Below are 228404 nucleotides of genomic sequence, written 5' to 3'. Positions count from 1 at the left end.
GGGGCTACCCGACTGGTGACCAACAGCCGCGAGCTGTCTATCCCATTTTTCTCAGCCTGCGGATTTGAGGTTGAACAGGAAGCCCCCAATGAATTAGGCCAGTTGCGGCGCCAGCAGATGGTGAAGCAACTGACAGACATGAACACCATCATGTTACATCCCAAGTGGTGCCAGCTGTTACAGGAAACCTGGCACGACACCATCCCCATCTCGGAACAAATGGGCATCAAGCTGCACCAATACAGTGGCAGCACACTCGAAGTCAGAGCCTCGTTGAATAAAAACATTAACCTGCACGGCACCATGTTTGCTGGCAGCATTTTTTCACTGGCCACACTGACAGGTTGGGGAATGATTTTTCTTAAATTAAAAGAGAAAGATTTAACCGGTGAGATCGTGCTCGGTGACGGGGATATTCACTATCACAAGCCAATCACTCAGGAGCCCCGTGCAATCTGCAATATAGAGACCCTGGACGGCAAATTCAGCCTGCTTGAACGGAAGAAAAAAAGCTGTATCAAGCTGCAGGTTGATATTCTCGACGGTGACACACCGGTGGCCGAATTCAAAGGGGTCTACTGGGTATTGCCCAGTCGGGATGACCCCACACCATAATTAAAGACTTATTATTCTTTTTCTTGATCCGGTGGTGCATAAGCGGCAAAAACCTCGGCACCCGTCATCTTGCGCGTATCATTGGCAAAGCAATAATACGGGGGTTGTTCATCGACAAAAATTTCATGGTCGAGCATCAACTCCGCTGACAGATCCAGCAGACCGGCAGGCAGAATATACGCATCCTGTTCACGCAGGTGATAAAACAGGTGCGTACCACAACGCCGACAGAAGCCACGCTCAGCCCAGTCTGATGATGCAAACCGCCCAATATTGTCTTGCCCGGTAAAGTGTACGTCGCTGCCGCATTCCAATGCGAGCAAAGGTCCACCGCCCCAGGTTCTGCACATCGAACAGTGGCATGCACCCACAGAGGCTTTAACGCTATCCGCCGTTACCGTCACCGCCTTACACAAACAGTGCCCTTTTCCTTGCAGTACTTTCATGCATTTCTCCTTGTTCATCGCTGCGTGGCTCGCGAGTCAGCAGGTTATACAATCGTGGCGTGACCATGCAAGACGACTGTCCGTTAACCACGCGCAAAAAAAACGCGGCCACTATGGACCGCGTTTTCTAAAACAGTGATAAAGAATCCCTACGCCATCGCGGCCTGGAGCTTCTTCATTGCATTCTTTTCGATTTGCCGGACTCGCTCGGCAGACACGTCGTATTTGTCAGCCAGATCCTGCAACGTGGTCTTTTCATCAGCCAACCAGCGGGTTTGAATAATGTGCTGGCTACGTTCATCCAGGGTTTTGATCGCTGAATACAAACGGTCAGCGGCGTTCTTATCCCAGTCATCATTGATCACCTGGGACTCAACGTCTTCACTCTTGTCTTCAAGGTACTGAACCGGTGCGAAGCTACCGCTGTCATCATCGTCGGCAGACAAATCGAATGCCTGATCCTGACTGCTCATGCGCGCTTCCATCTGCAGCACTTCTTTGGTGCTTACACCCAGTTCGTCAGCCACTTTCTGAACTTCTTCATGGGTGAACCATCCCAGGCGCTTTTTGGCTTTGCGCAGGTTGAAGAACAGCTTACGTTGCGCTTTGGTGGTGGCGACCTTCACGATGCGCCAGTTACGCAGCACAAACTCGTGAATTTCAGCCTTAATCCAGTGCACAGCAAAGGACACCAGGCGTACTCCGACACTGGGGTCGAAACGCTTAACGGCCTTCATCAAGCCGATATTGCCTTCCTGGATAAGATCCGCCTGGGGCAAGCCATATCCGGAATACGATTTTGCGATATGCACCACAAAGCGCAGGTGTGACATGATCAGCTTACGGGCTGCCTCTAAATCACCTTCCTGTTGCAAGCGTACAGCAAGAGAACGTTCTTCCTCGGCACTGAGCATGTCAATGCTGCTGACAGCCTGCATGTATGTTTCAATGCTGCCACTGTGAGGAACGCTTAATGCTAGTGATTGCATGTTTGAGCTCATATTCACCTCATCCATTTATCCGGCCAAGTAGTCTATCAAAGGCACTGCCGGGGTGCCAGAGTTTTGCCACCTGAATAGACCGTAATAATGACAAAAAATTCCCATTCAGCCGACACAAAAAACCTGAATATTGTATAGGCTTGATGTATAACAAAATTACGTGACAATCTGATGTCAGTAACCAACCCAATTGCAACAGAGTGTTGCAATCCTCTTTTTCATTTCCATTGAGGAGCCGCCGTGTTTGCTTATGTAGCCCGTCAAGTCATTACCGACGTTAAGCAAAATGTGTTTGCCTACGAGCTGTTGTTTCGTGATAGCGAAAACAACTGCTTTCCTGACATTCAACCTGACGAAGCAACCTCAAAACTGCTGACCGGCAGCCACCTGACCCTCGGGGTAGAAGAAATCACCGGCGGCAAACTGGCATTCATCAATTTCCATCAGGATACCCTGCTGTACCGTTTCCCAACGTCTCTCGATCCGTCCAGTGTGGTGATCGAGATTGTCGAAACCGTTGACATCAACCCTAAGTTGATTGAAGCCTGTAAGCACATTCGCGATCTCGGCTACCGCATCGCTCTTGATGACTACGACTTTAATCCTAAATGGGATCCCTTTTTGCCCTACGTGCATTACGTAAAAGTCGACATTTCCCATGCAGACCCTGGTTTACTATTAACCAAGCAGCAAGAATTCAAGGATCTGCGCGTTAAATGGCTGGCTGAACGGGTTGAAACCCGGGAGCAGTATGAACAATGTGCGCAGTTGGGGTATCAGTATTTCCAGGGCTATTACTTCGCCAGACCGGAAGTCATCCGGCAAAAAAGCATCCCAAACGCCAAGCTGCTGTTGCTGGAGTTGATGGAAGCCAGCAGCAGTACACGGTTTGACTTTGATCGTATCAACAGCATCATCGAACGTGACGTGGCCTTATCCTATATGTTGCTGCGCTTTATCAACAATCCCATCATCAATAAACGCAATAAAATCACCTCTTTGCGTCACGCCCTCACCTACATGGGTGAAGTGGAGGTGAAAAAGTTTGTTGCCTTGTTGGCGCTGGCCAACCTGGGCGATAACAAACCCCTTGAACTGGCCAATATGTCACTGGTTCGGGCCAAATTTTGTGAACTGATGGCGCATGCACGCAAAGATAGCGACAATCCACCCACCGGCTTTCTGGTCGGATTGTTTTCACTGCTGGATGCGATGCTTGATCAAACCATGCAACAACTGATGGACAAACTACCCCTGCGGGAAGATGTCAAACAGGCACTGTGTGGTGAAGAAAGCGATCTACGCTTGTATCTGAACACTGCCATCGCGCTGGAAACCGGCCATTGGCAGCGAATTTCGATATTGAGCCAGCAGTTGAACATTACTGAATCCCTGCTGCATCAGTTTTATATCGAGGCAATCAAATGGGGTGCTTCCATGTCAGGCAGCCTTAAAAACACAAATGCTTAAGTGATTGGTCGCTTCCCGCGCACCTTTCCTAGACCTGCCCCCGCTTGGTAGTATACATTTGACGTTAGCGCAGCCATTTTGACCAAATCGACTATACAAAATGGCGATCACAACAATAACAACAAATTGCAGACCCATGTTGAGGAAGGACGAATGTTCGCTTTTATCGCGCGACAACCCATATTGGATGGTGAAAAAGAGGTTTACGCGTATGAATTATTGTTCAGGGACGGCGTAGCCAACTGCTATCCCGACCATGCCGATGACGACAAAGCCGAGCGCATGGCCAGAGAAACCCTGAAGCTGGGGTTGGATGATATCTCCTGTCAGAAAACCGCGTTTATCAATTTTCAGCGCGACACCCTGCTCAAAGGGCTGCCTGCCACGCTGGATCCGCAGACGGTGGTGGTCGAAATTGAAGAGCCGGGTACCACCAACCATGGATTGCTCGAAGCCTGCAAACAAATCAAGAACATGGGGTTCCAATTGGCCATTGATGATCCGATGCTGGAGCAGGATGCCCATGGTTTGCTGCCCCTCGTCGACATTGTCAAAGTGGATGTCGGACAACACAAACATCAGCATATCGCGCAGAAAATCCCCGGGCTACTGAATGCCAATGTCAAACTGGTGGCCGAAGAAGTTGAAACCCAACAACAGTTTCTGACTTACAAAAACCTCGGTTTCGACTATTTCCAGGGCTATTTCTTTTCCAAGCCGGAATCGCTGGCCGGTGGCCAACTGCCCACGTCCAAACTGGCACTGGTGCAATTGATCAGCGAAGCCTCCAGTCGCTCGTTTAACATCGACAGCATCAATGAAATCATCGAGCGGGATGTGGGTCTGTCGTACATGCTGCTGCGTTTTATCAATAACCCGTTGATCAACAAGCGCTATAAAATTACCTCTTTGCGCCATGCCCTGACCTACATGGGCGAAGTGGAAATTAAAAAGTTCATCGCTTTGCTGGCGTTGGCTAACCTGACCGATGACAAGCCGATGGAGTTGATCCATATGTCGCTGGTGCGGGCACGGTTCTGTGATTCGCTGGCCAAAGAAAAGGCCTTTGGTGACAATCCACCCACCGGTTTTATGGTTGGCCTGTTCTCATTGCTGGATGCGTTGCTCGATCAACCGATGAAGGAACTGGTCGAGAAAATGCCGATTGTGGATGAAGTGAAGTTCGCCTTATGCGGCGGGCAAAATGACTTCGCCTTGTTCCTGCTGCTGGCGCGGGCATTTGAAAGTGCCACCTGGCTGAAAGTCAAACGGGTTTCCGATGCACTGCAGCTTGATCAGAAACGGGTGCATGGTCTGTTCAATGAAGCGGTATTGTGGGGCAACAGTGTACGTCAGACCATATCACCGCATTTCCCCAAACCTCACGTTCAGTAAATCCGACACGTGCCCTGGTGTCTTACCGGGGCTCTATTTCACGCACATGCCGGTGCACGGATATCATCGAACCCGCCAGGCCCAGCATCACTGACATCGCCAACATCAGCAGCAAATCCGACGCACTCAAACCGCTGAGTTCAAACGGGCTTTGATACAGACTGCTGACATATCGGATACTGCCATCGACCCACCACAGCAACAGGGATACGGCAAACCAGGCGAGGATCCCACCCAATAAGCCATACCAGAAACCGGTATACAGGAAAGGACGATGGATAAACGCGTCAGTGGCTCCCACCAGTTTCATGACCAGAATTTCATCCCGCTTGTTGGAAATGTTGAGTCGAATGGTGTTGCCAATGATCAGCACCACTGCCAGAAACAGCAGCAATGCAACCACACCGACAACGTCCCGGGCAATGCCCAGAAAACCGTGCAACCTTTCCAGCCATTCAATGTCCAGCTTGCCGAGCTCCACTTCCCGCTCTTTACGCAACTTGTCCAGTAATCGACTGGCAGAGGATGGGCTTGCATGGCGCTCGGTTGGGGTCACCAGGATCACATCGGGCAACGGGTTACTGTCGAGGTGGGTCAGCGCATCACCAAAGCCGGACAGTTGTTTGAATTCTTCCAGCGCATCGGCTTTGCTGATATGCACCAGGCTGTCGATTTCCGGCCACAACGACAATCGGGTAATCAACTGCTGCACGTCGGCAGGACGGGTGTCCTGACGCAGGAACAGGGATATCTCTGACGCCTGCTCCCAACCCGCGCTCAGTTGCTCGGCATTTTTCACCATCACGTACAGGGTGCTGGGCAGGGTAATACTGAGACCCAGCACACCGATGGTCATCAGGCTGGCGGCAGGTGCCCGCCACAACTCGCCCAAACTGCCTAATGCCTGTCGAACGTGACTGACAAAAAACATCATCAGCCGTTGCAGCATGCTGATATGACTCATCTGGGCGCCCTGGGGACGGCCTTTAAATAACAGACTCACAGGCTGTCCTCCTGCAAGGGATCCGTTTGCCAGTCCTCTGACAAGCCATCGTCGATCATCTGTCCCTGACGCAGGGTGAGTGTGCGGTATTTCATGCGCGCAATCAGGCCCAGGTCGTGGGTGGCAATAAACACCGAAACCCCAGCCTGGTTGAATTCTTCAAACAGGCGAATGATTTCCATCGATAACTTGGGATCAAGGTTGCCGGTAGGCTCATCGGCTAACAACAACGGCGGTTTGTTGACCACCGCACGGGCAATACCCACCCGCTGTTGCTCACCACCGGAAAGCATGATTGGCAGATTCCGCACCTTATCGCGCAACCCCACCATTTCCAATGCGGCACTGACCCGTTTATTGATTTCCTTGCGTGAGTATCCGTCAATCACCAACGGCAATGCGACATTGTCAAACACCGTCCGGTCCATCAGCAACTGATGGCTTTGGAAAATCATTCCGATATCACGACGAATATAAGCAATCTGACGACGGTGGATAGTGTTCAGATCGTGGCCGTTGATCAGCACTTTGCCAACGGTGGGCCGCTCCATGATGCTGATCAGCTTAAGCAGGGTACTTTTACCCGCGCCGGAATGACCGGTCAAAAACGCCATTTCACCAGGCTCAATGTGAAAGTTGACCTGACGCAAGGCCTGCTGCCCACCGGAGTAGGTCTTGCTGACGTTTTCGAATTTAATCACAACGTGTCCTTACTGGCTTTCGCTAAATAGTGCATCGACGAACTGTTGGCTGTCAAACGTGCGCAAGTCGTCAATGGCTTCACCCACACCGATATAGCGAATGGGTAGCTCGAATTTATCTGCGATAGCAAAAATGACGCCGCCCTTCGCTGTACCATCCAGCTTGGTCAGCGTAATCCCGGTCAAACCAACCGCATCATGGAATAACCGTGCCTGACTCATGGCATTCTGACCGGTACCGGCATCCAGGGTCAGCATGATCTCGTGGGGCGCTTCCACGTCCAGCTTTTTCATCACCCGAACCACTTTTTTGAGTTCTTCCATCAGGTGATCTTTGTTTTGCAAACGGCCTGCCGTATCAGCGATCAATACATCCACTCCGCGGGCCTTGGCCGCCTGAACGGCGTCGTAAATCACTGATGCACTGTCGGCACCGGTGTGCTGGGCGATAACGGGAATGTTGTTGCGCTCTCCCCACACTTGTAACTGCTCAACGGCAGCGGCCCGGAACGTATCACCGGCAGCCAACATGACTTTCTTGCCTTGTTGCTGAAACTGTTTGGCCATCTTACCGATGGTGGTGGTCTTACCCACACCGTTGACACCGACCATCAGGATAACGAAGGGCCCCTGTTGGTTGTTCACGGTCAACGGTTGCTCCACCTTGTGCAACAGTTGCGACAATTGTTCACGTAACAGGCCATACAGGGCTTCACCATCTTTCAGCTGCCCGCGACTGGCCGACTGGGTCAGCTCATCGATGATACGGGTGGTTGTATCCATGCCCACGTCGGCAATCAGTAACTGGGTTTCAAGCTCCTCAAACAGCTCGTCATCAATGGTTTTACCTTTGAACAAGCCAACAAATCCAGAGCCGATATTTTCCTTGGTGCGCGACAATCCCCGTTTTAACCGGGAGAAAAAGCCTTGCTTTTGCTCTGCGTCAGTCCCGTCACCTGAGACGTTGGGCGACGATTCTGCTGCCGGTTCAGACGCTTCAACGACGTCGACAGCTGCAGAGGACTCAACCAACTCCGGCTCACTGTGTTGTGCGGTTTCACTCTGTGCGTCAGTGACAACATTGGCAGGCTCAGATGGCTGCACAGGTTGTTGTTCAACAATGGGCTCAGGCTGTGCATCCAGCGACGTTTGGGGATGTTCTTCGGGTGTTTCCGACGGCAACGGCGAAGGTGTCGGTACCGGCGGCTCTTCTGCGGCTGCAGGGGCAGGGTCCTGACTCGGCGCCACGGATGTTTCTGGCGTATCAGTGTGTTCGGCTGTATCAGCGGCTGGAAGATCCTGTTCAGAAGGCGACGCAGCGTTATCAGTTGCGGTGTCTTGGTCTTTTTTAAACCAGCGGAAAAATTTTGACATGGGTGAATACGGTCCTGCTTATGTCACGCAAATAAAGGTTGTCAGTGTACTGCGCGGCTGTCTGATGCCCTGAAACAATGGATTCAGCAAGCAAGCCGACAGGAAAGCGGGTACACTATCGTGCAATTCGGACAATCATAACATCTCTTGGTCAAATGAGGCGAGGCACAAACAAAAAGCCCGATAGCGGCAAGTCAGTCGGCAGTATCCGATTGATCAGCGGCCAATGGCGGGGGCGAAAACTGCCAGTACTGGATCGGGACGGCCTGCGTCCCACCACCGATCGCACCAAAGAAACCCTGTTCAACTGGCTAATGAACGATATTCGTGACAGCCGATGCCTGGACTTGTTTGCCGGCAGCGGCAGTCTGGGTCTCGAGGCATTGTCGCGCTATGCCCGCCATGTGACCTTTGTTGAGCTGGACAAAGGCGCTGCCGATCAAATCCGCAACAACCTTCGCGCGTTGCAGGTCCCCACTGAGCAAGCCGAGGTGATTTTCGCCGACGCGTGTCAGACTGTCACACGCTTGCAACACAGTTACGATGTGATCTTTCTCGATCCGCCGTTTGGCAAAGGGTTATTGAACCCTGTGATTGAGGCATTGTCACAGTCTGGTCTGGTGCATCCGGGCAGCTTGATTTACATCGAACACGAACCGGGTGAATCACTGTCAACCATGCCGAACCACTGGACGTGCATCAAAGATAAAGCCACCAAAGGCTTTTGCTACCGATTGTTTGAAGTACAGGAGAAGGTGTGAATAAACCCAATGGCACAGGCCTTACACGCGTGATCAATGCCACTCGCTGTTCCATCGATGGCTTGGCGTATGCCTACCGACACGAGTCAGCCTTTCGTCAGGAGTTGTGGTTGAGTGTGGTAATGATCCCGCTCGGGCTGTTCATGGGCCAGGACGCCATTGAACGGGTGCTGCTGACCATGCCACTGTTATTGCTGCTGACCGTCGAATGCATCAACAGTGCTATCGAAGCGGCCATCGACCGCATCAGCAAAGACATTCATCCGTTATCCAAGCAAGCCAAAGATTTGGGATCAGCGGCGGTGTTCTTCTGCATCCTGCTGGTCATTCTGAGTTGGTCAGCGCTGTTGTTACCCCGGCTGTTGTCCTGACTCAGGACGGGTCACATTCGATCCCAAGATTACTGACACCTTCCTGGGTTGCCAGCGCCTTGAGCGTTGCAACGTCCTCTCGACCGCCTTTCATCTGGGCCAACAGGGTCAACAGTTCTTGTTGGAATTCAATTTCCCATTGCATCAGTGGGTGCGCTTTAATTCCCTCACTGTCGAGTGCAACCTCACTGGTAGCCTCAATGAACGATTCTACAGCCCCTTGCGACAGTTTGCTGACCACCACTGCGCCCTGCGGATCTTCACCCTGCATCAACAGCAACGTGGATGACAATGACACAGCGGCGTCAATCGCAGGGTATACACCGTAACTGTCATACTCGGAAGGATGGGGCGTCACATCTTCAATCCGCTCCAACTGAACCGCCAGATTGATTTTCATTTTCGGGACTGACAACCACTCCCAGACCGCGTTCAAGACGTTGCGAAACTGGCTGACTTCTGCGTAGCCGGTGGATTCACAGAACAAGGTATAGTTTGGCGCCATGCGCTCAATCAGGGTCGCCGCAAAGGCAACCGCATGCCAGCCTTTTAGCTGGCGAACGGCCGCAAAAGTGTTCAGTTTGCTCATGGGGGGTTATGCCTCAAACGCCATGGGAGAAATAGTTACCAACACCGTCAAGGAACATCTGAATGGCGATCATGATCAGGATCATGCCCATCAGGCGCTCAACAGCGATCAGGCCGCGTTCACCCAATATCCGGTGTAGCGCAGTCGAAAACATTAAGATGGTGGCGGAAATGAACCAGGCTGACAACAAGGCAATGGTCCAGTCGGTCATCCGTGCAGGATCCTGGTTGGCAAGCAGGATCAATGCAGCCAGGATTGACGGCCCCGCGACCATCGGGATCGCCAGCGGCACCAGAAACGGCTCCTGCTCACCGTCGAGTCCGGTCACACCACCGGGTTGCGGAAAAATCATTCGAATCGCAATCAGAAACAGGATAATCCCGCCGGCAATACTGACGGTTTCCTGCCTGACACTGAGGAAATCCAACACCGCCTGCCCGCTGAACAGAAACAGCAACATGATGGCCAGCGAAAACAACAACTCCCGGGCCAGTACAATGCGCCGGCGCTTGGGTTCAATGGTTTTCAGTACTGACATAAAGACAGGTAAATTACCCAGAGGATCCATGATGAGAAACAGCATGATGGCCGCCGACCAAATGTCCATGAATGTCCTCCAATGGGTTGAAAATAGTGCTGTTAAGTGTACCCCATGCACCGTAGTTGAACTACCGGAAATTAAATAAATTCAGGGAGTTGAATAGACAGCATGTTTTTTTTGCCGTAAAAAGAAACGATACGGCGTCAGCATGCTCTGACAGGCCAACTAGCAAAAACCCTTAAATGGGCTTTAATAAAGAGACGTCTCTATCAGAGGAAGGATAAATGAGTTTAATGTCTGTGGCGGAAGTCGCCGAATATCTGGGTGTACAGGAAATTCGCGTCGAACGACTGGAACGCGAAAGCTTGTTAGTAAGCAAGGACAAAGATGCCGATGGCCGCCCTCTGTTCGATCGAGAAGACGTAGAGCGTTATAAAGTCTTTGCCGAACGCATTGGCGGCATCTGAGCGTTGAAGACTGTGGGCTCGCCAACGGCAAGCCCACCAACCAAGTCTATCCAGCCAACAAGGCCCGCGCGATGGTGCGGATCCCCTGACCTGTTGCTCCCGGTGGTTGCTGACCATTGGCATTACCATTGTAAGCCGCGGCCAAATCCAGATGTACCCAACCACGACCATCTTCTCTGACAAAGCGGGACAAGAATCCGGCAGCGTTTGATGCGCCACCTGCACCACCACCTTTTTGTGGCCGGCTATTCGCCGTGTCCGCAAACGGCGATGGGCACATCTCCTTGTGCCATGGCTCCAGCGGCAATGGCCACAACAGCTCATTTTCTTCACGGGCATAGGCCAGGAAGGTTTCACGCAACCCTTCATCCATGGTGAACAGGGCATTGTACTGATTGCCCACCGCCATCACTGCAGCACCGGTCAGCGTTGCCGCATTGATGATCAATGGTGCGCCACTCTCAGTGGCAGCCATCAGACCGTCCGCGAGTACCAGACGACCTTCTGCGTCGGTGTTAACAATCTCTACCGTGGTCCCGTTTTTATAGGTCAGCACATCGCCCAGCTTGTAGGCATGGCCACTGATCAGGTTTTCCGCACAACACAGGAACAGTTTCACCCGCTTGTTGAGGCCTTGCAGCATCGCCAGGCCCAATCCACCGGTGACCGTTGCAGCACCACCCATGTCGCATTTCATATCCAACATGCCTTCACTGCTCTTGATGCTGTAGCCACCGGAATCGAAGGTGATACCTTTACCCACCAATGCGGCGGCAACCGGCGCATTCGGATCACCGGTTGGGTTAACATCCACTTCCAGTAACACCGGCGGCCGATCACTGCCACGGCCAACATTGTAAATACCGACCCATCCGGCTTCCAGCAATGCCTCGCCAACCCAGCTTTTCACCGACACCTGATTGGGTGCCAAGCCCATCAACCAATCGGCGGCACGCTGCGCCAGCGTTTCAGGCGACAGGTCTTCCGGGGTTTCATTGACCAGGCTGCGGGTGAACGCGAGGGCCTCAAAGCGTGCCTGCAATGTCGCCTGGTTGTCATCGTCACACCACTGAATGGCGTCAGGCTTTTTTGGCGTACTGAACGCCTGGGCGAAGGTCCATTGCTGTTCTATGTGCCAGTTGCCGCGTAAGCCGATTTGCGCCGGATTCATGCTCTCCAACTGACGGGCAGCTTGCTGAATCTGACGATGCTGCAGAGGTTCCGACAAGGCAGGATCGACGTGCACACAAGCAACGTCACCGTTAAACGACAAACGGGCTTGTGCGTTCCAGGGGGCGGGCACAGGTTGCGTACTGATTTCTACCGCAAGGTATGTCATGCTTTGCTCCTTTTTTCGACCTCGCGCGTTCCATCGAGCGGGTCTGTCATTATGGCTTTTTACTCTACTATACCAAGATATGAAACTACCTGCTGACTTGTTGCACGGACATCTGCTGCAACGTTACAAACGCTTTTTGGCTGATGTACAACTTGATGATGGCACCACCGTCACTGCCCATTGCCCAAACACAGGGGCAATGACCGGATGTGCTGAACCGGGTTTTGACGCCTGGCTAAGCCACCATGATGACCCCAAACGCAAACTGAAATACACCTGGGAGCTGGCCAGAAATCACGCCGGCCACTACATCGGTATCAACACACACCGGGCCAACAAAGTGGTTGCCGAAGCACTCAGTAACGGCACCATCACCGCGCTGGCGGCGTACAACAACGTACGCAGTGAGGTCAGATACGGTGAACAGAACAGTCGGATCGATTTTTTACTCCAGGCAGCGGATTTGCCGGATTGCTACCTGGAAGTCAAGTCAGTCACCCTGTTGGCCGATGACGGTCTGGGCTATTTCCCGGATGCCAAGTCTGCCCGCGGCGTTAAGCACCTGCACGAACTGGCCAGTATGGTGCAACAAGGCCACCGCGCGGTTTTGCTGTTCTGCGTTCAGCACAGCGGCATACACCGGGTCAGCGACGCGGCGCACATTGACCCCCAGTACAGCCAGGCACTGGATTTTGCGTTGAAAAATGGGGTTGAGGTAATGGCCTGGGGATGCCATATCGACAGCCAAAATATAACGTTAAATCAACAACTCCCTTTCGAACCTGCATTTAAGGGTTGATTTTTGCTGGGATAGCGCCATATTTGCCTGTCATTGGAAACTTGGGCAGTGTGAAGTTGTTTTCAATGCATCATCTTCCCGCTGCCCTCAGGTCACCACGACACGCACAATGATCCACTGACAAAGCATTGCCTGGGTCTGTGCTTTCTGCTATAGATAGCCGCTTGCACAAATTTGCCTTTGTGTCGTAGTTTAGGAGATTTGGCACATGCCAACAGGAAAAGACAATAAGTCCCTCGGACTGCTGGCTCTGGCCGGTTTGACTCCCTACCAGGAGAAAGACGGCGAAGAGTATATGAACGATGCTCAACTGGAGCATTTCAGAAAAATATTGTGTGCCTGGCGTGACCAGCTGCGTCAGGAAGTTGACCGTACTGTGCATCATATGCAGGACGAAGCGGCCAATTTCCCTGATCCGGTCGATCGCGCTGCCCAGGAAGAAGAATTCAGCCTTGAATTGCGCACCCGTGACCGCGAACGCAAACTGATCAAGAAGATTGAGAAAACCCTCAAGCGCATTGATGACGACGATTTCGGTTTCTGTGATGCCTGTGGGATTGAAGTGGGTGTACGCCGCCTGGAAGCCCGCCCGACAGCCGATCTGTGCATCGACTGTAAAACCATGGCTGAAATCAAAGAGAAACAGCTGCAAGGCTAACTGCCGCCGAGGAAACACGGAGGCTGGCATTGCAGCCTCCGGGTCATCCCATGAACACACCCGATAAACGTTCTGACTTATCGTCAGATGCCACCTATTGTGGTCGATTTGCCCCTTCCCCCTCCGGTCCATTGCATTTGGGCTCTTTGCTGACGGCCGTTGCCAGTTATTTACAAGCCAAGGTCAATCACGGTCAGTGGCGACTACGCATTGACGACATCGATCCGCCACGGGAAGTGCCCGGTGCTGCGCAGCAGATCCAACGCACGCTGGATGCACATGGATTGCACTGGGATGGTGACATTGTGTGGCAAAGCCAGCGACATGACGCCTATCACGAAGCCCTGTTGCAACTTCGCCAACAACAACTGACCTATGGATGCGAGTGCACACGCAAGGCATTAAGACAACGTCAACCCGACATGCTGTATGATGGTTTTTGCCGACAGCGGGGGCTTCCCTTTGACGACAATGCCGAACGGTTTCGGCAACAGGGCGACACTGCGGTGATGGTGGATGCGCTGCACGGCACCCTTCTGTGTGATGATGCCCACAGTCGCGAAGACTTTGTACTGCGCCGCAAGGATGGCCTGTATGCCTATCATCTGGCCAGTGTGGTGGATGACGCTTATATGGGTGTGAGTGAAATTGTCCGTGGCAGCGACCTGTTGCAACCCAGTCAAAGTCAGATGGCGCTGTTTCAGGCGCTGAATGTGTCCGCCCCCACCACCTTGCACTTGCCCGTGCTGGTCAGTCGGCCCGGATTCAAACTCAGCAAGCAGAACCATGCGGCCGGCATCGACGATCATCGGGCCAGCGAAAACCTGACCCAGGTACTGACGCTATTGGGGCATCCACCACCCGACGGGTTACACACTGCATCACCATCGACCATACTGGATTGGGCGACAGCGCACTGGGATTTGCAGCAAATACCGGCCCAGTCTGAGCTACAGGCGCCTTAGGGACAAACACAAGTCGTAGAATTAGGCCGACTTACGGTATATGATTAGCGCCCATAAAAAATAACGCGCACCAGCCAAACAGGAGCAGCACCATCATTAGCCGGGTGATAAACAAAGTGAAACGGGCACTGGGACAGCCCCAGTCCGCGTCGCGTACCCCATTGACACCCAAAGTGTTAAGCCGCGCCGAGCATGGAATTTCCCGCGACGACATCAGCGAAAATGCCCTCAAAGTACTGTATCGCCTGCACAATGGCGGCTATCAGGCCTACCTGGTCGGCGGCTGTGTGCGCGATTTGATGCTGGGCTTGCATCCCAAAGACTTCGATGTGGTCACCGATGCGACCCCTGAACAAGTCAAAGGGTTGTTCCGCAACTGTCGCCTGATTGGCCGTCGCTTCCGATTGGCCCATATCGTGTTCGGACGGGATATCATTGAAGTGGCGACGTTCCGTGGTCATCACCAGAGTGAAGAGCAACCAGAAACCCTCGGCAAGCAAAATGAAGACGGCCAAATTTTGCGTGATAACGTGTTCGGTAGTATCGAAGAAGACGCCGAGCGCCGGGATTTCACCATCAATGCGATGTATTACAACATTGCTGATTACACCGTCACGGATTTTGCCGACGGTATGTCTTCGATCAAAAATAAGCGCTTGGATCTGATCGGTGACCCACATACCCGATACCGCGAAGATCCGGTGCGCATGTTACGTGCAGTGCGTTTTGCCGCCAAACTGAACATGACCATTGGCAAAGACAGCGCCGACGCGATCCACGAATTGCACGGACTGTTGGCCAATATTCCTGCCGCGCGATTGTTTGAAGAAGTGCTCAAATTACTGGTGTCCGGCCAGGGCCTGGCAACCTACCGTCTGTTACGTGAATACCAATTGTTTGACCAGTTGTTTCCACAACTGAAACCTTTGCTGCGTGATAACGACAGTCGCGAAAACCAGTTCATTGAGCAGGTACTGATCAATACCGACAACCGCATTAACACCGGTCAACGGGTGACCCCTGCGTTCCTGTATGCGGCGATGCTGTGGTACCCACTGGAAGAGCACTGCCAAAAACTGATGCTTGAGGCAGGCCTCAATCACCATGATGCATTCAGTGTTGCCATCAACGATGTTTTGCACCGGCAAATACAGCGCATCATGATCCCCAAACGGTTCAGCACCGGCATGCGTGATATCTGGCACATGCAGCCGCGACTGGCCAAGCGTTTTGGACGCCGTGCCTATCAATTGTTGGAACATCCCAAGTTCCGCGCTGCCTATGACTTTTTGTTGCTGCGCGGCCAGATAGAGGGTGGCGAACTGCTCGAACTGGCAGACTGGTGGACACAATTCCAGGACGCAGACGCCAACGACCGCAAAGCCATGCTCAACAAACTGCGCGGAGGCCAGCCAGCGCCTCGCAAACGTCGCCGTCGCCGGCCCAAGCGAGATTCTTCGGCACCATCATGACCTCTACCACGGTTTACATCGGGCTGGGCAGCAATCTGTCAGAGCCCGCCCGTCAATTGGCAGATGCGTTGGCCGCCATGGCCGCATTGCCGCAAACCCAGGTGGCGGCAACCTCATCATTGTACGCCAGTCGTCCGATGGGACCACAGGACCAGCCTGATTACGTGAATGCTGTCTGTGCGCTTGAGACCACATTGGCAGCCGAGGACCTACTCGACGCATTACAGCACATTGAGCAGCAGCAGGGACGGGTTCGCAAGGACCAGCGCTGGGGAGCCAGAACGCTGGATCTGGACATTCTGCTGTTCGGTGAACAATGCATTGACACACCGCGTCTGACGGTGCCTCACTACGGCTTACGGGAGCGGGAATTTGTCCTGTGCCCACTGGCGGAAATCGCGCCACAACTGATCCTGCCCGGTGGCGATCGGTTGCAATCTGTACTAAATAACTGTCCAATGAACGGTTTAAAAAAACTGTCTGATCGCGCTGTGGAGATCTCCTGCGATCAGCAGCAACCCTGAACTGTTGGCAATCGGTGATAGAGAACGATCTATGAAAAAAGTAACAACGTCCACGTTGTTGGACATGAAAAAGAATGGGCAAAAGATCACCGCGCTAACAGCCTATGACGCCAGCTTTGCAAAGTTGTTTGACGAGCAGGGCGTCGATGTACTGTTAATTGGTGATTCTCTTGGCATGGTGCTGTTGGGTGAAGACGATACCCTGACCGTGACGATCGAGGATATCGCTTACCACACCCGGGCCGTCAAGCGGGGCACACAGCGCGCCTTTGTGGTTGCAGACATGCCTTTCATGTCATACGCCACCCCAGAGCAAACCTATACCAATGCCGCGACACTGATGGCTGCCGGTGCAAGCATGGTCAAGCTCGAAGGTGGAGATTGGCTGGCAGAAACCATCAAAGGCCTTAACCAGCGTGGCGTACCCGTGTGCGCTCACCTCGGACTGACCCCACAATCGGTACATGTTTTTGGTGGCTTCAAGGTACAAGGCCGTGATGACCTGCAGGCCGAGCAGTTGCTCGAACAGGCCCAGACGCTGGCCAAAGCCGGCGCCCAGATGCTGGTATTGGAATGCGTTCCTTCTTCCCTGGCGCAGAAAATCACTCAGGCGGTCGACATTCCGGTCATCGGTATCGGCGCAGGTGTGGCCTGCGATGGCCAGATCCTGGTAATGCATGACATGTTTGGTATCAGCGCCAATTACATGCCCAAATTCTCCAAGAACTATCTGCAACAAAGTGGTGACATGCGACAAGCCGTTGTGGATTTCATTACTGAGGTCCGGGAAGGTGTTTTTCCCGGCGAGCAGCACAGTTTCAACTAAGCGGAAAGGCTATGCAGGTCATCAGTGACATTACCCAGTTACGGGAGAAGCGTCGTCAATGGCAGATTGACGGCAAAGTGATTGCCTTTGTTCCTACCATGGGCAACTTGCACCACGGCCATCTGCGTCTGGTTCAGACCGCCAAGGGCAAGGCAGACATTGTGGTCGCGTCGATTTTTGTCAATCCACTGCAATTTGGACCGGATGAAGATCTGGATGCGTATCCGCGCACACTGGAACACGACAAAGCCGCATTGGAAGCGTTAGGCGTGGATGTATTGTTCACCCCCACCGTTAACGACATCTATCCCCGTGGACTGGAGCAACAAACCTTTGTCGAGGTACCGGGCATTTCGTACATGATTTGCGGTGCCAGCCGTCCGGGCCACTTCCGCGGCGTCGCCACCATCGTCTGCAAGCTGTTTAATATGGTCCAGCCCAACCTGGCCTTTTTCGGCGAGAAAGACTTTCAGCAGTTGCAGGTGATACGGGCGATGGTTCAGGACCTGTCGATGAACCTGCAAATCCACGGTGTTCCGACCGTGCGCGAGCCTGATGGTCTGGCGATGAGTTCACGCAACAACTATCTGACCAGTGAAGAACGGGAAAAAGCGCCCTTTCTGTACCGCTGTCTGCGCGAACTGAGTGATCACCTCGAGCTAGGCCGACGGGACTTCCGGCGCCTGATCAGCGACTACAGTACGCAATTAACCGAGGCAGGGTTTAAAGTGGACTACATCGAAATCCGCGATGCAGCTACCTTACTGCACCCAAGTCACGAAGACACCCGTCTGGTGATCCTGGCGGCGGCCTTCATGGGCAAGACCCGACTGATTGACAATATTTGTGTGGAGCTTAAAGACGGCGATTAAGCCGTCAATTCGGCCCAGGCCCTGGTGGTCTGGGCAATGGACAGCTGTTCATCCAGGATGTTGCGTAAATCCTGTTCGGTAGTCAGCGGGTTGGCCAGCACGACCCGGAACACGGTGATGGGCTGTCCAGGATAACGGGCGACTTCCAGTCGGGTCCGCGACACAAACGATTTACCCGCCTCACGCTGCTGTTTCTGTACTCCCACGGTCAGGCGATCCAACACGCCGTTGCGTTGCTTCATGGTCGTATCATCACAAGCGCGGCTGATGTCCTGACCGGGATGGATCCGGTAGGTCAATAGTGACAACGTGGGCGCTGTGATCAGCTCAAGATTCGGATGCGCATCAATCAGTGCGGCAAAGGTTTTGGCTTTCTCGATGCTACGGTTGATCAGCAACTCATAACCCTGTCGGCCAAGAATGTGCAACGAGGCGTACACCATCATCGCCATACCGTTGCGGGAGCCTTCCAACGTTGTGGCACCCAAATCCTTCGAACCGGTACGCAGAATATACTGGGCGTGATGACGTACCGCGTTGGAATCATTCGGGTTGCGGAATAAGGCCATGCCCGCGCCCATGGGTACATACATCTGTTTGTGCGCATCCAGCGTGACCGAATCGGCCCGCTCAATGCCTTTTAGCAGGTGGCGATAGCGGTGACTGAACAGCGTGGCGCCTCCCCAGGCCGCGTCGACGTGAAAATGGCAGTTGAGTTCTTTGGCCACATCGGCCAGTTCATCGAGCGGATCCACGTGACCGGTTTCAGTGGTGCCGGCGATGCCGACAATGGCGAGCAATTTATTGCCTTTCTGTTCAAACGCCTTGCCCGCTGCTAGCGCTTGTTCCGGCGACAGTGTTTGTGACGGGCACGGCAGAGTGACCATCTGATTGCGCCCGATCCCAAGCAAATCGACGGCCTTGGACAACGAGTAGTGACCCCGTTTGGACGACAGAATGCCAAGATGACGATAACCATAATGCATCAAGCCGGCGGCCAGTCCTTCCCGGGCTACCCCTTTAAAGGTGCCATCGGCCGGCAACGCTTTGTTGCGGGCCACCCACAGCGCGGTCATATTGGCTACCGTGCCACCGGAACAAAACGCCCCCAGTGACTGGTCGGCACTGTGCAGGTACTGCTGATAAAAGCTGTCCTGTTCGCCAAACACCAGCTGGTGCATCATCCCCAGAACCTGACGTTCTAACGGTGTGAACGCTTTGGATGTTTCAATCTTGACCAGGTTCTGATTCAGGCCCACCAGCAGCTTGGCCAGCGGCAAATGAAAATACGGCAACGCCGAGGTCATATGACCGATAAAGGTTGGTGAGTAGGTATTTACGGAGTGTGAAACCAGCTTCTTCAGCAGCGCATCAGCATGTTCAGAGACAAACTCCGGGTGTTCAGGGACATGGGGATCACTGAAATCCTGCTCAATGTCTTCCAACGAACGGGCTTTGGTGACCACATGCTGGGACAGAAAGTCAGCCAGATTGTCTGACAAGTGCTGTTCAATTTGCGCAAGTTTAGAGTCTTTGCCTTCGGGTTTGGTAAACACCCGAAACAAATGTGCCAAACTGACTTCCGCTTTACTCACACCGGTAACCTTCGTTGAAAATTTTCAACCGCGAACTTTACCTTACTTCAGGCCGCTTACCAAATAAATGCGTTGCACATGACAGACACCGGTTTGGCCGCTATAGTGGCTGTAGAGGGTTTGCACAGCTGATGTATTGCGGGTTTCCCTCATCGGTAGCAGACAACAAGAGAATCACATGCACATTCAGGAAGTATCGGATCAGTTCAGTCTGGACAGGGTGGTGCCATATTTTCAGCCGATCATGGACTTACAGGCCAACTCCGTTTGGCGCTATGAGTGCCTGGCCCGCCTGGTCATGCCCAATGAGCAAACCTTCCTGCCGAGCGACTTTCTGCACCTGGTGGAACGTCATCAGGTCGGTACAGAGCTGACAGAAACCATCTTCTACCGCAGTGCCAACTACTTTAAAGATTTCAACGTCAGCTGGAATATAAACCTGTCTGCCCAGGACATGGAAAACCGCCAACTGTTGCACATGCTGGAGGATTACCAGGAGCAGCACGGCACCCGCGGACGGGTCTATTTTGAGGTGACGGCCGGCGTTGCACTCAATGACGTTGAACGGTTTGCCCGCTTTGTCGAACAATGTCATGCCCAATCCATTGGTATAGTGGTCGACCATATCACCGGTGACAACGACATTGCCCCCTTGTTCAGCTTACCCATCAAAGGCTGCAAGGTCGCAGCAGTGCGCCTGTGTGACCCACAACAGGCAGCGCGTATTGATGGCTTACTCGCCAGCGCTGACCGCCATGGGGTAAAAGTCATAGCCGAGCACGTGGAAAGTGCCACTTTGCTGGATGGATTGCAGGAACGAGGCATCCGCTTTGCCCAGGGCTTTTATTTCTGCCAGCCTCTGGCCCAGACTTAACCCTGCAACCCTTTACTGTCCAAATCCGCAACCACATGCCAGCTTTGTTGCCCACTGCCCCAATACTTACGCTCAAAGGGGGTTTGCGCGGTGTCACTCGTGTAAGGCTCGCAATGGGCCTGGTAACCGGCCTGACGTAACGCCAGCGCGAATTCCTGGATGTAAATATCCCAGTTGCTGCGCACTTCGAGTCGTCCGCCGAGGCGCAGAATGTCAGCAAACGCGGCACTGCCATGCCAGCGACGTTGCAGATGGGCGCTTTTCGGGTAGGGATTGGGATACAGCAGATAATGCCGATCGAGCTGCCAGCCCTGACGGTGAGCCAGACGCCAGAAGTCGTTCAGATCCGCACGTACCACACAATAATTGTCTCCATCCACGGCGTAGTGTGCATGTTTCTGGGTACGCAGCGCTGACTTGTCCACGCCAATCACCAGGTGTTGCGGGAATTGACTGGCCAGATACGCGGTGCTTTCTCCGACCCCGCAACAGGCATCCAGGATCAGTGGCCGCTGGGGCCCTTTGTCCTGGCGCCACGCTTCTACCTGGGCAAACGCGTCCAGGGTGTGCTGGTTAAACGGTTTTTGGGTCGGATGGGCCAGATGCCGCGCGACAATCTCTGCCAGTTTATCGTGCGGGCCTGTTTGGTTGCTGGTAATGGTACGGGAGTTACCGGATGACATCAGTGCCGGATCCCCACACCGCGGTTGATCAGTTGATAAGCAACCGCAAACAACGCCAGATTGAATACCACCAGCAAACCCAGACTGGTCAGGTAGTTGACATCGGAGACACCGAGGAAGCCGTATCGGAATCCATTCACCATGTACACAATCGGGTTGGCTTTGCTGACCCATTGCCAGAATTCCGGCAACAGGCTCAGGGAGTAAAACACGCCACCCAGATAGGTCAGAGGTGTCAGCACAAACGTCGGTACCATGCTGATATCATCAAAGGTTTTGGCAAACACCGCATTGATCAGGCCCGCGGTAGCGAACAACGTTGATGTCAGCAGCACCGTCAGCACGATGATACCAAGGCTGTGTATGTGCACATCGACAAAAAACAGCGACACCAGTGTCACGATGACACCAATCAGCATGGCCCGCGCCACGCCGCCACCGACATAGCCGAGAATAATGATCCAGTTCGGCACCGGCGCGATCAGGAGCTCTTCCACGTTGCGCTGAAACTTGGCACTGAAGAACGACGATGACACATTGGCGTAGGAGTTAGTGATCACCGCCATCATGATCAGGCCTGGCACAATAAACTCCATGTAGGTAAAACCACCCATCTGGCCAATGCGTTCACCAATGAGGTTGCCGAAGATCACGAAATACAGCGACATGGTAATCGCCGGTGGCACCAGGGTTTGTACCCAGATGCGCAGGAAGCGGGTACATTCCTTTATCCAAATGGTGCGCAATGCAACGAAATTGCGGTTACTCATTGGCAGCTCCTTGGTCTTTTTGCTGGCGGCCCGATTCAACCATTCTGACAAACAACTCTTCAAGCCGGTTGGCCTTGTTGCGCATACTCAACACCGTAACACCTTGATCGCTAAGCTGACGGAACACATCGTTGAGGCCACTTTCTTTGGGCACATCCACTTCCAAGGTGTGATCATCCAACTGGCGATGGGTGAAGCCCTCTAACGCTGGTGCTTGTTCCACCGGCGCCAGGTCCAGCACAAAGGTTTCGATGTTCAGTTTGGCCAACAACGCTTTCATGCTGGTGTTTTCGACAATGGTGCCTTTATCAATGATGGCGATGTTGCGACACAGCATCTCCGCCTCTTCGAGGTAATGGGTGGTCAGGATGATGGTGATCCCCTGCTCGTTGATGGCTTTGAGGAACGTCCACATCGACCGGCGGATTTCGATGTCCACCCCGGCGGTGGGTTCATCGAGGATCAGCATTTTGGGTTCGTGCATCAGTGCCCGGGCGATCATCAGACGACGCTTCATCCCGCCGGACAATTCGCGGGCGGGCTGATTGCGCTTGTCCCATAAATCCAATTGCTTGAGGTACTTTTCGGCACGTTGTTTGGCGATATCCCGTGGCACGCCGTAATAGCCGGCCTGATTGACCACAATTTGCAACAAGGTTTCAAACTGGTTGAAGTTGAACTCCTGCGGAACCAGCCCGATACAGGACTTTGCGTCCACCAGCGCGGTATCAATGTCATGCCCGAACACCGACACATTACCGCCGGATTTGTTAACCAGTGAACTGATGATACCAATGGTGGTCGATTTACCTGCGCCGTTGGGGCCCAACAGTGCAAAGAAATCTCCCTCACTGACCGTTAAATCGATGCCTCGCAGCGCCTGGGTGCCGCCACGATACGTCTTGGTCAGGCCTGAAATATTGAGTGCTTTCATAAATCGCCCGATTGCCCATGTTAGCCAGTTTATATGAAGGCAAATGGCTGAAATTCAAGGGGCGGATGGAGATTGCGCGCGTGGGTTGGCGATGCTAGCGTAGACACCGCTTTGCTGATTTTTCAACCAACGGACTCACTGACTCACAGAGGACACCATGGCTCACTTACAACCTTTACCGCCGCAGACTACCCCTGAACTGGCTGACGATTTTGCCATTTTTGAACAAATTCTCGGTTTTGTACCGAACAGTTTACTGACCATGCAACGTCGCCCCGAGATTGTACGCGGGTTTGGTGTGCTGACCAAAGCGGTGATGTCTCCACAAGGCAGTGTGGATCTCGGATTCAAACGACTGCTCGCCCATTTCGCCAGTCGCGCGGCAGGCTGCCAGTATTGTGAGGCCCACTCTCTGATCGCGGCCAAGATCCATGGCATCAGTGACGAAAAGGTCGCTGCGGTGTGGGAGTATCAGACCAGTCCGCTGTACAGCGACGCTGAGCGTGTTGCACTCGATTATGCGCTGGCCGCTGGCAGCGTGCCCAATGCCGTCGATGACGCGCTGATGGTGCGCATGAAAGCCCACTGGCAGGACGATGAAATTGTCGAAATCCTGGCCGCCATTTGTCTGTATGGCTTTTTAAACCGCTGGAATGATTCAATGGCAACGGATCTGGAAGAGGCACCGACCGCCCTGGGCGACGAGGTGTTGGCCAAAGGCGGCTGGACTGGCGGCAAACACCGTCAGTCTTAATCAATAGATCGACAACCCCAATGCCTGGGCAATATCTGCGATGAGGCGCATGCCGACCACGGAATTGCCCTGCGCATTCAGGGGTGGGCTCCAGGTACACACAACCCCCTGCTGTGGCACTATCGCAACAATGCCACCCCCCACGCCACTTTTGGCCGGCAGGCCGACGGAAAAAGCAAATTCGCCAGACTGATCGTACATACCACTGGTGGACAGGATCGCGTTGACCCGGTGGGCATCCTGCGCCGAGCAAATCTGCTCACCGGTGACCGGATCGACCCCGCGATTGGCCAGAAACAGTAAACTGCGCGCCAGTTGCTGGCAGGTCATGGTCATCGCACACTGGCTGAAATAGTGGTTCAGTACCGCCGGTACGTCGGCATGGATATTACCAAAACTCTTCATCAGGTAAGCCAGTGCCGCATTACGGCTGCCGTGTTCCAGTTCACTGCTCAGCACCCGCTGATCAGCAAACACGTGCTCATCCTGCGCCAGCTTGCGCAAAAAATGACTGAACGCCGACTGGCTGGCGGAAAAGTGACTGACCAGCACGTCCGCCACCAGCAACGCACCGGCATTGATCACCGGGTTGCGTGGGATACCTTGTTCCCACTCCAGTTGGATGATCGAGTTGAAGGCCTGTCCCGAGGGCTCCATGCCAACCCGCTGCCACAGCGTGTCGCCAATCCGCTGCATCGCCATCACCAGAGCAAACACTTTACTGATGCTCTGAATCGAAAACGGTGTCTGCCAGTCTCCAGCGCCCACGACATCGCCATTTAACGGTGCAATGGCAACCCCTGCCAGCTGCGGACTGACCTCACCCAACGCAGGGATGTAATTGGCCACAGTGCCATGCACGTAGTGTTCACGGTGTTTAACCAGCAGGTTGTCGAGTAACGGTTGCAGCGCATCTTGTTCCAGCACGGCGGGTTTCCATCAATAAAAAAGGGCATGGTAACCACCATGCCCCGAGGCAACAAGCCCTGTGTGCTGCCGTCAACTACCGCTGATCAACGGCGGCCATCACCTCACCTTGTTCGCCCACCCGCATGAGGACACGACGATCAAATGAATCACCGTCCAAGGTTTGGTTGGCCAGCACAGGATCTGACTCCCCAAAAGAGTATGTAAGCACCTGCTTACTTTCTACACCCTGCTTGACAAGGTAAGCCTTAATGGCGTGAACACGGGCTTCCGACAGGGTCTGATTGTATTGCGCATCGCCGCGACGGTCGGCAAAGCCAGACAACGCCACATGCAGTTCCGGTAAGGCACGCAGTTGTGCAGCCAACAGATCCAGCTGAGGCTTGAAGTGCGCTTCAATCTGCGATGAACCGGTACGGAATTGCACCTGGCTCAGGCTGTTTAAGGTGGCAGGCGACAGGTGCTGCTCCATGTTCATCAACTGCGCCTGATAGCGCTCACTGACATCCTGCATTTGTTGCTGCAACGCGACCAGCTCCACGTCCCGCTGCTGTAAGTCCTGACGTAGCGCCTTCTTAGTGCGCTCGTCATGTTGATCATCGGCAATGATGATGCCAAGGACGCCAGCGACGGCGGCACCCACGGGACCGGCGACCACGGCCCCAATCACGGCACCGGAGCCGAAGCCGATAAGGCTGTCTCGGGTCGCTTGCTGTTCATCTTGTTGCTGTGCCTGTACGTTGGCGCAAAAAAATACTGCCATAAGGGTGGTGAGTAATGTTTTAGACATGGTGATGTTCTCCGTTGGTTATCGTCATCGATAAACAGTTAACCACCCACCTCAGGCCATTTAGGGGCGCAATCGTGGCAATGCAGGGATGAATTGTGGCGGAAAAATGGAAATTACTCTTGCTGGCTCGATCCGCAGTGCAGTTGCGGTATAGTGCGCTTATCCATCATCGAACCGGCCCCTTATGAGTAAACGCATTGCCCTGATTGAAGACGATCCCGCGATTCGGGATAACTATGCCAGTGCGCTCAGCAAACAAGGTTATCAAGTACTTACTTACTCTAACCGTGCTGATGCACAAGAGGCTTTATCCCAGCGACTGCCGGATCTGGCGATCATTGATATTGGACTACAAGATGAAATAGACGGTGGTTTCGGCCTTTGCCAGCATTTGCGCGGGTTGTCCAAAACCTTACCGATTATCTTTTTCACCGCCAGGGACAATGACTACGACACCATTTGCGGACTGCGTATGGGCGCTGATGACTACCTGACCAAAGACATCAGTCTGCCCCACCTGTTGGCCCGCATCGCCGCACTATTCCGGCGCACGGCACTGTTGGAGCAACCCACCCAGGATGACGATCTGATCCAAAACGGCGATTTGGTCATGGACAGCAAACGCATGACCGTGACCTGGCGAACAACGGCCATTGAGCTGACAGTGACGGAATTCTGGATGCTGTACGCCATCGCCCGCCATGCCGGGCATGTTAAAAGTCGCCAGCAACTGATGGATGACTCGCAGATGGTTGTCGATGACACCACCATTACCTCGCACATCAAACGCATCCGGCGCAAATTTACCGAGGTCGACCCGGCGTTTGATCATATTGAAACGGTGTATGGCATGGGTTATCGCTGGAAGGTTCGGTCCTGATGCGTATCGGCATTCGCCTTAAACTGGCATTGATGTCACTGTTTCTGTTTGCCATTCCGTGGCTGGGATACCGTTATGTGTGGGAGTTGGAAAGTTACCTGCGCCTCGGTCAGGAACAAACCATGGTCGGCACTGCCCGGGCCGTCGCCACGGCCCTGCATGAACGGCCGCGGCTGTTCAGCTCCCAGGCGACTTTTTTACAGGATGTCGAGCCCGGCAAAGATTTATATGCCCACAAAATCAACCGCGCCATTCAGCTCGACGGGCGTCTTGATGACTGGGCCAATTATCAATCGCTGGCGCTGACCTATGCTGAAGACGCCGTTTTACATGCGCGTGATAACTACCAGGCCGAGAGCCTGCACTTCACCCACATGGTCGGCCAGTTCCAGCATTATCTGTACGCCATGTTCAATATTACCGACGACACGGTAGTATTCCGCCCGGCCAACAGTTTACGGATTGACGGCAATGACCACCTGATCATTGCCATGACCACCCCCGAGGGGCATTTTTCGCGCTTCATCATCGGCCCGCGCCAACCCGGCTGGGTCAATGCTTACCGGCTCGTTGATCAGCCGGGCTCCTATCAGCCCGATGCCCTGGACACCCGTATCCAGGGATACTGGCGTCAGACCGCCAGCGGCTATCAGGTTGAACTGCGCTTTCCGTTGTCGATGACGTCCGGCAGCATCGCCTTTGCGGTAGCCGATGTTGACGACATACAGACCCGCACCCTGCAACAGGTGGTCGGCACCGCCGACCCCAATCGCTCAGACACCCTCGGCACCGTACTGATCCCCTCGCCTGAAATCGAAAGCATCCTGCGTGGCATGCGATACGCCAATGCCCGAATGTGGGTGGTCGACAAGCACCTGCGGGTTCTGGCCCGCACCGGCTCGATATTATCCGCCACCGGTATTCGAGCCACCTCCCGCCAGGACGACGGACCGGCATGGTGGCAATACATCGAGCGCGAATGGTTGTTGCCGCTGTATTACCGCATTCTGACCAAGCCCCCTGATGCCTTCGTCGACGAGCTTGAAAATGCTTATTCGCTGGCCGGTAGTGAGCTGGCGCAGGCCATGCAGGGTCAGGAAGCGTCCCTTTGGCGCCTCAGTCCCGACAATAAAGCGGTAATTTTATCCGCCGCACACCCGATTTTCATTGATGATCAGGTGATGGGGGCGGTGATCGTCGAACAAACCACCCACGGGATCCGCAGTTTGCGCAACCGGGCGCTGGAACAACTGTTCCATGTGATCCTCGGGGTTGTCGTACTGGGCACCCTGGTGCTGTTTGTATTCGCATCGCGGATGTCGCTACGCATTCGCCGGCTTCGCAACGCCACCGAAGCGGCCATCGATCGCAACGGCAAAATCATCGGTACCATTACGCCATCACGGACCAAAGATGAAATCGGTGATTTGTCACGCAGTTTTCACAACGTGTTGAGTCGGTTGTCCAGCTATCACGGCTACCTTGAAAACATGGGCGCTCGCTTGTCCCATGAATTGCGAACACCGGTAGCCATCGTCAATTCCTCGCTGGAAAACCTGGCAATGCAGGACAGTGATTTGAACGCGGCAGAGCGAAAGCAGTATATCCAGCGGGCACAACAGGGTATTCGTCGCCTCAGTCGTATTCTTACCAACATGAGCGAGGCCACACGGTTAGAACAGGCATTGGCCAGCAGTGAAAAGGAGCGCTTCGATTTATGCGAAGTGGTGTCAGGCTGCACCGAGGGATACCGGCTCGCCTATCCCGATTGCCCCTTTGAACTTCAGCTTGCAGATAGCCCGATAGACGTAACAGGTTCGGCTGACTTGTTTGCCCAGATGCTGGATAAAATCATCACCAATGCCAGGGAATTCAGGGCCCCCGACAGCGCTATCGAAATCCGCTTGGCCGGCCAGTCGGCGGACTGGCAACTAACCATCGACAACCACGGCCCCCTGTTACCTGAAAACATGCAGGACCAGTTGCTTCAATCGATGGTCTCTGTTCGTCAACCGGGTCAGGATGAGGCCCCCCACCTGGGGCTGGGATTACACATTGCCAACATGATCGCCACATACCATGACGCCCGTCTGTCACTGAGCAATCTGGCTGATAGCAGCGGCGTGCGCGTCAGCATCCGTCACAAAGACCACTAGGGCATTCACGCCGACGCCGTGATCACAATCAACGTGATGGTCAATAATGCACTGGCGACATACCAACGTTTGGGGTACATGCAAGCCTCCTTTTCAACACTGCCCGTGTGGGGCGAAACCGTTCTATTCATCGAAAAGCAAAGCGTTGCAACATCCGTGACAACTTTTAATCTATATATTTCAACAAGTTACAAAATAATGCATTGACTGAGTTAGCCAGATTGACCACTCAATCGCCGTTTTCGCCGTCCGATAACCAGGTCAGCTTGGTCAGGTTGTCCATCAGCCAGGCCAATCCCAGGCCCCGTTTATTGCGCTGGCAGGCGGCATATACCGGCGTCGAAGGGCGGTGCAGCTCGGTACTTTTGGCAATCAGCGTCCCTTCATCCAGCGCCTGTCTGGCAAGGTGAAGTGGCAAAAAGCCCACACCAAGGCCGGCTTTTTGTGCTGCCAGCTTGGCCTGCATAGACGGCACCCGGATCACTTGCTTGCTGTCAAACAAACCACTGGAACGCAGCGGTAACGCACGGGAACTGTCTGCCACTACAATCGCCGGAAAATCAGCAACCTGCTGAGAGGAGAGCGTACCCAGTGTGTCCGCCAAAGGGTGTTCAAGTGCTACGGCAAACACCCACGACAACTCTCCCATGGGTTCAAGCCGATAGTTGCCCCCGGGAGGCTCACCGGTAACGCCCAACGCCAGATCTGCCCTTTCGCTGTGCAAGGCATCCCAGCCGCCGCCGAGTGCCTCATCCTGCCACTGCACATCAATCGCTTTATCCAATCCGCACAACCCCTGCAACAACGCTAGCAACGGCTGATCGGGAATAATGGTGTCTTTGGCGATGATCAGACGGGGCTCCCAGCCAGACTCGCTCTGACGCAGGCGATCTTCCAGGCGGGATGCCGCCAGCAGCAACGCTTTGCCGTCCTGCAGTAATTGTTGTCCGGCTTGGGTCAGTCGGGCTTTACCGCCTTCCCGATCAAACAGGGTGACGCCCAGATCATCCTCCAGCTTACGCACCGTATAGGTCAGCGCAGAAGGCACTTTGAACAGACTCTGGGCTGCGGCTGCAAAGCTGCCTTTCTCATCGATAGCCACTAAAACACGCAGTGCGTCGAGGGTTACGGCATGATGCATAATACGTTCTCCAAACGGAAAAAGGGCTGTCCGAAGACAGCCCTGTGGTTAGGGTAGTTCAAAAATCAACGCCATCGCCTGTTCGCCGCCCTGCTGGACAAAGGACAGGCTATCGTGCTGTTCAATCGCCGCACCATCACCGGCTTGCAAGGTGTGCTCCCCTGCGCGCAGTTGCCCCGTCACCATGTGCACATAGTAACGACGGGCAGGGTTCAATCGCATGTCATGGTGACCCTCTGGTGGCAGGAGTAACTGAAACAAAGAGGCCTGCTGTTTTACCTGCAACGTGCCATTTGCCCCGTCGGGGGTAACGATCGGCGTCAGTCCGGGTGCACGGCCGAAATCCTTCTGCTGATAGCCCGGTTTTCCGCCGGTTTGTTCAGGAACAATCCAAATCTGCAAAAAGCGCAGCGGCTTTTCTTTACTGGCATTGTATTCGCTGTGGAACACACCTTTGCCCGCAGACATCAGTTGAAACTCACCGGCGGGCAGGCGCTGTACATTGCCCATACTGTCCTTGTGTTCAATTTCGCCCTCGGTCACCAGACTGATGATCTCCATGTCTTTGTGGCCATGGGTATCAAAGCCAGCACCCGGTGCCACCTTATCGTCATTTATCACCCGAAGGGCGGAGAATCCCATGTGCTCGGGGTCGTAGTAGCTGCCAAACGAAAACGTGTGACGGCTGTCGAGCCAACCGAAGTCGGCACGACCGCGGTCTTCAGCCAAGCGAACCGTAATCATGTAGCACCTCCATTATTGCAATCGTTGGGTTAGCAGGCGATCGACCGACACGCGCCCTGCGCCTGACATCATCAGTGACACACTGATTGCCAGCAATGCCAGTCCGAATTCGTAGCCGTTATTGGCCATAAACAAACCGTTATCCAGGTGCACGGTAACGATGGCAACGACCATGGTCACGGCTAGCATCAGTGCCGTAGGCCGTACCAGCAATCCCGCCAACAACAGCAAGCCGCCAAAGAACTCTGCGCTACCCGCCAACAGCGCCATCCAGTAACCCGGAGTCAAACCAATTGACGCCATCCATTGACCCGTACCTTCCAGGCCGTAGCCACCAAACCAACCGAACAACTTCTGTGCACCGTGAGCGGCAAAGATAACACCCGCAACAACGCGCAAAACCAATGGTGCCCAGTGGGCAGGTGTGTTTACCAATGTGATTACATGTTTCATCGTCAATATCCTCATCTATTCAAATAATTTGTTAATTTCGAACCACGAGATAGATGATAGATAAAGAACCTCATTCGTTGTAGCGGAACATTTTGAGTCATTTAATTCAAATTTTTTGAACATCTAAAATATACCTTACGCTGTGGCGCTGCGGCAAAGCTCGGCTATGCTAGGGAAGGTGCTATTGTTTCGAGGATGTTTCATGCAAGTGGCTAAATTCAAAGAAAAACTGGAGTCCCAACGACAAATTCTGCAAACCCGTTTACAGGGCATTAAAGAGGATTTCGCCCAGGGTCAGCGCAATAACAGCAGTGATGGTGCAATGCGCTCAGAAAACGATGAAGTGTTAAAACAGTTGGAATATGAAGCCCAGGAAGAAATCCGCGCCATCAACCAGGCCTTACAGCGCATCGAACGGGGTGAATTTGGCATATGCGAAGACTGCGGCAAAGACATCAGTCCCGCCCGCTTAAACATTGTGCCTACCGCTCAACAGTGCCGGGATTGCGCAGATTAACCCCTAACCGTCACTTGCATCGCCCCGAAATCATCGTACACTAGCGCCATTGTCTATCGACCGGATCCGTCGCTGTTGTCCCGCCGAACCCGTTTATTCACACTTTGCTGGCTATTCTTAAGCCTTGCGTTGCAAAACGCGTTGGCTATGTGGTCAAACGCCAGTGCGCTGAACACGATAAAGCAGTGGCAATTTGCCGACATCGAACTGATCTGTACCGGCACCACCATGAAGTGGGTCTCTGTGTCACAGTCTCAGCTCGCCGGTGAGTTTGTCTACGTCGAAGCCCCCGCTGTCGTTGCTGATATTGATTTGGACAACCTGTGTCCGATGCAACTGCAAGGGGAACTGCCGTCGGGGCTGACACCCGCCCCGGTCGCACAACTGGACATCACCCTGACCTATCAGGTGCAGCAGGCCCGACTGCTGGCACATCCGTATACCTTTTTTGCCTACCAACACGGACAATCGCGCGCCCCCCCACACCCATGATGCTGATTTAAGGCACCTTCTGTGTGCCCCTAGTCATCGCGTTCGCACACCGAGCGCGTGTTGCAATGCTTATTCATGAGAAATGATTATGTCCGTATTATTTTTACGCCGGCAGGGTGTCCTATGCCGCGCATTGTTCTGCCTGTCTGCTGTAAGCGCCAGTGTCGCTGCACAGACCATCGAAACCATACAAGTCCATGGCCAGAGTACACCGATGACCAAGGTGCCATTGGCACCTTCCTCGGCGTTATCCGCTGACTATCGTGATGCCCTTAGCACATTGCCCGGAGTCACCGTCAACAGCAATGGGCCGTTGACGGCACTGCCCCAATACCGGGGATTGTTCGGCTACCGGTTACCGGTGGATGTCGACCACGCACCGGTCATTGGTGCAGGCCCCAACGCCATGGATCCCCCCCTGAGTCATGCTTTGCCTCTGCCTGCCCAACAAATCACCTTCTACGCAGGCGTTGCGCCGGTCAGCGCGGGCGCGGAGACCCTCGCGGGCAAATTGTCCGTCAGCCAAAACACCGAAGCGCTGTTTTCTGACGCCAGACGATTGCAGGGCAACCTCACCTTGCAGGCGACTAACCAGGGCAATGAGCGTAACCACAGCGGCCATGTGCTGCTCAGCGACGACAACTACTACGCCGCCATGACAGCCATGGAGCAACGCGCCGATGCCCGTTTCGATGGCAATAACAACGCCATTCCAAACGGATTTTATCAACGCCGGGCGATGAATCTGCAAGGGGGCTGGCGGGATGCGCAGCAAACCCTGCAGTGGCAATACAACAATCTCAATACCGATGCCTCAGGCACACCAGCACTGGCGATGGACATTGAATACATCGATGCGCAATGGTATCGGGCAAGCGTTGAGCGACAACTGTCAGGCAACCACAGTCTGTCCGTGCGTTGGTTCGGCAATACCAATCAACATGGCATGAACAACTACCAGTTCCGCCCCACGCCCAACAACAAGGCACGACTCAACACAGTGGACAGCCGCGCGTTGGGCGGCAGCGTGGCGCTGTTGTCCCGGCTATCGGACAGCAGCACAATGCAATGGGGCGTGGAAACGCTGGCTGCCCGGCACAATTCGGTGATCACCAATCCGCTGATGGGCACATTGCAGATTGACAACTTCAATGACATCCAGCGGGATCGGTACAGCCTGTTTGGCCAGTGGGAGTTCAATGCAGATAGCTGGCAGTTACAGGTGGGTACCCGGGCAACCCGGGTTGAAGCGCAGGCAGACGACGTTTCGCACAGCATGGCGATGATGATGCCTGCGGTTGCAGGGTTGGTTGAACGCTTCAACACGGCAAATAAAGAACAATCATTCCAATTTGTTGATGCAACGCTGAACCTGGTCTGGGATTGGTCTGATGGTTGGCAAGGAACCCTGGATGCGGGGGTCAAACACCGCGCGCCGGAGTATTCCACACTCTACACCTGGCTACCGCTGGGGATCAGCGGCGGATTGGCCGATGGGCAGAATTACCTTGGTAATTTGGATCTCAACGAAGAGCAAAACCGCCAGCTGAACCTGGGCATCGCCCACGCCCGGCAAGACCTTCAGTTCACAGCGCAACTGTTCTATCAGGACATCGCCGACTACATCCTTGGCGAACCGTCCCAGGACACGTTGGCAAATCAGGTCGCCATGATGATGGGCAACTCAGTTCCACTGCAGTGGCAGAACATCGATGCTCACCTGTGGGGATTGGAAGCTGGCCTGGTCTGGCAATGGACGTCACAGTGGTCGTTTGAGGCCAACGGCGCATTGACCCGGGGCAAACGTGACGATCGGGATGAGCCCTTGTACCGCATTGCACCGGCCAATTTCAGGGTCGCTGTACAATGGCAACAAGGGGGATGGTCAGCGGGTGCCCAGGCACAGTGGATCGCCGCCCAAACAGACGTCTCCAGCCTTCAGCTCGAAACACCGAGTGAAGCATACAGCCTGGTAGACCTGCACGGGCAATACCGCTGGTCAAACGGACTGCTGCTGCGTTTGTCAGTATCCAACCTGTTTGACACGGCGTACCAGTCACACCTTGCAGGCATCAATCGGGTTGCCGATGCTTCAGTACCTGTCGGTGAGCGACTGTACGGCAGAGGCAGAACCGTGCACGGTACCTTGAGCTGGCAGTGGTAAACACCGACAATAAAAAGGCCCGCACAGCGGGCCTTCGCATGTGTGTGGTTATGCCGCCAACAAGCGCGACAGCTCGGCAAATGATGGGCGCGCCTGAATGTCCAGTGGTAACCGTAGCGTACGGGCCACATCACTGACCGAGATCACGCCCCGAATTTCGTGGTGTTTGCGATCAAGGACCAGACAATGGTGCTGTCCGCTGTCTTTCAGGGTCTGCACGATATCACCCACCGTCGATCTGACCAGTTGGTGATAATCAAAACACATCAGCTTTGCTTTCGGTTGCATGAAGTCTTCAACAACAAGATCTTCACGGGCGATACCCTTGGCAATGTGCTTCATGATCTCCTGCTCACTCAAGTCAGCGAGCGAAACAATGCCAATAAACTGTCCTTGTTCATCCAGCACCAGTTTCATTTTAACGTGAGACTGTTTCATCAGGCGCTCCAGCTCGACCGCCTTCATATGACGGTCAACCACAAGGGGCATCTGCCGCTTGAAGTCGGTAAAAATGGTCAGTGCCGAGGATGACAGTGACAGGTGTGCCTGGTGCTGAGGCCAGGCCAGTTTATCAATGGTTTCTGTGTTGTAGAGAGGTAATGCATGCATGGTAATTGCCCTCCGACGTATCCACATCAAACCTCCTCACAGAGGAGTATCCGGTGTCTACATCTCGCATAGTGCTTTTCGTTAATCAAAAATACTGGCGTGACAACGCCAACAACGTAAGGGGATTAACGCAAAGAGGGAGGACCACGTATGTTGTGGGGGCGGACATGAAGATCGACGCTGGCGATGCGCAAACCGGTGCGCTGTGTATTGACACCAGTGGACAGGTCAATCGGTTGCAGCAGCAATCCATCGTCGTTATCGTCATCAAGAATGTCAGTGAATAAGGCATCGGTAACCGGAGCGACCACCGGTTCGGCAACCAGTTTGTCAACACCCTGTACCGGATCGATCCTGTCAGACAGCGCGGACGCATTTACGCCACTGGCGACCGCCAGGACGAAACACAATCCATACAACCACTGCTTAATCATTATCTCGATCACTTTTTCTCATCTGTCTATCAGTATAGAGCGTTTTTTACTGCAATGATTCCATCGGCTCGACCGTTCACCGAAAAACTGCGTTGATTGAGCGTGCGCAATCGTCGCAGGGGAAAGGCAAACAAAAATGCAAAATGTTATTGATAATCATTTTCATTTAGGGCAATCTAACCCTGCCTGTATGACATCGGGTCTTCGGGTCCTGACTTGATGTCAATCTCCTGCGGGCATGCGCACCCATGCATGCCCGCTTTTTTTAAGCCCTATTAGGTTTCGCAGCCGTAACGTTCAAGCGACGAAACCCAAGGCTACAAACGCAATGTCATCGTTGTCGCAGCGGAAAACCCGACCAGCCATTTCAGGTAAGGAATGTGGTTGGTTTCAACCGCTTTAAAGCCTTTCGCCTCATACAGCTTTCTGGCCCTTGGATTCGAATCAATCACATCCAGTCGCACCGTATCGTAGCCCTGCTCTGTGGCATAGTGGATAATCGCGTCAAGCAGTTGAGAGCCAACCCCTTTACCGCGCACAGTTGGATCGACAACAATGCCGTCCATCACCAGCTCCTTGTCATCCGCTTCCCGCTCGAACAGGCTCAGCACCAGACAGGCCCACAGCCCTTTGAGGATACCCAGCTTTTTCAACAGGACAGAGGCACCAAGTCCGCCGGTCAATGAACCAGACGTCTGCTGGAAACCGGCCAACCCGACGATCTCACCCTGGGACAGCGCGACGAAAGAAAATGCAGGTTTGAAACTGCAGGACAGGATATCAATGCGTGTTTGTTTATCCGGTATCGCGCGCATGAACTTCGGCCCAAACGCCTCTTCGTACAATGTTGCGACCTGCGGGGATGCCGACAGATCCCATCCTTGCTGGATATGAATGTCCATTGCTCGCAGCGCTCCCTTTCACCTCATATCGCATCTGTTAAACGTGTTGTACCGGCTACCCGTCGTATTAACTGCATTCATTCGACGTACATGCTGTATACACTGACAATCACAGGGTTGCTGGTACGGTTTGAGTGTAAGATAAAGGGTTGGCAAAACCGGAGTACTTTGTTGCCTGAAATTGCAACAAATCTTGTATTTGCTTTAAACGGTGATGACTATGCTGCGTATGGGACCATATAAACATTGGGGGATAATGATATGCATATGAAACCATTCTGTGTGTTCGTTGCAGGGTGCACTTTGTTGCTGTGTTCACTGGCGAACGCAGAGCCGTTTCAGAATCCCGCGATTCAAACGCTGCCGCTCAAGGACAGTGCAACGGGGCACGACTATGAATTGTTCATCCGGTTACCCGACAGCTACGACGCAACCAATGATAAAACCCACCCGGTCATCTATATAGCCGATGCACTGTGGCACCTGGAGGTCTTATCAGGTGCGGTTGGCTATTTGATAGATGATGCTATTTTGGTCGGTGTGTCCTGGCAGCAAGGCATACCGGTGCAACAAAGTCGCATGCGCGATTACATGCCCAATGAATACGCAGGGACAGATTACAAACACCCAACGGGAAAAGCTGACCATCACCTTGCGTTTATCCGCAATGATGTGTTTCGCACCGTTGAAGAAAAGTACAACGCTGACCCCAATCAACGGACCTATTTTGGCTACTCTGTGAGTGGCACCTTCGGCAGCTATATCCTGTTGACCCAGCCAGAAACATTTCAAAACTACATCATAGGCAGTCCTGCCACGTTGTTCCAAGGGCATTTTATCCATGAATATGAACCGTTTTGGGGATCATTCCCATCCACTCTGAAAGCGAATGTTTTCGTCTCTGTAGGCTCAGACGAAGAGGCGGAATATATTCAGCACGCAACGAGTCTGGTTCAGTTCCTGAAGTCCAAAGCACAACACAGTGCGCAAATTGAATTTACCGTTTTGGCATCGCAAGATCACAGCTCGGCATTTCCGCTATCTGCGGTACAAAGCTTGTATTGGCTAAAAGACATACTCAACCACTGATCGCAGCCACAGTCCCCCTCCATCGTGAGTGACGACGTACACAGTGAGCTGACATATCGATTGCGGGCGTTATGGCGGGACGCTACGTGCAGGTAGTGGAGAGAGGCCCAAGTAAGTTAACTACGAAGAATCGTCATCCTCGCGCACGACTGCATGGATGCAGGAGGTAGAGCGACTCAGGAGACAAAGCCGAGGCGAGGACCTCCCACATTTATTGACTCACACGAATTAACACTGTTTTGGTTAGTCATCAACCCCATGGAGATTGCGGCCTCCGCCGCAATGACGGTAGCGTCTGCTGAACTTCGCTACAGCGGGCAGTAAAGCTCTGAATATGCAATGGAGATGAATGATAGCTAAGTGCCAGTAGTGGACGGTGGTTAAAGCAAAAGTGAATGGGGGCTTTGGTTGAATAGCGAGCTTTTAGCGTCGCAAATATAGGGCGCGGACATGCAGGCGACAATGGCGAAGCCGCCTGACTGTTTGTCTCCCAGACCGCCTGCGGGCGACATTTTTTTATTAGGAGACATCACTTGATACCTCCTTGTTTTTATAACCGGCTTTGGTTGCTACGAACATAACCATAATTGAAATTAAAGCGTCAAAGGCTAAATTAGTAGAAATATAACCACCTCCAACAAACAACATAAGTACGAAAGTTGATATTAACAAACTGCAAAAATACATCACAAACGCATGCAAATATGGCTTTTTATTTACACCTGTAGCAAACCACCAGAAAACCACAAAGGTTAAAGTGCCACCTACAATATACGACGTAGCCAGGAATGAAAAAGCAGTAGTAGCGATCCCAAAACGACTAAACACTAAAACCAGAATCGCATCACTCAATGCGGGCAAAAGAATTGATAAAGGGATAAACATAAAAATCCTTTTATACTGCAACATTCCCTTGTCTCCTAACGCCCGCATAAGGGGCTGATAATGCTTGGCTATACTTGTGCAGCGAAGCTGAACCGGCCAAGCGTCATCAGTCCCTTCACTTGATGCGCTTGTTAGGTAACTTACTCCAACAATGCTTCTTTGGTCTCTATGAGTAATTTTGCAACTTCAATCGCTTTACCATTATTTGGCGACATACCCATTGAGCCAGACTCTACTTTAACCAAGTATTCTGAAATTTCGTGATGTTTAGCCTCTGAAATGACTAAGCTGAATACTTTTGGAAGGTAAGAGTGGTATTCATCTCTGGCAAGAGGGATATCGGAAACTCCAATAGGATCCCAAAGATAATGAAGTATTTCATCTACTCGCCTATACAACTCTTGTTCTTCGGCGCTCAATTTCATCTTGAGTTACCTTAGAGTGTGTTACTGCGAATTCGCAATATGCCGGTTTCAGAGCCACTACGAAGTCCACAGTTGTCCATTGATTAACCCAATAGTAGCAATGAGTTAGCATGCATTGCTACTCTCGCGTTGCCATCGAGATTTTGTGGCAAGTGAAGAGAATAATAGCAGAGCCCAAAATGGGGTGATTGAACGTCTGCTCCTTGTCTTTAGAAGACCGACGTAACCGAACAAACCAAGGTCCACTCTTCGCTCTAAGCGTCCCTTGATAGAGAACGGGTTAATCATCCATGATTAACGCGGTGACTTTTTCAATAAAGTCGTCTTTGTGGATCGGCTTGACCACGAAGTCGTCGACACCGAGGGTTTTACATTCGGTCACCAGTTCACGGGTGGGTGTGGCGGTCATCATCAGAAAGGGAATGGCCGGGCAGCGCATACGGGATTTTTGCAGAAACGTCACACCATCAATGCCGGGCATGTTCCAGTCGCTGATGATCAAATCAATCGTGTCCCTGTCCGCTTGCTGAATGAATTTTAACGCCTCGACACTGTTATCGTAGGTCCAGATTTGCCCTGACACTGTCTTTGTCAGCATGTTTTCAAGCAGCTCCAGGGTAATGGCGTCGTCATCAACGACCAGAATGTTACGCATGTACATGGCAATGGTTCACTGTATTCCCTGTATTGACTATAGTGCCCCAGGCGTCAAAGTCCCAGTTGCGGCAATAAAAAAGGGCCTGAAAGGCCCTTTTAATCAATAGATTAATAAAGAACTATTATTCTACAGTTACGGACTTGGCCAGGTTGCGTGGCTGATCCACGTCGGTACCTTTGATCAGGGCCACGTGGTAAGACAGCAACTGCAACGGCAGAGTGTAGATGATTGGTGCAATGGACGCTTCACAATGGGGCACATTGATCACTCGCATTGTCTCATCGCTGGCAAACGCGGCATCTTTGTCGGCAAACACGTACATAATACCGCCACGGGCGCGCACTTCTTCGACGTTCGACTTGAGCTTTTCCAGCAATTCGTTGTTCGGCGCCACCACAATGACCGGCATCTCGTCATCGATCAGTGCCAGCGGGCCGTGCTTCAGCTCTCCGGATGCATACGCCTCGGCGTGAATATACGAGATTTCTTTAAGTTTCAGCGCCCCTTCCATGGCAATCGGGTACTGATCCCCCCGGCCCAGGAACAAGCTGTGTTGCTTATCGGCAAACTCTTCGGCCAGATCTTCGATACCGACCGCCAGACTCAGGGTTTCCTCCAGTTTGGCCGGCAGGCTGTGCAAGCCTTTAACAATCGCATCATGATCGTCTTTGCTCATGCCATTGTAACGACCCAGCGTCAGGGTCAGCATCAAAAATGCCGTCAGCTGGGTAGTAAACGCCTTGGTCGACGCCACACCGATTTCCGCCCCCGCTCGGGTCATGAAGGCAAGCGCTGACTCCCGGACCAGTGATGATCCTGGTACGTTACAGATGGTCAGGCTGGACATGTAACCTTGCTCTTTGGCCAGACGCAGCGCAGCCAGCGTGTCAGCGGTTTCTCCGGATTGGGAGATGGTTACCAGCAGACTGTCTGGGTGGACGAAGGACTTGCGATAACGAAATTCCGATGCAATTTCGACGTTGCAGGACACATTGGCGTATTGCTCCAGCCAATACTTGGCAGTCATGCCCGCATGGTAGCTGGTTCCGCAGGCCACGATCTGCACGTGCTTAACCTTGGCCAGGATATCGTCAGCACCGGCGCCGAAAATCCCGCCTTCGAGATCCGTTTCGCCCAAGCGACCTTGCAACGCATTGCGCACCACGATGGGCTGCTCATGGATTTCCTTGAGCATGTAATGACGATAGCCCGCTTTGTCACCGGCATCATGTTCGAGGTCGGAATCGACAATTTCCCGCTCAACCGGGCGGCCCTGACTGTCAAAAATCGCCACGCTGGTGCGGGTGATCTCCGCCACATCCCCTTCTTCCAGAAAGATAAAGCGACGGGTTACCGGCAACAGTGCCATCTGATCAGAGGCGATAAAATTCTCACCAATCCCCAGACCAATTACCAACGGGCTGCCAGAACGGGCTACCACCACCGTGCTGGGGTCAGTACGGTCCATGATCACCGTACCATATGCACCGTGAAACTGTTTTACCGCCAGTTGCACCGCTTCGAGCAATGAATCGGTGTCTTTGAGCATTTCATGTACGGTGTGCGCGATGGTTTCGGTATCGGTGTCAGAGGTAAAGCTATAGCCTTTTTTGACCAGCTCATCACGCAGTGACAGGTAATTTTCAATAATGCCATTGTGCACCACAGCCACCCGGTCGGTAGAGAAATGAGGGTGGGCATTGGCTTCGGTGACGCCACCGTGGGTTGCCCAGCGGGTGTGAGCGATGCCGGTTTGGCCCCTGACCGGATGCGCTGCGATGGCATCACTCAGTTCCTGCACTTTGCCGGTACGGCGGACACGTTGGAGTGCACCAGCGCCATCCAGTACCGCAACCCCGGCGGAGTCATACCCTCGGTATTCGAGGCGTCGCAGGCCTTCCAATAAAATCTCGACTACATTACGTTCGGCAATTGCCCCGACTATTCCACACATAGGAATTCTCCACTATCAGGCTGACGTCACCGGTGCGCACATCACTGTCACACCGTGTTGTTCAATTTGTTGTTTGGCATCTTGCGCTATCCCATCGTCGGTGACAAGTATCGACACCGCCGACCACGGCAATTCGACATTGGGTATTTTGCGAGACAGTTTGTCCGATTCGGCCATGATCACGACGCGCGCAGCAACGTCGGCCATGGCCTGACTCAGGTAGGTCAATTCGTTAAAGGTGGTTGTACCGCGGCTCACATCCAGGCCAGCGGCGCCCAAAAAGGCCCAGTCAAAGTTATAGGCCCGGATCATTTGTTCGGCTTGCTGGCCCTGGAAGGCGTGAGATTGGGGGTCCCAGGTACCACCGGACATCAACAGTTTAGGTTCATTTTCGGCCTGCAAGGCCAGATTGGCGACATGCAACGAGTTGGTCATGATCACCAGGCCGAGACGATGACGCAGGGCAGGCAGCAGTGCGGCAGTGGTGCTGCCACTGTCGATGATGATGCGATCATGATCACGCACCAATTCGGCCGCACACCGTGCAATGGCCTGTTTTTGTGGCGAGACTTTATCATCCCGTAACTCACCAGCGTCACTGGGCAGTAACACCGCCCCACCGAAGCGACGCAGCAACAGTCCGTTGCTTTCCAGCTCTGCCAGATCCTTGCGGATAGTCACTTCAGAGGTGTCAAACCGCTTGGCCAGTTCATCCACAGCCACTTCGCCCTGCAGATTGACCAGCTCGACAATCGCCCGGCGACGTTGTTGTGTGTTGCGCTTTTGCACCTGCCCACCCACCTTATATTTCATTTCGAAAGAAATGATAACACCATTTCTTTCATTTCGTAAACTGATGAGCAAAAAAAAGCCACCCAACGGTGGCTTCATCGTATTTGTGCGGTGTTTATTTCTTGGTTGGCCGTTGCCAACTGTCGATGTTGCGCTGCTTTGCCCGGCCAATCGCCAGGGTATTGTCCTCGACTTCTCGGGTGATCACCGAGCCGGCCCCCACCGTGGCATTGACTCCGATCACCGCAGGCGCCACCAGTGCGCTGTTGGAGCCGATAAAGGCGCCGTCTTTGATGATGGTTTTGAACTTGTTCACGCCATCGTAATTACAGGTGATGGTGCCCGCACCGATATTGGCGCCGGCGCCCACTTCTGTGTCTCCCAGGTAGGTCAGGTGGTTGGCTTTCGAGCCTTTGCCCAAGGTGGATTTCTTCATTTCAACAAAGTTACCCACTTTGGCACCTTCTTCCATGACGGCACCCGGACGTAAGCGACCAAATGGCCCCACCTGGCAAGCTGGGCCTACGCTGGCTTGTTCAATGATGCTGTTGGCCTCGATCACGGCGCCGGGGCCGATATCACAATCCTTAAGCACACAATTAGGGCCAATTTTCACCCCATCGGCCAGGGTCACATAGCCCTCAATGATCACATTCACGTCAATCACCACGTCTTCACCGACGGTCAGATCACCGCGCAGGTCGAAGCGGGCGGGATCGCGCAATGTTACCCCTTCCGCCATCAACCGGTTTGCCTGCTCGGCCTGCCAGGCACGTTCGATGTTGGCCAGTTGGGCGCGGTTGTTGATCCCTTCGACTTCCACCTCGGATGACGGATGGGATGCCTTGATGGTTTTTCCTTCTGCGGCCGCCATGCCGATGACATCGGTCAGATAGTACTCTCCCTGGGCATTGTCATTGCTCAGTGCCGATAACCAGCGCTTCAGATCCTGCGCTGACATCATCATCATGCCGGTATTGATTTCACGGATCTCACGCTGGGCGTCACTGGCATCTTTATGTTCTACAATGGCAACCACATTGTCTCCATCGCGCACAATACGTCCCATACCGGTGGGATCATCCAACTCAACGGTCAGCAATGCCACATCCGCGTTTTGCTTCACCTCGATCAGTTGGCGCAGGGTTTGTGCCTTGATCAGCGGCGCATCGCCGACCAGGATCAGCACATCTTCATCGTCTTTCAACGCCGGCACAGCTTGTTGCACCGCATGCCCGGTGCCCAATTGCTCGGCCTGCAAACACCACGTCAGGTTATCGTTATGGGCCAGCGCTGTTTTCAGCTGATCCTTACCATGCCCGTACACCAGATGTATCTGATCGGCGCCCAATTGGTTCACGGTATCAATGATATGTTGGACCATGGGCTTGTGGGCAATAGGGTGTAACACCTTGGGAAGCGAAGATTTCATCCGTGTGCCCTTGCCGGCAGCCAGGATAACTACTGAAAATGCCATAAGAATTCCTGTTCGATTTGTTAACCGCATTGTAAGGCCTGCTGATGCCTTATGCCAACCGCCTTGGCAATCTATTGTTGCTGGCATTTTAAGCACATTCTGAGTATCCTTTGCGCCATAATTAGCTGTGTGGTTTCTGATTTTATGTTGCGCTCCGCCAATATCATCATTGTTCTGATTGTCCTGTTGGCGGGTGCAGTGCTGTTTGGTGCTTACCAGGCAATCAGTAACGTGGTGGGTGAACAGAGCCGGATTCAGCTCCAAGCCACCTCACCGGTGTTTTCACTGGTCAACGAAGAATTGCTCAAACCCCTGCATTTCGCCCAGGCAATCGGCAGTGCTCACTACTTTCACGACTTATTTGCCACAGAAGCGGTGGATAAAGACGCTGTGATTGAACGCCTTCAAACCCTGAGCAAACAGTTTGATTTAAAGATTTTCGCCGCCAGTGAAAAAGCCCGTATGCAATATTTCGATGACGGCAACACGCTGGAACTGGTGCCAGGAAAAGTATTCTGGTATTTCGAGGCCAAACAACAACCCCGTGATCTGTTTGCTGATTTGGGCAGAGTCGGCGACGTGCATCTGTTTTTCGACACCAAAATCTACTCAGCCGAGGGCGAATTTCTTGGCATCGTCGGTACCGCCAAAAGCATGCGCGAGTTCGTCGACAAGTTCGATGAGTATAAAAACCTGTATGGCTACGACTTCCTGTTTGTAAATGACAATGATCAGATTGTATTGTCGTCGATGTCAGACCTGGTGGTGACCAATGAAAACATACCCGCCCTGAGTAACCTCAGTTGGTACGCGCGGGTAGGTGAACAGGACGATGTCATTGTTAACTCGCTGGTCAGTGTCAATCAGGAAGATTATCTGCTGTCGGAAATCCTGATCGAAGAGCTGGACTGGCGGGTGTTACTGCTGATCCCATTGGAAACCCGACAAGCGCACCTGACCCAGGCGTTCCTGACCAACACGGTCGGATTAATGACCCTGGTCGGCGTACTGGTATTGGTAACCTTCTTTCTGGTCATGCGCTTCAAACGCAATGTGGAAGACCAGGCCAGCATTGATGTTCTGACCGGCCTGCCTACCCGGGTACACATTTATCGCGCCTTTCAGCGCCTCAAGCGCAAACCTGGCAGGTTGTTTGTCATGATGGTCGACATTGACCACTTCAAAAAGATCAATGACAAACACGGGCATAACGTCGGTGACGCGGCGTTGCGCCATGTCGCAGACATCCTCAAACAGGAAGTCCGCCAGTTGGACACCATTGGTCGCTGGGGCGGAGAAGAATTTGTTGTCCTGCTGCCGGATGTATCTCGTGATCACGCGATGTCTGTTGCCGAGCGTGCACGGCAGCGCATTGTGGATGCACCCATGCCCCTGGAAGACGGTGAGCTGAGCATCACTGCCAGTTTTGGCCTGGCGCAAGGAAAAACCACCCGCTCACTGGCCAGCCTGCTGGCAGACGCTGATACCGCGTTGTACGAAGCCAAGCGTAGCGGTCGCAACCGGGTTTGCAGTTTCGAGTGATCACAGTCTCAGCAACAAAATTCTCTAGCACTCAGCGAGACCAGTCGGTAACATGGAATGGCACGCGCGTTCTTCGCCACGAAAAAGGTGACTCTTGAGTATCTTTCGGACACTGCACCGCAGTATTTTGTTTCTGTTTGCCATCGTTGTCATTGCCATCATTACCTTGGCACATTTCAGCGTTTCCAAAATCGTCGCTGAACAGAGCCGAATTCATCAGCAATCACTGTCACCGGCGTTATCCCTGATCACAGAGCACCTGATGAAGCCGCTGCATGTGTCTCAGACCCTGTCCAAGTCGAAAGAGCTTCAGGCCCTGATGGAGGCAGACACCATCGACGCTACAGCCGTGCATGAGACGTTGCAAAGGCTCGAAAAAGAATTTGGATTCTTATTTTTTATCGCCAGCGAGCCAGCACGCAGACAATATAACTCTGACGGCAGTGAACATGCGCTGGTTGAAGGGAAAGTGAATTGGTATTTCAAATACAAAGACAAACCCGAAAATGCGGTGGCTGACATCGGCAAATGGGAAGACACCCATTTTTATATCGATTTGAAGATCTATGACGACCAGGAACGCTTTCTGGGATTCTTCGGCACCGGTAAAAGCCTGCGCAGCTTCCTCGATCTGTTTGCGCAGTACAAACAACAATACGGTTATGACTTCATTTTTGTCGATGCCGACAAGAACATCACCTTGTCATCCGACCCCGATTTGGTCGCTGCCAATTCGAAGTTTCATCACCTGGCCGATCTGGCCTGGTATCGGGAAGCCATGGAAAACGGTGAAACATCGGTCAACAACCGCTTGATCGAGAAAGACGGTAAAGATTTTCTGGTTGCCGAAATCAACATCCAGCCCTTTGATTGGACCATGTATCTGCTCAGCCCCCTGAGTGAACGCCAGACAGCCCTCAGCCGAACCTTTATCTTCAGTATTATCAGTCTGTTGGTGGTGATTTTTGCCCTGTTTATGCTGATCTACAATCTGCTGTATTATTTCAAACGGGACATGCAGCGTAATGTTCAGATCGATCCGCTAACCAAGTTGCCCAACCGCAACAAAGTGGAATTGCGTTATGCCGAACTGGTGGATCAAAAACGTCCAATTGCGGTGATCCTGCTCGACATTGATCACTTCAAGGCGGTCAATGATACCCATGGCCATAACGCCGGTGATCACGTGTTACGCCAGGTGGCCAGCATGCTGGACAGCCAGCTACGTGAAGAAGACATTATCGGTCGTTGGGGCGGCGAAGAGTTTGTGATCCTGTTACCCGACACAACACCGGAACAAGCGTATGAAGTGGCGCAGAAACTGCGACTTCGGCTGGCCAACATGACCGCGTCAACCGGCTCTCTGGCATTGCAAATCACCGCCAGTTTCGGCGTGTCCTACACGGAAGGCGATCGCCCATTGGTAGAAGTGTTAGCCCGCGCAGATGATGCCTTGTATCAGGCAAAACGGGATGGCCGCAATCAGGTCAGGGTACAACTGACACACGCGGCCTAACTTGCCCGCGCTGCAATCCTGCGCCAGCGTAGCCAACCTGTGGTCATGCTGACACCGATGATGATCAACGCCGCCCCCACGATCAGGCGCGGGTACAGCACTTCGTCAAGAAACAGGATCCCCCACAACACACCGAACACCGTGACCAGATAGCCGACCGTCATCGCCTTGGCAGCACCGACGTTTTCAATCAGCCGAAAGTACAGCAAATAGGCCAACCCGGTACACGCAACGCCCAAAACGGCCACCTGAGTCCACGCAGATGCACTGGGCAAGGTTTGTGGCCAAGTCATTGCTGCCAGCGGCGCCAACACCAACGCGGCCATGATTTGACTGCCGGTTGCAATCGCCAGGGTACTCACCCCGGCCAATCGTTTCTTGGTATAACAGGCGGCTATCCCGTAGGAGGTGGTTGCACACAATGCCGCTGCAATGGGCAACAATCCGCTGATGGCGCCTTCATCAACCCGCAAGGAACTGACCACGACCACACCGATGAACCCGACGATAAGCCCCAACACGCCGCTGATCCCTAACTTGTCATGCAACCACACAACCGCCATCAACGCACCAAACATAGGGGCCGTGGCGTTCAGGATTGCGCCAAATCCGGCGCCCAGATGCACGGTTGCATAACTGAACAGACAAAACGGAATGGCCGTGTTAACCACACCAACGAACAATATCGGACGCCAGTAAAGGACAAAATCCGGCCACTTACGCCGCATCATCATGATTGGGATCAAGCACATTGCTGCAATACCGGTACGTACCGCCACCAGGGCAATTGCACCGAATTCAGGGGTGGCTGTACGCATGAACAGAAAAGACGCTCCCCACATTGCAGCCAACACAACCAATGCTAACCCGTCTTGCCATTTCATTACCTGCGTACTCCTCGTGCGCTCAACATGTTGTGTTCATGGGCCAGTAACCAGGCCTTACGATCTAACCCGCCGGCATAACCGGTCAATGCGCCACTGCGACCAATCACTCGGTGACAGGGGACAATGATCGAGACCGGATTACGCCCATTGGCTGCCCCAACCGCTCTGACCGCTCTGGGATTGCTCAGTCGTACTGCGATGTCACCGTAACTGCAGGTTGAACCATACGGAATGTCTATCAGCGATCCCCACACCTGGTGCTGAAATACGGTACCGTGAGGCACCAGCGGGATATCAAACGCAAACCGTGTGCCGGCAAAATAATCCTGCAACTGGGTTACTGCTGCATTTAACCACCGCTGTGCGTCCGGATCATTATTTATTGCTTTTGTGAATTCTTGTTCTTTATCAAACAAGGCCCACTGCAAGCCCTTTGGATTGCACTGTACGGTCAAATCGCCGAGTGGCGTTTTCACGGTTGTGCGGCTGATCTTATCACTGCCATTATTCATGCGAAGGCCCACAACTGAAACGTAAGATAACTGCGCCAGGGTGTCGCCATTTCAGGGCGCAAAGAGACGCTTTGCCGTTGTTTACGGATCACCAAATCTCCCTCCAAAAATATGTCAGGTTCTGAACATCCGCGCAGTTTTGCATACGCTACTGTCCACGGGCCAATGCCTTTCAGTGCCAACCAATTTTCCGGCTGCAACGCTGCCTGTGGTGCATCAACAAAAAAGGTCGCCAGCGTTCTCAACGCCTGGCGCCGAGCACCGGGCATGCGTAAAAAAGACAGTTCACTGTTGGCAACGGCCTCGGGCGTAGGGAAAAAACGTCCCGATGAATGGCATTGTCCCAATTCATCGACAACCCGGGTCACCAGACCAATCGCAGCGGTGACACTGACCTGTTGGCCGAGAACGGCCCGCACGCCCGCCTCAAACGGGTGCCAGACGCCTGGCAGCCGCAGGCCGGGTGTTTGCTGACCAACGTCAATCCCTGCGTCACTCAATCCCCTGGCAATGCTGGCCGGGTCGGCGTCCAGGTCCAGACAACGGCGCAACTGCTCTACCACCGGTTTCACGTAGCCGATGTCTGAGAGGCGCAACTGAACATCAAAGCGGTGGGCATCTGGTACATGCGTGGCGTGTATGTCGCCGGTCACGACAACCTGGCCGTTCTCACTAAAAAGATTTATTGTTCTTGAATAACTGTGCTCTGTCACAGTCTCCATCCCCTCTACCGCCCGAAGCGCCAGAAAACGTCTGACACCGAGCCAATCGTAAGGCGGTCGATAACTGAGGCTAAGGGTCAACGTGGACGGTAAATCAATATCAGCCCGACGCAGTTGTTTGGGAGTAAGATTAAAATGACGTCGCATATTGTCCTGCAACCGTCGGGCGCTCTGAAAGCCGCAGGCCTGAGCAACCTGTTCAACGGGCAATGGGCTTTGTTGCAGCAGTTGTTTGGCAAACAACAATTGTTCGGCCAACTGGAACTGTTTGGGGCTCACTCCCAGGCGCTGGTTAAACAGTTGTCGGCAGTACCGATCGGTGATACCCAACCGCTGCGCGATGGTAGCAATGTCCTGGTGCGGATTGGCCTTCAATAGACGGATAGCCCGCTCCAATGTGGTATCCACGCCCTTCCAGGCATACGAAGAAGGCGCACTGTCGGGCCGACAGCGGATACATGGCCGATAACCTGCCTGCACGGCCTGGTGAGCCAGGTCAAAATACTCAACATTGCTTTCTTTAGGCGCTGGCGCAGGGCAAATTGGCCGACAAAAAATGCCGGTGGTCTTCACCGCCACGAAAAAGCGACCATCGAAACGTCGGTCTCGCGCCAATCGCGCATTTTGAAATGCTTGTTGTTGCACGCAACCCCCAAACGGTTAACTCAGTGTCTGGAGTGTACGCTGATTGTCGACTAAAAACGCGCGGAAAACGGAACTGAATATCATGCTGCCGTTCGTCCAGCATTGTCCAAAACACGACCAAGTAACCCCTATACCCTTGCCAAAAGGGGGCAGAACAACGGATAATCAACGGACTAAAACAACAATAATATTGCGCTTATTCAAGATGCTTATCCGTTCCAGTTCCCATCATGCTGAGGCGTCATTGTGCTGAGGTTACTGTACCTGTTGGTGGCCTGTGGGATAATGGCACAGGCGACGGCCCAGGTTCATCCCGAACACCAATGGCTCGACAGCTTTGCGGAACATGTCCGTCAACAAGCCAAAGATCACAATATTCCTGGCATGGGGTTGGTGTTTGTCGAGCAGGGCCAACCAGCACACTTTGAGTTTTATGGTAAAACGGAACGCAACGGTGACGACATCGATGCGGACACGGTTTTCCGCCTGGCATCGGTTTCCAAAACCTTCACCGGCGTACTGATGGCCAAGCTGGTTGAACAGCGAAAGCTGGCCTGGCAAACCCCGTTGTCGCGCCTGGCACCTGAATTTGGCTTTACCCCTCAGGGACACGATCGTCTGACCCTGGCCCATTTGCTCAGCCAGTCCAGCGGCTTTTCACCCAATGCTTATGACAATCTCATTGAAGCCAATTATCCGTTGTCACGGGTATTGAACATGTTGGCCGATCTGGAACCTTTGTGTTCACCCGGCCGCTGCTACACCTATCAGAATGCGCTGTTTGGTGTGCTTGAGCACTACTTCGAGTCTCAGCAAAGCAGCTATCAGCAACAACTGACCCAACAATTATTTGTTCCTCTGAACATGCCCCATGCCAGTGTAGGCAAAGTGGCGTTGCAATCCTCAGACTCCTGGGCGAAGCCACATATCGCCATTACCCGCAGCAAATGGCGTAAAAGCCCGGTCGAAAATAATTATTACCGTTTCTCACCGGCTGCCGGCGTCAACGCCAGTCTGGCCGATATGGAAATATGGTTGCGGGCGTTGTTGGGTGAATACCCGGATGTAATGTCCCAGGAACTGGTGAGCACAGTAACCACACCACACATACGCACCCGACGTGAATTACGCCGTCGGGCATGGCGATCTTTTCTGAATGACGCGCACTATGGATTAGGCTGGCGAATCTACGATTTCAAAGGACACACCGTCAACTATCATGGCGGCTGGGTAAAAGGTTATCGCGCTGACGTGGCGTTTGTGCCCGAATTTGGTGTGGGCTACGCCATGTTGATGAATGCAGAATCCAATTTAATCAATGGCTTTACTGCGCAGTTCTGGTCACGCTTTTTTGCCATTCGACATGCCGAAGGCGAACAACTTCGACAACAGACTGCAGCCGAAGAATAGCAATAGCGACAAAAAAGCCACCTGGAAGGTGGCTTTATGATGGATTTTTACTAAACCTGCCGGGCGCGCTTGAGGTAGGTGTAACCACTCAGGCAATCCTCGTAAAAGTCGGTCCATTTTACCCCTTCCCGAGGCTGCATCGTACCTTCACTGATTTTCCGATCGATCTCACGCTTGACCGTTTGTGCCATGAACTGCGGGTTGTATTGCATGATTGACAGCACATCCTCCACCGAAGAGCCTTTAACAAACTCCTCAATGTAGAAATCCTGAGGATCATCATCGTGACTGAACACGTGCACTTCGTTCAGGCGACCAAACAGATTGTGCATATCGCCCATCACGTCCTGATAGGCGCCGGTCAGAAACAGACCAAGATAATAATCCTCTCCGGGCTTGAGGGTATGCATCGGGATCACGTCGGTGATTCCACCGGACATCACGAACTGGTCGATTTTACCATCACTGTCACAGGTAATATCTACCAGAGAGCAGTTCTCGGTCGGTTCTTCATTCATGCGTGATACCGGCACCACCGGCAGTACCTGCTCAATAGCCCAGGTGTCTGCCGCTGACTGAAATACGGAGAAATTACACAGGTACTGAGCAGACAGGTTGTAGTCCAGTTCCTGCAACTCTTCCGGCACAAACTCTTCTGCCTTCAGGCGTTTTTGCAGGCCGACCATAGTACGCCAATACAGGGTTTCTATCTTGCCCAGCTCCTCCAAGGAGACGACGCGCAACTTAAACGCATCCATGGCCTGTTCTTTCCACTGCGAGGCATCATTAAAGATTTCCTGGAAATTGTTTTGCGACATGACGGTTTCCGCCAACTCTCGCATGTTTTTCACCAGGTAATGTTCACCCTCTACGGCAACGGTATCCACTTCTGCGCTGTTGGCGCGGATCTCACCGACAATCTCAGTGATCACGCAGCTGTGATGGGCAGTGATCGCCCGGCCACTCTCGGTCACCAGATTGGGGTGCGGAACACCCTCCAGATCGCACACTTCTTTCATGCCAAAAACGATATCGGCAACGTATTCGCTCATGCTGTAGTTACGCGAAGAATCACTGGTGGACTGGCTACCGTCATAATCGATACCTAAACCACCACCGGCATCCACATACTCCAGCTCAAAGCCCATCCGATACAGCTCAGCGTAAATCCGCGCGCCTTCGTTGATGGCCTCTTTCACTGCACGAATGTCAGTGAGCTGGCTTCCGATATGGAAATGCAGCAATTTGAAGCAATCACCCATACCTTCACTTTCAAGGTAGCGGGCAGCTTTGATGATTTCCGAGATGGTCAGACCGAATTTGGCCCGATCGCCACCAGAACCTTCCCACTTACCACGACCCTTAACGGTCATTTTGGAGCGCAATCCAACCAGCGGTTTGATATCCAGTTGCTTGGCCAGTCGCACCAGCAGCAGCAATTCAGAAAACTTCTCAATCACAACGATAATGCGACGCCCCAGCTTACGCGCCAACAGGGCCAGACGCATAAATTCTTCGTCTTTGTAACCGTTCAGGATGGTCAGTGATTCCGGGTTGGTGTTGTACGCCAACACACTGAGCAATTCAGCTTTCGAGCCCGCCTCCAGACCATAATCATAGGGAGCACCGGCATCCACGATTTCTTCGACCACCTCACGCATCTGGTTAACTTTAACCGGATAAACCCCTTGGTAGCGTCCCTGGTATTCGGCTTCTTCAATCGTACTGATAAAAGCCTCATTGAGCGCGGCCACCTGACTGCGCAAAATGTCGTGAAAACGCAATACAACGGGAAATTGGATCCCTTCTTCTTTGATCTCTTCGATCACAGCCCGCATGTCGATACGCATGTCCGGGTTTGCCTGATCGGGTGTGATGTGCAGATTACCATTAGGGCCGATTTCAAAATAGCCGGCTCCCCAGCGCTTTACGCCATATAGCTTTTCTGCATCTTCAACTGTCCAGGAAGAATGTTTGTTCACAATTAACTCCATTGCCTTGCTGCGCCCGCAATTAGAGGGGCTCAGATGCCTTGCAAGTGGCGACCCACGTCGTCGCCCTGACCGGGTGGTTAAAAAAGGCCGCCATTATACGGATGACAAGGGCAAAACTTCACGTTTTTTTGCATCACTATGCTGATTTTTTTCATAGCCAGTCAATGGCGATAGCCAGATCGGCTTACTCACCTATGTCTTCGTTCCATAACGTCGGGTTGGCGTCAATAAAGTCGCGCATCAACGCAACACAGGTTGGATCCTGTAACACCGTCAACTCAACTCCGCGCTGGGTTAGCCATTGTTCCTCTCCGACAAAGGTTTTGTTTTCGCCAATGACCACTTGCGGTATGCCGTACAACAGTATGGTGCCTGAGCACATGGCACAGGGCGACAACGTTGTGTAGAGGACTGATTCACGATAAACGTTGGCCGACTGACGTCCTGCATTTTCCAGCGCATCCATCTCGCCGTGCAACACGACACTGCCTGATTGTACCCGGCGGTTATGCCCCCGACCAATAATGACTCCACGGTGTACCAGCACTGAACCAATGGGTATGCCCCCTTCAGCCAGACCTTTTTTAGCTTCCTCAATGGCAGCCTGCATAAATGGATCAGACATGACGTTCTCCCTGATGACCTAACAACGAACCTTAGACGGCAAGTGACGGCATTTCCAGATCAAACAAACTCAGCCATTGTTGCGCATCTTGAGGACGCAACACACGCTTAAAGTGCAGGTTGGGTAGCGTCGCAACAAAGGGGACCAATTGTTCCCCTTGAGTAAGGTGGTGGACCAGCCAGCATTCACACACCTGGTTTTTGCGATCCAGGTGGATATTGGCAACATTGTTACTGAACAAATTGCTGTCCACCTGCTGCAAGCCCCAGTCGCGCATATCCACCAGCATTCCCCACGGCTGATGATTGACGTTATTGATGGCTTGCGACAGGTCGTGGAGATAGTCTCGATCGCTGGCCAGGTCCCAGCGTCCGGTCAGCTTTACTGCCAGGACGTTATGCAGGATCTGAATCTCATAACCAGGTTGTTGGTTGGATGGCATTGCAAACGCTATCAGGTCAAAATATTGGGCCACGCTATCACATTTTACGCCCGGGTCCCAGTCTGAGCGATTTTGTCCTGAGGCGCGGCTGTGTTCACGTACCGCATTGCCACATCGCAGCGCTGATAACTGGCACCATACTCTGCCATCACTTCAGCATCGTGCACAAAGCCATGTTTTTCGTATAAATGTATCGCTGCTTCACAACGTTTATTGGTCAACAGGAATACCTGCTGACAGCCGAGAGCCTCAAACTGGCCGATAACATACACCAGCAGGCGCTCGCCAATATTCAGTCCACGGGCACTCGCCAGCACACCCATTTTGGTCAATTCAAACGTACCATTCCCCTTGTTGGCCAAGGCACAGGTGCCGACAATACCCAAATCGACATGCTCGGCAAACCAGATGTGCCCACCTTTGTTGATGATCGTTTCCCGGGGATAACGCAAAACGCGATCATCCACAGCCTCGACCCGAAACATGTCTTCAATCCAGGCTCTATTGATGCGGTCAAACGCACCGGCCAGCCCATCATTAAAAGGCAAAAACCGAATCTCAGAGGTGTTCATGCGCCTGTGTCCTTTGTAGCAGTGATTGTTGACTGAGCGCCGTTTCCAGCGCCCGTATGTGCGCCATAAGACGAGGATCTACCTCGTCACATAGCGCGATAGCGGCCCGTTCAACTGCCTGCCAAACCGGCTGGATGGCATCCACACACGCCACTCCCTCGGACGTTAATGACATCACCCGGCGCCGCCCATCTTGCGGACAGGTTGCCACTTCAACGAGTCCGGCTTGTTGCAACTGAGCGCAAAACTGGCTGATCGCGGGTTGAGAAATACCCAGTCGCTGGGCGGCATCCTGAATCGAAACAGCCTTGCTCTTGTAGAGCAGCGCCAACAATGGAAACCATTTGGGTTGAATGGGCATGTTGTAGTGTTTGTAGACTTCAGTCGCCTGTGTGACCAGCAGGTCACTAAGACGTTTCAGCCGACTCCCCAATGCCAGCGGGCCTAACTCATCAATAAAATCCATACGACAACCATAAAAGCAATTATATAATTACTTATATATAAAATTGTCTGCAAAAACACAATACTCCTCACAACAATTTTTCTATCACTGACAAAGGGGCCAGTGCCCCAGCCGGTCAGAATGGACAGCTCTTATTCGCAGGGCATGCTGCAGCGGCGTAAATTTTCACGGCGCAAAAAACCGCGCAACAAATTCGCCGAAACGGCATTTCTGACGTTTAATTGAAGTACCGAGCGACGCATACAGCGCACCGTCGGAAGATTTTCATCACTGACCTGTGTCTAAGGAAACAACCATGTTCAAATGTGTAAAAGCATCCCTGGCAATTGCAACCCTTTCATTGATTGCAGCCCCCATTGCTCACGCCGGTGTCGAAGATGCATTGCAAAATATCTGCACCATTGTCAAAGCCGACGACAAAGCCGAGCTGCGTAAAAAAATGAAAGCCGTTGAAACCGACTATCGACTAAAGCTTCAGGACTACTACAACGGCATATCCTGTGGCGGTGATAGTCTGATACGCCACGCCTTTGTCAACAATGCTGTAGAAGCCGGAACCCTGTTGATCAAAAAAATGCCGAAGAGCCAGTTGAATGCACCGGAAACCGACGGCCAAACGCTACGTGCCTGGGTATCCGACAAGGGATTAATGGACACGCCGCTCGCAGCCGTGCTCAACGAGCGGATTTAACCAACCTCAAAACACCAGGCTGCCTTTTACACACCGGCAGTCTGGTTTTCTGTACCGTTGAAATCCTCACGACGAAGATGCCACAATAGGGTCTTCTTTTTTCTGTCAGCCATTCATCCATGCACGTCATGATATTAGGTGGTACCGGCAACATCGGCGCCGCCATTGTTAACCAGTTGCATCAGCAGGGCGCAACACTGTCCGTGCTGTGTCGCAGTACCGCGAGTTGTCAAAAAGCGGAATCGATGGGCGCTACCCCGTTACAGGGCGATTTATGCGATCCAACTCGCTGGGCTCGCCATTTACAAACTGCAGACGCACTTGTTCATGTGGCATGCAATTTTGACCATGCCATGGCAGCAACCGACCATCATGTAACGACCGCCATCATCGAACAGGCGAAAATTCGCTCCGCGGCACTGAAAGTGCTGTACACCGGTGGCATCTGGTGTTTTGGCAGTGCCGATGAGGTCATCACCGAACAGACTCAAAAAGCGCCTGTTGAGGCCTTTCGATGGATGGTCGAAAACGGCCAGAAACTGCAAAATGCACAGGGACTGGAAACCCAAATCATTCACCCAGCCAACGTGGTGTCTTTCGACCAGCAACTTATTCCCTCCATCCTCCACCACGAATTAGCTGACACCGGAAGCGTCCGTGTACCGGTTGATAAAATCCATCACTGGCCACGAGTTGAAGTCAACAATCTCGCTGAAATGTATGTGTTGGCATTGTCAGGTGGCGCAGCCGGCAACGAATACCTGGCCGCCGCCGATGGTGGCACACGGTTGGAGGACATAGCGGCTCCCCTGATGCCAGAGGGTAGCAACCCTGTTGAAGTATTACCCATCGAATACTGGACCCAAAAATACGGTCACTGGGCCAGTGGCTATGCCTGCAACCAGCAAGTATCTAGTCAACACGCGCTCGACACCCTGGGTTGGCAAGCAAAGCATTTTTAAACCGCGCCTAGCGCGCTCTCTCCTTTCAGAAACGGCTATTTTTGATTGTTTTTTGACCACCCATATAAATTTAGACTTTTGGCTAATTCACCACAACTTTTCTCAGTTTTTCATAGGGTTAACGCACTATTCATGGGCCATTTCAGGACACTTTCAGCACAATAGGTATGAAAACAAACACCTATGTATAAGCCTGGTTATTCCTTGGCCAATCGAATTGCCGTTTAATGCGCGCCATCTGACCCAGCGGGTCTTCATAACTGAGGAACTACCCATGTTGAAAATTGCTAAATTCTCTGTTGCTACTATCGCCGCTTCTGTGTTGCTGACTGCTACTGCTCATGCAGGTGTTGAAGAGGCGTTGCAAAACATTTGCACCATCGTTAAAGCGGATGACAAAGGTGAGCTGCGCAAAAAAATGAAGGCTGTTGAAACTGACTTCCGTCTGAAGTTGCAGGACTATTACACCGGCGTTTCTTGCGATGGCAACAGCCTGATCCGCACCGCGTTTATCGCTGGCGCTGTTGAAACCGGTACTTTGCTGGTGAAGAAGATGCCAAAAAGCCAGTTGAACGCACCTGAAGCTGACGGTAAAACCCTGCGCGCATGGGTATCTGACGAAGGTTTGATTGCTTCGCCTCTGGCTGACGTGCTGAACGAGCGCATCTAAACTGCGAATTTGATTGCCACGGCGATCACACCATATTGACGTACCGTTCAACATGGTAGGCAGGGTCACTCCCTGCCCTTAAAAAGGCGGCTCCTTTAGGAGCCGTTTTTTTATGTGGTGGTCATCGACTGAGTGCTCTGTCTCAGCGATGAGCGCAAGGTGAGGCAGGCTATCTCACGCTGCCAACCACAAACATCACTACGTGACCTTGTCCCCGCGACGAGGTCTTGTTTGTATATCCTACACTGTTGCGATGAGCGCAAGGTGAGGCAGGCTATCTGACGCTGCCAACCACAAACATCACTACGTGACCTTGTCCCCGCGACGAGGTCTTGTTTGTATATCCTACACTGTTGCGATGAGCGCAAGGTGAGGCAGGCTATCTGGCGCTGCCAACCACAAGCATCACTACGTGACCTTGTCCCCGCGACGAGGTCTTGTTTGTATATCCTACACTGTTGCGATGAGCGCAAGGTGAGGCAGGCTATCTGACGCTGCCAACCACAATATCACTACGTGACCTTGTCCCCGCGACGAGGTCTTGTCTGTATATCCTACACTATTGCGATGAGCGCAAGGTGAGGCAGGCTATCTCACGTTGCCAACGACAGACGTTCCCCCCTGTTCCTGCACCTAAGAAGACTGCCCCAACACATCCTTCACGTAGTTAATAATGTAGGGCTTTTGTCTGTGATAATCCTTCAATGGTTCGAGTAAATCATGCACTGCCGGGCTTTGTGCAATCTCCTTTGCAGATTTGCCTTGTTGATATTCGGTTCTGACCAAACTGACAAAGTCGCTGTAGATACGTATCAGTGATTGTACATCCTGCTTGCTACCATACTGCTGACTGACCCAGTTGCCCGGATAAAAACGGGTCTCTTTGTCGCCTTGTGCCAACATCTGCTGCAGTGCGGTGATATGGGCATCGGGGCCGTTGGGACCGGAATATACGATCCAGTCAAAGCTCAGCGCATCGCCTGCAAATACAACGTTGCTGTTGTCCAGCTTAACCATCATATGGTCAAGGGTATGCGCGCGAGTGGGGATCGCGTGCAGTTGCTCAGTTCCAACATCCAGACGGTAGGGCTCATCAACCAGAACGCGGTTGTCGAAAACGTCGGGGATCAGGTTTTTATGCGCAATCAATGTAGCGCCTCCCTCGACAAACTTCCGACTACCATAATAGTGATAATAGTCACCGTCGATACTGACCACATAACCTACCGGCTTGTCGCTGATCCCCCGAATCAACGCTTCAACGTGCGGGTTGAACTCCTTCATCATAGTCGTGATGAGTACCACATCGTTGTGTCCGACAAGCACGGCAAAATTGATCTTGGCATCACCGTAGTCTTGTACCATCACATAAACATGCTGATTCACTTTTTCGCTGCTGAAGTCACTCAGATCCGGGCCCGTCGCTGATACGGGTGTCGACCAAATCACCAAGCAACTCATTAGATAGAGCCAATAACGCACTGTAATATCCTTCCATGTGTTGATTGACATAACCATAAAGGAAGTAGACCGCCATCAACAGAGCAACGGGCGCCAATTATCAGTCAGTGACCGCAACTGCAGTGAACGGAAGCATAAGCAAATACTGCCAATACGCTAACCTACAACATCGAAATATCGCTTATTTTTCAACCAACCCTACACCTAAAAGTCACTGGTCTGATTTGCCCAATTCACGCAAAAAATTTACATACAAAACAACATCTTATAGACATTCTGCAACAGTGGAGCTGTCACTAATCCGCGCCACTTAGGTATAAGAATAAACACCTAAGTATCTCTCCGATTATTTTTTAACCGCTGGTTTTCTCGTTTAATGCGCGCCGTCCGACCCACGGGTCATTCTTACTGAGGAATATTACCATGTTGAAATTTGTGAAATTGTCTGCTGTTACCGTTGCTGCTTCTTTGCTGATCACTACCACTGCCCATGCCGGTGTGGAAGATGCTCTGCAAAATATTTGCACCATCGTTAAAGCAGACGATAAAGGTGAATTGCGTAAGAAGATGAAAGCGGTCGAGACCAACTATCGTCTGAAACTGCAAGACTACTACAACGGTGTTACCTGTGACGGTAACAGCCTGATCCGCACCGCGTTTCACGCTAACGCCATCGAGGCCGGTACGCTGTTGGTTAAGAAAATGCCAAAGAGCCAGTTGAACGCGCCTGAAGCGGACGGCAAAACCCTGCGTGCCTGGGTATCTGATGCCGGTATGATGGAAAGTCCACTGGCAGCAGTATTGAACGAACGCATCTAATTCATCGCAATCGCCATCGCAGATGACAAGAAAGGCGCCCTAGGGCGCCTTTTTTATTGCCCGGAAAATGACGGTTTGTTTACCCTCCGCCCGATCACTGGCACTGCTTTGTGTTCAGACGTACACTGACACTCATACCATCCGAGGAGAGTAAGGCATGACAGAACATCAGGGGTTACAACAAGAGTGGCTGTTGCTGCAACGACAATACGGGCAGTTTGAAACCGGTTCACTACTGGTAAAGTTAGTCAGTGTTGGGGTGGTGACTTCTTTGTTGTGGCATACCCGCCTGGATGGCCTGGTTCCAGTACTGTGCCTGGTGCTGTGGATGATAGATGCGATGTGGAAGACGTTTCAGTCCCGCTATCAGGAGCGTTTGCTGCACGTAGAAGGCGCTTTGCAGGAAGGGCAGGATTACCGTGCCATGCAGTTTCATTCATTGTGGGGCGTGCAACGCCCCGGCGTTGCGGGGCTGCTGAAAAGTTATCTGCTCAATGGCCTGAGGCCAACCCAGTTGCTACCACACGGCATTCTGGTGGTGTTGGCCAGTTGGCTGACTTATTGGTTGTGATCGGCGGTGGTGTAAAAGATGTCACGAAAGCCGGTATACATTGACAGGTAAACCACCGGCATCAACACCAGCAATCCCAGCCCCAGTGTAAACATACAAAGCACCATCAATCCCAGCGATACCAAGCCATAGAGAAGAAATGGCATGGCATTTTTCAAACAGGCCATCAGGCTCAGTTTCATGGCTTTGAGGGGTGCCATGTTCTCTACAACGACCAGTGCAGGCGCAAACCAGGTTGCCATGATCAATGGCAGGCTAACCAGCATGATCAATAGGCTGGCCTGCAGCACTGCCATCACTTCTGTTTCACTCAGGTTTTCACCACCTTCGCCCATCATCAGCGGCATGGCTGCAGTACCCATTACCGCAAAAACCACGGCGGTTGAGACTAACGAAACCACTGCCGACATCACCACCAGAGGCATCAGGTACGGCCCGGTAAAGCCCGCAAACAAATACTTAGGTTCGAAAGATTCTCCCTTGGCCGCCGCATGACATCCCATCATCAACCCACCCGTCCAGATATAGGTAGTTAACAGACTGGCCAGTTGACCCAGCACCGGGATCATGCCGATCACGATGGCGAGAATAAAGCCAACCAACAGGGTAATCACCCAATTGGCGGCATCTTTTTTGAACAGTGCGAATCCATCGCTCAACCATTGAAGACCGTGCGCTGCGCTACGAAATTGAGGCTCAACGAAAGTCATCTCTGTGGGGTTGTTGGTCGTGTTGTCATCCATGGCAAATACACCTCGTGTTGCGGACATTTAATGGATGGATAGCCTATCGGCTTTAGCCAAAAAAAGCCATGCAAACAGCGTCTGTCTGCACATACGCAAGTCAAAAATGGATAAAGACATCACAACGCCGCTCTCAGGGTTCCGGCGGGCTATTGTAACGTGTGTAAATGTCGGGAAAATGCTGTTGGTACCGGCTTTCTAAATCTCGCAACAGTGCCTCGGCGCCGGGCAATTGTCGTCGCACCATCAGATTGACGGTCACCCGTGACACGGTGTAACTGCGTACATTGGTGAGCTTTAACGCATCAATGGCAATGGTCGCTGGTTTTTGATAGTCCAGCAAATAGGGCGCACGTTTCAGTTTTAAAGCGGCAAAACCCCGTTGATGGTTTTCCACCACCAAGGTGTTGACACCGGTAACCTGTTGCCGGTCCTCCAATAGTCCACCATAACGGTAACCCGACAATACGATGACCGATTGATCGCTGAGTTGGGATATCTGAGAAACCGCTGTTGCCTGACCGTCCAACCAATAGACCTGCAACACCAATTCGCCAAAACTGGCTTTGCTGAGCAGGAATGCCTCCTTATCGATATTTGCATCCGCCCGGATCAGCATCAGATCAATGCTACCGCTGTTTAGCATGTGGAACATGCGCCTATTCGGACTCGCCACAACCCGATAAGTGTATCCGCCTTGTTCTAGAACGGTTTTCATTACCACGGCCAGTTCACCGGCGACCTTACCCTGTTTATCGGTGTAGATGCGTGGCGGAAAATGCATATAGCCCCACACCAGAGCGGGACTTTTTTGTACACCATCGTCATCAGCACGCTTTGGTGCCGCAGACGTTTGAAGCGCAAACAGCAGCAGACTTACAAGTAAAATCAGCCAGATACCGCGTTGCAACAATGCAGGGCTTTTCATGCTTGTAGTATAGCCAACCTCGCCAAATTGCCGCCGAAAACGTGTTCCCGGCGATAACGGTTGCCGTCAGCCCCGTTCACGATTTAGCTGGATGTTGACGGCATAAAAAAACCCGGCCAAGGCCGGGTTTTTGTACACCAGAGGGGTGGCTTACATCATGCCGCCCATGCCGCCCATGCCGCCCATATCAGGCATTGCAGGCGCTTCTTCTTTCGGTACTTCAGCAACCATCGCTTCAGTGGTGATCATCAGACTGGCAATAGAGGATGCAAACTGCAGCGCACTACGAGTCACTTTGGTTGGATCCAGGATACCCATCTCCAGCATGTCACCGTAGGTGTCGTTACCAGCGTTGTAACCAAAGTTACCGTCACCACCTTTGACCTTGTTGGTCACAACAGAGGCTTCGGCACCGGCGTTAGACGCGATTTGACGCAGAGGCGCTTCCATTGCACGCAGGGCCAGCTTAACACCGTGAGTTTGGTCTTCGTTTTCACCGGTCAGTTCAGCGATTTTCGCCGCAACACGAACCAGCGCAACACCACCACCAGGTACCACGCCTTCTTCTACTGCAGCGCGGGTTGCGTGCAGCGCATCTTCAACGCGGGCTTTCTTCTCTTTCATTTCCACTTCAGTGGCCGCGCCAACTTTGATCACCGCAACACCGCCAGCCAGCTTGGCCAGACGCTCTTGCAGTTTCTCTTTATCGTAGTCAGAGGTGGACTCTTCAATCTGGCCACGGATCTGCGCGCAGCGCGCCTGAATGGCTTCTTCTTCGCCAGCACCGTCAACCACAGTGGTGTTGTCTTTGCTGATCACAACGCGTTTGGCGGTACCCAGGTCTTCCAATTGAACTTTTTCCAGTTCCAGACCGATCTCTTCAGAAATCACTGTACCACCGGTCAGGATTGCGATGTCCTGCAGCATGGCTTTACGGCGGTCACCGAAACCAGGCGCTTTAACCGCCGCAACTTTCACGATACCGCGCATGTTGTTCACAACCAATGTTGCCAGTGCTTCGCCTTCAACGTCTTCAGCGATCAGCAGCAAAGGCTTAGAGGCTTTAGCAACGGCTTCCAAAGTGGGCAGCAGCTCGCGGATGTTTGACACTTTTTTGTCAACCAACAAAATGTATGGGCTGTCCAGCTCTACGGTGCCGTTTTCCTGGTTGTTCATGAAGTAAGGCGACAGGTAACCGCGGTCAAACTGCATACCTTCAACCACGTCCAGCTCGTTTTGCAGGGCCTGACCTTCTTCAACGGTGATAACACCTTCTTTGCCCACTTTTTCCATGGCATCGGCGATGATTTTGCCGACTTCCAGGTCAGAGTTAGCAGAGATAGTACCAACCTGTGCAATGGCTTTGCTGTCTGCACAATCAACAGACAAGGCTTTCAACTCTTCAACCGCAGCAGCAACCGCTTTGTCGATACCGCGTTTCAGGTCCATCGGGTTCATGCCCGCAGCAACAGACTTCAGACCTTCGGTCACGATAGCCTGGGCCAATACAGTTGCGGTAGTGGTACCGTCACCGGCTTCATCATTCGCCTTGGACGCCACTTCTTTAACCATTTGTGCGCCCATGTTTTCGAACTTGTCTTCCAGTTCGATTTCTTTGGCAACAGAGACACCGTCTTTAGTGATGGTAGGAGCACCGAAGGATTTATCCAGTACCACATTGCGGCCCTTAGGACCCAGGGTGACTTTTACTGCATTTGCCAGAACATTAACGCCCTTGAGCATTTTTGTGCGGGCGTCATCGGAAAAACGTACTTCTTTCGCTGCCATTGTTAAATTCCTCTTAAAAACTGTCTAAATGATTAACTGCTATTACTCTACAACTGCCAGGATGTCGCTCTCACTCATGATCAGCACTTCTTCACCATCCAGTTTCTCAGTCTTAACGCCGTAACCATCGTTGAAAATCACGATATCGCCGATCTTCACATCAAGTGCTTTCACGTCGCCGTTGTCCAACAGACGGCCGTTGCCCACAGCAATGATTTCGCCGCGAGTTGACTTCTCAGCAGCAGAACCCGTTAGCACGATACCACCGGCAGACTTGCTCTCTTGCTCTTGACGCTTAACGATAACGCGATCGTGTAAAGGACGGATTGCCATTTTCAAATCTCCTGAAAATTCCAATGTAGAATGTTAATAACCCCGAAAGGCTCGGGAATCGGTGTGCCTGCAAACCCACAGGTCTGCTGGGCAATAAATCGTCATGCGAGGTTAAATGGGGATACCCCTGTTGAACTCAAGGTCTTTTGGCAAAAATTTGTAAAAAAAAACCGTTGATTGTCGAAATCCGTCCGTTGTTGGGGCAAAGTGAGGCCTTTTCGCACCAATTTAGGGTCCAGCGACCCACAAACTGAGGCTTGCATGAAACTCTTGTCCCTGTCCCTCAAAGGCATTGCTGCCTTACTGCCCTTGTCCCTGACGCTGTATTTTCTGTACTGGTTTATGAGTGGCGCCGAAGCACTGCTGCGCCCCTACATTCCGCCACAATGGTATATCCCCGGGATTGGCATCCTGCTGGCGTGTAGTGCCATTGTGATTGTGGGACTGCTGGTTAATCTGTACTTTTTTAATGCACTGGTCAGCTTGGTCAACCGGCAGCTGGAAAAGATACCGCTGGTTAAATCTCTGTTCGGGGCGATTCAGGACACCATGACCGTGTTCAAAATCAATGACACGTCAGAAAAGCGCAAAGTGGTATCGGTGGAAATCATGCCGGGGATCAGGATGATTGGTTTTGTCACCGGCGAGCACAGCGGTACCAGACTGTTTGATGACAGCGACACTGTCGGCGTCTACCTGCCGCTGAGCTATCAAATTGGCGGATACACGCTGTATGTGCCACGCAACCAACTGACCAATCTGGACATCAGTGTTGAAGAAGCCATGCGCCTGGCCCTCACCGGTGGCGCACAATCACAACGGTGATGTCAGGGGCGGCGGTCGTTGTCGTGTGGCAAACGTTCATCGTCGCTGGCATCGGTACGCCGATACTCACCTTCAATAATGTCGTCATCTGCGGAACGCCGTTGTTGTTGATACGCACGGTACTCAAATCCCTGTTGTCCGCTAACCACCTGTACCTGCAAGTGTTTGATTAAACCACGGGCAAACCAGTTTCTGGTTAATGGCACGGTGAACAGCAAACCCAGCGCATCGGTTACAAAGCCGGGGGTGACCAACAGCACCCCGGCGACCAGTAGCAACAGCCCCTGTGCCATTTCCTCACCGGGCATGGCACCACTGTTTAACTTCGCCTGAGCGGCCTGCAATGTTGCCAGCCCCTCACTGCGCACCAGGTAGGCGCCAATGATAGCCGTCAATATGACAATCAACACGGTGTTCCAACCGCCGATTTGCTCACCCACTTGGATCAATAACGAAATCTCGACAATCGGCATGATGGCAAACAACAGAAATAACTTACCCACATTACTCACTTTTATTGCTGGGAATAGACACATCATGGTGGTCAACGGCGCAGATAACAAGGGCAATGAACAGACAGTTTCCACCGCCCGTCGCGTCAGGCCGCTACAGGTTGGAAACTCATGATATGCTGACAGGAATTTGATCCGGATTGAAAGTATCCGCTGATAAAGGAGGTCTTGGCCTATGTCTGATATTCGTATTGCTTTGTGCACCTGCCCTGACATGGCGTCGGCACAGCACATCGCACAACAGATCATTGCTCAGCGTCTGGCTGCCTGCGTGAACATTTTGCCAGGCATTACCTCCTTGTATTGGTGGGATGACGCTGTACAACAAGACAACGAGGTTCAACTGGTGATTAAAACCTGTGACAATGCGTTGGCCGAATTGTCAAAAACCGTTCACCAGGCTCACCCGTATGATACCCCCGAATGGCTGGTATTGACGGCAGTTGATGCCAGCGAACAATATGCCCAATGGATGAGAAGTTATCTGAAATGACATTGCGATCCCTGTTACTGCTTGGTGGCCTGCTGATGTGCATGGTGACGCCACTAACAAATGCCCAGTCCGCTGACCCACTGAATGACATTTTCGCCCAGCAGCCCACCTTTCTGGATGTCGACGATGCGTTCCGCTTCGATTATGTTCAACAAGGTGATCAACTGACGTTATCGTTCAGTATCGCGCCCGGCTACTACCTGTACAAAAAGCAATTCAAGACCGTCACCAAGCGCGCCACGGTGAGCGAGCCGCAGTTACCACACGGTGAGGAAATCGAGGACGAGTTTTTTGGCGTATCGGAAGTGTATTTTCAGCAAGTCAGCCTGAATTACACCATCGAGCAGGCAGAACAGGATGGCGTGGTCAAAATACAGTATCAGGGATGTGCCGAAGCCGGGTTATGCTATCCACCTACGGTGAAAGTGATTTACCTTGAAGCTGTGGGCGACAGCGTCGCGTCAGACACCGATAACCGCGCGTCATCCCCTCAACCCCTCAACAGCCCTTTGAGCGGACTTATTAGCTTTACCCAGGGACAAGGACTGCTGTGGGTTTTGTTGGGCTTTGTTGTATTGGGCATCGGACTGGCCTTTACCCCCTGTGTCTATCCGATGTACCCGATTTTGTCCGGCATTGTGGTAGGTCAGGGCAAAAAGCTGTCTTTGCGCCATGCATTTGCTCTGTCATTTGTCTATGTGCAAGGGATGGCCCTGACCTATTCATTGCTGGGTCTGGTGGTCGCCTCAGCCGGCGCCCAATTCCAGGCCACATTGCAGCAACCCCTGGTACTGGGGATCATGATCACCCTGTTCGTGTTACTGGCTTTGGTGATGTTCGGTATGTGGGAGCTGCAAATGCCCAGCGCATGGCAATCACGCCTCAATGCGCTGAGTAATCAACAAAAAAGCGGCCGCTTCACCGGTGTGTTCGTGATGGGGGTCATCAGTGGCCTGGTTGCCTCACCTTGTACCACAGCGCCACTAACGGCCATTTTGCTCAACATCGCCCAAACCGGTGACATGGTGTTGGGTTTTGTCTCCCTGTACGCACTGAGTCTGGGGATGGGAATTCCCCTTATCCTGTTCGGCACCACGGGCGGTAAACTGCTTCCCAAAGCGGGACATTGGATGAACGTGGTGAAAGTGACCTTCGGGTTTGCCATGTTGTCAGTGGCACTGGTGTTTGTCGAACGTCTGGTATCCCATTGGTTAACTGAAATCGCCTGGTCGTTACTGGCGTTGGCTATGCTGACCTACTTGTGGGTGATCAATCGCACTACCGCGCTCAACCTTGCGCACGGCATACGTACCTTTATTCTGCTGGTCGGTATCCTGTCTGCAGGCTTCTACGGCTATCATCATTTACCCATCCACCAGCAACAGGCTCAACCGTCCCATCCGACCTTTACCGTGGTTAAAGACCTTGACGACTTCAACAGCAAACTCGCTGCGGCCAATGCCCAAGGCAAGTCGGTGATGGTTGACCTGTATGCCGACTGGTGTGTCGCCTGCAAGGAATTCGAAAAGTATACCTTTGTGGACCCAGACGTCATTGCGGCACTGGGCAACACCGAGTGGATGCAAATTGATTTGACCGACAATACGCCCACCAACCAAGCGTTCCAGGATGCCTTCTCGGTGCTGGGTTTGCCCACCATCTTGTTTTTTGACCACCAGGGCAAGGAGCTAACCCGCGCCCGGGTAACCGGATTTATGTCCCCAGAGGTGTTTGCCGAACATGTTCGTCAGCACCTGGGTACCGGCAGTGGCGAATAGATAATGCGCCCGCGATTGCAGTCGCTGCTGCCCCTGTTGTGGGCCATCGGCAGCGCTGCGGCGCAGGGATACTGTATAGAGCAGTGGGCCTGTGTAGAGCGTATTGAGGATCAGCACGGGGTACAGTTTGCGGTGTACAATGCCCAGCCCTATCCGATTACGGTGACGTTGTCGGTAAACATGCAGGAACTCCCCATGTCTGACGCCACCCCTTCCGCGCAGGAAAAGACCCTGTCACTGGATGGTTTCAGTCGTAAGACCCTGTTCAGCTTTGCGCCCGACAGCCACAAAGCCCCGCTGGCAAACACAGCATTTCACTGGACGCCGGGAGACTGGCGTGCGGTCCCCATCAAGTATCCCTATCAGCGACCGTTTCAACCCACAAAAAACTTTCCGTTAATCCAGGGATTTGGCGGCCGGTACAGCCATCAGGGCGCCTCACGCTATGCAGTTGATTTTGGCATGCCCGTAGGTACCCCGGTGCATGCCGCCAGAGGCGGGATTGTCATCGATCTGACCGAACACCACCGTCGCGGCGGCCCTTCCCGGCGCTTTTCTCGTTACGCCAATTTCGTCACCCTATTGCACAATGACGGTACACTCGGCGAGTACTACCATTTGCAACATCAGGGCGTGGTGGTGGAACGTGGTGACGTGGTGAGTACGGGTCAGTTGTTGGGGTATTCCGGCAACACTGGGTTTTCATCGCAACCACACCTCCACTTCGGCGTATATGTGGCTCGCAGTCACGGCAACTATCAGTCTGTGCCATTTTCGTTCGTGCAGTAGCGCTTACAGTACCCAGCTTTTATCAATCAGTGCCAGCGTCTCATCGGACGGCACCGGTTTGGAGAAAAAGTAGCCTTGCAGATATTCACAACCATGTTGACGGAAAAACGCCACCTGACGAGCATCTTCAATCCCCTCAGCCACACACACCATGTCAAGGCTCTCGGCCATGCGCAGCGTTGTCAGCACCAGCGCTTCATTGCTGCTGTTCTTACCAATGTCATCCACAAAGCTCTTATCCACTTTGAGGATCTGGATCGGAAACTCTTTAAGGTATTTCAACGATGAATATCCGGTACCAAAATCATCCAGCGCAATATTGAATCCGGCATCACACATGGCATGCATGTACTCCAATGCGCGCTCATAGTCATGCATCAGGGCACTCTCGGTGATCTCAAAGCGCAATACTGAAACCGGCAGCTTGTGACGGCGCAGCAAGGTCAGGATATTTTCAATCGAAATCTGGCGCTCGAAATGGCGTGCAGACAGGTTCACCGACAGATACACCTGGCGATCAGGCTGCTGCCATTGACTCAGAACAGGTAGGGCACGCTCAATGGCATCCCAGGTCATGTTTTCAATCAACCCCAGCTCCTCAGCCACCGGAATAAAGATATCCGGCGGGATCATGCCGTCTTCGTTTGGCCAGCGCATCAGCAATTCAAACCCTTCTACACGACCGGAGTCCATCCCAACAATGGGCTGGTAGAAGTTTTCAAACTGTTTGCTCTGATGCGCCTTTTTCAGCTGGTTTTCCAGGGTCAGACGCGCTTGCGCTTTTTCGTTCATCTGCTCGGTGAAATACTGGAAGTTGCTACGTCCCAACTCCTTGGCGTGATACATCGCCACATCCGCATTTTTGAGCAGCTCTTCAGAAGAGTTGGCGTCGCCAGGGAACATGGCGATCCCCACGCTGGACGACACACTCACGGTCTGATTGCCCAGTTGCACGGGCTCCTCAACGACCGCAATGATCTCCTGTGCCAGGGTGCTAAGCTTGTCCGCATGAACGATTTCTTCCACCATCACCACGAACTCATCCCCGCCCAGTCGGGCTACGGTATCGTCCTGTCGCAACAAATTGGTCAGGCGCTGGGCAACGACCCGCAACAACTCATCACCCGCTTTGTGACCCAGACTGTCGTTAACCTGTTTAAACCGATCGAGGTCGATAAAGAACAGGGCTATTTGAGATTTATAACGTCGCGCATGATCGATGCCGTGCTTGATACGATCCAGTAGCAAGGTACGGTTGGGCAAGTTGGTCAGACTGTCGTAGTTGGCCAGCCGACGCAGTTCCTGTTCCGCTTCTTTCTGTTCACTGATGTCAGACATGATCATCAGGTAATAGTCCACAACCCCCAAATCACGCATGCTGGCTATGGATGTCATGTTGATCAGCACATTGCTGGTGCGTCCGTCGCGCAGAACCAGCTCTTCTTCACCTTTCCAGTGCTGTGTGGCTGACAACTCCAGCAACTTGCTCCAGAAACGGGGTACTTCGGCGCTGTCCAACCCGAACTCCCGACGCACCTGCTTGTCCAGGTCACCGTTCTCATTGATGGAGAACGCTTCACAAAACGCCTGGTTGGCTGCTATCGGTTTGTGTTGTCCGTTAAATATCACTACCCAGTCACGGGTATGTTTAAACGCCTCTCCAAACAAGCGCACCTTCTCAATATTGGCCAGGCTCTCGGTCACGTTGCTATAGGTACCTGTGACCACACGCATTCCCGCGGACGTATCGCTGACCAGGCTGCCCACGTCACGATACCAGTTCCAACTGCCGTCCTCAGCGCGCATACGGAAGGTCACATCAAAGCCCGGCTTCGGATTGTCCATAAAGCTTTGCCAACGCGCTTCGTACAACAGCTTGTCTTGTGGATGCATCAACGACAGTTGCTGTTCAAAAGACACATCCTGGCCCATGTCCGGATAGCCCAATTCATCCACAATACGTGGTGCGGATACCGTATTTGTATCACTTCGCCATTCCCAGACATTACTGTTACTGGCCGTCAAAGCCAGCGTCATACGGTTACGACTGGTCAGGGCTTCCTGATGGGCTGCCATGATTTTGGCATTTTGCAGACGGCTGCGGTACCAATACAAAAACAGCAACATCAGAATACAAAAGCCGTACAACGAGTAGGCGAGGGGGGATGCCCACCAGGCATAGCGCACAGTGATTGACACCTCAGCTGGCAGACTTTCTTTACCACTGATGGGATCAAACGCGGATACAGTGAAGGTATATTGACCCGGTTTGAGGGTGGGTATGATCAATTCCGGGTCACGGGTTACCGGGTAGACGAGGCTACTGGAACCGCTGAGTTTATACGCATATCGGGTACTGGACTGATGCTCATAGGTAAGGGTCGAAAACGCAATGCGCAGTCCCACATCATCATGTTCAAGGGTCAGCTGCTGGCCGTTCAAATCCGCCACCGGCAAATTTAAACGCTGTGACGATAACCCGATGTCGGTAATGGATACGCCGAAGGACTGACGTACCTTGTATTGCATATCCTGCGGGTGGAACAAGGTAACGCCCTTTTGTGAACCATAGACCATGCGCCCATCGCGCAGCCGCGTCGCAGCACCTTGATTAAACTCCAGCGTCGACAATCCTTCAGAATAACCGAAGCGTTGAATGTGCTGGGTATAGGGATAGAATTTGAACAGGCCCTGATGTGAGCTCATCCAGATATTGCCATCACCGTCTAACTGCAAGCCATAGATATTGGTATCGGGCAGCAGGTTGTCCTGATCATAATGCGCCCGCTGTTCATAGGTTTCCGCATCGATGCCGTACAGCCCCCAGCCAGGGTAGGTCACCCACAGCGTGCCATTGCGATCAGTCACCACCGAGTCCCAGCCAATCATGTGCTGTTGTCCGGTGCGTGGCAGTTGGTGGATCAGGGTTAACTGCCCGGTGTTTTCGTCATAGCGCCACAGCTTACCGAGGGAGCTGATCAGCAGACTGTCCTCAAACACCGACGGCACATAGCGGATGTGGTAGACCTCAACCGCAGGTATCTGGGTGTTGAGCGACTCCAGATCGGTAATGCTTCCGTGACGAGGGTCATAACGCTTGATCCCCTGTTCGGTAGCAAATACCACCCGTCCCTGGCTGTCCAGGGTTGCCCCCCATAAAATGCCTGACAAGGTTTTCTGGGTCTCTTCACCATCCACGTTGAGCGGACGAAACTCGCTATTGGTCGGATCAAAACGTTGCAGGCCGGCAGCGGAAACCAGCCATAGGGTACCGTCACTGGCGGGCATGATTTGTTCGATGGAACTGTCGGAATACACCGCCTTTTTATCATCGTTGACCAGAAAACTGTCGATATCACCGGAGTCCAGATCATAGCGATTCAGACCGTTGTTGGTGCCGATCCACAGCTCGTTGTCTGTGCTTTGCGCCACGCTCCACACATCATTGGTGCTCAGTGAAGCATTTTCGCCTCGCGTGTTAACAATATTGGTAAAACGGGTCGATTTCGGCGACCAGTACAATGCGCCGTCGTAACGGGTCGACAGCCACAGATTGTTATGACGATCATAAATGGCGCCGACCAGTTCATCACTGGTCAGGTATAAACGGCTATCCGTCGGACGGAACAGGTGCTGCAGTTGATCGCCCTCGACCTGATAGATGTACAATCCGAGATCAGTAACCAGATAGTGGGGCATCCCTGCGCGCGGCAAGATCTGCCAGATATTGCGTTCTTCAGCGTGGGCATTGAACGCAACCATGGTCGCTTCACCCTCAAACATACTGATAATCTGGTCAATCGGAGCGGAATACAGGCCCTCTACGGTGCCGACCCAAAGGGTGTTTTCCCGATCCAGAAACAAACGCTTGGTATTCAGGTTATTGATATTGGCTTCGATATCACCCAGATAGTCAATCAGCTGTTGCTCACCGGACTGCAGGTTTTTAAGGTACAGGCCCTGAGTGGTGGCCACCACCAGATAAGAACCGTGCAACAGCACATTGCGGATACTTTGCTGATTTTCCACCAGTGACATTGGCAATTCGAACATCACTTCACCGATGTCACTGCCGATCTCGGTGCTGGCTGTTGCCGGTGAACTCAGTATGCCTTCAATGGCTTCGCGACTGACTTTGATCACTTGTTCACTGATAACGATCCACACATTGCCGTGTTCATCTTCGGTGAACATTGAAGCGTACTGCAGCCAATCCGGCTGCATGTTGTAAGCCCAGTTACCGATGTGGAAGACACGTTGGGTGCTGAGCTCCAGCAAATAATTGCCATTACTTTCAGTGGCGACCCAGAGGTTTTTGCGACTGTCCTGAAACAACGAATAGACAGTCTGATCGGCCAGGATGTCGTTTAAGCCACTGACTTTTTTAATACTGTAACCGTCATAGCGGTTTAACCCAGCCCCTGTACCCAGCCATAAGAAACCTTCATGATCGACCAACATGTCATGGACACTGTCCTGCGACAGTCCCTGTTCGGTCGATACCTGGGTAAATTTGGGTTCTTTTAAGAGGGGTAAGGCGAGCGCAGATTGCACCAGACACAGCCATACGCAAACCAGCAACAACGGCTTATTGCGGGGAATACACTGCTGCACTGCGGTAATCATGCGTTTGACCAAAGCGGTTACTGCCTCTTTCGCAAAGAATCATTAACGGTACCCAACCCTGGTTAACTAATGCGCCCCATGCTTGCCGTAATGTTACACAATTATACACCAAACGCCTAATAAGCATTTGATAATCAAAAAGTTCTGGAGACGTTAGCGAGTGCCGAAAATCTTGTCTCCGGCATCACCCAATCCCGGCAATATGTAGCCTTTGTCGTTCAGACGCTCATCAATGGCGGCAACATAGATATCGACATCAGGGTGGGCCTCGGTAACCGCTGCAATACCCTCCGGCGCAGCAACCAGGAACAACCCCATGATGCGCTTACATCCTTTTTGCTTCAATAAGTCAATAGTAGCAATTAACGTCCCGCCAGTCGCCAGCATAGGGTCAACAATCAGCGCTGTTCGTTGGTCAACATCTTTAACCACTTTGTCAAAATATGCCACGGGTTGCAGCGTTTGCTCATTTCGATACAGCCCGACCACACTGATTTTCGCATTGGGGATCAACTGAAGTACGCCGTCCAGCATGCCCAACCCGGCACGCAAAATCGGCACGACAGTGATTTTCTTGCCTTTAATCTTATCAATCTTGATTGGCTCACCGGTCCAGCCCTCAATACTGACTTTTTCGGTTTGCAGATCCCGCGTGGCTTCGTAGGTGAGCAAATTACCAACCTCACTGGCCAGCTCCCGAAAGTCTTTACTGCTGGTGCCCTTTGCCCGCAACAAGCCGACTTTATGGCGTAATAACGGGTGATCGATGTGCTTCACGGTCATGGGGTTGCATCTCTCTGATTGATGTTATGTGTCTGACAGGCATAGGTCATAAGCTCAGGGTAAAAGGCCAAAAAGCCGGCTTCAATATCCTGGTGTTGCTCATTCAGGAGCCGCATGGCCTGCCGGGCAAAAATGATACGATCCCCAAGTCGGCGCTGAATGCTGGTCAACGCTTGCTCTACGCCGTCACGCTGTTGATAGTTTAGCAACCAACGGTGCTGTAGCAAACTGTCACGGACATGACCAAAGCGTTTCGTAACGGGCCAGTCAAAGTTCGCCAGTTGACGGTAAAATTGTTCAACCAAGTGCTCGGGACTGCGTTCAGAAAATGTCTGCCAGTGGCGCAGCAAAAGGTGATCGAAATAGACGTCCAGCACGATGCCAGCAACCCGACGCAGCGGCGGCTTGAACCCCCCCATTGTATTTCTCACCTGTGGATGACGGTCGGTAAACGAGTCGATGGCGCGGTGCAGACGTATCCCGTGTTGAATCTCAACAGGGAAAGCATCCAGCTGACTGCCCTTCACAAAGTCACCGAGAAAGTTACCAACCAGGTCGCTGCCAGATACCGCGGCGAGGTGTAAGTGAGCAAGGTAGTTCATCGAGCAGATAGTAACGAGGCCGCGAAGCGTTCCAATCCCTTACGAATTGGCCTTTCTATCAGGCTGCACAATAGCCTTCCCCAACCGGGGATCGGCCATCGGGGGCGAAAGCGAATGGTGTAGTCAAGCCTTGTCCGGCCACTCAGTTCACTGAACTGCAACTCACCCAAATGATCGGTGATTGGACTCCCTTTGGTGACCTGATAGGCAATATAAGAAGGTTGTTCGAACGCCGTAATGGTTTCTTCAAAATAGATCCCCGGCACTATTTTAATGCGTCGAACCGATCCCAAACCGTTAAGGTCAGGTGGCTGTCCTGCTCTTACCCGTTGAATGGACTGTCCAATCAGGCGCCCAAACTGCTCGTGGTCAGCCAGCGCAGTAAATATTGTCTCGACGGGCGCGTCAAACCAAAGGGTTAAATGTACTTTGTGTCGTTCAGGTCGCACAAAACCGCCAATCGGCAAAGAAAGTGAATAGCGTCAACATCCCACGACCCAGATAGGATTGCAAGTCAGGTTGAATCGAAACAAACCTGAGGCAACTTTGCGCCAATCTTCGCTGATAAGACCAGTATTTTGCTGCTAATCTGGGTTTGATCTCTATAATGAGGAAACTATGACGTCATGCTGGCGAAAATTTACACAGTCTCGGTCATTTTTTTCTCGCAAGCTGTGTTTAAATGGTTAATGATGGTGTTTTTCTGGAAGATGGCGACAATATTGTGAAAGTTTTATTGCTGAATGGCCCCAACCTCAACATGTTGGGCAAACGTGAGCCCCACCTGTACGGAGACAGAACCCTGTCCGATATCGTAGCGGATTTGCAGCAAACCGCCGCGCAACAGGGCATCGAGCTCATCCATCAGCAATCCAATGCGGAACATGTTCTGATCGACACCATTCATCAGGCCATGGGCGACGTGGATGTCATCATCATCAATCCCGGCGCTTTCACCCATACCAGTGTCGCCCTGCGTGACGCACTGCTGAGTGTTTCCATTCCGTTCATTGAAGTGCATTTATCCAATGTGCATGCTCGTGAACCGTTCCGGCAACACTCCTATTTATCAGATATTGCCAAAGGCGTGATTTGCGGTTTTGGCGAACAAGGTTATCGGTTTGCATTGCAAGCCGCCGAACAACTACATGCATCCTCGTGATGCCATAATCACCTAGCGTTAGAGAACTACAGTATGGATATCCGAAAAATCAAGAAACTGATCGAACTGGTTGAAGAATCAGGCATCGCTGAACTGGAAATCACTGAAGGCGAAGAATCTGTTCGCATCCACCGTGGTGGCAGCCAGGCAGCACCAATGCACTACACTCACGCAATGCCTGCACCTATGGCACCTGCCCCTGTGGCCGAACAGGCTCCGGCTGCCCCTGCAGCACCTGCGGCACCGGCAGAGCCTAGCGGCCATATCGTTCGCTCTCCGATGGTAGGTACGTTCTATCGTTCATCGTCTCCAGGCGCCAAAGCCTTTGTTGAGGTTGGTCAGCAAGTCAATGTGGGTGACACCCTGTGCATCGTTGAAGCGATGAAAATGATGAACCAAATCGAAGCCGACAAAGCGGGTATCGTCAAAGAAATCCTGGTTGAAAACCAGGAACCCGTTGAGTTTGACCAACCCATGTTCGTGATTGAATAAGCAGGCACCCTCTATGCTTGATAAAGTGCTCATTGCCAACCGAGGCGAAATTGCCCTTCGCATCTTGCGCGCGTGCAAAGAACTCGGGATCAAAACCGTAGCGGTGCACTCCACGGCCGACAAAGATCTCAAACATGTATTGCTGGCAGATGAATCCATCTGCATCGGAAAGGCCGCCGCGTCCGAAAGCTACCTGAACATCCCGCGCATCATTGCTGCCGCTGAAGTCACTAACAGCATTGCCATTCACCCCGGTTACGGGTTCCTGGCAGAAAATGCTGAATTTGCCGAAGCGGTTGAGAAAAGCGGGTTTGTGTTCGTCGGGCCAAAGGCCGAGACCATCACATTGATGGGTGACAAAGTGTCTGCCATCGACGCGATGCGTAAGGCGGGAGTTCCCTGCGTACCGGGTTCTGACGGTCCGCTAACCGACGATCCTGACCGCAACAAAGCCATCGCTAAGCGTATCGGCTACCCTATCATCGTCAAAGCCGCAGGCGGCGGTGGTGGTCGTGGTATGCGCGTGGTACGCAGTGAAGGGGAATTGCTCAAAGCCATTGAAACCACCAAGGCAGAAGCCGGTGCTGCGTTCAATAATGACGTCGTGTACATGGAGAAATTCCTCGAAAATCCACGTCACATTGAAATTCAGGTGCTGTCCGATGGACAGGGCAATGCCATTCACCTCGGTGAGCGGGATTGCTCCATGCAACGTCGTCACCAGAAAGTGGTCGAAGAGGCACCCGCCCCGGGCATTAATTCAGAGACCCGCGAACGCATTGGCGAACGATGCCGCCGCGCCTGTATCGAAATCGGTTATCGCGGTGCCGGTACGTTCGAGTTCCTGTACGAGAACGGTGAATTCTACTTTATTGAAATGAACACCCGTATTCAGGTAGAGCATCCTGTGTCAGAAATGATCACCGGTGTAGACCTGATCAAGGAACAATTGCGTATCGCTGCTGGCCAACCGTTGGCGCTGGAACAAAAAGACATCCAGATCCGCGGTCACGCGATTGAATGTCGGATCAATGCCGAAGATCCCAACACCTTCATTCCAAGTCCGGGCAAAATCAATATGTTCCATTCGCCGGGTGGATTTGGCGTGCGCTGGGAATCACACATTTATGCGGGCTACAGCGTGCCCCCCAACTATGACTCTATGATAGGCAAACTGATCACCTACGGTGAGAACCGTGATGTGGCGATTGCCCGCATGCGTCATGCGTTGGATGAGCTGGTTGTGGAAGGGATTAAGACCAATATCCCGCTGCAGAAACGCATCATGGCGGATGAAAACTTCTTCAATGGTGGAACCAACATCCACTACCTGGAGAAGAAGCTCGGCATCAACTGACGCCGACACACCGACAGCCCATTGAAAAGGACGCAGCTGCGTCCTTTTTTTTTGTTTACGTCCCAGGTTTGCGCCAGATCAAGTCTTCGTAGGTCGCTTAGCAGTAGGCTAGCACCATCTAATCAAACGAAGAGAAACACACATGAAAACTCGCACTTTTACTCGCACACTGACGGCTTTGGCTCTGGTTGCCGCACTGCCGTTGCAAGCCTATGAAACCGGCGATTGGTTGGTTCGTGGTGGTGTAACGACGGTTGCACCTGATGCAGACAGCAGCAACGTGTTTGTCGGCGGTGCCGATCTTGGCATTGGTGTTGATGTCGACAACAACACCCAGTTGGGTCTCAATCTGGTGTACTTCTATACACCGCAGTTGGCCATCGAAGTACTGGCAGCAACGCCTTTTTCCCATGACATTACCCTGAACACCGTTGGCGCACTGGGCAGCACCAAACATTTGCCACCGACCGTGTCTGCCAACTACTACTTCAACGATACCAGCGCACCGTTCCAACCCTACGTTGGCGTCGGTGTTAACTACACCGTTTTCTTTGATGAAGAGTTTACTGATGCCAATGCTGCAGCAGGCTTTGACGACCTTTCTCTGGATGACTCCTTCGGACTGTCCTTCCAGCTCGGTATGGATTACGTCATCGATGACAAATGGCACGTTAACGCCAGTGCCCGTTGGATCGACATTGATACTGACGCCACCTTCACCTTAAACGGCACTGCCGGTAAAGTGGACGTGGACATTGACCCAATGGTTTACACCCTGTCAGTGGGCTATCGCTTCTGAGCAGCTGAGGGTGAGGATAGAAAAAGCCGGTTCCTGTGAACCGGCTTTTTTATTCGTCGCTGATCACCACTCGATGATCACACCGTGGCGGCGTTTCAGCATCAAGCGTTGCCACGTAGCCTGCCCAATCTGCCAGTTTGGCGCGATCACGCGCGCTATGGCGTCGCTCCATGCGACGTTTTCGTTGCGCCAGCGCACATAGCATGTACACCACATCCACATCACACTGAAACTGCTCAGCCAGCTGTTCATGCCAGTCTGGTTGCTGAATTTCACGGCTGAAAGGTCCCACGATCACCACCGGCAAATGGGCCACATTCTGAAGGGCAACATCAAACAACGCCTGATATACCGGCATTCTGAAGCTGGATTTATACATCGCGCTGTCACGATCATCCGGATGTTCGCCTGCCAGGCGCAGCCCCGCTTCAATCACCGGTCCGGCAAGTACATCCATATCCAGCAATACCGCGCCCAACTGAGCGGCCAGCTGACAGGCATACGTACTCTTGCCTGCACCTGGCGGCCCTGTGACGACGGTGAGGCGAGCCATATTCAACGCCCGCGGGTCATCCGTGTCAGGGTGTTGTCTTTCAGAACGTGGTGATGAACCAGGGCAACAACGGCGTGCAGACCAATCAGTACATAGCCAAACTTGCCGATGCTTTCATGCAGTTCTTCCAGTTGCTCAGCCATCTCCGGATCTTTGGGCCATAAGCTCGGCAATGAGACCCCAAACAGATCCAGACTGCCGCCTTTTGCATTCAGCATCACCAGACCAATGATTGGCATTGCCAACAAAAATGCATATAACAAGACGTGACCCAACATCGCGCTGCGCTGCAGCCACACGGGAGGTAGCGGGTCAATCGGTGCAACGCTATTAGTCATGCGCAATACCAGACGGATAATGGCCAAAATCAATATCGTGAAGCCCGCGTAAAAGTGGGTCAGCATCACCAGGGCACGTTCGTCACTGCCACGCTCAAACAAACCACGATTCTCAATCGCCAGATACACCACAATGATCACCAGCAGAGTCAGCCAATGCACCAGACGTTGGGAAAATGAATAGCCATTCTTCATTGTATTTTCCTGTTTTTGTTGATTTTTTATCATTGGCAGCAATGGCTGCTAAAGACTATTGTACATGGATACCTTAAGCTATCCTTAAGGTGACTATACTAGCATCTAATGTCACGGCGAACACAGGATAGATCATGCGAATACTGTTGGTAGAAGACGACCGCGCGTTGGCAGATGCCCTTTCTGCGTCGTTGCGCTCAGAAGGCTATGCCATCGACTGGGTTGACAATGGCAAGTACGCTCTGTCGGCCATTGATGCCGGTGACGCACAACTGGTGATCCTGGATTTAGGCTTGCCGGATATGGATGGTCTTGATGTACTCAATCGCGTCCGCCACAAGAACAACAATATTCCCATTTTAGTACTGACCGCCCGCGATACCTTGTCGGACAAAATCAGTGGCTTGGACAGCGGTGCTGATGACTACCTGCCCAAGCCCTTCGACATGACCGAGTTACTGGCCCGTTTGCGGGTAATGGAACGGCGACTGGGCACCAGCAACCGTACCACCATTGATGTCGGCGCGGTCAGTCTGGATGCAGCCAACCACGCAGTGACCGTTGATGGTCAGGGTCTCACTCTTTCACGTCGGGAGTTTATGCTGCTCAAAGCCCTGATGGAAAATGTCGGACGTATCCGCTCCAAACAACAATTGGAAACCACCTTGTACGAGTGGGGAGATGAAGTGGCCAGTAACGCCATCGAAGTACACATACACAACTTGCGAAAAAAATTGCCAGACGGGTTCATCAAAACCATTCGGGGCGTGGGTTATAGTATCAACAAGCCGGTATCCAGCTAACATCAATAATGACTTCTATCCGCCGCTACCTGACACTGTTACTCGTTTCCCTGCTGGTGCTGATCACGTTCAGCGCCGCTATCCAGGGCTATCGGGCCAGTATGCAGCGCTCGGCCAAATTGTTTGATGCGGAACTGGTCACACTTTCGGCCAGTCTTGACGTACTGGGCAGCGATGATCTGCAGGCGGTGATCGATACGCACGCCAATGTCGCACTGCAAATCTGGCATGATACCCGTTGGGCATTGCGTTCCAAAAATACCTCGGAACGCCCCATCGCACCGTTTGAGGCGGGATTCAGCGAACAAAATTTCAGTGGCCAGCGCTGGCGAGTATACGTTCGCCGCGGTGACCCGCAGCAGTGGTACATGGTTGCCCAACCGTTGGTCAGCCGGGTAGAACTTGCCGAAGATATGATCCTGTCGGCCATGCTGCCATTGGTGATCAGCATGCCGTTTCTTGCGGTACTGATCTATTTGTCGGTATCCCGAGGGCTGTCCCCGCTGCGCGCCCTGGCGGAGCAATTGGATAATCGCGATGTGAAAGCATTGGATCCGGTGCGTCTGAACAACCAACCGGCCGAACTGTCTCCGGTGGTGGATACGTTAAATAGCCTGTTTGCGCGCCTGGCCCGGGTGTTGTCGCGGGAGCAGCAGTTTGCCAGCAATGCTGCCCATGAGTTACGCACGCCGCTAAGCGTGCTGAAAATAAACCTGCACAACTTGCGTAAAGACGCACCGCAACAAGCGCCGCTGATTGATAAGTTGCAACATGATACTGACCGCATGATCCAGGTTGTTAATCAATTGCTGATGCTCAGCCGCACCAACCCCGACTTGTTCGCCGCACAACTCGAAGACGTTGACGCACAAGAGGTTGCACAGGCTGTGATTGCCGATCTGTACCCTCAGATTGACCAAAAGGGGCAACAAGTAGAACTGTTCAGTGTTGAAACACCGCTGCGTTCAAACCGCTTTCTGCTGTACACCTTATTGCAGAACCTGATCGCCAACGCCAGCAAGTATTCCCCGCTCAGTGCCACGATCCATGTGCATGTCAGCGGGCAGGACAATGCGGTGCATTTGTGCGTGGAAGACTCTGGACCCGGCGTGCCGGTGCAAAAGCGGCAAGATATCCTGCAACGTTTTTACCGACACGAACAACACCAGCAAACGGAAGGAAGTGGGTTGGGCCTGGCCATCGTGCAGCAGATTGTCGAATTGCATCACGGCGACATCCTGTTGAACACGTCATCCCTTGGCGGCCTGTCTGTACACGTCACCCTGCCGTCACAAACGGGAGCGCAGGATGCGATTTAATCCCCGTTGGCTTAGCGTACTTTGTCTTTTAGTCACGCCACAACTACTGGCCATAGAGGAAGTCTTTGTGGACATCAGAGAACACTTGTTCTATCCCGCCACGGTGATCATTCCTGCCAATCAAAAGGTGAAAATTACCTTCATCAATCACGACAACACACCAGAAGAGCTGGACAGCTTTGATTTGAACCGTGAAAAAGTCGTTTTTGCCAACAGCAAGGCCAGTTTATATGTGGGGCCACTGCCTGAAGGTAAATACAGCTTTTTCGGCGAGTTCAATCCTGCCACGGCACAGGGTGTGGTTGAAGTCGTTTCGGAACAGGAGTGGCAACGTGCTCATTAATACCGTGATCCTGTTTTTACGCGATGCGTTGCCGGTGTTTTTACTGCTTGGTCTGCTGTGGTCCATCAACCCCCACTGGAAGCGCTGGTTGCTGCACGGGCTGTTAAGCGGGATACTGCTGCTGGTTGTGATCTTTATCAATGTGGCGTCTGTCAGCGAATGGTTCGAAGGTGCAGGGTATGAACTGCTGCAGATGCTGTTACACACCTTGCTGTTTGTCGCGCTGATTGCCTATCTAACGCGGCCTGATTTGACCCACAAAATGTTGGCTGCAATGACAACCCTGGTGCTGGCAACCAACGGCACCAGTTTTACCATCTATGTATTGGGCTATTGGGCCCACCAACAGGGTACGCCGGCATTGTCCGTTGGCACTGCGCTGGGGGTTGGCATTTGCCTGAGCATTGCCGTCCTGCTGTTCCTCGCATTGTCGTCTGCCTCGTTGCTGTGGCGCAGGCGTGTGCTGTGTTTATTTGTCGCCGGCCAAAGCGCAGGCATAGCGCCGCTGCTGGCGCAAGTCAACTGGCTGCCGGAACAGGTTCAGGTATGGGACAGCAATGCATTGTTGCGTGACACCAGTGAATACGGTCACCTCGCCAAAGCGTTGTTTGGGTATGAAGCCACACCGTCACTGGCCTACTTGCTGCTGTATGCCCTGTTTGTCAGTGTTTCCCTGTATTTTGCTCAACGCGCCTCGCACTCTGAACACCGTGCCACAACTATCAAGGAGGCTGCTCAATGATCTCTCGTCTGTCCGTTTTGGGAAGTATGCTGCTGTGCCTCCTGCCAGCGCTTGTTCGGGCCGATAATTTTGCTGTCGATCGGGTTTACCATCCTTACGTATTGCCCTACGAACGAGAAGTTGAGTGGCGCTTTACCTCTCGTCAGAACGATGATGGCAATATCCTTACGCAACGCTTCGCATTCGGTCACTGGGTCAGTGAGTATGTGACCGTGGAAACCTACATTGTTGCCGCTCGGGACAACAGCGATGACTTTGGTCTTGAAGGCGCAGAAGTGGAAGTGCGTTGGATGCTGACCGAACAGGGCAAATACTGGGCCGATCTCGGTGTCCTGTTTGAAGTCGAAAAGCAACACGACAAAGATATCTGGGAATTCACCACCGGGCTGCTGATTGAAAAGGAGTTTGGCCCCACCAGCCTGACCACCAACCTGATGGTGAAATATGAGTGGGGGCAGGATATCGACAACGAAATCGAAAGCGAATTACGCCTACAGTATCGCTATCGCTGGCAACCCTGGCTTCAACCTGCCGTCGAGCTGTATGCCGGCGAAGATTACGTCGGCATTGGCCCTGCGTTTATGGGCGTGCACCGCTACGAAGGTCAAAAACAGCTGAAGTGGGAGGTTGGATTTATCGCCGGCCTGAACGGCGACAGTAAAGATCACAGCCTGCGCTTCGCGCTGGAATACGAATTTTAGACAACTTTTTTTCAGCATTAAGGTTGCTTTAAGTTTCGCCCCCTAACCTGAGCCTGTATTCGTCAGAAAAGGCTCATGTATGTTCCAGGCCATCGCCGACACCGGCACATTGCAAACCCGGCAACCCGCCGTTGAACAACGCCCCGCCCTGCGCGTTAGCGCAGTGACGGCATTGTCCAAGCGTAAAAAAGACGTCGAAACCTTCGTTAAGCAAGGGTTTGCTCGCCATTACAACGCAGATATCCACCATTTTTTACCTGTTATGGTGTTTGCCCAAGGACATGCGATTCAGGCCGCGCTCGGTGTGCGCAGTGCCCGTCAGGGACTGTTCGTAGAGCAATACATGCCGGACAATGTAGAGCAAACCCTGGCGCAACACGGCATTGATGCCCAAGCGGAACAGGTTGCAGAGATCGGCAACCTGCACTCCCGATCCAGCGCCTATACGTTACCGCTGTTGTTGGTGACCGGCATGGCGCTGCATCAGGCAGGCATTGAGCACCTGGTGTTCTGTGCGACGCCCAAAGTGGCTCGTCTGCTGGAGCGTCGGGGCTTGTCCCTCGTTCGTCTGTGTCCGGCCGACCCACGTAAACTGTTACCCAGCGACGACCACTGGGGTAGCTATTATGACAGCAACCCTCAGGTGATTGCGCTGGATCTGGCGCAGGTAAAACGCACCATTGACCACTCCTTGGAGCTGACCAGTTTATACAAGCTGCTCAAGCAAGATGTCGCTGCGGTCTACCAACAACTGCGGTGCCTGGCATGATGATCACAGCAACAAATAACAGCATCGCGTTATCGGATGGTCGTCGGCAGTTGACCTATGGGCAACTGCAAGACGCAGTGGCCGAGCGAAAGTCCTGGTTGCAGGAAAAGGGCATCAGCACCCTCGGTATTGCACTGCCCAATGGCATTGAATGGGTACTGTTTGATCTGGCATGTGAACAAGCCAATCTATGCTGTGTGCCTGTGCCGACGTTTTTCTCACCCCAGCAACGCCAGCACCTGCAACAGCAAACGGCCATGGACGCTTGCCTGGTCGGGACGGACGATCCATTGTGGCCCGCCACTGACAGTCCTTTTAACGGCGTTGCCTTGTGCACATTTACCCCGTCAACACCGGCCTTGATGCCCCGGGGTACGGGAAAAATCACCTTTACTTCAGGGTCAACCGGCACCCCAAAAGGCGTCTGTTTGAGTCATCAATCTCAACAGCAGCAAGCGCTGGCACTAGCATCTGCGGCACAGCACAGTAACCCTGTTCACCTGTGCCTGCTGCCCCTTGCGACACTGCTGGAAAACATCGCAGGCGTGTATGCACCGCTGAGCATTGGCGGACAGGTGATTGTCCCAAATGATGAAGAACGAGGATTCTTTGGTAGCCAGTTGGTTGACCTGAAGGGTTTGTTGGGGTGCATCAGCCGCTATCAGCCCACGTCGCTGATACTGGTGCCTGAATTACTGCATGCACTGGTATTAGCCACGCAGCAAGGCTGGCAACCCCCCACATCATTGCAGTTTGTCGCCGTCGGCGGCGGCAAAGTGTCAACACAACTGTTGCTCGCAGCAACCCAGGCGGGGATACCGGTCTATCAGGGCTATGGGTTATCTGAATGCTGTTCAGTGGTGACACTGAACACCCCCGCCCAGAACACCCCTGGCAGCGTCGGTCCACTACTGGGTTGCCACAGCCTGCGCATCGAAGACGATGAACTGGTGTTGTCCGGCAACCTGTTTCTGGGTTATCTCGGCGAACCCGACAGCTGGTACCCCAAAGAAGTGTATACCGGTGACCTGGTAAGCCTTCACAACGGCAACCTGACCATCAAAGGCCGTCGCAAAAACCAATTGATCAACTCTTTCGGGCGCAACCTGTCACCGGAGTGGGTTGAAGCTGAAATCATCGCCACCGGCCTGTTTAAACAAGTGGTGGTGTTTGGTGAGGCAAAACCCTATTGCGTCGCCTTGCTGTACCCGGCAAGCCCGTTGGTCACTGAACAACAGATGTCAGCCGCGATCGATAGCGTAAATCGCCAGCTTCCTGACTATGCGCAGGTGCAACGCTGGCATGTATTGAAACACCCTTTGACCAGTGACGCCGGATTGCTGACAGACAATATGCGCCCACGGCGCTCATCAATCCAGGCTGCATACAGCGATACGATTGAAGCGCTGTATGCCTTATCCCATTTCCCTCAACAGGAGCACAGACATGTTGTTGTATCAACGTCTTGAACATGAAACCCAACAAGCAAGAGAATACCTGCTCAGTGCACCGATCATTCAGCGCTGTTTCCGTGGCGATATCGATTTGAATGACTACGTTGCCTTTTTGCAGCAGGCCTATCACCACGTAAAGCATACCGTCCCTCTGCTGATGGCCGTTGGCAGTCGACTACCGGAATCCAAAGAATGGCTGCGCGAAGCGGTCGGTGAATACATCGAAGAAGAAATGGGCCATCAGGAGTGGATCCTGAATGACATTGCCGCCTGTGGTTATGACAAAGAACAGGCGCGGCGCAGCCAGCCTTCAGCGGCCACTGAACTGATGGTCTCTTATGCCTATGATTGCGTGAACCGGGTCAATCCACTGGCTTTCTTTGGCATGGTGTTTGTGCTTGAAGGCACCAGCATTGCCCTGGCTGACAATGCCGCCAAAGCCATTGGTGGCACCCTGGGTTTACCCAAAAAAGCCTTTAGCTACCTGACATCTCACGGTGCTCTGGACCAAGAACACATAGTCTTTTATGAAAACCTGATGAACAAGATCACCGATCCCGAAGAACAAGCCCTGATCCTGCACAGTGCCAACATGTTCTTCCATTTGTACGGCAACATTTTCCACCAGTTGCAAAGCCAACACGGCATCGCAGCGGCGGCATAAGGAGCACCATGATGCAATGGCAACAACAACGCTGCTTACTCACCGGGGCAACCGGCGGTATTGGCCAGGCCATCGCCCGCCGTCTCGCCGACCGTGGGGTAACCCTGATCCTGCAAGGTCGGGACGAGGTTAGCCTAAAGCGACTACAGCATGCGCTGCCCGGCGACCATCATATTCTGGTAGGTGATTTGAGCACCGCTCAGGGTCGGCAAATGGTCGAGGACGCAATCCCGGCACTGCTGCCGGTAACCATGTTAATCAATAATGCCGGCGTCTCTGCTGTAGGTGATCTGGAGCATTTGGCCGCAGACGACATTGAACGGGTCATGCAAACCAACCTGTTGGCCCCGATGTGGCTGACCCAACAGTTGTTGCCTGACCTAAAACAACAGTCTCAGGCCTATATTGTGAATGTAGGCTCAACCTTCGGCAGCATCGGTTTTGCCTGCCATAGTCTGTATTGCGCCAGTAAATTCGGGCTGCGTGGATTTACCGAAGCCCTGCACAGGGAGCTGCAGGACAGCTCTGTACACGTGATGTATCTGGCGCCCCGGGCAACACAAACTGCGATCAACTCCGAGCAGGTTATCGGCATGAACGCCGCCCTTGGTAACACCATGGATCCCCCTGCCGTAGTGGCCGAGGCCCTGATTGAACAACTGTCGTCATTGCGTGCACGAAAGTTCATTGGCTTTCCTGAAAAGCTGTTCGCACGCATTAACGGCGCATTTCCCTACCTTGTCGACAATGCACTGGCGAAAAAGCTCGCCACCATCAAACGCTTTGCCGGCCAACACTCCGTGGAGTCAAACCTATGAAACTGATCAAACTTTTACCTTTGTTGGCGGCCATGGTGTGCTTTCACACCCTGGCTGAAACCGCAATCTCACAAGCCCCGTTGGATGTACAGGGCATACAAACCCGCTGGGCTGAGGTGAACTACACCCTCGAGGAAGATGCACAAGAAGACGCCTTCCTGGTGCTGATTGAGCAGGCAGAGCACTATACCAATAGTCATCCGGACGATGCCGCTGGCTGGATCTGGCTGGGGATAACCCAGAGTAGCACGGCCGGTGCTGTTGGCGGACTGGGTGCCCTGAAGTATGCCAAAGCGGCGCGCAAATCCCTTGAGCATGCGCTGAAAATTGATCCCAATGCCTTGTCGGGTTCTGCCATGACCAGTCTGGGCGTGCTGTATCATAAAGTTCCCGGCTGGCCGATCGGCTTTGGCAGCGATAAGAAAGCGCGACAGCTATTGACCGAAGCGTTGAAAGTTAACCCTGAAGGGATCGACCCTAACTATTTCTTCGCCGAATTTCTGTATGACGAGCGCGAATATGAAGATGCCAAAAAGTATCTGACCATCGCGAAGCAAGCGCCCGCCCGTCCTCTGCGTCCACTGGCAGACAGTGGCCGTCATACTGAAATTGATACGTTGATGGCAAAAATCAACGCCAAACTTTGATCCGATCGACGCGATGCACTGTTGTGCATCGCTCGCTTCCCGGCAAGCAGGTGACGGAGGTGTATCGTGTTGTACAGATCACTGTTCGGTCTTTTGATCGTACATTCCACCACTGCGTTGGCGGACCAACAACCTCCTCCTTGTGCTGATACCAGCCAGGACAGTATCACCGTGGATCACCTCAGGGTGATCAATCACGCGATTTTCGATGAGCAACACCCTGATTATGGCTGGCTGCATCAATTCGCCAACTGGATGCACATCCGCACCGAACCGGACGTGGTCGAAGAACGCCTGCCCTTCGCCCAGGGAGATACTGTGGCCAGCGATGACTTGGCCGAAGCGGAACGCTTGATCCGCGCACAACCCTACATCCGTGATGCTAACGTACGCCTGGTGTCACAGTGTGATGCCGGCGGCAACCAGGAAGTGGTGGTCGAAACCTGGGATAACTGGTCACTGCTACCGACCATCAGTTTTGGGCGCACCAGTGGCACCAACACCCTGGCACTGGGGATCAAAGAAGACAATTTCCTGGGCAAGGGGATCCGTACCCGGATCCGTTACAATGATGACAACCAGCGCAGCGGTTTTCAGGGCACGTTGCTACTGCCGGTGTCGTTCATTCCTCATTCAACGCTGTTACTGGATTATCAGCAAAACGATGATGGCCAATCCAGGCAAGTGGTGTTCGACAATCCTTTTTACCAGACCCAGGCTAAACACATGTTCCGCGCCGAAGCACTGCAACTTGATGCTGAACAAACCTATTACCAGAACGGTGAAACCCGCAATCACTTGAACCAACAGCAACACCGTTACGCACTGTCTGCCGGCTGGCGCGTCTGGCACCATGACAATTGGGTCGCGCGCTTGATGACCGGCGTTGTTGATGAAGAATATATGTTCACAATACCCGTGGACAGGGATCCCTCTGAGCAGCTGTGGCTACCGCAGGATCGCCACTACCGATTTGGTTGGCTGGGCATCTCGCTATTGGAGTCTGACTATCGTGCGCTGCAGGACATTCACCTGATTGGCCAGACCGAGGACATCAATCTGGGCTGGCACGGCACCGTTAAGGTCGGTATTGAGCAACGTAATCAACCCCAGGAAGGCGCGGGTGGTCAACACGTTATGCTGGATCTGAACAGTGGCACCGATCTCGGCAATGGCTGGCTATTCTGGTCGTTGAATGGTTACTGGCAGAACGGGATCAGCGACGAAGATCATGCGCAAATCAGCACCCAACTCGAATATATTCAAAGGTTATCCCCCCTTTTCAGCAGCTACACACGGGTCGCAACCACCAGGGTGAATCATCCCTTTGCTGATCAACCTTTGGTCATCGATGGCGATACGGGAGTACGTGGTTACCCGTTGCAATACCAGCACGGTGACCGACGCTGGTCCGCCAGCGCCGAATTACGCATGTACCCGCAGACCAATCTATGGCAACTACTGGATGTCGGTTATGCGGCGTTTGTTGATGTGGGCAGGGCGAATGGCGGTGCTGATGCACACGACAACGAACAGTCTGGCCCACTGGCAAGTGTCGGCGCGGGTGTTCGTCTGTACTCGAGTCGTTCAAGTCACCGTAGCGTGATCCATATGGATGTGATCAAGCCGCTAAGCAGCGGCCCAGGGGTGGATTCCTGGGAATGGCGTCTGGAAGTTAAACAGCGGTTCTAATTTATAACCAATAAGGTTAAGGTTCTCTTAAGGTTGCGAAGATAACCTCGCCCGATTTGAAAAACAGACGGTGAACTATGCTCTCCATCGTGATACCTGCTAAAAATGAAGCAGACAACATTGCCCCCCTGGTGGCTGAGATACATCAGGCCCTGGGCAATGAAATCCGCTATGAAATTGTCTACGTCAATGATGGTAGTGAAGATGACACTTTGGCCCGGATCCAAGGGCTGCAAAACGCCGGTGATACGCACCTGAGGGTTATCAGCCACCGCGTCTCCACCGGACAAAGCACGGCGGTCCGCACCGGCGTTCAGCACGCCAAAGGGGAGTGGATTTGCACCATGGACGCCGATGGTCAGAACGCGCCGTCCGACATTCCCAACATGCTTGAACAAGCCCGACAGCAGACCGAAGGCGGTCACTTCTGCATTGCCGGCTACCGTAAAAACCGCAAAGACACCGCCTGGAAACGCTTCCAGTCGCGTTTTGCTAACCGCATCCGCGCCGCGTTACTCAAAGACGGCACGCCGGACACCGGCTGTGGTTTGAAAATTTTTCCGCGCCACACCTTTCTGGAACTGCCCTATTTTGATCACATGCACCGCTTCATACCGGCACTGATCCGGCGCCTGGGCGGGAGCATCGTGATTGTCGAAGTGCATCACCGGGACCGTATGGCAGGCACATCCAACTACACCATGCTCAGCCGCTTGTGGGTCGGCATTGTCGATATGTTCGGCGTGATGTGGTTGCAGCGTCGCGCCAAACTTCCCGAGCTGGTAACCGAGACGGACCCGTCGCAGTGAAAGGGTATCTGAAGCGGCGACTCAAACCCTTTGTGTCGTTAACCCTGTTTCTGGTCGGTGGCTGGCTGCTGGCTACCCATCCGGCCTTGCACAGCCTCAACAGCGAATGGATTGATGTACACATTCGCCACAACGGCCTGCAGGGGATCGGCACTTATCTGGTGATGGGCGCGCTGGCCTGCGCGGTGGGTGTGCCCCGTCAGCTGATCGCTTTTCTGGGCGGCTACGCATTTGGCTTCGTCGTTGGCACGGCATTATCCACCCTGGCAGTCACGTTTGGCTGTGTGCTGTCGTTTTACAGTGCACGACTGAGCATTCGCGAACTGATACATGCCCGCTTTGGCCAACGGATTGTTCGTATCGACCGTTTTCTGGCCTACCAACCGATGATGCAGGCCATGTTGATCCGATTGTTTCCGGTAGGCAATAACCTGATCACTAACCTGATCGCCGGGGTCACCCATGTTTCGGGGCCGGCGTTTATCGCAGGCTCCTTGATTGGCTACATCCCGCAGATGGCGATTTTTGCCCTGATGGGCAAAGGCATTGTGATCCAGTCGATGTGGAAGGTCATGCTCAGTGTGGCCCTTTTTGTACTGTCGAGCCTCCTCAGTTGGCACCTTTACCGGCGTTACAGCAAGCAACAGAATTCTCCCGTATCGGCAACCGATGCCGTCAACCAGTCCACCTGATGCCAGAGAGACCGAGTGCATGTATAACCCATTGACCATCACGGGCCACAATCACCGCGAAAACCTGATTTGGCTGACCGTTTTTGGTGTGTTGCTGCTTGCAACCGGACTGGGTTTGCGTGATCCGTGGCCGGCGGATGAGCCCCGTTTCGCGTTAATTGCCAAGCAAATGGTTGATAGCGGCCAATGGTTTTTCCCCATGCGCGGTGGCGAACTGTACCCTGACAAACCACCAGTGTTCATGTGGAGTATTGCCGCGTTCTATGCGCTGACAGGCTCGATTACGGTGGCATTCCTGCTACCCAGCTTACTGGCCGGATTCGGTACTCTGGCCCTCGTTTATGACATCGCCCGACGTCTTTGGTCACCTGTTACCGCCTTTCGTGCCAGTGCAATCCTGCTATTTACGGTGCAATTCACCCTGCAAGCCAAGACCGCACAGATAGACGCGTTGGTCTGCTTTTGGATCACCCTGGGATGCTACGCCCTGCTGCGCTTCTTGATCCTGGAACAGGGGTGGCGATGGTATGGGCTGGCGGGGGCGGCAATGGGTGTTGGCGTGATCACCAAAGGCGTCGGTTTTTTGCCCTTGTTGATGCTCATACCTTTTGCCATTGTACGCATGCGGATCCGACGGGAAACCAACCAGCCCATGCAATGGAGCTGGCGTTGGGTCATTGCGCCGTTGTCGATGCTGCTGGCCATCGCCACCTGGTTTGTCCCCATGCTAGTGCTGGTTGACGCCTACAACGACCCACTGTTTACCGCCTACCGCGATAATATCCTGTTCAAGCAAACCGTGACCCGTTATGCCGATTCCTGGCACCACATCAAGCCCTTCTGGTACTACGTGGTCTCTGTCATACCGGTATTCTGGCTACCCCTGTCGGTGGCGATCCCCTTTGCACTAAAACATTGGCGTCAGGCCTGGGCTGACAATGATCTGCGCACTCTTCTGCCATTGGGGTTTACCCTGCTGTTGGTGGTGTTTTTTAGTCTCAGTCCCGGCAAGCGCGGTGTCTATGTACTGCCAGCATTGCCGATGCTGACCCTTGCATTGGCGCCGTTCTACGAGGAAATCACAGCCAGCCGTTGGTTCCGTCGTTTGCTCTGGAGTCTGTGTGTTGTGCTGGCTTTGGTGCTGCTCGTCCTCGGGCTTGGAGGCCTGTTTGATGCTGCCTTTGCCATCAAGCTGGCAGCCAAACATGACATTTCGCCCTGGGCCATGTTGACGACAGTAGGGGGATTGGGTTTAGTCGCGGCGCTGTATACCCGCAAGCGTCTACCCTTAGCCACCTGGCCAATGGTAATCAGTATCCTGTGGCTGATCTACAGCACCTGGGGATACATGCTTCTGGGCGCGGTAAAAACCCCGAAACCGGTGTTCCAGCAGCTTAGCGAAATGTTACCGGACACTCGGGCAATTGGGCTGGTCAACTTCTCCGAACAATTTATTCTGTTTTCACCACATCCGGTGACCCATTTCGGTTACCACACCCCCGAACAACAGCAATGGCGCGCGGCATGGCAATGGTTGCAGAACGATCATCAGGTCATTATCGCCAGCGATGAAACCGCACCAGAGTGCTTCTCACTGAACAACGCTGTGGATCTCGGCTTCGCCCATAGAGCACATTGGTACGCCCTCGGACTGACGGCAAAGTCTGCCAACTGCGACATCCCAGACGACAGCGTGCACATTTACACGTCCAATCCCTGACGGAAACAATTCCTTACCCTTTGAGATCGCCCTGTTTAGACAGGCCATCGGCTAATGCGTACACTAACTTTGCTACGATTAACCGACTCAAAGGATAAACCTCGTGAAGTTACGCCTTCTGACCCCTGTGGCTGCATTGGTACTGAGTGCCTGTCAGACAACCACGACCATCAGCGATACCAACACTACCTCTGCCAGCGCAACGGCGATGGTGCAAAACGATCAGCGCCTGACGGACGGTATCGACCCGTCACTGAGTGCCCAGCAGCTCACCACCTTGTGTGACGCCGTTCTGGCCAAGGCCAATGACGACTTCAGTGCGATTGAATCCGCGACCACCCCGGCAAGCTGGGACAGCGTGATTGGCGCCTATGAGCAGATTAATTTTGATCTGCAGCAAATTCAGCACAGCTGGTATATCAAAGCCGTACACCCGGATGCCGATGTCCGGGACGCCGCTACCCAATGCGGACAGCAGTATTCTGATTATGCGGCCCGGGTCAATTTGTCGAAGCCGTACTACGAGCGACTGGCCGCCATCGATACCGCGCCATTAAGCGAAGTGCAACGTCATATGCTCAAACAAACGCTGGAAAATTATGAGCGTGCTGGCATGGACAAAGATCAACAAACCCGCGACAAAATCCGCGCCCTGCTTAAAGACATTACCGAAATCGGCAATGTGTTTAACCAGAACATTCGTGAAGACGTTCGCCACATTACCGTCACCGCCGAGCAATTGGCGGGCCTGCCACAGGATTATCTGGATGATCATCCGGCCGATGCTGATGGCAACATTACTATCTCAACGGACTATCCGGATCTGTATCCGGTAATGACCTATGCCGAGAACGATGATGTGCGCAAAGAACTGCGCATTGCGGCGCGCTCCCGGGGGTATCCGCAGAATGCCGACGTGCTGAAATCGTTGATTGAAAAGCGTCATGAGCTGGCCAACCTGCTGGGCTTTGAGAACTTTGCCGCCCTGTCCATGGCCGATAAGATGATTGGCAATCCTGACAATGCCCAGGCGTTTCTCGCCAAGGTAGGTGAAGCGCTGGATGAGCCGGTAAAACGGGAACTGGCCATTTTACTCGAGCGCCTGAAAGCGATTGAACCGACCGCAGAGCAGGTACAGGTCTGGCAGGCCGGCTACCTGATGAATTTGCTGCGTCAGGAACAATATGCCCTGGACAGCAAGGAAGTGCGTCAGTACTTCAGCTATGACAAGGTACGCAAAGGCATTTTCCAGTTGACTGAAGATTTGTTTGGCGTAGAAATCCGACCGTGGGAAACGGAAACCTGGCATGAAGATGTCGAGACCTTCGAAATCCTCGAAGACGGTCAGTTACTCGGCCGCTTTTACATGGATAACCACCCGCGTCCGAACAAATACAAGCATGCGGCGCACTGGACGTTGCGCACCGGACTCAAAGATCGCCAAATTCCACTCTCGGGTCTGGCCCAGAACTTTCCCAAAGGTCTGATGGAGCATGGTCAGGTAGAAACCTTCCTGCACGAGTTCGGTCACCTGCTGCACAACATGTTTTCAGGTAACCAGCAGTGGTTTGGTGTGGCAGGTATGAGCATGGAGCGAGACTTTGTCGAAGCCCCGTCGCAGATGCTGGAAGAATGGATTTGGGACTATGACACCCTCAAAGGCTTCGCCACCAACGCCGCCGGTGAACCGATCCCCAAAGCACTGGTCGACAAGATGAACAAAGCCCGCGACTTTGGTAAGGCGACTGGCACGGCGACACAAATCTTCTATGCCAATCTATCCCTGAACTACTACAACCGGGATCCGTCTACCTTCGAGCTGGAGCCGCTGATGCTGGCTTTACAGGAAACCTACGCACCGTATCCTTATGTCGAAGGCACACACTTCTACGCCAACTTCGGTCACCTCAATGGTTACTCGTCCAACTACTACACCTATCAGTGGTCATTGGCCATAGCCACCGACCTGTTCTCGGTGTTCGAGCAACAGGGCATGCGTAACCAGGACGTCGCAACCGCCTACCGCGAGAAGGTGCTGGGCGCAGCTGGCAGTAAGCCAGCCAGAGAATTCGTCGCCGAGTTCCTGGGCCGTCCGTTTAGTCCGGATGCCTATATTGAGTCGTTAAAAGCCCTGTAACATGCAGGAATCGTCTGTGTATTTTTACCCAGGCGATTCCGTTCAACTTACCAGGAAACGTCTATGTTGAAACAACTTACCCTAGGTCTGCTGCTAACCGCAGCAACAGCACTGGCGCAGGCCGAAGACACAAAAACACCGCCAGCCCCGGTTGCCGATCCGCAAGTCTCGGTGTCTGAACACAAAGGCAAATTTCACGGCGACACGGTTAAATATCGCGTCACCGCCGGCGATACCTACCTGAAAGATGACAAGGGCAACCCTAAAGCGAGCATTTTCAGTATCGCCTATACCCGTACTGACGCTGACAACAGCCCGGCGCGCCCCCTGTTATTTGTCTTTAATGGTGGCCCAGGTTCATCGTCTGTGTGGCTACACATGGGTATCTTTGGTCCCAAACGTGTAGTGTTGCCCAGTGATGCAGAACGGGTCGGTGCTGCCCCCTTCACGGTAGAAGACAATCGACTGAGTCTGCTGGATGTGGCCGACATGGTGTTCATTGATCCGGTCGGCACCGGCTACTCCAAACCACTCGGCGAGTATGAAGGAAAGGCGTTCTGGGGGGTCAAAGAGGACGCCGAAACCCTGGCTGAGTTTATCCGCGTGTATATTACTCAGCATCAGCGCTGGAACTCCCCCAAATACCTGGCAGGCGAAAGCTATGGTACAACCCGGGCTGGAGCATTGGTGCGCGAACTGCAGGAAGGTTGGGGCTCAATTGATCTCAACGGTGTGCTGCTGATTTCGTCGATCCTTGATTTTCAGACCGGTGATTTCACCGAAGGCAATGACACGCCGTACATCACCTTCTTACCGACCTATGCAGCAACCGCCTGGTACCACAATGCCATTGCCAACAAGGATCAATGGAGCAGTCTGGAGGCATTTCTGCAGGACGTGCGCCAATTTGCCCTGGAAGACTACGCCACCGTTTTGTTAAAAGGTGCATTGGCAAGCGAAGCACAAGTGAACAATGTGGTCGACAAACTGCACCGGTTTACCGGCCTGAAGCCCGACTACATCCGCCAATCCAATCTGCGGGTTAATGAATTTCTGTTTATGAAAGAATTGCTCCGCGACCGTGGTCAGGTGGTTGGCCGCCTGGACAGCCGCTACCTGGGTGAAGATGCCAGTATCGTGCGCGAGCGGTTTGAAGCCGATCCATCCTCGTACGCCATTGATGGCGCCTACACTGCGGCGATTCAGGCATACCTTGCTGCCGACCTGAATGTACAACGAGAGGAGCCGTATCACATCCTCAGTGGTGAGGTGTTTATGAACTGGAATTGGTTATATGCCCGCACGGCCCGCGAACAGGGATTCCTGAACGTCACGCCCTTTATCGCCAAAGGCATGCGCCAGAACAAAGACTTCAGGGTATTTGTGGCCAATGGTTACTACGATCTGGCAACGCCGTTTTTTGCCACGGAGCACAGCATGAACCACCACGGCATTGATCTTGAGCGGGTCACAATGAAGTACTACGAGGCCGGGCACATGATGTACATCCACCAGCCGTCACTGGAAGCACTGGTGCAGGATATCCGCGACTTTATTGTGCCTCGTTAACGCCTGCAGCGGCATTGCGGGCGTCATAGAAGGCGTAATTGTATTTCAACCACTGGTACTGGTCTGACGCCATAAAGCGGGCCAGTGCCAGATTAAACGCCTCTTTGAGGGCCGCATCTTTGAACCCAACCCGATAGGGGGTAGCAGGGAACAGTTTGTGCACATTCACGTTGTACAGTTGGTTCTCACCGGTCAACACCCGTGATAAATGGATAAAAATATTGATGTCCATGACGGCCACCGCAGCATTGCCCATCAACAACATTTCCACCTGTCGACGCTGCTCGGGCAACTCGATGTACAAACGGCTTTGCTCCACCGCCTGACGATATTCATCACCCAACACCAAAGAGGCATTCTGAAACGCAACCACGGTGTGATGATGCAACTGCTCAATCGAGTCGATAGCCAGCTTGGAGGATTTCAAACTGATGGCGACGTTCTGGTACACCACGTATTCGTCACTTAACTGCGCTGACGGAATCCCCATTTGCTCGGTCATGGTCAACGTCAGATCCACCATACCTTCTTTTAGCATCGTCTGAGAGCGGCCAAAGGGCACATAAATCGGGGTAATGTCATGCCCCATGCTGCGAAACACCGAGCGCACTAAATCAAGCTCAAAGCCTGTATTGCCATCGGCAATCACATACGGCGGCTTGGTCCAGCCCACCGCCACGTCGAGATTTTTTGCCTCAACGACGAGCATTCCGCCAACGGCAATATGCCCCCACAACCACAGGTGAACGAGGGTCCGCAAAAATTTGACCATGTACACTCCCTAGTCTCTGTCTGCTTCACGGTGCATACCCATGCCAGCAAAGCATGACAGCGCCTTTCTATAGCATACCCACTAGACCGGTGTTTTTCCTGTATACTTGCGCAAAATTTTTGCGGAGAATCCCTGTGGCCTGGATCCAACTGAAAATCGATACGCAAGCAGAAAAGGCCGAGCATATCGGCGATCTGCTCAGTGCCAATGGTGCACAAGCCGTCACCTTCATCGATGCCAAAGACACCCCGATGTATGAACCTAAGCCCGGCGAAGTCATGTTGTGGCCAGACACGCAAGTGGTCGGGTTATACGACGCGGAGCATGACATGCAACAGGTTATCCAGCAGTTGCAGAAAGCCAAAGTGCTCGGTAAAGGGTTTGCGTACCGACTGGATGGCCTTGAAGACAAAGACTGGGAACGGGAATGGATGGACAACTTTCACCCCATCCAGTGTGGGCAACGACTGTGGATCTGTCCCAGTTGGCGTGATGTCCCCGACCCGAATGCAGTCAACGTACTGCTCGACCCTGGACTTGCCTTCGGCACGGGTACCCACCCTACAACCCACCTGTGTTTACAATGGCTGGACGGGCTGGACTTACATGACACTACTGTGATTGATTTCGGCTGCGGCTCCGGAATCCTCGGTATCGCGGCACTCAAACTGGGGGCCAAACGTATGATCGGTATCGACATTGACCCACAGGCCCTGCTTGCCAGTCGCGACAATGCCCAGCGTAACGGCGTCGAGGATAAACTGGCGGTATTTCTACCTGCTGATCAACCCGACCTGCAAGGCGACGTGGTGCTGGCCAACATTCTGGCCGGTCCACTGCGTGAACTGCGCACAGTGATCACTAACTACTGCCGCCCGGGAGGACGGTTGGTGCTGTCGGGTATTCTGGCCACGCAGGCAGATGAAATCGCCACACTGTACAGTGAAGATTTTGACCTGGAACCGGTTGCCATCGAGGGAGACTGGGCCAGAGTCTCAGGCACCCGTCATATCGTTTAATCCCTTGGACTGCCGATTTGATTGTCAATTTGTTGTGAAAAACAAACACTTACTCCGGGCTTTTTTGACCATGACTGCGCTGTCAATAGGTTGAGGTCAAATAAAGTCAAATTTTGTTTAATTTCTAGCCTTTTCAAGCGGGTCAAAAAACCGTAAGATTAGCGCCCTTTTTCGCGAAGTGGACATTTTTTGCACGATTTTAGCCGCCGAGGACGTAATGCAGATTGGCCCTTACAAACTGGATAACAACCTCTTTTTGGCGCCAATGGCAGGTGTAACAGACCGGCCATTCCGGCAATTGTGCAAGCGGCTGGGTGCAGGCCTGGTGGTATCAGAAATGCTGTCATCAAATCCCAGGGTTTGGGATTCGGTCAAGTCACGTCAACGAATGGACCATCGCGGAGAGTCAGGTTTACGCGCCGTGCAGATTGCCGGTGCCGATCCCGAGTTAATGGCTGATGCTGCGCGTTTGAACGTCGATAATGGCGCGCAAATTATTGACATCAACATGGGCTGTCCTGCCAAAAAGGTAAACAAGAAACTGGCCGGGTCTGCATTGCTGCAGTTTCCGGAACTGGTTACCGACATTGTCAAAGCGGTTGTTGCCGCGGTTGATGTGCCGGTGACCCTGAAAATTCGCACCGGCTGGGACACGGAAAACCGCAACGGTGTGGATATTGCCCGTATTGCTGAAGACAACGGCATTCAGTCGTTGGCCGTACACGGCAGAACACGGGCATGCATGTACAAAGGTAACGCGGAATACGACACCATTCGCGCCATCAAGGAAGCGGTGTCGATACCGGTTGTTGCCAACGGTGATATTACCAGTGCCGAGAAAGCAAAACAGGTACTGGACTACACCCAGGCAGATGCGTTGATGATTGGACGGGGTGCGCAGGGCAATCCCTGGATATTCCGCGAGATTCAACATTATCTGCAAACCGGCGAGTTACTTCCTGCGCCGGCATTGGCGGAAGTCAGGGCAGTGATGCTCGAACACGTCAAGGGGGTTCACGGGTTTTATGGGATCCCCATGGGAGTAAGAATTGCCCGCAAACATGTGGGTTGGTATATCGCGGAACACGATAAGGAACGTACGTTTCGCGCCACGTTTAATGCCATCGATGATGCCAATGAGCAATTGGATGCATTAAATCGCTATTTCGACAAGATGGCAGACGACGCCTCCGGGCACATGTCGCCTGCTGCATAGTATTCATTAACCAAAGAGCAAGATGTTTATGTTCGAACAAAATGTGACTTCTCCTTTTACCACCACGGTAACTACACCTTCGCAAACCCAGGCTCAAAAGCCATTGCGTGATTCTGTTAAACAAGCCGTGAACAAGTACCTGAAGCAGCTGGACAATACCGACATCGAAAATCTGTATGAGCTGGTGCTGGCAGAAGTGGAAGCCCCATTGCTGGAAGAAATCATGACCTTCACCCGTGGCAATCAAACCCGTGCAGCAATCATGCTGGGTATCAACCGCGGTACACTGCGTAAGAAGCTGAAGCAATACGGCATGAACTAAGCCGACGTTAGATTGAATGACAAAGAGCACCCCAGGGTGCTCTTTTTGTTTTCGACCAAGCTGACTGTTTGGTCAGGAACCAATTGAGAGAACATCTATGCACACGCCAAAACCCATTCGCCGCGCCCTGCTGAGCGTTTCCGATAAAACCGGTATCGTCGATTTTGCCCGCCAACTGGTCGGCATGGGCGTTGAACTATTGTCCACTGGGGGCACCGCTAAGCTGTTGGCTGAAGCCGGCCTGCCGGTTACCGAAGTGTCTGACTACACTGGCCATCCGGAAATCATGGATGGTCGGGTTAAAACCCTTCATCCCAAAGTACACGGCGGCATTCTGGGCCGTCGAGGGCAGGACGAAGGTGTCATGGCTGAGCAGGCCATTCAGCCCATCGATCTGGTCGCAGTCAACCTGTACCCGTTCGCGCAGACCGTTGCGAATGAAAACTGCAGCATGGAAGACGCCATCGAAAACATCGATATTGGCGGTCCCACCATGGTCCGTGCCGCGGCTAAAAACCACAAAGATGTCACCATTGTGGTGAATGCTGCTGACTATGCCCGCGTGTTGGAAGAAATGAAAACTAACCAGGGTTCATTGAACTACGACACCCGCTTTGATCTCGCCATCAAAGCCTTTGAGCATACCGCTGAATACGATGGCATGATTGCCAACTATTTTGGCGCACGTCTGGACAGCCATGACTGTGAAGCCGACTGTGATCATCACCACAGCGAATTTCCGCGTACCTACAATGTTCAGATGACCAAGAAGCAGGATCTGCGCTACGGCGAAAACAGCCACCAGGCGGCAGCCTTCTACGTTGAAAATGACATCCAGGAAAACTCTGTCGCCACAGCAACCCAGTTGCAGGGCAAAGCATTGTCTTTCAACAACATCGCTGATACCGATGCAGCGCTGGAATGTGTCAAAGAGTTCGATCAACCTGCCTGTGTGATCGTGAAGCACGCCAATCCCTGTGGTGTCGCTCTCGGAAACACTCTGTTGGAGGCCTACGATCGCGCCTACAAAACTGACCCAACATCCGCCTTCGGTGGCATCATCGCGTTCAACCGCGAACTGGACGAAGCGACAGCCAACGCCATCATCGAACGTCAGTTTGTTGAAGTGATCATTGCCCCATCGGTCAGTGATGCCGCAGCTGAGGTGGTAAAAGCCAAACAAAACGTCCGTCTGCTGGCCTGTGGCGACTGGCAGGGTCAGTTGACCGAAGGCTACGACTTCAAACGGGTCAATGGTGGTTTGCTGGTGCAGGAACGTGATTTTGGCATGGTGGAGATGGATGATCTGACCGTGGTCACCAAACGTCAGCCAACCGAACAGGAATTGAATGATTTGATGTTCACCTGGAAAGTGGCCAAATACGTCAAGTCCAATGCCATCGTGTATTGCAAGGACGGCATGACCATCGGTGTCGGTGCAGGCCAGATGAGCCGCGTCTATTCAGCCAAAATTGCCGGTATCAAAGCCGCCGATGAAAACCTCGAAGTCAAAGGCTCGGTGATGGCTTCGGATGCCTTCTTCCCGTTCCGTGACGGCATTGACGCCGCAGCGCAGGCCGGTATCACTGCGGTCATCCAGCCAGGCGGTTCCATGCGTGACGAAGAAGTGATTGCAGCAGCCGACGAACATGGCATTGCCATGGTATTCACCGGCATGCGACACTTCCGTCATTAATGCCCACGCAAGGTGTGCCGCATCACGTGGCGCACCTTACCTATGCCTTTTATGACAAGGAGTTCTCATGATCCGGATAACAGCCACAGCGATGCTGCTCTTAGCTGCCTGGACTTCACCCACAGAGGCAGATCCTCTGCAAGATGCAGTTGCCGGTGAACATCGTAGCAGCGAAGCGCGTTTGCGCGACGAATACCGCCATCCACAACAAACCCTGCGTTTCTTTGATATCCAACCCAACATGACCGTCGTGGAAATCTCACCGGGTGGCGGCTGGTACACAGACATTCTGGCTCCCTTACTGAAGGACGAAGGTGCGTTGTACGCCGCCCATTTCCACGTTGACGAAAACAGCAGCGATTATTTTCGTCAGTCACGGGAGCGCTTTGCCCAACGTATTGAAACGGATCCTGTTTATCAGGCGGTTAAACTGACCAGTTTCGATCCGGCCCATGCGTTGGATTTCGCACCTGCAGGTACCGTCGACCGGGTTCTGACGTTTCGCAATGTCCACAACTGGTACATGCGTCACGGTGATGAAGGCATTGAGCGCGTTTTTGCGGCATTTTTCAAAGCCCTTAAACCCGGCGGCATTCTGGGTGTGGTAGAGCACCGCCTGGCGGAAGATCAGCCGGATGAATGGCAGCAACGCTCGGGCTACATGAAAACCAGCTATGTGGTCAAAATGGCCCAGCAGGCAGGATTTGAAATTCTTGCCAGCAGTGAGGTGAATGCCAATCCACTCGACCAGCACAATCACCCCAAAGGCGTCTGGACACTGCCGCCGCGGTTAATGCTGGAAGACACCGATCGTGATAAATACCTCGCCATAGGCGAGAGCGATCGCATGACCCTGAAATTTGTAAAACCTTAAACCAAAAGATCCTGACACCATGATGAAGATACTGATCATTGGCGGCGGTGGCCGCGAACATGCACTGGCCTGGAAAGCCGCTCAATCGCCGCTGACCGACAACGTCTATGTTGCCCCCGGTAATGCCGGAACAGCCCTTGAACCCAACATGGAAAACGTGGAAATCGGTGCAGAAGACATCGATGGTTTGCTGGCGTTTGCGCAGCAAACCGGCATTGACCTGACCATCGTCGGCCCGGAAGCGCCTCTGGTCGAAGGGGTTGTGGATCGTTTTGAAGCGGCCGGACTGAAAATCTTCGGCCCCCGTCAGGGCGCGGCCCAGCTGGAAGGCTCCAAAGCCTTCACGAAAGATTTCCTGGCCCGTCACAACATCCCGACCGGGGCTTATGCGACGTTTACTGACATTGATGCAGCGCTTGACTATGTCAATCAACAGGGTGCGCCGATCGTGATCAAAGCCGATGGCCTTGCCGCTGGCAAAGGTGTCATCGTGGCAATGACCCTGGCGGAAGCCGAAGCCGCCATTCGCGACATGCTGGCTGACAATGCCTTTGGCGATGCCGGTAGCCGCGTGGTGATTGAAGAATTTCTCGATGGTGAAGAAGCCAGTTTCATTGTCATGGTTGACGGTGAGCATGTGCTGCCGTTTGCCACCAGCCAGGATCACAAGCGTGTTGGCGATGGTGATACCGGACTGAACACCGGCGGCATGGGTGCCTATTCACCCGCCCCTGTGGTAACACCAGACATCCACCAGCGGGTTATGGACGAAGTGATCATGCCGACTGTTAAGGGCATGGCCAGTGAAGGCCACCCCTATACCGGGTTTCTGTACGCCGGACTGATGATTGCTGCCGATGGCACCCCCAAAGTCATTGAGTACAATTGCCGTTTTGGTGATCCGGAGACACAACCAATCATGATGCGCATGCAATCGGATCTGGTTGAGCTATGTCTGGCCGCCATCGACGGTAAGCTTGATCAGCAATCCATTGCGTTCGACCCTCGCGCTGCCGTTGGTGTGGTATTGGCCGCGGGTGGCTATCCCGGCAGTTACGCAAAAGGCGATACCATTCACGGGCTGGATAGCGCAGCCTCGCTGGATGGCAAGGTGTTCCATGCCGGCACACGTCTGGATGACAACAATGCCGTGGTCACCCATGGTGGCCGCGTTCTGTGTGCCACAGCACTGGGCAACACCGTCACCGAAGCGCAACAACAGGCTTACGCATTGGCCAAAACCATTGACTGGAACGGCATGTTTTTCCGCAACGATATCGCCTACCGGGCTATTCGTCGCGAGCAATAAGCCCCGACACCGACAGTTCGCCCTCGACCAACCAATGGTTGAGGGCAGCGCCGATGCTGCGCACATCAAACAGCGCGTTATGGTTGTGCCCGAGCAAGGGTATCCCCAATGCCTGAGCGAGCTGCCCACTGTCATTGTGCGACGCACTGACCCCATGCGACTGTGCCAATTGACGCAGGTCCCGCCATTGACGAAACGGCGGCATAGCAATGTCGTGCAATCGACAATTCTCGGCCAGCACATCAACATCATTACCCCAGCAAAAACACGCTAATTGTCCCTGGTGGGTAAAGTCATGAAACTGCTTTAAGGCGGATGGAAAATCAATCCCCATGTTGTCGATCATCGCCTGCTCAATTCCCGTCAGTTTCACGAAGTAGTCACTCAACTGGGGGTTACGCTGGGGTCTTATCAAGACATTGAAGGTCGCGCCAGGGCGGGCCCCGGTGGCCGTGACAATAAAACGGCAGGCGCCTATCTGGACGATTTCCCGGTGTTCATTGTCGCCACGCCAATTGCGCGCCATCGAGCCCGGCCAGGCAGTAAATTCGGTATCCAACACGACGATCTCTGTGGACGGTTCGATGGTATTTCCCCCTTACATACCGGCGCGACGACCCCAGGTCCGAATCATCAATTCGAGCAGGAATGCCGTGTTGAGTCCGAATACGATCAAGCCATTCACGGCACTCAGTGCCCCCAAAATTCGCCATTCATGGGACAGAATGAGGTCACCGTATCCCAACGTAGTAAAGGACGAGATTGCAAAATACAGCGCGGTTTCAATGTCCGGAAACTCGTCGATAGCCAGAAAAATAAACGCCCAGCCCCAGGTGTTAATGGTGATCCCAACCACCAGCCAGAGCACCGACAGGATCATCGCAATGGTCGTGCGCATGTGTTCAGGACCGGTACTTAGCCAGTGCTGGTGACGGCGATAAAATTCGGCCAGGATACGCATGACAATGACCTGCACGACAATGGTCGAGGTAATGGCCAGCGTGCCGATAAACAACTGAATATACATGCTAAGTCTTTTGGTCAAACGCGCTTACAGGTACTATGTTAGTTTATCCATCAGAAAACAAGGATCGGACGCATCCGTTGCTGGTGACCTTGACCTTGGTCAAGGGGCTGTTTATAAATAGCCTTCCTGTCGATGCTAAGCGAACAGTATGTCTGTAAAACACCCCATCATTGCCATCACCGGGTCATCCGGCGCCGGTACAACCACTACGACCAATGCGATTCGACATATTTTTCGCAATCTCAAGATCAATGCTGCGGTGGTCGCCGGTGACAGTTTCCACCGCTATACCCGTCCGGAAATGGAAGTGGAAATCCGCAAAGCGCAGGAGCAAGGTCGGCATATCAGTTACTTTGGTCCCAACGCCAACGATTTCTCGCTGTTAGAGTCCTTGTTTGTTGAATACGGCCAGACCGGCGCCGGTAAACATCGACAATACCTGCACAGCTTTGATGAAGCCGTGCCATTTAATCAGATGCCCGGAACCTTTACCCCCTGGCAGGACCTGCCGGAAAACACCGATCTGCTGTTTTATGAAGGCTTGCATGGTGGTGTTGTCACCGACGAAGCGGATGTGGCCAAGCACGTCGATCTGCTGGTTGGCATGGTGCCGATCGTAAACCTGGAGTGGATCCAGAAAATCGTTCGCGACACCACCGATCGCGGTCACTCCCGGGAAGCGGTGATGAGCAGCATCGTGCGTAGCCTGGATGACTACTTCAAATACATTACCCCACAGTTTTCGAAAACCCACGTCAATTTCCAGCGTGTTCCTACCGTGGATACGTCCAATCCGTTCAGCGCCCGGGAAATTCCCTCCCAGGATGAAAGTTTCGTGGTCGTAAGGTTTCGTCGTGAAATGAAAAACGTCGACTACCCGTATCTGTTGCAAATGATTGATGGTTCATTCATGTCCCGGATCAACACGCTGGTTGTTCCCGGTGGCAAAATCAGTCTGGCCATGGAACTGATCCTGTCGCCGTTGATCGAGGAGTTGCTGGATAAAAAGCGCCGCGCCGGCTTCCAGATGGATTGGGTAACCGAGCGCTGAGGCATGCGCCGTTATCAACCGCCAATTCGCTGGGGCATTCTTGGTTGCGGGGATGTCACAGAGGTTAAAAGTGGTCCGGCTTATCAACAGGTCGAGGGTTTTCGACTCGACGCCGTGATGGCCCGCACGCCGGGCAAAGCAGCCGACTTTGCCCGCCGCCACAATGTCCCCCGCGCTTATACAGACGCCGATGCCCTGATCGATGATCCGGCGCTCGACGCCATCTACATCGCAACCCCACCGGACAGTCATTGTGAATATGCGCTGGCAGTGGCCGAAGCCGGCAAGATCTGTTGTGTGGAAAAGCCAATGGCGGTCTCTTATCAACAGTGCCTGCGCATGCAACGGGCCTTTCAACAACAACAGCTGCCCCTGTTTGTGGCCTACTACCGCCGTTCTCTGCCCGGGTTTCAGCGTGTCAAAGCGCTGCTCAATGAAGGCTATATCGGCGAGATACGCCACGTACATTGGCACTACAGTCGCCCACCCAAGGCCCATGACACTGCTGGCAGCGATAATTGGCGCACAGACCGTCGCATCGCACCCGGCGGCTATTTCGATGACCTGGCCAGCCACGGCCTGGATCTGCTCTGTTGGCTGCTCGGGCCGGTGATTGAGGCCCACGGCATCACCGCCAACCAACAAGGACTGTACAGCGCCTGTGATGCCGTTACCGGCTGCTGGCAACATGCCAGTGGCCCTACCGGTAGTGGCAACTGGAACTTTGCCAGTCACCGACAGGTTGATGAAGTGTGCATTGACGGCAGTAGCGGCAGCCTGACCTTCAGTGTTTTCGGTGAATCTCCTGCGCAGTTTTATACCGCTACAGATAGCCACAGCGTCGACATGACCAAACCCATGCCCATCCAGGGCAACCACGTGCAGGCCATGGCCGACCACTTGTTCAGGCAGGTGCCCCATCCCTCCACAGCGGACAGTGCACTGCACACCAACTGGGTTATGCATAAAATACTCGGCAGCTAAGCTGAAACACGCCTCTCATCGGGAAAGCGTGCCGGCCTAATTCATCAAAGTCGGGATTTTGGCGAATTATTTAGGTCGCAATGTGCGCCCGTTTCGCCTTTAATTCACCGTATGATGAATAAACCAATCCCTTCCAAGCCTAATCGGGGCAGGCCAAGAGCATCAGGTCAGGATGCCCGTCAAGCCTTGCTTGTGGCGGCCAGACAGTGTTTTACCCAACATCCGTACCCTGCGGTAACCACCCGTATGCTGGCAGAGCACGCCAACGTCAATGCCTCATTGATTCGTTACTACTTCATCAACAAAAAGGGCCTGTACCAGCACATGCTGGCAGATGTGGCGAAGACCTTTCGCGATGGCATCCAACAGCATCTCGACACCACCGATGAAAACCCATTCAGCAGCTTACTGACCGCCTATCAGCGCCTGGTCACGGAAATGCCGGCCTTACCACAGCTGATTTTTCGCGAACTGGTGTTCAATCAGGGACAGGGACGCCAGGTCGTCATCGACAATGTGATCAAACCCAATGCGGGTTTTCTGCTGGGTCTGTTGCAGAAGTACCAACAGCAGCACGCAATAACCGCAGACGTTCCAGCGCCGCATATCTTGCTCAGCACGATGTCGTTGGCCGTGATGCCAATCCTGATGAAAGATGTGTTCGAACAGTTCAACCACCAACCGCTCGACAATAGACTGCTGACCGAGCTGTACCAACTCTATGCCCAGCTATTGAGCGACTACTTTATTCACGAGTAAGCAATGACCTTTGATAGATTACACAACAAGCGCTGGCTGGTGATACTGGCCCTACTGGGACTGGGTATTTTCGCCATCAGTCGCTGGCTGAGTCCGGGCCCGGGTCAATCACAACCCACAACGACAGCCCCCTTGGTTGAGGTCACTACCCTTTCAACGGCACCTGTTCAGCCCACCATCAGTGGTTTTGGTCGGGTACAACCCAAAGACCGTTGGCACGCGGTCAGCGATGTCAGCGGCAAAATCATATTCAGGCATCCGGCATTACGACAGGGCAATATGATCAAGGCCGGAACAGAGGTACTTACCATCGACCCAGCCGACTATGAACTGGCCCTCGCTCAAGCCACAGCAAACCTAAAACGTGCTGAACTGGAACGGGCCAGGGTCGATGTCAACCAACGGTCCTATCAACAAAGCCTGGCAATCGCGTCACACCGATTGGCCATTGAGCAGGACGAATTAGCCCGCAAACAGGATCTGCTTGAAAAAGGGTTGGTATCAGCGTCCGAAGTCGAAGCGCAAAAAGGCCGGGTTTTGCAACAGGACAGTGCGGTATGGGATATCCAGAGCAGGCTCGATCTGATCCCCACCGATATGGCTGTGGCCTCGGCCAATATCGACGTAGCACGAGCCCGTGTCGCAGAAGCCGAGCGGGCACTGCAAAAAACCCACATTATCATGCCCTTTGATGGTCGGATTGGTCAGGTCAATGTAGACCAGGATCAAGTGGTATCTCAGCAACAGTCACTGCTCACCAGTCATGCCATCACGACCATGGAAGTTACTGCGAACCTTGCGTTGTCTGACATGCGTAAACTGGCAAGCGGCCTGACTGCCACCCGCTCCCCGCTGGGTTTACCGGACATCTCCACCCTCGGCTTAAGCGCTACTGTCAATCTGATGGTCGACAATACGCGCTTTTCCTGGCCCGCCACGGTGCAACGTCTGGCCGACAGCATCGACCCCCAGTCAAATACCCTTGGCATCACCGTCACGGTGCACAACGATTTCACCCACTTCGAGCCCGGAGAAACGCCGCCACTGGTCAAGGACATGTTCGTTGAGGTATCGGTGTCCGCACCCAGCCGTGACGTGTTATCAGTGCCAAGCCGTGTCGTCCACGATGGCATGGTTTATCGCCTCGACGACGACAATCGCATTGTTGTCGTACCGGTTACCGTCGCCTACCATCAACAGCAAAACAGCGTCATCGCCGAGGGCCTGAAAAACGGCGATCGCATCGTTATCAGTGACCTGTTGAATGTGCGTCAGGGCATGTCCGTGCGTGTCGCTACACAGCAGGACGCTCAGCCATGATCCGCTTTTTCGCGTTGCACCCAACGGCTGCCAACCTGTTGATGATTGCTATCGTTTTTCTGGGTCTGAGCGAAATATCCGCTTTAAAGCGGGAAACCTTTCCGGAATTCTCCGCACAAAAGGTGGGCATCACAGTGCTGTACCCTGGCGCATTGCCACAAGACGCCGAAAGTGCATTGTGTTTACCGATTGAGGATGCACTGGATGACGTCGACCAGATTGACGAAGTCCAATGTGATGCGCGCCAGGACATGGCGATCGCGACGGTAACATTACAGGAAGGCGGTGACATTTCACGTTTAATGGCAGACACCAAAAACGCCATTGATGGGATCACCGAATTTCCCCACGACGCCGAGAAGCCGGTGGTAGAGGAACTCGGCCGCAACGATCCGGTGATCCACCTCGCCATCACGGCACAGCGCTCACCCAGCGCCCTGTATTCCTACGCTCGAACGGTGAAAGACGCCCTGGAAAGAGACACCAACGTTTCCCAGGTTCGCCTGGAGGGTTTTTCCGATCATCAATTGGTGGTCAACGTGTCCTTGCGCAAATTGCGCCAGTATGGCCTGAGCATGCGTCAGTTACAGGCCAGACTGGCAGATCAGAACGTATTGTTGCCCAGCGGCAAGCTGGAAAGCCATCAACAAACACTGTTGTTACGCTTCGATCAACAGGCCGTCACGCCGCAACACCTCGCACAGCTTCCTATCGGCAGCAGTGCCGACGGTGGTACTGTCACCCTGGGTGACATCGCTACCGTGACAGACACCTTTGAGCAGGAAGACATATTCACCACGATTGACGGCCAACGTGCCGCGCTGTTGATCATCGAAAAAAGCAAGCATCAGGATGCCCTGACACTGGTTGACGAAGTGCGCGATTTTGTCACCCGATTGTCAGCAACAGCGCCGGACGACGTGACCTTTACCCTGACCAATGACACCTCTACGATCATCGCCGAACGATTGTCCATGCTGGTAGAGAACGGCATACAAGGGTTTGTGCTGGTGTTTGCAGTGATGTGGCTGTTCTTTGCCTGGCGCTATGCCTTCTGGGTGTCCATGGGCCTGCCGGTCGCTTTTCTTGGTGCTTTTTTCTGCATGTCGATGCTGGGCGTCAGCATCAATATGATCTCCATGGTGGCCATGCTCATGGCCATCGGCATCCTGATGGATGACGCCATCGTGATTGCTGAAAACATTGCCGCCGAAATCGACCGGGGCGGCAGGCTGGAGGATGCTGTGGTCAGCGGGGTGCGGGCTGTTTTTCCAGGCGTGCTGTCATCGTACCTCACCACCTGCGCGGTATTTGCCGGACTGGCATTTATTGCCGGTGACATCGGACAAGTATTGAAAGACATTCCCATTGTGCTGTTACTGACGCTGTCGGTATCTCTGATAGAGGCGTTTTTCATACTGCCTCACCATCTGCTGCATGCGATGCAAAACGACAAGCAGACCCAGCGCCCACAGGCCGCTTTCAAGACCCGGTTTATTCAACGCTTCGATGCCTTTCGTCAGCACCGCTTACTGGCTATCACAGAGAGTGTCGTTCGCTATCGCTATGCCTTTGTGGGTGCCGTGATCGCGAGCCTGTTTGTCGCGCTGACGCTGGTCAGTGTCGGTTGGGTTAAGTTCAAAGCCTTCCCCGCAACGGAAGGGGATATCCTCGAGGCCCGGTTGATCATGCCACCAGGCACCTCACACGGACTGACCCAGCAAGCGGTTGATCGTATTGTTGAAGGGGCAAAAAGACTGAATGAATGGGCCGATAGCTCAGCACAGTCAAGCTCTCTGATCCAGCACCTGACCGTTGAGTACGGCAAAAACCCTGATGCCTTTGACAGCGGCGCACACCTTGCTCTGGTGCGACTGGATTTGCTCGGCGTCGGCGAGCGTCAACAGGCCTTGGCTGAGATCAAGCAGCAATGGCAACAACAAGTCGGTGAAATTCCCGGAGCGGTGGTACTGACGTTTACGGAACCCACGTTTGGCCCGGCCGGTCGGGCAATAGAGATCCGTCTGCAAGCCACAGATATGCGCATGCTGCAAAACGTTAGTGAACAATTACTTTCAAAGATAGTCACCTATGATGGGGTGCACAATGTGCTGGCTGATACCCGCTTAGGGCCGGAACAGCTGAGCCTGGCCCTGAAACCCGGCCTGCTGGCGTTGGGTGTTGACGGTAGCCAGATTGCACAACAGTTACGGGGTGCGTTCAATGGCTATAAAATCGATGATCTACAGCATAACGACGAACAACTGGAGTTGTACATTCAATTGCAAGCCTCGGACAGGATGAATCTGGAGCAATTGAACAACTACCCGATTACGCTGAACGACGGCACCCAAATTCCGCTGTCCGCGCTGGCCGATTTTAACTATCAGAGAGGGCCGTCCCGTATCAACCGCATCGATGGACAACGTACCATCACGGTGATTGGTGATGTCGACAGTGAACGGGGCAATACACAGGAAATTCTCGCACATTTGCTTTCCGGTACACTGGCTGAGCAACAGTCCACATACCCAGATTTGCGTATCGAATTTGAAGGTGAAAGCAAAGAAGGACAAACCACCGCACGTTCTATCGGTGGCACGTTTTTGCTGGGTCTGGTAGGAATTTTTATCATTCTCAGTTTCCAGTTTAAAAGCTATCTGGAGCCGGTCATTGTCATGCTCGCCATTCCGATGGCACTTATCGGCGTGATCATCGGGCATGCACTGTTGGGCTTTGATCTGACCATGCCAAGCATGATCGGCTTTGTGTCCCTTGCCGGCATTGTCGTGAATGATTCGATTCTGTTGGTGACATTTATTAAAAACCACATGCAGCGGGGTTTGGACGCGCATATCGCCGCAGTACATGCCTCACGGGATCGGTTCCGAGCGGTCTTCATCACCAGTGCCACCACCATCGCCGGCACATTCCCGTTGCTTCTCGAAACCAGTACCCAAGCACAGGTATTGCAACCGTTGGTGGTGAGTCTTATTTTCGGAATTGCAGCATCAACATTTCTGGTTCTGCTGGTGATCCCCTGCCTGTATGTGATCATGCAAGACCTGGGATTGGCCAGCGATCATCACCTCAGAGACAGTCCCGATTGAGGCAACAGTCGTCCCCTGACCCGACGCACGACAAACTTTGTAACAATCCTCAAAACCTGTCTTGCACGCAGATGCTTTTGCATTGTGCGACAATGACATATAGTGAAGTCGTCAGAGGTTTTCAGGAACACGGGTATGGGACAAGAAACCCCAAAAATACTGGTAGTAGATGATGATATGCGCCTGCGTAGCTTGCTGGAGCGCTATCTTGTAGAACAAGGCTTTCAGGTGCGTGCCGCCGCCAATGCCGAGCAAATGGATCGCTTGCTGGAGCGCGAAAACTTCCATTTGATGGTGTTGGACTTAATGCTGCCCGGTGAAGATGGTCTGTCCATCTGCCGCCGTTTGCGGCAAAAAGAAAGTGCCTTACCGATCATCATGCTGACCGCGAAAGGGGATGAAGTGGACCGCATCATTGGTCTCGAGATGGGTGCCGATGATTATCTGCCCAAGCCGTTCAACCCCCGCGAACTGCTGGCACGGGTAAAAGCAGTCCTGCGACGCAAAACCAGCGAAGCACCCGGTGCGCCATCCATGGAAGAGCAGGTGGTGGCGTTCGGCAAGTACCGGCTCAACCTGGCTACCCGCGAAATGAGTGCCGACGGTCAGCCCCTGACCCTTACCAGTGGCGAATTTGCAGTGCTGAAATCGCTGGTCACACACCCCAGAGAACCCTTATCCCGCGATAAACTGATGAACCTCGCTCGCGGCCGCGATTACAGTGCCCTTGAACGCAGTATCGATGTGCAGGTGTCACGCCTGCGACGTATGCTGGAAGATGATCCCGCAAACCCCCGTTATATTCAGACGGTATGGGGACTTGGATACGTGTTTGTGCCTGACGGCGAAAAAAGCTAACCGGCGTTATTGTGCGTTTACTCCCCAAAAGTGCCTTTGGGCAAACCGTCCTGCTGATCGGCGTGTTGTTGCTGATCAATCAGGTGGTGTCCTATGTGTCCGTCACTTACTACTTCATCAAGCCTAATTATCAACAAATCAATGGCTTGCTTGCGACGCAGATTAAGTTGGTGTTTCTGGAAGGTATCGATCGTGATGATCCGGTCATTCGGGAGAGCTTTTACAAGGCCTCTGACCTTCGGGTTTACTCTGAACAGGAGGCTCGCGACAGGGGGTTGGATCAGGCCCGTCACTATCAATTTTTCTCACGGGATCTGAGCCAGCACCTCGGCGGACCGACCGAAGTACGAATTTCCCCCAGCCGTCCTTACCGGATGTGGATTAAGCCGCCACAAAATCCTGATGTATGGGTTAGCGTTCCAATGGCCGGCATTGGTGAACCGGACATTTCGCCGCTGACCGTCTACCTGCTTGTCATTGGTGTGCTCAGTGTCGCCGGTGGCTGGTTGTTTGTGCACCGTCTGAACAAACCCTTGCGGGCGTTGCAGCAGGCAGCTCTGGCTGTGGGACGCGGCAGCTTCCCCAAGCCGCTGAAATTGCAAGGCACCAGCGAAATGATTGCAGTGACCAGCGCTTTTAATCAGATGTCCAAAGGGATCAAACAACTCGAGGATGATCGGGCGTTACTGACAGCCGGGATTTCCCATGACTTGCGCACACCGCTAACCCGCATACGGCTGGCGACAGAAATGCTGCCAGAGGATCAGGATTGGATCAAAGACGGTATTGTGCACGACATTGAGGACATGAATGACATCATCGACCAGTTCATCGACTATGTCCGTCAGGATCAGCAGGAGCGTCGCGAAGCAACCGACCTGAATGAGTTGATTGAACAGGTTGTGGCGGCACGTAACATCGAAGAAGAACACACTATCTGTCTTAACCTGTCACCGCTGCCCAAAGCCATGTTACGCCGGATTGCAGTAAAACGTGTGCTGGAAAACCTGCTTGAAAACGCGTTTCGTTACGGCAGCAGTAACATCGAAGTCAGTTCCTGTCACAATGCCAAGCAGCGTTGTGTGTCTTTTGAGGTCAGGGATTTTGGCAACGGCATCCCTGAGGATCAGGTCGATGCGTTGTTTGAACCCTTTAAGCAGGGTGACAAAGCACGAGGCTCTTTGGGTTCAGGGCTGGGTCTTGCGATCATCAAACGAATTGTAGATTTGCATTACGGCAGTATTACCCTGAGCAACCACCCCGAAGGTGGGCTGGTTGCCCGGGTTGATTTACCGTTGAAGTAACCTAGCCTTTAGGGCCTGCGTTACGGATGGCATCAGAGACATCATATTTGGCGAAGTTATCGGCGAACTGGGCGGCCAGTTTTCGCGCATAATCATCGTATTTCTGTTTGTCTTGCCAGGTATTGCGTGGATTCAGCAAGGCGCTGTCCACACCCGGAACTGCAACCGGTACATCCAGGTTCAACGCGGCAAGATGTTCTGTTTCCACATCGGCCAGGGTGTTGTTCACGATGGCATCAATCACCGCACGGGTAGTAGGGATTGAGAATCGCTCACCTTCACCAAACGGCCCGCCAGTCCAGCCGGTGTTAACCAGATACACTTTGGCACCGAATTCACGTACGCGCTTGATCAGCAGCTCAGCATAAACACCCGCAGGGCGCGGGAAGAATGGCGCACCAAAACAGGTACTGAAGGTAGACTCAATGGCCGCACTCGACCCCATTTCTGTGGAACCCACTTTGGCGGTGTAACCAGACAGGAAGTGGTATGCAGCGGCTTCTTCTGACAACACGGACACCGGTGGTAAAACACCACTGACATCACAGGTCAGAAAGACCACAGCGCGAGGTTCACCGGCCATATTGGCTTCAATACGCTTTTCAATGTGGCTGAGCGGATACGCCGCACGGCTGTTCTGTGTCAGACTGTCATCGCGATAATCCGGCGTACCATGTTCGTTCAGCACGACATTTTCCAGGATCGCGCCACGACGGATCGCATTCCAGATCACCGGTTCATTTTTCTCAGACAAGTCGATGCATTTGGCATAGCACCCGCCTTCAAAATTAAACACGCTGCCCGGTGCCCAACCGTGTTCGTCATCGCCGATCAGGAAGCGCTTCGGATCCGCTGACAACGTGGTTTTACCGGTACCGGAAAGGCCAAAGAACAAAGTAACATCACCCTGCTCGCCGACATTCGCAGAACAGTGCATCGGCAGAATGTCTTTCGCCGGCAACAAGAAGTTCAGCACCGAGAACATGGCTTTTTTCATTTCACCGGCATAGCGCATACCCGCCAGCAACACTTTGCGCGCCGCGAAATTGATGATCACCGTACCATCACTGTGGGTACCGTCGCGATCGGGCAAGCATTCAAATCCGGGCACATTCAGGATCTGCCAGGGTTGTTCGTTGCGAGGGTTCCATTGCTCAGGACGAATAAACAGGTTGTTGGCAAAAATGTGCTGCCAGGCTGTCTCGGTACGCACCACTAACGGCAATGCATGCTCAGGGTCGGCACCTACCTGAAGGTGAGAAGCAAAATACGGTTGCGACAACAACTGCTGTTCAACCCTGTCCCACAGCACATCGAAGGCCGTCGGGTCGAAGGGACGATTGGTGTTACCCCACTCGATGTCATGCTCAGTGCCTGGCTCTTTTACAATAAAGCGGTCTTTCGGAGAACGACCGGTGCGAGCGCCGGTTTTCACCACCAATGCCCCATTGTCGGCCAGTTCGCCTTCGCCGCGCTCGAGCGCATGGGCAATCAGTTCTTGTACAGATAAATCTACCAGTTGGTTGGCAGGGTTGGTGGTCATTCGCGGGTCTCCCATCATCACTTACACTATGCATTACACGGTTTCAGATGGGCGCGAAGTGTCCCATTTTTTAAGCATTTGAGCAACAAACATCCACAATATATTGAAACCCCACCTGACTACGCTTTCAATAAATATGTAATAAAATTACATTAACCCCCCAGCATGGGTCTAAATCCCTCAGAATGATTGAATAATTCGATCATTCTGGTCGGAATTCCACCCCATCCGAACGTAACTGAAAGGCAAAAAAAAAGCGCCTAAAGGCGCTTTTTTACCGCATCAAACTGTCATTAATGGGCAGTAGAGCCCTGATCAGGGCCCAACTCGCCACCGGCATGCAATGTTTCAACATCGATGGCATCGAATCGGTATTCTGCATGGCAGTACTGGCAGTTCATTTTAATGTCACCGTCGCTGGCGATGATATCGAGCAATTCCTGCTTATCAACACTGGCCAACGCCGCGGCACTGCGCTCGCGGCTGCAACTGCATGTAAACTGCACCGGTTGCGGACTAAACAGCTCGACCGTTTCCTGGTGGTACAAGCGGTACAGGACATCCTGGGCGGGCAGCTCCAGCATCTCTTTGCTGGTAAGGGTGTCCGTGAGTTGCATCAGATGGTCAAACTCCGGACGATCTGCCCGCTGGGTCGCCTCACTGGAGGTGGGTAACACCTGCAGCAGAATGCCACCGGCACGGGGTTTGTCGGTACTCAGGTCGGTGGCCAGCATGACCCGCGTGGCCAATTGCTCTGACTGCTCGAAATAGCTCTCCAGGCACGCCGCCAGCGACCCTTTGTCCAGCGCCACCATCCCCTGATAACGCTCCCCCTTGTCTGGCGTGATCGTGATCACCAGCACCCCTTTGTAAAACAGTTGGTCGAAACTGCTTGGCAGCGTCTCCAACTGCTCATCCCAGCGTGCCACGCCGCGCACCTTTTGATCATGCGTTCCATTTATGACGATGTACTTCACCGCACCTTCACTTTGCAGCTGTAATGCCACTTCACCCTCAAACTTTAACGTTGCGGTCAATAAACAGGTTGCCGCCAGCATCTCACCAATCAGCTCGGCAATCGGTGCAGGGTAATTGTTGTTGTCCAGGATCGCCTGGAAGCTGTCCTGTAACTGCACCAGCTCACCACGCACATTGGCGTCATTAAACAGGTAGCGATATAAGGTGTCTTGAGATTGCATGAGGTGCCTTATGTATCTTGATGTTTAAACTGAATGATCTTGCGACGCTGCTTTTTGTCCGGTCTGGCATCCGGGCGAGGACTGTGAAAGGCACTGAGCTTTCTCGCCTGTGCGTTACTCTCACGGGTCGCAATACTCTGCTCGGTTTCGACGTATAGCGTTTGCGCCAAGGTCGCATTGCGACGTTGATCACTGATTTGAACCACTTCCACTTCTTTAGTGTCGTATCCCGCAGGAACCCGCACGATAGCGCCGACATCCACCAGTTTACTCGGCTTACTGCGCTGACCGTTATAGTGTACTTTACCAGCTTGCACCGCCTCCCGTGCCAATGCCCGGGTTTTAAAGAAACGTGCGGCCCACAGCCACTTGTCGAGGCGCACGCCGCTGTGCGTGTTATCGGGGTGGTTTGCTTTCATAACCGGTAATTGTAATTTTTTAGTAATGATTTAGGAATAGTGTTGTGACCCTTTTGGCGAGCCGTTATCATTGGCGGGCTCTACAATCAGCATACGATAATAACGACAGATGACAGCAGCAAGCCAGAACCTCTCTGCAATATGGCTACACATTCAAAAATATCAACGGCCCATCAACGTTGTGGTGGTCGTGGTGCTGTCTGTCTATCTGCTGCATTTCGCCGCACAGCTGACCTGGCGTCTGCTACCTGAGCCTACCCCAGACGCGCAAAATACCCCTCCTGCTGCTTCGGTGTCCAACCGCACATCTGCTGCAGGACCTCGTATTGACTTGGCAGCCATTGACCGACTGCATCTGTTCGGCGACCCAAGCGCTGTTGAACAACCGACACAACCGGTTGTAACCGACGCACCACAAACCCGACTAAACCTGACGTTGCACGGTGTGGTTGCAACCACAACCCGTAACCAGAGCGCGGCAATCATCGAAAACCGAGGCACACAGGCAACCTATGGTCTGAATGAGAAAATTGATGGCACCAACGCCATTCTCAAGGAAGTGTTTGCCGACCGCGTGATCCTACAGAATGGCCCAAGTCGGGAAACCCTGATGCTCGATGGTCTGGAGTATGAAAAGCCGTCCACGCAGCGCGCATCCGCCAAGCCTGTTCGGCCCAGCTTCACCCCCAGTAACCCAGCCCGTCAGCAACAGCCCGAACAGGATGTCAATCGAACCCTGTCACGGGATGCTGCTGAAGCGACCCGGGAATTACAGGAAAACCCCGGTGATTTTACCGATTACATCGCCATTTCGCCGCAGCAACAAGACGGCGAGCTGGTTGGCTACCAAGTCAGCCCTGGTCGCAAGCCACAGCTATTTCAGGCTGCAGGACTTCAGTCAGGTGATATCATTACCGAAATTAACGGCCTTGATTTGACCGATCCGCAACAAGCATTGGAAGCCATGAACATGTTGCGTACGTCACTATCGCTACAGATCACTGTGAATCGTGCAGGTGACCTCCTCACGCTGTATCTGGATATGCCCGAACCGGGCGCAGAGTTATAAGGATTATTTTTATGAAACGAGCCGGCCGCTTCATCAGCCAACGTTTCGCTATCGCACTGATGGCCACTTGTTTTAGTGTGTCAATCGGGGTATCTGCCACCGAGTATTCGCCCAATTTCAAGAACACTGAAATTACCGAATTCATCAACATTGTTGGCAAAAACCTGAACCGAACCATTATTGTCGATCCCAATGTGAGAGGCAAAATCAGCGTACGCAGTTACGATCTGCTGAATGAGGAACAGTACTATCAGTTCTTTCTCAACGTGCTTCAGGTCTATGACTACGCGGTGGTTGAAATGCCCAATGGCATTCTCAAAATCGTCCGCTCCAAAGACGCCAAGACCTCCAATATTCCGGTGGTCGAAGGCACCCCCTTTGACGGCGATGAAATGATCACCCGGGTGGTTCCGGTCTACAACGTGCCAGTACGTGAATTGGCCCCCATCCTGCGTCAGTTGAATGACCAGGCCGCGGGTGGCAACGTGGTCAGCCACGATCCCTCAAATGTGATGATGCTGACCGGCCGCGCGGCAGTGGTAAACCGCTTGGTGGAAATCATTGAACGGGTGGATCAGGCCGGTGACGAAGAAATTGATATTGTTAAACTGAAGTATGCCTCCGCCGGTGAAATGGTTCGCATTATCGAGAGTATTAACAAGTCTCAGGGCAAGCAGCCAACCGGCAAGTCAGAACCTCGTGCAGTTGCCGATGATCGTACCAACAGTGTGATTGTCAGTGGCGATCAGAAAGCTCGCCAGCGTCTGGTTACCTTAATTTCGCGTATGGATCAGGAACTGGAAACCAACGGCAATACCCGGGTGATTTTCCTCAACTATGCCAAGGCTGAGGATCTGGTCAAGGTCCTGCAGGGTGTCAGTGCCAGTATTCAGGCGGAAGAAAAGGGTGCGGGTAATAACGCCCGTCGCAGTGCTTCCCGAGACGTTAATATCGATGCCCATGAAGATTCCAACGCACTGGTCATTACCGCAGAACCCGACATGATGCGCTCGCTGGAAGAAGTTATCCGCCAATTGGATGTGCGACGTGCTCAGGTTCAGGTTGAAGCCATCATCGTCGAAGTGTTCGAAGGTGACGGAACGCAACTGGGCGTGCAATGGGCTTCCGAAAGCGGCGGTGGACAACAGTTTACTAACGGTAACATCGGCATCGGCTCACTGGGCGTGGCCCTGCGCGAAGCCGAAGACCGCGAAGTTAATCGCACCACAGTGACCGCCAACGGTGAAGTGGTCACCAGCACCGAAACCATCGAAGGCAACCTGTCTTCACTGGCCGGCTTGCTGGGAAGTCTGAATGGCTTCATGGTTGGCGTGGTCGAAGATGGCTGGGGCGCAGTGGTTCAGGCGGTCAGCAACGACACCAATTCGAACATCCTGGCCACCCCACACCTGACCACCATGGACAACGAAGAAGCATTCTTTATTGTCGGTCAGGAAGTGCCCATCATTACCGGTTCAACTGCCAGCAATGCCAACTCCAATCCGTTCCAGACCGTGGACCGTAAAGAAGTGGGTACCAAGTTGAAAGTGACACCGCAAATTAACGAAGGGGATGCCGTTCAACTGTTGATTGAGCAAGAGGTTTCCAGTGTCAGCGGTGCAACGTCGGTGGATATCGCGATCAACAAACGTGAAATCAAAACCACGGTCATCGTCGATGATGGTGGCACCATCGTACTGGGTGGACTGATCGACGAAGATGTCCAGGAGAGTGTCTCCAAAGTACCGTTGCTCGGCGATATTCCGATCCTTGGACACCTGTTTAAGTCCACCACGACCAACAAACGTAAACGCAATCTGATGGTCTTTATTCGCCCCACCATTGTCCGTGACGGCGTCACCATGAACAAAATCAGCCAGCGTAAATACAATTTTATCCGCGCCCAGCAGCTCAAGCGAGCGGCCGACGGCATCCCGTTGATGCCCCTGTCCGAGTCCCCGGTATTGCCGGAGTGGGATGAGTCATTGAGTCTGCCGCCAACGTATGAAGAATACCTGATGGAAAAGGACCGCAAAGCCCAGGAAGAGAAGTAAGCATGGACACGGATAAGTCAGAACAGGCAATAGCGCCGGTCGAAGACAACCTGCCTCCTATAGAGGAAGGCCAGGACGATGAGCAATCGCGGCCACACCAGTTACCGTTTGGCTTTGCTAAGCGGCACAAGGTGTTGTTTGACGAGGGCAAATCACCCGCAGTGGTGTATCACACCGTGGAAACGCAACCCACCACGTTTTTGGAAGTCAGACGCTACCTGGGTCGTGACTTTGTGCTCGATGAAATCGACGCGGAACGGTTCGAACACCTGCTGACCAGTGCCTTTCAACGGGATTCATCAGCGGCGAAACAATTGATGGAAGACATTGGTAACGAATCCGATCTGTTTTCGTTGGCCGAAGAGTTACCGGATACTGAGGATCTGCTGGAGTCCGAAGACGACGCGCCTATCATCAAGCTGATCAACGCCATGTTGGGCGAAGCGATCAAGGAAGGGGCGTCCGACATCCATATCGAAACCTTTGAAAACCAATTGGTGGTGCGTTTTCGGGTCGACGGTGTTTTGCGGGAAATCCTGCGTCCCAATCGCAAAATGGCGTCAATGCTGGTGTCCCGTATTAAAGTCATGGCCAAACTGGACATTGCTGAAAAGCGCGTACCCCAGGACGGTCGCATCACCTTGCGGATCGCCGGACGGGCGGTGGATGTGCGGGTTTCGACCATGCCTTCATCCCACGGTGAGCGGGTAGTTTTGCGTTTGCTGGACAAAAACAATGCGCGCTTGAACCTGACCGATCTGGGGATGACCGAACAGAACCGTGAGCACTTCTCATCGTTGATCCGCAAGCCTCACGGTATCATCCTGGTCACGGGGCCCACCGGTTCCGGTAAGAGTACGACCTTGTACGCTGGTCTGAGCGAAATCAACAGTAAAGATCGTAATATTCTGACCGTCGAAGATCCCATCGAATTTGATTTGCAGGGCATCGGTCAAACCCAGGTCAATCCTCGGGTCGACATGACCTTCGCGCGCGGATTACGGGCCATATTGCGCCAGGATCCGGACGTGGTAATGGTCGGTGAAATTCGTGACCTTGAAACCGCACAGATCGCCGTACAGGCCAGTTTGACCGGTCACCTTGTGTTATCAACCCTGCACACCAACACCGCAGCAGGTGCCATCACCCGTTTGGAAGACATGGGCATTGAACCCTTTTTGCTGTCATCCAGTTTATTGGCGGTGTTGTCACAGCGACTTGTGCGAACCCTTTGCCCGGAGTGTAAAACCGCGCACGCACCCAGTGAACAGGAATGCGAAATATTGGGTGTTGCCTATCCAACCCAACAAACCCTCTTTGGTCCGCAGGGATGCGCCGCCTGTAATCAGACCGGCTACCGAGGCCGAACCGGCATCCATGAATTGCTGATTGTTGATGAGCAAATCCGTGACTTGGTCCACAACGGACACGGGGAACAGGCCATCGAGCGCTACATTCGTCAATCCACCCCCAGTATCCGTGGTGATGGATGCCGCAAAGTCTTGTTGGGAATGACATCCCTGGAAGAAGTTTTGCGTGTCACCCGTGAGGAGTAGCGACAGTGGCCGCATTTGCATACAAAGCGCTGAACGCTAAAGGCCAGAATAAATCCGGTGTGCTGGAGGGTGACAATGCCCGGCAGATACGCCAGCAATTGCGTGAAAAAGGCCTTATCCCTCTCAATGTGGAACAAGTGGCTGAAAAAGCCAAAGGCAGCGGTGGTGGATTACAATGGTTTAAACCGCGAATTTCTGCCAGTGATCTGGCGTTACTCACCCGCCAACTGGCGACCCTGGTCGAGTCTGCATTACCCGTAGAGGAAGCGCTGCTGGCGGTAGCGGAACAGTGCGAAAAGCCCCGTCAGAAAAACATGATGATGGCAGTACGCTCGAAAGTGGTGGAAGGACACGGGTTGGCCGATGCCATGGGCGAGTTCCCATCGGTGTTTGACGAGCTGTTCCGGGCCATGGTGGCGGCCGGCGAAAAATCAGGTCATCTGGATACCGTTTTGAATCGACTGGCTGACTATACTGAGCGTCGCCAACAAACCCGCAGTCAGATTATCCAGGCACTGATCTACCCATCATTGATGATGTTTTTCGCCCTCGGTATTGTGCTCTTGCTGTTAACCGTTGTGGTGCCCAAAATTGTCAGTCAGTTTGACCATATGGGTCAGGACCTGCCGACCATCACGCAAGTCTTGATCTCCGTCAGTGAGTGGTTACAAAATTATGGCGTGTATCTCGCACTGACCATCGGTGTACTGCTCATTATTGTTAATCGGGTACTGCAACAACCGGCGATGAAGCTACGCTACCACCGGCTGTTGCTACGTCTGCCCATGATCGGCAAGGTGACCCGAGGGCTCAATACTGCGCGCTTTGCGCGCACATTGAGTATCCTTACCGCCAGTGCCGTGCCGTTGCTGGAAAGCATGCGGATTGCCGCCGACGTGCTGGAAAACCGTCACATCAAGAATGCCATTGCCGATGCCGCGGTCAAGGTCAAAGAAGGAACCAGCCTGCGCGTTGCACTGGACAACACACGCATGTTCCCCCCCATGATGATGCACATGATTGCATCGGGTGAAAAGAGTGGGGAACTGCAACAGATGTTGGCGCGCGCCGCCGACAATCAGGACAGGGAATTTGAGGCGCTGATTGGTGTCTCATTAAAAGTGTTTGAGCCATTGCTGATCGTCAGCATGGCGGTGATCGTGTTGTTCATCGTCATGGCCATACTGCAACCCATACTAGCGTTAAATAACATGGTGAATGTGTAATGAAACAAATGTTGAAGCGTCAGGCCGGATTCAGCCTGATAGAAGTCATGGTGGTCTTGTTGATCATCGGTATCATGGCCTCAATGGTCGCTCCGCAGATCCTGGGTAACCAGGAAGAAGCGCAGTTGAAAAAAGCCGCGGTGGACATCCAGCAGTTGGAAAGCGCACTGGAAATGTACAAATTGCGCAACAACATGTTCCCGACCACGGAGCAGGGACTGGAAGCCTTAGTCACCGCCCCCAGCATTGAGCCGATCCCACGCAATTATCCTGAAAATGGTTTCATCAAACGTCTGCCTGATGACCCTTGGGGAAACCCCTATCAATTGTTGAGCCCGGGTGAAATGGGTGCGGTGGATATTTTCACTTACGGTCCCGATCGTGAACCGGGTACCGAAGATGATATCGGTAACTGGAACATTGACGAATACCTGAATTAATCCCATGTCCATGGTCACCCGCTCACACAAGGGCTTTACACTACTGGAAGTGATGCTGGTGCTGGTGATCATGGGGTTCTCCGTCAGCTACGTGTTGTTCAACGCGTTTGGACAAACCCCTGTAGAGGGACTGCAAAAGGAAGCACAGCGCTTTCAGGTTGTGGTGGATATGGCCAGTGATTTCGCGGTGTTGAATCAACAACAGCTGGGCATTTATATCGACGATGACCTCCCCATCTACCGCTTTATGATATTGGATGAAGAAGAGCGTTGGCGGTGGCTGGAAGATTCAAAGGCCTTTGCTGAACATCGCTTGCAGGAACCGTTCACCCTGATGCTTGAGCTCGAAGATTTACCCTGGGCGCAGGAAGACAATCTGTTTGATGACAATCTGTTCGATGAGTCCCTCAGCGTCAGCGACGATCAAACCCAGATTGGCGATGAAGAAGACAAGCCGTTACCGCCGCCACAAATCCTCATCCTGTCCAGTGGCGACATCACACCGTTCAGCCTGGCGTTTGCATACGAACCGACATTCAGCAGTGACGACCCGGTCTATTTCAGGGTCAATGCCATCGATTTACCGCCGCTGGAACGGGAAGGCCCGTTGGATAGCCTATGAACAATCGCGGCTTAACCCTGCTTGAAGTCATGGTCGCATTGGCCATTTTTGCCATGACCGGCGTGGCGGTGATGAAAGCCGCCGGCGACCACCTCAACGGATTGTCGCAGTTGGAAGAAATCACCCTCGCCACCTGGGTCGCCAACAACCGCGTAACGCGGCTACGCCTGGAGAACAACTGGCCACCGAAAAACAACTTCAAAGGCAATGAAGTGATGGGGGATGTGACCTGGTACTGGCAACAAAAAGTATTAAAAACCAACGACGACAACCTTCGCGCGATAGAAGTCAGCGTCGGGTTGAGTGAAAACTACACAGATACCATCACCACCGTCACCACTTACATCGCCAACCCGGAGCCTGACTTCTGATGGCGCGCGGTTTTACACTACTTGAAATCCTCATTGCCATGGCCATTTTTACCCTTATCGGCCTGGGCAGTACTGCCGTGCTTACCACGGTCATAGACAGTAATCAGTTGTCCGCTGAGCGGGTTGAAAAGCTTCAACACCTGCAGCGTGCAATGATGATCATGGAGCGCGATTTTCAACAAGCGGTGCCGCGTAAAATCCGCTATGAAGGACAGTCCATTGACGCCGTCCTGCGCTCGGGTGCCAACGAATTTGATAGCGAAATGGACGGCGTGGGATTGGTGCGTAGCGGTTGGCAAAATCCCCAGTTAATGCTGCCACGCAGTACATTGCAGGCGTTGGTATATCGCGTTCAGGACGGGCAGCTGCAACGGTTGCATACCGTGCACGTCGACAACAGCACCGGCGTTGAACCGAAAGTTCGCGTGCTGTTGGACAATATCGACGATTTTCAGGTTGAAGTACTGCTTGCCGGCCAGGGAGACTACGACGATTCCCAATGGGAAGAAGATACCATTACGCCGCAATTACCACGCGCCATTGCCATCACATTGGAAAGTAAAGATTTTGGCCGCATACGTCGCGAATGGTTGCTGGCAGGTGCCCAATGAGGGGGCATCAATCGCAACGCGGCGTAGCCCTGGTTATCGTGCTGATGATCGTGGCACTGGTCAGTATATTGGCGACCGAAATGAGTGGTCGCTTACAGCTGAGTATCCAGCGGGCCAGCAACATCAAAGATAACAACCAGGCTTACTTGTATGCACTGGGTGCCGAACAGTTTGCCACCGTGGCCATCAAGCAACTCATCGATGCCAACAACGGTATCGTTAACCTCGAGCAACCCTGGAGTGAGCCATTGCAATACCCACTGCCGGGCGGCGGTATTGAAGCCCATCTGGTGGACATGCAGGGCTGTTTCAACCTCAATGCCCTGAGCGATACTAATCACTTACGCACGCCCTCCGGCACAACTCCCGGCGGCGCAACAAATAGCCCGCAGCCAAACAATGCAAACAATGCAGGAGCGACCACAGGCGGCACCAAGGGAACCGCCAGCAGCACCCTGGCAATCCGTGCGGCCGCCTTCGAGACCATGTTACGTGCGCTGCAAAGCGCCAATATTGACAGCTACAGCGCCGAAACCCTGCGTGATTCTCTGGCTGACTGGCTGGACGAGGATGACACCATGCGCACTTACGGTGCCGAAGACAGCGAATACGCCGGTCGTTCTCCGGCCTATCTGGCCGCCAATCAGTTGATGACCACCTTGTCGGAACTGCGTTTGGTCAATGGCGCCGACATGGAATGGTTGCCACAGGTGTTACCGTTGCTGTGCGTGTTACCTGAAGACAACCGCCTCAAAATCAACATCAACACCATCGATGAAGATCATGCGGCAGTCCTGGCCGGTGTGACCGGTATGTCCCTGTCAGACGCCACAGGGATCATCAGTAGTCGCAAACCGAAGGGATGGGAAAAAGTCGACGATTTCATGCAACTACCGGAAATCACAGCCCTGAACCTGAGCAATGATCAGAAAGCCCTGCTGGATGTCACAACACAATACTTTATGTTACGTATCAAGACCCGTTACAATAGCGCCACATTTAACATGTCGACTTTATTCAGGGTCGATTCGAACGACCAGGTAACGGTAGTGCGCCGCGAATTTGGAGGAGTCAAGTAATGGAACAATTGATTGTGCGCCTGGGCGGCGCCGACAATCCCGTTACCCATTGGTTGGTATGGTCGACCGAACAACAGGATATCATTGCCTCAGGGCAACTGAACGACGATCACGAGCTGTCCAGCCTGGCACAGCGTGCCGGCACCCGTCCGGTGATTGCATTGATCCCCGGCAGTGAGGTGAATCTTACCCACGTCGAATTACCCGCCAAAGCGGGACGCAAAGCCATGGCTGCAATCCCGTATATGCTGGAAGAAGAACTGGCTGAAGATATCGACGCGCTGTTTTTCGCATTGGGACCACGCAGCAATGAACAGCAAGCCGTGGCGATCATTCGCCGGGCGACGCTGCTTGATTATCAACAGCGCCTTACCGAGGCAGGATTGTTCTGTGACAAACTGATACCCGATACGCTGGCCATGCCCTGCACAGAGGATCACTGGTCATTCATCACGCTGGGTGATGAAGTCCTGATACGTCAATCTCAGTGGATGGGCATGCAAGGCCATCGCGACTGGGTGCTGGGGGCCCTCGCATTGTCCGCCAAACAACAGGCTGAGCCGGTTGTACTCGACAATTACAGCGATGTAACACTGCCCCCCATGGCCAATATAGATGTTCAGGTTATGCCCCTCGAGATGCCGATGCAGGTACTGGCAGTGGGCGCCATCGCCCAGCCGTTCAACCTGTTGCAAGGCGAGTTCAAAATACGCCGTGAGCGCAGTGTAAAACTGGGCCAGTGGCGTGCTGCAGCGGTGCTCGCGGGCCTTGCTCTGACTACAACATTGGTGGACAGGGGACTCGAGCTGCAACAATTGTCGCAACAGCGCGCCAGCCTGAGCGAGCAAATTGCCGCTGAATATCAGCGTGGATTCCCCCAAGGCGGAGCGTACCGCGATTTACGCCGTAAAGTACGTGACAATATGACCCGTCTCGAACAAGGCGGTGGCAGTGCCTCTATGCTGGTGTTCATGTCTCAGTTATCGGAAGCATTTGCCACCAGCCAGGTCAAACCACAGACACTGCGTTTTGACAGCAAACGTGCCGAGTTGCGCATGCTGGCGGAAGCCGACAATTTTGAAGCACTGGAGCAATTTAAGCGCTTGGCTGAAGCCAAAGGATTCACCGTCGAACAGGGCGCCATCAACAATCGGGACAACACCTTCATCGGTTCGTTGTCGATAAGGAGCTAAGGTGGATAAGGTACGTCAATGGTTTCAGAGCCTGACAGAAAGGGAACAAGGCCTGGTGCTGCTCAGTGCAGTGGTGGTTGTGATTGGCCTGTTTTACTGGTTAATCTGGGCGCCGCTGAACACCAGCCTCGACAGCGAACGTCGAGCCGTTAGCGCCCGTCAGGACGACTTACAGTGGATCACCCGACAGGCCAACCGAGCGATTCAGTTGCGACAATCAGTGGGCCAGAAAGCCACATTTAACGGCTCACTCACTCAACTGGTGAATCAGACCGCAAGCCGTGAAGGTATTGGCATCACCCGCATGCAACCGCAAAACGAAGAGCTCAAAGTCTGGGTTGATCAGGCTGACTTCCAGGCGGTGATGCGCTGGCTACATGACCTTGAACGTCGTGGCGTACAGATCATTGATATCGATTTGGCCAAAGGCGATGCGCCGGGACAAATCAAAATCCGTAGTTTGCAGCTGGGGACATCATGAGAGTATGGCAATGGACAGTGACAGCCATCGCGATCTACCTGATCGCCCTGCTGGTCACATTACCCGCCCGCCAGGTACTGCCTCATCTGCCGCTGCCAGCATCGGTTCAGGTTCAGGGTGTTTCAGGCACCGTATGGCAAGGCAAAGCGCAACAGGTTTGGATTGACGGGCTACCCATTCACGGTCTCGAATGGCAAATTTCGCCGTGGCATTTGCTCATCGGCCAGGCCCGGGTCAGCCTCAAAGCCGGTAATGCCCGGGACAGTGAAGAAGTTTCTCTGAGCGGTCCATTAGCAGTGCCGCTGTGGGGCGAACCGGCCATAGAGGCCGAGTCACTGGAGCTGTATTTGCCCACCGATCTTGTCATCGCCAAACTGCCATTGCCGTTGCCCGTCAATGCCGGCGGGCGATTCAAAGTCAGCATCGACACCCTGCAGTATGCTGGTCGTTGTCAACAATTGCAGGGCAAAGGCCAGTGGTTAAATGCCAGTGTTGCCGGCACCCGCGGGCCTATCGCACTGGGTAACTTTGATGCACAACTGATGTGTGATGATGGCTCGGTCATGATCGGTGTTCGACCGCCAAATGAATTCGGACTGACCGCCGATGCCACCGTATCGCCTGAACTGCAGTTCAGTGTCATTGGACGCTTCAAACCGGCGGATAATTTACCCGAAGAAGTCCATCAGGCGGCAGCGTTTTTTGGCAAAACCGACGCTGAAGGTTACTACGCGATCAACTTCTGAGCACAGGATTGGCGCGGATATCGTCGAGCAGCGTCCGGTAGTCAGTGACCGCCGGAAATCCATCGATGCTGCGCACCGCCTGCTGACTGTCAGGGTTGGCCACCGCCAGCAGGTGCTTTATTCCAAAGGTTTCAGCAGCATGCAAAATGGTCAGACTGTCATCCACAAATAACGTCCGCATCGGGTCAAATCCCAACATGGCCTGCAGTTGTTGCCACAGTGACTGCGACTCCTTGGTCACACCAAACTGATGGGTAGAAATCAGTCTGTCGATATGACTGTCGAGTTGGGTTCTCTCGACTTTGAGCGACAAACTGCCTGGATGGGCATTGGTGACCAGCACCACTTCCCGACCACTGTCATGCAAGGCGTCCAGAAACGGCAGGGTATCGTCACGCATATCAATCAGGTGTTGAATCTCGCGCTTGGCCTGCATGATGTCCATGTCCAGTTTTTCCGCCCAATAATCCAGGCAATACCACGACAAGGTACCGTGCACTTTTTCATACTCTGACTGCATCATGGCTTTTGCCTGTTGCAATGAAATCCCTTGCCGGGCCGCCAGTTTGGCCGGCACATGTTCGAGCCAGAAGTGATTATCAAAGTGCAAATCGAGCAATGTTCCGTCCATGTCGAGTAACACCGTGTCGATTTGGTTCCAGAGCAAGTGTGGCAAGGCCGTTTTCCTTAGTATAAAGTAGACAGAGACGTCAGCAGGGATGCCGCTGACCCGCAGTCATCATAGTAACGTGATAGGTCCATGAGTAAAATAGATCCAGACAAGCCTTTACCCCTTATTCATCACCGTGAAATCGTCGCGAGCAGCGGCCTGTTCAGGGTAGAACGCATCGATCTGGAATTCTCCAACGGCGCCCAGCGCCAGTTTGAGCGAATGGCTGGCAGTGGCAGGGGCGCGGTCATGATCGTACCTTTTCTTGACGATCAAACGGTATTGCTGGTCAGGGAGTACGCAGCCGGTACCCATTCCTATCAACTGGGGTTTCCCAAAGGGTTAATCGATCCGGGCGAACAATCATTACAAGCGGCAAACAGAGAGCTTCAGGAAGAAGTCGGCTACGCGGCCAACTCGCTGACGTCACTGCATACCGTTTCTATGGCACCCACCTTCTTCAATGCCAGCATGCACATCATCATTGCACGGGATCTGTACCCTCAACGGCTGGAAGGCGATGAGCCTGAGCCGTTGGAAGTGATCCCCTGGTCTATCGATAATTTTGACGCCTTGCTGGCGCGGGATGATTTTGTTGAAGCCCGTTCCATTTCTGCACTGTTACTGACCGAGCGTTGGTTAAAGGAGCAGCATGACTGATTCTCATAGCTTGTCTGAACTGGTTGAAATTGCCAAACGTGCGGCCCGCACCGCCGGTGAAGCGGTCCTTGCCATCTACGACAGTGGCGACTACAAAGCCTACGACAAAGCCGACGATTCACCGGTAACTACCGCAGATTACCGCGCCAACGAAATCATCATGGACATCCTGCAACAAGAAACACCGGATATTCCTATCATGTCGGAAGAAACCGACAATGGCGATCTGGCCTCGCGACAACACTGGACCCGTTACTGGCTGATTGATCCCATCGATGGCACCCAGGAATTTATTGCCCGCAGTGGCGATTTTGCCGTCAATATCGCCCTGATAGAAAACAACCAACCCGTCATCGGCGTGATTTACTGGCCGCCGGGGGAAACGCTGTATTCCGCGGTGCTGGGACAAGGCGCGTTTAAAGAATGTCCGATGGAACAACGCCAGATCCATGTGCGCGACTTTGACGACCCGAACGAGGACGTAGTGATGCTTGCCATCAGTCGTCGTCAGTCCCGAGACAAAGTGATGTCGCGCATGAACGAAGACAGAATTTACCAATCGGTGCCCCTGGGTTCCTGCTCACTCAAGTCCTGCTTCATCGCCGAAGGCAAAGCTGATCTTTTCCTGCGCATCGGCGTAACCGGAGAATGGGATACCGGTGCGGCACAATGCATTGTTAACGAAGCCGGTGGCAAAATCTTCAGTGCCGAGTTTGACCCGCTTACCTACAACCAACGTGACATTCTGACCAATCCGGATTTCGTGGTCACCGGCGACCAGCGGGTCAATTGGCAGGGCATCGTCAATTATCACAAAGGAAAATCAACATGAGATTAGCCATTCTGGCGCTGGCTGGCGCGATCAGCACAACCGCAACCGCGAACTGGCAACTGGCCAACGAACACTCCAGCGTACACTTTATCAGTACCAAGAATACCCACGTCAGCGAGCTGCACCACTTCAGCCAGATGTCCGGCTCCCTGACCGATGACGGTAGCTTATCGATAACAATTGACCTGGCCAGTGTACAAACCGGCATTGAAATCCGTGATACACGGATGCGGGAGAAATTGTTTAATGTTGCCGCCATGCCTGCAGCAACCATCACTGCAAACCTGGACGAAGGCATCATGACGATGGCCAAAGGCACTGCCCAGCGGGTTGTCGTACCGGCGACGCTGTCGTTAAACGGCCAGCAACAATCCCTTTCTCTGGATCTGATGGTAATGCGCGATGCCAATGCAGGCTTCGTCGCGACCAGTGTGGCGCCGGTACTGCTGAAAGCCACCGATTTCGGCTTGGCTGAGGGCTTAGACGTCCTTCAAGGTATTGCCGGCCTGAAAGCGATTGGCCACACCGTGCCGGTCAGCGTATCGGTGACCTTTCGCGCCAACTAATTCTGCTCGGGCGGTGTCATCTGGCTCGCCCGGTATGCTTCGATACTGATAATATCGACGCTTTCATGTAACTCAGAATACAGCAGCACCGCCTCACCACGTTTGAGTGCACTCACTACCTGCTCAACCTTGGTTTGCAAAGGCACTTCCGATTCGCCGTAATCGGTACCTTCCCGCAGCACAAAGTCGCGCACGATATTCAACAGCGTATCCGCCGCCAGTTGCTCAACCGGAATACGCACTACCAGCCTCCTGTCGTTGTTGTTCAATGAAATCTGCAATACGTCCCGGTAACCAGCTCTGTGGGCGCCACGGCGGCCCCTGCACAAACCCGACATGCCCCCCGCTGGCACTGAGTTCAAGGCGAACCTTGTCCGACAGTTGTTGTTGGCCAGGGATCACCCGGCCATCCATGAACGGGTCGTCTTCACTGTGCAGGATCAACGTTGGCCTGGCAATAGACTTCAGGAAGGGCATGGCACTGGCTCGCCGGTAGTAATCATCGACACCATCAAAACCGTGCAGCGGCGCTGTAATGTGATGATCAAAATCCCGAAACGAGCGCAATTGGCGCACCTTCTCCTCACTCAGGTTGGCGCTGGCGGGATAGATGCCCTTGGCCATCTTGGTCAACACGCCTTGCTTCATGCTGTCCAGCAGGTAGTTCTGATAGCGCCGCGCAAAACCGCGATTGATCGCCTCAGCACAGGCCGACAGACACATCGGCGCACTGACCGCCACCGCGGCCCGTAAAAGGGACGTCTCACCCAACTCACCCTGCAGTTTTAGCAGCATGTTGCCGCCCAAGGAAAACCCTACCGCAAACAGATCGAGCCCGGCGTGCCTGGCAGCCAGTAATGATAAGACATGCAAAGCATCGCCTGTTTCACCGGAGTGATAGGCGCGCGGTAAACGATTGACAGAACGGCCACAGCCTCGAAAGTGCATGGTCACGACCCAATAGTTGCGCGCAGCCAGGGTCGCCATGGTGTCATTGGCATAGTGAGAATGAACATCCCCTTCCAGGCCATGGAACAACACCACCAGTCCTTCAGGTTGTTCAGGCTTGGGAGCCCATGCTAATTCCAGCTCGTCTCCGTCGGGTAAATCCAAGACTTCCCAATGCAGTGCAAGCGCCTGTTTGCGCCGGAAAAACTTCGGCCAAATGGTCTGCACATGGCGATTTTTTGCCCACCAGGGTGGGCGATAGGCGTTGCGAACGATGCCCCCGAATGGTGCTGAATCAGTTCTGCAATCTTTCACTGTCGAGCCTCATCGTTCACTGCAACCAGCAGATTTATCAGCGCCTCGTTCAACCCAGGTTCCACACTTACCTTGGTGGCACTGGCACAAGCTATCAAGCCGTTGAGGGGGCTGCTGAGGGGCATCACGCTGAGATCCGACAGGTGCGCAAGCAACGCTTGTTGCTGTTGTTTTTCGCTGTCCAGTTCGAGGGTTTTGAGCCGCTCATAATCATCCGTGCCTTTAGCGGCTCTTCGCAACGTGCGTATACTCTGTGTTTGCTGGCGCGCAGACTGGGTCGCCTTCCGCATCACCCGCCATTGCGCTGCAGACACCATCAGTTCGCTTTCAGCCAGGTACAACACCAACAACACGTCGTTGATGTTGAGGCCATAACGGTCCTGCAGTTGTAGCAGTTGCGGTGCCACATCAGGCATGTCATACAACCGCAGGCTGTAGGACCAGAAGTGCTCAGCTTGCCATTGCACGGTCAAACTCCGCCTGTTGCTGTTCGAGCATTTCTTGTGCCTCCAGCCACTCGGCTTCGGCGTCCTGCAGTTGTTGCGTGGCGGCTTGCTGTTTATCCAACACGTCACGCAGTTGTTGTTTGGCACTGTCTTCATACAGGGACGTATCGGCCAGCGTCTGTTCAAGATCCTGCAGGCATTGTTGGCATTGGTGCATCTGGCGCTCGGCGCGTTTGATGGTTTCCCGCAGGCCTTTCGTTGCCTGACGGAATTCAGCTTCCAGGCGCTTAACGGTTTTCCGATCCGGCCCGCTATTGTTGGCGCTTTGTGTCTTCTTGCTGGCCACCTCACTGGCGGTCTGGTTAAGCAACCAATCGCGGTAGTCATCCAAATCACCCTGAAACGGCGCCACCTGGCCACTGTCGACCAGATAAAAGTCGTCACACACCGAACTGAGCAAAAAGCGATCGTGCGACACCAGGACCATCGCGCCGGAAAATGCCTGCAATGCCAGGTTCAGTGCATGACGCATTTCCAGATCCAGGTGGTTGGTGGGTTCATCAAGCAGCAACAGGTTTGGCTTCTGGTATACCATCAATGCCAGTACCAAGCGGGCTTTCTCGCCACCGGACATCGGCGCCACCTTGGACAATGCTGCATCGCCATTGAAGCCAAATCCGCCCAGGTAATCGCGAAGCTGCTGTTCTGTCGCATTTTTATCGAGACGCACCAAATGCGCCAAAGGGGTGTCATCCGCACGTAAGGTTTCCAACTGGTGCTGGGCAAAATAACCAATACGCAAGCCAGAAGAGGTTTCAACGCTTCCTGCCAGTGGCGGGTGTGCCTGAGCGAGTAATTTGATCAGGGTGGATTTACCGGCGCCGTTACGTCCCAGTAAACCGATGCGGCTACCGGGAACCAGATTGAGGTGCACATTTTCCAGGATCACCTTGTCACCGTAGCCGGCTTGCACGTGTTCAATTTTGATCAACGGGTTGGGCAACTTGGGCGGTTCAAAAAAACTGAACGAAAACGGCGACTGGCTATGCGCCGGCAACAGGTCTTCCAGTTTTTCCAACTGCTTGATCCGGCTTTGAGCCTGTTTGGCTTTGCTGGCTTTGGCTTTGAAACGGTTGATAAAGGATTCCAGGTGGGCGCGTTTTTGCTGCTGCTTCTGGTACTCGATATCCTGCAGACGAATGCGCTCCGCGCGTTGCTTTTCGAAACTGCTGTAGTTACCGGTGTAACTGATCAGTTGTTGCTGCTCAACACTGACGATGGTATCGACGGTTGCATCGAGAAAGGCTTTGTCGTGTGAGATCAGCATCAACGTGCCGCTGTAACGGGCCAGCCATTTTTCCAGCCAGATCACCGCATCCAAATCAAGGTGGTTGGTGGGCTCATCCAATAACAGTAGGTCACTGTGGCACAACAGTGCCTGCGCCAGGTTCAGGCGCATGCGCCAACCACCGGAAAAGTCGCTGACCGGCCGTGACAGACTGTCAGGAGCAAACCCCAGACCTGCCAGAATGGTCGCTGCACGCGCCTCAATGTCATAGGCACCGGCGTCTTGCAACTCGCCATGCAGGCGCGCCAGAGCCTGTCCGTCCCCGGCACTTTCTGCAGCCTCCAGCGCTTGTTGCAGGCCCCTGACCCGGGTATCACCATCAATCACATAGTCCAATGCAGAGCGGGGACTGGCGGGCGTTTCCTGCGCCACCGACACAACATCCCAACCTTGAGGAACCGAAACCTCACCGTGATCCGACTGCAATTCATCACGTAACAATGCAAACAGGCTGGACTTCCCGCACCCATTGGCGCCAATCAGTCCGACTTTCTGGCCGGGATTAATGGTGGCATCGGTTTCACGCAACAGCACTTTGCTGCCACGCATGAGGGTTACTTCGGTCAATTGGATCATGAAAAAGTCAGGCCGCCCTAGCGTTGCGATGATAGAATGGCGGGAGTATATCAAACACTGAATCCCGGGAGCGAGTGGAACCATGACGCGCAAAATCAAACGCCGCTTTGTCGCTGGCGCGACCTGTCCCAAATGCAAGGCCTTCGACACCATCATGCTGTATTTCGAAAACAACGTTGAAAAGCTTGAATGTGTGTCCTGTGGGTATCACCAGTCACAAACCGATACACAGGTGCAAAACGCCCAGCGCAGCAACGAGAACGTCATCGGCGTGTTTAAACCGGAATAGTCTGTCCCTCACACAGCCGGCTTGTGATACATCATTTCCACCAGATAATTCACACTGGCATCAAAATCCACGTACTGCTCACGGTACATTGGGCCCAAGGTCTGTTGCAGAGCGCTCTGCAACTCCCCCAGCGGGGTCTGTCGCTGAAGACCTTGCCGCACCACAGCCCAGGCTCGTCCAAGAAACGCCAGGTCACGTTCCACCGCTGCTGAACTGGCCACGTCACCATGGCCGGGAAGCACGGTTACCGGTTGCAGGCGCTTCAGTGTTATCCGGTTGCCCACGCAGGAAAAGGCATTTGAGGCGATACGACGGGTTTTACGGTTGAATGCCGTTCCGGACTGTGCAATGCCAGTAACGACTGGGCGACGTTCCACTGTGTTTGTGGGGTTGTTGCTAATTATTTGCACTTTTTCTCGATAGGTTGGGCGTTCGATTGATGTAGGGGACCCTAACCATGAAACCGTACCGAACTCTTTTTAGCGCCGTTGCCTTGTGTGTTACCAGTGTCCTGGTGGGCTGTGGTGGCAGCAGTGACACAGCAACCAATGACATCCCCCAGAACAGTAACTCGGCACCATTGGCAAATGCAGGCAACGATCAGACCGTATCCCTGGGCGATACCGTGACCCTGTCTGGCGAAGCCAGTAGTGATGCTGACGGCGATACGCTGACCTACCAGTGGTCGCTGTTGGAGGCCCCGCAGACCAGTACTGCCAGCGTCGACAGCATCGAAGTGGCGGCAAGCTTTGTGGCAGATAGCCTCGGAACTTACGTTGTGCAGCTTGTTGTCAACGATGGCCTGGTTGACAGTGTCGCTGTGACCGTCTCGATCACCGTATTGAGCACCGCTCAGGACATAACCGACAAACTGCTCAGCGACACCAGCGCCGGTTGTGAGGCGTACCAGGGAGAGTACCAATCCCAGGTCATGGATCTGCAACGGGGTGAAACCTTCGTCGGTGAACTGACCATTCAGACCCAATCATCCACCTGTCGACTGACCTCCAATGAAATCCCCAACCATGACTTTAACGACGCCAGCGCCGCCTTTGCCACGCCGGTTTCTGCGCAAAACAATCAACTGGACATCCCGACCTCGCCGCTACAGGCAGGCAACGTAACCCCTCTGAGCCTGACCACCACCAATGGTGTGTTTCTCAATGGTGCCACGCTGGATCTGCTCGCTGCAGCCTGCTATGGCATTGGTAGCGAACCATTGGGCAATGAGAAAATTGGCTGCGGACAGGATCAGATTGATAATCCCTGGCGTTACGACCCCATGTCTGCTCTGAACACCTTCGGCACCGATGCCCACAATGCCCATACCCAACCGGATGGCACTTATCACTACCATGGTAATCCTCAGGCGTTATTTGATCAGGACTGTGATCTCACTGGCGTCCCCTCGCCAGTGGTCGGGTTCGCCGCCGATGGCTTTCCCATCTACGGCAGTTGCTTTACCGATGAACAGGGCAATGTGCGCAAGGCACTATCCAGTTATCAATTGAAGAATAATGGTGGCGCACGTCAGGCTGAGCCGGGCTATCAAACCCCGCAGGCAGGGGTCGGCGTGGTGGCCAGTGATCAGTACGATGGTCAGTTCGTCGGTGACTGGGAGTATCAGGCAGACAGTGGGGACCTGGACATCTGCAATGGCATGACCGTGGATGGGCAGTACGGCTACTACATTACCGATCAATACCCTTGGGTGATGGGTTGCTTTACCGGCACCCCGGATCCGAGCTTCGATAAAACCGGCGCAGCATTGGTCAACCGCATGCATGCCCACCCTCACCGTCATTAAAAAAAAGGGGACGCTCGTGCGTCCCCTTTGTTCAGGCTCGGTGTTACCGACACCGCTCCACGCTACTCAAATCGCAATGCATTGACCGGATTGGCCCGCGCCACCCTGGCGGCATTACCACCAATGGTCAACCAGGCAATCATCAGACTGCCACCACCGACCACGGCGCAAATGGGCAGCAACCACCAGGTTTCCAAACGGTAGGGAAAGCTTTGCAGCCACTCCACTGTCCACCAGCAGGCCAGTGGCCAGGCAATGGCATTGGCCAGCAACACGGGACGGGAAAACTGCCACAACAACAGCATCACAATGTCGCGCACCCGGGCACCCATCACTTTGCGGATTCCGATTTCCTTGGTGCGCCGCTCGGCACTGAATGCCGCCAACCCGTAAAGTCCAAGGCACGCCACCAGCACCGCCAGTACGGCGAACGCGGTGAACAGGCGCATCTGAACGTCTTCATTATGGTATTGGGCCACCATCATCTCACTCAATACACTGAGGCTGATCGGTTGCATGGGCACGTGTTGCGACCATACGTCTTCTACTTTGGCCATCAGCGCAGGCAAGTCGTTGGTGTCAAACTGAAGACTGGCCACCCGGAAACGGTCAGGGTTCATCATGTAAACCGACGGACGAATGTCGAATTTGATTGAGCGGAAGTAGATATCCGGTATCACACCAATGATTGTCAGTTGCTGCATGCCCGGTCCACTGACGTGCCCTTGCAAAACCTGCCCAATCGCCTGTTGGGGTGATGCAAAGCCAAGTTTACGCGCCGCCGATTCATTCACAATGGCACTGGCCTGACGGGTTTCCCCTTCTTCGGCCCGTTGCATTCGATCGGTACCGTGCGCCTCGTCAAACAGTCGTCCTGCCAGGGGCTGAACATCGTACGCTTCGAAGAAGCCCAACCCCATGTTGTGGTAGTTAAGCAGCTCTGTCACCTGTTCGCCCTGGTCGGAAGACGAGAGCAAGGTAAAGTTCTGGTTGTTTTCGTTGTCCTGGGTCGGCGCTTCAGAGGAGTACACCACCGAGGTGATCTCCGGCAAATTCAGTAATTGCTGACGCAAGCTGTCAAGATTATCGCCAGCGGCGCGGATGTTAAGCACCAACTTGTCGTCACTCTGGTAGCCCACATCAATACTGTTGGCATGACGAGTCTGGGCAAAAATGACCGCGGTACAGATCAACAACCCAATCGAGATGCTGAATTGACACACCACCAGCGCACTGCGTAAGCGGGTGGATGCACCGCTGTCATTGCTTTTACTGGCTTTGAGGATTTGCGCAGGCATATAGCGTGACAACACCAGGGCCGGATAGCTGCCCGCCAACACACCCACCAGCAGGCCACCACCAACCAGTATGAGCAGCAATGTGGGGTCGTTAAAGACTTCAAAGGTCAGTTGTTTACCTAGAATATCGTTGTACACCGGCAACACCAGCTCTACAGCAATCAATGCCACCAGCAACGACAGCATCACCAGCGCAATCGCCTCAGCGAGGAACTGGATAGCAACCTGTCCACGGGTAGCACCCAACACTTTGCGCATCGCCACTTCACGGGCTCGCTGACTGGCCCTCGCCGTCGCCAGGTTCATGAAGTTAATACACGCGATGAACAATACCAGGCCCGCAATCAGGGTGAATGTCACCACCATGGCCTGATCCCCCATTGGACTCAGATCGCCCATGTTGCCTGCATCTTCATGGGCTCTAAGGTGTAAGTCCTCCAGGGCCATCAGCTTGTGCTGCACCATATCCGACACCTGGGTACCTTCCGGCAATCCACCAAAAGTGTTCTTGGCCATCTCAACGAACGGGCTTTCGGTGTTGATCCAATGGGTCAGGCGTTCCTGCGTACCTGCCAGCGTGGCATTCTCACGCAGCTTGAAGTAGGTATACACATTGACGCTGGTCCAGGTGTCCAACACCCCCGGAATATTGGCAAATACCTGGGTAGGCAGGTAAATCAACAAGTCGATATTCAGGTGAGTGTTGTCCGGCAAGTCTTTAAGAACGCCGGTAATCGCAACGTCCATCGCACGGTCCTGCACGCAGCAAAGGGTCAATGTTTCACCCACCACATCGGTGCGACCAAAATACTTGTTGGCAATGCGTTCAGTGACCAGAAAGTTCATCTCATCGGTGAAACTGCTTTGGGCACTGCCGTGGGCAAAGGGTAAATCCAGTACATCGAAAAAACTGCCGTCGACAAAGGTCGCCGACTCAGCAAAACCCTCGCCATCCCGTTGCACGGTGGTGCCAAACTGCACCAGACGGACACCGGCTTCAATATCATTGCGCAGATAGTCACGTACGGCGGGCATCATCATTCCGGCACTGCGAACGGTCAGAAACGGCGGACGTCCCGGCGGCGTATAAGCAGTATGTAAACGGGCAACCTTGTCGCTGTTTGGGATCCACTGGTCGTAGCCGGTTTCTGAGCGCACAAACAACAGGATCAGGATGCAGCTCATTAGCCCCACTGCAAGGCCAATGATGTTAATGGCAGAGAACAGGGCATTCTTATGAATGTTGCGCCATGCCGTGAGCAGGTAGTTACTCAACATAATGCCTCCCAATCAGGCTGCTTTAACGTTTTCGGTGACCACATGGCCATCAAACAAATGGATTGTGCGCCGGGCAAAATCGGCATGGGACGGGCTGTGAGTTACCATGATGATGGTGGTTCCCTCATCATTCAGGCCCTGCAGCATTTCCATCACCTCCTGGCCATGGGTGCTGTCCAGGTTACCGGTTGGCTCATCGGCCAGGATCATCGATTGCCCCCCGACCACTGCCCGTGCAACAGCAACCCGTTGTTGCTGTCCTCCAGACAGCTGACTGGGCATGTGCCGGGCCCGATGGGCAATGCCAACCTTGTCCATCACATTGGCCACACGTTCGCGACGCTCATGGGCGGGAACATTGTGGTACAACAACGCCAGTTCGATGTTCTCCTGCACCGTCAACTCATCAATCAGGTTAAAATTCTGGAAAATAAAACCGATGTTGTGCTTACGCAGATTGGCCAGTCTGGCTTCGTTGTACGTCGCGATGTTTTCACCATTAAACAGGTACTCACCACTGCTGGGGTTATCCAGCATGCCAATGATGTTGAGCAGGGTGGATTTGCCACACCCGGAAGGCCCCATAATGGCCACAAACTCGCCAGCCTGAATATCAACCGAGACATTGTTCAAGGCCATAGTTTCGACCTGATCCGTCTGGTACACGCGAGAAAGGTTGTTAAGAGTAATCATAGTGAGTCCTTACTTTGCATTCTGAATGTTGAGTTGCTGCATCTCGAGGTAGTTGTTGTAGGGGCTGATGACAATTCGCTCCCCCGGCTCTAACCCGTCGATAACTTCGATGAATTGGTTGTTGCGGCGACCCAGACGCACGGGGCGACGCACCGCCTGTTGGCCGTCAGCGTTAACCACAAACACCCAACGGCCACCCGTGTCCTGGTAAAAGGCACCGTTGGGGATCAGTACAGCTTTGGCAGCATCCCCCAGGGTGAGCTTGAGTTGCACCGACTGACCACGACGCACGGTATCCGGCTGTTGTCCGACAAATTCCAGATCCACTTCAAACTGCCCGTTTTGCACCTGCGGATACAGTTTGCTGATACGCAGTTGATAGCCGTCATACTCCGCCAGTTGGCCGATATCCACGCGGCCCAGGTAAAACTCATCAATCAGGGCGCTTATCTTGTAATCGTTGGGGGTGTCAATCTGGCCCAGACGCTCGCCACGTCCGATGCTTTGTCCGACTTCCACATCAAAGCCAGACAGTTTGCCCGCCACCGGCGCACGCACGTTCATGCTCTCCAGGTTTTGTTGCGACAGGCTGAGATTGTGCTCAAGGCGCTCACCGGTGGTTTTCAGAAACACCAGTTGGGCTTCCTGCATCCGTGCATCCGATGCCTGACTTTCCTTGGTGATATTCAGGCGCTGCTGATACCACGCCAGCGTGTCAGCGGTGTCCTGATACTGGGACTCACTGACCGCGTTGGTCTGGCGCAACGTAGCTTCACGGGCCAACTGACGGGTCAGCATTTTGATCTGATATTCGATATCGATGATGTTGCGCTTATGCTGCAAGCGGTTCTGCTCAAGATTGAGCTCCAGCGTACGAATGTTGTTGAGCTGCTCTGCGACCCGGGCCTCGTTGCTGAGCACGTTCAGTTGCAAGGCGGCATTGGACAATTCAACGATCAACTGTCCTTCTTCCAGGGTCGCGCCATCTTCCACCAGAACACGCTCAACGCGACCGCCTTCAATGGCATCCAGGTACAGGGTTTTAGCCGGCGTCACCCGGCCTCGTACCGGTATAAAATCTTCAAAGGTGCCCTGTGTCACCGTGCCCAGCATGATTTGTTGACCATTGACGTTGAGCGATTGACCACTGCTCTGCTGTTGTAGCCACCAGACAATGGCAACCATCAGAGCAACGGCGATGCCAATAAGCCAAGGCATGCGCCACTTTTGAGGGCGCTCAATCACCCTGTCCATACCGGCACCAGACACATTGGTAGCGGACGTTGGCGTCGGTTGATGCAAATTTTTCACCACAGAGCGCGCTTGGGTCATGGTTGTTTTTCCTGTCAATGAATCACTGGCATGAGTAGTACAAGGATCAGGCCAACTCATAACACATTGTTTTTATTAACTAAATTAAAATATAGGCCAGGTGCATTCATACCAAAGTGTACGAATTCGAACAGTTGGTGTACGCTTTTGAACAGTCAGGCAATGGATACAACGATGGACAAGCAAACAGGACGCATCCTGCTGGTGGATGACGATCAGGACATATTGGTCGCCGGAAAACTGTTGCTGAAACGGCATTTCAGCGATGTCACCGTGTGCAATCAGCCCGAACACATTCCGACCCTGCTGGGCCGGGAGAAATTCGATGCAATTCTGCTCGACATGAATTTCGGGCCGGGCGAGAGCAGTGGCGAACAGGGCTACCGGTGGCTGGACGAAATCCTCCATCTCGATCCCCAGGCGGTGGTGATCATGATCACCGCCCATGGTGGCGTCGATGTCGCCGTCGATGCCATGAAACGGGGCGCTACCGACTTCATTGCCAAGCCCTGGCACAATGACAAAGTGCTGGCGACCGTTTCCAGTGCGGTCAAGCTGGGTCACTCCAGAAATGAAGCCGATCAGTTACGCCATACCAACTCGGCACTGGTGGAAGCGTCAGCCGGAGTACGCCAGCCGATCATCGCCCGCTCAGCAAGTATGCAGCATTGTCTGGATCTGGTGGAGCGTTGCGCTCCGTCGGATGCCAATGTGCTGATACTGGGGGAAAACGGCACCGGTAAGGAAGTGATGGCCCGCGCGATTCATGCCGCCAGCCCGCGCAAGGACCGGGTATTTATGGCGGTGGATTTGGGTGCTGTCGCCGAAAGCCTGTTCGAAAGTGAATTGTTCGGTCACCGTAAGGGGGCCTTTACCGGCGCTCAATCAGACCGCACGGGTCGGCTGCAGGCCGCGGATGGCGGCACGTTGTTTCTGGATGAAATTGGTAATCTGCCGCTGCATTTACAGGCCAAGTTACTGTCTGTGTTGGCGCAACGGGAAGTGACACCGCTGGGCGCAAACAAAGGGATCCCCTTCGATGTTCGGGTAATTGCTGCGACCAACCTGCCGGTCAGTCAATTGCGCGATGAGCAATACTTCCGACAGGATTTATTGTTCAGGCTCAACACTGTAGAACTCACCCTACCACCGTTGCGCGAACGGGCCGACGATATTCAACCCATCGCCGAGCATTATCTGAGCCATTATGCACGCAAGTACCACAAAACCATCAATGGCTTTGCCCCTGCATTGCTGCAGCAAATGCACCGCTATGCATGGCCAGGTAACATTCGAGAGCTGCGTCACGCCATTGAACGGGCTGTGATCCTGGCCCGTGGGGATTCCCTGACGCCACAGGATCTGCTCCTGACCGCAACCGTCGCGCCATCAAATCCAGTGCCCCACTCGGTCGATAGCAGCGTCACAGCCGCCCCTTCTCAGGCATCTGAAGAACTAAACCTGGAACAGCTGGAGAAAAACACCATCCAACGGGCGCTGACGACACACAAATACAACATCAGTCATGCCGCGAAGGCACTCGGATTGACCCGTGCAGCACTGTACCGAAGGATGGAAAAACATGGCCTTTAATCACTTTTCCTGGCACCTCAGTGTCCGCGTCGTGATCATGGTGACCGTGGTACTGTCGCTGGTGTGGGCGATTGCCACCCCCGGTTACCACATTCTGAGCATCGCGTTGGCAGGCCTGTGTATGGTGTTGATCTGGGAAACACTGACGTTTGTAAAAAAGACCAACGAAGAACTGAGTCGCTTTCTGGACGCTGCGCGCTATGGCGATTTCACCCAACGGTTTGAATTTCCGTCGCTGGGCACCGGCTTCGAACAGCTCGGCAGCACCTTCAACGCGATTCTGGCGCGCTTCCAGCATCAGCGCGAAGAACAGGAAACGGCACTGCGACACCTCAGAGCCATGGTCGAGCACGTTCCGGTCCCGTTGATCAGCGTTCACACCAATGGTCAGCTCACTCAATGGAACAAGAGCGCCCGTCGTTTATTGGGATCAGGCGAGATCACCCATATCGACAATCTGGCCGTGTTTGGCCCCCACGTGCCTACCCAAATCAATCAGCTGCAGCCCGGCCAACGACAACTGATGACTTTCGATGTGGACGGTATGGACCATCAACTGGCGGTCTCTGCCACCGATCTGCTGTATGACCGGCAACGAGAAAAACTGGTCAGCTTGCTGGACATACGCAGCGAGCTGGACACCGCACAACTCAATGCCTGGCAGGACCTGGTCAGGGTGTTAACCCACGAGATCATGAACAGCATGACACCCATCGCCTCATTGGCACAGACCGCCAGCCAGTTGGCCACTGACATCCAACAACGTAGCGACCTGCCAGAGGCATTGCATCACGACATGCAGGACCTACAAGATGCGGTTGACACGTTAGCGCGGCGCAGTGACAGCCTGATGCATTTTGTCGGCAGTTATCGTCGTCTGACCCGGCTACCGGATCCCCAACTGGCACCGGTTGGCGTCAAATCGCTGTTGGATGATGTTGCAACGGTGGTCGCCCACGATTGGCAAAACCAGCACATCACCCTGAGCATTGACGTTCAGCCTGCGTCATTGCAAATTTCCGCGGACCGGGCAATGTTGGAACAAGTGCTGATTAACCTGTTGCACAATGCACAACACGCACTGCAAGGCTCCGACAACGGTGAAGTAAAGATTGAGGCGAGATTAAACCGACGCAGTCACGCCGTGCTCAGCCTGACTGACAACGGCACGGGCATCAAGCCGGATCTGTTGGATAAGATTTTTGTGCCGTTTTTTACCACCAAGCGTGAAGGTTCCGGCGTAGGACTGGCACTGAGCCGCCAAATCATGATTGCCCACGGGGGCACCATCGGTGTCGTCAATGTGCCCCAGGGAGGTGCCCGTTTTACCCTGACTTTTTAGCGTTGGCGGGCGTTTTTTCCACCCGTTGGGAATGGCGGATGTGGCCATAATTAAGCACCGCCACAAACACGCTTCCACCGACCAGGTTGCCGGCCAACATGGTCAGGATGGTGAAGGGCAAATGGCCAAAATCGATAGCATCTCCCACCAATGCAGCGGCAAACAATTCAACACTGCCAGCGATGGAGTGGTGCAGTCCACCCAGTCCAATGACAAAGGTTACGATATAGATGCTCAGGATCTGACTGATGGTCGAGTGAGTGGCCAGCACAATCCAGGCCCCTAACGCCATCAGCCACCCGGCGAGCACTGCGCTAATGAACAGCACATCAGCAGGATAGTGCATAATATGTTCAGCCAGTTGCACATAGCCCACGTGAGCAACAATCACCGGTTCGGCCATCACCAGCATTGCCGCGCCAAGTAATCCGCCAACCATGTTACCGGCAATCACAATACCCCACAGGCGCAACAGTGACCGGATTTGGGCTTTGCGATCCAACACCGGATACACCGCAGTGGCGGTATGCTCAGTAAACAACTGGGTACGCGACAATATGCACAACACAAATCCCAGCGGGTATACGGTCGCCAGGATCACGCGCTCGAAACCTTTGCTTTCTGAGCCCAGCACTGAGGCGGTTACCGCAACGGCTAACACGGTGAAACACAGGATCATGCCTGCCGCAACGGCGGACAAAAACAGCGAAAACGCCGGGCGTTCGTGCTGCTCCTTGCCTTCGTGTATGGCTTTTTCGAGAATGTCATCCGGATGACGAAAGGTTTCATCCGTACGTTTCACGATCACCGATACGAATTCACTGTTTTCCTGGCTGCGTTCGACGGCACGTCCGGTCTGGTGATCGCTGCTCAAAACCTCACCACTGGCAGACACCAGCTGTTTATCCGATTTAGGCGTAGGGGGCGTATTCGTTCCTTGCATACCAGGTGACTCCTGTTTGCTCAGTAATGGGGAGGAGGTGTTTCCTCGTCTGGCCGTGCAATGTTAGACGGCTGCACCTGTTTCAGCTTATCAACAACATGACGCATCTGAAAGGTCAGTGCATCCAGTTGCTTTTGTTGACTGGACAAGGCTTCATTCAATTGTTCGATGGTGTCTTCCTGAAACGCGACTTTCATCTGCAATTGGTGAATTTCTTCTTCTAGGGAATGGCTCATAGTTTCCTCTTATGGAATTGCCCATACTTCGGCAAAACCACTACTGCTTTCAGACATAATTTGATTTTCACCGCGAAACGCAACGGCGTAAACAACCGCAGATGGCGGCTGTGAACCGTTTTTCGGTGCGACTTTCCACTCCGCAACTTCTTTACCACTGCTCACTTCCCACAAACTGATGCGTCGCGATGGAGAACCGGTTAATAAATACTTACCGTCGTCGGAAAAGACGGCTGAACTGAAAATTTTCTGGCGTTGTAAGTAGCGCAGTGTACTGATCGGCTCGCCGGTTTGTACATTCCAAATCCGCGCGTCCCGTTTGCTGTCCGCGGTAAACGCATAACGCCCCTTGTCATCCAACACCACTTTGGTCACCCGGCTGCTGTGATGAAACGGGTGGATGACCTGACCGCTGCGGGTATCCCACAAATAGGCGGTGTAGTCATTGCCACCGGTCAATGCATAATGACCGTTGGGTGACAAATCAACGCTGTTGATTTTTTCCTGATGACCGAGAAACTCCAGGCGACGCCCAGTGCCCGGCTCGAAGTACATGACCTTGCCATTGCCTCTGCCCACCAACAATCCGACACCACCATTGGCCACCGCAACATCCCGCACGCTGGACTCATCAATGCGCCAGAACCCTTCCGGATCGCCGGTGGTCAGATTCCACAGCGCAAAGGTGCTGCGTTCGGCACTGACCATGTAACTGCCATCAGCGGCGACGTGCACAGTCGCCACCACATTGACACTCGGATCGCCATGACTCAGTTGAAATCGCTGCTGCTGGGTTTGCAGATCCCACACGAGGATCCCTTCGGTATTGCTGGATACAACACTCAATGTTGCATCAGGGGTGATATCGGCTGCATAGGTCGCGTCGGCCACATGCCGCGTTCGCGACACCGGTGACGTTTCCGGCAGGCTACAGGCACTCAGGGCCGCAACAGCAGCGACTAACCATCCTTTGATGACCACCTTCACAGCCTTTCCCCACCTTGAAATAACGTCATTTAATGCCCACTGGCCCGACAAAACCGATTCTTCACTTGTGAATTCACATCCTTGCTTTAGTATAAGCCCTTCGCTGCTGTAACGGATACCCGTTTATCGAGGGATATTGTCATCCGTTGGACAGCAATGCATTCATTAAACTGTGGAGAATTATAATGAAAAAGGCTGCAATCGCCATGCTAATCGGTTCCACGCTGGCCATGGCAGGCTGTCAACAGGAGGCAGCTGATCCGCTAAAAGTCGAACAAGTTCAACTGCAAAGCGACGCTGAAAAACAAGCTTACGCACTGGGTGCCGGTGTGGGCGGATTCATTGAACAAAAGCTGGCCATGCAGGAAGAGCTGGGAATCGAACTGGATCGCGCGCTGCTTCTCAAAGGCTTCGTCGCGGGTATTCAAGGCCAGTCACAGATGACCCAGGAAGAGCTGCAAGCCCTGGCTCAGGCCCTTGACGCAAGTGTGCGCGAAGCACAACAAGTGAAAAGCGCCGCTGAAGGCGAAAAGAACAAAGCAGACGGTGAAGCCTACCTGGCCGAAAATGCCAAGCGTGAAGGCGTTGTCGTTACCGATTCAGGCCTGCAGTATGAGGTGTTGACAGCGGGCGAGGGTGACAGCCCGGGTGCACAGGACACCGTAAAAGTGCACTATCGCGGCACTTTGATTGACGGCACTGAATTTGACTCGTCCTATTCACGGGGCGAACCAGCCGTGTTCCCATTGCACCGCGTGATCTCAGGTTGGACTGAAGGTGTGCAACTGATGAAAGAAGGGGCAAAGTATAAATTCTTTATTCCTTCCGAGCTGGCTTATGGTGAGCGCAGTACCGGCAAGATCGGCACTAACTCGACACTGGTGTTTGAAGTTGAGCTGCTGGAAGTGGTGAAAAGCGCTGAAGAAGCGACTGACTAACCCCTATTAAACGCGCAAAAAAAGCCGGGCAACATGCCCGGCTTTTTTTATTCCAACACATCAGCTTAGTATCTCCCTGCTGAACCTTATTCCCTCACGAATTGGCTAATTCATTCGCAATTTTACCCAATCAGAATCGGGTATTGACTTGTCAGTGTTGCCGTTCGATTTGTCAAAAAGACGTTCTATAACAGTGTAATTAACAATGTAAGTGAAAGAGATACGCGCCACCGGCAACAGAGTTCTGCATACCTCACTGGCTGATACAGGTTACGCCCTTTTTACGTAACTGTACGTTCATTTCAGCCTACTTAAAGTGTAGTAAAAACCAGACAGATTGCCTGCCTGTCAGTGTTCTTTCTTGGAACAATTTTGACTAACAAAGGCGCTGTCTATTCCGTGTTCGAAAAACACCGACAAACACGGTTTTGTCTACAGCCTTGATGTTGAATCACGTATACTGCGACGTCATAGGCTTGTTGTGAGGAAACCCCGTTGAGAACCCCGCTGATCACCCGTACCGGCTATCAGAAACTGACTCAGGAACTGGATCATCTGTGGCGTGTTGAGCGCCCGGAAACGACCCGCAAAGTAACCTGGGCTGCGAGTTTGGGGGATCGCAGTGAAAATGCTGATTATCAGTACAACAAGAAGCGCTTGCGGGAGATTGACCGACGGGTGCGCTACCTGCGCAAGAGCCTGGAAAACCTCAAAGTGGTTGATTATTCACCTGAACAGGAAGGTCGGGTATTTTTTGGCGCCTGGGTATCCGTTGAGAATGATAGCGGAGAACAAAAACGCTTCAAAATCGTTGGCTACGATGAAATTTTTGGCGAAAAAGACCACATATCAATCGACTCACCCATGGCAAGAGCGCTGCTGAAAAAACAAGTCGATGACGAAGCGGTCGTGCGCACAGAAGCCGGAGAATTTGTGTGGTGGATAACCGCCATTGAGTATGAAAAACCAACCGGCAAGGACTAGCTGCGCGCTTTTTCATCAATCGAGCAAGGGTTTTACTGTCCAGAACTAGGAATCTGTAGCGCTCGCCCCCACATAACACTACGTAAAAGTCCGCCACAGTAACGGACCTCAAAAGACGACGGATCAGGGAAACCACATGATCATAGAAAAAATTGCCGAGGAGCTGAGTGTCAGCCCTCAACAAGTCAATGCCGCGGTTAACCTGCTCGATGAAGGGGCGACTGTGCCCTTTATCGCGCGGTATCGAAAAGAAGCGACACAAGGTCTGGATGACACCCAGTTACGTCGACTGGAAAGTCGCCTGACCTACTTACGTGACATGCTCGACCGTCGCAACGTCATTCTCAAATCCATTGATGAGCAGGGCAAGCTAACCGATGTGCTGAAAAGCAAATTGATGGCCGCTGAAAACAAGACCGAACTGGAAGACTTGTACCTGCCCTACAAGCCCAAGCGGCGCACCAAAGGCCAGATTGCCATCGAGGCAGGCTTAACACCACTGGCAGATAGCTTGTTCAACGACCCTAACCAGGATCCCGAGCAAACAGCGCAGGCTTTTGTCGACGCAAACAAGGGGGTCGCAGATGTCAAAGCGGCACTGGACGGTGCCAAGTACATTCTGATGGAGCGTTTTGCCGAAGATGCGGCTTTGCTGCAAAAAATTCGCGCCCACCTGAACAAGAATGCTCACATCAAAAGCCAAGTTGTGGCCGGAATGGAAAAGCAGGCCGCTAAATACAGCGATTATTTCGAGCACAGTGAAAAGCTCGCTAGCGTGCCGTCCCATCGGGCATTGGCCATGTTTCGCGGCCGCAATGAGGGCATGTTGCAGGTCACCATGGATGCCGATCCGAGCAACGATGCTAACGACCGTTCGTCCTTTTGTGAGCAAATCATTGCCGACCACCTCGACCTGCGCCTGGCTAATCGACCCGCCGACAGCTGGCTGACACAAGTGGTGCAATGGACCTGGCGGGTAAAAATTCTGCTGTCGATGGAAACAGAACTGTTTGGCGCCCTGCGTGAACGGGCCGAAGAAGAAGCCATTCAGGTATTCGCCAAAAACCTTAATGACCTGCTGATGGCAGCGCCCGCCGGGGCAAAAGTGACCATGGGTCTGGATCCCGGTTTGCGTACCGGGGTTAAGGTAGCCATCGTTGATACTACCGGTAAAGTGGTTGCCACCAATACCATTTTCCCCCATGCACCACAAAACCAATGGGACAAATCACTGCGTACCCTGGCCAACTTGTGCCAACAACATAAAGTACAACTGATCAGCATCGGCAACGGCACGGGCTCCCGTGAAACCGACAAATTGGTCGGCGACATGTTAAAGGCCAACAGTGCAATCAAAGCCCAGAAAATCATGGTCAGTGAGGCGGGCGCTTCGGTGTACTCGGCCTCGGAACTCGCTTCCAATGAACTGCCAGGCATGGATGTATCGCTGCGCGGAGCCGTGTCAATCGCACGCCGCCTGCAGGATCCGTTGGCAGAGTTAGTGAAAATCGAACCCAAAGCCATCGGCGTCGGTCAATATCAGCATGATGTCAGCCAAAGTCATCTGGGACGCTCGCTGGAGCGAGTGATTGAAGATTGTGTGAACGCCGTTGGTGTGGATGTCAACACCGCTTCTCCGGCGCTGCTGAGCCATGTTTCCGGATTGAACCGCACCCTGGCACACAACATTGTCGCATACCGGGATCAACACGGCGCATTTGCCGACCGACGTGACCTGCTCAACGTAGAGCGGTTAGGGCCCAAAGCTTACGAACAGTGTGCCGGATTCCTGCGCATCACTGATGGCAATAATCCACTGGATGCATCCGCGGTACATCCCGAAGCCTACCCGGTAGTGAACAAGATCGTTGAGCATACTGCCAAGGCAGTGAATGACCTAATCGGCAACCGCGACGTGCTGCGCGCATTGTCGCCGGATACCTTTGTGGATGACCGCTACGGCGTGCCAACGGTTACCGACATCATCAGTGAGTTGGAAAAACCCGGCCGTGACCCTCGCCCTGAGTTCAAAACGGCCACCTTCAAAGAAGGCGTCGAAACCCTCAATGATCTAAAGGTGGGAATGATCCTCGAGGGGGTGGTCAGCAATGTCGCCAACTTTGGCGCCTTTGTGGATGTGGGCGTTCATCAGGATGGTTTGGTGCACATTTCCGCCATGACGGACAAATTCATCAACGACCCCCGCGACGTTGTGAAGGCCGGCGATATCGTCAAAGTGAAAGTGATGGAAGTGGATCCTGCCCGCAAGCGAATTTCATTCAGCATGCGACTGGACGATCAGCCAGGCGCGCCATCCCAGGGCGGTAAATCAGATAACAACCGCGCTGGCAAAAAAGGTCCCCGTCAAACGGGCGGCGGCCAACGGCATAAACAACCCGCACCGGTTAACAGTGCGATGGGTAGCGCGCTTGCCGATGCCTTTGCCAAAGCAAAGCAGAAATAGCACACAAAAAAGCCGGCACATCAGCCGGCTTTTTCATCCTAGATTCATCCCAACGTCAGGCGGTCTGCTGTAACTGCGACTGCCGGGTTTCACTGATGTTGAGGTAGAAGTTTTCGATCACGCCCGCGCGACGGTTTATCCGCTCATCCCGGGAAGACAGCAAATCACGGGTCTGTTGTCTCGGCGTCTCCAGCCCCACGGCTTCCGCCACAGGATCTTCAGACAGGCTGCGGATGGGTGCACCGCCGCCTTGAATACCTTTAACAATATCGTCCAGCTCTGGGCCTTGACGATTCTGAGCATCCGCCTGATCGTCAGGAAAAACCCGCTGATAAGCTTGTGAGGCTTGTTCCGCTTGCTCACTGGCTATTTCTTTGCGGGCTTCAATTGCGCGTTGGTTTGCCTCACTGGCGACCCTCAAATCTTGAGGGCTGGGCTCTGCAGGGGCCAATGCCGCGGAGCGAACCTGCTGCATTTTTCGCAGCGTCTCTTCCGGGGAGCCCTCTTCACTGATGTCAATGGACACCTCTCCGCCCACCGCATAGCGCTTGCCATCAGGGCCGGTTTCAAATTCGTATTTCGGAGCGCCAGCATGTTCACCACCGCGGGCAGCATGGGCCTGTTCATGGGCACGGACTTCCTGATCTCGCTGTTTCAGATCGTCTATTTCACGCTGTTCTCGCTGCGCCTGCTGCTGTTCCTGGCGACTTTCAGCATTTTCACGCCCGGCACTGGGGTCTTCACCATTGTCTTTGGCCAGTGGGTCGCCATCACGCGCCGTTGGATTGGCAGATTGGGGCTGCGGACGCTCATAGGTCACAGGCTGAGGCGGTTGGCCAGGCTTTTTGACCCGATCAGATTCAGATCCCAAGCCGGTTTCAGCAGCGCTGTTTTCAAGACCACTGGTTTGCGGGATGGTTTCTCGCAGTACATTATCACGGCGTGCAGCCTCAGTGTTCACATTCGCAGGTGTGAAAACAACGGCTGTGGGGAGTGGCGTAACAATGTTCATTGCCGGCGGTCCGTTAGGCTAGCTCATCGATGATGCGACCAACGGTATCGTTAGCAACATCCAACACTTTGGCGGAGGCCTGGGCATTGATGGCGTTGACCTTCAGGCCCACCAGATCAGTGGTCAGCGAATCACCGCCGGAGGGCAGTAGTGAACGCACGCCGCCCAGCTGCTGCGTAGCAACATCACTGAGCAGTTCCTGTGGACTGCGGGCTTGCGCATTACGTTGGGCAATGTTGACTGCCGCTTCAGTAATCCCATCACTGGCGCGCTGTAAACCCAAGCCGCCGGATACGATCGCCGAATTAACACTGGCATTGACGTTGATCGTCATAAAAAAACCTCCACTTCCTCATGGCTAATTATTAACCAATTTAGCCAAAATTGAAAGTCGAATTTTAGCCTCAGCCCAGTTGCGCTGGGGGCTGGAGAAGTTTTTTACGCCACGGGCGAGTCACATGCCGCCATCAGGTGCTCAACGAAGGCGTCGGGATGGGAAATAAATGGCGCGTGGGACGCATGTTCAAAAATATGTAAGTAATCACTTCCCTTTACAGATTCGATCAGTTCAATGGCCTTGTGCGGTACCAGACTGTCCAGTCGGCCGTAAAAACGCGCAATCGGCGCAGTGATTCGGGGCAACTCATGACGCAGGTCGACTGTCCCCAGTAAGGTCAGGCCATGACGCAGGGCGGCCGGATCCGGTTCAGGAAACTGGCTGACGCACTCACGTATATTACGAATATCGTGGCGTGCAGAAGGGCTGCCCATGGCCTGAATGGCCAGAAACCGATCCAGCGTGTCGCTGAAATCGTTTTCCAACTGACGCTCAAAGGTATGCAGCACAGCCGGCCTGACCCCTGGCCACGACTGCTGTTGAACAAAGCACGGTGTACTGGCCACCAATACCAGTCGTTTGACTTTGTGAGGAAAGTGGATCGCCAGCCATTGCGCCAATAACCCGCCCAACGACCAACCCAATACCGTTGCGCCGTCCGGGATCGCATCCGCCAGCATGTGTCCTACCGATGTCAATGCGTAGGGCGAAGGCTGACGGTCGGCATTGACGCCGAATCCCGGTAAATCAATGCTGATAACCCGATATCGTTCAGTCAGGCGTGGTAACAGCGGATGCCAAACGCCGCTGTTGAGCCCCCAACCGTGAAGCAGTACCAGTGGCTCCCCTGATCCGGAGATGTCGGTCTGTAATTTCATGCGCGGTCTATACTGTGAAGTGTTAAACAGCCGTCAGTCTAAGGATAGACATGAATTTTGCAATCCCGCCGATGGGCTTATTGCCTGCGCTTGACGATCATTGCTTGCTATGTGAACAACCGGCCTCGACGCCACTGTGTCACATCTGCCTGCAGGATGCGCCACGCTTGCCCGATCTCACGCCACGACAAGGCAGTGGTCTGCAAACGGCACATATCACCACGTTATACGCCATGGCGCCTTATCAGTGGCCTTGGTCTTACCTTGTTCAACGCTTTAAATTCAGTGGTTGTAGGGCAGCTGGACGGGCATTGACTTTTGGATTTCGTCAGCGCTTGTTGGAGCAGATTGAGCCTTTGCCCAGAGGCATTGTGCCAGTGCCCCTGCATCCCTGGCGACAGGCTCGCCGTGGATTCAATCAGGCCGGTGTCATGGCTGCCGAACTGGCCAACCAGTGCGGGATAAAATACTACCCCAATCTGGTAACGCGCCGAAGAAACACCCGACCCCAGCACCAGCTAGATGCCTCACAGCGGCGGGGTAATTTGCACAACGGGTTTGATGTCGAGTGTCCGGTTGCATTGAACCACATCGCCTTACTCGACGATGTGGTCACTACCGGAGCCACCATCAATGCAGTAGCAGCGGCGCTTAAAGCACAACAACCGTCACTGCAAATCGATGTATGGGCACTGACGTTAACCGTTAATTCATCAGCAATGGGCTCATGAACAATGCATTGGCAAACAACCGTTGCGTCCCGCGCCAGTAACCTCTGAATACCGGATTGTCGCTAAAGCCAATCACCAGCCCCTGTCCCCGTCGGGTTGCGACCAACGCAGCTGACCCGGCAATCTGCTCTTCCATTTCGGCCGATGCATAGCCAGCCATCAGCGGAGATGCCGTGTACTGAGCAACCGTTAAAAACGGTCCTTGCGGCAACTGCATGATATCACTGCGGTTGCGGAACACCGGCAAGGTCTCACGGGTATAACCAAATGCCAACGGGTGAGACAAATCCAGGGTCACTTCAAATGCCGCACCCGCCACTCGCTGACGAGACGCCAGGGCTTCTTTGTCGGCATAACGTAAACCGTCTGTTTCGAACGCTTTTTGGACATCGCTGTTGGACTTGTAGGTCACCGGCAACCATTCCTGCTGTGCAAACCAGCGGCTGGCATTTTGTTGTCCGATCAGCACGCCGCCGGCTTCGACCCACTGTTCCACCGCGTCTCGCAGAGGTTCATCGACATTGTCGTAACGCCCGCTAACCCAAATCATGTGCGTGTAGTTGTCCAATGACACCTGTGCGAGGCGCGATAACTCAATGATCGAAACCGGCATATCCACTGTTTGATCCAAATAGTGCCACACTTCCCCGGCTTCATATTGAGACGTACCGCGACCGCCCACCAACAGTACCCGTGGCGCTTTGACCGGTACCATTGATGCACTCCCCAAATCAATGCCTTGTGGCGTCAGACCACTGTTAATAGGCCACACCGTGATCCCGGTTTGGGCCATTTGGGCACTGAGCAACGCAGTGAGGTTTTGCGGCTGTTTGAGGCCGGCAGGGATCACCACGCTGCCCGCCGGGAAGCTGATCGTGCCCTGAGGGGTCTGGGCAGAAAATGCCTGACCACTGACCCTGGCCTGCACCCCATCGCGCAGTAGACGTTGCAACATGGCCGGAGCCTGGCTGTCTTGCCAGTAAAAACCGTATGCATAGGCTGAGGGCAACGCCGTCGGCTTGGCGGCGTTAGCATTGACATCGCCAACGCTGATCTTACGCATGTCGCGCCCCTCGACCGCAGCCCACTCAAAGTTAAACGCCAGCGCCAGGTTCCAGGTCGACACGTCGTAGAACGTATTATCATCAAACCGGGTGCGGGTCGAAAACAGGGATTTGATCAGGCGGTATTGAGGCTGTTCCAGCGGCACAAACACACTACTGACCGGATCAAAGGTCGTTTCATTTACGGTCAGTGGCTTTTCCAGTCCCTGAAAACGGATGTGGTGCTGACGCAACAAGTCTTTGGCCGCCTCAAGCCGCGTAGCATCAAAGCGCTCCTGGATCAGATAGCCACGTACATCGTCTTTTTTCGCCAATGACGCGGTTTGCTCGGCGAAGGACGATGGCATGTTTAATAGCGCTTGCTTATTCGCCATGGCCCCGGCAAAGGTCGACAATGAGGTTGCGAACTGATTGGCAATGGCATCGGAAAAGTGTCGTGGACCATTGATAGTGTCCTGCAAGTGTCCTCGGCTGCTGCCTTGTTCGAACAAAATCCCTACGCTACCGTGGGCATCCGGATAGGTTGAGCCTTTGCCATAGTAGAAGTCATCGAAATCCTGTTGGGTGTAGTAAAGCTCTCCCTTCTTATCCAACGCTGCAGCGTGGAACTTGCCCAACGCTTCGGTCATTTCAACGTTATTGGCCGGTGTCCAGGGGTTCTTGCGCGACGGTACGCCAGGTTGGAAAAAGTAGCTGCTGTCAGCGCCCATTTCATGAAAATCGGTCAGTACGTGAGGACGCCACTGATGGAACTGCGCAATACGGGCCCGTGACTCCGGGTGTGTCAGCAACAGCCAGTCCCTGTTCAAATCGAACCAATAGTGATTGGTTCGGCCACTGGGCCAGCCCTGTACGTGTTCACGATGCTCAGGGTCAGCGACCAGATTTCGCCCTTTGTGCATGTTTGCCCACTGGGCAAAACGCGCCAGACCATCAGGGTTAATGGAGGGATCCAGCAACACCACGTTGCTGTCCAGCAATGACGTTACCGCAGGGCCTTGGCCGGCGGCCAGATAGTAGGCCACCAGCAATGCCGCGTTGCTGCCTGAAGCCTCGTCACCGTGCACACTGTAGCCCATCCAAAGAAACAACGGATCATTCTTATCCGCAGGCGTGCCATCCATCACCCGCTGCAGATGGGCCTTTTGCCAATCCGTTACCTTGGCTTTATTTTTCTCTGCTGTGATCACCAATAGTAGAAGAGGTCGGTTTTCGTGGGTCCGTCCGGTTTCTATCACCTGCACCCGATCAGACGCATCAGCCAGAGCATACATGTAACTGACCAGCTGATCATGACGCACATGCCATTCCCCGACGGGGGCACCCAAAATGGCTGACGGCGTGGGAATGGCAGGATCATAAGCCATGTCTGATGGCAAGTAATCACTGTCCTTAACAGGCTGAGCCATTACGGCCAGGCTAAAGCAGCACCAGAGTATCCAGTGGCACATGCGACGCATAAACAGGTTCCTTAATTGGCGTAAATTACCTGCCCAGTATGCCGCAATTTGTAGCAACATAAAAATCCTATTACTTGAGTGTTTTAGTCAAGTAAATTTGGTATCCTATGGCCATGATTCACCAACAGGACTTCACCATGATTACCATTTCAGAAGCCGCACAAGCGCACTTCTGCAAACTGCTGGAAAAGCAAGAGCCAGACACCAACATTCGTGTATTTGTGGTCAACCCCGGCACGCCCAGCGCCGAATGTGGCGTATCGTATTGCCCTGCGGACGCGGTCGAGCCGAGTGATACCGTGATCGAGTTCAATGGCTTTGATGCGGTGATCGATCAGGAAAGTGAGCCTTTCCTGGAAGCTGCCGAAATCGACTTTGTGACCGATCAGATGGGCTCGCAGCTGACCTTGAAAGCGCCCAACGCCAAAGCCCGTAAAGTCGCTGACGACGCGCCGCTGGAAGAACGCATCAATTACATGATTGAAGCCGAGATCAATCCACAGCTGGCCAGCCACGGTGGCAAGGTTATGCTCGTTGAGATCACTGAGGATGGCATCGCACTGCTGCAGTTTGGCGGCGGTTGTAACGGATGTTCAATGGTTGATGTGACGTTAAAAGACGGCATTGAAAAGCAGATGCTGGCGCAATTTGCCGGCGAATTGAACGGGGTCAAAGACGCCACCGAACACCAGGCCGGTGAACACTCGTACTACTAGTAACCCTGACCGGGGGTCGTTAAAGGATGACAGCGGAGAATCCATTGCACGGCAGCTGGCGGCGTTTTTTGGTCGGCTTGCTGGTGTTTATGCTGGGGCTTGCAATGGTCATCCTGGTACCCCCGAGCTGGACCGAAATCTTGTGGGTTGCCGTGGCACTGATACTGTGCGGATTTGCCCTGGCGATGTCAGGTTACGCGGTATTGCTGGTCCACCGACTGCGGATGAAGGCTAGACCGCCTGGCGACGATAACCCAGTAACCAGATGGCGTAGCCCCCCAAAGTGACACCCCGGGCAGCCATGAAGGCCAGCAGTGCCCACCACAAACCATGGTTCTGCCAGTCCAGCCATAACAGGCACAAAGGAAAATAGACCCCCAGGGCACTGAGCAGCATGCTGTTACGCATCGCCTTGGCCCGGGTCAGTCCGACAAACACCCCATCGAGTAAAAAGCACACATGGGCGATCAGCGGCATTGCCAACGTGATGACATAGTAGCCCCGGGCATCCTCGCGTAATGCTGCACTGTCGGTCAGCAGCGCGACAATCCCACTGAACCCACCGGCAAACACCAGGCAATAGAGCACTGCCAGGCCCTGTGACCAGAATAGTCCGCGCCACAATGTCAGCCACATTCGCCGTTGATCCTTACGCCCCTTATACTCACCCATTAATGCTTCAACACCGTAGGCGACGGCGTCCAGGCCCAGGGCGATAAGGGCAAAGAACTGCATCAGCAGGGCATTTACCGCGGCCACGTGAGTGCCGTAGCGGGCTCCCTGCAGGGTCAGATAAGCCAGACACAACTGCAGAGCGAGGTTACGTATCAGCATGTCGTTATTGATCAACACCAGCGGTTTCAACGCCCGCATACGCAGCCAGGCCGGCGTCCAGCGCAGATTGGGCAACACCTGACGCACCGTAAGAATACCCAGCACCAACATAGTGTACTCAGCGATCACGGATGCCGCCGCCACGCCGGTAACGCCATACTCCAGTCCATACACAAACACCCCGTCCAACAGGGCGTTTAACAGGTTACCCACGATTTGAATGTACAACACCTGGCGGGTTTGCTGACGACCGATTAACCAGCCAATCACCACCAGATTCAACAGTGCTGCTGGCGCCCCCCACACCCGGGTATGGAAATAGGCACTCAGGATCGGCTGCAACTGCTGCGATGCATCACTGAGAAAAATGCCCGCCTGCACAAGGGGGACCTGCAATAGCCATAACAACATGGCGAGCACCAGTGCAACCGTACCACCCTGCAGCAACACTTTGCTGCTCTGCACATTGCTCCCGCGGCCATAGGCCTGGGCACTGAGTCCGGTGCTCGACATACGCAGGAAGCCACAGACCCAGTAGATCTGGGTCAGGATTAGCGATCCTATCGCTGCGCCCGCCAACGGAGCGGTTCCGCCCATATGGCCCAGCACCGCGGTATCCACCAGGCCGATTAACGGCGTGGTCAGGTTGGCCAGCAGCATCGGCACACTCAGCGCCCAAAGCCGTCGATGCTCGGAGGCTTGCCAAAATCCTGTTAAACTCATGTCTGATCGCTGCAACGTGTTGAAATCCTAAGGAGAATCTATGTCGTCGGTTTTATCATATTTGTCACGGATATGCCTGCTGCTGTGCCTGTTACCGGGATTGGCCGGAGCATCCACCGATAACGCCGTGGTATTGATCTATCACCACGTCAGCACATCAACACCGCCCAGTACCAGTATCAGTCCCGAGCAGTTCCGTCGTCACTTGCAGCACCTTAAAGATGGGGGTTTTCAGGTACGCCCACTGACCGACATCATCAACGCATTGCAAAGCAAACAGAGACTAACAGACAAAACCGTGGCAATTACCTTCGATGACGGTTATCGCAATATACTGACCAACGCCCACCCACTGCTTCAAGCCTATGATATGCCCTATACCGTGTTCATCAGCCCGGGGGTGATTGGTGTTCATCGTGACCAACTGACGTGGGAAGAGGTCAAAAGCATGCATAAAGACGGGGTCACCTTTGCCAATCACAGCATGTATCACGATCACCTGCTGACACGTCAGGCGCAGGAGACCCAGGCGGCCTGGTTAACCCGCACGATGGAGGATATTGAGCAGGCCCAGGTCATGCTTGAACAGCAGTTGGGCGAGGTGCCGCGGTTTCATGCGTATCCCTTCGGAGAGTTCAATCATGATCTGAAGCAGCGCCTGCGCGACGCCGGTTATGTGGGATTTGCGCAGCATTCCGGGGCCATCGCCAGTCACAGCGACTTCGGCGCCCTGCCACGTTTTGCCGCCGCAGGCATTTACGCCAATTTGAAAACCCTGGATGTCAAACTGCGTAGCCTGGCCATGCCCGTCAGCGAATTGGCCATCAATGATCCCGAACAACCCTTGGGCGCAGAAGCCCCGACTCAAATAATGACGGTGGACACCAAAGACTTATCCGTGGCTCGGGTTAACTGCTTTTTGGACGGTCAACCCATGACCATCGAAAAGGCCGCTGCCGCCATTGTCATGCCACTACCAGGACCGCTGTCGCCTGGACGGACCCGCATCAATTGCACGGTGCCGAGCAACAGCCAACCTTCACGTTACTATTGGTATTCTCAACCTTGGTTTGTGGCAGATCCCAGCGGCCAATGGCTGCACTGATCTAAGCGGCCAGAGACTTACTCAGGAACAGGTGAGGTACGAGTCCTAGTGAAGCCCCTTGTGCATCGGGTTCGTTGCGTTCAAGCGGTTTAAAGCCAATGGATTGATAAAAAGCAATGGCCGTGTCGTTGTCTGCTTCAACATCCAGACCCAGCGTCGCACAACCAGCCTGTTGTGCCGCCTGTTCAACCGCATTCACCAGACTACGGGCAATGCCCTGACGATGAAACGCAGGGTCTACGCCCAGGTGACCCAGTATCCATCGGTCGGCATCAGGCAGAGTTACCACAGGCGCAAGGCATTGACTACGGCCAATCACCGCCCGTGTGGATTCCTCACCGTAATAATCGAGTAACAGCTGCAAAGTCGCCTGGCGATACGCCACAGAGGGAGGGCCATGCCAATGGGTCACCAACCCGACGAGACGCCCGTCAGGCGCATGAACACCTTGGTGATAGCGGTGGCTGAACTGGCCTTCATCGGCAGCAAACGCCAGACCCAGAAAGTCCAATGCTGTGTGAACATCATCCACATCAAACAATGCACTGAGGCTACGTGGTCCGGACGAATAAATAAGGGCTGCAGCGTGACGGGCATCCGCGGCGGACAATCCTTTGACCCGCCATTCCCTGTGCATTACCGTGCCAATAACCGTGGAAGGTCAGCGAGGATCTGATCGCCATCGCTGATGGCCAACTGGCCAGGTGCATGGGTTGGCTTAAAGCGACCGATGACCTGACCTTGCGGATTGATCACCACGACTGCAGCGCTGTGGTCAACCAGGTACTCGCCATCAGAAGTATCATCTGCAATGGCGTACATCATGCCCATAGCCCTGACCAGCGGGAACAGGGTTTTGTGTTCAGCACTGGCGGCTATAAAGTCCGGATTGAAAAACCGAATGTACTCACCGAGTCGCTGGGCATCATCCCGGTTGGGGTCGACAGAAATAAACAGCACCTGCAACGGCGTATCTTTGACCTGTTGTTGCAACAGCGGATATATCCGGTTCAACTCCGCCAGGGTTGTCGGACAAATATCCGGGCAAAAGGTATAGCCCACAAACGCGAGGGTCCAGTTATCCTGTAAGTCCTGCTGCGTAAACTCGCCCTGATTGCCGGTATACAATGCAAAAGGCGGCAATGCCCGTGGCTGGGGGTACTGTTGCATGTACTGTGGAGACTCAGGTTCCGACGGCGGCGCGATCACCACAGCCAGATACAAACCGATCACCAGGGCAATGGCAGCGGCACTGCCAAGCAAAATTCGTTGATTCATAAGGTCCAGGTAAAGTAATGATCCAGTAACAGGACCACGAAGAGTACCATCAAATGCACGATAGAAAAGGCAAAGGTCTGCATCGCGGTGCGTTCCGTCGGCGCATATTTGAGTTTCCAGGCGTAATACAGGAAGCCACCGTTGAGCAGACTGGAACCAAGCAAATACACCAGCCCTGTCATACCGGTCAGGTAAGGGAACAAACACACTAAGGTCAGCAGTACCGTATACAACAACACCGCCGTTTTGGTGAACTCGACACCGTGGGTCACGGGCAACATAGGGACTTCCGCCTTGGCGTAGTCTTTGACCCGATGAATGGCCAGTGCCCAGAAGTGTGGTGGCGTCCAGGTGAAAATAATCAATACCAGCAGCAGTGCATGGGGGTGGATTTCTCCGGTCACAGAGGTCCAGCCCAACAGCGGCGGCGCAGCGCCTGCCAAACCACCGATGACAATGTTCTGCGGCGTCGCCCGTTTCAGATACATGGTATAAATAAACGCATAACCCACCAGGCTGGCCAAGGTCAGCAGAGCCGTCAGACGATTGACCCACACGTCCAGACACACATAACCCAGTACCGCCAGCACAGCGGCAAACACCAGCGCTCGCTGTGGACTGATCTTACCTTTGGGTACCGGGCGATTGAAGGTGCGTGCCATTTGCGCATCAATACGTCTGTCCACCACATGGTTAATCACCGCAGCGGATGAGGACAACATACCAATGCCCGCCAATCCTGCCAGCAATACTTGCAGGGGGACCCAACCCGGCGTCGCCAGGCACATGCCCACCAATGCGGTCAGCAACAGCAGCATGACCACCTTGGGTTTGGTCATTTCATAATAGTCACGCCAGTGGGCAAAACCGGTGGATGTACTTTTTTGCTGTGCGACGGCGACAGATTTGCTCATCCCAGCCTCCTAGATTTTCCGATATAACGTATAGGTAATGGTGACGAGCACCAACAATAGCAGCGCGGCGACGGCATTGTGCAGCACCGCAACGGCCAACGGCAGGCTGAACACCACATTGCTGACGCCCAGCATCACCTGAGCGCCCAACACCAGCACCAAGACCACAGACAAGGTACGCAATAATTGTGAAGCGGCGCTGGCATACATTCGCAACGCCAGCCAGCACAAATAGATAAAGGTGATCACCGCACCGAAGCGGTGAGCGATGTGCATGGTCATTCGCTCTGCGTAGTCGTGGGCGCCGAATTCATAGCTGACGGCTTCAGGAATGGTGTACGCACCGACAATGTCGATGTTTTCATACCACTCACCTTCACAAATCGGCAGCTCGGTACAGGCCAGCGCAGCATAATTGGCTGATGTCCAACCACCCAGGGCAATTTGGGCGACGGTGATCACAATGCCCAACAAGGCAAACTTGGCCAGCCCCATCACCCGGGGGTCGCCACCGGGAATACGATAAGGGGTCAGGCGTAAATACAACAGGTACAGACAACACAACACGCTGAAGCCACCCAGTAGGTGTCCCATCACCACCAGCGGCATCAGGTTCATGGTTACCGTCCACATACCCAACGCGCCCTGGAAACACACCAGCAGCACCAGGAAAAAAGGCAGCTTGAGGGGACGATGATAAGCACGTTTCCAAATGCTGATAGCGAAGATCGCGACAATCAAGAGTCCTAAGCTACCGGCAAAGTAGCGGTGGATCATTTCATTCCAGGCTTTGTGGGATTCAAACGGACGTTCAGGAAAGGCAAGTTCAGCGGCCTCGATATGATGTTCTTCCTTAGGAACGGTAAGGTGCCCGTAACACCCGGGCCAATCAGGGCAGCCTAATCCGGCGTCGGTCAATCGGGTATAGGCACCCAGCATGATAACGACCATCGCCAACAGGATTGCCACCAACACCAGCTTTCTCATTTTCACCATTCCCTAACCGATGCGAGACAACTTCAACAGCTTACGCAAATCGGACAAAATATCGCGGCTATGCAGTACCGCCTGTTCTTTTTGTTCAAAAACCGGGTAATGCATGATCACATTACCCAGCGTATCTATCAGAAAAATACCATCTGGCGCGACATCTTTAAACACTTGATTAACACTTTGCTGACTCACCGTTAACAGTTTCATGTTTTCAAACGCAGAAACATGCTGCGCTGTTGTACCGTCACTGCTGTCTGTGGCCAGAATAACCGGTTCTACCCGATCCATTTCACGGCCCAGCGCCAGCCATACCTGATGCACACTGTACAAGGCATTGTCACAAGCATTACCACATTGCTGAGGCATCACATAGGCGATTCGCCAACGGGGAGGTTGGTCAGCAAACAACCCACGCGCATCAAGGGCAGGTTGCAGAAGCTCTCCCTTATTGGTTGCCCCACGATTGAACCAGTCATTGTCCAACGCCAGTTTCGCCACCAATACAGGGACGATAAAGGCTACCATGACCATTATCAGCGTCTTTTTACTCGTCGACGGGGACTTTTCACTCATTGTCGGTTCTTCCTTCTGACTGCAACCACAAAAACCACCATACACGCCAATGCCATGCCAAACCACTGAATTGCATAGGCAATGTGCTTCTCGGGCGGCATGACAACCGGCTGCCATTCTCGTACATACGGGCTGTTATCCCGAGCATCGCTGAGTACAACCAGCGGCATCAATGGCAGACCTGCCCATTTGCCCATGACCGCCAAATCAATCTGTTGCAATCGCACCGGCCATTCTGGCTCTGCGCTGACAGTGGCCGTCTCCCGGATCATGGGGTTATCGGTCACCTGCCAGGCCACACCGGTCAAGGGCAACAAAGGATCAGCTTGGGGCAGCGTCGGTAGCACATCCCGCTGTCGGGGCGCTGCAATCCAGCCAAGGTTTACGGCAATGACCCCCTCAGTGCTATCCAGTAATCGCACCACGTAGTAACCCGGCTGGCCTCGGTGAAGTTTGTTATCGATGAGAAACCATGGGTCCAGCCATTGGCCATCAACTATCACCGGCATATCCCGCCAGTCAGGCTGTGACAACGCCTGCGTTGGGCTTATCCCCTGCTGTTGGGAAACCGTTGCGATGTGCGCCAAACGCTGTTGTTTTTGTTCAGCACGGTTCAGCTGCCAGACCCCCAGGGTAAACATAATGACAACCGCCGTTAAAGTGACTAAGGTGGCAATGGGTGGCAACGATTTCAGCACTGAAAGACTGTCTTTCATGGCAGCAGGAGGTTCAAAACAATGATCATCAAAATCCTTATTGGCGCGTTGCTGGTGTTTATGATTTACAACCTGTTCAAGGCCATGACAGTGATGATGAAAGATGACCCGAACCAGCCACCCATGAGCAAATTCATTGGGCGTCGGGTGTTTACATCCGCGTTGATCGTAATCCTTATCTTAGTGGCCGTCGCGACTGGCCTTATTCAACCGAATCCGCGCCCCTATTGATCAGGGGCGCATCAGGTTCCGGCTATTCAGAGAATGTAGACAAAGAAGAACAGCATCACCCACACCACATCCACAAAGTGCCAGTACCAGCTACCAGCCTGGAACGCAAAGTGATTTTTCGGCGTGAAGTGGCCCTTCATGATGCGCAACCACAACACAATCAAAATGATCGTGCCCAAGGTCACATGCATGCCATGGAAGCCGGTGAGCAGGAAGAATGTGTTACCGTACACGCCGGATTGTAAGGTCAGGTTCATTTCACGGTAGGCGTGGACATATTCTTCAACTTGCAGGAACAGGAAAATACAGCCGAGCAATACCGTGAGCCCCAGCATCAGCTTCAACTTGCCCCGTTGTTCCTTTTCCAGAGCCACGTGGGCAAAGTGACAGGTAAACGAGGATACCAGCAGAATAATGGTGTTATACAGCGGTAACCCCATCCAGCCCATCGCGGTGGTTTCAGTACCACCCGGCGTTTTTGTCAGTGGCCACATGTCTTCAAAGCCTGGCCACAACACTTCGTTGGTCATCGCGTTGTTACCCTCACCGGCCAACCACGGCACCGCAATCACGCGAGCGTAGAACAGCGCTCCAAAGAACGCGGCGAAGAACATGACCTCAGAGAAAATAAACCATGACATACCCTGGCGGTATGAACGCCCGAGCTGATCACTGTGCATACCGTTCATGGATTCATTGATTTGGTTGTTAAACCAGCCAATCAGCATCACCAATAAGGTCACAATGCCGGCCAACAGGATCCAACCACCGAAGCCGCTTTCGCCTTTGGTGGATTCGATCACGAAGTTACCTGCCCCGACGGCAATCAAAAACAGCGCGACCGCGCCGACGATGGGCCAGGGGCTTTGTTCAGGAACATAATATTTTTGGTATTCTTGCTCTGCCATCAGGCGCTCCTTTTATCCTTGATTCATGGCAACGTCAGCGACACTGGCTGTTACGTCATACAAGGTGTATTGAACCGTAAAAAACCGGATATCTTCCGGCAGTTGCGGATCGACATAAAACTTCATCGGCATCACAGCTTCAGCCCCGGCCGCCAACGGCTGGTGGTTAAAGCAGAAACACTCGGTTTTGTTAAGAAACAATGCGGCTTGTCCCGGTGATACTGACGGCACTGCCTGTCCGACAATGTCGCGGGATGCGGGATTACGGGCGAAGAAATTGACCTGTGCCATTTCGCCCGGATGCACATCCACACGACGGGTCTCGACAGTGAATTCCCACGGCATGCCGCTGTTGGTGCGGGTAATGAATTCAACCGTCACGGTGCGACTGGTGTCGACCGTTACGCCGTCATAAACGGCCGCGGTGTTTTCGGTCTTGCCGTTGATGCCTGTGATGTCACAAAAGACATCGTACAGAGGCACCAGGGCAAAACCAAAGCCAAACATACCCACCACAATGGCGACCAGTTTGACCACCAGACGGCCGTGTTGCGGACGTTCAGACGCGCTCATGGCTTATTTCACCACCGGCGGCGTTTCAAAGGTGTGATAAGGTGCCGGAGACGGAATTTCCCACTCCAGACCTTCAGCCCCTTCCCAAACCTGATCCGAGACCGGTTCACCCTGTTTGCGGCAGGCCTTAATGACCACGGCCAGGAAGATCAGCTGTGACAAACCAAAGGCAAAGCCACCGATACTGATCCACTTGTTAAAATCAGCAAACTGCAGGGCATAGTCTGGAATACGTCGTGGCATACCGGCCAGACCGATAAAGTGCATCGGGAAGAACAACACATTGACCGAAATCAGTGAACACCAGAAGTGCCACTTGGCCAATGTCACATCGAACATTTTTCCGGTCCACTTGGGCAGCCAGTAATACACTGCGGCCATAATGGAGAACACCGCACCACTGACCAGCACGTAGTGGAAGTGCGCCACCACAAAGTACGTATCATGGTATTGGAAATCCACCGGTGTGATGGCCAGCATCAACCCGGACAAACCACCAATGGTAAACAACACGATAAACGCCAGTGCAAACAGCATTGGCACTTCAAAGGTTAACGATCCCCGCCACATGGTAGCGACCCAGTTAAACACTTTCACCCCGGTCGGCACCGAGATCAACATGGTCGCAATCATGAAAAACAGTTCGGCGGCTACCGGCATCCCGGTAGTGAACATGTGGTGCGCCCACACGATGAATGACAACAGGGCAATGGACGTGGTGGCGTACACCATCGATGCATAGCCAAACAGCTTTTTGCGCGAGAAGGTCGGAACAATCTGCGAGATGATGCCGAAGGCTGGCAGGATCATGATGTACACTTCCGGGTGACCGAAGAACCAGAAAATGTGCTGGAACATCACCGGGTCACCGCCACCGGCAGCGTCGAAGAAACTGGTACCGAAGAATTTATCCGTCAATACCATGGTCACCGCGCCAGCCAAAACCGGCATTACCGCAATCAGCAGGAACGCGGTGATTAACCAGGTCCACACAAACAGCGGCATTTTCATCCAGGTCATGCCCGGCGCACGCATGTTCCAGATGGTTACGATCACGTTGATGGCACCCATGATCGATGAAATACCCATGATGTGTACCGAGAACACAAACAGCGCGGTTGAATCACCACTGTAGGTGGTTGAAAGGGGCGCGTAGAATGTCCAGCCGAAAGCCGGACCGCCACCTTCCATAAATAATGACGCCAACAAAATGATGAACGCAAACGGCAGTATCCAGAAACTCCAGTTGTTCATCCGCGGCAGGGCCATATCCGGCGCACCAATCATCATCGGCACCAGCCAGTTTGCCAGACCGGTAAAGGCCGGCATCACCGCCCCAAAGACCATGATCAGACCGTGAACGGTGGTCATCTGGTTGAAGAAATTCGGTTCAACAATTTGCAGACCCGGCTGGAATAACTCGGCACGGATCACCATGGCCATGGCACCACCGACCAGAAACATGATGAAAGCAAACCACAGATACAGGGTACCGATGTCTTTATGGTTGGTGGTGAAGATCCACCGCTTGATGCCGGTTGGCATATGGTGATGATGATCGTCGTGAGCGTGTTCTGTTGCAGTACTCATTGCCAACCTCCTATTGTCCATTCATGACGGCGTTTACGTCTTTGGCTTGTACCGTGTCACCGGTATTATTGCCCCAGGCGTTTCGCTCGTAGGTGATAACTGCAGCCAGTTCTTTCAGGCTCAATTGCTTGCCGAAGGCTTGCATTGCGGTGCCTGACTTACCATTGACCACAATGTCGATGTGCGCTGGCATATCGTTGAGTGCCATGTCACTGCCCTTGAGGGCTGGGAATACACCGGGCAACCCTTCGCCGTTTGGCATGTGGCACGCCGCACATGACGTGTTATAGACCCGTTCGCCGACACTCATCAGCTCTTCCATGCTCATGTTCATGGCCAGCAGTTTCTGTTCTTCTTCTTTGGCTTTGCGCTGAATCGCTTCCTGCTCACTAACCCAGGCCTCATATTCGGCCGGATCTTTGGCAATCACCACCACCGGCATAAAGCCATGGTCCTTGCCACACAATTCGGCACATTGGCCGCGGTAAATGCCGGGTTGATCCACACGGGTCCAGGCTTCGTTGATAAAGCCGGGGTTGGCATCTTTCTTAACCGCAAAATCCGGTACCCACCAGGAGTGGATAACGTCATCTGAGGTGATCAGGAAACGCACTTTCTTGCCGGTTGGGATCACCAAGGGACGATCGACTTCCAGCAAGTAGTTCTCGCCTTTCGCAAATTTGTTTTGAATTTGTTCAGGTTGGGTTGCCAGTAACGAGTAATAAGACAGATCTCGGTCCATGTACTTGTAATGCCATTTCCACTGGCTGCCGGTGACCAACACAGTCACATCCGCCTTGCTGGAGTCTTCCATTGCAATCAACGTTTTGGCCGCGGGCACGGCCATAAAAATGAGGATAATAAAAGGCACCACCGTCCAGGCGATTTCGACTTTGACACTCTCGTGGAAATGGGCCGGTTTTGCGCCGCGGGATTTGCGGTGAAAGTACATGGCATAAAACATAACGCCAAACACGACCAAAGCTATCGCCACACAGATGTAAAACATCAACATATGCAGGTCATAGACCTGACCGCTAATGTCCGTCACCCCTTTGCTGAGGTTTAATTGGTATTGATCCTTCTGCGCACCACTGTCTGCAAACGCAGTGACGCTTAGCAGGGACCCGAGTACGCCATACAACGTGTTTTTCACCCAACACCTCCTGTTGTTATCAGTCTTATTTCCAGGGGAGAAAAGACGCAGAAACCCATTCCACCGTACTAAGCCTAGTTAATGAAATGACCGACTGTTGTTATCATTTTGTTAAGAGACGATTAAGAATTACTCAAACAGGGGGGGCGAGTCTAGTGTTTTTGATAAAAAAACACCCATCTGGGTATTTTTTATACAGTCAGCGACAAGAATCGAACGGTGGCTTAAGTGATTAATATAGATATGATTTTCAGGCATAAAAAAACCATCCTGATGATCAGGATGGCTTTAAGAAGGCCGTAGAAGGGGAATCGTTGGTATTACATCCAATCGGCGTTGCGGATCACGCCCACGGCAATGCCTTCAATATTGAATGGCTGCGTTGCCAGGTCGACTTTGATCGGCGCAAAGGCGTCGTTTTCAGCATGCAGCAAAACTTCCTGCCCTTTACGTTCCAGGCGCTTCACCGTTACGTCGTCATCGACTCGCGCGACGACTACCTGACCATTGCGCACATCCGTGGTGCGGTGCACCGCCAGCAGGTCGCCGTCGAGAATACCAATATCTTTCATACTCTCGCCGTAAACCCGCAGCAGAAAATCGGCATTTGGATGGAACAGATTCGGGTCCACTTTGTAGTGGGACTCTACATGCTCCTGGGCCAGGATTGGCTCACCGGCAGCGACCCGACCAATCAGCGGCAGTCCGGCTTCTTCTTCCACATCGTCCAATGGCATATTCAGTTTAATGCCCCGGGACGTTCCCGGCAGGATCTCAATCACCCCTTTTCGGGCCAACGCTTTGAGGTGTTCTTCGGCTGCATTGGCAGAACGAAACCCCAGTTGGCGGGCAATTTCTGCACGGGTGGGCGGCATGCCGGTTTGCGACATGGTGGATTTGATCAGGTTCAACACTTCTTCTTGGCGCGGAGTTAGTGGACGCATAAACAGCCTGTTTTTTCATACAGTTTTACTGGCAGTATATACAGTTATTGCCTCAGTGCAAACCTTATATACGATTTGCAACACGCCGATAGCCAACAATCTTCACAATCGGTGACTCACACATAAGATTTTGTCCAACAAGGCTTTTCAGCGATAGCAGCACGTTCCTGATCGTCTCACCGCAAGCTAAGACGACGATGAGGTAGTGGTTTCATTGACCAACCGAACGTTGATGTCATCGAAACAACAGGAAACACGATAGTAAAAGAAAAACACCGATGAAAATGCTATGCTTCGCGGGTTTTGAGTTTCAGAGGTATACCCGGTATGGCATGGCTGCACAATTTGCTGCTGGCTTTGATCAAATTCCCCGTACAATGGTTGGTAAAAGCAAACAGCATTCCCGCCGACCTGTCCAAAGAATTGGGGATCGATAGTAACAAACCGATCATTTATCTGTTGCGCACCCACTCGGTGACTGACCAGTTGGCGCTGAAGATGTCAGCCACGTCGCTGGGGTTACCCACGCCGCTGGGTACGATGTCGGTGGGCGGTGAAGCCTTGCCTGCCTGTCTGTTTCTGCAGCAGCCGCAAAAAGTGTTTCGTCGCCGCCAGGGAGAAACAGACATTACCGAACAGGTTGAGCGCCTGTTCCACCTGCACCGTCAGAACCCCGATATCGATATTCAGATCGTTCCGGTGTCGATTTTCTGGGGCCGTGCGCCTGGCAAAACGTCGTCCGGCTGGTCGGAATTGCTGGCCGACGTGGCATCGCCCAGTTGGTTGCGTAAATTCTTTATCGTGCTGTTTTTAGGCCGCGATAATTTCGTCTGTTACAGCAAGGCAGTGTCCAGCCGCGCGATGAGCAACCTGCAGGGCAGCGACCAGGAAATTGCCCACAAACTGAAACGGTTGGCAGGCACTCACTTTCACCGCAAGCGCCAGACAATAACAGGGCCAACATTGCTGGAACGCTCGGAGCTGTACTACGCCATTCTTGGTTCCGAGAGCGTGAAACGGGCCATTGCCGAACAAGCGAAAAGCAAAAAGCACGGTCCGGACAAAGCCCGCCAGATGGCCCGGGAATACATAGATGAGATTGCCGCCGACTACCGTGAAGGCCTGATCCGAATCGGTGATCGCATTCTGACCCGGATCTGGAACAAGATATACAACGGCATCGAAGTACGCCACGCAGAGCGTGTTCGTCAGTTGGCCCAGAACGGCCACGAGATTGTTTACGTGCCCTGTCACCGTAGCCACATGGATTATCTGCTGCTGACCTACGTCATCTATCACGAAGGCTTGGTGACGCCGCACATTGCCGCGGGCATCAACCTGAATTTCTGGCCGGTGGGTGGCATCTTCCGCCGCGGCGGTGCGTTTTTCCTGCGCCGCAGCTTCGCCGGCAACAAGCTTTACACCGCGGTGTTCCGCGAATACCTCGAATTGCTGTTCAACAAAGGCTATTCGGTGAAGTATTACGCCGAAGGCGGTCGCAGCCGTACCGGCCGTCTGCTGCCGCCCAAAACCGGTATGCTGGCGATGACCGTGCAAGCGGTAGCGAAAGGGGTTAACCGCCCGGTCAGCATCGTACCGGTGTACATCGGCTATGAGCATGTCATGGAAGTGGCCAGCTACCTGAAAGAACTCAAAGGCAGCAGCAAAGAAAAAGAATCGGTGTTCAAACTGTTTTCGGTGGTGCGCAAACTGAAAAACTATGGCACCGGCTTTCTCAATTTCGGCGAACCTATCCAGGTCAGCAACTTCCTCGATAAGCAGGTGCCGAACTGGCGAGATACGGTAGAAAAAGACAGCGACAAAAAGCCCAGTTGGCTGACCCCAACAGTCAATCAGTTGGCCAATGATGTGATGACCCGCATCAACCAGACTGCCGCCATCAGCGGTATGTCGTTGTGTGCCTTGTGTCTGCTGTCGGCCAAGCAGCGCGCCATGTCGTTGCGCGAACTGGAGCAAGCCCTGGATGACTACCTGGCCCTGCTGCGGGCAGCGCCTTACCACAAGCTGGTTAGCCTGCCGGAGCAAAGTGGCGCCGAGATTGTGGCCAACACCCTGAAGCTGAACAAGCTGACGGTGTCTGAAGACAGTTTTGGTCCGATCATTTCATTGGACCGCAGCACCGCCGTGCCGTTGACCTACTATCGCAACAACATTCTGCATCTGTTCGCCTTGCCAGGCCTGATCAGTGCCTGCGTGATTGCCCACAATGGCATGGAGAAGACCAAAATCCTCGACCATGTACGATTGCTTTACCCGTTGCTCAAGCGCGAATGGTTCCTTCACATGACCGATGAACAGGCGATCAGCTATGCAGAAACCCTGATCGATCAAATGAAAGAGCAGGGCCTGTTACGCCAGCAAGGTCGCAAGATCATGGCGATTGAAGCCGCCTCCCAATCCTTCTATTCGGTGTGGCTGCTACACCGCGCCATCCAGGAAACATTGCATCGCTATGCGGTTGTGTTGAGCCTGCTGGCCAAAGAACAAACCATGAGCCGAAACGCACTCGAGAAGCAGAGCCAGCTGTATGCCGAGCGCCTATCCTCATTGCATGGCATCAGCTCGCCAGAGTTTTTCGACAAGAATGTTCTGGCCACCTTTATCAATGCCCTGCGGGAAAACGACATTATCGACAGCAGTGATGATGGCCAGTTGCAGTTCAGTGACGCCAGTGAAGCATTGCGTCACCAGGTAGTCGCCTTGATTGCGCCGGAAATTGGCCAGCGGCTGGAACACTTGAGTGGCATGGCGCAGCGTTAAGCTGCGCCCCATCAGCGCTTGTGATTGGATAAAAAGAACTGGTAAGCCGGATTATCGGTTTGTTCCTGGGCAAGGTAACCAAGTGCTTCAAGGTGTTGATCAAACGCCTCTCTGGCCCCTTCAGGAATACTGAAACCCGCTAACACCAGCCCTTCTGCTGCACCGTGATTACGGTAGTGGAACAGCGTGATGTTCCACCGTTCACCCAGGGTGTCGAGAAACTTCATCAACGCACCGGGGTGTTCCGGAAACGCAAAGCTGAACACATGCTCGTCCAATAACGCCGGCGGACGCCCCCCGACCATATAACGCACGTGCAACTTGGCCAGTTCATTGTCGGATAAATCAAACCAGTCATACCCTTGTTGCTGCAGTTCGTCGGTCAACGCCAGCAACTCTTCTCGTCCCTGACGCAACTTGAAGCCAACAAAAATGTGCGCTTCGGCGTCACTGGCATAGCGGTAATTAAACTCGGTAATGATACGCCCGCCAATCAACTCACAAAACTGCTTAAAAGCACCCGGACGTTCCGGAATACGCACCGCAATCACCGCTTCTTTCTGCTCGCCCAGTTCACAGCGCTCCGACACGTAGCGCAAGGTGTGGAAGTTGATGTTGGCACCGCACAAAATACCGGCCAGCCGCTTGCCTGACACCTGGTGTTGCTGCACATACTTGCGTATCCCAGCCACCGACAGTGCGCCGGCTGGCTCTGCAATTACCCGGGTGTCGTCAAAGATGTCTTTGATTGCCGCGCAGATTTCATCACTGGACACGGTGATCACGTCATCGACGTATTGCTGACACAACCGGAACGTTTCCGAGCCAATGGTTTTTACCGCCACGCCGTCGGCGAAAATGCCCACCGACTGTAGGGGTACCGGCTCACCCGCTTCCAGTGCAGCTTGTAAGCAGGCGGAATCTTCGGCTTCCACCGCAACAATGGTCAGGTCCGGGCGCAGTTGCTTCAGATACACACTGATCCCGGCCGCAAGCCCGCCGCCACCGACGGCAATAAACAGAATGTCCAGATCAGGGTGCTGTTCAAGGATTTCCCGACCAATGGTGCCTTGTCCGGCAATCACATCGGGATCATCGAATGGTGGGATCAGGGTATAGCCCTCATCCCGGGACAGCCGCTTCGCTTCTTCGCTGGCGGCATCAAAACTGGTGCCATGCAGCACCACATTGACCCACTCACCACCGAAGGTGCGTACGGCATCCACTTTGATATCAGGGGTGGTTTCCGGCATCACAATGGTGGCGCGGATCTCTTTGATACGGGCCGAATATGCCACGCCCTGGGCATGGTTTCCTGCTGATGCAGCCACCACGCCGCGTGCCAGTTGCTGTGCCGACAAGTGGCATAGGCGGTTGTACGCCCCGCGCAACTTGAAGGACTTGACCGGCTGCTGATCCTCTCGCTTAAGCCAGATATCATTGCCCAGAGAGGCAGACAATTTGTCCAGGTGTTCCAGCTCGCTGTTGACCGCCACGTCGTAGACCGGCGCCAACAGGATCTTTTTCAGGTACTCGTGTGCTTCAATCACCCTTTACCCCTCCAGCTTGGACGGGTCACGCACGGCCCCTTTGTCGGCACTGGTGGCCAGCATAGCAAAGGTTTTTAACGCCAGAGACACCTGGCGGTCACGATTCAGGGGCTGCCAGGGCTTGTCCCGTTGCTCCATGGCCTCGCGTCGGGCAGACAATTGCTCGTCACTGATCATCAAATTGATACGCCGGTTAGGAATATCAATCGCGATGGTATCGCCGTTTTCCACCAGCGCGATAGCACCGCCGCTGGCGGCTTCAGGGGAACAGTGGCCTATCGATAAACCTGACGTGCCACCGGAGAAACGGCCATCGGTCACCAAAGCACAGGCTTTACCCAATCCTTTGGATTTGAGGTAAGACGTGGGGTAGAGCATTTCCTGCATGCCAGGCCCGCCTTTGGGACCTTCGTAGCGAATGATCACCACTTCACCGGCCTGCACCTCGTCGTTGAGAATGCCGTTGACAGCATCGTCCTGACTCTCATAAATGCGCGCAGGGCCGCTGAAGACATGGATGGATTCGTCCACCCCGGCGGTTTTTACAATACAACCATTCTCGGCGATATTGCCGAACAATACAGCAAGCCCCCCTTCCTGACTGAAGGCATTCTCGACACTGCGAATGCATCCTCCCTGGCGGTCTGTGTCGGCTTCATCGTAGCGGCAATCCTGGCTGAAGGCTTTGGTGGTGCGGATACCCGCAGGACCGGCCCGATAAAAAGACAATGTCTGCTCGTTTGGGTTGTTGGCAATGTCGTAGCGGTCGATAACATCCGCAATGGTGCCTCCGAGCACATGACCAGAGTCGTTATTCAATAAACCTGCACGCTTAAGCTCTGCCAGGATCCCCATCACACCACCGGCGCGATGGACATCTTCCATGTGATATTGCTGGGTGGCAGGAGCCACTTTGCACAAATGAGGCACATTGCGGGACAAGCGGTCGATATCGGCCATGGTAAACGGCACGTCACCTTCCATTGCAGCGGCCAGCAGGTGCAAAATGGTATTGGTCGAGCCGCCCATGGCAATGTCCAGACACATGGCATTTTCAAACGCCGCGAAGGTGGCTATGTTGCGTGGCAACGCACTTTCGTCATCATTGGCGTAGTAGCGTTGACACAAATTGACGATTTCCCGGCCCGCCTGCAAAAACAACTGTTCACGGTCAGCATGGGTGGCCAACAACGAGCCATTGCCGGGCAGGGACAATCCCAGAGCCTCGGTCAGACAGTTCATTGAGTTGGCGGTAAACATACCGCTACACGAACCGCAGGTCGGGCAGGCCGAACGCTCAATTTCCTCACTGTCTGCGTCAGACACCTTGGGATCGGCTGCAGCAACCATGGCATCCACCAGATCCAGTTTGATGATGTCTTTTGACAGCTTGGTCTTGCCCGCTTCCATCGGTCCGCCGGACACGAAAATAACCGGGATATTCAGGCGCATCGCTGCCATCAGCATGCCGGGGGTGATCTTGTCGCAGTTGGAAATACACACCAAAGCATCGGCACAATGGGCATTGACCATGTACTCCACCGAGTCGGCGATGATCTCCCGGGAAGGCAAGCTGTACAGCATGCCATGGTGACCCATGGCGATACCGTCATCCACGGCAATGGTATTAAACTCTTTTGCCACTCCGCCCGCAGCTTCAATACTGCCCGCCACCAATTGTCCCATGTCTTTGAGGTGTACATGGCCAGGAACAAACTGGGTAAAGGAATTGGCAATCGCGATGATTGGTTTGCCGAAGTCCTTATCTGTCATTCCGGTGGCGCGCCATAAAGCGCGAGCACCGGCCATGTTACGGCCTTGCGTTGTGGTGGCCGAGCGGAGTTTTGGCATGGTGTTACCCTTCTAGTTTACGATTTATCATATACGGGGGTTAACCACCCCCACTTGTCCGGTGTTTTACCGTTAAACAGGCCGAAGAACATGTCTTGTACCTGCGCGGTGATCGGGCCACGTCCGCCGTTGCCGACCTGAATACCGTCCACACTGCGTACCGGCGTCACTTCAGCGGCGGTACCGCACATCAGGATTTCGTCAGCCACGTACATGGATTCCCGTGGAATGTTTTCTTCACGTACTTCATAGCCCATTTCTTTGAGCAAGGTGATCACCGTGTCGCGGGTGATGCCCGGCAAAATGGCGGCAGTTTTTGGCGTGGTCGTGACCACGTTATTGCGGATCACGAAAATGTTTTCACCGGCCCCTTCGGACACATAACCATTGCGGTCCAGCGCAATACCTTCACCGTAGCCGTGACGACGGGCTTCCATCGAAATCAGCTGTGAAGACAGATAGTTACCACCGGCTTTTGCACCGGTAGGCATGGTGTTCGCGGCCAGTCGGTTCCAGCTCGAAATACCCGCATCAACGCCGTTTTTCAGGGCTTCTTCACCCAGATAAGCACCCCACTCGAAGGCCGCGATGCTGACTTCGGTTTCCTGACCGAAAGGCACTTGCAAGCCCATGCCGATGTCACCGTAGTAGGCGATGGGTCGGATGTAAGCGGATTTCAGGTTATTGGCACGGATAATGTCCATGGTGGCCTGATTGATCTGATCCAGGGTGTAGGGGATGGTCATGCGGTAGATTTTGGCCGAGTCGAACAAACGACGGTTATGTTCCTGTAAACGGAACACACAGGTGCCTTGATCCGGCGTGTTGTAAGCACGGATCCCTTCGAATACCGATGAGCCGTAGTGGATAGCATGGGTCATGACATGCACTGTCGCTTTTTCCCATGGAATGATTTCACCATTAAACCAGATGAGTTCTGCAGGTTTTTTCGCCATTGTTTTTCCTTATTCTTGCCTGGGGCACAGAGTCTGTAAAAATATTAACCCTTGGATCATACATGCAAATGCCCGGGTACTGTATCCGCATTTGCAGCTGAGACGGCTGGTCACATCAGTTTTCAGCGCCCCAAAACGAAAAAACCCCCGCTTACACAAGCGGGGGTTCAGGTATCCGGCCTTCAGCCACAACCTACCCCCGCAGCGTTACCACCACTACGTTCACAATAATGTCGATCACATTACCGCACTTGGAATAGGTCATTTGGGCCAAAGCCTCGTATATCGTCACTGTTTATACAGTTACCATGAATGAATGGCGTGGATCAAGCAGCTTTGCGCATCATTGATGCAAAAACGACGATTCACTTGGCGCCTGACAGCCGATATGATGGCGAGCACAACTGCAAGGGGATAACGCCATGACAACCTGGTTTCATTGGATTGATTTGGCCGGGGTGGCCGTGTTTGCCATGTCAGGCACACTGATGGCGTACAAGAAGCACATGGACGGTTTTGGTGTGGTTGTACTTGCCGCCGTCACCGCCATCGGTGGGGGAACCTTGCGGGATATGATCCTGGATTTACCGGTATTCTGGGTCAAAGATCCCAGCTTTTTCTACGCCATTCTGGCAGCGGCGCTGATCACCATCGTGTGGTTGCGGGTAAGCCAGCGCTTTCCATTGCGCTACCTGTTGGTGGCAGACGCCTTTGGTCTGGCGTTCTTCAATGTCATGGGTCTGCAAAAAGCGTTGACTTATGGCGCTTCTCCGTTGGTCGCGATTGCCCTGGGCACCATGACCGGGGTGTTTGGCGGCTTGATCAGAGATGTCATGTGCCGCGAGATCCCGGTGGTGTTAAAAGGTGAATTGTATGCCACAACCTGCATTGCCGGGGGCATTGTCTATCTGCTTTGTGATGCTTTCAACGCGCCGGCCTACACCGCCATGGTCATGGCCATGCTGACCACCCTGTTTGCTCGCCTCGCGGCCATGAAGTGGCATTGGCACTTGCCGGTCTTTGAAGCTGGCACAAAACTCGACTAGGTCGGCCAGACGCTGCGCTACACTCTGGATCAAGACAATCCACCACAAGGATCCGTGGTATGGCAATGGCCGTATTGCATTCCCGAACCACCCTGGGCCTGTCAGCGCCGCTGATCAGCATTGAAGCCCACCTGTCTCCGGGATTACCCAGCTTTCAACTGGTCGGGCTCGGTGACACCGCCATCAGGGAATCCCGTGAACGGGTGCGCAGTGCCATCATCAACAGTGGCTTTGAGTTTCCGGCCCGCCGTATCACCATCAATCTGGCGCCCGCCGACCTGCCCAAAGACGGCGGTCACATGGACCTGGCCATTGCGCTGGCGATATTGGCCGCCCATTATCAGCTAGACACACGCCATTGGCCGTCGCTGGAAGTATTCGGCGAGTTGGGATTAAACGGACAGGTGCGCGCCGTCGCCGGCCTGCTGGCCATGTTGTATCAAGCCCGAAAGGCCAAACACCGGTGTATTATCCCACCGGACAATCAGACCCAGGCAGCGCTTGTCGATACACAAGACATTGGCGTCGCAACGGACTTGCAACAGGCATTTCTGTCCCTCGAGCGCGGTACGCCTTTGCCCGGTGTCCAACCCGTCCACTCACCGGTTGCGCCGCAACAAAACACGGATCTTAACGATGTCATTGGACAGGCCCATGCCAAGCGGGCATTGGAAATCGCTGCTGCCGGGAGCCACAACATTCTGTTGGTCGGCCCCCCGGGCACCGGCAAGACCTTGCTGGCCAAGCGCCTGCCTGCGCTGTTACCGCCGATGGATGAGAGCCAGGCCCTTGAGCACCACATGCTGCAATCGTTGTGCAGCAACACCGACGAGCCCAACTGGCGAACCCGCCCCTTCCGTCAACCGCACCACAGCAGTTCTGCCGCTGCGTTGCTGGGCGGTGGCAACCTACCACGACCCGGCGAAGTCTCCTTGGCTCACAACGGCATTCTGTTCCTCGACGAATTACCCGAGTTTGCCCGCTCTGTGCTGGATGGGCTGCGCGAACCGTTGGAAAATGGTGAAATTCATATTGCACGGGCCAAATACAAAGTGTGTTTTCCGGCCCGCTTTCAACTGGTGGGCGCAATGAACCCCAGCCCGACCGGCGCGTTGAACGATGGACGCAGTACGACCGATCAGGTGTTGCGCTACCTGCAGCGTTTATCCGGTCCACTGCTGGATCGTTTTGACCTGCAGGTCGATGTACCCTTGGTACCTGCCAATGAACGACGACAAGTCAAGCAACCTGCAGACGACTGTAGCGATGCGGTACGTAAACGGGTGGCTGCTGCCCATAACCGTCAACAAGCCCGCAGCGGCTGCAGCAATGCCCGGCTGACGCCACCGCAGCTAACCGAGTTTTGTGCCCTGGGCGATGATGAACAAGAATTTTTGCACACCGCTATCGAGCAATTGGGGCTTTCAATGCGCAGCCACCATCGCGTATTGCGGGTAGCCCGCACGATTGCAGATTTGGCCGGCACAACAACCATACAGCGGGTTCACCTTGCAGAAGCATTGAGCTATCGGGCTCTGGACACAATTTTTCGTCAGCTTAACCCGGCAACTGCCATGCCTGCGCGGCCTCGTTAAACAGCGCTTTGATGGCGGGTTCCTGGGCGCGTTTTTGCAGACAACACAGCCCCAGCGGATAGTCCTCTATATTCGGAATAGCGATGCGGCTGACCGACTGGCCTGCGATGGAATGATCCACCACCACCTGCGGCACAATACCTATTCCGCAGCCCAGTGCGACCATGCTGACGATGGCTTCATTGCCACCGACGCTGGCATACACCCTGGGCCTGATCCCTTGCTCGGCAAACCAATGGTGAACAATACGTTTTGACGGTCCCGAGTCGGGTAAGATCATCGGATGCTTGCGCCAGTCAACCTCACTGAGGCGGGTCAACCCCAGGGCTTTGGGTGCAATCAATAGCAAAGGAATATGATCCAACAATAAGAAACGCAGCTCAGCCGGAAAATCCGGCGTATGAATTGCGATGGAAACATCAACGGATTGTTCGGTGACCCTGCGCACCGACAATGCCGGATCGCCGGTATCCAATTTCAATTCCACTTGCGGATGTGCGCGGCGAAACCGATTGAGTATCGAGGGCAGGTGACTGAGACTGGCGGTTACCGAGCAGAATAAACTCAGTTCACCGCGCAAAAGCTGCTGCTGTTCATCCAACTCCCCGTGCAACAACTGCCACTCTTCCAGTATGCGTTGACAACTGGCCAGCGTGCGCCGCCCCGCGGCCGTTAACGTGACACTGCGGTTATCACGCACAAACAAGGCGACCCCGAGGCTATCTTCCAGACGCTGGATAGCGCGGCTAAGTGTCGACGGACTGACGTACATCGCGTCTGCTGTTTGGCCAAAATGTAGCGTTCCGGCCAGATGCTGGAACAGTTGAAGTGTCTTTAAGTCCACGCCGCGCCTCGTTATTGCACAAAATGAAATACTATCTTGCAAATATATCATTTTCCACAACAAAACCGTTCTACTATCCTCACCCCACAAGATCGTCACTGACTTGATGTTTGGAATAGGATCACCATGGCTAATTACTTTAATACGTTGTCGTTACGTCAACAGTTGGACCAGCTTGGCCGCTGTCGCTTTATGCAGCGCGAAGAATTCGCAACCGGCTGCGATTACCTCAAAGGCAAGAAAATCGTTATTGTCGGATGCGGTGCGCAGGGCTTAAACCAGGGCCTGAACATGCGCGACTCTGGTCTCGACGTTTCCTACGCTCTGCGTCAGGCAGCCATCGATGAAAAGCGTGAGTCTTTTCAACGGGCGACCAGCAATGGGTTTACGGTCGGCACGTATCAGGAGCTGGTTCCCCAGGCAGATGTGGTCTACAACCTGACACCCGACAAACAGCACAGCAGTGTTGTCGAAGCGGTAATGCCGTTGATGAAGCAGGGCGCTACGCTGAGTTATTCCCACGGCTTCAACATTGTCGAAGAAGGTCAGCAGATCCGCGCCGACATCACCGTTGTGATGTGCGCGCCGAAATGTCCGGGCACGGAAGTGCGCGAAGAATACAAACGCGGATTCGGTGTACCGACGTTGATCGCGGTTCACCCAGAGAACGATCCAGAGCAAAAAGGTTGGGACATTGCCAAAGCATTGGCCTCTGCCACTGGCGGCGATCGGGCTGGCGTACTGGCATCTTCCTTTGTAGCCGAAGTGAAATCCGATCTGATGGGTGAGCAAACCATCTTGTGCGGCATGCAACAGACCGCAGCCATTCTGGCCTACGACAAAATGGTTGCCGATGGCATTGACCCTGGTTATGCCGGCGCGTTGATCCAATACGGCCTCGAAGCCATCACCGAAGCACTGAAAATCGGCGGTGTGACCCACATGATGGACCGTTTATCCAATCCGGCCAAACTGCGCGCTAACGCGTTGTCTGAAAACTTGAAGGCGACGTTGCGACCGCTGTTCGAGAAACATCAGGACGACATCATGAGCGGCGTCTTTTCCAGCACCATGATGGAAGACTGGGCCAACGGTGATGCTAACTTGCTGGCCTGGCGCGAAGAAACCGGTCGCAGCGGCTTTGAACAAAGCCCTGTGTATGACGGGAAAATCGCCGAGCAAGAGTATTTCGATCATGGCATCTTCCTGGTAGCGATGATTAAAGCGGGTGTGGAGCTGGCCTTCGATGTGATGGTAGAAGCGGGGATTCTGCCCGAGTCGGCCTACTATGAATCGCTGCACGAAACGCCGTTGATTTCAAACACCATCGCCCGTAAGCGCCTGTATGAAATGAACGTGGTCATCTCCGACACAGCCGAATACGGCAACTATTTATTCGCCAATGCCGCTATCCCATTGTTGCGTGACAAGATAATGCCGACCCTGACCAGCGAAGACATCGGTAAAGGTTTGCAACTGTCCAATAATGGTGTGGACAACAAAACCCTGGTTGAGGTGAACAAGACCATTCGCCAGCACGGTGTCGAAACCGTGGGTGAACAATTACGCGGATACATGACCGACATGAAAGCGATCGTCGAGAGTCATTGATCTCACGGCCAGCGATGGCCTGACAGTTTCTGTCGTTAGGTGCTTTACTAAGCCCTTTTACCCGGTCCTTGTGGCCGGGTTTTTTCTGTCTGCGCAAAAATGACACTTTAATGACGGAAAATATTTTTCCCAGCCCGCCTGTAAGCCGCTAAGATTCTGGAAAAAATCCAAAAAAAGTGTAGAAATACACTGCCACTGCCGATATGGTAGCAAACGGGTTTATTTTGCCGTTTTAAGCCGTTCAACCGAGTCGCATTATCGGTGTTATCCCCAGATAAATGGGGGGTTTCAGGGACTGTCGGCGAAAAGTGACAGCGAACCATTTTTTACATTTTTGGTCTTAGTGCCTGATTTTAATAACAATAATACCGGACAAAACGCCACCTTCACGGAAGAATTGCCGTTTGGCCGCCTTTTGGTGTCGCCGAATGGAGACTGTTTTTTATAACGTAATTTTCTAAGCCACCGCCTGTAAGGCTCTGAGGTTATGGCCTGAGCCTTGCTTTGTCTTCCGGTGGTCCGTCGTTATGAGTCCTGAATGAAGATGCAAGTGTGACTTGCAGGAGAAAAATAGATGAAATCTTCAATATCACGTTTCACCCAAATGGATGATTGGATTTTTGAAGTAAAAATGGTTCGAGCGCTGCGCGTGCAGAATTATGGTGACCCCTACACCGCCGTTGCAACCCTGACGGCAAATGGGGATCAGATGTACATAGACAGTCAGTTGACACGTGAAGCCGAAGACTTCACCCGTCAGGACTTTATGACCTTTTATCGCTTTTGTCAGGCACTGGAAATGAAGAGTTTCCACTACGACAAAATGAAAAATGGTGTGCGTCATCCACGGGTTGTGGACATTGTCGAAAACCTGCATGCACCACGCTCCGTGCGCCTGGTGAAGTAACGCCCGCAACACATCCTCGATGAAGGCAGCTCGGCGGTCAGCAAATATTGTTATGCTGATTGGCGTCTGCCCATTTCACCGCCAGATAAGCCAGTACCGAAAACAGTAAGAATCCAACCGCGATAGGCGTCATGGTGTGCTGCACAAAACTGCCAATCACGATGGCGACCGGCACCGACAGCAAACTGCTCAATGAGCCAATGATGGCCGCGCCCAGTCCTGCCATTTCCCCCAACGGATGCATGGCCATGGAGTTCAGATTGCCAAACAGGATACCGACGCAGAAAAAGGTCACAAACAGTACCCCCACCAGCAGTGCCAGCGGTGGCAGGCCCTGATAGTTAACGGCCAACGCACACAACACCACAGAGCCAACGATGACGCCTTTCAGCGCGGCCAGTGACAAACGCAGCATACCCAGTCGCATCACCAGCTTGCCGTTTACAAACGAAGCAAACCCGATCGAAAAAGCCAACACTGCAAAAAAGGCCGGAAACCATTCTCCCACCGCATAGATATCCTGAAACAGTGTTTGCGAGCCACTCAGATAGGCCAGAAACGCGCCGAAAATGCACCCCATCGCCAGGGTGTACCCCATCACCTGGCGATGGGTCAGAATAAATCTGGAAGACACCCACAACTGCTGCCAGCTGAACGGGACCCGCTGCGATGCTGGCAGGGTTTCAGGCTGACGAAGGTAAAACCACACGCCCAGTCCGGCGCCAAAGATCAAAAATGAGGTGAAAATGTGCTGCCAGGAAGCAAACCACAGGATGGCCTGGCCAAATACCGGCGCCAGCATCGGTACCAGAATGAACACCATCATGATAAACGACATCACCCGAGCCATTGCATCGCCCGCGTACTGGTCCCGGATCAGTGCCAGCGACGCAATCCTTGGACCGGAGACACCAAACGCCTGTACCACACGGCCAAAAAGCAGTACGGTCATGTCTTTGGCCAACATGCAAATCACCGTGCCGATGGCAAAGATCACCAGCCCGGAAATGATCGCAAACCGCCGTCCCTTGGCGTCAGACACGGGTCCATAAACCAACTGCCCCAACGCCATGCCTAAAAAGAACAACGACACGATCAGGTGATCCTGTTGCGGACCACTGGAGTGTAAATCCTCTCCAATCAGACTCAGCGCCGGCAACATCGCATCGATACTCAGCGCCACCAATGACGTCATAAACGCCATCAGGATGATGAACTCAACCAGGCCCAGGGCGGGCTTAGTGTTGGGCGCGGTGGAAACGTGTGGGGTACTCATAGTCTACTGCCGGGATGATTAAGCCCGGCAGTATAACATTGCCGGGCCCTGATGACGCAGCCCTTCATCGTTTAATGGTGCACAAACATCGCAGGCGCTATTTAGCCAGGTGGGTGTGCAGAAAGGCATCCATGGCGCGGAAAAAGCGGTGACGGTTGCCCTGTATTGACAGGTAGTGGTCGCCCTGAGGTAACAAGATATATTCCACGTCTTTATCTTCATCTTCCAGCGCATCGGCCATTAGCGCCGATTGGCGCTTGTCCACGACCCGATCATCTTCGCCGTGTACCAACAAAATCGGCGTCTTGATCGATTTTGCATGGTAATAAGGCGAGCGGGCCTCCATATCATCGCTGTCCGTACCAATCTGGTTACGCACAAACTTCAAGCCCACATAACGACGATGGTGTGAAATCAATTCAGGTAAATCGCTGACGCCGGCGAAGCTCACCGCACACTGAAACAGGTCCGGCGTCTTGACCGTTGCCATCAATGCCGCATAACCACCATAGCTGGCACCAACAATGCACATACGATCCTTTTGCGCAATGCCCTGCTCGACCAGCCAATGAGCGGCATCGGTCAGATCATCCTGCATCGCCAGCCCCCAGCCTTGCATCTGTTGCTGGGCAAAGGTGTAACCATAGCCGGTCGAACCGCGGAAGTTAGGCCGAAACACCGCATACCCCCGACTCAGAAAGTAGCTGGTCCAATAGTCAAAGCCACTGACATCTCGGGCACCGGGACCACCATGAGGATGCAAAATGGTCGGTACAGGGCCATCCTGTCCTGCCGGGCGACTCAGGTAGCCTTCGATACTCACCCCATCACGGGCCTGATAGGTAACCAATCGCTGGGTTCCCAAATCGGTCGGTATCTCGGGGTACTGTTCAAATACCAGCTCCAAGGTGCCTTTGTCACGGTCACCAAGGAAATAAGCCCCAGGCATGTTGCTGGTTTCCGAATACATCAGATAGACGCGCTCGTCGCGGCTGAAATCCACCAGGTAATTGTCAAACTCCGGTAAGGCTTTATTGAGGCCGTCCAATAACCGTTGCCGGTCACCTTTCCAGTAAATGCGGCCGGTGGGTGAATTGAGGTGTGTGATGCCGATGACCTCTCCGGTTGCGCTGGAATAGATCAGGCGACCATCGGCGTCGTAGTCCGGGTCTTTGTAGACCAGGGTCTGCTCTTTACTGCGCAAATCCATCGATTTGATCACTTTACGGTCATTCTCGAACACCGCGAAATACAGAATATTGGGGTCCAAATCGAAGCCCAAGGGTTCAATGCCCGGCGCTTTCAGGGCGTCATATTCGTACAGTGACTGCCACTCTTCGCTGTTTGCCTGGCGCACGTAAATGACGGCTTCACCGGTACGGTAACTGAGCTTTTCGCCCAATCGCACGCGGTGTTGCTGGTCTGTCATAAACCAACGGATCTGACGCTTGCCTTTCTCTACCCGGGATTTCGCCCCGGTGTGTACATTCAGCTTGTACACCGAAGGCTGGTTTTGAACGTCGAGATCCACCTCTATCAGCACATGGTCAGGATCATCGGGCAAATCATCAATCACCTTGTCCTGAAATTGCGAGATGTGATCACGAAAGCTGTGCGGTTTGATCAGTACCGTCGGCTCGGGGTTTTCATGCTCGACATTGATCGACAACAGGCGGGTCTCTTTGGTATCCACACCACCGCGATTGTCGGCAAACCGGACACTGAACAAAATCGTGCTTTCGTTGACCCAACGCAGCCAGTTGATACGGGCGTTGAGGTTGTCCGACGAAAACAGATAACCCTGCTCTCCGGTGGTGCGATCTTTCCAGCCCATCACCGTCACTTCCGGTTGCTGTGCATTGTGCAAGTACGCAATTCGGTTGCCGGAAGGGGACAGACTGGGTCGGGTAAACTGGGGTAATTGTGAAAAAGCTTCTACAGGAACCTTGGCGGCGGTGGTGGCTGCAGCCGACATAACAACGCACTGGCAGAGCACCAGCGCCCATAGCATCCGTGACATGGGACATCTCCTTTAATCGTGCCAGGAAGTATACCGTTTATGTGCCCTGTGCGCCAAAAAAAAGGCGCCCGAAGGCGCCTCTATAACTGATTGGCTCGCTTAGAAGCGATAGGTCGCTTTGGCGTACATGAAGCGGCCCTGACCACTGTGGGTGGTGTTCACAAAGCCCATAAAGTCGTGATGACTGTACGGGGGTTCTTCGTTGAACAGGTTGGTTGCCCCCACGGTCAATGTGGTGTTGTCGAAGCCGACATAGTTCACCACCAAATCCACGGTGGTCATTGCATCGACGGTTTTGTCGCCAAAACCGGCATCCGCACTGCCGTCAAACTCACCAATGTAGTTGACAGCCACCGACGCACTCCACACATCGCGGGACCAGTCCATCGCTGCGGTGTAACGCACCTCGGGCTGTTCAAATTCACCTTCCTGGCGATTCAGACGACGTCCACCGTCCACACTCGGACGGTACTCTTCATACTTCAACACATAGTTCATCACGTAACTGAAGCGGAAGTCGCCCATGTCGGACTGCAGGGTGTAACCCACATCCAGATCAAGACCGGTGGTCTCCAGGTCTCCGATGTTTTGAAACGAGTCGTAAATGCGTACCACTTCGCCGGGATCGCTCGGGTTAGACGTGGGTAAACGCTCTACAACAGAGGAGTCGGTACCGAAATTGGTGAAAACAAACTGGGTATCAGAATCAATGATGTCCTCAATATCGTAACTGTAGTAGTCAATTGAGAAATCCAGATTGTCAGTGACTTCATAGATCAGACCGATATTGTAGTTTGTCGACTCTTCCGGCCCTAGGTCCGGGTTACCGGCAAAAATAGCTGTATATTCCTGGGGCTGACAACCCAGTCCTACAGCATTACAACGGGCAGTATCGACCAGGTTTGGTGACTCATCGGTACGACCAAGGCCCAGTTGATGCAGCGACGGCGCGCGGAACGCGGTGCCATAAGAGCCACGAATCGACAGAGTATCCATCGGTGTCCACAGGAACGAGATTTTCGGATCCGTGGTGGTACCAAAATCACTGTAATCTTCATGACGCAGGGCAAATTGCATCTCAAAGGTGTCTGACACTGGCACGATCACTTCGGCAAAAATCGACGTGCTGTCACGACTACCGTTGGCCTGGGTGGCTTCGGTACCGAACACTTCACCACGCAGGTATTGCTCATCCGGGTTATCCGAAATGGCTTCTTCGCGGTACTCCGCACCGATGGCCATCATCACGTCCATCTCACCGATTTGGGCGATAGGGCCGGAGAACACCAAGTCCAGAGACTTGTTGGTGGATTTACCGATACGAGTGGTGGTGGTTTCGATGTAGTCCAGTGCTTCCTGGGAGTTGGACGAGGGCTCAAAGGGGTTCCAAAGCTCACTGTCGATGGCTTCCTGGATACGGCGGGAATTCGGGAACCCGTCCACACCACGCTCTACCGACTCACTTTTGATGTAGCTGTACGCGGTTTCCCAGCTCCAGTCACCAAATTCACCTTCCAGACCCACAATGGCGCGGTAATAATCGGTATCGACGCGCTTTTCACGGTTACCGATATCCACGGTACGACGACGCATGGTCAAATCCTGACCATAGAACGGGTGGGTGGGGTCATCGGCAAACGGATGATTGGCGTTATCACCGGACATGAACAACTCGTTGAAACTCGGGCTACCGGCACCACGAACAACCGATTTGGAGTTCTGCCCACTGAACTCGACGAAAGCACGCATGTCATCATCCAGCTCGTAATTACCCAGGTAGATGTAACTCAGGCGCTCGGCATCGGGGAACATGCTCATGTAGGGCGCATAATCATAGCGACACAGGTTATTGGCGCGATCGATGTCCTCTGCAGGGCAGGTGTCATTGCCAAATTCGTCGATGATGCGGTTGGTCGGGTCTGACGCCAACGCAATGGTACCCGGAATGCCCGACGAACTGCGGAAGTCCACCGCATCAGGGTCGTTGGGACGCAATGCCGCCTGGTTGGAAGAACGGCTGTAGTCGCGATCAGCATAGAGGACTTCTTCGCGATCGAAATAATCCAGAATAAAGGTATGGCTGGCTTTATCGGTCGCCGTGCCGAACATCAGGCTAAGGTTTTGCTCCTTGCCACCGCCATCGGCGGTATCACCGATTTTGGCACTGACTTCCACACCTTCGAAATCGTCTTTAAGAATGATGTTGATAACCCCGGCGATGGCATCAGAACCGTAGGTAGCGGAGGCACCGTCTTTTTGAATATCAACCCGTTTGATGGCGGACAGCGGGATATTGTTGATATCCACAAATGCCGTATCGATGCCTTTGGCAAAAGGCGATACAGACACGCGGCGACCGTTGATCAGGATTAAGGTGCTGTCGGCACCCAGTCCACGCAGAGACACGCTCGAACCACCGTTAGCAGTATCATCAGAGCTGTTGCCCTGGGTCGAGAAGGTACCCTGACCAGAAATCGGCAACTTGGTAAACAAGCCGATAAGATCGGTTACGCCGGTATTGGCAATCTGGTCTGCGTCTATGGAGGTGATCGGCGAAGGTCCGGCCAAATCGGTTCGCTTGATCAGCGAGCCGGTGACGCGGATTTTCTCGATGCTATCCTGTTCCTGTTCTTGTTCCTGTGCGACAACGACAGAAGATGTGAGAGCGAGATTCACTGCAGCTGCAGCGACGGCAATCTTCATTTTCGTGTTTTTGTTCATGGATTTTCCCTTTTATTATGTGGTTTTCGCCCAAAATACTGTCCGGCGAAATTTTGTTATACCACACTCAAGGAATGGGGGAAGGACTAAAGAGTAAAATCCTTGTTAAAGTTGTTAGTGAATGTTTACATTTGCAGGAGATCGACGTATGTCAGTAAGTTACCGACACACGCCGACGGTACAACGCCGTTTACTGCATATCCAGATTGGTGATTCGACCGTTTTTCAGGCTGTATATCCAGCTGTGAATGGTCAAATCCTGACCACGGGCCCAGGCATCTTTAATGATACTGTTACGCTTCAGGTTGGCCGATTGCTCTAGCACATTCAGTTCACACATACGGGCCGATTTTACAGGGCCTTCCAGAGTGGCCAGTTCGTCACGGTGTTTGTAGGCCAAATCCTTAATATGCCCCAGCCAGTTATCGACAATACCAAAGCCTTTGTCGGTCAGGGCTGCCTCGACACCACCACAACCGTAGTGCCCACACACAATAATGTGCTTCACCTTGAGCACTTCCACGGCGAACTGCACCACCGACAGGCAGTTGAAGTCGGTATGGATGACCTGATTGGCCACATTGCGGTGCACAAAAATGTCACCGGGCAACAAATCGACGATTTGGTTAGCGGGCACGCGGCTGTCGGAACAACCTATCCAAAGGTATTCAGGGGATTGTTGTTTGGACAGCTTGTCGAAAAAGTCCGGGTCGGCGTCGTTGATTTTCTCAGACCAACGCTGGTTATTGTCTAGCAGGTGTTGAATTTCGCTCATGGCATTTGCCCAGATAGGTGTTGATGGCGTCAATTTACTTGAACCCCAGGCACAAGCAAACCTTCAGTAGGTCGAACCACCACTCACTGTAGCACGACCACTGCGCTGATTCGACGACGGCGGACAAAGGTATATAAACCTGGCGTGACTACTGTTCGTGTATTTGTTCCTGCAACTGGCGGGATTCCTGTTCGAAGCGTCGCTCCCGACGCCTTGCCCACAACCACATGGCCGGCAACAGCACGACCAAAATGACGGTCGACGCGATGACTTTGTTCAGCCAACGCTCCATCGGATAGGCGTCCAGCCAATAGACCCCGGCATGCAGAATAAAAAACATCGGCACAAGGGCAATCACTGAATGTCGGGTGACCCGGGCAATCTTAACGTTCCGTCTGGAACGGTTCAGCAACAGGACCAGGTAGTCCTGGGTTGCAATCTCCCGGGTACGCAAAGCATCCCTGCGTTGCCACAGCACATAGCCAGTTAATGGGGTCGCCAGGACGACGATCGCCACCAGCCAGGCAAATTCAAACCAGTGCATGCGTTCGGCCATCAACCATAGCAACAGCGGACCGGTCAACAAGCCGAGGATATCCAAGGTCATGTAGCTTATCTGCTTGTAACGGATCAAACGCCAGTCCCGTCGCAGTTTATCCAGATCGGGATGCTGGGTTTGCTGGCTTTGCCATAAGCGCTGTAGCGGATCAGGGTTATCCGACATGATCAATGTTCTCCATTAGGACCTTACGAGCCCGATTAAGCGTGACGCCAACATTGGTCACCGTCATACCGCTGACGGATGCAATGTCCTGGTAGCTCAATCCTTCCATCATCAGCGTCACTACCTGGCGGCTCTGAAACGGTAACCTGCGTACCGAAGCCAGCAACTGCGCAACTTGCTGATCCTGACTGATTTGATGTTCAGTATTCGTCGGCGCGACCACTTCCATGGCATCACCGTCCTCGTATTGGGTGCGGGGTTGACGGGTGTGGTACGCAATATGGTTCACAGCCTTGTTGTGCGCGATCCGCAAAATGTACGTTTTCAAGCTGCTGTTACCTTCGAAGCGAGGCAATGCCTGCCACAACGCCAGGCTGATCTCCTGCACCAGCTCCTGTTGCAGTGCAGGGTTCGCCTCATAGGTGGCTGCGACGCGACCTAACAATCCGTCATACTCTTTAATGATGTGTTCGAAGGAGGTTTGCAATCCTTTGACGTCCCGATAAAAGGTGTTTTTGTGTTTTGCTCTTTAGTCTGCACGGAGATTTTTTTATTACAACGGATGTAATAAAAAATCCTCGCCATGGACTATCGGTGTGAATCAATCAACGGAGAAGCCCAATGGAGCACCTGTTTCTGACCCTGTTTTTAGCGTCCTTTGCCGGACTGTACTACCTCGCTTTTCGCATCGATACCACCCGTGGATGGCAACTGCGCGCCTGGCTCAATGGCGAGGTCCGGGATCCACGTCCCGGTTGCAACAAACCCCAAAGCAAGAAAAACGACCAAATCGCTGAGCTCAAAAAGCGTATTGAGGTACTGGAAGCCATCGTCACCGAACCCGGTTACAGTATTGATCAGCAGATACGTCGGCTTTAGTCCGGAGCCTTACCCGTTTCGGACGCGAGGGTCGACAACGGTTGGCGCTGCCGGGGCAGCTTCTCCATCGCGATGGCGTTCCCCAGCAGCACCAGCATCACCCCCAATAGGCCACTGATGTGCCATTGATAGCCCTCAAACAGCGTCGACAGTGCCAATGCCACCAGCGGATAAAGCAATACCACATACGCCGCTTTGTCGGAGCCCATTTGTTGCAACAGACGCATGTAGGCACCAAAGGCAAGCACTGAACCAAACAATGACAGATAGAGCAACGACCAGTAGTAATGAGGGTCTGCCGGAAGTGTCAGACGGGCACCACTGATTGCAGCATAGCTCGACAACCACACCAGTCCATAACTCATTGCCCAGAAATTCATCGCCACAACCGGGGTACCGTGATCCAGGATCCGCTCGGAAATCACATTGCCCACTGCCGCGCACAGGAAAGACGCCAGCGCCAGTGATATGCCCAGCCACAACAAGCTATCTTGCTGAACATGGGCAAACTCAGGATAAAAAATACACACCATGCCCGCCAGGCCCAGGGTTGCCCCGACAAGGACCGGAATGCGGATGGGTTTGCCCAATAACAGGCGTCTTAAAAACACGTTGAAATAAATGATCAATGAACTCATCAATGCCACCAGGGCACTGATCACATACTGTTGAGCGTGATACAGCAAGGTATAGTCTAGGGTGTACAGTGCCAGGCCAACCGCCGCCATCTTTACGTGGATATGCACTGGCAGTCGCAATGAAATACGCTGCCAACGACAGAATAGCCCGAGCATCACTGCGGCCAGGGCAAAGCGATAGGCCACTGACAACACCGGATCAACCGTTCCGAGCTGGTAAGGTATGGTTATCCAGGTCGAACCCCAGATACACACACAGATCATAAACAACAGCGGATTTGACACAATGTATCCTCACAAACGTGTGACGGTGGTAGCGAACGTATGGCCCTTCGGACCGCTGCTGGCGCGACGACATAAAACCTGCGTATACTGACAAAAATACCAGAGGAATCAACATGAAAAAGATCATGCTGTTGCTGGTGCTGGCGGTTTCGTTGGCACTTGCTGTCGCTGTGGTGCGAACCTTCAGCTACTACGGTTATCAGCAAGTCAGCGCCGAACCGCAGATTGCCCCCATCGACATCGATATGCAAGCGGCGACACAACGGTTTGCCAAAGCGCTCACTTTCGCCACGATTTCCCATGATGATCCCAGCAAGGTAGACACACAGGCATTTACCGACTTTCATCGCTTTCTGGCCACGGCTTTTCCACTGGTGCATCAACAGGCCAACCCACAAACGGTCAACGAACATAGCCTGGTGTTTTCGGTACAGGGCAGCGATACAAGCCTGCAACCAGCATTGTTCATGGGGCACATGGACGTAGTACCAGTGGATGACGTCACCCGTGAACAATGGCAACACGATCCCTTCGGCGGTGTGATTGCCAATGACATCGTCTGGGGGCGGGGCGCGATGGACGATAAAGTCACCGTGATGGCGTTGCTTGAATCCCTCGAGTACCTGTTACGTCAGGGCGTACAACCCAAGCGCACAGTGTATTTCGCATTTGGCCATGACGAAGAAGTCGGTGGAGAACAGGGTGCCAAGGCCATCGCCGAAACCTTTGCCCAGCAAGGCATCCGCTTTGCGTTTGTGCTCGATGAGGGTGGAGCCGTCACAGATGGCCTGATGCAAGGCATTCAACAGCCAGTGGCCATTGTCGGTGTCGCCGAGAAAGGCTTTGTAAATGTGAAGATGACCGTCAACGCCGAAGGTGGGCACTCGTCACAGCCCCCTGATCACACCGCCGCGGGGATCCTGGCCAGTGCCATCGTGAAGGTAGAAAACGCGCCGTTCGAGACTGACCTACAATTTACCCGCATGACATTTGACCGGGTCGGTCAGCATGCGGGCTTTGGCCAGAAGCTGGCGATGGCCAATCTGTGGTTGTTGGCGCCATTGGTGGAAGCAACCCTGCTCGGCGATCCCAACAGTGCCGCCAGTATCCGCACCACCACGGCGGTGACAATGTTGTCCGGCAGTTCGAAATCCAACATTCTGCCCACCGAAGCCAGCGCGGTGGTCAACTTACGCACCATGCCGGGAGTGACAACCAACGATGTGATTGCTCACTTGCAGCAGGCGATTGATGATCCCAGGGTTACGCTGACCCCTTTCATGGCGAATGAGGCGTCACCGGTGTCTTCAACGGATACCCTGGGATATCGGCTGATCGAAAAAACCATCCGACGTATAGACAGCAATGTGCTGGTCGCACCCTACATGGTACGTGGCGGTACCGATGCGAAACACTTTTACCCACTCAGCGATCAGGTATACCGGTTTATGATGGTAACCCTGACCCCCGAATCACTGCCGCGCTTTCACGGCATCAATGAGCAATTGGCAGTGGCGGATTATGAACGCGCGATTCGCTTTTTCCACGCGTTGTTGATGGCAACCGCGATGGGTGACGGTGACGCTTAAACAGGCATGGGTTTGCCGTCGCTAAGGTAAACCCAGCCTTTGACGATGCGATAGATGACCCAAATAGCGTTGGCCACCAGCACCAACCAGCCGACCAAAACTACCATCAGTAACATACCGACGATGATCAACACCACGCTGATCCAGAAGGTTTGAATTTGCCAGCGAAAATGGGACTCAGCCAGCGTGCCGCGGACATCGTCCTGCTTCACGTAATTGATAATGATGGCGGCGATAAAGGTAATGCCAATGACAAAAGAGGCCGCTTGCAGGGCATAGACCAAGGTGGCCAGGTTTTTTGCGTCCAGTTCTGATGTTGTTTGCACAGTATTCTCCATTTTCAGATACCCGTAGTCGGACTCAGGCCCGCACGTGCCCTTCGCCTAACACAATGAATTTTTCGGTCGTCAATGATGCGGCCCCCATCGGCCCGTAGGCGTGCAGCTTGCTGGTTGAAATACCAATTTCAGCCCCTAACCCCAACTCACCGCCGTCGGAAAACCGCGACGACGCATTCACCATCACGACGGCCGAATCAACTTCACGCAGAAAACGTTGCGCCTGCGCATAGTTCTCTGTTGCTATCACTTCTGTATGACCTGAGCCATAGGTCATAATGTGTTCCAGTGCCGCATCATAATCATCCACCACGCGCACGGCAATTTCCATCGCCAGGTATTCTGCATGCCAGTCACCCTCGACGGCCGATTCGGCATCGTCAAAATAGGGACGGCTCGATTCACAGGCATGCACACGCACCTTGTGGCGGCTGAACACGGCATTGGCGCGGGGCAAAAAAGCGTCCGCAATGCGCCGGTCAACCAACAACGTTTCGAGGGCGTTGCACACACCGGTGCGCTGAGTTTTGCCATTTTCGAGCAAGGCTTCGGCGGTGGTCAGCGAGGCGTGTTCGGCGACGTATAGGTGGCAGACCCCTTTGTAATGCTGGATCACCGGGATTTGACTGTTGCTGGACACAAAGCGGATCAAACCTTCACCACCGCGAGGAATGATAAGGTCAATATCCTGCTCCAGGGTCATCATGTCCTGCATCACAGCTCGGTCGGGATTCGGCACCACCGTCACCGCAGCCGGATCGATGCCGTGCTTTTCAAGAGCCTTGTGGATACAACTGGCCAATGCCAGGTTGGAGTGCAACGCTTCTTTGCCACCACGCAGAATGACAGCATTACCGGCCTTCAGGCATAGCGCCGCAGCATCAATGGTGACATTCGGACGAGACTCGTAAATCATCGCGATCACACCCAGCGGGATGCGCATCTTGCCAACCTGTATGCCACTGGGCATACGTTCAATGTTGGCAATCGCACCAACCGGATCGGGCTGCGCGGCGATGGCTTCAACGGCCAGCGCAATGGCATTGATCCGATCGCTGTTCAGCAGCAACCGATCCAACATCGCACTGTCCAGTCCATTGGCCCGTCCCTCACCGAGATCTTTTTCGTTCGCCACCAGGATACGTGACGTGTTGGCTCGCAAAATGTCAGCAATACTGAGCAGCAAGGCTTCCTTCTGTGGTCCTGACAAACGGGCCACCTGTCGTGAAGCCGCTTTGGCAGCCTTGGCGGCGGTTTGTATCGAAAAATTCATAGGATCCCTCACTGTCCGGTTAGTAGAATCAAATCGTCGCGATGAATCGCCACGTCACCACGAGTATAGCCCAGCACCGTTGCGATTTGGCTGGTGCGCAATCCCTTCAACTGTGACAAATCGGCAGCACTGTAATTGGCCAGGCCTTTGGCAATAACCCGCTGCGCGGTTCGCACGGTAATGGCATCACCGCTGTGGAATTGCCCGATAACATCGACAATCCCGCTGGGCAGTAACGATGCACCGCGGCGCAGCAGCGCATCGGCAGCACCCTCGTCCACCAGCACTTCCCCCTGGGATTTCAGCGTATGCTTGAGCCACTGGCTGCGCGCACTTTGGCCGGATTGCTGAGCCAAAAACAAGGTACCCGGCGACACGCCCTGCAACAAGGGCTCAAAGACACTGTCCTGACGACCATTGACAATCACTGTCTGAATACCACTGTTGGCACATTTTTCAGCCGCCTGAAGTTTGGTCTGCATACCGCCGGTACCAACGCTTGAACCGGCGCCGCCGGCAAGACGGTGGATATCAGGCGTAATGGTCTCCACCACAGGGATCTTGGTTGCTCCGGGGTCGCGACGGGGATCGGCAGTGAACAGACCATCAATGTCAGACAGGATAAACAGCGTATCCGCCTGAGCTATCATCGCCGTATAGGCAGCCAGATTGTCGTTATCACCGACTTTCAACTCATTGACCGCCACCGTGTCATTCTCGTTTACGATCGGTAGCGCACTGTGCTTTAACAGCTCCCGCAGGGTATTTTTGATGTTGACGTAGCGGGTGCGGTGGTGCAAATCACCGTAGGTCAACAACAATTGCGCACAGGGTCGGGAAAAATACTGCTGCCAGTTGGCCATCATGCGCATTTGTCCAATCGCCGCCATGGCCTGCTTTTCAGCGATGGTCGGCTGATGATAGACCGCAATGTGATCCTTGCCGGCGGCGACACTGCCGGATGAGACCAGAATAATTTCTTTGCCTTGTGCCAGCGCCGCTTCAATGAACCCTGCGATGCGGGCTACATAGTGTTGGGGATCGGCTGCACCGTCCCCACGCACCAGTGCACTGCCAACTTTCACAACGGCCCGTTGCCATTTGAATTGTGTCGCCCCTTCCACGCCCTCGTTCCTCTCTTCGACCCGTTGATAGCCCTGCAATTGAGGTAATCTATTACAACAGCGCGAATAAACAAGCTTTTGAATGGCATAAGGTATGGAAAGGAATGCGCAACATACGATGACTGACCGTATTTTTGCCCTTAATGACAGGGACACACGCGAACAGAAACGTTAAAATCGCGCGTTTCGTCACACCGTTTCAGGAGTCCCATGAAGTCGTTGTTTTCTTCCGTTGCACTGCTACTGTGCTTCACCGGCATGCCTGCACAGGCTGCCATTCAACAAACCAAAGGTGATTTTGAAGACAAGTTCCGTCAGTTGGACGAAGTGCTTCCTACCCCTAATGTGTATCGCAATGCTGCCGGTGAGCCGGGCCATGCCTACTGGCAACAGCAGGTCGACTATCGCATTCAGGTAACCCTGGACGAAGAACTGCGTCGTCTGCAGGGCAGTGAGCACATCACCTACCACAACAATTCACCGGACACCCTGAAATACCTCTGGATCCAACTGGATCAAAACAAGTTCCGCAATGATTCTATGTCGGCCAAGACCACCACTTTTGGTGGTATCGGTAACCGCGGACCGGGCACAAAGGCGGCAACCGATGACGCGCCGGCCAAAATCAGTCTGGCTGCCCTGCGTCGTCAGCATTTCGTTGAAGACCATGAACTGGGCTATGACATTCAGAAGGTAGCCGACGCCGACGGCAACCCGTTGCGTCACACCATTGTCGGCACGCTGATGCGTGTGGATCTGAAACAGCCGCTGAAAAGCGGTCAACGTACACAACTGAGCATTGATTTTGCGTTCAACATCGTCGAGGAAGATGCCGTTTCAGCCCGTTCAGGTTATGAGCATTTCCCCGATGACGCCCGGGAAGGGGGCAACGACATTTTCCTGTTAGCCCAGTGGTTCCCGCGCCTGGCCGCTTACACTGACTATGAAGCCTGGACCAACAAAGAGTTCATTGGTCGCGGTGAATTCACCCTGGAGTTTGGTAACTATGACGTCGACATCACCGTCCCGGCAGATCACATTGTGTCGGCGACCGGTGAACTGCAAAACCCTCGGGATGTGTTGACCAAAACCCAACGGGATCGGCTCGAGCAAGCCAAAACAGCCGAGCGCACCGTGTTTGTGGTAACCCCTGAAGAAGCATTGGAAAATGAAAAAGCCGGCACCGATGAAACCAAAACCTGGCGTTTCAAAGCACAAAATGTGCGGGATTTTGCCTGGGCCAGTTCACGTAAATTCATGTGGGACGCGCGCGGCTATCAACAAGGCGGCGACGTCCAACCCCTGGTCATGGCGATGTCGTTCTACCCCAAAGAGGGTGGCGATCTGTGGAAGAAATATTCGACCGAAGCTGTCATTCACACGATGGATGTGTATTCGCGCTTTTCGTTTGATTACCCGTACCCGGTTGCCCAGTCTGTGAATGGCCCTGTCGGTGGCATGGAATACCCGATGATCACCTTCAACGGACCTCGCACTACGCTGCAGGACGATGGCAGCCGTACATACACGCAGGCCGAAAAACGCTTCTTGATTGGCGTGGTGATCCATGAAATCGGACACATCTACTTCCCGATGATTGTTAACTCTGACGAACGTCAGTGGACCTGGATGGATGAAGGCTTAAACAGTTTTCTGGATGGCGTTGCCGGCCGTGAATGGGATCCGAATATCCCATGGGGTGTGGAGCCCCGTGACATTGTCGATTACATGAAGTCATCCACTCAGGTGCCTATCATGACCCAGTCAGACAGCGTTCTGCGTCTGGGGCCTAATGCCTACACCAAACCGGCCGCTGCGCTGAACATTCTGCGCGAAACCATACTCGGCCGAGAGTTATTCGACTTTGCCTTTAAAGAATATGCCACACGCTGGAAATACAAACGTCCGGCTCCAGCAGACTTCTTCCGCACCATGGAAGAAGCGACCGGTGTTGATCTGGATTGGTTTTGGCGTGGCTGGTTCTATTCCACCGATCACGTCGATATTTCTATCGACAGAGTGTATAAGCTGCGCCTTGATACCGAAGATCCGGACATCGACTTTGCCCGTGAACGTCAGACCGAACTGGACAAGCCTAAGTCACTGACCGACATTCGCAATCGTGAAGAAGGCCGCAAGTTGTGGATCGAGCGTTTCCCCGATATCAGCGACTTTTACGATGAAAATGATCGCTTTACGGTCACCAACAAAGAGCGCAATGCTTACCAGTCTTATCTCGACAAGCTCGAGCCCTGGGAGCGCACAGCCCTTGAACGGGCAGTTCAGGAAGACAAGAACTACTATGTCATGGACTTCTCCAACCTGGGTGGTCTGGTCATGCCTATCATCCTGCAGCTGTCGTTTGAAGACGGCAGCACGGAGGAGCACTACATTCCGGCTGAAATCTGGCGCAGAACACCCAAAGCGGTCAGCAAATTGTTTGTCACCGACAAGGACAAAGTGCTGAAAAGCGTGACCGTCGATCCCCATTGGGAAACCGCCGACGTCGATGTGGATAACAACCACTATCCACGCCGTATCATTCCTTCCCGGATTGAGTCATACAAAGCGAAAAAGCGTACAGGCAAGGTTTACCGGGATATCATGCAAGACAGCAAGACCGAGTTAAAAACCAGCGACGACGCTGCGGAGGATGACCAGTGAAGCACTGGCTCCGTGTGTTCATCGTGGCCTCCTGCGCGCTGCTGCTGTCAGCCGGCGCCCATGCCCATCAGCAAAAGGCAGCGATCACCAAAGTGTTGTTTAATCCACGCACCGACAACATCGAGGTGATGCATCGCTTCTACCTGCACGATGCCGAGCACGCCGTTAAAGAAATTTTCGGTAAGCAAGCGGACGTACTCGGCTCAGCCGAGACACGACAACAGTTTGCCGATTATGTGGCCGAGCGTTTCTTCATAGTGACCGATAATGGCGAGCCTTTGCCCCTGAGTCGGGTCGGCGTCGAACTGGACGGCAAATTCTTATGGGTGTATCAGGAAACTGAGCAACTGCAGGGCCTGAGCAGCCTGAAAATCCGTCACAATGCTCTGCGCGATATCTGGCACAGTCAGATAAACACCGTCAACATTGAGAGAAACGGCGGGGTAAAAACCCTGACCTTCAGTGACAACATTGAGTTGCTCACCGTGGATGTCAGTGACCATGGTCACGCTCACTAAAACAATAAGCCCTGTTTAACAGGGCTTTTTTTCAGCCTTTGCCAGCGACCTGAAGCTGCCGCTGCAACCATGCCATGGCGTCTGCTTCAGTGCTGAAAAAAGACACATTCTCTGATGCCTGTTGGTACAGGTCTTTCAGGTGTAACTGCGAAAACTGTGCAGAGGGACTGGCTTCAATGACGATGGCGGTCGCAATCCTGCCCTGGTGCTTTTCCTCCCGTACGTTTTCGACCAACGCTTTCGCCGCCTCAGGCACGTAAACCGCTTCTCCCCGAAACAGACCCAACACACCCCATGGCTGACCGTACAATCCTTTGACTTGGGTCATGATGCGTTCATCTTCGATTTGCAAGGCTTCGGTATTCCAAGGGCCTTGCCCTTCCAGGATCAGCACTTGTCCGTCGATACGCACAGACAATGTTCCGTGCATGGCGAACTTAGTTCGCATAGGGATACCTCACTGACCCACTTCCGCATCAACAATCACCGCAGACTCCTGCAACGCCTGCGCCATCCAATCCTGCACCGCCGGATGTCCCAACACGGTGTTCTGATAAGCCTGTGCCGACTCAGACAACGCCACCTGATAGGTGTTAAACCGCACAGCGACCGGTGCGTACATGCAATCGACAATACTGAACTGTCCGAACAACCATGGGCCCTGGGACTCAAAACGCGCGCGCAATCCACACCACATACTGTCGATACGGGCAATTTCTTCGTCCAATGCCGGATCCCTGTCAACCAGACGGTCTTGCGCCCGACAGTTCATCGGCATCCGTTCGCGCAGCTCAAAAAAACCCGAATGCATCTCACAGCTACACGCCCTGGCCTCTGCCCGTAACAACGGATCGTCTGGCCAGCCCCGGTTGTCCAGATAACGCTCAGAAATGTATTCGCAGATGGCCAAAGAATCCCACACACGGGTATGCCCATCCAGCAATACCGGCACTTTGCCGGCTTCATGATAATCCCGGATCCTGGCTTTGGTTTGGGGGGTATACAGCGGAATGCAGACTTCCTCAAAAGGTACATTGTGCGCGGTCATCAGCAGCCACGGACGCAGAGACCAGGACGAGTAGTTTTTGTTCCCTATGATCAATTTCATGGTTGCTTTGTCCTCTGACGGTCACCAACACTGACCCGTTGTAATTGTTGCAATACCTGACAGGATTCAACCGTGCCATTATCAGGGCAGGCACCGCCCAAGGCGCGCAGGTGCTCACGCAGGGTTTGGAGTTCGTGAATTTTCTGATCAACCGTCTTCAGGTGCGCCTCAATCAGCCCGTCGATAGCGTGGCAGTCACGATCAGGGTTGGCCTGGTGGGTGAGTATTTGATGGATATCTGCCAATCCGATGCCCAACTGACGGCAACGGCGCACAAACAACAGGCTGCTCACCGCCTGATCATCGTACAGCCGATAGTTGGCGTCTGTGCGTTGTGTCGCGTGAATAATGCCCCGTGACTCGTAGTAGCGTACCGTCTGCACACTACAACCCGCCCGCTTGGCCAACTCTCCAATCTGATACACGTGTTCCGCCTGCCCAGTGACCTTGACTCTATAGCCACTATAGGGTTTATGCTCAGCAAAGTGAATATGTTATCAACTGATCGGGAGGGGCTATGTCAGCCTTCAGCCGAGCTATCGCAGCACCGGTACGCGACACACTGGACGCCGCGCGTCAGGCTCAACAACAAGGAAATTATGCGGCGGCCTTCAGGCATCTGGAGGATGCCCATGTGCTGGGTCAATTGTCTACCTACTGGCATTGGGTTGCCCATTGGCGCATGCTCGCGCTGGCCGGGCAGCATCGTCAATGGCGCGAAGTACGCGGTCAATGTCTGCGACTGGTAGGCGCTTTGAGTAAAACATGGTTGGGATGGCTTCCGCGGGGAAACACTGGGGGCAGTAACGTCAGTCCATTTCGGCCGATGCCCATCCGCCCGGCCTTAAAACGCATCATCAGACGCGCTCAGAATCAGGGTTAACGGGATCGACATGCATCACCATCACCATCACCACCATCATCATCACGAAACAGCGAGCCAACGGATTGGCTGGGCATTTTTCCTCAATGTGACATTTACCATCATTGAATTCATCGGTGGCTGGTTGACCAACAGTACCGCCATCATGGCCGATGCGGTACACGATCTGGGTGACAGTTTGTCGATTGGTACAGCCTGGTTGCTGCAAACCATCAGCGGCAAACAGGCGACGGCACAGTTCACCTACGGATACCGGCGCTTTGCGCTGCTCGGTGCATTAGTCAACAGTGTGATCCTGCTGGTTGGCTCTCTGTGGGTGATCAGTGAAGCCATTCCTCGTCTGGCCGACCCACAAATGCCGGTGACAGAAGGCATGGCGTTACTGGCGGTGTTCGGCATCGCCGTAAACGGTTATGCCGCGTTTAAACTGAGTGCCGGAAAATCCCTCAACGAGCGGGTACTGAATTGGCACTTACTGGAAGACGTACTCGGCTGGGTTGCAGTACTGATCGTATCGATAACCCTGATGTTCGTCGACTTGCCCATTCTCGACCCGTTACTGTCGATCGCGTTTACCGTTTTCATTCTGGTCAATGTGGTGCGCACTTTACGGGATACGGTGCAGTTGTTCCTGCAGGCCACCCCGGACCGTGACGATCGACTTCGTATTCGGGGCGCGCTGACCGCCCTTGACGGCATAGAGGATGTCCACCACCTGCATTTCTGGTCGTTGGATGGTGAACACCATGTATTAACCGCCCACCTTGTGCTTGTCGAAGGTTGTGACCTCGATCAGGTTAGTCTGATCAAACAGCGCGTGAGTGAAGTGCTGGCTCCCTATGATCTGGCTCACACCACCATTGAACTGGAGTTTCACCATGAGTCATGTCGCGACCAAGGGCACTGAATCCGGCCGAGCGTGTTGAATAAAGGCCTGAATGTAGGGGACGTCCCGGTCACTCTGACGAATACCCACAAACAGCTGTTTGAACAGCCCGTCCTGACCCAGACGTAAGCTCTTCAATGACAGCCGTGGCTGGTACTCTTCCACCAGCCAACGGGGCAGGGCGGTAATACCGCGGCCATTAGCAACCAACTGCAACATCACATCGGTTGCCTCCAGAGGCGTGTGTCGGTAGACACTGGCACCGGCGGGGTTGAGAAACTGGCTGAAAATGTCCAGGCGAGCGGTTTCTACCGGATAAGTAAACAAGGTTTCTGGCCCCAAGTCCCGAGGCTCCACATGGGTCTTGTCCGCCAGGCGGTGGTTCGCCGCAACCACTAACACCAATTCATAATCAAATACCGGTGTATACTGCAGCTGGCGTTTGTAGACCGGATCAGGCGTTACCAACAAATCAATGTCATGCCCCAGCAATGCCCCCAGGCCACCGAACTGAAAGCGTTGACGCACATCAATATCGACTTTCGGCCACGCGCTCAGAAAAGGCTGCATCACCCCCACCAGCCAGCGATAACAAGGATGACACTCCATACCAATACGCAACGACCCCTGCAAACCTTTAGCATATTGGGCCAGATCATTTTCCAAATCAGCGAATTGTGGCAGCATCCGCTGGGCAAAAGCGAGCGCATGCCGTCCGGCGGCGGTCAGACGCAGTCGGCGGCCGTCACGTTCCCACAGCGCCACGCCCAATTGCCCCTCTAGCTTCTTAATGCCGTGACTCAGAGCCGACTGGGTCAGGCACAAGGCATTTGCGGCCTGGGTGAGCGTGCCCAGACGATCGGTGGCCTCCAGAATGGCAAGATGGTGTCTTTCCAACATAATATATGACCAATTTTCATGTATTACTGAATTTATATCGTTATTTTTAATACTTTGCCATTGTTAGTCTGCACCTTCACCACGGAGGACGACTAACATGCTATACATCCACAACCTTGGCTTTCCGCGCATCGGCGCTCAGCGAGAACTCAAATTTGCTCTGGAAGACTACTGGCAGGGAGACTTGTCAGCCGAGGCGTTGCAGTCTCGCGCTCTGGAACTGCGGGACACACACTGGCAACAGCAACGAGACCTGGATTGGCTGCCGGTCGGCGATTTCTCGCTGTACGACCACGTCCTGGACGCCAGTGCCCTGTTTGGCAATCTTCCGATTCGTGCCTGTGCACCGGGGGTTAATCCGCTAAGCCACTATTTTCGCAGCGCACGGGGACGGGATCCGCTGGCCAACCATCTGCCCGATTGCAAACCGGCAAAAATGACCAAATGGTTTAACACCAACTACCATTATCTGGTACCGGAATTCGATGCCAATACCCAATTTGAGCTGCACAGCCAGTCGTTGATCCAACAGGTGCAACGCGCCCGCCAACAAGGCTATCTGGCCAAGCCGGTGCTGTTGGGCCCACTGACTTATCTGGCGTCAGGTCGCAGTACAGACAACACATCCGTACTGGCGCATCTGGACAGCTTGCTGGTGCAGTACAGCACGCTGCTGCAACAATTGCACCGCCTGGGTGTGGAATGGGTACAACTGGACGAACCCATCCTGTGTACGGAACTCGATGGTGAATGGCAAATGGCATTTCGCTACGCCTACCAGCACCTTAACAACCTGCCGATTAAGCGCCTTTTGACCACCTACTTCGGTACTTTGGGAGATAACCGAAGCTTGATTGCAAGCCTCCCTATACAGGGCCTGCATATCGATTGTAGCCACGGCCCGGACGACGCACATTGGGCAGCAGACTGTTTGCCGGACACGGTGACCCTGAGCCTGGGTGTGGTCGATGGGCGTAATGTGTGGCGTTGCGACGTCAATGCCCTACTGCAATGGTTGCAGCCCCTGTATCAACAACAAAACCGGGATATCTGGCTGGCGCCATCCTGCTCCTTGCTGCACGTACCGCACGATCTGACACTGGCGCAGGACTTACCCGACGAGGTTCGCCAACAACTGGCGTTTGCGGTACAGAAACTGGATGAACTGGTGCACATCAAACAGTGCCTGCTCGCGCCAGACGCCACGCAAGCGGCAACGACATCCACAACAGCAACGCATCCAACCCCTCGCTGGGACGACGCGTTGCTGCAACGCAGCAAGCCGGTCAATCAACGCAGGGCGCTGCAGCAAGCCCGCCTCAATTTACCGGTGCTACCGACCACCACCATCGGATCATTTCCTCAGACACCAGAGATACGGGCATTGCGACACCAATTCAGACAGGGAGCGATTGACGATCACGCGTATGAGCGGGGCATGCAGGATTACATCACTGAATGCATCCGGCAACAGGAACAGTGTGGTCTGGACGTACTGGTACATGGCGAGCCAGAGCGCACTGACATGGTTGAATACTTCGCCGAACACCTTGATGGCTTCGCAGTATGCCGCAGTGCCTGGGTGCAATCCTACGGTTCCCGGTGTGTGAGGCCACCCATCCTGCATAGCGATGTTCAGTTGCCAGCGCCGATTACGGTAAAGTGGGCGCACTTTGCACAGCAGCTCACCGACAAACCAATCAAAGGCATGCTGACCGGGCCGATAACGCTCCTCAACTGGTCCTTTGTTCGGCAGGATCGCCCACGCTGGCAGGTCGCCGAACAAATCGCCCTGGCGTTGCGGGCTGAAATTGGCGCATTGGAACAAGCCGGGATCCATATCATTCAGGTTGATGAGCCTGCGCTGCGGGAAGGTATGCCACTCAGGCAATCCGCACACAGTGACTATCTGGCTTGGGCAGTGGCGAGTTTCCGCCTGGCCACCAGCGGCGTGGCTGACAGCACGCAAATTCATACCCACATGTGCTATGCCCGGTTTGAAGACATTGGTGATGCAATTGATGCAATGGATGTCGACGTGATTTCACTGGAAACAGCCCGGCTGGATGCCCAGCAGCTCAAACAGATCGCCAACCTGCCAGTACGCGCTCAAATGGGCTGCGGCGTGTATGACATTCACGCACCCAGCGTGCCATCGGTTGCAGACATCGAACGGCGTATCAGTCTGTTGCTTGTGCATCTCGACGCGCAACGCATCTGGGTCAATCCCGATTGTGGGCTGAAAACCCGCCAGTGGCCGCAAGTACGTCCGGCACTGGCCAACATGGTGACGGCGACCCATGCTTGGCGCCGCCAGTTGCAGGAACGGGAATTTCCGATCACTGCTGAGGGATAAAAACGATCCTTTTTACCCTGTGTGTCTTATAAACCCAGACACACGGTTAAGAGGACAATGCCCATGTCGGCGGACACTGCGTTAGAACGTTTGTGGCAAGCCTGGGAATCGAGTGTGGTGCAGCGAGGTTTTGATGCCCGCGAAACCCAGGCGTTGTTGCATGAAATTGAAAAAAAAGTCGCCCATGGCGACTTACCAGCCCCCACCCAGCACAACACCCCGTCGTTGTTGCGACGGGCACATCAGCGCTTTGATCAATGGATCCTGAAGCGTCAGGGTAAGCAACCTGCCGTGTTGGCCCACTGTGAAGGTATGCGTACCCGCTTTGGCGCTGTCTACGAAGACCCGGTTGCCGTCAGGGGATTGGAGCGATTGATGCTTCAACGGCCAGCACCTTCGGCCGCCATTAAGCTGCCAGACGGCTTCTACCACATCAATTCACTGCCGGGTGTCCAGCCGAACGGAGATGTGTGGCGCAACGCCTGCCACAAAACCGTTGAGCGGGTAAATTGTGACGTTGTGGAGGCGTTCGTAAAGGCCTGCCGTCGAACCGGTATGGACAAACGGGGATGGAAAAAAGCGGTGTATGAGCAATTTGCCATCTCACGTCAGGAAATGGCCAAATGGTTACAACGCTACTTGCCCCATTACAATCTCGATCCAACAGGGTCAGGGAACCCGTAACCCTGCATTGCTACCAACTACCGCTGTTTTCCATCGAGACCCAGGGCTCACTGGGTTCAAGGGCTTCGCCAGCCTGCAACAGTTCGATGGAAATGCCATCCGGCGAGCGCACAAACGCCATATGACCATCTCTGGGAGGCCTGTTAATGGTAACCCCCATTGATTGCAAGTGCTCACAAACCTTATAGATGTCGTCAACCCGAAACGCCAGGTGACCAAAATTGCGCCCGCCCGTGTAAGACTCCGGGTCCCAGTTGTGGGTCAGCTCCAACAGCGGCGCTTGCTGTTGTTTTGCGCGGCTCTCGTCTTCAGGAGCAGCGAGAAAAATGAGCGTGAAGCGCCCCTTTTCATTATCGACACGATGGACTTCTCGTAGCCCCAGTCCATCACAATAAAACCGCAGCGATGCGTTCACATCACTGATCCGAACCATGGTATGTAGATATTGCATAGCGTCCTCTTGCGTGAAATGTGCTGCGCTGCTGTCAGTAAGGATGCACCATTGAAAAGGGTAACCGTGACGTAAGCGAACTACTGGGGTTACCGATCATTTCATCGTAGGGCGAGTCGTGGGTCATGCAAGCGGCCCTGACGGCAATGCCACTGAATGCCTCACGAATGTGCTGGCTGGATTTGAAGCGCATCGGTACATCACCATCATACACCAGAGCGGACTTGGATCCGATGGTCAAACGTACCAGGTAAATGCCCATTTCAAAAGATTGAACGTCGAGCAGGTCGATGACAGTGTCAGGTGACGCCATCAGGATTTGGTATTGAAACATGACACAAGATACCGCGTTAACCGAAGTATCTTGTGTACGGGGAATCGTCGCTAGTGGTTCAACTCTGCCGACTGCATCGTCTGCGCTTGGATGTCTGCGTTGCGCTGCTTGCCGGCCAGTAGCGCCAACAACAGGCTGCCACCACTCAGCCCACTCAAGGCCCACAGCAGGGGGTCAGGCAGACCCAACCACCAAGGCATCGCAAGGATCATGATGTTTTTTACACCTTCCGTCCACCAGGCCCATCGACGTCCTTCCATCATCCACCCCAGTGACACACTGAACAGGGCGACAAATACCGCCAGTCCAATTTGTGACACCGTGCTGATCGCGCTCACATTGAGCATGAAGGCCAACGCGATCACGGTCATCAGCACATATTGCACCACTGCATAGGCTTTGCCCGTCAGCGACATGGGCGTGTCGTATTTGGTGAAGGTGTTGAGATCAACCCGGGGAAGCGGATAGGCCTTCGCCACATCATCCGGCCGCCAGCCGGTACGACCAAACCAGACCCGGAATTTGTCTGACCACCGTTGTGTGCGCCACGAATCTTTGCACAACTGGGTATACACCTGCACGTTGCCCCATAGCGGGTTCCAGCTGTGTAACGCCTTGCGCACGCCATAGATAGGCTGTTGGTCATCCAACTCTTCCTGAAAGGTACCAAACCAGCGATCCCACAGGATAAACACGCCACCATAGTTGCGATCCAGGTAAATCTGGTTTTGTGCGTGATGAACCCGATGATTAGACGGCGTGACAAACACGGCTTCAAACCAGCCAAGTTTGGGCACATGACGGGTATGCACCCAGAACTGATAGACGAGATTCAATGCTCCCACCGCGATGAACAGTGCCGGCTCAAAACCCAGCACGGCCAGCGGCAGGTAAAATATCCAGCTGAAGACACTGCCTGAGGTTTGACGTAGGGCGGTGGTGAGATTGTATTCTTCGCTGGAATGATGCACCACATGGGCGGCCCACAAAAGGCTCATTTCGTGCCCCATGCGGTGGTTCCAGTAATAGAAGAAGTCGTAGATGACAAACGCGGCCAGCCAGGTCCACCACACATCAGGCCAATCAAACAAGGCCAGATGTTCAAACGCCAGCACATAAAACGTCAATGGCACCAGTTGCTTCATCAAAGCAACCATGCGGCTCAATACCCCCATGGACAAACTGTTGATTGCATCATTGACGCGGTAATAATCCGTGCCCTTGATTTTTTCCAACAGCAACTCAATACCTATAAGGACAAAGAAAGCCGGTATGGCATACAGAATGATTGTCATGGTTTCTAACGCTCGCTGGACGATGGCAACGTCCGTGTAAATAAAAAGTTAACAAAAAGTTGTCAGACCAGTTTACGCCTGCAATCCAGGCCTGTCCAGCGTCCAGATATTGTTAGACTTAAACTTGGGCATTCAGTGCCGATTAAGAATTATTGCCGTAATCTGTTGTCTGAGTGTAAGCAGTAACCTATTGTTTTATATGTTGACCGCACGCTGTGAGTAGGAGAGAAAATGAGCGAAGAAATGGCCGATAAAAAGTCACTGGTTCCCCATATCATTGCCGTCGTGCTGATTGTACTGGTGATTATCGCAGGCTTTTTCTGGTTGCAGGAGTCATCTCAACCTGAACCGGTCAACGTGCCCGTAGCACAGAGCCCTGAGCCGGCTCCCGAGCCGACGCTGGCAGAACCCGAACCGATTGAAACCGAACCACAACCCACCTTTGAGGAGCCCGTCACGCAGCCTGATCCTCAGCCCATCGAAGAACCGCTGGAGCCTGAACCGCTGGATACCAGTGATGGCACACTGAAAACCCTGGTGCTGGAGATGACCGACTACGAGACGGCCGCTGCACTGCTGGTTAATGATGATTTGCTGCGTCGTTTTGTGGTGCAGACCACCAATATGGCCAACGGGACACTCGCCCCCCGGTTCCGCTTGATGAATCCCCCGGAACACAGTTTCCGGGTCTATCAACAAGCGGACAAAGAATGGATCGACGCTGCCAGTTATAAACGTTACACCCCCTATGTCGACGTGTTGGAAGGGTTGGATAATGAAAAGCTGATTGATCTTTATCGCACCTACAAACCGGCGATACGCGAGGTGTACGCTGAGATCGGCGATCCGGATGACAACTTTGACTACGTCCTGGTTGATGCCATCAACCACCTGCTGGACACACCAGAAGTACCGGTTCCCGTAGAGGTCTACACCGACAGCGTGATGTACAAATACCGCAATGAGCGCTTAGAAAACCTCTCGGCAGTGCAGAAGCAACTACTGCGCACCGGGCCTGAAAACATGCGCCGGATAAAAGCCAAGCTGCGTGAGCTGAAAGCGATCATTCAACAATAGTCATGGATCTGTCTACGCTGCAGCAACAACTGGCAAACCATGCTGCCAAACAGCCCCCGGTGGAACAGTGGGATCCGCCATTTTGTGGCGACATCGATTTGATCATCAAACACGATGGTCGCTGGTTATATATGGGTTCTCCAATCGGCAGAAAAGCCTTGGTGAAACTGTTTGCCAGCGTACTGAAACGGGAAGGTGATGATTACTTCCTGGTAACCCCGGTGGAAAAGGTTGGTATCCAGGTTGAAGATGTACCCTTGTTGATCACCCAGTGGCGCTGGCAGGACGATAACTTAATGATGTTCACCGATACCGACGATCCGGTCGTGATCGATGCTACTCACCCGCTGGCATTGCAACAAGACAGGGTCACCGGCGAGCAGCTGCCCTATGTCAATGTCAGACGCAACCTGTGGGCGCGGTTGCATCAGAATGTCTACTATCAGCTGGTGGAAGCCGGCACCCCCCAACAACTCAACGGCGAACCGCATCTGGTCATTCACAGTGCAGGCATTGCCTATCCCCTTGGCAAACTTGCGCCGCAGGACTAGTGGAATGACTTGGAGATGCCCGTCAGTTTGTTGACCGCATCCTGTAATGCGTTAGCTGAATCGCTCATACTTTGTGCCACATGCTGATTCTTGTCCGCCACTTCCAATATAGAGTCAATGTTATTGCCGATATCCTGACAACGTGACTGCTGCTGGTTATTGGCCTGCTTGATATTCTCAGAGAAACGGGTCACATCCACCATCATGGCATTGATCTGTTCAATGGAGTCTGCCGATGTGGCGGCTTGCTCGGCGCATTCGATGGCCTGATCTCGACTGGTGTGCATGGCTTTCACCCACGCATCCAATGTGGTGCGCATGGTTTTCAGGCTGTCATAGATATGTCCGGTTGAGGTTTGTGTACGGGTTGACAGGGCGCGTACTTCATCAGCAACCACCGAGAAACCACGACCACTTTCACCGGCACGGGCGGCTTCAATCGCCGCATTCAGTGCCAACAGGTTAGTCTGGTCAGCGATGGCTTCAATTTCATCCATATTGCTGGCCACACGGTCCGCTTCGCTGACCAGGGTATCGGCTGACGAGGCCGCCTTGTCAACATCTTCAGCCAACACAGTGATAAGGTCGCGACTTTTCAGAATAAGGCTTTGCGCATCGATGCACTTCTGCTGTGTCTCGGCAGCTTTCTCGGCCGTATCACCGCTGCTATTGACGATGTCTTCGAAGGTTTCCGACATCTGATTGATGGCGCGACGGATGGTGTCCACATCCTGATATTGCTGTTCAATTCCAACCGCCGTCTGGTCAGCCGCATTGACCGTGTCCGAGGCAATCCCCCGCAAGCCTTTACCCGCATCGATCATTCGACCAACCAGGGTTCGACTCTTAGCTTGTTGCATGCCAAGGGCATAGTTAAACACACTCGCCGGGCCCGTGCCGGCATAGACCAACCGACTGACACTGTCATAGTCTGCCAACCATTGATTGGACAACGCCGGTAAATCGAAAATTTCCTGTTTGTACAGCACTGCCAGCGCGGCACCGACGATGGCGACGGCAAGGGCCAGCCAGCCACTTCCAAACCAGGCACTTAAGGCCAGCAACACCACCCATAGTCCACCGGCCGCAGCGTGCTTGGCCGCGCCACTGAGATGAAAACCGGTGATGGATTGCTGTTGGTTGACGCGCCGATAGAGGGTTTCTGCACGCTTGATCATCGCGCGTTCTGGCTTGACCCGTACCGACTGATAGCCGGTCAGCGTATCACCGTCAAACATAGGCGTAACAAAGGCATCCACCCAATAGTAACGGCCGTCCTTGCACAGGTTTTTCACCATCCCACGCCAGGGTTTACCTTTTTCCAGTGTGGCCCACAAATCCGCAAACGCGGCTTTCGGCATATCCGGGTGGCGTACGATGTTATGGTTTTTACCCACCAATTCTTCGACATCATAACCGGCCACCGCGCAGAAATCCGGATTGGCATATGTAATGATGCCCCGTTTATCGGTGGTAGAAACGAGTTCTCTGGACGCCGGATAATCGACTTCCTGATCAATGACCTGTTGACCTCTGCGCATGGATAACTCCTGATGACTACTGCAACACTGTACTGTAAGGAATGGCTTTTTGCCCTGAGATGATAAGGGTATCGACCAAAAAACCCAATTTTCAAGGCATCGGGTACGTTTACCTTAGCACAATTTGCGATGAGTGATTTTGACCACCGTCAACCTTTCACCTATTGTGAGTTTTCTTTTCACCTTCAGGAAACAAAGCATGACCTCACTTCGTCGCCCGTTGTTCGCACTGGGCTTTGCCACTCTGACACACTTGTCTGCCCATGGGGCAACCCTGATCCACGCCGGCACGCTGATCGATGGTCAGCAGGATCAACCCCATCAACGTGTGACCGTTATCATCGATGGCAATACCATTGCCGGCATTGAAGCGGGCTACCGTCAACCTGCGAAAGGTGATGATGTTATCGATCTGAAAGATGCGACGTTGATGCCGGGTCTGATGGACATGCACACTCATATCAGCTCCCAACACAATGGTGCACGCAGTTATATGGAACGCTTCACACTGAATGAAGCTGACTATGCGATTAATGGTGTGATGTATGCCGAGCGCACCCTTGAAGCCGGCTTCACCACCATCCGTAACCTCGGTGATAGTCACAATGAAACCGTCGCCCTACGCAATGCCATTGCCCAAGGCAAGGTCAGGGGGCCACGGATATTCACTGCAGCCAAGTCAATAGCGACCACCGGCGGTCATGCGGACCCCACCAACGGCAGGAGTGCTGATCTGATGGGTGATCCCGGTCCTCGGCAGGGCGTCATCAACGGTATTGCCGATGCGCGAAAAGCGGTACGTCAACGCTATAAAGACGGTGCGGATTTGATCAAAATCACCGCCACTGGCGGTGTGCTCAGCGTGGCGAAAAGCGGCCAGAACCCACAGTTTATGGATGATGAGCTGGCAGCCATTGTCGATACGGCAAAGGACTACGGCATGAAAGTCGCTGTGCACGCGCACGGTAAGGAAGGCATGGAGCGGGCCATTCGAGCCGGTGTGGATTCGATTGAGCACGGCACCTACATGGATGACGAAACCATGGCGCTGATGAAGAAGCACGGCACCTACTATGTGCCGACCGTCATGGCTGGCAACTGGGTTGCAGAAAAAGCCAAAATCGACGGATTTTTCCCGGAACTGGTGCGTCCCAAAGCGGCCACCATCGGCCCACTGATATTGGACACATTCGCCAGGGCGCACAAAGCCGGTGTCAAGATTGCGTTTGGCACCGACTCCGGTGTCTCGGCCCATGGCGACAACGGACTTGAATTCAAACTGATGGTCGACGCTGGCATGAGCCCGATGGAGGCGATTCGTAGTGCCACCTGGCACGGTGCGCAGTTGCTCGGCGAATCAGCACGTTTAGGCAGTGTCGAAAGTGGTAAGCTGGCAGACCTGGTGGCCGTGCCCGGCAACCCATTGGAAGACATCACCCTGATGCAGAAGATCCATTTTGTCATGAAAGATGGCACCGTGGTCAAAGCACCGGACGCCTGACAAAAACCAAAAAATAAGGAACCGCCATGCGTATCGTAGTAATACTGTGCACCCTGATGAGTTTTTCCCTGTCCGCCACAACCTTGCCGGAGGTGATCAATGGCGATCACCGCAGTGCGGAAAACAAAGCCCGGGATGTCTATCGAAAGCCGCTGGAAACGCTGTCATTTCTGGGGCTTCAAAATGACATGACGGTGATTGAAGTGTGGCCGGGCAGTGGTTGGTATACCGAAATACTGGCGCCGTTTGTCAAAGACAACGGTCGCTTCGTGGCCGCCCAGTATGAACTGAATCCGCCGTTTGCCTATCAACGCAGGGCGCTGGGCAGTTTCATGACCCTGCTCGGCAAACAGCCCAAGTTGTTCAGCCACGTCGAAGTGATCCCCTTTGCATTGCCTTACGATCTGCGACTGGGAGATGCCAATAGCGCGGATATGGTCCTGACGTTCCGCAATGTGCATAACTGGTACAGCGAAATGTACGGTGGTGGTCGCTACACCGATGCAGCCTTCTCCGCCATGTTTGACGTGCTGAAACCCGGCGGCGTGCTCGGCATCGTTGATCATCGCTGGCCCGATCCCGCCCAGGAAGACCCCTTTGCCAAGAATGGCTATATCAGTGCCGAGCGGATAATCGCTGTTGCCCAAAAAGCGGGCTTCAGACTGGAGGCGCAATCTGACTTGCTGGCCAATCCTAAGGATACCCACAATCACCCCAATGGCGTGTGGAGCTTACCACCGGTGTTAGCCATTGATGATAGCGGCAAGCAGGCCATGCTGGACATCGGCGAAAGTGATCGCTTCTTGCTGAAGTTCGTAAAACCTAGCAGCACTGAAACTGATTAAAACAAACAGGAACGTCATAATGAGAAAACACCTACGCAGGATCCCGTTCGTTGCTCTGCTGCTGATATCAGCCAGTGCAATGGCTGACAACCACAATACTGTGCTGACCGAAAAACTGACCCAGGCCATGAACAGTGACATACGCACAATGGCTGAAAAAGAGCGTGACGATAATCGCAAGCCAATTGAAACATTGCAGTTTTTTGGTCTGCAAGACTCCATGCGCGTGGTGGAGTTGATCCCGGGAAGCGGCTGGTACACCAAGCTATTGGCACCGGTATTGGCTGAGAAAGGTCAATATTATGCCGCCCTGGGCACCGGTAGAATCAAGGAACAACTGAGCGACAAACCTGGGTTTGAGAACATGCGCATTGTGGCGGAAGACGCGCGGATTTGGCGGGATGAGGGTGCGCGTTTCTATTCATTGGCATTGCAGGGACTCGGAGTTGAAGATATCGACATGGTGCTGACCTTCCGCAACTACCATAACTTCGATGCTATCGCCCGAGCAGAAATGAACCGTGCCGTATTTGATGCCCTAAAGCCGGGTGGTATTTATGCGGTTGTAGACCACACAGCGCGACACATGGAACCGCCCCGAGACACTAACCGTCGTCGGGTGGATCCGGTCATGGCGATCAAGGAAATCCTCGACGCAGGCTTTGAGCTGGTGGACTATAGTGACATTCACTACCGCGAGGACGACGAATTGCGCTACGAAGTGGGCGCACGCAGCGTGACAGGCAACACCGACCGCTTCACACTGAAATTCCGTAAGCCCCGCTAACAACCAAGCGTCGACAAAGGTCGGCGCTTAATTCAACATCTTACTTGATAATAATTCTCATTTGCATTAACTTAAAGTGCAAACAAGGAGGATTATTATGTCTGCAACCTTTCTTTGCCCCTTGCACCGTCAATGGCTTCAGTCCCACCCAACCGCAGCACTGGCACTGTTTTACACTGCATTGGATCATGCTCAGTCTTGTCGTGAACAAGGTATTGTCGCACAGGCGTTTAGTCATCTTGGCTGCGCTTGGGAAGCCGCAGATATCGGCTTGCGAGGATTAAACGATGACAAACAAGCACTGGTACTGGGATTGACCCACAGTGCCATGTTGTTGGCAGACGTACTGCCCCATTGCCAGGGCGATCTGACCAGTACCGACGTGCTTCGACATACCCAGCAATGCCTGGTCAGAGAACATCAGTTGGCCTATGCCGATCAGCACCTGAAAGGTATCATTCTGGCCTGTATTAAAGCCCTGGGCCAAGGTACACGATGGTTTGAACAATGGCAGCAGTCCAACCATGTCGTACACTGACTCGACATCAGCCGATGCCTTCGTTGCGCTGTCATTACGGGCAGACGCTCTGACCCGCTTGTTCGAACAACACGCGCTGCACGCTGATGAACTGCGCTGTCATCAGCCCTCAAGCAAGCGGATCGTGCAGCGACTGTTACTGGCCTCGGTAGCCAACGGATCGGGTCAAGAAGATCAGTCGTGAGCCTTGCGGATCACGTATTGGTAGGGAGCCTGTTGCACAGACTGAGCAACCAGTGTGTGGTCCATAAAGCGGCAAAAACTCGGGATATCACGGGTGGTGGAATGATCATCCGCGCTGATGGCAAGGGTTTGTCCGTTGGCCATCTTGCGGATCGCCAGACGCACCATCATGACCGGCTCGGGACAACGCAGGCCGATGGCATCAAGGTGCTCATCGGCACTGTCATACAGGGCCTGAAAATCCTCACAGGACGCGGTCATCGACTCAGATCCCATAATCCTTGCGATACTGGGTAATCGCCGCCAAGTGTTCGTCCATGCCAGGCTGCTGACCGAGGTATTCAATCAAATCGGCCAGACACACAATCGAGACGACACGGGTGTTAAAGTCGCGCTCGACTTCCTGGATCGCTGACAGTTCGCCCTTGCCACGCTCCTGACGATCCAAGGCAATCAATACACCCGCGAGCTGGGCGTTGTTTTCCTCAATCAGGGTCATGGATTCACGGATGGCGGTACCGGCGGTGATCACATCATCCACCAGCATAACGCGACCTTGCAGGGGACTACCGACCAGGTTGCCACCTTCACCGTGGTCTTTGGCTTCCTTGCGGTTAAAACAATACGGTGTATCGATGCCGTGTTTGTCGGCCAGCGCAACTGCCGTGGTGGTGGCAATAGGGATCCCTTTGTACGCAGGGCCAAACAACACATCGTAATCGATACCTGAGGCCACCAACGCCTGGGCGTAAAACTGACCCAGCTTGGCCAGGTCGGCACCGGTATTGAACAAACCGGCGTTGAAAAAATACGGACTGGTGCGGCCTGACTTAAGGGTAAACTGACCGAATTTCAGCACCCCTTTGGACAGGGCAAACTCAATGAATGCGCGTTGATAATCCTGCACAGCCAACCTCCTAGTTCAGTGCCGCTTTCTGGGCATCAAACAGTTCACGAATACCGTGTTTGGCCAGTTCCAGCATTTCCTGCATTTCGTCAAAGCTGAACGGTTCGCCTTCGGCGGTACCCTGTACTTCAATCAGCTTACCGGTGTCTGTCATGACCACATTCATGTCCGTTTCGGCATCGGCATCTTCGACATACTCCAGGTCGGCGACGGCATTGCCTTTGTAAACGCCCACCGACAATGCGGCAATCATGTGCTTCATCGGGTTGGTTTTCAGAATGCCCTTAGCGCGCATCCAGTTCAGCGCGTCGACCAATGCCACACAGGCGCCAGTGATACTCGCGGTACGGGTGCCGCCATCTGCCTGGATAACATCACAATCCAGGGTAATGGTGTTTTCACCGAGCATTTTTAAATCCACCGCGGCGCGCAATGAACGGGCGATAAGGCGCTGGATTTCCAGCGTACGTCCACCTTGCTTGCCGCGTGCAGCTTCCCGACCAGAGCGGCTGTGGGTTGCGCGTGGCAGCATGCTGTACTCAGCGGTGATCCAACCTTTGCCTTGCCCTTTCATAAAGCGCGGCACCCCTTCTTCAACGGAAGCATTGCACAATACCTTGGTGTTGCCGAACTCAATGAGTACCGACCCCTCGGCATGACAGGTGAAATTACGGGTAATGGTAACGGGACGGATCTGACTGACGGTTCTTCCGCTTGGACGCATGGCTGACTCCTTATCTCTTTGGCGCAGGAGTATACCGCATTGTCACCTTTGGGTGGAATGCCATCGGGCGATTCGGGCCAAAACAGCATGGCCGTTTGCCAAAAATCGGGTTTAACGCCGACTGATTTGCGTTACCATACAGCCATAACGCTTATCAGCGCCAAACCCAGAGTTTGGCATCAACCAAGGACAGTGCATGATCTACAGTATGACGGCCTTTGCCCGTCGTGAACACAAAGCCGAGTGGGGCACCGTGGTGTGGGAAATTCGCTCCGTCAACCAACGTTTTCTGGAAACTTACTTCCGTTTACCGGAGCAATTCCGTGCACTGGAGCCGGTGTTGCGCGACAAGTTCCGCAAGAAGCTCCAGCGCGGCAAGGTTGAATGCGCGCTGCGGTTTACCCCCAATGAAGGGGCAACGGGTACCCTGCACCTGAACGAAGAGCTGGCCAAGCAACTGCTGCACGCCGCCGACTGGGTACAATCTCATGGCCAATCCACCGGCGTCAATCCGGTTGATATCCTGCGTTGGCCCGGCGTTATCGCCGCCGAAGAAACCGACTCAGACACCATGCAGGCCGCCATGCTGGAAAGCTTCGACGCCACCCTGAACGATTTTATCGACGCCCGCGGCAATGAAGGTAAAAACCTCAAAGCCTTAATAGAGCAGCGCCTGGACGGCATTGAGGTTGAGGTGGACAAGGTCAAACAGCGTATGCCGGAAATCCTGGCCTGGCAAAAAGACAAAATTCTGAGCCGTTTTGAAGAAGCCAAACTGGAGCTCGATGAAGGCCGTATCGAGCAGGAAATGATCCTGTTGGCCCAGAAAGTCGATGTCGCCGAAGAGCTCGACCGGCTGGTCTCCCACATTGGTGAAACCCGTAGCATCCTTAACAAGGGTGGTGCGGTAGGCCGACGACTGGATTTCATGATGCAGGAATTTAACCGCGAATCGAACACCCTGGGATCCAAGTCGATTCACACCGACATCACCCAGTCAGCGGTAGAACTCAAAGTACTGATAGAGCAAATGCGCGAGCAGATCCAGAACATTGAGTAATGTTCAACTACGCGACTTTTTGAATAGGTAAAGCCCGCAAAAGCGGGCTTTTTATTACCAGCCCATTCTGTACAAAAATTAGACTAACGGACAATATTCCTTACCGCTGGGATGCCCTACACTGGATCTGTATTTGACGCCATGTCCGGTTTGTGTGGATTTCCGGCATGGCTTGCTCAAGTGCATCTTGTTTGAATCATAGATTCCAGCATGAGTCATTTCTTCCCTTGTTGTACCGGTGCACCTGCACCGGTTTTTTTTGTTGTCTTGTCAGCCCTTTTAACACCCAAGCCCAGCTCGCTTTGCGATCGAATTCTATCTTATTGATAATATTGCACTTTTAACACTTGGGCCGGTTATTGCTTATTCGTTTGCAAGCGTCAATATGCTCATTTTATGAACAATTCATCTTGAGCAGATCTGACACAATGCCGTTAACAAAGTTAGGCGAAGGCACTTTTCAGTCGTTAAGCAGTAGGTAGAAGTTATGTCTTGTTTGACACGTAAGCTCCAACACAATCTGGCCCGCTATCTGAAACGTCACGATACCGTGCTCGAACAAAATCCGGAAACCGTGCGTAATACGTTGGTGGAAAAAGGATTGTGCCCATCAGATGTGACCACCGAACAGATGCGTTCAGTGATGAAACTGGCCGAGCAATAGCACAGAGAGTAACCGCTAGATAGCGATTTTCTCGTTGAAGAACCGGTTGAAATCGATACCGAAATCGCTCGGTTTAACGGCTTTTTCAATTTTGTACTGGCTGGCCGCCAGGTCGATGTTTTTGGGCGCCACGTAATGGCCACCGCGGGTACTGTAAAATAACTTCACCACCGGTTTCAGCGGCCGTTCCTCACGTTGCTCGACAACCATCGCAACGTGTTCACTGTTCAGTTTCACCAAACTACCCACCGGATAAATCCCCACACATTTAATAAAGCGTTCTACCAACACCTTATCGTACTTTGCCGGCGCATCTTCAAGCAGGATTTTTAACGCCTTCTGAGAGGGCATTCCAGGTTTGTAGCAACGATCGGCGGTGATGGCATCGTAGGTATCTACAATCGCTATCATGCGGCCAAAGTAGCTGATTTCATCTCCCCTTGCGCCGTCGGGATAACCATAACCGTCCAGCCGTTCATGATGCTCTGCCATGGTACGGATGATCCTGTCGGGCATGTTCATTTCTTCCAACGTGCGAATGCCGTAATAGACATGGTCGCGCATGATCACCATCTCCTGATCAGTCAGGCGTCCTGGTTTATGCAGGATTTCGTCGGGGATCTTGATTTTACCGATGTCGTGAATAAACCCAGACAGGGCTAACTCCTGTACTTCGTGTTCGGGTAATCCCAGGTGTTTTGCAAAGTTGGCCAACAAAATGGCCACATTCAGTGAATGCTCCAACAGGTAGGAGTCTTTTTCACGGATCTTGGTCAGGCACATCAGCGCATTGGGATTGCGATCGATAGAACCAACCAGCTGTTCAGTGAATTCCTGTGGAATGGAAATGTCGATGGGAAGGCCACGGGCAACGGAGTCAAGCAGGCGCTTCTGCACCCCTTTACCTTTATCGTGCAAGCCTTTGGCCCGTTTGACTTCATCGTCAAACTGCAACTCTTCGGTCTTTTCCACCATCGCTGGCACCGGCGCAGATTCGGGTTCTATTGCTGGCTCGGGGGGTTCTTCACCAAAAGGAATAAAAGCCTTGCTGGGGTCAATAACCAGCTGTTTGATGCCTTGCTTTTTAAGCTGCTCGACAATGGCACGAGAAGTGACCTTTCCCTTGCTTTTGATCTTTAAATTGCCGCGCTGTTCAACGATACGTTGCACGTACATGCCAGGCTGCAATTCTTCAATACTGATCGTTTTAAGGGAGTCCAACGGCAACTAACCTTATTGTCCGGATTTCATCAAAATATATTAATCGTTCTGATGGGGCAAGCACCAGCGCTACAATTGTAACAAAGGGTCAATATGGCAGGCCCTGCAGCAGTGTCGCCAGATCCGGTTGCCACTGCACCTGTTTTAGTCGCACCCGATGATTTAACACCGCAACATCCTCTTCCTGCAGTAACCCGATTTGTTGACAGGCGGTATCTGAGCCTGGTGGAAAGGCGATTTTGCCGTCACTGCGCAACACCCTGAACCAGGGTACCTTTAAGTGCTCTGGTGCATGTCCCAGCGCTTTACCCACCAAGCGGGCACGGCCGGGCAATCCGGCAAGGTCGGCGATCTGGCCATAGGTTGCTACCCGACCAGGTGGCACAGCCATTACAGTGTGCCAGATTCGCTGATAGTTAGCACTTACCATTTTAGTGGGTATATCGGGTCAATCTGTTGCCAATCCAGGGCTTGCGCTGGTCTCGATTGTTCTCGGCACACCGCCAGTAACGGCGCTGAGATCGCGCCGGCGATCAGTTCAAGATCAGAGAGTCGACAACCCTTCTCCATCAGGGACGCCAGATAGGTCAATCGCAACCGCTGTGCAGTGAGGCTGTCCGCCTGTTCAATGCCATGGTCATGAGCCAGGTTAATCAATAGTTGATCAACAGCCTCCGGATTATAATGCACCGGCCAGATACTCCCACTGCCGGCCGTTACAGCACCTGTCAATGCCTTCAATACAGACATCAGCGGCGCAGGCAATTCAAGCTGACGGCCATCCGTCAATGGCACCCTGTTGTGCTCTGAATCGAGTTGCTCAACGGTAATACCCAGCAAATCATCCACCGAGGCGCCGCACATGAGCAATCCCACGATGCATTTTGAACGATCATTGCCGCCGTCATACAGTTGTTGCACAGCGGTCTGACTCAGTGGCGTCGGCACCACTCCAGTACCCGCCTGAGGCAAGCTAAGTGGGGCCCCTCCATCCGCCAACAAACGCGGATCAGCTTCACCACCAGACAGTGACAATGCTGACGGGCCCTGTTGCGGATTGACCACCGTGTAGTGGGTAGCACCACTGCTCACCGGTCGACCGCTGCCCATCACCAACCAATGCAGTAACAAGCTGATGAAACCACACGAAAGAGCGCCCACAACCACCCACAATGAATCCAACCAATAATCAGGCGCAATGGGTGTATCTGCTATTTGGGGCGCCTCCAACACATCGATCTGCGGGACATCGGGCAAAATAACTTCAAGGGAAAGGCGTTGATTGCGCAGTTGATCCCGAGACACTTGCAGTTGGTCCACCAGCTCGGCACGCTGCTGGTACTCAGCCAAAATATCAGAAAACGCCGCAGCGTCCTTATTGAGCAGGTTTAGCTCATCGCTGAGTCGTTGCCGTTTAGCATCTGCTGCGGTCACTTGCCGCTCCAGCTCTAACAGATATTGCTGTTGACTCAGTTGCCGTTGCTCTTCTTTGTAATTCTTCAACTGTTGTAACGAACGCTGTTTAGCCACAATGTCCGGGTCAAGAGCCATGTATTCATCGGTAAAACGCTCAGACAAGTCTGACAGCTCTTGTTCAAGCACTTCGATTTGATCGCTCAAATTACTCAGGCGGGCCTCATCAGCCGGTCGTACAATGGTCTGTCCCTGTGCGATACCCTGGCGGACACTTTCCAATAACCCCTTGAACTGAGCATACTCAGCACGGGCCTGATCGAGGGCTTTGCTGATACCGGTAACCGTATTCAGGGCACGATTCTCGGTACGCTCCAGAGAAACGATATTGTGTTGCTGGCCAAACGCCTGCATCAGCCCTCTGGCGTCACTCAGACGTTGCTCAAGTTGCTCCAGCTGGTCATCAATACGACGGATTTCCCGTTGGGTGTCGCTGTCCAGCTGCAACTGGTCAGCAGAGCGAAACACATCAATCCAGGTTTGTACGATCGAAGCAAGTTCCCCGGAACGACTGCCCGTCGCGCGTAACAGCAACACTCTTGCATCAACATCCAGCGACACTGACAGCATCTGCCGCAACGATGCAATGTCGAGTGAATTCCCCTGTTGCTCAACCACCTGGGTTAAAATGTCGGCGGCCAGTAGACGTTGTCGGTGCAGGCTGAGTTGCTGTTGCGCCACGTCCTGCACACTCGTGTCGGTACCGCTTGGATAATCAAAATACAAGCGGGCCTGGCTCTGATACACAGCAGGGCGCATCCACACCAGTGCCAGTCCTATCAAAGCAACCAAAATAGTCACCGCACTGAACACCAGCCAGCGTTGTTTGCGAATGCGTGTTTGTTCATCGCGCTGATGTCGATGGGGATCGTAGTCAGGTGGTAATACGTCAACCGGTCTGGTGTGCATGAACAGTCCCTTTCTCACGGCCTGTGCTCAGGCCCTTGTGCGCAAAAGTTATCGCCAAAGACTACCAGTTTTCAGTGTTAATCGGCGAGTGTTTTTCTCTGTCTGCGGCAAACACGTGCTAGTATCCTGATGATGAACAAGCGTGCTTATTGCCCCCACTGCGAATATCCCCTCAGTACCTGCCTATGCAGTTACCTCTGTGAGATAGCATCTCCCGTTCACTGGTGGATATTGCAGCACCCCACAGAAACAAAACACGCCAAAAATACCGCGCGCCTGGTTTCGCTGTGTATGTCAAACAGCCAATGCCTGAGAGGCGAAACCGAGGACGATTTCGACGTCCTAAAACAGATTAGTGACCGACCTGACCGCCATGTTGTTGTGCTCTATCCAAATGCCGACAGTGTTGCATTGGAACAAGTACCCACTGCCCAGCGACGGTCGGTGACAGATGTCGTCGTGTTGGATGCGACCTGGCGAAAAGCGTATAAACTCTGGCAACTCAATCCATGGTTGCACGCATTGCCCAGTTGGCATTTCGCCAATCCACCTGACAGCAGCTATCGTATCCGTCACACACGGCAGCCCAATGGATTATCAACCCTTGAGGCAGTCGCCTATACCCTTACTGCAGGATGGGGAATGAGTGCTGATGGCCTGTACAACGTATTTGACCAGTTGCAACAACATCACCGGCAACCTCCGTCCCACCAATGCTGAGATTGCGAAGCAGGCAATAAAAAACCCGGCGTAAAGCCGGGTTTCACATGAAACATATGTATTTCAATTATTTACGCATTTTCTGGATCAATCGCAACTGGGCAATTGCTTCTGCCAGTTGAGATGCAGCCTCTGCATAATCGAAATCAGTACCTGGGTTGGCAATGTGCTCTTCGGCGCGAGTCTTCGCGTCTAGAGCGGCTTGTTCGTCCAAATCTTCGGCACGAACAGCGGTGTCTGCCAATACGGTAACGGAGCCAGGTTGTACTTCCAACATACCACCGGCGATGTAAATCATCTCCTCGTGACCATGCTGCTTAACCAGACGTACCATGCCAGGCTTCAGGGCGGTAATCAAAGGGGCGTGGCCGGGATAAATACCCAGTTCACCTTCGCTACCTGTCACCTGAATCGTTTCAACGCGACCGGAAAACAATTTTTCTTCGGCGCTTACCACATCCAGATGTACTGTCATTGCTGCCATTGAACCTCCTACCTGGGTTATTCGCGAAAAGCCAATACCGTGTTAAGACTGACGTGCAATGGAACCACTGCACGTCAGTGACTTAATTAGGCTTTCTTGGCTTTCTCGATGGCTTCTTCAATAGACCCAACCATGTAGAACGCTTGCTCTGGCAGGTGGTCATATTCACCAGCCAAAATGCCTTTAAAGCCGTCGATGGTGTCTTTCAAAGACACGTATTTGCCCGGAGAACCGGTAAATACTTCAGCAACGAAGAAAGGCTGAGACAAGAAACGCTGGATCTTACGCGCACGTGAAACCACCTGCTTGTCTTCTTCAGACAATTCGTCCATACCCAGAATGGCAATGATATCTTTCAGCTCTTTATAGCGCTGCAGAACCGTCTGAACACCACGGGCGGTGTCATAGTGGTCCTGACCGATAACCAGAGGATCCAACTGACGAGAAGTAGAATCCAATGGATCAACCGCAGGGTAGATACCCAGTGATGCGATATCACGTGACAATACAACCGTCGCATCCAAGTGAGCAAAGGTGGTTGCCGGGCTAGGGTCAGTCAAGTCATCCGCAGGTACGTATACGGCCTGGATAGACGTGATTGAACCGGTTTTGGTTGAGGCGATACGCTCCTGGAGCACACCCATTTCCTCAGCCAGCGTAGGCTGATAACCTACCGCTGAAGGCATACGACCCAACAATGCAGATACCTCGGTACCGGCCAGGGTGTAACGATAGATGTTATCCACGAAGAACAGTACATCACGACCTTCATCACGGAATTTTTCCGCCATAGTCAGACCGGTCAATGCAACACGCAGACGGTTGCCCGGTGGCTCGTTCATCTGACCGTAAACCAACGATACTTTATCCAGTACGTTAGATTCGTTCATCTCGTGATAGAAATCGTTACCCTCACGAGTACGCTCACCAACACCGGCGAATACAGAGTAACCGCTGTGCTCGATGGCGATGTTACGGATCAGTTCCATCATGTTTACGGTTTTACCTACACCGGCACCACCGAACAGACCGACTTTACCACCCTTAGCGAAGGGACATACCAGATCGATAACCTTGATACCGGTTTCCAGCAGTTCAACCGCGCTAGACTGATCTTCGTAGCTTGGCGCTTCACGGTGAATAGACATACGCTCTTCTTCACCGATGGGGCCTGCTTCATCAATAGGATTACCCAATACATCCATGATACGGCCCAGGGTAGCTTTACCCACAGGAACCGAAATGGGCGCACCGGAATTTTCAACGGTTAGTCCGCGACGCAGACCGTCGGTAGTACCCAGTGCAATACCACGTACTACACCACCACCGAGTTGTTGTTGCACTTCAAGGGTAAGCCCTTGTAAGTCACCTTCGGTAACTTTCAGTGCGTCATACACTTTTGGTACCGCATCCTGTGGAAACTCAATGTCCACAACGGCGCCAATGATTTGGACGACCTTACCTTGACTCATAATTTGTCCTCAATTTCTTTTTAAACCTTTGCCTACACCGCCGCAGCGCCGCTCACGATCTCGGAAATCTCCTGAGTGATCGCGGCTTGACGTGCTTTGTTGTATACCAGTTGCAAGTCATCAATCAGATTGCCGGCATTGTCGGTAGCTGCTTTCATTGCCACCATACGGGCTGCTTGCTCGGACGCAGAATTTTCAACTACGCCTTGGTACACTTGGGATTCCACATAACGCACCATCAATGTTTCCAAAATTGCTTTTGGATCCGGTTCGTAGATGTAGTCCCAACGGTGTGTTAAATCATCATCGTCAGACTTCGGCAAAGGTAATAATTGCTCGATTTTCGGCGTCTGTGACATGGTATTGACGAATTCATTGTGGACCAAAAACAATCGGTCAATCTTGCCTTCATCGTACGCATCCAACATGACACGCACTGTACCAATCACATCGCTGACGCTCGGTGCATCGCCCAGGCCGGACTCTGCCGCCAGAACGCTGCCACCAAAACGGCCGAAGAAAGCACAGGCTTTCGCTCCCAGTGCAGCAAAGTCAACTTCTACGTCTTTCTGCTGCCACTCTCTAACGGCGGTCGTTACCAGCTTGAACTCATTGGTGTTCAAACCACCACATAAACCGCGGTCAGTCGAGATGACGATATAGCCTACGCGTTTCACCTCACGCTCTTCCAGATAAGGATGGCGATATTCGAGGTTACCGTGCGCCAGGTGACCGATCACTTTACGCATGCTTTGAGCATATGGACGGCTTGATGCCATACGGTCTTGCGCCTTTTTCATTTTGGACGCTGCAACCATTTCCATTGCGCTGGTGATCTTCTGAGTATTTTTAATACTCCCGATCTTACCTTTTATCTCTTTTCCGCTGGCCATGACTCTATCTCCGCTAACTCAACTTATGTGCTTCACACCCGAGGGTATGAAGCACCGGTGATTACCACGTTTGTGTTGCTTTGAACTTGTCCAAAGCTTCAGTCAACATGGCTTCGATTTCACCGTTGTAGTCGCCTTTATCGTTGATAGTCTTGACCAGATCTGCGTACTCAGTGTTCATGAAGGAGTGCAGGGCAGCTTCGAAATCCAGAACTTTGTTCAGTTCGATGTCTTTCAAATAACCTTTTTCCACTGCAAACAGCGAAACACCCATGTCAGCAATCGACAATGGCGAGTATTGCTTCTGCTTCATCAACTCAGTTACACGCTCACCATGCTCCAATTGGGCACGGGTCGCGTCATCCAGGTCAGATGCGAACTGAGAGAACGCCGCCAGCTCACGATACTGAGCCAACGCCAGACGGATACCACCGCCCAGTTTTTTGATGATCTTGGTCTGCGCAGCACCACCAACACGAGATACCGAGATACCGGCGTTCACCGCAGGACGAATACCGGCGTTGAACAGGTCAGTTTCCAGGAAGATCTGACCGTCGGTGATCGAAATCACGTTGGTAGGTACGAAGGCTGATACGTCACCGGCCTGGGTTTCGATGATAGGCAGCGCGGTCAAAGAACCGGTTTTGCCTTTCACTTCACCATTGGTGAACTTCTCTACGTACACATCGTTTACACGAGCAGCACGCTCAAGCAGACGGGAGTGTAGATAGAATACGTCACCAGGATAGGCTTCACGGCCTGGCGGACGACGCAGCAACAATGAGATTTGACGGTAAGCAACGGCTTGCTTGGACAAATCATCGTAAATGATCAGGGCGTCTTCACCGCGGTCGCGGAAATATTCACCCATAGTACAACCAGAGTAAGGTGCCAGGTATTGCAGTGCAGCAGATTCTGATGCAGATGCAGCAACCACAATGGTGTGATCCATTGCACCATGCTCTTCCAGCTTGCGTACAACGTTAGCAATGGTCGATGCTTTCTGACCGATGGCTACGTAAACACACTTAATGCCGGATTCTTTCTGGTTGATGATGGCGTCAACGGCCATCGCAGTTTTACCGGTTTGACGGTCACCGATGATCAACTCACGCTGACCACGACCGATTGGGATCATGGAGTCAACGGACTTATAACCAGTCTGTACCGGTTGATCAACCGATTGACGCTCGATAACACCAGGGGCAATCTTTTCAACCGGCTCAAAACCGTCTGCGTCAATTGCGCCTTTACCATCGATAGGTGCACCCAGGGTGTTAACAACACGACCCAGCAGGTTACGACCTACGGGTACTTCCAGGATACGACCGGTGGATTTTACTTTGACCCCTTCTTGCAGATCTGCATAAGGGCCCATTACTACCGCGCCGACAGAGTCGCGCTCAAGGTTCAATGCGATAGCGTAGCGATTACCAGGAAGCTCAATCATCTCACCTTGCATCACATCGGCCAGGCCGTGGATGCGGATGATACCGTCGGTTACACCAACGATAGTACCTTCATTTCGAGCTTCACTTACTACTTCAAACTGCTCAATTCGCTTTTTGATCAGTTCTGCAATTTCAGTGGAATTCAGTTGCATGCTCTTTTCCCCGTTATGCTTGTAACGTGTCGGCTAGACGTTGGAGTTTGGCTCGTACAGAACCATCAATCACAGTGTCACCGGCTTTAATAACGACGCCGGCCACCAGGGCCGCATCCACGTCACAATTCAGCTTAACTTTTCGTGCAAGACGTTTTTCAAGAGACGCGCTGATCTCGGCCTGTTGCTTGGCATCCAGTGCGACAGCAGAGGTGATATCTACATCAATCTCTTTGTCGTACTCTGCCTTGTATTGTGCATACAACAGGGCAATCTCAGGAAGCGCTTGTAAGCGTCCGTTTTCAGCCAAAACCTTGATCAGGTTCTGGCCATGTTCGTCGAGTTGTTCACCGCAGATATTGATGAAAATCTCAGCCAGTTTTTCAGCCGCCAAGGCACCGGACATCAAATCTTTGATATCGGGGTTTTTGGCCACTTCACCGGCAAAGTTCAACATGTCCTGCCACGCAGGTACGGTTTGCTTCTCGACCGCATAGTCGAAAGCTGCTTTGGCATAAGGGCGAGCGATAGTAGTCAATTCAGACATAGCTCTTTAACCCCTTATAGCTCAGCGACAAGTTTTTCAACGATGTCGCTTTGTGCAGCGGCGTCGATTTCTCGCGCCAGGATTTTCTCAGCACCGGCTACTGCTAGCACAGCAACCTGCTTACGAAGTTCCTCTTTCACACGGTTACGCTCAGCGTCAATCTCACTATGACCTTGCGCAATGATTTTTTCACGCTCGTCATGGCCGCGTTGCGTCTCTTCATCCACGATCTGGGAAGCACGCTTCTTGGCTTGCTCGATAATTTCAGCTGCTTGAGCTTTGGCCTCTTTGAGCTGCTCAGTTGCTTTCTCCTGAGCCAGTTCAAGTTCCTTTTGGCCGCGTTCTGATTTGGCCAGACCGTCAGCAATGTCCTTCTGACGCTTCTCAATCGCTTCCAGCAATGGGGGCCACACAAATTTCATGCAGAAGCCCACAAAGACTGCGAAAGCAATCAATTGGCCGATTAGAGTGGCGTTAATGTTCACAACCGCTCCTCCTCTTTAAATGTTCGCTAATGACGTAATTAAACTTAGGCGGCTAGAGCGAACAACATGTAAAGAG

The 228404-nt window shown here is 53.4% G+C and carries 230 protein-coding genes (2 of these 230 running past the window's edge); 115 read left to right on the top strand and 115 right to left on the bottom strand.

The genetic code is table 11. The features are described from left to right. On the top strand, nt 1-615 hold the 3' portion of the coding sequence (locus LJ739_RS13005) for a bifunctional GNAT family N-acetyltransferase/hotdog fold thioesterase (RefSeq protein ID WP_229161122.1). 300 nt of this gene lie to the left of the window's left edge; only the last 615 of its 915 coding nucleotides appear in the window; its start codon lies beyond the left edge, outside the window; its stop codon occupies nt 613-615. 11 nt (nt 616-626) lie between these two features. Here the strand turns inward: LJ739_RS13005 and LJ739_RS13000 are convergent, their stop codons facing one another. Beyond that, nucleotides 627-1061 carry a GFA family protein gene (locus tag LJ739_RS13000; RefSeq protein ID WP_229161120.1) on the bottom strand — a complete coding sequence of 145 codons (435 nt, stop codon included), beginning with the start codon at nt 1059-1061 and terminating at the stop codon, nt 627-629. A gap of 149 nt (nt 1062-1210) precedes the next feature. Next, nucleotides 1211-2062: an RNA polymerase sigma factor RpoH gene (rpoH, locus tag LJ739_RS12995; RefSeq protein ID WP_229161118.1), complete on the bottom strand. Its 852-nt coding sequence runs from the start codon at nt 2060-2062 to the stop codon at nt 1211-1213. A 240-nt stretch (nt 2063-2302) separates the two neighbouring features. Between rpoH and LJ739_RS12990 the strand changes: the two genes are divergently transcribed. Together LJ739_RS12990 and LJ739_RS12985 are read left to right on the top strand one after the other, a co-directional pair. Beyond that, nucleotides 2303-3532 carry an EAL and HDOD domain-containing protein gene (locus LJ739_RS12990; RefSeq protein ID WP_229161117.1) on the top strand — a complete coding sequence of 410 codons (1230 nt, stop codon included), beginning with the start codon at nt 2303-2305 and terminating at the stop codon, nt 3530-3532. Nucleotides 3533-3685: 153 nt separating this feature from the next. Continuing rightward, nucleotides 3686-4927, top strand: a complete 1242-nt coding sequence (locus tag LJ739_RS12985) for an EAL and HDOD domain-containing protein (protein ID WP_229161115.1) — start codon at nt 3686-3688, stop codon at nt 4925-4927. A gap of 22 nt (nt 4928-4949) precedes the next feature. Here LJ739_RS12985 and ftsX read toward each other — a convergent pair whose 3' ends face one another. From ftsX to ftsY, 3 genes are read right to left on the bottom strand one after another with little or no spacing between them, the layout of a single operon-like run. Then, nucleotides 4950-5930: a permease-like cell division protein FtsX gene (gene ftsX / locus LJ739_RS12980; protein ID WP_229161114.1), complete on the bottom strand. Its 981-nt coding sequence runs from the start codon at nt 5928-5930 to the stop codon at nt 4950-4952. Further along, nucleotides 5927-6631, bottom strand: coding sequence for a cell division ATP-binding protein FtsE (ftsE, locus tag LJ739_RS12975; protein ID WP_229161113.1), 705 nt, complete (start codon nt 6629-6631; stop codon nt 5927-5929). Before ftsE ends, ftsX begins: the two co-directional genes overlap by 4 nt. A 9-nt stretch (nt 6632-6640) precedes the next feature. Further along, nucleotides 6641-8005 carry a signal recognition particle-docking protein FtsY gene (gene ftsY, locus LJ739_RS12970; protein ID WP_229161112.1) on the bottom strand — a complete coding sequence of 455 codons (1365 nt, stop codon included), beginning with the start codon at nt 8003-8005 and terminating at the stop codon, nt 6641-6643. 155 nt (nt 8006-8160) lie between these two features. On the opposite strand from ftsY, the gene rsmD reads away from it, so the two are divergent. Continuing rightward, nucleotides 8161-8766 carry a 16S rRNA (guanine(966)-N(2))-methyltransferase RsmD gene (rsmD, locus tag LJ739_RS12965; protein ID WP_229161111.1) on the top strand — a complete coding sequence of 202 codons (606 nt, stop codon included), beginning with the start codon at nt 8161-8163 and terminating at the stop codon, nt 8764-8766. Next, nucleotides 8763-9137 carry a diacylglycerol kinase gene (locus tag LJ739_RS12960; protein WP_229161110.1) on the top strand — a complete coding sequence of 125 codons (375 nt, stop codon included), beginning with the start codon at nt 8763-8765 and terminating at the stop codon, nt 9135-9137. Before rsmD ends, LJ739_RS12960 begins: the two co-directional genes overlap by 4 nt. Nucleotide 9138: 1 nt before the next feature. On the opposite strand, the gene LJ739_RS12955 is transcribed toward LJ739_RS12960, so the two are convergent. Next, a complete protein-coding gene (locus LJ739_RS12955) occupies nt 9139-9726 on the bottom strand; it encodes a YjaG family protein (protein ID WP_229161109.1) in 588 nt (195 codons plus the stop codon). A 13-nt stretch (nt 9727-9739) separates the two neighbouring features. Beyond that, nucleotides 9740-10333 (bottom strand): YhgN family NAAT transporter, encoded by a 594-nt coding sequence (locus LJ739_RS12950; protein WP_229161108.1) that lies wholly within the window; start codon nt 10331-10333, stop codon nt 9740-9742. Nucleotides 10334-10551: 218 nt separating this feature from the next. Between LJ739_RS12950 and LJ739_RS12945 the strand changes: the two genes are divergently transcribed. Next, nucleotides 10552-10734, top strand: a complete 183-nt coding sequence (locus tag LJ739_RS12945; RefSeq protein ID WP_229161107.1) for a MerR family transcriptional regulator — start codon at nt 10552-10554, stop codon at nt 10732-10734. A 46-nt stretch (nt 10735-10780) separates the two neighbouring features. On the opposite strand, the gene pepB is transcribed toward LJ739_RS12945, so the two are convergent. Further along, nucleotides 10781-12073, bottom strand: a complete 1293-nt coding sequence (pepB, locus tag LJ739_RS12940) for an aminopeptidase PepB (protein ID WP_229161105.1) — start codon at nt 12071-12073, stop codon at nt 10781-10783. Between the two features lie 79 nt (nt 12074-12152). Here pepB and sfsA point away from each other — a divergent pair, with 79 nt between their 5' ends. The 7 genes from sfsA to panC all read left to right on the top strand — a co-directional run bounded on the left by sfsA (nt 12153) and on the right by panC (nt 18189). Then, a complete protein-coding gene (gene sfsA / locus LJ739_RS12935) occupies nt 12153-12872 on the top strand; it encodes a DNA/RNA nuclease SfsA (protein WP_229161104.1) in 720 nt (239 codons plus the stop codon). Nucleotides 12873-13080: 208 nt separating this feature from the next. After that, a complete protein-coding gene (gene dksA, locus LJ739_RS12930) occupies nt 13081-13530 on the top strand; it encodes an RNA polymerase-binding protein DksA (protein ID WP_229161103.1) in 450 nt (149 codons plus the stop codon). A 50-nt stretch (nt 13531-13580) separates the two neighbouring features. Beyond that, nucleotides 13581-14495 (top strand): tRNA glutamyl-Q(34) synthetase GluQRS, encoded by a 915-nt coding sequence (gene gluQRS, locus LJ739_RS12925; RefSeq protein ID WP_229161102.1) that lies wholly within the window; start codon nt 13581-13583, stop codon nt 14493-14495. A gap of 116 nt (nt 14496-14611) precedes the next feature. Then, nucleotides 14612-15967, top strand: a complete 1356-nt coding sequence (pcnB, locus tag LJ739_RS12920) for a polynucleotide adenylyltransferase PcnB (RefSeq protein ID WP_229161101.1) — start codon at nt 14612-14614, stop codon at nt 15965-15967. Beyond that, entirely contained in the window at nt 15964-16491 is a 528-nt protein-coding gene (gene folK / locus LJ739_RS12915) for a 2-amino-4-hydroxy-6-hydroxymethyldihydropteridine diphosphokinase (RefSeq protein ID WP_229161100.1), read from the top strand. The genes pcnB and folK overlap by 4 nt, the downstream gene beginning before the upstream one ends. Before the next feature lie 31 nt (nt 16492-16522). Then, nucleotides 16523-17317, top strand: a complete 795-nt coding sequence (gene panB / locus LJ739_RS12910; protein ID WP_229161099.1) for a 3-methyl-2-oxobutanoate hydroxymethyltransferase — start codon at nt 16523-16525, stop codon at nt 17315-17317. A gap of 11 nt (nt 17318-17328) precedes the next feature. Beyond that, a complete protein-coding gene (gene panC, locus LJ739_RS12905) occupies nt 17329-18189 on the top strand; it encodes a pantoate--beta-alanine ligase (protein ID WP_229161097.1) in 861 nt (286 codons plus the stop codon). Here panC and panP read toward each other — a convergent pair. Next, nucleotides 18186-19784: a pyridoxal-dependent aspartate 1-decarboxylase PanP gene (gene panP / locus LJ739_RS12900; RefSeq protein ID WP_229161096.1), complete on the bottom strand. Its 1599-nt coding sequence runs from the start codon at nt 19782-19784 to the stop codon at nt 18186-18188. The genes panC and panP overlap by 4 nt on opposite strands. Before the next feature lie 178 nt (nt 19785-19962). On the opposite strand from panP, the gene LJ739_RS12895 reads away from it, so the two are divergent. Next, complete coding sequence (locus tag LJ739_RS12895) at nt 19963-20658, top strand: EAL domain-containing protein (protein WP_229161095.1); 696 nt, start codon at nt 19963-19965, stop codon at nt 20656-20658. Here LJ739_RS12895 and trmB read toward each other — a convergent pair. The 3 genes from trmB to LJ739_RS12880 are packed head-to-tail and all read right to left on the bottom strand — an operon-like array spanning nt 20655 to nt 23045. Then, the gene (gene trmB / locus LJ739_RS12890; protein WP_229161094.1) at nt 20655-21341 is read right to left on the bottom strand and encodes a tRNA (guanine(46)-N(7))-methyltransferase TrmB; all 687 of its coding nucleotides are present in this window, start codon (nt 21339-21341) and stop codon (nt 20655-20657) included. The genes LJ739_RS12895 and trmB overlap by 4 nt on opposite strands. After that, nucleotides 21341-22111: an ABC transporter permease gene (locus LJ739_RS12885; RefSeq protein ID WP_229161093.1), complete on the bottom strand. Its 771-nt coding sequence runs from the start codon at nt 22109-22111 to the stop codon at nt 21341-21343. The genes trmB and LJ739_RS12885 overlap by 1 nt, the downstream gene beginning before the upstream one ends. After that, the gene (locus LJ739_RS12880) at nt 22104-23045 is read right to left on the bottom strand and encodes an ABC transporter ATP-binding protein (protein WP_229161092.1); all 942 of its coding nucleotides are present in this window, start codon (nt 23043-23045) and stop codon (nt 22104-22106) included. The genes LJ739_RS12885 and LJ739_RS12880 overlap by 8 nt, the downstream gene beginning before the upstream one ends. A gap of 157 nt (nt 23046-23202) precedes the next feature. Here LJ739_RS12880 and LJ739_RS12875 point away from each other — a divergent pair, with 157 nt between their 5' ends. Beyond that, nucleotides 23203-23799 (top strand): carboxymuconolactone decarboxylase family protein, encoded by a 597-nt coding sequence (locus LJ739_RS12875; RefSeq protein WP_229161090.1) that lies wholly within the window; start codon nt 23203-23205, stop codon nt 23797-23799. Here the strand turns inward: LJ739_RS12875 and LJ739_RS12870 are convergent, their stop codons facing one another. Together LJ739_RS12870 and pdsO are read right to left on the bottom strand one after the other, a co-directional pair. Beyond that, the gene (locus tag LJ739_RS12870) at nt 23800-24723 is read right to left on the bottom strand and encodes a glutaminase (protein ID WP_407646785.1); all 924 of its coding nucleotides are present in this window, start codon (nt 24721-24723) and stop codon (nt 23800-23802) included. Nucleotides 24724-24802: 79 nt separating this feature from the next. Then, nucleotides 24803-25516 (bottom strand): sortase-associated OmpA-like protein PdsO, encoded by a 714-nt coding sequence (gene pdsO / locus LJ739_RS12865; RefSeq protein WP_229161089.1) that lies wholly within the window; start codon nt 25514-25516, stop codon nt 24803-24805. 184 nt (nt 25517-25700) lie between these two features. Between pdsO and pdsR the strand changes: the two genes are divergently transcribed. After that, nucleotides 25701-26396, top strand: a complete 696-nt coding sequence (pdsR, locus tag LJ739_RS12860; RefSeq protein WP_229161088.1) for a proteobacterial dedicated sortase system response regulator — start codon at nt 25701-25703, stop codon at nt 26394-26396. After that, nucleotides 26396-28552 carry a proteobacterial dedicated sortase system histidine kinase gene (gene pdsS, locus LJ739_RS12855; protein ID WP_229161087.1) on the top strand — a complete coding sequence of 719 codons (2157 nt, stop codon included), beginning with the start codon at nt 26396-26398 and terminating at the stop codon, nt 28550-28552. The genes pdsR and pdsS overlap by 1 nt, the downstream gene beginning before the upstream one ends. Before the next feature lie 229 nt (nt 28553-28781). Here pdsS and LJ739_RS12850 read toward each other — a convergent pair whose 3' ends face one another. From LJ739_RS12850 to LJ739_RS12840, 3 genes are read right to left on the bottom strand one after another with little or no spacing between them, the layout of a single operon-like run. After that, the gene (locus LJ739_RS12850; protein ID WP_229161086.1) at nt 28782-29693 is read right to left on the bottom strand and encodes a LysR family transcriptional regulator; all 912 of its coding nucleotides are present in this window, start codon (nt 29691-29693) and stop codon (nt 28782-28784) included. A gap of 48 nt (nt 29694-29741) precedes the next feature. Continuing rightward, nucleotides 29742-30437: a pirin family protein gene (locus LJ739_RS12845; RefSeq protein ID WP_229161085.1), complete on the bottom strand. Its 696-nt coding sequence runs from the start codon at nt 30435-30437 to the stop codon at nt 29742-29744. A gap of 12 nt (nt 30438-30449) precedes the next feature. Further along, the gene (locus LJ739_RS12840; protein ID WP_229161084.1) at nt 30450-30890 is read right to left on the bottom strand and encodes a DoxX family protein; all 441 of its coding nucleotides are present in this window, start codon (nt 30888-30890) and stop codon (nt 30450-30452) included. A 202-nt stretch (nt 30891-31092) separates the two neighbouring features. On the opposite strand from LJ739_RS12840, the gene LJ739_RS12835 reads away from it, so the two are divergent. From LJ739_RS12835 to LJ739_RS12825, 3 genes are all read left to right on the top strand, one after another. Further along, nucleotides 31093-31407: a TraR/DksA family transcriptional regulator gene (locus tag LJ739_RS12835; protein WP_229161083.1), complete on the top strand. Its 315-nt coding sequence runs from the start codon at nt 31093-31095 to the stop codon at nt 31405-31407. Between the two features lie 141 nt (nt 31408-31548). Beyond that, the gene (locus tag LJ739_RS12830; protein WP_229161082.1) at nt 31549-31899 is read left to right on the top strand and encodes a hypothetical protein; all 351 of its coding nucleotides are present in this window, start codon (nt 31549-31551) and stop codon (nt 31897-31899) included. An 88-nt stretch (nt 31900-31987) separates the two neighbouring features. Beyond that, a complete protein-coding gene (locus tag LJ739_RS12825) occupies nt 31988-34063 on the top strand; it encodes a TonB-dependent receptor (protein ID WP_229161080.1) in 2076 nt (691 codons plus the stop codon). 48 nt (nt 34064-34111) lie between these two features. Here LJ739_RS12825 and LJ739_RS12820 read toward each other — a convergent pair whose 3' ends face one another. From LJ739_RS12820 to LJ739_RS12810, 3 genes are all read right to left on the bottom strand, one after another. Next, nucleotides 34112-34672: a CBS domain-containing protein gene (locus LJ739_RS12820; protein WP_229161078.1), complete on the bottom strand. Its 561-nt coding sequence runs from the start codon at nt 34670-34672 to the stop codon at nt 34112-34114. A gap of 125 nt (nt 34673-34797) precedes the next feature. After that, nucleotides 34798-35106, bottom strand: coding sequence for a hypothetical protein (locus tag LJ739_RS12815; protein WP_229161076.1), 309 nt, complete (start codon nt 35104-35106; stop codon nt 34798-34800). A gap of 317 nt (nt 35107-35423) precedes the next feature. After that, complete coding sequence (locus LJ739_RS12810) at nt 35424-36008, bottom strand: GNAT family N-acetyltransferase (RefSeq protein ID WP_229161074.1); 585 nt, start codon at nt 36006-36008, stop codon at nt 35424-35426. 261 nt (nt 36009-36269) lie between these two features. Between LJ739_RS12810 and LJ739_RS12805 the strand changes: the two genes are divergently transcribed. Further along, nucleotides 36270-37097: an alpha/beta hydrolase gene (locus LJ739_RS12805; RefSeq protein WP_229161072.1), complete on the top strand. Its 828-nt coding sequence runs from the start codon at nt 36270-36272 to the stop codon at nt 37095-37097. A gap of 519 nt (nt 37098-37616) precedes the next feature. Here LJ739_RS12805 and LJ739_RS12800 read toward each other — a convergent pair. From LJ739_RS12800 to glmU, 6 genes are all read right to left on the bottom strand, one after another. Further along, nucleotides 37617-38006, bottom strand: a complete 390-nt coding sequence (locus tag LJ739_RS12800) for a hypothetical protein (protein WP_229161070.1) — start codon at nt 38004-38006, stop codon at nt 37617-37619. Between the two features lie 116 nt (nt 38007-38122). After that, nucleotides 38123-38407, bottom strand: a complete 285-nt coding sequence (locus LJ739_RS12795) for a hypothetical protein (protein WP_229161068.1) — start codon at nt 38405-38407, stop codon at nt 38123-38125. A 280-nt stretch (nt 38408-38687) separates the two neighbouring features. Then, nucleotides 38688-39068 (bottom strand): response regulator, encoded by a 381-nt coding sequence (locus LJ739_RS12790; RefSeq protein WP_229161066.1) that lies wholly within the window; start codon nt 39066-39068, stop codon nt 38688-38690. A gap of 118 nt (nt 39069-39186) precedes the next feature. After that, nucleotides 39187-41019, bottom strand: coding sequence for a glutamine--fructose-6-phosphate transaminase (isomerizing) (gene glmS / locus LJ739_RS12785; protein WP_229161065.1), 1833 nt, complete (start codon nt 41017-41019; stop codon nt 39187-39189). A 15-nt stretch (nt 41020-41034) separates the two neighbouring features. Continuing rightward, entirely contained in the window at nt 41035-41808 is a 774-nt protein-coding gene (locus tag LJ739_RS12780) for a DeoR/GlpR family DNA-binding transcription regulator (RefSeq protein ID WP_229161064.1), read from the bottom strand. 118 nt (nt 41809-41926) lie between these two features. After that, on the bottom strand, nt 41927-43288 hold the full coding sequence (gene glmU / locus LJ739_RS12775) for a bifunctional UDP-N-acetylglucosamine diphosphorylase/glucosamine-1-phosphate N-acetyltransferase GlmU (RefSeq protein WP_229161063.1): 1362 nt from the start codon (nt 43286-43288) through the stop codon (nt 41927-41929). Nucleotides 43289-43432: 144 nt separating this feature from the next. Here glmU and LJ739_RS12770 point away from each other — a divergent pair, with 144 nt between their 5' ends. Together LJ739_RS12770 and LJ739_RS12765 are read left to right on the top strand one after the other, a co-directional pair. Then, nucleotides 43433-44830, top strand: coding sequence for a sensor domain-containing diguanylate cyclase (locus LJ739_RS12770; RefSeq protein ID WP_229161062.1), 1398 nt, complete (start codon nt 43433-43435; stop codon nt 44828-44830). A gap of 94 nt (nt 44831-44924) precedes the next feature. Beyond that, nucleotides 44925-46346: a sensor domain-containing diguanylate cyclase gene (locus tag LJ739_RS12765; protein ID WP_229161061.1), complete on the top strand. Its 1422-nt coding sequence runs from the start codon at nt 44925-44927 to the stop codon at nt 46344-46346. Here the strand turns inward: LJ739_RS12765 and LJ739_RS12760 are convergent. Genes LJ739_RS12760 through LJ739_RS12750 form a run of 3 tightly spaced genes read right to left on the bottom strand, consistent with a single transcriptional unit; the run spans nt 46343 to nt 49112 of the window. Continuing rightward, entirely contained in the window at nt 46343-47230 is an 888-nt protein-coding gene (locus LJ739_RS12760; RefSeq protein WP_229161060.1) for a DMT family transporter, read from the bottom strand. The genes LJ739_RS12765 and LJ739_RS12760 overlap by 4 nt on opposite strands. Then, the gene (locus LJ739_RS12755; protein ID WP_229161059.1) at nt 47230-47745 is read right to left on the bottom strand and encodes a methylated-DNA--[protein]-cysteine S-methyltransferase; all 516 of its coding nucleotides are present in this window, start codon (nt 47743-47745) and stop codon (nt 47230-47232) included. The genes LJ739_RS12760 and LJ739_RS12755 overlap by 1 nt, the downstream gene beginning before the upstream one ends. Continuing rightward, nucleotides 47742-49112 carry a DNA-3-methyladenine glycosylase 2 family protein gene (locus tag LJ739_RS12750; RefSeq protein ID WP_229161057.1) on the bottom strand — a complete coding sequence of 457 codons (1371 nt, stop codon included), beginning with the start codon at nt 49110-49112 and terminating at the stop codon, nt 47742-47744. The genes LJ739_RS12755 and LJ739_RS12750 overlap by 4 nt, the downstream gene beginning before the upstream one ends. Nucleotides 49113-49397: 285 nt before the next feature. Here LJ739_RS12750 and LJ739_RS12745 point away from each other — a divergent pair, with 285 nt between their 5' ends. Further along, nucleotides 49398-50522, top strand: a complete 1125-nt coding sequence (locus tag LJ739_RS12745; protein WP_407646784.1) for a serine hydrolase domain-containing protein — start codon at nt 49398-49400, stop codon at nt 50520-50522. Nucleotides 50523-50572: 50 nt separating this feature from the next. On the opposite strand, the gene speA is transcribed toward LJ739_RS12745, so the two are convergent. The 5 genes from speA to LJ739_RS12720 all read right to left on the bottom strand — a co-directional run bounded on the left by speA (nt 50573) and on the right by LJ739_RS12720 (nt 54621). Beyond that, a complete protein-coding gene (gene speA, locus LJ739_RS12740; RefSeq protein ID WP_407646783.1) occupies nt 50573-52504 on the bottom strand; it encodes a biosynthetic arginine decarboxylase in 1932 nt (643 codons plus the stop codon). 196 nt (nt 52505-52700) lie between these two features. Continuing rightward, on the bottom strand, nt 52701-53141 hold the full coding sequence (locus LJ739_RS12735) for a nucleoside deaminase (RefSeq protein WP_229161051.1): 441 nt from the start codon (nt 53139-53141) through the stop codon (nt 52701-52703). 31 nt (nt 53142-53172) lie between these two features. Next, nucleotides 53173-53616: a hypothetical protein gene (locus LJ739_RS12730; protein ID WP_229161049.1), complete on the bottom strand. Its 444-nt coding sequence runs from the start codon at nt 53614-53616 to the stop codon at nt 53173-53175. An 11-nt stretch (nt 53617-53627) separates the two neighbouring features. Then, nucleotides 53628-54155: a GNAT family N-acetyltransferase gene (locus tag LJ739_RS12725; protein WP_229161047.1), complete on the bottom strand. Its 528-nt coding sequence runs from the start codon at nt 54153-54155 to the stop codon at nt 53628-53630. After that, complete coding sequence (locus tag LJ739_RS12720; protein ID WP_229161045.1) at nt 54142-54621, bottom strand: MarR family winged helix-turn-helix transcriptional regulator; 480 nt, start codon at nt 54619-54621, stop codon at nt 54142-54144. Before LJ739_RS12720 ends, LJ739_RS12725 begins: the two co-directional genes overlap by 14 nt. A gap of 295 nt (nt 54622-54916) precedes the next feature. Between LJ739_RS12720 and LJ739_RS12715 the strand changes: the two genes are divergently transcribed. The 3 genes from LJ739_RS12715 to LJ739_RS12705 all read left to right on the top strand — a co-directional run bounded on the left by LJ739_RS12715 (nt 54917) and on the right by LJ739_RS12705 (nt 56944). After that, nucleotides 54917-55312 (top strand): DUF3718 domain-containing protein, encoded by a 396-nt coding sequence (locus tag LJ739_RS12715; RefSeq protein ID WP_229161043.1) that lies wholly within the window; start codon nt 54917-54919, stop codon nt 55310-55312. Nucleotides 55313-55431: 119 nt separating this feature from the next. Beyond that, complete coding sequence (locus LJ739_RS12710; protein WP_229161041.1) at nt 55432-56274, top strand: NAD-dependent epimerase/dehydratase family protein; 843 nt, start codon at nt 55432-55434, stop codon at nt 56272-56274. Nucleotides 56275-56548: 274 nt separating this feature from the next. After that, the gene (locus LJ739_RS12705; protein ID WP_229161039.1) at nt 56549-56944 is read left to right on the top strand and encodes a DUF3718 domain-containing protein; all 396 of its coding nucleotides are present in this window, start codon (nt 56549-56551) and stop codon (nt 56942-56944) included. A 633-nt stretch (nt 56945-57577) separates the two neighbouring features. On the opposite strand, the gene LJ739_RS12700 is transcribed toward LJ739_RS12705, so the two are convergent. Beyond that, nucleotides 57578-58393: an MBL fold metallo-hydrolase gene (locus tag LJ739_RS12700; protein ID WP_229161037.1), complete on the bottom strand. Its 816-nt coding sequence runs from the start codon at nt 58391-58393 to the stop codon at nt 57578-57580. Nucleotides 58394-58828: 435 nt separating this feature from the next. On the opposite strand from LJ739_RS12700, the gene LJ739_RS12695 reads away from it, so the two are divergent. Together LJ739_RS12695 and LJ739_RS12690 are read left to right on the top strand one after the other, a co-directional pair. Then, a complete protein-coding gene (locus LJ739_RS12695; RefSeq protein ID WP_229161035.1) occupies nt 58829-59224 on the top strand; it encodes a DUF3718 domain-containing protein in 396 nt (131 codons plus the stop codon). 157 nt (nt 59225-59381) lie between these two features. Then, on the top strand, nt 59382-59795 hold the full coding sequence (locus LJ739_RS12690; protein WP_229161034.1) for a hypothetical protein: 414 nt from the start codon (nt 59382-59384) through the stop codon (nt 59793-59795). On the opposite strand, the gene LJ739_RS12685 is transcribed toward LJ739_RS12690, so the two are convergent. The 4 genes from LJ739_RS12685 to LJ739_RS12670 all read right to left on the bottom strand — a co-directional run bounded on the left by LJ739_RS12685 (nt 59783) and on the right by LJ739_RS12670 (nt 63587). Beyond that, the gene (locus LJ739_RS12685) at nt 59783-60538 is read right to left on the bottom strand and encodes a BPSS1780 family membrane protein (protein WP_229161033.1); all 756 of its coding nucleotides are present in this window, start codon (nt 60536-60538) and stop codon (nt 59783-59785) included. The genes LJ739_RS12690 and LJ739_RS12685 overlap by 13 nt on opposite strands. 133 nt (nt 60539-60671) lie before the next feature. Further along, nucleotides 60672-61466, bottom strand: coding sequence for a type 2 periplasmic-binding domain-containing protein (locus LJ739_RS12680; protein WP_229161032.1), 795 nt, complete (start codon nt 61464-61466; stop codon nt 60672-60674). A 150-nt stretch (nt 61467-61616) separates the two neighbouring features. Beyond that, nucleotides 61617-63254, bottom strand: a complete 1638-nt coding sequence (gene groL, locus LJ739_RS12675; protein WP_229161031.1) for a chaperonin GroEL — start codon at nt 63252-63254, stop codon at nt 61617-61619. Between the two features lie 42 nt (nt 63255-63296). Beyond that, complete coding sequence (locus tag LJ739_RS12670) at nt 63297-63587, bottom strand: co-chaperone GroES (RefSeq protein WP_229161030.1); 291 nt, start codon at nt 63585-63587, stop codon at nt 63297-63299. Nucleotides 63588-63848: 261 nt separating this feature from the next. Between LJ739_RS12670 and LJ739_RS12665 the strand changes: the two genes are divergently transcribed. Further along, on the top strand, nt 63849-64412 hold the full coding sequence (locus LJ739_RS12665) for a DUF502 domain-containing protein (RefSeq protein WP_229161029.1): 564 nt from the start codon (nt 63849-63851) through the stop codon (nt 64410-64412). Between the two features lie 2 nt (nt 64413-64414). Here LJ739_RS12665 and LJ739_RS12660 read toward each other — a convergent pair whose 3' ends face one another. Continuing rightward, nucleotides 64415-64915, bottom strand: a complete 501-nt coding sequence (locus LJ739_RS12660) for an FxsA family protein (protein WP_229161026.1) — start codon at nt 64913-64915, stop codon at nt 64415-64417. Between the two features lie 184 nt (nt 64916-65099). On the opposite strand from LJ739_RS12660, the gene cutA reads away from it, so the two are divergent. Genes cutA through LJ739_RS12645 form a run of 3 tightly spaced genes read left to right on the top strand, consistent with a single transcriptional unit; the run spans nt 65100 to nt 67984 of the window. After that, a complete protein-coding gene (gene cutA / locus LJ739_RS12655) occupies nt 65100-65417 on the top strand; it encodes a divalent-cation tolerance protein CutA (RefSeq protein ID WP_229161024.1) in 318 nt (105 codons plus the stop codon). Between the two features lie 35 nt (nt 65418-65452). Then, the gene (locus tag LJ739_RS12650; protein WP_229161212.1) at nt 65453-67195 is read left to right on the top strand and encodes a protein-disulfide reductase DsbD; all 1743 of its coding nucleotides are present in this window, start codon (nt 65453-65455) and stop codon (nt 67193-67195) included. A 3-nt stretch (nt 67196-67198) separates the two neighbouring features. Then, nucleotides 67199-67984: a M23 family metallopeptidase gene (locus tag LJ739_RS12645; protein WP_229161022.1), complete on the top strand. Its 786-nt coding sequence runs from the start codon at nt 67199-67201 to the stop codon at nt 67982-67984. Nucleotides 67985-67987: 3 nt separating this feature from the next. Here the strand turns inward: LJ739_RS12645 and LJ739_RS12640 are convergent, their stop codons facing one another. The 4 genes from LJ739_RS12640 to LJ739_RS12625 all read right to left on the bottom strand — a co-directional run bounded on the left by LJ739_RS12640 (nt 67988) and on the right by LJ739_RS12625 (nt 74444). After that, the gene (locus tag LJ739_RS12640; RefSeq protein ID WP_229161020.1) at nt 67988-72610 is read right to left on the bottom strand and encodes an EAL domain-containing protein; all 4623 of its coding nucleotides are present in this window, start codon (nt 72608-72610) and stop codon (nt 67988-67990) included. Between the two features lie 153 nt (nt 72611-72763). Beyond that, on the bottom strand, nt 72764-73393 hold the full coding sequence (gene upp, locus LJ739_RS12635; protein ID WP_229161018.1) for a uracil phosphoribosyltransferase: 630 nt from the start codon (nt 73391-73393) through the stop codon (nt 72764-72766). Next, nucleotides 73390-73995, bottom strand: coding sequence for an acyl carrier protein phosphodiesterase (locus LJ739_RS12630; RefSeq protein ID WP_229161015.1), 606 nt, complete (start codon nt 73993-73995; stop codon nt 73390-73392). Before LJ739_RS12630 ends, upp begins: the two co-directional genes overlap by 4 nt. Then, nucleotides 73992-74444: an SRPBCC family protein gene (locus tag LJ739_RS12625; protein ID WP_229161014.1), complete on the bottom strand. Its 453-nt coding sequence runs from the start codon at nt 74442-74444 to the stop codon at nt 73992-73994. The genes LJ739_RS12630 and LJ739_RS12625 overlap by 4 nt, the downstream gene beginning before the upstream one ends. Before the next feature lie 233 nt (nt 74445-74677). On the opposite strand from LJ739_RS12625, the gene aroQ reads away from it, so the two are divergent. The 4 genes from aroQ to LJ739_RS12605 all read left to right on the top strand — a co-directional run bounded on the left by aroQ (nt 74678) and on the right by LJ739_RS12605 (nt 77805). Continuing rightward, nucleotides 74678-75157 (top strand): type II 3-dehydroquinate dehydratase, encoded by a 480-nt coding sequence (gene aroQ, locus LJ739_RS12620; protein ID WP_229161012.1) that lies wholly within the window; start codon nt 74678-74680, stop codon nt 75155-75157. Nucleotides 75158-75190: 33 nt separating this feature from the next. Next, nucleotides 75191-75649 (top strand): acetyl-CoA carboxylase biotin carboxyl carrier protein, encoded by a 459-nt coding sequence (accB, locus tag LJ739_RS12615; RefSeq protein WP_229161010.1) that lies wholly within the window; start codon nt 75191-75193, stop codon nt 75647-75649. A gap of 13 nt (nt 75650-75662) precedes the next feature. Continuing rightward, the gene (gene accC, locus LJ739_RS12610; RefSeq protein WP_229161008.1) at nt 75663-77006 is read left to right on the top strand and encodes an acetyl-CoA carboxylase biotin carboxylase subunit; all 1344 of its coding nucleotides are present in this window, start codon (nt 75663-75665) and stop codon (nt 77004-77006) included. A gap of 142 nt (nt 77007-77148) precedes the next feature. After that, nucleotides 77149-77805 carry an OmpW/AlkL family protein gene (locus tag LJ739_RS12605; protein ID WP_229161006.1) on the top strand — a complete coding sequence of 219 codons (657 nt, stop codon included), beginning with the start codon at nt 77149-77151 and terminating at the stop codon, nt 77803-77805. A gap of 49 nt (nt 77806-77854) precedes the next feature. Here the strand turns inward: LJ739_RS12605 and LJ739_RS12600 are convergent, their stop codons facing one another. Both LJ739_RS12600 and LJ739_RS12595 read right to left on the bottom strand, forming a co-directional pair. Continuing rightward, a complete protein-coding gene (locus tag LJ739_RS12600) occupies nt 77855-78358 on the bottom strand; it encodes an AAA family ATPase (protein WP_229161004.1) in 504 nt (167 codons plus the stop codon). 2 nt (nt 78359-78360) lie between these two features. After that, nucleotides 78361-78891: a cytochrome b gene (locus LJ739_RS12595; RefSeq protein ID WP_229161002.1), complete on the bottom strand. Its 531-nt coding sequence runs from the start codon at nt 78889-78891 to the stop codon at nt 78361-78363. A 134-nt stretch (nt 78892-79025) separates the two neighbouring features. Here LJ739_RS12595 and LJ739_RS12590 point away from each other — a divergent pair, with 134 nt between their 5' ends. The 16 genes from LJ739_RS12590 (at nt 79026) to LJ739_RS12515 (ending at nt 95770) form a co-directional block, all read left to right on the top strand. Then, entirely contained in the window at nt 79026-79694 is a 669-nt protein-coding gene (locus LJ739_RS12590) for a response regulator (protein ID WP_229161000.1), read from the top strand. A gap of 8 nt (nt 79695-79702) precedes the next feature. Next, nucleotides 79703-81013 (top strand): sensor histidine kinase, encoded by a 1311-nt coding sequence (locus LJ739_RS12585; RefSeq protein ID WP_229160998.1) that lies wholly within the window; start codon nt 79703-79705, stop codon nt 81011-81013. Beyond that, on the top strand, nt 81003-81356 hold the full coding sequence (locus LJ739_RS12580) for a cupredoxin domain-containing protein (protein WP_229160996.1): 354 nt from the start codon (nt 81003-81005) through the stop codon (nt 81354-81356). Before LJ739_RS12585 ends, LJ739_RS12580 begins: the two co-directional genes overlap by 11 nt. Beyond that, nucleotides 81346-82098 carry an FTR1 family protein gene (locus LJ739_RS12575; RefSeq protein ID WP_229160994.1) on the top strand — a complete coding sequence of 251 codons (753 nt, stop codon included), beginning with the start codon at nt 81346-81348 and terminating at the stop codon, nt 82096-82098. The genes LJ739_RS12580 and LJ739_RS12575 overlap by 11 nt, the downstream gene beginning before the upstream one ends. Before the next feature lie 26 nt (nt 82099-82124). After that, nucleotides 82125-82799: a hypothetical protein gene (locus LJ739_RS12570; protein WP_229161210.1), complete on the top strand. Its 675-nt coding sequence runs from the start codon at nt 82125-82127 to the stop codon at nt 82797-82799. Nucleotides 82800-82878: 79 nt separating this feature from the next. After that, the gene (locus LJ739_RS12565; RefSeq protein WP_229160992.1) at nt 82879-83568 is read left to right on the top strand and encodes a thermostable hemolysin; all 690 of its coding nucleotides are present in this window, start codon (nt 82879-82881) and stop codon (nt 83566-83568) included. After that, entirely contained in the window at nt 83565-85037 is a 1473-nt protein-coding gene (locus tag LJ739_RS12560) for an AMP-binding protein (protein ID WP_229160991.1), read from the top strand. The genes LJ739_RS12565 and LJ739_RS12560 overlap by 4 nt, the downstream gene beginning before the upstream one ends. Continuing rightward, the gene (locus tag LJ739_RS12555) at nt 85015-85686 is read left to right on the top strand and encodes a TenA family transcriptional regulator (RefSeq protein WP_229160989.1); all 672 of its coding nucleotides are present in this window, start codon (nt 85015-85017) and stop codon (nt 85684-85686) included. Before LJ739_RS12560 ends, LJ739_RS12555 begins: the two co-directional genes overlap by 23 nt. Before the next feature lie 8 nt (nt 85687-85694). Further along, nucleotides 85695-86504, top strand: a complete 810-nt coding sequence (locus LJ739_RS12550) for an SDR family oxidoreductase (protein ID WP_229160987.1) — start codon at nt 85695-85697, stop codon at nt 86502-86504. After that, nucleotides 86501-87151 (top strand): tetratricopeptide repeat protein, encoded by a 651-nt coding sequence (locus LJ739_RS12545; protein ID WP_229160986.1) that lies wholly within the window; start codon nt 86501-86503, stop codon nt 87149-87151. The genes LJ739_RS12550 and LJ739_RS12545 overlap by 4 nt, the downstream gene beginning before the upstream one ends. Nucleotides 87152-87217: 66 nt before the next feature. Continuing rightward, complete coding sequence (locus LJ739_RS12540; RefSeq protein ID WP_229160985.1) at nt 87218-88843, top strand: ShlB/FhaC/HecB family hemolysin secretion/activation protein; 1626 nt, start codon at nt 87218-87220, stop codon at nt 88841-88843. Between the two features lie 77 nt (nt 88844-88920). Further along, a complete protein-coding gene (locus LJ739_RS12535) occupies nt 88921-89652 on the top strand; it encodes a glycosyltransferase family 2 protein (RefSeq protein WP_229160984.1) in 732 nt (243 codons plus the stop codon). Then, the gene (locus tag LJ739_RS12530) at nt 89649-90344 is read left to right on the top strand and encodes a TVP38/TMEM64 family protein (protein ID WP_229160983.1); all 696 of its coding nucleotides are present in this window, start codon (nt 89649-89651) and stop codon (nt 90342-90344) included. Before LJ739_RS12535 ends, LJ739_RS12530 begins: the two co-directional genes overlap by 4 nt. Nucleotides 90345-90363: 19 nt before the next feature. After that, complete coding sequence (locus LJ739_RS12525) at nt 90364-92064, top strand: ArnT family glycosyltransferase (protein WP_229160982.1); 1701 nt, start codon at nt 90364-90366, stop codon at nt 92062-92064. A 103-nt stretch (nt 92065-92167) separates the two neighbouring features. Beyond that, nucleotides 92168-94201 carry a M3 family metallopeptidase gene (locus tag LJ739_RS19150; RefSeq protein ID WP_229160981.1) on the top strand — a complete coding sequence of 678 codons (2034 nt, stop codon included), beginning with the start codon at nt 92168-92170 and terminating at the stop codon, nt 94199-94201. Between the two features lie 63 nt (nt 94202-94264). Continuing rightward, nucleotides 94265-95770, top strand: a complete 1506-nt coding sequence (locus LJ739_RS12515) for a S10 family peptidase (RefSeq protein ID WP_229160980.1) — start codon at nt 94265-94267, stop codon at nt 95768-95770. Here LJ739_RS12515 and LJ739_RS12510 read toward each other — a convergent pair. After that, the gene (locus tag LJ739_RS12510; RefSeq protein WP_229160979.1) at nt 95754-96542 is read right to left on the bottom strand and encodes a substrate-binding periplasmic protein; all 789 of its coding nucleotides are present in this window, start codon (nt 96540-96542) and stop codon (nt 95754-95756) included. The genes LJ739_RS12515 and LJ739_RS12510 overlap by 17 nt on opposite strands. Nucleotides 96543-96676: 134 nt before the next feature. Here LJ739_RS12510 and prmA point away from each other — a divergent pair, with 134 nt between their 5' ends. The 6 genes from prmA to purD all read left to right on the top strand — a co-directional run bounded on the left by prmA (nt 96677) and on the right by purD (nt 102978). Next, on the top strand, nt 96677-97561 hold the full coding sequence (gene prmA, locus LJ739_RS12505; RefSeq protein ID WP_229160977.1) for a 50S ribosomal protein L11 methyltransferase: 885 nt from the start codon (nt 96677-96679) through the stop codon (nt 97559-97561). Between the two features lie 217 nt (nt 97562-97778). Beyond that, complete coding sequence (gene dusB / locus LJ739_RS12500) at nt 97779-98777, top strand: tRNA dihydrouridine synthase DusB (protein WP_229160975.1); 999 nt, start codon at nt 97779-97781, stop codon at nt 98775-98777. 28 nt (nt 98778-98805) lie between these two features. Beyond that, a complete protein-coding gene (gene fis, locus LJ739_RS12495) occupies nt 98806-99099 on the top strand; it encodes a DNA-binding transcriptional regulator Fis (protein ID WP_229160973.1) in 294 nt (97 codons plus the stop codon). A gap of 97 nt (nt 99100-99196) precedes the next feature. After that, a complete protein-coding gene (purH, locus tag LJ739_RS12490) occupies nt 99197-100795 on the top strand; it encodes a bifunctional phosphoribosylaminoimidazolecarboxamide formyltransferase/IMP cyclohydrolase (protein ID WP_229160972.1) in 1599 nt (532 codons plus the stop codon). Nucleotides 100796-100862: 67 nt separating this feature from the next. Next, nucleotides 100863-101669 carry a class I SAM-dependent methyltransferase gene (locus LJ739_RS12485; protein ID WP_229160970.1) on the top strand — a complete coding sequence of 269 codons (807 nt, stop codon included), beginning with the start codon at nt 100863-100865 and terminating at the stop codon, nt 101667-101669. A gap of 22 nt (nt 101670-101691) precedes the next feature. Further along, complete coding sequence (purD, locus tag LJ739_RS12480; protein ID WP_229161208.1) at nt 101692-102978, top strand: phosphoribosylamine--glycine ligase; 1287 nt, start codon at nt 101692-101694, stop codon at nt 102976-102978. Here the strand turns inward: purD and LJ739_RS12475 are convergent. Continuing rightward, the gene (locus tag LJ739_RS12475) at nt 102959-103540 is read right to left on the bottom strand and encodes a 3'-5' exonuclease (protein ID WP_229160968.1); all 582 of its coding nucleotides are present in this window, start codon (nt 103538-103540) and stop codon (nt 102959-102961) included. The genes purD and LJ739_RS12475 overlap by 20 nt on opposite strands. 36 nt (nt 103541-103576) lie before the next feature. Next, entirely contained in the window at nt 103577-104005 is a 429-nt protein-coding gene (locus tag LJ739_RS12470) for an ion channel (protein ID WP_229160966.1), read from the bottom strand. Nucleotides 104006-104153: 148 nt separating this feature from the next. On the opposite strand from LJ739_RS12470, the gene LJ739_RS12465 reads away from it, so the two are divergent. The 7 genes from LJ739_RS12465 to envZ all read left to right on the top strand — a co-directional run bounded on the left by LJ739_RS12465 (nt 104154) and on the right by envZ (nt 113391). Beyond that, nucleotides 104154-105056 (top strand): phosphoribulokinase, encoded by a 903-nt coding sequence (locus LJ739_RS12465; RefSeq protein WP_229160965.1) that lies wholly within the window; start codon nt 104154-104156, stop codon nt 105054-105056. A gap of 3 nt (nt 105057-105059) precedes the next feature. Then, nucleotides 105060-106040 (top strand): Gfo/Idh/MocA family protein, encoded by a 981-nt coding sequence (locus tag LJ739_RS12460; protein WP_229160964.1) that lies wholly within the window; start codon nt 105060-105062, stop codon nt 106038-106040. A 111-nt stretch (nt 106041-106151) separates the two neighbouring features. After that, nucleotides 106152-106799, top strand: coding sequence for a TetR/AcrR family transcriptional regulator (locus LJ739_RS12455; protein ID WP_229160963.1), 648 nt, complete (start codon nt 106152-106154; stop codon nt 106797-106799). Nucleotides 106800-106802: 3 nt separating this feature from the next. Then, nucleotides 106803-108119, top strand: a complete 1317-nt coding sequence (locus LJ739_RS12450; protein ID WP_229160962.1) for an efflux RND transporter periplasmic adaptor subunit — start codon at nt 106803-106805, stop codon at nt 108117-108119. Next, nucleotides 108116-111229: an efflux RND transporter permease subunit gene (locus LJ739_RS12445; protein WP_229160961.1), complete on the top strand. Its 3114-nt coding sequence runs from the start codon at nt 108116-108118 to the stop codon at nt 111227-111229. The genes LJ739_RS12450 and LJ739_RS12445 overlap by 4 nt, the downstream gene beginning before the upstream one ends. A gap of 135 nt (nt 111230-111364) precedes the next feature. Next, a complete protein-coding gene (ompR, locus tag LJ739_RS12440; protein ID WP_229160960.1) occupies nt 111365-112087 on the top strand; it encodes an osmolarity response regulator transcription factor OmpR in 723 nt (240 codons plus the stop codon). Nucleotides 112088-112098: 11 nt separating this feature from the next. Beyond that, entirely contained in the window at nt 112099-113391 is a 1293-nt protein-coding gene (gene envZ, locus LJ739_RS12435; RefSeq protein ID WP_229160958.1) for a two-component system sensor histidine kinase EnvZ, read from the top strand. Nucleotide 113392: 1 nt separating this feature from the next. On the opposite strand, the gene LJ739_RS12430 is transcribed toward envZ, so the two are convergent. From LJ739_RS12430 to hslR, 3 genes are all read right to left on the bottom strand, one after another. Beyond that, on the bottom strand, nt 113393-114934 hold the full coding sequence (locus LJ739_RS12430; RefSeq protein WP_229160956.1) for a phosphoenolpyruvate carboxykinase: 1542 nt from the start codon (nt 114932-114934) through the stop codon (nt 113393-113395). Nucleotides 114935-115227: 293 nt separating this feature from the next. Next, a complete protein-coding gene (gene hslO / locus LJ739_RS12425) occupies nt 115228-116133 on the bottom strand; it encodes an Hsp33 family molecular chaperone HslO (RefSeq protein ID WP_229160954.1) in 906 nt (301 codons plus the stop codon). Between the two features lie 8 nt (nt 116134-116141). Then, nucleotides 116142-116552: a ribosome-associated heat shock protein Hsp15 gene (gene hslR, locus LJ739_RS12420; protein WP_229160952.1), complete on the bottom strand. Its 411-nt coding sequence runs from the start codon at nt 116550-116552 to the stop codon at nt 116142-116144. 109 nt (nt 116553-116661) lie between these two features. Between hslR and gspC the strand changes: the two genes are divergently transcribed. The 12 genes from gspC to LJ739_RS12360 are packed head-to-tail and all read left to right on the top strand — an operon-like array spanning nt 116662 to nt 128000. Beyond that, the gene (gene gspC / locus LJ739_RS12415; RefSeq protein ID WP_229160950.1) at nt 116662-117621 is read left to right on the top strand and encodes a type II secretion system protein GspC; all 960 of its coding nucleotides are present in this window, start codon (nt 116662-116664) and stop codon (nt 117619-117621) included. A 59-nt stretch (nt 117622-117680) separates the two neighbouring features. Next, nucleotides 117681-119675: a type II secretion system secretin GspD gene (gspD, locus tag LJ739_RS12410; protein WP_229161206.1), complete on the top strand. Its 1995-nt coding sequence runs from the start codon at nt 117681-117683 to the stop codon at nt 119673-119675. A gap of 2 nt (nt 119676-119677) precedes the next feature. Then, on the top strand, nt 119678-121231 hold the full coding sequence (gspE, locus tag LJ739_RS12405) for a type II secretion system ATPase GspE (protein WP_229160949.1): 1554 nt from the start codon (nt 119678-119680) through the stop codon (nt 121229-121231). Between the two features lie 5 nt (nt 121232-121236). After that, on the top strand, nt 121237-122457 hold the full coding sequence (gene gspF, locus LJ739_RS12400) for a type II secretion system inner membrane protein GspF (protein WP_229160947.1): 1221 nt from the start codon (nt 121237-121239) through the stop codon (nt 122455-122457). Further along, on the top strand, nt 122457-122897 hold the full coding sequence (gene gspG / locus LJ739_RS12395) for a type II secretion system major pseudopilin GspG (RefSeq protein WP_229160945.1): 441 nt from the start codon (nt 122457-122459) through the stop codon (nt 122895-122897). Before gspF ends, gspG begins: the two co-directional genes overlap by 1 nt. Nucleotides 122898-122901: 4 nt before the next feature. Next, on the top strand, nt 122902-123519 hold the full coding sequence (gene gspH, locus LJ739_RS12390) for a type II secretion system minor pseudopilin GspH (protein ID WP_229160943.1): 618 nt from the start codon (nt 122902-122904) through the stop codon (nt 123517-123519). Continuing rightward, nucleotides 123516-123890: a type II secretion system minor pseudopilin GspI gene (gspI, locus tag LJ739_RS12385; protein WP_229160942.1), complete on the top strand. Its 375-nt coding sequence runs from the start codon at nt 123516-123518 to the stop codon at nt 123888-123890. The genes gspH and gspI overlap by 4 nt, the downstream gene beginning before the upstream one ends. After that, on the top strand, nt 123890-124501 hold the full coding sequence (gene gspJ / locus LJ739_RS12380) for a type II secretion system minor pseudopilin GspJ (protein WP_229160940.1): 612 nt from the start codon (nt 123890-123892) through the stop codon (nt 124499-124501). The genes gspI and gspJ overlap by 1 nt, the downstream gene beginning before the upstream one ends. Beyond that, nucleotides 124498-125580: a type II secretion system minor pseudopilin GspK gene (gene gspK, locus LJ739_RS12375; RefSeq protein WP_229160939.1), complete on the top strand. Its 1083-nt coding sequence runs from the start codon at nt 124498-124500 to the stop codon at nt 125578-125580. Before gspJ ends, gspK begins: the two co-directional genes overlap by 4 nt. Next, the gene (gspL, locus tag LJ739_RS12370; protein WP_229160938.1) at nt 125580-126773 is read left to right on the top strand and encodes a type II secretion system protein GspL; all 1194 of its coding nucleotides are present in this window, start codon (nt 125580-125582) and stop codon (nt 126771-126773) included. The genes gspK and gspL overlap by 1 nt, the downstream gene beginning before the upstream one ends. Nucleotide 126774: 1 nt before the next feature. After that, the gene (gene gspM, locus LJ739_RS12365; RefSeq protein WP_229160937.1) at nt 126775-127254 is read left to right on the top strand and encodes a type II secretion system protein GspM; all 480 of its coding nucleotides are present in this window, start codon (nt 126775-126777) and stop codon (nt 127252-127254) included. Continuing rightward, nucleotides 127251-128000 carry a type II secretion system protein N gene (locus LJ739_RS12360; RefSeq protein ID WP_229160936.1) on the top strand — a complete coding sequence of 250 codons (750 nt, stop codon included), beginning with the start codon at nt 127251-127253 and terminating at the stop codon, nt 127998-128000. The genes gspM and LJ739_RS12360 overlap by 4 nt, the downstream gene beginning before the upstream one ends. On the opposite strand, the gene yrfG is transcribed toward LJ739_RS12360, so the two are convergent. Further along, the gene (gene yrfG / locus LJ739_RS12355) at nt 127990-128676 is read right to left on the bottom strand and encodes a GMP/IMP nucleotidase (RefSeq protein ID WP_229160935.1); all 687 of its coding nucleotides are present in this window, start codon (nt 128674-128676) and stop codon (nt 127990-127992) included. The genes LJ739_RS12360 and yrfG overlap by 11 nt on opposite strands. Before the next feature lie 84 nt (nt 128677-128760). Between yrfG and nudE the strand changes: the two genes are divergently transcribed. Genes nudE through LJ739_RS12340 form a run of 3 tightly spaced genes read left to right on the top strand, consistent with a single transcriptional unit; the run spans nt 128761 to nt 130728 of the window. Continuing rightward, entirely contained in the window at nt 128761-129330 is a 570-nt protein-coding gene (gene nudE / locus LJ739_RS12350; protein ID WP_229160933.1) for an ADP compounds hydrolase NudE, read from the top strand. Next, a complete protein-coding gene (gene cysQ, locus LJ739_RS12345) occupies nt 129323-130162 on the top strand; it encodes a 3'(2'),5'-bisphosphate nucleotidase CysQ (protein ID WP_229160931.1) in 840 nt (279 codons plus the stop codon). Before nudE ends, cysQ begins: the two co-directional genes overlap by 8 nt. After that, nucleotides 130159-130728, top strand: coding sequence for a YceI family protein (locus LJ739_RS12340; protein ID WP_229160929.1), 570 nt, complete (start codon nt 130159-130161; stop codon nt 130726-130728). The genes cysQ and LJ739_RS12340 overlap by 4 nt, the downstream gene beginning before the upstream one ends. Here the strand turns inward: LJ739_RS12340 and LJ739_RS12335 are convergent. From LJ739_RS12335 to LJ739_RS12320, 4 genes are read right to left on the bottom strand one after another with little or no spacing between them, the layout of a single operon-like run. Then, nucleotides 130725-130970, bottom strand: coding sequence for a YheU family protein (locus LJ739_RS12335; protein ID WP_229160927.1), 246 nt, complete (start codon nt 130968-130970; stop codon nt 130725-130727). The two genes, LJ739_RS12340 and LJ739_RS12335, sit on opposite strands and share 4 nt — an antisense overlap. Further along, a complete protein-coding gene (locus LJ739_RS12330) occupies nt 130954-131991 on the bottom strand; it encodes a hydrolase (protein ID WP_229160925.1) in 1038 nt (345 codons plus the stop codon). Before LJ739_RS12330 ends, LJ739_RS12335 begins: the two co-directional genes overlap by 17 nt. Further along, nucleotides 131988-132458 (bottom strand): TIGR02444 family protein, encoded by a 471-nt coding sequence (locus tag LJ739_RS12325; RefSeq protein ID WP_229160923.1) that lies wholly within the window; start codon nt 132456-132458, stop codon nt 131988-131990. The genes LJ739_RS12330 and LJ739_RS12325 overlap by 4 nt, the downstream gene beginning before the upstream one ends. Further along, entirely contained in the window at nt 132442-134361 is a 1920-nt protein-coding gene (locus LJ739_RS12320; RefSeq protein WP_229160921.1) for an ATP-binding cassette domain-containing protein, read from the bottom strand. Before LJ739_RS12320 ends, LJ739_RS12325 begins: the two co-directional genes overlap by 17 nt. An 82-nt stretch (nt 134362-134443) precedes the next feature. Here LJ739_RS12320 and LJ739_RS12315 point away from each other — a divergent pair, with 82 nt between their 5' ends. Further along, the gene (locus tag LJ739_RS12315; RefSeq protein ID WP_229160919.1) at nt 134444-134650 is read left to right on the top strand and encodes a YheV family putative zinc ribbon protein; all 207 of its coding nucleotides are present in this window, start codon (nt 134444-134446) and stop codon (nt 134648-134650) included. Nucleotides 134651-134658: 8 nt separating this feature from the next. Here LJ739_RS12315 and LJ739_RS12310 read toward each other — a convergent pair whose 3' ends face one another. After that, the gene (locus tag LJ739_RS12310) at nt 134659-135027 is read right to left on the bottom strand and encodes a hypothetical protein (protein WP_229160917.1); all 369 of its coding nucleotides are present in this window, start codon (nt 135025-135027) and stop codon (nt 134659-134661) included. Nucleotides 135028-135107: 80 nt separating this feature from the next. Here LJ739_RS12310 and LJ739_RS19145 point away from each other — a divergent pair, with 80 nt between their 5' ends. After that, entirely contained in the window at nt 135108-136457 is a 1350-nt protein-coding gene (locus LJ739_RS19145; protein WP_324254907.1) for a YHYH protein, read from the top strand. A 62-nt stretch (nt 136458-136519) separates the two neighbouring features. Here the strand turns inward: LJ739_RS19145 and LJ739_RS12295 are convergent, their stop codons facing one another. Genes LJ739_RS12295 through LJ739_RS12285 form a run of 3 tightly spaced genes read right to left on the bottom strand, consistent with a single transcriptional unit; the run spans nt 136520 to nt 141058 of the window. Beyond that, complete coding sequence (locus tag LJ739_RS12295; protein ID WP_229160915.1) at nt 136520-139033, bottom strand: ABC transporter permease; 2514 nt, start codon at nt 139031-139033, stop codon at nt 136520-136522. Nucleotides 139034-139045: 12 nt separating this feature from the next. Further along, nucleotides 139046-139726 carry an ABC transporter ATP-binding protein gene (locus LJ739_RS12290; protein WP_229160913.1) on the bottom strand — a complete coding sequence of 227 codons (681 nt, stop codon included), beginning with the start codon at nt 139724-139726 and terminating at the stop codon, nt 139046-139048. A 9-nt stretch (nt 139727-139735) separates the two neighbouring features. Beyond that, entirely contained in the window at nt 139736-141058 is a 1323-nt protein-coding gene (locus tag LJ739_RS12285) for an efflux RND transporter periplasmic adaptor subunit (RefSeq protein ID WP_229160911.1), read from the bottom strand. A gap of 174 nt (nt 141059-141232) precedes the next feature. Here LJ739_RS12285 and LJ739_RS12280 point away from each other — a divergent pair, with 174 nt between their 5' ends. Next, nucleotides 141233-142651, top strand: a complete 1419-nt coding sequence (locus LJ739_RS12280; RefSeq protein WP_229160909.1) for a sigma-54-dependent transcriptional regulator — start codon at nt 141233-141235, stop codon at nt 142649-142651. After that, on the top strand, nt 142641-143993 hold the full coding sequence (locus tag LJ739_RS12275) for a sensor histidine kinase (protein WP_229160907.1): 1353 nt from the start codon (nt 142641-142643) through the stop codon (nt 143991-143993). The genes LJ739_RS12280 and LJ739_RS12275 overlap by 11 nt, the downstream gene beginning before the upstream one ends. Here LJ739_RS12275 and LJ739_RS12270 read toward each other — a convergent pair. From LJ739_RS12270 to LJ739_RS12260, 3 genes are read right to left on the bottom strand one after another with little or no spacing between them, the layout of a single operon-like run. Then, entirely contained in the window at nt 143977-144936 is a 960-nt protein-coding gene (locus tag LJ739_RS12270) for a formate/nitrite transporter family protein (protein WP_229160905.1), read from the bottom strand. The genes LJ739_RS12275 and LJ739_RS12270 overlap by 17 nt on opposite strands. A 20-nt stretch (nt 144937-144956) precedes the next feature. Beyond that, on the bottom strand, nt 144957-145172 hold the full coding sequence (locus LJ739_RS12265; protein ID WP_229160903.1) for a SlyX family protein: 216 nt from the start codon (nt 145170-145172) through the stop codon (nt 144957-144959). A gap of 9 nt (nt 145173-145181) precedes the next feature. Further along, nucleotides 145182-146153: a WD40 repeat domain-containing protein gene (locus LJ739_RS12260; protein WP_229161203.1), complete on the bottom strand. Its 972-nt coding sequence runs from the start codon at nt 146151-146153 to the stop codon at nt 145182-145184. Nucleotides 146154-146341: 188 nt separating this feature from the next. On the opposite strand from LJ739_RS12260, the gene fkpA reads away from it, so the two are divergent. From fkpA to LJ739_RS12245, 3 genes are all read left to right on the top strand, one after another. Next, nucleotides 146342-147097, top strand: a complete 756-nt coding sequence (fkpA, locus tag LJ739_RS12255) for an FKBP-type peptidyl-prolyl cis-trans isomerase (protein ID WP_324254909.1) — start codon at nt 146342-146344, stop codon at nt 147095-147097. Nucleotides 147098-147592: 495 nt separating this feature from the next. Then, nucleotides 147593-148081 (top strand): transcription elongation factor GreB, encoded by a 489-nt coding sequence (gene greB, locus LJ739_RS12250; protein ID WP_229160899.1) that lies wholly within the window; start codon nt 147593-147595, stop codon nt 148079-148081. A gap of 136 nt (nt 148082-148217) precedes the next feature. After that, the gene (locus LJ739_RS12245; protein ID WP_229160897.1) at nt 148218-150545 is read left to right on the top strand and encodes a Tex family protein; all 2328 of its coding nucleotides are present in this window, start codon (nt 148218-148220) and stop codon (nt 150543-150545) included. Between the two features lie 55 nt (nt 150546-150600). On the opposite strand, the gene LJ739_RS12240 is transcribed toward LJ739_RS12245, so the two are convergent. From LJ739_RS12240 to bioH, 3 genes are all read right to left on the bottom strand, one after another. Then, nucleotides 150601-151557 carry a putative metalloprotease CJM1_0395 family protein gene (locus LJ739_RS12240; protein ID WP_229160895.1) on the bottom strand — a complete coding sequence of 319 codons (957 nt, stop codon included), beginning with the start codon at nt 151555-151557 and terminating at the stop codon, nt 150601-150603. Nucleotides 151558-151570: 13 nt separating this feature from the next. Next, nucleotides 151571-151891 carry a hypothetical protein gene (locus tag LJ739_RS12235; RefSeq protein WP_229160894.1) on the bottom strand — a complete coding sequence of 107 codons (321 nt, stop codon included), beginning with the start codon at nt 151889-151891 and terminating at the stop codon, nt 151571-151573. 104 nt (nt 151892-151995) lie between these two features. Then, nucleotides 151996-152772 (bottom strand): pimeloyl-ACP methyl ester esterase BioH, encoded by a 777-nt coding sequence (bioH, locus tag LJ739_RS12230; protein WP_229160892.1) that lies wholly within the window; start codon nt 152770-152772, stop codon nt 151996-151998. A 50-nt stretch (nt 152773-152822) separates the two neighbouring features. On the opposite strand from bioH, the gene LJ739_RS12225 reads away from it, so the two are divergent. Next, nucleotides 152823-153503, top strand: coding sequence for a ComF family protein (locus LJ739_RS12225; protein WP_229160890.1), 681 nt, complete (start codon nt 152823-152825; stop codon nt 153501-153503). Here LJ739_RS12225 and LJ739_RS12220 read toward each other — a convergent pair. Next, nucleotides 153478-156027 carry a M14 metallopeptidase family protein gene (locus LJ739_RS12220; RefSeq protein ID WP_407646782.1) on the bottom strand — a complete coding sequence of 850 codons (2550 nt, stop codon included), beginning with the start codon at nt 156025-156027 and terminating at the stop codon, nt 153478-153480. The genes LJ739_RS12225 and LJ739_RS12220 overlap by 26 nt on opposite strands. A gap of 137 nt (nt 156028-156164) precedes the next feature. Here LJ739_RS12220 and nfuA point away from each other — a divergent pair, with 137 nt between their 5' ends. Then, on the top strand, nt 156165-156743 hold the full coding sequence (gene nfuA, locus LJ739_RS12215) for a Fe-S biogenesis protein NfuA (protein WP_229160888.1): 579 nt from the start codon (nt 156165-156167) through the stop codon (nt 156741-156743). Nucleotides 156744-156974: 231 nt separating this feature from the next. Here nfuA and LJ739_RS12210 read toward each other — a convergent pair whose 3' ends face one another. After that, a complete protein-coding gene (locus tag LJ739_RS12210; RefSeq protein WP_229160887.1) occupies nt 156975-158300 on the bottom strand; it encodes an MATE family efflux transporter in 1326 nt (441 codons plus the stop codon). A 40-nt stretch (nt 158301-158340) separates the two neighbouring features. Between LJ739_RS12210 and LJ739_RS12205 the strand changes: the two genes are divergently transcribed. Next, on the top strand, nt 158341-159405 hold the full coding sequence (locus LJ739_RS12205; protein ID WP_229160886.1) for a polysaccharide deacetylase family protein: 1065 nt from the start codon (nt 158341-158343) through the stop codon (nt 159403-159405). Nucleotide 159406: 1 nt separating this feature from the next. Here the strand turns inward: LJ739_RS12205 and LJ739_RS12200 are convergent, their stop codons facing one another. Genes LJ739_RS12200 through LJ739_RS12175 form a run of 6 tightly spaced genes read right to left on the bottom strand, consistent with a single transcriptional unit; the run spans nt 159407 to nt 163879 of the window. Further along, entirely contained in the window at nt 159407-160042 is a 636-nt protein-coding gene (locus LJ739_RS12200; protein ID WP_229160885.1) for a GNAT family N-acetyltransferase, read from the bottom strand. Next, the gene (locus tag LJ739_RS12195) at nt 160042-160683 is read right to left on the bottom strand and encodes an SCO family protein (RefSeq protein WP_229160884.1); all 642 of its coding nucleotides are present in this window, start codon (nt 160681-160683) and stop codon (nt 160042-160044) included. Before LJ739_RS12195 ends, LJ739_RS12200 begins: the two co-directional genes overlap by 1 nt. After that, nucleotides 160680-161597, bottom strand: coding sequence for a heme o synthase (cyoE, locus tag LJ739_RS12190; RefSeq protein ID WP_229160883.1), 918 nt, complete (start codon nt 161595-161597; stop codon nt 160680-160682). The genes LJ739_RS12195 and cyoE overlap by 4 nt, the downstream gene beginning before the upstream one ends. A 9-nt stretch (nt 161598-161606) precedes the next feature. Further along, entirely contained in the window at nt 161607-162584 is a 978-nt protein-coding gene (locus LJ739_RS12185; RefSeq protein ID WP_229160882.1) for a COX15/CtaA family protein, read from the bottom strand. Between the two features lie 12 nt (nt 162585-162596). Continuing rightward, a complete protein-coding gene (locus LJ739_RS12180; protein ID WP_229160881.1) occupies nt 162597-163163 on the bottom strand; it encodes a hypothetical protein in 567 nt (188 codons plus the stop codon). Further along, nucleotides 163160-163879 (bottom strand): SURF1 family protein, encoded by a 720-nt coding sequence (locus tag LJ739_RS12175; RefSeq protein WP_229160879.1) that lies wholly within the window; start codon nt 163877-163879, stop codon nt 163160-163162. The genes LJ739_RS12180 and LJ739_RS12175 overlap by 4 nt, the downstream gene beginning before the upstream one ends. Before the next feature lie 21 nt (nt 163880-163900). On the opposite strand from LJ739_RS12175, the gene LJ739_RS12170 reads away from it, so the two are divergent. After that, complete coding sequence (locus LJ739_RS12170) at nt 163901-164110, top strand: DUF2909 domain-containing protein (protein WP_229160877.1); 210 nt, start codon at nt 163901-163903, stop codon at nt 164108-164110. Nucleotides 164111-164136: 26 nt separating this feature from the next. Here LJ739_RS12170 and LJ739_RS12165 read toward each other — a convergent pair whose 3' ends face one another. The 5 genes from LJ739_RS12165 to lexA all read right to left on the bottom strand — a co-directional run bounded on the left by LJ739_RS12165 (nt 164137) and on the right by lexA (nt 169281). Further along, the gene (locus LJ739_RS12165; protein WP_229160876.1) at nt 164137-165018 is read right to left on the bottom strand and encodes a cytochrome c oxidase subunit 3; all 882 of its coding nucleotides are present in this window, start codon (nt 165016-165018) and stop codon (nt 164137-164139) included. 12 nt (nt 165019-165030) lie between these two features. Beyond that, a complete protein-coding gene (locus LJ739_RS12160; RefSeq protein WP_229160875.1) occupies nt 165031-165591 on the bottom strand; it encodes a cytochrome c oxidase assembly protein in 561 nt (186 codons plus the stop codon). 3 nt (nt 165592-165594) lie between these two features. After that, the gene (ctaD, locus tag LJ739_RS12155) at nt 165595-167181 is read right to left on the bottom strand and encodes a cytochrome c oxidase subunit I (RefSeq protein WP_229160874.1); all 1587 of its coding nucleotides are present in this window, start codon (nt 167179-167181) and stop codon (nt 165595-165597) included. 10 nt (nt 167182-167191) lie between these two features. Beyond that, complete coding sequence (gene coxB / locus LJ739_RS12150) at nt 167192-168304, bottom strand: cytochrome c oxidase subunit II (RefSeq protein ID WP_229161201.1); 1113 nt, start codon at nt 168302-168304, stop codon at nt 167192-167194. 353 nt (nt 168305-168657) lie between these two features. Continuing rightward, on the bottom strand, nt 168658-169281 hold the full coding sequence (gene lexA / locus LJ739_RS12145) for a transcriptional repressor LexA (protein WP_229160873.1): 624 nt from the start codon (nt 169279-169281) through the stop codon (nt 168658-168660). Between the two features lie 327 nt (nt 169282-169608). On the opposite strand from lexA, the gene plsB reads away from it, so the two are divergent. Beyond that, the gene (gene plsB, locus LJ739_RS12140) at nt 169609-172062 is read left to right on the top strand and encodes a glycerol-3-phosphate 1-O-acyltransferase PlsB (RefSeq protein ID WP_229160872.1); all 2454 of its coding nucleotides are present in this window, start codon (nt 169609-169611) and stop codon (nt 172060-172062) included. 11 nt (nt 172063-172073) lie between these two features. On the opposite strand, the gene ilvA is transcribed toward plsB, so the two are convergent. From ilvA to LJ739_RS12125, 3 genes are read right to left on the bottom strand one after another with little or no spacing between them, the layout of a single operon-like run. Next, a complete protein-coding gene (gene ilvA, locus LJ739_RS12135; RefSeq protein ID WP_229160871.1) occupies nt 172074-173612 on the bottom strand; it encodes a threonine ammonia-lyase, biosynthetic in 1539 nt (512 codons plus the stop codon). Between the two features lie 3 nt (nt 173613-173615). Then, a complete protein-coding gene (gene ilvD, locus LJ739_RS12130; protein ID WP_229160869.1) occupies nt 173616-175463 on the bottom strand; it encodes a dihydroxy-acid dehydratase in 1848 nt (615 codons plus the stop codon). A 17-nt stretch (nt 175464-175480) separates the two neighbouring features. Next, nucleotides 175481-176419: a branched-chain amino acid transaminase gene (locus tag LJ739_RS12125; protein ID WP_229160867.1), complete on the bottom strand. Its 939-nt coding sequence runs from the start codon at nt 176417-176419 to the stop codon at nt 175481-175483. A 422-nt stretch (nt 176420-176841) separates the two neighbouring features. Here LJ739_RS12125 and LJ739_RS12120 point away from each other — a divergent pair, with 422 nt between their 5' ends. Beyond that, nucleotides 176842-177465: a trimeric intracellular cation channel family protein gene (locus LJ739_RS12120; protein ID WP_229160865.1), complete on the top strand. Its 624-nt coding sequence runs from the start codon at nt 176842-176844 to the stop codon at nt 177463-177465. A 59-nt stretch (nt 177466-177524) separates the two neighbouring features. Beyond that, nucleotides 177525-179060 (top strand): YifB family Mg chelatase-like AAA ATPase, encoded by a 1536-nt coding sequence (locus LJ739_RS12115; RefSeq protein WP_229160864.1) that lies wholly within the window; start codon nt 177525-177527, stop codon nt 179058-179060. Here LJ739_RS12115 and ilvY read toward each other — a convergent pair. Beyond that, nucleotides 179023-179904, bottom strand: a complete 882-nt coding sequence (ilvY, locus tag LJ739_RS12110; RefSeq protein WP_229160863.1) for an HTH-type transcriptional activator IlvY — start codon at nt 179902-179904, stop codon at nt 179023-179025. The two genes, LJ739_RS12115 and ilvY, sit on opposite strands and share 38 nt — an antisense overlap. A 126-nt stretch (nt 179905-180030) precedes the next feature. On the opposite strand from ilvY, the gene ilvC reads away from it, so the two are divergent. Next, complete coding sequence (gene ilvC / locus LJ739_RS12105; protein WP_229160862.1) at nt 180031-181515, top strand: ketol-acid reductoisomerase; 1485 nt, start codon at nt 180031-180033, stop codon at nt 181513-181515. A gap of 574 nt (nt 181516-182089) precedes the next feature. Next, nucleotides 182090-182422, top strand: coding sequence for a hypothetical protein (locus tag LJ739_RS12100; RefSeq protein WP_229160861.1), 333 nt, complete (start codon nt 182090-182092; stop codon nt 182420-182422). 37 nt (nt 182423-182459) lie between these two features. On the opposite strand, the gene LJ739_RS12095 is transcribed toward LJ739_RS12100, so the two are convergent. The 6 genes from LJ739_RS12095 to LJ739_RS12070 form a co-directional block, all read right to left on the bottom strand. After that, complete coding sequence (locus tag LJ739_RS12095) at nt 182460-183698, bottom strand: multidrug effflux MFS transporter (protein ID WP_229160860.1); 1239 nt, start codon at nt 183696-183698, stop codon at nt 182460-182462. Between the two features lie 97 nt (nt 183699-183795). Beyond that, entirely contained in the window at nt 183796-185718 is a 1923-nt protein-coding gene (locus tag LJ739_RS12090) for an alpha/beta hydrolase family protein (protein ID WP_229160858.1), read from the bottom strand. Nucleotides 185719-185817: 99 nt separating this feature from the next. Then, a complete protein-coding gene (locus LJ739_RS12085) occupies nt 185818-188439 on the bottom strand; it encodes a TonB-dependent receptor plug domain-containing protein (protein WP_407646781.1) in 2622 nt (873 codons plus the stop codon). A 190-nt stretch (nt 188440-188629) separates the two neighbouring features. Next, a complete protein-coding gene (gene can / locus LJ739_RS12080) occupies nt 188630-189214 on the bottom strand; it encodes a carbonate dehydratase (RefSeq protein ID WP_229160856.1) in 585 nt (194 codons plus the stop codon). 148 nt (nt 189215-189362) lie between these two features. Then, nucleotides 189363-189938, bottom strand: a complete 576-nt coding sequence (locus LJ739_RS12075; RefSeq protein ID WP_229160854.1) for a hypothetical protein — start codon at nt 189936-189938, stop codon at nt 189363-189365. Further along, nucleotides 189928-190425: an RNA polymerase sigma factor gene (locus LJ739_RS12070; protein ID WP_229160852.1), complete on the bottom strand. Its 498-nt coding sequence runs from the start codon at nt 190423-190425 to the stop codon at nt 189928-189930. Before LJ739_RS12070 ends, LJ739_RS12075 begins: the two co-directional genes overlap by 11 nt. A gap of 134 nt (nt 190426-190559) precedes the next feature. On the opposite strand from LJ739_RS12070, the gene LJ739_RS12065 reads away from it, so the two are divergent. Then, entirely contained in the window at nt 190560-190817 is a 258-nt protein-coding gene (locus tag LJ739_RS12065) for a hypothetical protein (protein ID WP_229160850.1), read from the top strand. On the opposite strand, the gene LJ739_RS12060 is transcribed toward LJ739_RS12065, so the two are convergent. Next, a complete protein-coding gene (locus LJ739_RS12060; protein ID WP_229160848.1) occupies nt 190814-191740 on the bottom strand; it encodes a DMT family transporter in 927 nt (308 codons plus the stop codon). The genes LJ739_RS12065 and LJ739_RS12060 overlap by 4 nt on opposite strands. Before the next feature lie 113 nt (nt 191741-191853). Between LJ739_RS12060 and LJ739_RS12055 the strand changes: the two genes are divergently transcribed. Next, nucleotides 191854-193329 carry a M20 family peptidase gene (locus tag LJ739_RS12055; RefSeq protein ID WP_229160846.1) on the top strand — a complete coding sequence of 492 codons (1476 nt, stop codon included), beginning with the start codon at nt 191854-191856 and terminating at the stop codon, nt 193327-193329. Here LJ739_RS12055 and LJ739_RS12050 read toward each other — a convergent pair. From LJ739_RS12050 to proB, 3 genes are read right to left on the bottom strand one after another with little or no spacing between them, the layout of a single operon-like run. Then, the gene (locus LJ739_RS12050) at nt 193326-193655 is read right to left on the bottom strand and encodes a DUF4870 family protein (RefSeq protein WP_229160844.1); all 330 of its coding nucleotides are present in this window, start codon (nt 193653-193655) and stop codon (nt 193326-193328) included. The genes LJ739_RS12055 and LJ739_RS12050 overlap by 4 nt on opposite strands. 34 nt (nt 193656-193689) lie before the next feature. Then, nucleotides 193690-194940 carry a glutamate-5-semialdehyde dehydrogenase gene (locus LJ739_RS12045; RefSeq protein WP_229160842.1) on the bottom strand — a complete coding sequence of 417 codons (1251 nt, stop codon included), beginning with the start codon at nt 194938-194940 and terminating at the stop codon, nt 193690-193692. An 8-nt stretch (nt 194941-194948) separates the two neighbouring features. Beyond that, on the bottom strand, nt 194949-196064 hold the full coding sequence (gene proB, locus LJ739_RS12040; RefSeq protein WP_229160840.1) for a glutamate 5-kinase: 1116 nt from the start codon (nt 196062-196064) through the stop codon (nt 194949-194951). Between the two features lie 210 nt (nt 196065-196274). Here proB and LJ739_RS12035 point away from each other — a divergent pair, with 210 nt between their 5' ends. Further along, on the top strand, nt 196275-198728 hold the full coding sequence (locus LJ739_RS12035) for a M1 family metallopeptidase (protein ID WP_229160838.1): 2454 nt from the start codon (nt 196275-196277) through the stop codon (nt 198726-198728). Next, nucleotides 198725-199246: a DUF6702 family protein gene (locus tag LJ739_RS12030; protein ID WP_229160836.1), complete on the top strand. Its 522-nt coding sequence runs from the start codon at nt 198725-198727 to the stop codon at nt 199244-199246. Before LJ739_RS12035 ends, LJ739_RS12030 begins: the two co-directional genes overlap by 4 nt. Before the next feature lie 31 nt (nt 199247-199277). Here LJ739_RS12030 and LJ739_RS12025 read toward each other — a convergent pair whose 3' ends face one another. From LJ739_RS12025 to LJ739_RS12015, 3 genes are read right to left on the bottom strand one after another with little or no spacing between them, the layout of a single operon-like run. Continuing rightward, nucleotides 199278-199694 carry a hypothetical protein gene (locus LJ739_RS12025; RefSeq protein WP_229160834.1) on the bottom strand — a complete coding sequence of 139 codons (417 nt, stop codon included), beginning with the start codon at nt 199692-199694 and terminating at the stop codon, nt 199278-199280. 9 nt (nt 199695-199703) lie between these two features. Further along, nucleotides 199704-200354, bottom strand: coding sequence for a glutathione S-transferase family protein (locus LJ739_RS12020; protein ID WP_229160833.1), 651 nt, complete (start codon nt 200352-200354; stop codon nt 199704-199706). Next, nucleotides 200351-200779 carry a MerR family transcriptional regulator gene (locus tag LJ739_RS12015; protein ID WP_229160832.1) on the bottom strand — a complete coding sequence of 143 codons (429 nt, stop codon included), beginning with the start codon at nt 200777-200779 and terminating at the stop codon, nt 200351-200353. The genes LJ739_RS12020 and LJ739_RS12015 overlap by 4 nt, the downstream gene beginning before the upstream one ends. 92 nt (nt 200780-200871) lie before the next feature. On the opposite strand from LJ739_RS12015, the gene LJ739_RS12010 reads away from it, so the two are divergent. Both LJ739_RS12010 and LJ739_RS12005 read left to right on the top strand, forming a co-directional pair. Continuing rightward, nucleotides 200872-201237, top strand: coding sequence for a DUF3703 domain-containing protein (locus LJ739_RS12010; RefSeq protein ID WP_229160831.1), 366 nt, complete (start codon nt 200872-200874; stop codon nt 201235-201237). A gap of 10 nt (nt 201238-201247) precedes the next feature. Next, nucleotides 201248-202144: a cation diffusion facilitator family transporter gene (locus tag LJ739_RS12005; protein ID WP_229160830.1), complete on the top strand. Its 897-nt coding sequence runs from the start codon at nt 201248-201250 to the stop codon at nt 202142-202144. Here the strand turns inward: LJ739_RS12005 and LJ739_RS12000 are convergent. Next, complete coding sequence (locus LJ739_RS12000) at nt 202121-203023, bottom strand: LysR family transcriptional regulator (RefSeq protein WP_229160829.1); 903 nt, start codon at nt 203021-203023, stop codon at nt 202121-202123. The two genes, LJ739_RS12005 and LJ739_RS12000, sit on opposite strands and share 24 nt — an antisense overlap. Nucleotides 203024-203120: 97 nt before the next feature. Between LJ739_RS12000 and metE the strand changes: the two genes are divergently transcribed. Continuing rightward, nucleotides 203121-205379 carry a 5-methyltetrahydropteroyltriglutamate--homocysteine S-methyltransferase gene (gene metE / locus LJ739_RS11995; protein WP_229160828.1) on the top strand — a complete coding sequence of 753 codons (2259 nt, stop codon included), beginning with the start codon at nt 203121-203123 and terminating at the stop codon, nt 205377-205379. Nucleotides 205380-205442: 63 nt separating this feature from the next. After that, nucleotides 205443-206063, top strand: a complete 621-nt coding sequence (locus LJ739_RS11990; protein ID WP_229160827.1) for a hypothetical protein — start codon at nt 205443-205445, stop codon at nt 206061-206063. A gap of 10 nt (nt 206064-206073) precedes the next feature. Here the strand turns inward: LJ739_RS11990 and gloA are convergent, their stop codons facing one another. Genes gloA through LJ739_RS11975 form a run of 3 tightly spaced genes read right to left on the bottom strand, consistent with a single transcriptional unit; the run spans nt 206074 to nt 208143 of the window. Beyond that, nucleotides 206074-206514 (bottom strand): lactoylglutathione lyase, encoded by a 441-nt coding sequence (gloA, locus tag LJ739_RS11985; protein ID WP_229160826.1) that lies wholly within the window; start codon nt 206512-206514, stop codon nt 206074-206076. Nucleotides 206515-206548: 34 nt separating this feature from the next. Beyond that, on the bottom strand, nt 206549-206848 hold the full coding sequence (locus tag LJ739_RS11980; protein WP_229160824.1) for a DUF6482 family protein: 300 nt from the start codon (nt 206846-206848) through the stop codon (nt 206549-206551). Between the two features lie 50 nt (nt 206849-206898). Beyond that, on the bottom strand, nt 206899-208143 hold the full coding sequence (locus tag LJ739_RS11975; protein WP_229160823.1) for a sterol desaturase family protein: 1245 nt from the start codon (nt 208141-208143) through the stop codon (nt 206899-206901). 231 nt (nt 208144-208374) lie between these two features. Here LJ739_RS11975 and LJ739_RS11970 point away from each other — a divergent pair, with 231 nt between their 5' ends. Next, entirely contained in the window at nt 208375-209220 is an 846-nt protein-coding gene (locus tag LJ739_RS11970) for a DUF3014 domain-containing protein (RefSeq protein ID WP_229160821.1), read from the top strand. Between the two features lie 2 nt (nt 209221-209222). Continuing rightward, the gene (locus LJ739_RS11965; RefSeq protein ID WP_229160819.1) at nt 209223-209771 is read left to right on the top strand and encodes a DUF1285 domain-containing protein; all 549 of its coding nucleotides are present in this window, start codon (nt 209223-209225) and stop codon (nt 209769-209771) included. On the opposite strand, the gene LJ739_RS11960 is transcribed toward LJ739_RS11965, so the two are convergent. Continuing rightward, nucleotides 209768-211312, bottom strand: a complete 1545-nt coding sequence (locus LJ739_RS11960) for a methyl-accepting chemotaxis protein (protein WP_229160817.1) — start codon at nt 211310-211312, stop codon at nt 209768-209770. The genes LJ739_RS11965 and LJ739_RS11960 overlap by 4 nt on opposite strands. Before the next feature lie 199 nt (nt 211313-211511). Between LJ739_RS11960 and LJ739_RS11955 the strand changes: the two genes are divergently transcribed. The 5 genes from LJ739_RS11955 (at nt 211512) to LJ739_RS11935 (ending at nt 215167) form a co-directional block, all read left to right on the top strand. Then, nucleotides 211512-212813 carry a metal-dependent hydrolase family protein gene (locus LJ739_RS11955; protein ID WP_229160815.1) on the top strand — a complete coding sequence of 434 codons (1302 nt, stop codon included), beginning with the start codon at nt 211512-211514 and terminating at the stop codon, nt 212811-212813. 26 nt (nt 212814-212839) lie between these two features. Continuing rightward, entirely contained in the window at nt 212840-213658 is an 819-nt protein-coding gene (locus tag LJ739_RS11950; protein ID WP_229160813.1) for a class I SAM-dependent methyltransferase, read from the top strand. A 19-nt stretch (nt 213659-213677) separates the two neighbouring features. Beyond that, a complete protein-coding gene (locus LJ739_RS11945) occupies nt 213678-214445 on the top strand; it encodes a class I SAM-dependent methyltransferase (protein WP_229160811.1) in 768 nt (255 codons plus the stop codon). A 97-nt stretch (nt 214446-214542) separates the two neighbouring features. Next, nucleotides 214543-214983 (top strand): hypothetical protein, encoded by a 441-nt coding sequence (locus tag LJ739_RS11940; RefSeq protein WP_229160809.1) that lies wholly within the window; start codon nt 214543-214545, stop codon nt 214981-214983. Further along, nucleotides 214970-215167 carry a hypothetical protein gene (locus LJ739_RS11935; protein ID WP_229160807.1) on the top strand — a complete coding sequence of 66 codons (198 nt, stop codon included), beginning with the start codon at nt 214970-214972 and terminating at the stop codon, nt 215165-215167. Before LJ739_RS11940 ends, LJ739_RS11935 begins: the two co-directional genes overlap by 14 nt. Here LJ739_RS11935 and tusA read toward each other — a convergent pair. From tusA to rph, 3 genes are read right to left on the bottom strand one after another with little or no spacing between them, the layout of a single operon-like run. Then, nucleotides 215158-215427: a sulfurtransferase TusA gene (tusA, locus tag LJ739_RS11930; protein ID WP_229160805.1), complete on the bottom strand. Its 270-nt coding sequence runs from the start codon at nt 215425-215427 to the stop codon at nt 215158-215160. The genes LJ739_RS11935 and tusA overlap by 10 nt on opposite strands. A gap of 4 nt (nt 215428-215431) precedes the next feature. Continuing rightward, the gene (gene pyrE, locus LJ739_RS11925; protein WP_229160803.1) at nt 215432-216073 is read right to left on the bottom strand and encodes an orotate phosphoribosyltransferase; all 642 of its coding nucleotides are present in this window, start codon (nt 216071-216073) and stop codon (nt 215432-215434) included. Between the two features lie 10 nt (nt 216074-216083). Then, nucleotides 216084-216797: a ribonuclease PH gene (gene rph / locus LJ739_RS11920; protein WP_229160801.1), complete on the bottom strand. Its 714-nt coding sequence runs from the start codon at nt 216795-216797 to the stop codon at nt 216084-216086. A gap of 196 nt (nt 216798-216993) precedes the next feature. Here rph and LJ739_RS11915 point away from each other — a divergent pair, with 196 nt between their 5' ends. Continuing rightward, complete coding sequence (locus tag LJ739_RS11915; RefSeq protein WP_229160799.1) at nt 216994-217857, top strand: YicC/YloC family endoribonuclease; 864 nt, start codon at nt 216994-216996, stop codon at nt 217855-217857. A gap of 487 nt (nt 217858-218344) precedes the next feature. Beyond that, nucleotides 218345-218521 carry a hypothetical protein gene (locus LJ739_RS11910; RefSeq protein WP_229160797.1) on the top strand — a complete coding sequence of 59 codons (177 nt, stop codon included), beginning with the start codon at nt 218345-218347 and terminating at the stop codon, nt 218519-218521. Nucleotides 218522-218536: 15 nt separating this feature from the next. Here LJ739_RS11910 and LJ739_RS11905 read toward each other — a convergent pair whose 3' ends face one another. The 3 genes from LJ739_RS11905 to LJ739_RS11895 form a co-directional block, all read right to left on the bottom strand. Then, nucleotides 218537-219742 (bottom strand): HD-GYP domain-containing protein, encoded by a 1206-nt coding sequence (locus tag LJ739_RS11905; protein WP_267494334.1) that lies wholly within the window; start codon nt 219740-219742, stop codon nt 218537-218539. Between the two features lie 88 nt (nt 219743-219830). Beyond that, entirely contained in the window at nt 219831-220172 is a 342-nt protein-coding gene (locus LJ739_RS11900; protein ID WP_267494333.1) for an MGMT family protein, read from the bottom strand. Then, nucleotides 220166-222124, bottom strand: a complete 1959-nt coding sequence (locus tag LJ739_RS11895; protein WP_229160794.1) for a GumC family protein — start codon at nt 222122-222124, stop codon at nt 220166-220168. Before LJ739_RS11895 ends, LJ739_RS11900 begins: the two co-directional genes overlap by 7 nt. Nucleotides 222125-222253: 129 nt before the next feature. Between LJ739_RS11895 and LJ739_RS11890 the strand changes: the two genes are divergently transcribed. Further along, the gene (locus LJ739_RS11890) at nt 222254-222844 is read left to right on the top strand and encodes a tRNA-uridine aminocarboxypropyltransferase (RefSeq protein WP_324254906.1); all 591 of its coding nucleotides are present in this window, start codon (nt 222254-222256) and stop codon (nt 222842-222844) included. Nucleotides 222845-222911: 67 nt separating this feature from the next. Here LJ739_RS11890 and LJ739_RS11885 read toward each other — a convergent pair whose 3' ends face one another. The 7 genes from LJ739_RS11885 to atpE all read right to left on the bottom strand — a co-directional run. Next, nucleotides 222912-223328: a F0F1 ATP synthase subunit epsilon gene (locus LJ739_RS11885; protein WP_229160792.1), complete on the bottom strand. Its 417-nt coding sequence runs from the start codon at nt 223326-223328 to the stop codon at nt 222912-222914. 86 nt (nt 223329-223414) lie between these two features. Beyond that, a complete protein-coding gene (gene atpD, locus LJ739_RS11880) occupies nt 223415-224800 on the bottom strand; it encodes a F0F1 ATP synthase subunit beta (protein ID WP_229160791.1) in 1386 nt (461 codons plus the stop codon). 32 nt (nt 224801-224832) lie between these two features. Beyond that, a complete protein-coding gene (atpG, locus tag LJ739_RS11875; protein ID WP_229160790.1) occupies nt 224833-225693 on the bottom strand; it encodes a F0F1 ATP synthase subunit gamma in 861 nt (286 codons plus the stop codon). Nucleotides 225694-225754: 61 nt separating this feature from the next. After that, nucleotides 225755-227296 (bottom strand): F0F1 ATP synthase subunit alpha, encoded by a 1542-nt coding sequence (gene atpA / locus LJ739_RS11870; protein WP_229160789.1) that lies wholly within the window; start codon nt 227294-227296, stop codon nt 225755-225757. A gap of 13 nt (nt 227297-227309) precedes the next feature. Next, nucleotides 227310-227843, bottom strand: coding sequence for a F0F1 ATP synthase subunit delta (gene atpH, locus LJ739_RS11865; protein ID WP_229160787.1), 534 nt, complete (start codon nt 227841-227843; stop codon nt 227310-227312). A gap of 14 nt (nt 227844-227857) precedes the next feature. Then, nucleotides 227858-228328 carry a F0F1 ATP synthase subunit B gene (gene atpF / locus LJ739_RS11860; protein WP_229160785.1) on the bottom strand — a complete coding sequence of 157 codons (471 nt, stop codon included), beginning with the start codon at nt 228326-228328 and terminating at the stop codon, nt 227858-227860. A gap of 44 nt (nt 228329-228372) precedes the next feature. Continuing rightward, nucleotides 228373-228404 carry the 3' portion of a F0F1 ATP synthase subunit C gene (gene atpE, locus LJ739_RS11855; RefSeq protein ID WP_229160783.1) on the bottom strand. It continues 196 nt past the right edge of the window, so 32 of the gene's 228 nt are visible here — the last part of the coding sequence; its start codon lies beyond the right edge, outside the window; the stop codon is at nt 228373-228375.

The organism is Fluctibacter halophilus (assembly GCF_020687825.1).
GTDB lineage: Bacteria > Pseudomonadota > Gammaproteobacteria > Enterobacterales > Alteromonadaceae > Fluctibacter > Fluctibacter halophilus.
Note: the sequence above shows the minus strand (reverse complement) of the source record. Positions and strands in the feature narration are given on the sequence as shown.

What these genes read in the sequence shown, in the direction of transcription:
- panB (WP_229161099.1), top strand. Translation starts at nt 16,523, where the DNA reads ATGAAAAAAGTAACAACGTCCACGTTGTTGGACATGAAAAAGAATGGG.
- LJ739_RS12285 (WP_229160911.1), bottom strand. Translation starts at nt 141,058, where the DNA reads ATGACCCAAGCGCGCTCTGTGGTGAAAAATTTGCATCAACCGACGCCA.
- LJ739_RS11940 (WP_229160809.1), top strand. Translation starts at nt 214,543, where the DNA reads ATGTCTGCAACCTTTCTTTGCCCCTTGCACCGTCAATGGCTTCAGTCC.
- LJ739_RS12720 (WP_229161045.1), bottom strand. Translation starts at nt 54,621, where the DNA reads ATGGATTTTATTGATGAGTTAGGCCCGCTGGCATTGGGGAGTCGGCTG.
- LJ739_RS12000 (WP_229160829.1), bottom strand. Translation starts at nt 203,023, where the DNA reads ATGTTGGAAAGACACCATCTTGCCATTCTGGAGGCCACCGATCGTCTG.
- ftsY (WP_229161112.1), bottom strand. Translation starts at nt 8,005, where the DNA reads ATGTCAAAATTTTTCCGCTGGTTTAAAAAAGACCAAGACACCGCAACT.
- LJ739_RS12525 (WP_229160982.1), top strand. Translation starts at nt 90,364, where the DNA reads ATGTATAACCCATTGACCATCACGGGCCACAATCACCGCGAAAACCTG.
- fis (WP_229160973.1), top strand. Translation starts at nt 98,806, where the DNA reads ATGTTCGAACAAAATGTGACTTCTCCTTTTACCACCACGGTAACTACA.
- nudE (WP_229160933.1), top strand. Translation starts at nt 128,761, where the DNA reads ATGAGTAAAATAGATCCAGACAAGCCTTTACCCCTTATTCATCACCGT.
- cyoE (WP_229160883.1), bottom strand. Translation starts at nt 161,597, where the DNA reads ATGAGCAAATCTGTCGCCGTCGCACAGCAAAAAAGTACATCCACCGGT.
- LJ739_RS12835 (WP_229161083.1), top strand. Translation starts at nt 31,093, where the DNA reads ATGCAAGTGGCTAAATTCAAAGAAAAACTGGAGTCCCAACGACAAATT.
- atpH (WP_229160787.1), bottom strand. Translation starts at nt 227,843, where the DNA reads ATGTCTGAATTGACTACTATCGCTCGCCCTTATGCCAAAGCAGCTTTC.
- lexA (WP_229160873.1), bottom strand. Translation starts at nt 169,281, where the DNA reads ATGCGTCCACTAACTCCGCGCCAAGAAGAAGTGTTGAACCTGATCAAA.
- gspE (WP_229160949.1), top strand. Translation starts at nt 119,678, where the DNA reads ATGGACACGGATAAGTCAGAACAGGCAATAGCGCCGGTCGAAGACAAC.
- LJ739_RS12245 (WP_229160897.1), top strand. Translation starts at nt 148,218, where the DNA reads ATGATCATAGAAAAAATTGCCGAGGAGCTGAGTGTCAGCCCTCAACAA.
- LJ739_RS12280 (WP_229160909.1), top strand. Translation starts at nt 141,233, where the DNA reads ATGGACAAGCAAACAGGACGCATCCTGCTGGTGGATGACGATCAGGAC.
- gspC (WP_229160950.1), top strand. Translation starts at nt 116,662, where the DNA reads ATGACAGCAGCAAGCCAGAACCTCTCTGCAATATGGCTACACATTCAA.
- LJ739_RS12725 (WP_229161047.1), bottom strand. Translation starts at nt 54,155, where the DNA reads ATGAACACCTCTGAGATTCGGTTTTTGCCTTTTAATGATGGGCTGGCC.
- LJ739_RS12275 (WP_229160907.1), top strand. Translation starts at nt 142,641, where the DNA reads ATGGCCTTTAATCACTTTTCCTGGCACCTCAGTGTCCGCGTCGTGATC.
- LJ739_RS12270 (WP_229160905.1), bottom strand. Translation starts at nt 144,936, where the DNA reads ATGCAAGGAACGAATACGCCCCCTACGCCTAAATCGGATAAACAGCTG.
- LJ739_RS12605 (WP_229161006.1), top strand. Translation starts at nt 77,149, where the DNA reads ATGAAAACTCGCACTTTTACTCGCACACTGACGGCTTTGGCTCTGGTT.
- LJ739_RS19145 (WP_324254907.1), top strand. Translation starts at nt 135,108, where the DNA reads ATGAAACCGTACCGAACTCTTTTTAGCGCCGTTGCCTTGTGTGTTACC.
- LJ739_RS12825 (WP_229161080.1), top strand. Translation starts at nt 31,988, where the DNA reads ATGTCCGTATTATTTTTACGCCGGCAGGGTGTCCTATGCCGCGCATTG.
- glmS (WP_229161065.1), bottom strand. Translation starts at nt 41,019, where the DNA reads ATGTGTGGAATAGTCGGGGCAATTGCCGAACGTAATGTAGTCGAGATT.
- LJ739_RS12880 (WP_229161092.1), bottom strand. Translation starts at nt 23,045, where the DNA reads ATGAAAGCACTCAATATTTCAGGCCTGACCAAGACGTATCGTGGCGGC.
- LJ739_RS12735 (WP_229161051.1), bottom strand. Translation starts at nt 53,141, where the DNA reads ATGTCTGATCCATTTATGCAGGCTGCCATTGAGGAAGCTAAAAAAGGT.
- gspI (WP_229160942.1), top strand. Translation starts at nt 123,516, where the DNA reads ATGAACAATCGCGGCTTAACCCTGCTTGAAGTCATGGTCGCATTGGCC.
- LJ739_RS12205 (WP_229160886.1), top strand. Translation starts at nt 158,341, where the DNA reads ATGTCGTCGGTTTTATCATATTTGTCACGGATATGCCTGCTGCTGTGC.
- LJ739_RS12845 (WP_229161085.1), bottom strand. Translation starts at nt 30,437, where the DNA reads ATGATTACGGTTCGCTTGGCTGAAGACCGCGGTCGTGCCGACTTCGGT.
- LJ739_RS12690 (WP_229161034.1), top strand. Translation starts at nt 59,382, where the DNA reads ATGACAGAACATCAGGGGTTACAACAAGAGTGGCTGTTGCTGCAACGA.
- gspK (WP_229160939.1), top strand. Translation starts at nt 124,498, where the DNA reads ATGAGGGGGCATCAATCGCAACGCGGCGTAGCCCTGGTTATCGTGCTG.
- nfuA (WP_229160888.1), top strand. Translation starts at nt 156,165, where the DNA reads ATGATTACCATTTCAGAAGCCGCACAAGCGCACTTCTGCAAACTGCTG.
- LJ739_RS11960 (WP_229160817.1), bottom strand. Translation starts at nt 211,312, where the DNA reads ATGCGCAGAGGTCAACAGGTCATTGATCAGGAAGTCGATTATCCGGCG.
- LJ739_RS12035 (WP_229160838.1), top strand. Translation starts at nt 196,275, where the DNA reads ATGAAGTCGTTGTTTTCTTCCGTTGCACTGCTACTGTGCTTCACCGGC.
- LJ739_RS12455 (WP_229160963.1), top strand. Translation starts at nt 106,152, where the DNA reads ATGATGAATAAACCAATCCCTTCCAAGCCTAATCGGGGCAGGCCAAGA.
- LJ739_RS11945 (WP_229160811.1), top strand. Translation starts at nt 213,678, where the DNA reads ATGAGAAAACACCTACGCAGGATCCCGTTCGTTGCTCTGCTGCTGATA.
- LJ739_RS12645 (WP_229161022.1), top strand. Translation starts at nt 67,199, where the DNA reads ATGCGCCCGCGATTGCAGTCGCTGCTGCCCCTGTTGTGGGCCATCGGC.
- LJ739_RS12570 (WP_229161210.1), top strand. Translation starts at nt 82,125, where the DNA reads ATGCTGCTGTGCCTCCTGCCAGCGCTTGTTCGGGCCGATAATTTTGCT.
- LJ739_RS12815 (WP_229161076.1), bottom strand. Translation starts at nt 35,106, where the DNA reads ATGATTAAGCAGTGGTTGTATGGATTGTGTTTCGTCCTGGCGGTCGCC.
- LJ739_RS12075 (WP_229160854.1), bottom strand. Translation starts at nt 189,938, where the DNA reads ATGTCGGATAACCCTGATCCGCTACAGCGCTTATGGCAAAGCCAGCAA.
- gspG (WP_229160945.1), top strand. Translation starts at nt 122,457, where the DNA reads ATGAAACAAATGTTGAAGCGTCAGGCCGGATTCAGCCTGATAGAAGTC.
- LJ739_RS12955 (WP_229161109.1), bottom strand. Translation starts at nt 9,726, where the DNA reads ATGAGCAAACTGAACACTTTTGCGGCCGTTCGCCAGCTAAAAGGCTGG.
- LJ739_RS11970 (WP_229160821.1), top strand. Translation starts at nt 208,375, where the DNA reads ATGAGCGAAGAAATGGCCGATAAAAAGTCACTGGTTCCCCATATCATT.
- LJ739_RS12295 (WP_229160915.1), bottom strand. Translation starts at nt 139,033, where the DNA reads ATGTTGAGTAACTACCTGCTCACGGCATGGCGCAACATTCATAAGAAT.
- LJ739_RS12340 (WP_229160929.1), top strand. Translation starts at nt 130,159, where the DNA reads ATGAGATTAGCCATTCTGGCGCTGGCTGGCGCGATCAGCACAACCGCA.
- LJ739_RS12460 (WP_229160964.1), top strand. Translation starts at nt 105,060, where the DNA reads ATGCGCCGTTATCAACCGCCAATTCGCTGGGGCATTCTTGGTTGCGGG.
- gspL (WP_229160938.1), top strand. Translation starts at nt 125,580, where the DNA reads ATGGAACAATTGATTGTGCGCCTGGGCGGCGCCGACAATCCCGTTACC.
- LJ739_RS12445 (WP_229160961.1), top strand. Translation starts at nt 108,116, where the DNA reads ATGATCCGCTTTTTCGCGTTGCACCCAACGGCTGCCAACCTGTTGATG.
- LJ739_RS12685 (WP_229161033.1), bottom strand. Translation starts at nt 60,538, where the DNA reads ATGGATGACAACACGACCAACAACCCCACAGAGATGACTTTCGTTGAG.
- pdsR (WP_229161088.1), top strand. Translation starts at nt 25,701, where the DNA reads ATGAGTAAACGCATTGCCCTGATTGAAGACGATCCCGCGATTCGGGAT.
- LJ739_RS12555 (WP_229160989.1), top strand. Translation starts at nt 85,015, where the DNA reads ATGTTGTTGTATCAACGTCTTGAACATGAAACCCAACAAGCAAGAGAA.
- LJ739_RS12465 (WP_229160965.1), top strand. Translation starts at nt 104,154, where the DNA reads ATGTCTGTAAAACACCCCATCATTGCCATCACCGGGTCATCCGGCGCC.
- gluQRS (WP_229161102.1), top strand. Translation starts at nt 13,581, where the DNA reads ATGAACACACCCGATAAACGTTCTGACTTATCGTCAGATGCCACCTAT.
- LJ739_RS12875 (WP_229161090.1), top strand. Translation starts at nt 23,203, where the DNA reads ATGGCTCACTTACAACCTTTACCGCCGCAGACTACCCCTGAACTGGCT.
- LJ739_RS12195 (WP_229160884.1), bottom strand. Translation starts at nt 160,683, where the DNA reads ATGAATCAACGAATTTTGCTTGGCAGTGCCGCTGCCATTGCCCTGGTG.
- LJ739_RS12710 (WP_229161041.1), top strand. Translation starts at nt 55,432, where the DNA reads ATGCACGTCATGATATTAGGTGGTACCGGCAACATCGGCGCCGCCATT.
- LJ739_RS12705 (WP_229161039.1), top strand. Translation starts at nt 56,549, where the DNA reads ATGTTGAAAATTGCTAAATTCTCTGTTGCTACTATCGCCGCTTCTGTG.
- LJ739_RS12560 (WP_229160991.1), top strand. Translation starts at nt 83,565, where the DNA reads ATGATGATCACAGCAACAAATAACAGCATCGCGTTATCGGATGGTCGT.
- groL (WP_229161031.1), bottom strand. Translation starts at nt 63,254, where the DNA reads ATGGCAGCGAAAGAAGTACGTTTTTCCGATGACGCCCGCACAAAAATG.
- LJ739_RS12175 (WP_229160879.1), bottom strand. Translation starts at nt 163,879, where the DNA reads ATGAAAGACAGTCTTTCAGTGCTGAAATCGTTGCCACCCATTGCCACC.
- LJ739_RS12820 (WP_229161078.1), bottom strand. Translation starts at nt 34,672, where the DNA reads ATGCATGCATTACCTCTCTACAACACAGAAACCATTGATAAACTGGCC.
- LJ739_RS11955 (WP_229160815.1), top strand. Translation starts at nt 211,512, where the DNA reads ATGACCTCACTTCGTCGCCCGTTGTTCGCACTGGGCTTTGCCACTCTG.
- atpG (WP_229160790.1), bottom strand. Translation starts at nt 225,693, where the DNA reads ATGGCCAGCGGAAAAGAGATAAAAGGTAAGATCGGGAGTATTAAAAAT.
- LJ739_RS12545 (WP_229160986.1), top strand. Translation starts at nt 86,501, where the DNA reads ATGAAACTGATCAAACTTTTACCTTTGTTGGCGGCCATGGTGTGCTTT.
- LJ739_RS12320 (WP_229160921.1), bottom strand. Translation starts at nt 134,361, where the DNA reads ATGATCCAATTGACCGAAGTAACCCTCATGCGTGGCAGCAAAGTGCTG.
- LJ739_RS11975 (WP_229160823.1), bottom strand. Translation starts at nt 208,143, where the DNA reads ATGACAATCATTCTGTATGCCATACCGGCTTTCTTTGTCCTTATAGGT.
- LJ739_RS12665 (WP_229161029.1), top strand. Translation starts at nt 63,849, where the DNA reads ATGAAACTCTTGTCCCTGTCCCTCAAAGGCATTGCTGCCTTACTGCCC.
- LJ739_RS12170 (WP_229160877.1), top strand. Translation starts at nt 163,901, where the DNA reads ATGATCATCAAAATCCTTATTGGCGCGTTGCTGGTGTTTATGATTTAC.
- atpD (WP_229160791.1), bottom strand. Translation starts at nt 224,800, where the DNA reads ATGAGTCAAGGTAAGGTCGTCCAAATCATTGGCGCCGTTGTGGACATT.
- LJ739_RS12470 (WP_229160966.1), bottom strand. Translation starts at nt 104,005, where the DNA reads ATGTATATTCAGTTGTTTATCGGCACGCTGGCCATTACCTCGACCATT.
- LJ739_RS12220 (WP_407646782.1), bottom strand. Translation starts at nt 156,027, where the DNA reads ATGCGTCGCATGTGCCACTGGATACTCTGGTGCTGCTTTAGCCTGGCC.
- LJ739_RS12670 (WP_229161030.1), bottom strand. Translation starts at nt 63,587, where the DNA reads ATGGCAATCCGTCCTTTACACGATCGCGTTATCGTTAAGCGTCAAGAG.
- upp (WP_229161018.1), bottom strand. Translation starts at nt 73,393, where the DNA reads ATGACCGTGAAGCACATCGATCACCCGTTATTACGCCATAAAGTCGGC.
- ilvC (WP_229160862.1), top strand. Translation starts at nt 180,031, where the DNA reads ATGGCTAATTACTTTAATACGTTGTCGTTACGTCAACAGTTGGACCAG.
- LJ739_RS12515 (WP_229160980.1), top strand. Translation starts at nt 94,265, where the DNA reads ATGTTGAAACAACTTACCCTAGGTCTGCTGCTAACCGCAGCAACAGCA.
- LJ739_RS12005 (WP_229160830.1), top strand. Translation starts at nt 201,248, where the DNA reads ATGCATCACCATCACCATCACCACCATCATCATCACGAAACAGCGAGC.
- LJ739_RS12585 (WP_229160998.1), top strand. Translation starts at nt 79,703, where the DNA reads ATGACTTCTATCCGCCGCTACCTGACACTGTTACTCGTTTCCCTGCTG.
- gspH (WP_229160943.1), top strand. Translation starts at nt 122,902, where the DNA reads ATGTCCATGGTCACCCGCTCACACAAGGGCTTTACACTACTGGAAGTG.
- LJ739_RS12265 (WP_229160903.1), bottom strand. Translation starts at nt 145,172, where the DNA reads ATGAGCCATTCCCTAGAAGAAGAAATTCACCAATTGCAGATGAAAGTC.
- ompR (WP_229160960.1), top strand. Translation starts at nt 111,365, where the DNA reads ATGGGACAAGAAACCCCAAAAATACTGGTAGTAGATGATGATATGCGC.
- metE (WP_229160828.1), top strand. Translation starts at nt 203,121, where the DNA reads ATGCTATACATCCACAACCTTGGCTTTCCGCGCATCGGCGCTCAGCGA.
- tusA (WP_229160805.1), bottom strand. Translation starts at nt 215,427, where the DNA reads ATGACCGCGTCCTGTGAGGATTTTCAGGCCCTGTATGACAGTGCCGAT.
- LJ739_RS12810 (WP_229161074.1), bottom strand. Translation starts at nt 36,008, where the DNA reads ATGGACATTCATATCCAGCAAGGATGGGATCTGTCGGCATCCCCGCAG.
- LJ739_RS12235 (WP_229160894.1), bottom strand. Translation starts at nt 151,891, where the DNA reads ATGACGATCAACGTCAATGCCAGTGTTAATTCGGCGATCGTATCCGGC.
- LJ739_RS12590 (WP_229161000.1), top strand. Translation starts at nt 79,026, where the DNA reads ATGCGAATACTGTTGGTAGAAGACGACCGCGCGTTGGCAGATGCCCTT.
- LJ739_RS12160 (WP_229160875.1), bottom strand. Translation starts at nt 165,591, where the DNA reads ATGAGCGCGTCTGAACGTCCGCAACACGGCCGTCTGGTGGTCAAACTG.
- rph (WP_229160801.1), bottom strand. Translation starts at nt 216,797, where the DNA reads ATGCGTCCAAGCGGAAGAACCGTCAGTCAGATCCGTCCCGTTACCATT.
- LJ739_RS12985 (WP_229161115.1), top strand. Translation starts at nt 3,686, where the DNA reads ATGTTCGCTTTTATCGCGCGACAACCCATATTGGATGGTGAAAAAGAG.
- LJ739_RS11900 (WP_267494333.1), bottom strand. Translation starts at nt 220,172, where the DNA reads ATGGTAAGTGCTAACTATCAGCGAATCTGGCACACTGTAATGGCTGTG.
- LJ739_RS12510 (WP_229160979.1), bottom strand. Translation starts at nt 96,542, where the DNA reads ATGGTCAAATTTTTGCGGACCCTCGTTCACCTGTGGTTGTGGGGGCAT.
- LJ739_RS11990 (WP_229160827.1), top strand. Translation starts at nt 205,443, where the DNA reads ATGTCGGCGGACACTGCGTTAGAACGTTTGTGGCAAGCCTGGGAATCG.
- ilvD (WP_229160869.1), bottom strand. Translation starts at nt 175,463, where the DNA reads ATGCCAAAACTCCGCTCGGCCACCACAACGCAAGGCCGTAACATGGCC.
- LJ739_RS12360 (WP_229160936.1), top strand. Translation starts at nt 127,251, where the DNA reads ATGAGAGTATGGCAATGGACAGTGACAGCCATCGCGATCTACCTGATC.
- LJ739_RS11890 (WP_324254906.1), top strand. Translation starts at nt 222,254, where the DNA reads ATGATGAACAAGCGTGCTTATTGCCCCCACTGCGAATATCCCCTCAGT.
- LJ739_RS12695 (WP_229161035.1), top strand. Translation starts at nt 58,829, where the DNA reads ATGTTGAAATTTGTGAAATTGTCTGCTGTTACCGTTGCTGCTTCTTTG.
- LJ739_RS12535 (WP_229160984.1), top strand. Translation starts at nt 88,921, where the DNA reads ATGCTCTCCATCGTGATACCTGCTAAAAATGAAGCAGACAACATTGCC.
- LJ739_RS12595 (WP_229161002.1), bottom strand. Translation starts at nt 78,891, where the DNA reads ATGAAGAATGGCTATTCATTTTCCCAACGTCTGGTGCATTGGCTGACT.
- folK (WP_229161100.1), top strand. Translation starts at nt 15,964, where the DNA reads ATGACCTCTACCACGGTTTACATCGGGCTGGGCAGCAATCTGTCAGAG.
- plsB (WP_229160872.1), top strand. Translation starts at nt 169,609, where the DNA reads ATGGCATGGCTGCACAATTTGCTGCTGGCTTTGATCAAATTCCCCGTA.
- LJ739_RS12800 (WP_229161070.1), bottom strand. Translation starts at nt 38,006, where the DNA reads ATGTTGCAGTATAAAAGGATTTTTATGTTTATCCCTTTATCAATTCTT.
- purH (WP_229160972.1), top strand. Translation starts at nt 99,197, where the DNA reads ATGCACACGCCAAAACCCATTCGCCGCGCCCTGCTGAGCGTTTCCGAT.
- LJ739_RS12100 (WP_229160861.1), top strand. Translation starts at nt 182,090, where the DNA reads ATGAAATCTTCAATATCACGTTTCACCCAAATGGATGATTGGATTTTT.
- hslR (WP_229160952.1), bottom strand. Translation starts at nt 116,552, where the DNA reads ATGAAAGCAAACCACCCCGATAACACGCACAGCGGCGTGCGCCTCGAC.
- LJ739_RS12745 (WP_407646784.1), top strand. Translation starts at nt 49,398, where the DNA reads ATGGCACAGGCGACGGCCCAGGTTCATCCCGAACACCAATGGCTCGAC.
- gspD (WP_229161206.1), top strand. Translation starts at nt 117,681, where the DNA reads ATGGCCACTTGTTTTAGTGTGTCAATCGGGGTATCTGCCACCGAGTAT.
- LJ739_RS12065 (WP_229160850.1), top strand. Translation starts at nt 190,560, where the DNA reads ATGGAGCACCTGTTTCTGACCCTGTTTTTAGCGTCCTTTGCCGGACTG.
- gloA (WP_229160826.1), bottom strand. Translation starts at nt 206,514, where the DNA reads ATGCAATATCTACATACCATGGTTCGGATCAGTGATGTGAACGCATCG.
- LJ739_RS12115 (WP_229160864.1), top strand. Translation starts at nt 177,525, where the DNA reads ATGGCAATGGCCGTATTGCATTCCCGAACCACCCTGGGCCTGTCAGCG.
- LJ739_RS12840 (WP_229161084.1), bottom strand. Translation starts at nt 30,890, where the DNA reads ATGAAACATGTAATCACATTGGTAAACACACCTGCCCACTGGGCACCA.
- LJ739_RS11895 (WP_229160794.1), bottom strand. Translation starts at nt 222,124, where the DNA reads ATGCACACCAGACCGGTTGACGTATTACCACCTGACTACGATCCCCAT.
- purD (WP_229161208.1), top strand. Translation starts at nt 101,692, where the DNA reads ATGAAGATACTGATCATTGGCGGCGGTGGCCGCGAACATGCACTGGCC.
- dusB (WP_229160975.1), top strand. Translation starts at nt 97,779, where the DNA reads ATGCAGATTGGCCCTTACAAACTGGATAACAACCTCTTTTTGGCGCCA.
- LJ739_RS11980 (WP_229160824.1), bottom strand. Translation starts at nt 206,848, where the DNA reads ATGTTTCAATACCAAATCCTGATGGCGTCACCTGACACTGTCATCGAC.
- panC (WP_229161097.1), top strand. Translation starts at nt 17,329, where the DNA reads ATGCAGGTCATCAGTGACATTACCCAGTTACGGGAGAAGCGTCGTCAA.
- LJ739_RS12650 (WP_229161212.1), top strand. Translation starts at nt 65,453, where the DNA reads ATGTGCATGGTGACGCCACTAACAAATGCCCAGTCCGCTGACCCACTG.
- LJ739_RS12850 (WP_229161086.1), bottom strand. Translation starts at nt 29,693, where the DNA reads ATGCATCATGCCGTAACCCTCGACGCACTGCGTGTTTTAGTGGCTATC.
- LJ739_RS13000 (WP_229161120.1), bottom strand. Translation starts at nt 1,061, where the DNA reads ATGAAAGTACTGCAAGGAAAAGGGCACTGTTTGTGTAAGGCGGTGACG.
- LJ739_RS12315 (WP_229160919.1), top strand. Translation starts at nt 134,444, where the DNA reads ATGACGCGCAAAATCAAACGCCGCTTTGTCGCTGGCGCGACCTGTCCC.
- LJ739_RS12895 (WP_229161095.1), top strand. Translation starts at nt 19,963, where the DNA reads ATGCACATTCAGGAAGTATCGGATCAGTTCAGTCTGGACAGGGTGGTG.
- LJ739_RS12200 (WP_229160885.1), bottom strand. Translation starts at nt 160,042, where the DNA reads ATGCACAGGGAATGGCGGGTCAAAGGATTGTCCGCCGCGGATGCCCGT.
- sfsA (WP_229161104.1), top strand. Translation starts at nt 12,153, where the DNA reads ATGAAACTACCTGCTGACTTGTTGCACGGACATCTGCTGCAACGTTAC.
- LJ739_RS11910 (WP_229160797.1), top strand. Translation starts at nt 218,345, where the DNA reads ATGTCTTGTTTGACACGTAAGCTCCAACACAATCTGGCCCGCTATCTG.
- accB (WP_229161010.1), top strand. Translation starts at nt 75,191, where the DNA reads ATGGATATCCGAAAAATCAAGAAACTGATCGAACTGGTTGAAGAATCA.
- cutA (WP_229161024.1), top strand. Translation starts at nt 65,100, where the DNA reads ATGTCTGATATTCGTATTGCTTTGTGCACCTGCCCTGACATGGCGTCG.
- accC (WP_229161008.1), top strand. Translation starts at nt 75,663, where the DNA reads ATGCTTGATAAAGTGCTCATTGCCAACCGAGGCGAAATTGCCCTTCGC.
- LJ739_RS12450 (WP_229160962.1), top strand. Translation starts at nt 106,803, where the DNA reads ATGACCTTTGATAGATTACACAACAAGCGCTGGCTGGTGATACTGGCC.
- LJ739_RS12240 (WP_229160895.1), bottom strand. Translation starts at nt 151,557, where the DNA reads ATGAACATTGTTACGCCACTCCCCACAGCCGTTGTTTTCACACCTGCG.
- LJ739_RS12600 (WP_229161004.1), bottom strand. Translation starts at nt 78,358, where the DNA reads ATGGCTCGCCTCACCGTCGTCACAGGGCCGCCAGGTGCAGGCAAGAGT.
- ctaD (WP_229160874.1), bottom strand. Translation starts at nt 167,181, where the DNA reads ATGAGTACTGCAACAGAACACGCTCACGACGATCATCATCACCATATG.
- aroQ (WP_229161012.1), top strand. Translation starts at nt 74,678, where the DNA reads ATGGTTAATGATGGTGTTTTTCTGGAAGATGGCGACAATATTGTGAAA.
- LJ739_RS11965 (WP_229160819.1), top strand. Translation starts at nt 209,223, where the DNA reads ATGGATCTGTCTACGCTGCAGCAACAACTGGCAAACCATGCTGCCAAA.
- can (WP_229160856.1), bottom strand. Translation starts at nt 189,214, where the DNA reads ATGAGCGAAATTCAACACCTGCTAGACAATAACCAGCGTTGGTCTGAG.
- pepB (WP_229161105.1), bottom strand. Translation starts at nt 12,073, where the DNA reads ATGACATACCTTGCGGTAGAAATCAGTACGCAACCTGTGCCCGCCCCC.
- LJ739_RS12045 (WP_229160842.1), bottom strand. Translation starts at nt 194,940, where the DNA reads ATGAATTTTTCGATACAAACCGCCGCCAAGGCTGCCAAAGCGGCTTCA.
- LJ739_RS12095 (WP_229160860.1), bottom strand. Translation starts at nt 183,698, where the DNA reads ATGAGTACCCCACACGTTTCCACCGCGCCCAACACTAAGCCCGCCCTG.
- LJ739_RS12225 (WP_229160890.1), top strand. Translation starts at nt 152,823, where the DNA reads ATGAATTTTGCAATCCCGCCGATGGGCTTATTGCCTGCGCTTGACGAT.
- LJ739_RS12025 (WP_229160834.1), bottom strand. Translation starts at nt 199,694, where the DNA reads ATGCGAACTAAGTTCGCCATGCACGGAACATTGTCTGTGCGTATCGAC.
- LJ739_RS11935 (WP_229160807.1), top strand. Translation starts at nt 214,970, where the DNA reads ATGTCGTACACTGACTCGACATCAGCCGATGCCTTCGTTGCGCTGTCA.
- LJ739_RS11915 (WP_229160799.1), top strand. Translation starts at nt 216,994, where the DNA reads ATGATCTACAGTATGACGGCCTTTGCCCGTCGTGAACACAAAGCCGAG.
- LJ739_RS12565 (WP_229160992.1), top strand. Translation starts at nt 82,879, where the DNA reads ATGTTCCAGGCCATCGCCGACACCGGCACATTGCAAACCCGGCAACCC.
- LJ739_RS12010 (WP_229160831.1), top strand. Translation starts at nt 200,872, where the DNA reads ATGTCAGCCTTCAGCCGAGCTATCGCAGCACCGGTACGCGACACACTG.
- dksA (WP_229161103.1), top strand. Translation starts at nt 13,081, where the DNA reads ATGCCAACAGGAAAAGACAATAAGTCCCTCGGACTGCTGGCTCTGGCC.
- LJ739_RS12580 (WP_229160996.1), top strand. Translation starts at nt 81,003, where the DNA reads ATGCGATTTAATCCCCGTTGGCTTAGCGTACTTTGTCTTTTAGTCACG.
- cysQ (WP_229160931.1), top strand. Translation starts at nt 129,323, where the DNA reads ATGACTGATTCTCATAGCTTGTCTGAACTGGTTGAAATTGCCAAACGT.
- LJ739_RS11885 (WP_229160792.1), bottom strand. Translation starts at nt 223,328, where the DNA reads ATGGCAGCAATGACAGTACATCTGGATGTGGTAAGCGCCGAAGAAAAA.
- hslO (WP_229160954.1), bottom strand. Translation starts at nt 116,133, where the DNA reads ATGCAATCTCAAGACACCTTATATCGCTACCTGTTTAATGACGCCAAT.
- atpA (WP_229160789.1), bottom strand. Translation starts at nt 227,296, where the DNA reads ATGCAACTGAATTCCACTGAAATTGCAGAACTGATCAAAAAGCGAATT.
- LJ739_RS12290 (WP_229160913.1), bottom strand. Translation starts at nt 139,726, where the DNA reads ATGATTACTCTTAACAACCTTTCTCGCGTGTACCAGACGGATCAGGTC.
- LJ739_RS12185 (WP_229160882.1), bottom strand. Translation starts at nt 162,584, where the DNA reads ATGAGAAAGCTGGTGTTGGTGGCAATCCTGTTGGCGATGGTCGTTATC.
- LJ739_RS12945 (WP_229161107.1), top strand. Translation starts at nt 10,552, where the DNA reads ATGAGTTTAATGTCTGTGGCGGAAGTCGCCGAATATCTGGGTGTACAG.
- LJ739_RS12770 (WP_229161062.1), top strand. Translation starts at nt 43,433, where the DNA reads ATGTTGCGCTCCGCCAATATCATCATTGTTCTGATTGTCCTGTTGGCG.
- glmU (WP_229161063.1), bottom strand. Translation starts at nt 43,288, where the DNA reads ATGGCATTTTCAGTAGTTATCCTGGCTGCCGGCAAGGGCACACGGATG.
- rsmD (WP_229161111.1), top strand. Translation starts at nt 8,161, where the DNA reads ATGAGGCGAGGCACAAACAAAAAGCCCGATAGCGGCAAGTCAGTCGGC.
- trmB (WP_229161094.1), bottom strand. Translation starts at nt 21,341, where the DNA reads ATGTCATCCGGTAACTCCCGTACCATTACCAGCAACCAAACAGGCCCG.
- LJ739_RS12790 (WP_229161066.1), bottom strand. Translation starts at nt 39,068, where the DNA reads ATGTACATGCGTAACATTCTGGTCGTTGATGACGACGCCATTACCCTG.
- pdsS (WP_229161087.1), top strand. Translation starts at nt 26,396, where the DNA reads ATGCGTATCGGCATTCGCCTTAAACTGGCATTGATGTCACTGTTTCTG.
- LJ739_RS12485 (WP_229160970.1), top strand. Translation starts at nt 100,863, where the DNA reads ATGATCCGGATAACAGCCACAGCGATGCTGCTCTTAGCTGCCTGGACT.
- bioH (WP_229160892.1), bottom strand. Translation starts at nt 152,772, where the DNA reads ATGAAATTACAGACCGACATCTCCGGATCAGGGGAGCCACTGGTACTG.
- LJ739_RS12885 (WP_229161093.1), bottom strand. Translation starts at nt 22,111, where the DNA reads ATGAGTAACCGCAATTTCGTTGCATTGCGCACCATTTGGATAAAGGAA.
- LJ739_RS12950 (WP_229161108.1), bottom strand. Translation starts at nt 10,333, where the DNA reads ATGGACATTTGGTCGGCGGCCATCATGCTGTTTCTCATCATGGATCCT.
- LJ739_RS12550 (WP_229160987.1), top strand. Translation starts at nt 85,695, where the DNA reads ATGATGCAATGGCAACAACAACGCTGCTTACTCACCGGGGCAACCGGC.
- rpoH (WP_229161118.1), bottom strand. Translation starts at nt 2,062, where the DNA reads ATGAGCTCAAACATGCAATCACTAGCATTAAGCGTTCCTCACAGTGGC.
- LJ739_RS12805 (WP_229161072.1), top strand. Translation starts at nt 36,270, where the DNA reads ATGCATATGAAACCATTCTGTGTGTTCGTTGCAGGGTGCACTTTGTTG.
- LJ739_RS12715 (WP_229161043.1), top strand. Translation starts at nt 54,917, where the DNA reads ATGTTCAAATGTGTAAAAGCATCCCTGGCAATTGCAACCCTTTCATTG.
- LJ739_RS12640 (WP_229161020.1), bottom strand. Translation starts at nt 72,610, where the DNA reads ATGATTACCGCAGTGCAGCAGTGTATTCCCCGCAATAAGCCGTTGTTG.
- LJ739_RS12020 (WP_229160833.1), bottom strand. Translation starts at nt 200,354, where the DNA reads ATGAAATTGATCATAGGGAACAAAAACTACTCGTCCTGGTCTCTGCGT.
- LJ739_RS12210 (WP_229160887.1), bottom strand. Translation starts at nt 158,300, where the DNA reads ATGAGTTTAACAGGATTTTGGCAAGCCTCCGAGCATCGACGGCTTTGG.
- LJ739_RS12055 (WP_229160846.1), top strand. Translation starts at nt 191,854, where the DNA reads ATGAAAAAGATCATGCTGTTGCTGGTGCTGGCGGTTTCGTTGGCACTT.
- LJ739_RS12090 (WP_229160858.1), bottom strand. Translation starts at nt 185,718, where the DNA reads ATGTCACGGATGCTATGGGCGCTGGTGCTCTGCCAGTGCGTTGTTATG.
- pdsO (WP_229161089.1), bottom strand. Translation starts at nt 25,516, where the DNA reads ATGTCTAAAACATTACTCACCACCCTTATGGCAGTATTTTTTTGCGCC.
- LJ739_RS12680 (WP_229161032.1), bottom strand. Translation starts at nt 61,466, where the DNA reads ATGAAAAGCCCTGCATTGTTGCAACGCGGTATCTGGCTGATTTTACTT.
- LJ739_RS11950 (WP_229160813.1), top strand. Translation starts at nt 212,840, where the DNA reads ATGCGTATCGTAGTAATACTGTGCACCCTGATGAGTTTTTCCCTGTCC.
- LJ739_RS12165 (WP_229160876.1), bottom strand. Translation starts at nt 165,018, where the DNA reads ATGGCAGAGCAAGAATACCAAAAATATTATGTTCCTGAACAAAGCCCC.
- LJ739_RS12085 (WP_407646781.1), bottom strand. Translation starts at nt 188,439, where the DNA reads ATGAACAAAAACACGAAAATGAAGATTGCCGTCGCTGCAGCTGCAGTG.
- LJ739_RS12125 (WP_229160867.1), bottom strand. Translation starts at nt 176,419, where the DNA reads ATGGCGAAAAAACCTGCAGAACTCATCTGGTTTAATGGTGAAATCATT.
- LJ739_RS12430 (WP_229160956.1), bottom strand. Translation starts at nt 114,934, where the DNA reads ATGACCACCAACCCTGCCAACCAACTGGTAGATTTATCTGTACAAGAA.
- LJ739_RS12760 (WP_229161060.1), bottom strand. Translation starts at nt 47,230, where the DNA reads ATGAAATGGCAAGACGGGTTAGCATTGGTTGTGTTGGCTGCAATGTGG.
- LJ739_RS12180 (WP_229160881.1), bottom strand. Translation starts at nt 163,163, where the DNA reads ATGAGTGAAAAGTCCCCGTCGACGAGTAAAAAGACGCTGATAATGGTC.
- gspJ (WP_229160940.1), top strand. Translation starts at nt 123,890, where the DNA reads ATGGCGCGCGGTTTTACACTACTTGAAATCCTCATTGCCATGGCCATT.
- LJ739_RS12755 (WP_229161059.1), bottom strand. Translation starts at nt 47,745, where the DNA reads ATGAATAATGGCAGTGATAAGATCAGCCGCACAACCGTGAAAACGCCA.
- LJ739_RS12795 (WP_229161068.1), bottom strand. Translation starts at nt 38,407, where the DNA reads ATGAAATTGAGCGCCGAAGAACAAGAGTTGTATAGGCGAGTAGATGAA.
- LJ739_RS12120 (WP_229160865.1), top strand. Translation starts at nt 176,842, where the DNA reads ATGACAACCTGGTTTCATTGGATTGATTTGGCCGGGGTGGCCGTGTTT.
- LJ739_RS12630 (WP_229161015.1), bottom strand. Translation starts at nt 73,995, where the DNA reads ATGAACTACCTTGCTCACTTACACCTCGCCGCGGTATCTGGCAGCGAC.